234 protein-coding genes, 1 tRNA gene, 2 pseudogenes and 1 riboswitch (1 of these 238 cut by a window edge) are annotated in these 230,686 nt (G+C 44.1%); of the genes and pseudogenes, 119 read left to right on the top strand and 118 right to left on the bottom strand.

The features are described from left to right. The first annotated feature begins 31 nt into the window (after positions 1 to 31). From SULKU_RS08595 to SULKU_RS08560, 8 genes are all read left to right on the top strand, one after another. Positions 32 to 466: a hypothetical protein gene (locus SULKU_RS08595; RefSeq protein WP_013460571.1), complete on the top strand. Its 435-nt coding sequence runs from the start codon at positions 32 to 34 to the stop codon at positions 464 to 466. A 75-nt stretch (positions 467 to 541) separates the two neighbouring features. Further along, on the top strand, positions 542 to 976 hold the full coding sequence (locus tag SULKU_RS08590; protein WP_041666789.1) for an ankyrin repeat domain-containing protein: 435 nt from the start codon (positions 542 to 544) through the stop codon (positions 974 to 976). 55 nt (positions 977 to 1,031) lie between these two features. Continuing rightward, positions 1,032 to 1,913, top strand: a complete 882-nt coding sequence (locus tag SULKU_RS08585) for a 3'-5' exonuclease (RefSeq protein WP_013460569.1) — start codon at positions 1,032 to 1,034, stop codon at positions 1,911 to 1,913. Positions 1,914 to 1,922: 9 nt separating this feature from the next. Beyond that, entirely contained in the window at positions 1,923 to 2,846 is a 924-nt protein-coding gene (locus SULKU_RS08580) for a 5'-nucleotidase (RefSeq protein WP_013460568.1), read from the top strand. Positions 2,847 to 2,903: 57 nt separating this feature from the next. Beyond that, positions 2,904 to 4,778 carry an McrB family protein gene (locus SULKU_RS14500; RefSeq protein ID WP_013460567.1) on the top strand — a complete coding sequence of 625 codons (1,875 nt, stop codon included), beginning with the start codon at positions 2,904 to 2,906 and terminating at the stop codon, positions 4,776 to 4,778. A 3-nt stretch (positions 4,779 to 4,781) separates the two neighbouring features. Then, complete coding sequence (locus SULKU_RS08570) at positions 4,782 to 6,050, top strand: 5-methylcytosine restriction system specificity protein McrC (RefSeq protein WP_013460566.1); 1,269 nt, start codon at positions 4,782 to 4,784, stop codon at positions 6,048 to 6,050. Between the two features lie 11 nt (positions 6,051 to 6,061). Beyond that, on the top strand, positions 6,062 to 8,515 hold the full coding sequence (locus SULKU_RS08565) for a PD-(D/E)XK nuclease family protein (protein ID WP_013460565.1): 2,454 nt from the start codon (positions 6,062 to 6,064) through the stop codon (positions 8,513 to 8,515). Further along, on the top strand, positions 8,508 to 11,816 hold the full coding sequence (locus SULKU_RS08560) for a UvrD-helicase domain-containing protein (RefSeq protein ID WP_013460564.1): 3,309 nt from the start codon (positions 8,508 to 8,510) through the stop codon (positions 11,814 to 11,816). Before SULKU_RS08565 ends, SULKU_RS08560 begins: the two co-directional genes overlap by 8 nt. 1,175 nt (positions 11,817 to 12,991) lie before the next feature. Here SULKU_RS08560 and SULKU_RS08550 read toward each other — a convergent pair. Beyond that, entirely contained in the window at positions 12,992 to 13,216 is a 225-nt protein-coding gene (locus SULKU_RS08550; protein WP_013460562.1) for a helix-turn-helix domain-containing protein, read from the bottom strand. Positions 13,217 to 13,523: 307 nt separating this feature from the next. On the opposite strand from SULKU_RS08550, the gene SULKU_RS08545 reads away from it, so the two are divergent. Beyond that, complete coding sequence (locus tag SULKU_RS08545; protein ID WP_013460561.1) at positions 13,524 to 13,928, top strand: hypothetical protein; 405 nt, start codon at positions 13,524 to 13,526, stop codon at positions 13,926 to 13,928. A 1-nt stretch (position 13,929) separates the two neighbouring features. Beyond that, positions 13,930 to 14,439, top strand: a complete 510-nt coding sequence (locus SULKU_RS08540; RefSeq protein ID WP_013460560.1) for a hypothetical protein — start codon at positions 13,930 to 13,932, stop codon at positions 14,437 to 14,439. A 455-nt stretch (positions 14,440 to 14,894) separates the two neighbouring features. Here SULKU_RS08540 and SULKU_RS15310 read toward each other — a convergent pair whose 3' ends face one another. The 4 genes from SULKU_RS15310 to SULKU_RS08530 form a co-directional block, all read right to left on the bottom strand. Then, positions 14,895 to 15,026: a hypothetical protein gene (locus SULKU_RS15310; RefSeq protein ID WP_013460559.1), complete on the bottom strand. Its 132-nt coding sequence runs from the start codon at positions 15,024 to 15,026 to the stop codon at positions 14,895 to 14,897. A gap of 156 nt (positions 15,027 to 15,182) precedes the next feature. Next, the gene (locus SULKU_RS15305; protein ID WP_281047842.1) at positions 15,183 to 15,317 is read right to left on the bottom strand and encodes a hypothetical protein; all 135 of its coding nucleotides are present in this window, start codon (positions 15,315 to 15,317) and stop codon (positions 15,183 to 15,185) included. A 221-nt stretch (positions 15,318 to 15,538) separates the two neighbouring features. Further along, entirely contained in the window at positions 15,539 to 16,111 is a 573-nt protein-coding gene (locus SULKU_RS08535) for a hypothetical protein (RefSeq protein ID WP_013460558.1), read from the bottom strand. Continuing rightward, positions 16,108 to 16,608 (bottom strand): hypothetical protein, encoded by a 501-nt coding sequence (locus tag SULKU_RS08530; RefSeq protein WP_013460557.1) that lies wholly within the window; start codon positions 16,606 to 16,608, stop codon positions 16,108 to 16,110. The genes SULKU_RS08535 and SULKU_RS08530 overlap by 4 nt, the downstream gene beginning before the upstream one ends. A 594-nt stretch (positions 16,609 to 17,202) precedes the next feature. Here SULKU_RS08530 and SULKU_RS08525 point away from each other — a divergent pair. Further along, the gene (locus SULKU_RS08525; RefSeq protein WP_013460556.1) at positions 17,203 to 18,120 is read left to right on the top strand and encodes a hypothetical protein; all 918 of its coding nucleotides are present in this window, start codon (positions 17,203 to 17,205) and stop codon (positions 18,118 to 18,120) included. Here the strand turns inward: SULKU_RS08525 and brxL are convergent, their stop codons facing one another. From brxL to SULKU_RS15085, 9 genes are all read right to left on the bottom strand, one after another. After that, positions 18,121 to 20,145, bottom strand: a complete 2,025-nt coding sequence (brxL, locus tag SULKU_RS08520; protein WP_013460555.1) for a protease Lon-related BREX system protein BrxL — start codon at positions 20,143 to 20,145, stop codon at positions 18,121 to 18,123. Positions 20,146 to 20,156: 11 nt separating this feature from the next. Next, positions 20,157 to 22,649, bottom strand: coding sequence for a BREX-1 system phosphatase PglZ type A (gene pglZ / locus SULKU_RS08515; protein WP_013460554.1), 2,493 nt, complete (start codon positions 22,647 to 22,649; stop codon positions 20,157 to 20,159). Further along, positions 22,646 to 23,929 carry an ATP-binding protein gene (locus SULKU_RS08510; RefSeq protein ID WP_013460553.1) on the bottom strand — a complete coding sequence of 428 codons (1,284 nt, stop codon included), beginning with the start codon at positions 23,927 to 23,929 and terminating at the stop codon, positions 22,646 to 22,648. Before SULKU_RS08510 ends, pglZ begins: the two co-directional genes overlap by 4 nt. Positions 23,930 to 24,006: 77 nt before the next feature. Continuing rightward, positions 24,007 to 25,743, bottom strand: a complete 1,737-nt coding sequence (gene pglX, locus SULKU_RS08505; protein WP_013460552.1) for a BREX-1 system adenine-specific DNA-methyltransferase PglX — start codon at positions 25,741 to 25,743, stop codon at positions 24,007 to 24,009. Next, the gene (locus tag SULKU_RS08500; protein ID WP_013460551.1) at positions 25,744 to 26,970 is read right to left on the bottom strand and encodes a P-loop NTPase fold protein; all 1,227 of its coding nucleotides are present in this window, start codon (positions 26,968 to 26,970) and stop codon (positions 25,744 to 25,746) included. It lies immediately after the preceding gene. Between the two features lie 76 nt (positions 26,971 to 27,046). Continuing rightward, positions 27,047 to 27,517, bottom strand: a complete 471-nt coding sequence (locus SULKU_RS08495) for a HEPN family nuclease (protein WP_013460550.1) — start codon at positions 27,515 to 27,517, stop codon at positions 27,047 to 27,049. Positions 27,518 to 27,519: 2 nt separating this feature from the next. Continuing rightward, on the bottom strand, positions 27,520 to 28,674 hold the full coding sequence (locus tag SULKU_RS08490) for a DUF6161 domain-containing protein (protein WP_041666787.1): 1,155 nt from the start codon (positions 28,672 to 28,674) through the stop codon (positions 27,520 to 27,522). Beyond that, entirely contained in the window at positions 28,675 to 28,998 is a 324-nt protein-coding gene (locus tag SULKU_RS08485; RefSeq protein ID WP_013460548.1) for a hypothetical protein, read from the bottom strand. Then, entirely contained in the window at positions 28,995 to 29,990 is a 996-nt protein-coding gene (locus SULKU_RS15085; RefSeq protein ID WP_223175445.1) for an Eco57I restriction-modification methylase domain-containing protein, read from the bottom strand. The genes SULKU_RS08485 and SULKU_RS15085 overlap by 4 nt, the downstream gene beginning before the upstream one ends. Positions 29,991 to 30,125: 135 nt before the next feature. On the opposite strand from SULKU_RS15085, the gene SULKU_RS15080 reads away from it, so the two are divergent. After that, entirely contained in the window at positions 30,126 to 30,308 is a 183-nt protein-coding gene (locus SULKU_RS15080) for a hypothetical protein (RefSeq protein ID WP_223175444.1), read from the top strand. Positions 30,309 to 30,577: 269 nt separating this feature from the next. On the opposite strand, the gene brxC is transcribed toward SULKU_RS15080, so the two are convergent. Genes brxC through SULKU_RS14495 form a run of 3 tightly spaced genes read right to left on the bottom strand, consistent with a single transcriptional unit; the run spans position 30,578 to position 35,282 of the window. Further along, positions 30,578 to 34,069: a BREX system P-loop protein BrxC gene (gene brxC, locus SULKU_RS08475; RefSeq protein ID WP_013460546.1), complete on the bottom strand. Its 3,492-nt coding sequence runs from the start codon at positions 34,067 to 34,069 to the stop codon at positions 30,578 to 30,580. After that, positions 34,066 to 34,665: a DUF1788 domain-containing protein gene (locus SULKU_RS08470; protein ID WP_013460545.1), complete on the bottom strand. Its 600-nt coding sequence runs from the start codon at positions 34,663 to 34,665 to the stop codon at positions 34,066 to 34,068. The genes brxC and SULKU_RS08470 overlap by 4 nt, the downstream gene beginning before the upstream one ends. After that, entirely contained in the window at positions 34,665 to 35,282 is a 618-nt protein-coding gene (locus SULKU_RS14495; protein WP_013460544.1) for a DUF1819 family protein, read from the bottom strand. The genes SULKU_RS08470 and SULKU_RS14495 overlap by 1 nt, the downstream gene beginning before the upstream one ends. Before the next feature lie 150 nt (positions 35,283 to 35,432). Here SULKU_RS14495 and SULKU_RS14785 point away from each other — a divergent pair, with 150 nt between their 5' ends. Next, positions 35,433 to 35,645 carry a helix-turn-helix transcriptional regulator gene (locus SULKU_RS14785; protein WP_013460543.1) on the top strand — a complete coding sequence of 71 codons (213 nt, stop codon included), beginning with the start codon at positions 35,433 to 35,435 and terminating at the stop codon, positions 35,643 to 35,645. Here SULKU_RS14785 and SULKU_RS08460 read toward each other — a convergent pair. Beyond that, the gene (locus SULKU_RS08460; RefSeq protein WP_013460542.1) at positions 35,626 to 36,207 is read right to left on the bottom strand and encodes a helix-turn-helix domain-containing protein; all 582 of its coding nucleotides are present in this window, start codon (positions 36,205 to 36,207) and stop codon (positions 35,626 to 35,628) included. The two genes, SULKU_RS14785 and SULKU_RS08460, sit on opposite strands and share 20 nt — an antisense overlap. 441 nt (positions 36,208 to 36,648) lie before the next feature. Between SULKU_RS08460 and SULKU_RS14885 the strand changes: the two genes are divergently transcribed. Genes SULKU_RS14885 through SULKU_RS08445 form a run of 3 tightly spaced genes read left to right on the top strand, consistent with a single transcriptional unit; the run spans position 36,649 to position 38,166 of the window. After that, positions 36,649 to 36,984 (top strand): hypothetical protein, encoded by a 336-nt coding sequence (locus tag SULKU_RS14885; protein ID WP_151174290.1) that lies wholly within the window; start codon positions 36,649 to 36,651, stop codon positions 36,982 to 36,984. Continuing rightward, entirely contained in the window at positions 36,974 to 37,969 is a 996-nt protein-coding gene (locus SULKU_RS08450) for a helix-turn-helix domain-containing protein (RefSeq protein WP_013460540.1), read from the top strand. The genes SULKU_RS14885 and SULKU_RS08450 overlap by 11 nt, the downstream gene beginning before the upstream one ends. Next, positions 37,966 to 38,166, top strand: a complete 201-nt coding sequence (locus SULKU_RS08445) for a MerR family transcriptional regulator (RefSeq protein ID WP_013460539.1) — start codon at positions 37,966 to 37,968, stop codon at positions 38,164 to 38,166. Before SULKU_RS08450 ends, SULKU_RS08445 begins: the two co-directional genes overlap by 4 nt. Before the next feature lie 42 nt (positions 38,167 to 38,208). Here SULKU_RS08445 and SULKU_RS08440 read toward each other — a convergent pair whose 3' ends face one another. After that, positions 38,209 to 39,303 (bottom strand): tyrosine-type recombinase/integrase, encoded by a 1,095-nt coding sequence (locus tag SULKU_RS08440; protein WP_013460538.1) that lies wholly within the window; start codon positions 39,301 to 39,303, stop codon positions 38,209 to 38,211. A 283-nt stretch (positions 39,304 to 39,586) separates the two neighbouring features. Between SULKU_RS08440 and SULKU_RS08435 the strand changes: the two genes are divergently transcribed. Genes SULKU_RS08435 through SULKU_RS08425 form a run of 3 tightly spaced genes read left to right on the top strand, consistent with a single transcriptional unit; the run spans position 39,587 to position 40,393 of the window. After that, on the top strand, positions 39,587 to 39,808 hold the full coding sequence (locus tag SULKU_RS08435; RefSeq protein WP_013460537.1) for an addiction module protein: 222 nt from the start codon (positions 39,587 to 39,589) through the stop codon (positions 39,806 to 39,808). Continuing rightward, positions 39,798 to 40,109 (top strand): type II toxin-antitoxin system RelE/ParE family toxin, encoded by a 312-nt coding sequence (locus SULKU_RS15450; RefSeq protein WP_013460536.1) that lies wholly within the window; start codon positions 39,798 to 39,800, stop codon positions 40,107 to 40,109. The genes SULKU_RS08435 and SULKU_RS15450 overlap by 11 nt, the downstream gene beginning before the upstream one ends. Beyond that, positions 40,073 to 40,393: a hypothetical protein gene (locus SULKU_RS08425; protein WP_013460535.1), complete on the top strand. Its 321-nt coding sequence runs from the start codon at positions 40,073 to 40,075 to the stop codon at positions 40,391 to 40,393. The genes SULKU_RS15450 and SULKU_RS08425 overlap by 37 nt, the downstream gene beginning before the upstream one ends. Positions 40,394 to 40,440: 47 nt before the next feature. Here the strand turns inward: SULKU_RS08425 and SULKU_RS08420 are convergent, their stop codons facing one another. From SULKU_RS08420 to SULKU_RS08385, 9 genes are all read right to left on the bottom strand, one after another. Beyond that, complete coding sequence (locus tag SULKU_RS08420; protein ID WP_013460534.1) at positions 40,441 to 40,722, bottom strand: type II toxin-antitoxin system RelE/ParE family toxin; 282 nt, start codon at positions 40,720 to 40,722, stop codon at positions 40,441 to 40,443. Further along, positions 40,706 to 41,065, bottom strand: a complete 360-nt coding sequence (locus SULKU_RS08415; RefSeq protein ID WP_013460533.1) for a hypothetical protein — start codon at positions 41,063 to 41,065, stop codon at positions 40,706 to 40,708. Before SULKU_RS08415 ends, SULKU_RS08420 begins: the two co-directional genes overlap by 17 nt. Positions 41,066 to 41,135: 70 nt before the next feature. After that, positions 41,136 to 41,630, bottom strand: coding sequence for a SixA phosphatase family protein (locus tag SULKU_RS08410; protein ID WP_013460532.1), 495 nt, complete (start codon positions 41,628 to 41,630; stop codon positions 41,136 to 41,138). 10 nt (positions 41,631 to 41,640) lie between these two features. Beyond that, positions 41,641 to 42,006 (bottom strand): hypothetical protein, encoded by a 366-nt coding sequence (locus SULKU_RS08405; RefSeq protein WP_013460531.1) that lies wholly within the window; start codon positions 42,004 to 42,006, stop codon positions 41,641 to 41,643. After that, complete coding sequence (locus tag SULKU_RS08400; protein ID WP_013460530.1) at positions 42,003 to 43,433, bottom strand: diguanylate cyclase; 1,431 nt, start codon at positions 43,431 to 43,433, stop codon at positions 42,003 to 42,005. Before SULKU_RS08400 ends, SULKU_RS08405 begins: the two co-directional genes overlap by 4 nt. After that, the gene (locus tag SULKU_RS14880; RefSeq protein ID WP_013460529.1) at positions 43,417 to 43,524 is read right to left on the bottom strand and encodes an LPXTG cell wall anchor domain-containing protein; all 108 of its coding nucleotides are present in this window, start codon (positions 43,522 to 43,524) and stop codon (positions 43,417 to 43,419) included. Before SULKU_RS14880 ends, SULKU_RS08400 begins: the two co-directional genes overlap by 17 nt. 174 nt (positions 43,525 to 43,698) lie before the next feature. Further along, positions 43,699 to 44,346, bottom strand: coding sequence for a response regulator transcription factor (locus SULKU_RS08395; RefSeq protein WP_083801898.1), 648 nt, complete (start codon positions 44,344 to 44,346; stop codon positions 43,699 to 43,701). Beyond that, positions 44,324 to 45,376, bottom strand: a complete 1,053-nt coding sequence (locus SULKU_RS14490; protein WP_013460527.1) for an ATP-binding response regulator — start codon at positions 45,374 to 45,376, stop codon at positions 44,324 to 44,326. Before SULKU_RS14490 ends, SULKU_RS08395 begins: the two co-directional genes overlap by 23 nt. Positions 45,377 to 45,412: 36 nt before the next feature. After that, positions 45,413 to 45,688, bottom strand: coding sequence for a hypothetical protein (locus SULKU_RS08385; RefSeq protein ID WP_013460526.1), 276 nt, complete (start codon positions 45,686 to 45,688; stop codon positions 45,413 to 45,415). A gap of 140 nt (positions 45,689 to 45,828) precedes the next feature. Between SULKU_RS08385 and SULKU_RS14485 the strand changes: the two genes are divergently transcribed. The 8 genes from SULKU_RS14485 to SULKU_RS14475 all read left to right on the top strand — a co-directional run bounded on the left by SULKU_RS14485 (position 45,829) and on the right by SULKU_RS14475 (position 54,582). After that, positions 45,829 to 47,064 carry a sensor histidine kinase gene (locus SULKU_RS14485; protein WP_013460525.1) on the top strand — a complete coding sequence of 412 codons (1,236 nt, stop codon included), beginning with the start codon at positions 45,829 to 45,831 and terminating at the stop codon, positions 47,062 to 47,064. A 44-nt stretch (positions 47,065 to 47,108) separates the two neighbouring features. Next, positions 47,109 to 48,056: a sensor histidine kinase gene (locus SULKU_RS08375; RefSeq protein WP_083801897.1), complete on the top strand. Its 948-nt coding sequence runs from the start codon at positions 47,109 to 47,111 to the stop codon at positions 48,054 to 48,056. Next, the gene (locus SULKU_RS08370) at positions 48,056 to 48,520 is read left to right on the top strand and encodes a chemotaxis protein CheD (RefSeq protein WP_013460523.1); all 465 of its coding nucleotides are present in this window, start codon (positions 48,056 to 48,058) and stop codon (positions 48,518 to 48,520) included. Before SULKU_RS08375 ends, SULKU_RS08370 begins: the two co-directional genes overlap by 1 nt. Continuing rightward, positions 48,521 to 50,050 carry a response regulator transcription factor gene (locus SULKU_RS14480; RefSeq protein WP_013460522.1) on the top strand — a complete coding sequence of 510 codons (1,530 nt, stop codon included), beginning with the start codon at positions 48,521 to 48,523 and terminating at the stop codon, positions 50,048 to 50,050. A 33-nt stretch (positions 50,051 to 50,083) separates the two neighbouring features. Then, positions 50,084 to 51,766, top strand: coding sequence for a two-component system response regulator (locus tag SULKU_RS08360; RefSeq protein WP_013460521.1), 1,683 nt, complete (start codon positions 50,084 to 50,086; stop codon positions 51,764 to 51,766). A gap of 35 nt (positions 51,767 to 51,801) precedes the next feature. Continuing rightward, positions 51,802 to 52,341 (top strand): glutathione peroxidase, encoded by a 540-nt coding sequence (locus tag SULKU_RS08355; protein ID WP_013460520.1) that lies wholly within the window; start codon positions 51,802 to 51,804, stop codon positions 52,339 to 52,341. A 94-nt stretch (positions 52,342 to 52,435) separates the two neighbouring features. Continuing rightward, entirely contained in the window at positions 52,436 to 52,933 is a 498-nt protein-coding gene (locus SULKU_RS08350) for a chemotaxis protein CheW (protein WP_013460519.1), read from the top strand. A 2-nt stretch (positions 52,934 to 52,935) separates the two neighbouring features. Next, positions 52,936 to 54,582 (top strand): methyl-accepting chemotaxis protein, encoded by a 1,647-nt coding sequence (locus SULKU_RS14475; RefSeq protein ID WP_013460518.1) that lies wholly within the window; start codon positions 52,936 to 52,938, stop codon positions 54,580 to 54,582. Here the strand turns inward: SULKU_RS14475 and SULKU_RS14470 are convergent. Next, positions 54,579 to 56,228, bottom strand: coding sequence for a diguanylate cyclase (locus SULKU_RS14470; RefSeq protein WP_172633607.1), 1,650 nt, complete (start codon positions 56,226 to 56,228; stop codon positions 54,579 to 54,581). The two genes, SULKU_RS14475 and SULKU_RS14470, sit on opposite strands and share 4 nt — an antisense overlap. Positions 56,229 to 56,393: 165 nt before the next feature. Here SULKU_RS14470 and SULKU_RS14465 point away from each other — a divergent pair, with 165 nt between their 5' ends. The 3 genes from SULKU_RS14465 to SULKU_RS08325 are packed head-to-tail and all read left to right on the top strand — an operon-like array spanning position 56,394 to position 61,329. Beyond that, positions 56,394 to 58,712, top strand: a complete 2,319-nt coding sequence (locus SULKU_RS14465) for a diguanylate cyclase domain-containing protein (protein WP_013460516.1) — start codon at positions 56,394 to 56,396, stop codon at positions 58,710 to 58,712. A 49-nt stretch (positions 58,713 to 58,761) separates the two neighbouring features. Then, complete coding sequence (locus tag SULKU_RS08330; RefSeq protein ID WP_013460515.1) at positions 58,762 to 60,027, top strand: diguanylate cyclase; 1,266 nt, start codon at positions 58,762 to 58,764, stop codon at positions 60,025 to 60,027. A gap of 39 nt (positions 60,028 to 60,066) precedes the next feature. Continuing rightward, positions 60,067 to 61,329, top strand: coding sequence for a diguanylate cyclase (locus SULKU_RS08325; RefSeq protein WP_013460514.1), 1,263 nt, complete (start codon positions 60,067 to 60,069; stop codon positions 61,327 to 61,329). Positions 61,330 to 61,341: 12 nt separating this feature from the next. On the opposite strand, the gene SULKU_RS08320 is transcribed toward SULKU_RS08325, so the two are convergent. The 3 genes from SULKU_RS08320 to SULKU_RS08310 form a co-directional block, all read right to left on the bottom strand. After that, positions 61,342 to 61,752 (bottom strand): rhodanese-like domain-containing protein, encoded by a 411-nt coding sequence (locus SULKU_RS08320; RefSeq protein ID WP_013460513.1) that lies wholly within the window; start codon positions 61,750 to 61,752, stop codon positions 61,342 to 61,344. Between the two features lie 12 nt (positions 61,753 to 61,764). Further along, positions 61,765 to 62,523 carry a TerB family tellurite resistance protein gene (locus SULKU_RS08315; RefSeq protein ID WP_013460512.1) on the bottom strand — a complete coding sequence of 253 codons (759 nt, stop codon included), beginning with the start codon at positions 62,521 to 62,523 and terminating at the stop codon, positions 61,765 to 61,767. 88 nt (positions 62,524 to 62,611) lie between these two features. Further along, a complete protein-coding gene (locus SULKU_RS08310) occupies positions 62,612 to 62,848 on the bottom strand; it encodes a hypothetical protein (RefSeq protein ID WP_013460511.1) in 237 nt (78 codons plus the stop codon). Between the two features lie 194 nt (positions 62,849 to 63,042). Here SULKU_RS08310 and SULKU_RS08305 point away from each other — a divergent pair, with 194 nt between their 5' ends. Genes SULKU_RS08305 through SULKU_RS08295 form a run of 3 tightly spaced genes read left to right on the top strand, consistent with a single transcriptional unit; the run spans position 63,043 to position 65,042 of the window. After that, the gene (locus SULKU_RS08305) at positions 63,043 to 63,858 is read left to right on the top strand and encodes an aldo/keto reductase family protein (protein WP_013460510.1); all 816 of its coding nucleotides are present in this window, start codon (positions 63,043 to 63,045) and stop codon (positions 63,856 to 63,858) included. A 27-nt stretch (positions 63,859 to 63,885) separates the two neighbouring features. Further along, positions 63,886 to 64,290, top strand: coding sequence for a hypothetical protein (locus SULKU_RS08300; RefSeq protein ID WP_013460509.1), 405 nt, complete (start codon positions 63,886 to 63,888; stop codon positions 64,288 to 64,290). 38 nt (positions 64,291 to 64,328) lie between these two features. Continuing rightward, positions 64,329 to 65,042, top strand: a complete 714-nt coding sequence (locus SULKU_RS08295) for a DUF3108 domain-containing protein (protein ID WP_013460508.1) — start codon at positions 64,329 to 64,331, stop codon at positions 65,040 to 65,042. Here SULKU_RS08295 and SULKU_RS08290 read toward each other — a convergent pair. Next, a complete protein-coding gene (locus SULKU_RS08290; protein WP_013460507.1) occupies positions 65,039 to 65,611 on the bottom strand; it encodes an NUDIX domain-containing protein in 573 nt (190 codons plus the stop codon). The genes SULKU_RS08295 and SULKU_RS08290 overlap by 4 nt on opposite strands. Before the next feature lie 130 nt (positions 65,612 to 65,741). Between SULKU_RS08290 and SULKU_RS08285 the strand changes: the two genes are divergently transcribed. Both SULKU_RS08285 and SULKU_RS08280 read left to right on the top strand, forming a co-directional pair. Continuing rightward, positions 65,742 to 66,200 (top strand): DsrE family protein, encoded by a 459-nt coding sequence (locus tag SULKU_RS08285; RefSeq protein WP_013460506.1) that lies wholly within the window; start codon positions 65,742 to 65,744, stop codon positions 66,198 to 66,200. A 45-nt stretch (positions 66,201 to 66,245) separates the two neighbouring features. Continuing rightward, positions 66,246 to 66,322 (top strand) — tRNA-Gly (locus SULKU_RS08280). 27 nt (positions 66,323 to 66,349) lie between these two features. On the opposite strand, the gene SULKU_RS08275 is transcribed toward SULKU_RS08280, so the two are convergent. The 3 genes from SULKU_RS08275 to SULKU_RS08265 are packed head-to-tail and all read right to left on the bottom strand — an operon-like array spanning position 66,350 to position 69,436. Continuing rightward, complete coding sequence (locus SULKU_RS08275; protein WP_013460505.1) at positions 66,350 to 66,808, bottom strand: hypothetical protein; 459 nt, start codon at positions 66,806 to 66,808, stop codon at positions 66,350 to 66,352. Between the two features lie 40 nt (positions 66,809 to 66,848). Beyond that, on the bottom strand, positions 66,849 to 68,879 hold the full coding sequence (locus SULKU_RS08270; RefSeq protein ID WP_041666785.1) for an RND transporter family protein: 2,031 nt from the start codon (positions 68,877 to 68,879) through the stop codon (positions 66,849 to 66,851). Positions 68,880 to 68,938: 59 nt separating this feature from the next. After that, a complete protein-coding gene (locus SULKU_RS08265) occupies positions 68,939 to 69,436 on the bottom strand; it encodes a thioredoxin domain-containing protein (RefSeq protein ID WP_013460503.1) in 498 nt (165 codons plus the stop codon). A gap of 108 nt (positions 69,437 to 69,544) precedes the next feature. On the opposite strand from SULKU_RS08265, the gene SULKU_RS08260 reads away from it, so the two are divergent. Together SULKU_RS08260 and SULKU_RS08255 are read left to right on the top strand one after the other, a co-directional pair. Further along, positions 69,545 to 69,988, top strand: coding sequence for a YcgN family cysteine cluster protein (locus SULKU_RS08260; RefSeq protein WP_013460502.1), 444 nt, complete (start codon positions 69,545 to 69,547; stop codon positions 69,986 to 69,988). A gap of 138 nt (positions 69,989 to 70,126) precedes the next feature. After that, complete coding sequence (locus SULKU_RS08255; protein WP_013460501.1) at positions 70,127 to 71,752, top strand: methyl-accepting chemotaxis protein; 1,626 nt, start codon at positions 70,127 to 70,129, stop codon at positions 71,750 to 71,752. Between the two features lie 13 nt (positions 71,753 to 71,765). On the opposite strand, the gene SULKU_RS08250 is transcribed toward SULKU_RS08255, so the two are convergent. Together SULKU_RS08250 and fliK are read right to left on the bottom strand one after the other, a co-directional pair. Next, the gene (locus SULKU_RS08250; RefSeq protein WP_013460500.1) at positions 71,766 to 72,017 is read right to left on the bottom strand and encodes an EscU/YscU/HrcU family type III secretion system export apparatus switch protein; all 252 of its coding nucleotides are present in this window, start codon (positions 72,015 to 72,017) and stop codon (positions 71,766 to 71,768) included. Continuing rightward, positions 72,014 to 73,477, bottom strand: a complete 1,464-nt coding sequence (gene fliK / locus SULKU_RS08245; protein WP_013460499.1) for a flagellar hook-length control protein FliK — start codon at positions 73,475 to 73,477, stop codon at positions 72,014 to 72,016. Before fliK ends, SULKU_RS08250 begins: the two co-directional genes overlap by 4 nt. Positions 73,478 to 73,591: 114 nt before the next feature. On the opposite strand from fliK, the pseudogene SULKU_RS08240 reads away from it, so the two are divergent. The 3 genes and pseudogenes from SULKU_RS08240 to SULKU_RS08230 all read left to right on the top strand — a co-directional run bounded on the left by SULKU_RS08240 (position 73,592) and on the right by SULKU_RS08230 (position 78,620). Beyond that, positions 73,592 to 74,400, top strand: a pseudogene (locus SULKU_RS08240) (phosphate/phosphite/phosphonate ABC transporter substrate-binding protein). Between the two features lie 3 nt (positions 74,401 to 74,403). Beyond that, entirely contained in the window at positions 74,404 to 77,337 is a 2,934-nt protein-coding gene (locus SULKU_RS14460) for a hybrid sensor histidine kinase/response regulator (protein WP_013460497.1), read from the top strand. A gap of 29 nt (positions 77,338 to 77,366) precedes the next feature. Then, positions 77,367 to 78,620 (top strand): diguanylate cyclase, encoded by a 1,254-nt coding sequence (locus SULKU_RS08230; RefSeq protein WP_172633604.1) that lies wholly within the window; start codon positions 77,367 to 77,369, stop codon positions 78,618 to 78,620. On the opposite strand, the gene SULKU_RS08225 is transcribed toward SULKU_RS08230, so the two are convergent. The 5 genes from SULKU_RS08225 to SULKU_RS08210 all read right to left on the bottom strand — a co-directional run bounded on the left by SULKU_RS08225 (position 78,617) and on the right by SULKU_RS08210 (position 82,927). Beyond that, a complete protein-coding gene (locus tag SULKU_RS08225; protein WP_013460495.1) occupies positions 78,617 to 79,369 on the bottom strand; it encodes a class I SAM-dependent methyltransferase in 753 nt (250 codons plus the stop codon). The genes SULKU_RS08230 and SULKU_RS08225 overlap by 4 nt on opposite strands. Before the next feature lie 32 nt (positions 79,370 to 79,401). Further along, the gene (locus tag SULKU_RS14455) at positions 79,402 to 80,736 is read right to left on the bottom strand and encodes a diguanylate cyclase domain-containing protein (RefSeq protein ID WP_013460494.1); all 1,335 of its coding nucleotides are present in this window, start codon (positions 80,734 to 80,736) and stop codon (positions 79,402 to 79,404) included. Positions 80,737 to 80,750: 14 nt separating this feature from the next. Then, positions 80,751 to 81,470 carry a helix-turn-helix domain-containing protein gene (locus SULKU_RS14775; protein ID WP_013460493.1) on the bottom strand — a complete coding sequence of 240 codons (720 nt, stop codon included), beginning with the start codon at positions 81,468 to 81,470 and terminating at the stop codon, positions 80,751 to 80,753. A 64-nt stretch (positions 81,471 to 81,534) separates the two neighbouring features. Next, on the bottom strand, positions 81,535 to 81,702 hold the full coding sequence (locus SULKU_RS15020; protein ID WP_013460492.1) for a hypothetical protein: 168 nt from the start codon (positions 81,700 to 81,702) through the stop codon (positions 81,535 to 81,537). Then, entirely contained in the window at positions 81,695 to 82,927 is a 1,233-nt protein-coding gene (locus tag SULKU_RS08210; RefSeq protein ID WP_013460491.1) for an HD domain-containing phosphohydrolase, read from the bottom strand. The genes SULKU_RS15020 and SULKU_RS08210 overlap by 8 nt, the downstream gene beginning before the upstream one ends. A 148-nt stretch (positions 82,928 to 83,075) precedes the next feature. Here SULKU_RS08210 and SULKU_RS14450 point away from each other — a divergent pair, with 148 nt between their 5' ends. Then, positions 83,076 to 85,847, top strand: coding sequence for a bifunctional diguanylate cyclase/phosphodiesterase (locus SULKU_RS14450; protein WP_013460490.1), 2,772 nt, complete (start codon positions 83,076 to 83,078; stop codon positions 85,845 to 85,847). A gap of 104 nt (positions 85,848 to 85,951) precedes the next feature. Beyond that, positions 85,952 to 87,469: a response regulator gene (locus tag SULKU_RS14445; protein ID WP_013460489.1), complete on the top strand. Its 1,518-nt coding sequence runs from the start codon at positions 85,952 to 85,954 to the stop codon at positions 87,467 to 87,469. Between the two features lie 25 nt (positions 87,470 to 87,494). On the opposite strand, the gene SULKU_RS08195 is transcribed toward SULKU_RS14445, so the two are convergent. From SULKU_RS08195 to SULKU_RS08155, 9 genes are all read right to left on the bottom strand, one after another. Further along, entirely contained in the window at positions 87,495 to 88,619 is a 1,125-nt protein-coding gene (locus SULKU_RS08195) for a sensor histidine kinase (RefSeq protein ID WP_013460488.1), read from the bottom strand. Beyond that, a complete protein-coding gene (locus SULKU_RS08190; protein ID WP_013460487.1) occupies positions 88,609 to 90,267 on the bottom strand; it encodes an EAL domain-containing protein in 1,659 nt (552 codons plus the stop codon). Before SULKU_RS08190 ends, SULKU_RS08195 begins: the two co-directional genes overlap by 11 nt. Beyond that, positions 90,260 to 90,940, bottom strand: coding sequence for a response regulator transcription factor (locus SULKU_RS08185; RefSeq protein WP_013460486.1), 681 nt, complete (start codon positions 90,938 to 90,940; stop codon positions 90,260 to 90,262). The genes SULKU_RS08190 and SULKU_RS08185 overlap by 8 nt, the downstream gene beginning before the upstream one ends. Beyond that, entirely contained in the window at positions 90,937 to 92,124 is a 1,188-nt protein-coding gene (locus SULKU_RS08180) for an ATP-binding response regulator (RefSeq protein WP_013460485.1), read from the bottom strand. The genes SULKU_RS08185 and SULKU_RS08180 overlap by 4 nt, the downstream gene beginning before the upstream one ends. 35 nt (positions 92,125 to 92,159) lie before the next feature. Beyond that, positions 92,160 to 93,884 (bottom strand): EAL domain-containing protein, encoded by a 1,725-nt coding sequence (locus tag SULKU_RS08175; protein WP_013460484.1) that lies wholly within the window; start codon positions 93,882 to 93,884, stop codon positions 92,160 to 92,162. Further along, positions 93,874 to 95,067 (bottom strand): sensor histidine kinase, encoded by a 1,194-nt coding sequence (locus SULKU_RS08170; RefSeq protein WP_013460483.1) that lies wholly within the window; start codon positions 95,065 to 95,067, stop codon positions 93,874 to 93,876. Before SULKU_RS08170 ends, SULKU_RS08175 begins: the two co-directional genes overlap by 11 nt. A gap of 239 nt (positions 95,068 to 95,306) precedes the next feature. After that, on the bottom strand, positions 95,307 to 96,740 hold the full coding sequence (locus SULKU_RS08165; protein ID WP_013460481.1) for a methyl-accepting chemotaxis protein: 1,434 nt from the start codon (positions 96,738 to 96,740) through the stop codon (positions 95,307 to 95,309). After that, complete coding sequence (locus SULKU_RS08160; RefSeq protein ID WP_013460480.1) at positions 96,715 to 97,200, bottom strand: PAS domain-containing protein; 486 nt, start codon at positions 97,198 to 97,200, stop codon at positions 96,715 to 96,717. The genes SULKU_RS08165 and SULKU_RS08160 overlap by 26 nt, the downstream gene beginning before the upstream one ends. Further along, positions 97,200 to 97,805: a POTRA domain-containing protein gene (locus tag SULKU_RS08155; RefSeq protein WP_013460479.1), complete on the bottom strand. Its 606-nt coding sequence runs from the start codon at positions 97,803 to 97,805 to the stop codon at positions 97,200 to 97,202. Before SULKU_RS08155 ends, SULKU_RS08160 begins: the two co-directional genes overlap by 1 nt. 267 nt (positions 97,806 to 98,072) lie before the next feature. On the opposite strand from SULKU_RS08155, the gene SULKU_RS08150 reads away from it, so the two are divergent. From SULKU_RS08150 to SULKU_RS08140, 3 genes are all read left to right on the top strand, one after another. Next, the gene (locus SULKU_RS08150) at positions 98,073 to 99,368 is read left to right on the top strand and encodes a DEAD/DEAH box helicase (protein ID WP_013460478.1); all 1,296 of its coding nucleotides are present in this window, start codon (positions 98,073 to 98,075) and stop codon (positions 99,366 to 99,368) included. A gap of 89 nt (positions 99,369 to 99,457) precedes the next feature. Continuing rightward, a complete protein-coding gene (locus tag SULKU_RS08145; protein WP_013460477.1) occupies positions 99,458 to 101,722 on the top strand; it encodes a diguanylate cyclase in 2,265 nt (754 codons plus the stop codon). An 85-nt stretch (positions 101,723 to 101,807) separates the two neighbouring features. After that, positions 101,808 to 103,442: a methyl-accepting chemotaxis protein gene (locus SULKU_RS08140; RefSeq protein ID WP_013460476.1), complete on the top strand. Its 1,635-nt coding sequence runs from the start codon at positions 101,808 to 101,810 to the stop codon at positions 103,440 to 103,442. A 76-nt stretch (positions 103,443 to 103,518) separates the two neighbouring features. Here SULKU_RS08140 and SULKU_RS08135 read toward each other — a convergent pair whose 3' ends face one another. From SULKU_RS08135 to SULKU_RS08115, 5 genes are all read right to left on the bottom strand, one after another. Beyond that, a complete protein-coding gene (locus SULKU_RS08135; protein ID WP_013460475.1) occupies positions 103,519 to 105,123 on the bottom strand; it encodes a methyl-accepting chemotaxis protein in 1,605 nt (534 codons plus the stop codon). Positions 105,124 to 105,223: 100 nt separating this feature from the next. Next, positions 105,224 to 106,591: a cryptochrome/photolyase family protein gene (locus SULKU_RS08130; RefSeq protein WP_013460474.1), complete on the bottom strand. Its 1,368-nt coding sequence runs from the start codon at positions 106,589 to 106,591 to the stop codon at positions 105,224 to 105,226. Positions 106,592 to 106,593: 2 nt separating this feature from the next. Continuing rightward, positions 106,594 to 107,541 carry a YbgA family protein gene (locus SULKU_RS08125; protein WP_013460473.1) on the bottom strand — a complete coding sequence of 316 codons (948 nt, stop codon included), beginning with the start codon at positions 107,539 to 107,541 and terminating at the stop codon, positions 106,594 to 106,596. A 40-nt stretch (positions 107,542 to 107,581) separates the two neighbouring features. Next, positions 107,582 to 107,782 (bottom strand): hypothetical protein, encoded by a 201-nt coding sequence (locus SULKU_RS08120; protein WP_013460472.1) that lies wholly within the window; start codon positions 107,780 to 107,782, stop codon positions 107,582 to 107,584. 42 nt (positions 107,783 to 107,824) lie between these two features. Then, complete coding sequence (locus tag SULKU_RS08115) at positions 107,825 to 108,298, bottom strand: transglycosylase SLT domain-containing protein (RefSeq protein ID WP_041666782.1); 474 nt, start codon at positions 108,296 to 108,298, stop codon at positions 107,825 to 107,827. A 316-nt stretch (positions 108,299 to 108,614) separates the two neighbouring features. On the opposite strand from SULKU_RS08115, the gene SULKU_RS08110 reads away from it, so the two are divergent. Next, positions 108,615 to 109,130, top strand: coding sequence for a hypothetical protein (locus SULKU_RS08110; RefSeq protein ID WP_013460470.1), 516 nt, complete (start codon positions 108,615 to 108,617; stop codon positions 109,128 to 109,130). Between the two features lie 2 nt (positions 109,131 to 109,132). On the opposite strand, the gene SULKU_RS08105 is transcribed toward SULKU_RS08110, so the two are convergent. Then, a complete protein-coding gene (locus tag SULKU_RS08105; protein ID WP_013460469.1) occupies positions 109,133 to 109,432 on the bottom strand; it encodes a hypothetical protein in 300 nt (99 codons plus the stop codon). 6 nt (positions 109,433 to 109,438) lie between these two features. Next, entirely contained in the window at positions 109,439 to 109,960 is a 522-nt protein-coding gene (gene ppa / locus SULKU_RS08100; RefSeq protein WP_013460468.1) for an inorganic diphosphatase, read from the bottom strand. Positions 109,961 to 110,117: 157 nt separating this feature from the next. Here ppa and SULKU_RS08095 point away from each other — a divergent pair, with 157 nt between their 5' ends. Continuing rightward, a complete protein-coding gene (locus SULKU_RS08095; RefSeq protein ID WP_013460467.1) occupies positions 110,118 to 110,426 on the top strand; it encodes a hypothetical protein in 309 nt (102 codons plus the stop codon). 11 nt (positions 110,427 to 110,437) lie between these two features. Beyond that, on the top strand, positions 110,438 to 112,270 hold the full coding sequence (locus SULKU_RS08090) for a biotin/lipoyl-containing protein (RefSeq protein ID WP_013460466.1): 1,833 nt from the start codon (positions 110,438 to 110,440) through the stop codon (positions 112,268 to 112,270). A 19-nt stretch (positions 112,271 to 112,289) separates the two neighbouring features. On the opposite strand, the gene SULKU_RS08085 is transcribed toward SULKU_RS08090, so the two are convergent. Further along, positions 112,290 to 113,252, bottom strand: coding sequence for a chemotaxis protein (locus SULKU_RS08085; RefSeq protein ID WP_013460465.1), 963 nt, complete (start codon positions 113,250 to 113,252; stop codon positions 112,290 to 112,292). Positions 113,253 to 113,387: 135 nt separating this feature from the next. On the opposite strand from SULKU_RS08085, the gene SULKU_RS08080 reads away from it, so the two are divergent. The 6 genes from SULKU_RS08080 to SULKU_RS08055 all read left to right on the top strand — a co-directional run bounded on the left by SULKU_RS08080 (position 113,388) and on the right by SULKU_RS08055 (position 120,112). Beyond that, positions 113,388 to 115,121, top strand: a complete 1,734-nt coding sequence (locus SULKU_RS08080; protein WP_013460464.1) for a molybdopterin-dependent oxidoreductase — start codon at positions 113,388 to 113,390, stop codon at positions 115,119 to 115,121. Next, complete coding sequence (locus SULKU_RS08075; protein WP_013460463.1) at positions 115,118 to 116,293, top strand: aspartate aminotransferase family protein; 1,176 nt, start codon at positions 115,118 to 115,120, stop codon at positions 116,291 to 116,293. The genes SULKU_RS08080 and SULKU_RS08075 overlap by 4 nt, the downstream gene beginning before the upstream one ends. An 8-nt stretch (positions 116,294 to 116,301) precedes the next feature. Then, a complete protein-coding gene (locus tag SULKU_RS08070) occupies positions 116,302 to 117,291 on the top strand; it encodes an SAM-dependent methyltransferase (RefSeq protein WP_013460462.1) in 990 nt (329 codons plus the stop codon). A 3-nt stretch (positions 117,292 to 117,294) separates the two neighbouring features. After that, complete coding sequence (locus SULKU_RS08065; RefSeq protein ID WP_013460461.1) at positions 117,295 to 117,807, top strand: ankyrin repeat domain-containing protein; 513 nt, start codon at positions 117,295 to 117,297, stop codon at positions 117,805 to 117,807. An 8-nt stretch (positions 117,808 to 117,815) separates the two neighbouring features. Next, complete coding sequence (gene thiS / locus SULKU_RS08060) at positions 117,816 to 118,016, top strand: sulfur carrier protein ThiS (protein WP_013460460.1); 201 nt, start codon at positions 117,816 to 117,818, stop codon at positions 118,014 to 118,016. A gap of 68 nt (positions 118,017 to 118,084) precedes the next feature. After that, positions 118,085 to 118,161, top strand: a riboswitch (cyclic di-GMP riboswitch). A gap of 40 nt (positions 118,162 to 118,201) precedes the next feature. Continuing rightward, a complete protein-coding gene (locus SULKU_RS08055; RefSeq protein ID WP_013460458.1) occupies positions 118,202 to 120,112 on the top strand; it encodes an HD domain-containing phosphohydrolase in 1,911 nt (636 codons plus the stop codon). 21 nt (positions 120,113 to 120,133) lie between these two features. Here the strand turns inward: SULKU_RS08055 and SULKU_RS08050 are convergent, their stop codons facing one another. Genes SULKU_RS08050 through fliL form a run of 3 tightly spaced genes read right to left on the bottom strand, consistent with a single transcriptional unit; the run spans position 120,134 to position 121,365 of the window. Continuing rightward, on the bottom strand, positions 120,134 to 120,430 hold the full coding sequence (locus SULKU_RS08050; RefSeq protein ID WP_013460457.1) for a hypothetical protein: 297 nt from the start codon (positions 120,428 to 120,430) through the stop codon (positions 120,134 to 120,136). 6 nt (positions 120,431 to 120,436) lie between these two features. After that, a complete protein-coding gene (acpS, locus tag SULKU_RS08045; protein WP_013460456.1) occupies positions 120,437 to 120,799 on the bottom strand; it encodes a holo-ACP synthase in 363 nt (120 codons plus the stop codon). Continuing rightward, positions 120,796 to 121,365 (bottom strand): flagellar basal body-associated protein FliL, encoded by a 570-nt coding sequence (gene fliL, locus SULKU_RS08040; protein WP_013460455.1) that lies wholly within the window; start codon positions 121,363 to 121,365, stop codon positions 120,796 to 120,798. The genes acpS and fliL overlap by 4 nt, the downstream gene beginning before the upstream one ends. 113 nt (positions 121,366 to 121,478) lie before the next feature. Between fliL and SULKU_RS08035 the strand changes: the two genes are divergently transcribed. Then, positions 121,479 to 122,273 carry an MlaE family ABC transporter permease gene (locus SULKU_RS08035; RefSeq protein ID WP_013460454.1) on the top strand — a complete coding sequence of 265 codons (795 nt, stop codon included), beginning with the start codon at positions 121,479 to 121,481 and terminating at the stop codon, positions 122,271 to 122,273. Between the two features lie 9 nt (positions 122,274 to 122,282). Here SULKU_RS08035 and SULKU_RS08030 read toward each other — a convergent pair whose 3' ends face one another. From SULKU_RS08030 to SULKU_RS08010, 5 genes are read right to left on the bottom strand one after another with little or no spacing between them, the layout of a single operon-like run. Continuing rightward, the gene (locus tag SULKU_RS08030) at positions 122,283 to 122,963 is read right to left on the bottom strand and encodes a carbonic anhydrase (protein ID WP_013460453.1); all 681 of its coding nucleotides are present in this window, start codon (positions 122,961 to 122,963) and stop codon (positions 122,283 to 122,285) included. Then, complete coding sequence (locus SULKU_RS08025; RefSeq protein ID WP_013460452.1) at positions 122,954 to 123,226, bottom strand: hypothetical protein; 273 nt, start codon at positions 123,224 to 123,226, stop codon at positions 122,954 to 122,956. Before SULKU_RS08025 ends, SULKU_RS08030 begins: the two co-directional genes overlap by 10 nt. A 43-nt stretch (positions 123,227 to 123,269) precedes the next feature. Then, positions 123,270 to 124,622, bottom strand: coding sequence for a DNA repair protein RadA (gene radA / locus SULKU_RS08020; RefSeq protein ID WP_013460451.1), 1,353 nt, complete (start codon positions 124,620 to 124,622; stop codon positions 123,270 to 123,272). Continuing rightward, positions 124,622 to 125,509, bottom strand: coding sequence for a signal recognition particle-docking protein FtsY (gene ftsY, locus SULKU_RS08015; RefSeq protein WP_013460450.1), 888 nt, complete (start codon positions 125,507 to 125,509; stop codon positions 124,622 to 124,624). Before ftsY ends, radA begins: the two co-directional genes overlap by 1 nt. Positions 125,510 to 125,511: 2 nt before the next feature. After that, on the bottom strand, positions 125,512 to 126,066 hold the full coding sequence (locus tag SULKU_RS08010) for a TlpA family protein disulfide reductase (protein WP_013460449.1): 555 nt from the start codon (positions 126,064 to 126,066) through the stop codon (positions 125,512 to 125,514). A gap of 55 nt (positions 126,067 to 126,121) precedes the next feature. Here SULKU_RS08010 and SULKU_RS14770 point away from each other — a divergent pair, with 55 nt between their 5' ends. Both SULKU_RS14770 and rny read left to right on the top strand, forming a co-directional pair. Continuing rightward, positions 126,122 to 126,766: a 5-formyltetrahydrofolate cyclo-ligase gene (locus SULKU_RS14770; RefSeq protein ID WP_013460448.1), complete on the top strand. Its 645-nt coding sequence runs from the start codon at positions 126,122 to 126,124 to the stop codon at positions 126,764 to 126,766. After that, entirely contained in the window at positions 126,672 to 128,240 is a 1,569-nt protein-coding gene (gene rny / locus SULKU_RS08005) for a ribonuclease Y (RefSeq protein WP_013460447.1), read from the top strand. Before SULKU_RS14770 ends, rny begins: the two co-directional genes overlap by 95 nt. Here the strand turns inward: rny and SULKU_RS08000 are convergent. Together SULKU_RS08000 and SULKU_RS07995 are read right to left on the bottom strand one after the other, a co-directional pair. Beyond that, positions 128,237 to 128,788: a Tll0287-like domain-containing protein gene (locus SULKU_RS08000; protein ID WP_013460446.1), complete on the bottom strand. Its 552-nt coding sequence runs from the start codon at positions 128,786 to 128,788 to the stop codon at positions 128,237 to 128,239. The two genes, rny and SULKU_RS08000, sit on opposite strands and share 4 nt — an antisense overlap. Positions 128,789 to 128,853: 65 nt before the next feature. Further along, positions 128,854 to 129,738 carry a cation diffusion facilitator family transporter gene (locus tag SULKU_RS07995; RefSeq protein WP_013460445.1) on the bottom strand — a complete coding sequence of 295 codons (885 nt, stop codon included), beginning with the start codon at positions 129,736 to 129,738 and terminating at the stop codon, positions 128,854 to 128,856. 56 nt (positions 129,739 to 129,794) lie between these two features. Between SULKU_RS07995 and cmoB the strand changes: the two genes are divergently transcribed. Beyond that, entirely contained in the window at positions 129,795 to 130,688 is an 894-nt protein-coding gene (gene cmoB / locus SULKU_RS07990) for a tRNA 5-methoxyuridine(34)/uridine 5-oxyacetic acid(34) synthase CmoB (protein WP_013460444.1), read from the top strand. Between the two features lie 2 nt (positions 130,689 to 130,690). Then, positions 130,691 to 131,161 carry a hotdog domain-containing protein gene (locus SULKU_RS07985; RefSeq protein WP_013460443.1) on the top strand — a complete coding sequence of 157 codons (471 nt, stop codon included), beginning with the start codon at positions 130,691 to 130,693 and terminating at the stop codon, positions 131,159 to 131,161. Here the strand turns inward: SULKU_RS07985 and SULKU_RS07980 are convergent. The 3 genes from SULKU_RS07980 to SULKU_RS07970 are packed head-to-tail and all read right to left on the bottom strand — an operon-like array spanning position 131,158 to position 132,820. Beyond that, positions 131,158 to 131,751, bottom strand: a complete 594-nt coding sequence (locus SULKU_RS07980; protein ID WP_013460442.1) for an MBL fold metallo-hydrolase — start codon at positions 131,749 to 131,751, stop codon at positions 131,158 to 131,160. The genes SULKU_RS07985 and SULKU_RS07980 overlap by 4 nt on opposite strands. A 56-nt stretch (positions 131,752 to 131,807) precedes the next feature. Continuing rightward, positions 131,808 to 132,572, bottom strand: coding sequence for a transglutaminase domain-containing protein (locus SULKU_RS07975; protein WP_013460441.1), 765 nt, complete (start codon positions 132,570 to 132,572; stop codon positions 131,808 to 131,810). Continuing rightward, positions 132,557 to 132,820, bottom strand: coding sequence for a GIY-YIG nuclease family protein (locus SULKU_RS07970; RefSeq protein ID WP_013460440.1), 264 nt, complete (start codon positions 132,818 to 132,820; stop codon positions 132,557 to 132,559). Before SULKU_RS07970 ends, SULKU_RS07975 begins: the two co-directional genes overlap by 16 nt. Positions 132,821 to 132,847: 27 nt before the next feature. Here SULKU_RS07970 and SULKU_RS07965 point away from each other — a divergent pair, with 27 nt between their 5' ends. The 5 genes from SULKU_RS07965 to argB all read left to right on the top strand — a co-directional run bounded on the left by SULKU_RS07965 (position 132,848) and on the right by argB (position 137,495). Beyond that, complete coding sequence (locus tag SULKU_RS07965; RefSeq protein WP_245535143.1) at positions 132,848 to 133,693, top strand: ferritin-like domain-containing protein; 846 nt, start codon at positions 132,848 to 132,850, stop codon at positions 133,691 to 133,693. A gap of 60 nt (positions 133,694 to 133,753) precedes the next feature. Continuing rightward, positions 133,754 to 134,554, top strand: a complete 801-nt coding sequence (locus SULKU_RS07960; RefSeq protein WP_013460438.1) for an NAD+ synthase — start codon at positions 133,754 to 133,756, stop codon at positions 134,552 to 134,554. A 73-nt stretch (positions 134,555 to 134,627) separates the two neighbouring features. Further along, complete coding sequence (locus SULKU_RS07955) at positions 134,628 to 135,746, top strand: DegT/DnrJ/EryC1/StrS family aminotransferase (protein ID WP_013460437.1); 1,119 nt, start codon at positions 134,628 to 134,630, stop codon at positions 135,744 to 135,746. Next, on the top strand, positions 135,743 to 136,660 hold the full coding sequence (locus SULKU_RS07950; RefSeq protein WP_013460436.1) for a tetraacyldisaccharide 4'-kinase: 918 nt from the start codon (positions 135,743 to 135,745) through the stop codon (positions 136,658 to 136,660). The genes SULKU_RS07955 and SULKU_RS07950 overlap by 4 nt, the downstream gene beginning before the upstream one ends. After that, a complete protein-coding gene (gene argB, locus SULKU_RS07945) occupies positions 136,644 to 137,495 on the top strand; it encodes an acetylglutamate kinase (protein WP_013460435.1) in 852 nt (283 codons plus the stop codon). Before SULKU_RS07950 ends, argB begins: the two co-directional genes overlap by 17 nt. A 55-nt stretch (positions 137,496 to 137,550) precedes the next feature. Here the strand turns inward: argB and SULKU_RS07940 are convergent, their stop codons facing one another. The 3 genes from SULKU_RS07940 to sdhA are packed head-to-tail and all read right to left on the bottom strand — an operon-like array spanning position 137,551 to position 141,143. Next, positions 137,551 to 138,432 (bottom strand): CoB--CoM heterodisulfide reductase iron-sulfur subunit B family protein, encoded by an 882-nt coding sequence (locus tag SULKU_RS07940; protein ID WP_013460434.1) that lies wholly within the window; start codon positions 138,430 to 138,432, stop codon positions 137,551 to 137,553. Between the two features lie 10 nt (positions 138,433 to 138,442). Beyond that, positions 138,443 to 139,420 (bottom strand): succinate dehydrogenase/fumarate reductase iron-sulfur subunit, encoded by a 978-nt coding sequence (locus tag SULKU_RS07935; RefSeq protein WP_013460433.1) that lies wholly within the window; start codon positions 139,418 to 139,420, stop codon positions 138,443 to 138,445. 10 nt (positions 139,421 to 139,430) lie between these two features. After that, positions 139,431 to 141,143 carry a succinate dehydrogenase flavoprotein subunit gene (gene sdhA, locus SULKU_RS07930; protein ID WP_013460432.1) on the bottom strand — a complete coding sequence of 571 codons (1,713 nt, stop codon included), beginning with the start codon at positions 141,141 to 141,143 and terminating at the stop codon, positions 139,431 to 139,433. Between the two features lie 291 nt (positions 141,144 to 141,434). On the opposite strand from sdhA, the gene SULKU_RS07925 reads away from it, so the two are divergent. Genes SULKU_RS07925 through SULKU_RS07915 form a run of 3 tightly spaced genes read left to right on the top strand, consistent with a single transcriptional unit; the run spans position 141,435 to position 144,180 of the window. After that, positions 141,435 to 142,259, top strand: coding sequence for a thiamine-phosphate kinase (locus SULKU_RS07925; RefSeq protein ID WP_013460431.1), 825 nt, complete (start codon positions 141,435 to 141,437; stop codon positions 142,257 to 142,259). Between the two features lie 7 nt (positions 142,260 to 142,266). Then, positions 142,267 to 143,358, top strand: a complete 1,092-nt coding sequence (gene truD / locus SULKU_RS07920; protein ID WP_013460430.1) for a tRNA pseudouridine(13) synthase TruD — start codon at positions 142,267 to 142,269, stop codon at positions 143,356 to 143,358. A 3-nt stretch (positions 143,359 to 143,361) separates the two neighbouring features. Then, the gene (locus tag SULKU_RS07915) at positions 143,362 to 144,180 is read left to right on the top strand and encodes a phosphatidylserine decarboxylase (RefSeq protein ID WP_013460429.1); all 819 of its coding nucleotides are present in this window, start codon (positions 143,362 to 143,364) and stop codon (positions 144,178 to 144,180) included. On the opposite strand, the gene SULKU_RS07910 is transcribed toward SULKU_RS07915, so the two are convergent. The 11 genes from SULKU_RS07910 to folD all read right to left on the bottom strand — a co-directional run bounded on the left by SULKU_RS07910 (position 144,170) and on the right by folD (position 152,927). Beyond that, positions 144,170 to 144,772, bottom strand: a complete 603-nt coding sequence (locus tag SULKU_RS07910; RefSeq protein WP_013460428.1) for a hypothetical protein — start codon at positions 144,770 to 144,772, stop codon at positions 144,170 to 144,172. The two genes, SULKU_RS07915 and SULKU_RS07910, sit on opposite strands and share 11 nt — an antisense overlap. 30 nt (positions 144,773 to 144,802) lie before the next feature. Further along, positions 144,803 to 145,903 (bottom strand): redox-regulated ATPase YchF, encoded by a 1,101-nt coding sequence (gene ychF, locus SULKU_RS07905; protein WP_013460427.1) that lies wholly within the window; start codon positions 145,901 to 145,903, stop codon positions 144,803 to 144,805. 118 nt (positions 145,904 to 146,021) lie between these two features. Further along, positions 146,022 to 147,458 (bottom strand): leucyl aminopeptidase, encoded by a 1,437-nt coding sequence (locus SULKU_RS07900; RefSeq protein ID WP_013460426.1) that lies wholly within the window; start codon positions 147,456 to 147,458, stop codon positions 146,022 to 146,024. Then, positions 147,439 to 148,032 (bottom strand): DedA family protein, encoded by a 594-nt coding sequence (locus tag SULKU_RS07895; RefSeq protein ID WP_013460425.1) that lies wholly within the window; start codon positions 148,030 to 148,032, stop codon positions 147,439 to 147,441. Before SULKU_RS07895 ends, SULKU_RS07900 begins: the two co-directional genes overlap by 20 nt. A gap of 8 nt (positions 148,033 to 148,040) precedes the next feature. Beyond that, a complete protein-coding gene (trpB, locus tag SULKU_RS07890; protein ID WP_013460424.1) occupies positions 148,041 to 149,240 on the bottom strand; it encodes a tryptophan synthase subunit beta in 1,200 nt (399 codons plus the stop codon). Then, positions 149,240 to 149,788 carry an adenine phosphoribosyltransferase gene (locus SULKU_RS07885; protein ID WP_013460423.1) on the bottom strand — a complete coding sequence of 183 codons (549 nt, stop codon included), beginning with the start codon at positions 149,786 to 149,788 and terminating at the stop codon, positions 149,240 to 149,242. The genes trpB and SULKU_RS07885 overlap by 1 nt, the downstream gene beginning before the upstream one ends. A gap of 14 nt (positions 149,789 to 149,802) precedes the next feature. Then, positions 149,803 to 150,135: a membrane protein gene (locus tag SULKU_RS07880; RefSeq protein ID WP_013460422.1), complete on the bottom strand. Its 333-nt coding sequence runs from the start codon at positions 150,133 to 150,135 to the stop codon at positions 149,803 to 149,805. 3 nt (positions 150,136 to 150,138) lie between these two features. Next, the gene (rpiB, locus tag SULKU_RS07875) at positions 150,139 to 150,576 is read right to left on the bottom strand and encodes a ribose 5-phosphate isomerase B (RefSeq protein WP_013460421.1); all 438 of its coding nucleotides are present in this window, start codon (positions 150,574 to 150,576) and stop codon (positions 150,139 to 150,141) included. An 8-nt stretch (positions 150,577 to 150,584) separates the two neighbouring features. After that, positions 150,585 to 151,262 (bottom strand): site-2 protease family protein, encoded by a 678-nt coding sequence (locus SULKU_RS07870; RefSeq protein WP_041667044.1) that lies wholly within the window; start codon positions 151,260 to 151,262, stop codon positions 150,585 to 150,587. After that, a complete protein-coding gene (gene lepB / locus SULKU_RS07865; protein ID WP_013460419.1) occupies positions 151,249 to 152,073 on the bottom strand; it encodes a signal peptidase I in 825 nt (274 codons plus the stop codon). The genes SULKU_RS07870 and lepB overlap by 14 nt, the downstream gene beginning before the upstream one ends. Continuing rightward, entirely contained in the window at positions 152,070 to 152,927 is an 858-nt protein-coding gene (folD, locus tag SULKU_RS07860) for a bifunctional methylenetetrahydrofolate dehydrogenase/methenyltetrahydrofolate cyclohydrolase FolD (RefSeq protein ID WP_013460418.1), read from the bottom strand. Before folD ends, lepB begins: the two co-directional genes overlap by 4 nt. A 68-nt stretch (positions 152,928 to 152,995) precedes the next feature. Here folD and SULKU_RS07855 point away from each other — a divergent pair, with 68 nt between their 5' ends. Further along, positions 152,996 to 153,358 (top strand): hypothetical protein, encoded by a 363-nt coding sequence (locus SULKU_RS07855; RefSeq protein WP_013460417.1) that lies wholly within the window; start codon positions 152,996 to 152,998, stop codon positions 153,356 to 153,358. Beyond that, entirely contained in the window at positions 153,327 to 154,280 is a 954-nt protein-coding gene (locus SULKU_RS07850) for an HpcH/HpaI aldolase/citrate lyase family protein (protein WP_013460416.1), read from the top strand. The genes SULKU_RS07855 and SULKU_RS07850 overlap by 32 nt, the downstream gene beginning before the upstream one ends. Here SULKU_RS07850 and SULKU_RS14440 read toward each other — a convergent pair. The 4 genes and pseudogenes from SULKU_RS14440 to SULKU_RS07830 all read right to left on the bottom strand — a co-directional run bounded on the left by SULKU_RS14440 (position 154,259) and on the right by SULKU_RS07830 (position 157,745). Then, positions 154,259 to 155,206, bottom strand: coding sequence for a sensor domain-containing diguanylate cyclase (locus SULKU_RS14440; RefSeq protein WP_425358597.1), 948 nt, complete (start codon positions 155,204 to 155,206; stop codon positions 154,259 to 154,261). The two genes, SULKU_RS07850 and SULKU_RS14440, sit on opposite strands and share 22 nt — an antisense overlap. Before the next feature lie 201 nt (positions 155,207 to 155,407). Beyond that, positions 155,408 to 155,932: pseudogene (locus SULKU_RS15445) on the bottom strand (cache domain-containing protein); the annotation flags it as partial. A 269-nt stretch (positions 155,933 to 156,201) separates the two neighbouring features. Then, entirely contained in the window at positions 156,202 to 156,882 is a 681-nt protein-coding gene (locus SULKU_RS14435) for an energy transducer TonB family protein (RefSeq protein WP_049766970.1), read from the bottom strand. Positions 156,883 to 156,890: 8 nt separating this feature from the next. Then, complete coding sequence (locus SULKU_RS07830) at positions 156,891 to 157,745, bottom strand: energy transducer TonB (RefSeq protein ID WP_013460414.1); 855 nt, start codon at positions 157,743 to 157,745, stop codon at positions 156,891 to 156,893. Between the two features lie 122 nt (positions 157,746 to 157,867). Between SULKU_RS07830 and SULKU_RS07825 the strand changes: the two genes are divergently transcribed. The 4 genes from SULKU_RS07825 to SULKU_RS07810 all read left to right on the top strand — a co-directional run bounded on the left by SULKU_RS07825 (position 157,868) and on the right by SULKU_RS07810 (position 159,900). Beyond that, positions 157,868 to 158,197, top strand: a complete 330-nt coding sequence (locus SULKU_RS07825; RefSeq protein WP_013460413.1) for a nitrogen fixation protein NifQ — start codon at positions 157,868 to 157,870, stop codon at positions 158,195 to 158,197. Further along, positions 158,194 to 159,207 (top strand): ATP-binding protein, encoded by a 1,014-nt coding sequence (locus tag SULKU_RS07820; RefSeq protein WP_013460412.1) that lies wholly within the window; start codon positions 158,194 to 158,196, stop codon positions 159,205 to 159,207. Before SULKU_RS07825 ends, SULKU_RS07820 begins: the two co-directional genes overlap by 4 nt. Positions 159,208 to 159,274: 67 nt before the next feature. After that, positions 159,275 to 159,505 carry a type II toxin-antitoxin system Phd/YefM family antitoxin gene (locus tag SULKU_RS07815; RefSeq protein ID WP_013460411.1) on the top strand — a complete coding sequence of 77 codons (231 nt, stop codon included), beginning with the start codon at positions 159,275 to 159,277 and terminating at the stop codon, positions 159,503 to 159,505. A 5-nt stretch (positions 159,506 to 159,510) separates the two neighbouring features. Beyond that, the gene (locus SULKU_RS07810; protein WP_013460410.1) at positions 159,511 to 159,900 is read left to right on the top strand and encodes a type II toxin-antitoxin system VapC family toxin; all 390 of its coding nucleotides are present in this window, start codon (positions 159,511 to 159,513) and stop codon (positions 159,898 to 159,900) included. Between the two features lie 44 nt (positions 159,901 to 159,944). Here SULKU_RS07810 and SULKU_RS07805 read toward each other — a convergent pair whose 3' ends face one another. The 3 genes from SULKU_RS07805 to SULKU_RS07795 are packed head-to-tail and all read right to left on the bottom strand — an operon-like array spanning position 159,945 to position 163,127. After that, entirely contained in the window at positions 159,945 to 161,090 is a 1,146-nt protein-coding gene (locus tag SULKU_RS07805) for a hypothetical protein (RefSeq protein ID WP_013460409.1), read from the bottom strand. Beyond that, a complete protein-coding gene (locus SULKU_RS07800) occupies positions 161,077 to 162,498 on the bottom strand; it encodes a DUF5677 domain-containing protein (RefSeq protein WP_013460408.1) in 1,422 nt (473 codons plus the stop codon). Before SULKU_RS07800 ends, SULKU_RS07805 begins: the two co-directional genes overlap by 14 nt. 59 nt (positions 162,499 to 162,557) lie before the next feature. Then, positions 162,558 to 163,127, bottom strand: a complete 570-nt coding sequence (locus tag SULKU_RS07795) for a hypothetical protein (protein ID WP_013460407.1) — start codon at positions 163,125 to 163,127, stop codon at positions 162,558 to 162,560. A gap of 176 nt (positions 163,128 to 163,303) precedes the next feature. Here SULKU_RS07795 and SULKU_RS07790 point away from each other — a divergent pair, with 176 nt between their 5' ends. The 5 genes from SULKU_RS07790 to SULKU_RS07770 all read left to right on the top strand — a co-directional run bounded on the left by SULKU_RS07790 (position 163,304) and on the right by SULKU_RS07770 (position 167,742). After that, positions 163,304 to 164,467, top strand: coding sequence for a vWA domain-containing protein (locus SULKU_RS07790; RefSeq protein ID WP_013460406.1), 1,164 nt, complete (start codon positions 163,304 to 163,306; stop codon positions 164,465 to 164,467). After that, the gene (locus SULKU_RS07785) at positions 164,436 to 165,242 is read left to right on the top strand and encodes a hypothetical protein (protein ID WP_013460405.1); all 807 of its coding nucleotides are present in this window, start codon (positions 164,436 to 164,438) and stop codon (positions 165,240 to 165,242) included. The genes SULKU_RS07790 and SULKU_RS07785 overlap by 32 nt, the downstream gene beginning before the upstream one ends. Beyond that, on the top strand, positions 165,235 to 165,477 hold the full coding sequence (locus SULKU_RS07780; RefSeq protein ID WP_013460404.1) for a hypothetical protein: 243 nt from the start codon (positions 165,235 to 165,237) through the stop codon (positions 165,475 to 165,477). Before SULKU_RS07785 ends, SULKU_RS07780 begins: the two co-directional genes overlap by 8 nt. Further along, positions 165,477 to 165,893: an ArsC/Spx/MgsR family protein gene (locus SULKU_RS07775; protein ID WP_013460403.1), complete on the top strand. Its 417-nt coding sequence runs from the start codon at positions 165,477 to 165,479 to the stop codon at positions 165,891 to 165,893. The genes SULKU_RS07780 and SULKU_RS07775 overlap by 1 nt, the downstream gene beginning before the upstream one ends. A gap of 100 nt (positions 165,894 to 165,993) precedes the next feature. Then, positions 165,994 to 167,742, top strand: coding sequence for a sensor domain-containing diguanylate cyclase (locus SULKU_RS07770; RefSeq protein ID WP_013460402.1), 1,749 nt, complete (start codon positions 165,994 to 165,996; stop codon positions 167,740 to 167,742). Between the two features lie 38 nt (positions 167,743 to 167,780). Here SULKU_RS07770 and SULKU_RS07765 read toward each other — a convergent pair whose 3' ends face one another. After that, on the bottom strand, positions 167,781 to 168,338 hold the full coding sequence (locus SULKU_RS07765; RefSeq protein WP_013460401.1) for a hypothetical protein: 558 nt from the start codon (positions 168,336 to 168,338) through the stop codon (positions 167,781 to 167,783). 112 nt (positions 168,339 to 168,450) lie between these two features. Here SULKU_RS07765 and SULKU_RS07760 point away from each other — a divergent pair, with 112 nt between their 5' ends. The 3 genes from SULKU_RS07760 to SULKU_RS07750 are packed head-to-tail and all read left to right on the top strand — an operon-like array spanning position 168,451 to position 170,929. Then, positions 168,451 to 169,446, top strand: a complete 996-nt coding sequence (locus SULKU_RS07760; protein ID WP_013460400.1) for an ATP-binding protein — start codon at positions 168,451 to 168,453, stop codon at positions 169,444 to 169,446. Next, complete coding sequence (locus SULKU_RS07755) at positions 169,446 to 170,597, top strand: vWA domain-containing protein (protein WP_013460399.1); 1,152 nt, start codon at positions 169,446 to 169,448, stop codon at positions 170,595 to 170,597. The genes SULKU_RS07760 and SULKU_RS07755 overlap by 1 nt, the downstream gene beginning before the upstream one ends. Positions 170,598 to 170,617: 20 nt before the next feature. After that, on the top strand, positions 170,618 to 170,929 hold the full coding sequence (locus tag SULKU_RS07750; protein WP_013460398.1) for a hypothetical protein: 312 nt from the start codon (positions 170,618 to 170,620) through the stop codon (positions 170,927 to 170,929). A gap of 29 nt (positions 170,930 to 170,958) precedes the next feature. Here the strand turns inward: SULKU_RS07750 and SULKU_RS07745 are convergent, their stop codons facing one another. Genes SULKU_RS07745 through SULKU_RS07730 form a run of 4 tightly spaced genes read right to left on the bottom strand, consistent with a single transcriptional unit; the run spans position 170,959 to position 172,683 of the window. Next, positions 170,959 to 171,438 (bottom strand): hypothetical protein, encoded by a 480-nt coding sequence (locus SULKU_RS07745; RefSeq protein ID WP_013460397.1) that lies wholly within the window; start codon positions 171,436 to 171,438, stop codon positions 170,959 to 170,961. Between the two features lie 33 nt (positions 171,439 to 171,471). Continuing rightward, positions 171,472 to 172,071 (bottom strand): hypothetical protein, encoded by a 600-nt coding sequence (locus tag SULKU_RS07740; RefSeq protein ID WP_013460396.1) that lies wholly within the window; start codon positions 172,069 to 172,071, stop codon positions 171,472 to 171,474. Then, positions 172,068 to 172,295: a hypothetical protein gene (locus tag SULKU_RS07735; RefSeq protein ID WP_013460395.1), complete on the bottom strand. Its 228-nt coding sequence runs from the start codon at positions 172,293 to 172,295 to the stop codon at positions 172,068 to 172,070. Before SULKU_RS07735 ends, SULKU_RS07740 begins: the two co-directional genes overlap by 4 nt. Further along, positions 172,288 to 172,683, bottom strand: coding sequence for a NifB/NifX family molybdenum-iron cluster-binding protein (locus SULKU_RS07730; protein WP_013460394.1), 396 nt, complete (start codon positions 172,681 to 172,683; stop codon positions 172,288 to 172,290). Before SULKU_RS07730 ends, SULKU_RS07735 begins: the two co-directional genes overlap by 8 nt. A 103-nt stretch (positions 172,684 to 172,786) precedes the next feature. Here SULKU_RS07730 and SULKU_RS07725 point away from each other — a divergent pair, with 103 nt between their 5' ends. Together SULKU_RS07725 and SULKU_RS07720 are read left to right on the top strand one after the other, a co-directional pair. Next, positions 172,787 to 173,677: a NifU family protein gene (locus SULKU_RS07725; RefSeq protein WP_013460393.1), complete on the top strand. Its 891-nt coding sequence runs from the start codon at positions 172,787 to 172,789 to the stop codon at positions 173,675 to 173,677. Between the two features lie 10 nt (positions 173,678 to 173,687). Continuing rightward, a complete protein-coding gene (locus SULKU_RS07720) occupies positions 173,688 to 174,131 on the top strand; it encodes a TOBE domain-containing protein (protein WP_013460392.1) in 444 nt (147 codons plus the stop codon). Positions 174,132 to 174,144: 13 nt separating this feature from the next. On the opposite strand, the gene SULKU_RS07715 is transcribed toward SULKU_RS07720, so the two are convergent. Next, positions 174,145 to 175,239, bottom strand: coding sequence for a hypothetical protein (locus SULKU_RS07715; RefSeq protein WP_013460391.1), 1,095 nt, complete (start codon positions 175,237 to 175,239; stop codon positions 174,145 to 174,147). Positions 175,240 to 175,406: 167 nt separating this feature from the next. Here SULKU_RS07715 and SULKU_RS07710 point away from each other — a divergent pair, with 167 nt between their 5' ends. The 6 genes from SULKU_RS07710 to SULKU_RS07685 all read left to right on the top strand — a co-directional run bounded on the left by SULKU_RS07710 (position 175,407) and on the right by SULKU_RS07685 (position 178,924). Then, positions 175,407 to 175,781, top strand: coding sequence for a DUF362 domain-containing protein (locus tag SULKU_RS07710; RefSeq protein WP_013460390.1), 375 nt, complete (start codon positions 175,407 to 175,409; stop codon positions 175,779 to 175,781). A gap of 11 nt (positions 175,782 to 175,792) precedes the next feature. Then, entirely contained in the window at positions 175,793 to 176,173 is a 381-nt protein-coding gene (nifX, locus tag SULKU_RS07705) for a nitrogen fixation protein NifX (RefSeq protein ID WP_013460389.1), read from the top strand. Between the two features lie 107 nt (positions 176,174 to 176,280). Next, on the top strand, positions 176,281 to 176,679 hold the full coding sequence (locus tag SULKU_RS15395) for a 4Fe-4S dicluster domain-containing protein (RefSeq protein WP_013460388.1): 399 nt from the start codon (positions 176,281 to 176,283) through the stop codon (positions 176,677 to 176,679). Beyond that, the gene (locus tag SULKU_RS07695; protein ID WP_013460387.1) at positions 176,679 to 177,023 is read left to right on the top strand and encodes a hypothetical protein; all 345 of its coding nucleotides are present in this window, start codon (positions 176,679 to 176,681) and stop codon (positions 177,021 to 177,023) included. The genes SULKU_RS15395 and SULKU_RS07695 overlap by 1 nt, the downstream gene beginning before the upstream one ends. Positions 177,024 to 177,289: 266 nt before the next feature. Continuing rightward, positions 177,290 to 178,567 (top strand): hypothetical protein, encoded by a 1,278-nt coding sequence (locus SULKU_RS07690; protein ID WP_013460386.1) that lies wholly within the window; start codon positions 177,290 to 177,292, stop codon positions 178,565 to 178,567. A gap of 72 nt (positions 178,568 to 178,639) precedes the next feature. Further along, the gene (locus tag SULKU_RS07685; RefSeq protein WP_013460385.1) at positions 178,640 to 178,924 is read left to right on the top strand and encodes a hypothetical protein; all 285 of its coding nucleotides are present in this window, start codon (positions 178,640 to 178,642) and stop codon (positions 178,922 to 178,924) included. 4 nt (positions 178,925 to 178,928) lie between these two features. Here SULKU_RS07685 and SULKU_RS07680 read toward each other — a convergent pair whose 3' ends face one another. Beyond that, complete coding sequence (locus tag SULKU_RS07680; protein WP_013460384.1) at positions 178,929 to 179,810, bottom strand: DMT family transporter; 882 nt, start codon at positions 179,808 to 179,810, stop codon at positions 178,929 to 178,931. 113 nt (positions 179,811 to 179,923) lie between these two features. On the opposite strand from SULKU_RS07680, the gene SULKU_RS07675 reads away from it, so the two are divergent. Together SULKU_RS07675 and SULKU_RS07670 are read left to right on the top strand one after the other, a co-directional pair. Then, entirely contained in the window at positions 179,924 to 182,119 is a 2,196-nt protein-coding gene (locus SULKU_RS07675; protein WP_013460383.1) for a SulP family inorganic anion transporter, read from the top strand. A 108-nt stretch (positions 182,120 to 182,227) separates the two neighbouring features. Next, positions 182,228 to 182,965 carry a pirin family protein gene (locus SULKU_RS07670; protein ID WP_013460382.1) on the top strand — a complete coding sequence of 246 codons (738 nt, stop codon included), beginning with the start codon at positions 182,228 to 182,230 and terminating at the stop codon, positions 182,963 to 182,965. On the opposite strand, the gene SULKU_RS07665 is transcribed toward SULKU_RS07670, so the two are convergent. The 3 genes from SULKU_RS07665 to SULKU_RS07655 form a co-directional block, all read right to left on the bottom strand. After that, a complete protein-coding gene (locus SULKU_RS07665) occupies positions 182,962 to 183,843 on the bottom strand; it encodes a diguanylate cyclase domain-containing protein (RefSeq protein WP_013460381.1) in 882 nt (293 codons plus the stop codon). The two genes, SULKU_RS07670 and SULKU_RS07665, sit on opposite strands and share 4 nt — an antisense overlap. Before the next feature lie 89 nt (positions 183,844 to 183,932). Further along, complete coding sequence (locus SULKU_RS07660) at positions 183,933 to 184,262, bottom strand: hypothetical protein (protein WP_013460380.1); 330 nt, start codon at positions 184,260 to 184,262, stop codon at positions 183,933 to 183,935. After that, positions 184,262 to 185,446 carry a NifS family cysteine desulfurase gene (locus SULKU_RS07655; RefSeq protein WP_013460379.1) on the bottom strand — a complete coding sequence of 395 codons (1,185 nt, stop codon included), beginning with the start codon at positions 185,444 to 185,446 and terminating at the stop codon, positions 184,262 to 184,264. Before SULKU_RS07655 ends, SULKU_RS07660 begins: the two co-directional genes overlap by 1 nt. 148 nt (positions 185,447 to 185,594) lie before the next feature. Between SULKU_RS07655 and SULKU_RS07650 the strand changes: the two genes are divergently transcribed. Beyond that, a complete protein-coding gene (locus SULKU_RS07650; RefSeq protein WP_013460378.1) occupies positions 185,595 to 186,353 on the top strand; it encodes a methylamine utilization protein MauJ in 759 nt (252 codons plus the stop codon). Positions 186,354 to 186,383: 30 nt separating this feature from the next. Here SULKU_RS07650 and SULKU_RS07645 read toward each other — a convergent pair whose 3' ends face one another. After that, positions 186,384 to 186,674: a nucleotidyltransferase family protein gene (locus SULKU_RS07645; protein WP_013460377.1), complete on the bottom strand. Its 291-nt coding sequence runs from the start codon at positions 186,672 to 186,674 to the stop codon at positions 186,384 to 186,386. A 282-nt stretch (positions 186,675 to 186,956) separates the two neighbouring features. Here SULKU_RS07645 and SULKU_RS07640 point away from each other — a divergent pair, with 282 nt between their 5' ends. After that, on the top strand, positions 186,957 to 189,218 hold the full coding sequence (locus tag SULKU_RS07640) for a glutamine--tRNA ligase/YqeY domain fusion protein (RefSeq protein ID WP_013460376.1): 2,262 nt from the start codon (positions 186,957 to 186,959) through the stop codon (positions 189,216 to 189,218). Between the two features lie 126 nt (positions 189,219 to 189,344). On the opposite strand, the gene clpX is transcribed toward SULKU_RS07640, so the two are convergent. The 5 genes from clpX to SULKU_RS07615 all read right to left on the bottom strand — a co-directional run bounded on the left by clpX (position 189,345) and on the right by SULKU_RS07615 (position 193,118). Continuing rightward, positions 189,345 to 190,556, bottom strand: a complete 1,212-nt coding sequence (gene clpX, locus SULKU_RS07635) for an ATP-dependent Clp protease ATP-binding subunit ClpX (RefSeq protein ID WP_013460375.1) — start codon at positions 190,554 to 190,556, stop codon at positions 189,345 to 189,347. Then, complete coding sequence (locus SULKU_RS07630) at positions 190,556 to 191,152, bottom strand: ATP-dependent Clp protease proteolytic subunit (protein ID WP_013460374.1); 597 nt, start codon at positions 191,150 to 191,152, stop codon at positions 190,556 to 190,558. The genes clpX and SULKU_RS07630 overlap by 1 nt, the downstream gene beginning before the upstream one ends. An 11-nt stretch (positions 191,153 to 191,163) precedes the next feature. After that, positions 191,164 to 191,994 (bottom strand): SIR2 family protein, encoded by an 831-nt coding sequence (locus SULKU_RS07625; RefSeq protein WP_013460373.1) that lies wholly within the window; start codon positions 191,992 to 191,994, stop codon positions 191,164 to 191,166. Positions 191,995 to 192,113: 119 nt separating this feature from the next. After that, entirely contained in the window at positions 192,114 to 192,620 is a 507-nt protein-coding gene (locus SULKU_RS07620) for a thioredoxin domain-containing protein (protein ID WP_013460372.1), read from the bottom strand. Positions 192,621 to 192,677: 57 nt separating this feature from the next. Continuing rightward, entirely contained in the window at positions 192,678 to 193,118 is a 441-nt protein-coding gene (locus SULKU_RS07615; protein WP_013460371.1) for a hypothetical protein, read from the bottom strand. Positions 193,119 to 193,261: 143 nt separating this feature from the next. Here SULKU_RS07615 and SULKU_RS07610 point away from each other — a divergent pair, with 143 nt between their 5' ends. The 10 genes from SULKU_RS07610 to SULKU_RS07565 all read left to right on the top strand — a co-directional run bounded on the left by SULKU_RS07610 (position 193,262) and on the right by SULKU_RS07565 (position 205,508). Beyond that, on the top strand, positions 193,262 to 196,048 hold the full coding sequence (locus SULKU_RS07610; RefSeq protein WP_013460370.1) for an EAL domain-containing protein: 2,787 nt from the start codon (positions 193,262 to 193,264) through the stop codon (positions 196,046 to 196,048). 170 nt (positions 196,049 to 196,218) lie between these two features. Next, the gene (nifB, locus tag SULKU_RS07605; protein WP_013460369.1) at positions 196,219 to 197,634 is read left to right on the top strand and encodes a nitrogenase cofactor biosynthesis protein NifB; all 1,416 of its coding nucleotides are present in this window, start codon (positions 196,219 to 196,221) and stop codon (positions 197,632 to 197,634) included. 89 nt (positions 197,635 to 197,723) lie between these two features. Further along, a complete protein-coding gene (locus SULKU_RS07600) occupies positions 197,724 to 198,839 on the top strand; it encodes a homocitrate synthase/isopropylmalate synthase family protein (RefSeq protein ID WP_013460368.1) in 1,116 nt (371 codons plus the stop codon). After that, positions 198,830 to 199,657 carry a GNAT family N-acetyltransferase gene (locus SULKU_RS07595; RefSeq protein ID WP_013460367.1) on the top strand — a complete coding sequence of 276 codons (828 nt, stop codon included), beginning with the start codon at positions 198,830 to 198,832 and terminating at the stop codon, positions 199,655 to 199,657. The genes SULKU_RS07600 and SULKU_RS07595 overlap by 10 nt, the downstream gene beginning before the upstream one ends. Positions 199,658 to 199,929: 272 nt before the next feature. Beyond that, entirely contained in the window at positions 199,930 to 201,132 is a 1,203-nt protein-coding gene (locus tag SULKU_RS07590; protein ID WP_041666778.1) for a hypothetical protein, read from the top strand. Between the two features lie 32 nt (positions 201,133 to 201,164). Further along, complete coding sequence (locus tag SULKU_RS07585) at positions 201,165 to 202,550, top strand: diguanylate cyclase (protein ID WP_013460365.1); 1,386 nt, start codon at positions 201,165 to 201,167, stop codon at positions 202,548 to 202,550. A 182-nt stretch (positions 202,551 to 202,732) separates the two neighbouring features. Then, the gene (locus SULKU_RS07580) at positions 202,733 to 204,535 is read left to right on the top strand and encodes a sensor domain-containing diguanylate cyclase (RefSeq protein WP_245535141.1); all 1,803 of its coding nucleotides are present in this window, start codon (positions 202,733 to 202,735) and stop codon (positions 204,533 to 204,535) included. A gap of 52 nt (positions 204,536 to 204,587) precedes the next feature. Continuing rightward, positions 204,588 to 204,779 carry a CCE_0567 family metalloprotein gene (locus SULKU_RS07575; RefSeq protein WP_013460363.1) on the top strand — a complete coding sequence of 64 codons (192 nt, stop codon included), beginning with the start codon at positions 204,588 to 204,590 and terminating at the stop codon, positions 204,777 to 204,779. Between the two features lie 10 nt (positions 204,780 to 204,789). Continuing rightward, positions 204,790 to 205,068: a hypothetical protein gene (locus SULKU_RS07570; RefSeq protein WP_013460362.1), complete on the top strand. Its 279-nt coding sequence runs from the start codon at positions 204,790 to 204,792 to the stop codon at positions 205,066 to 205,068. After that, the gene (locus tag SULKU_RS07565; RefSeq protein WP_013460361.1) at positions 205,065 to 205,508 is read left to right on the top strand and encodes a GNAT family N-acetyltransferase; all 444 of its coding nucleotides are present in this window, start codon (positions 205,065 to 205,067) and stop codon (positions 205,506 to 205,508) included. Before SULKU_RS07570 ends, SULKU_RS07565 begins: the two co-directional genes overlap by 4 nt. On the opposite strand, the gene SULKU_RS14425 is transcribed toward SULKU_RS07565, so the two are convergent. Next, on the bottom strand, positions 205,509 to 207,071 hold the full coding sequence (locus SULKU_RS14425) for a sensor domain-containing diguanylate cyclase (RefSeq protein WP_013460360.1): 1,563 nt from the start codon (positions 207,069 to 207,071) through the stop codon (positions 205,509 to 205,511). It lies immediately after the preceding gene. A 264-nt stretch (positions 207,072 to 207,335) separates the two neighbouring features. Between SULKU_RS14425 and nifH the strand changes: the two genes are divergently transcribed. From nifH to SULKU_RS07535, 5 genes are all read left to right on the top strand, one after another. Next, positions 207,336 to 208,253: a nitrogenase iron protein gene (gene nifH / locus SULKU_RS07555; protein ID WP_013460359.1), complete on the top strand. Its 918-nt coding sequence runs from the start codon at positions 207,336 to 207,338 to the stop codon at positions 208,251 to 208,253. 115 nt (positions 208,254 to 208,368) lie between these two features. Beyond that, positions 208,369 to 208,728 (top strand): hypothetical protein, encoded by a 360-nt coding sequence (locus SULKU_RS07550; protein WP_013460358.1) that lies wholly within the window; start codon positions 208,369 to 208,371, stop codon positions 208,726 to 208,728. A 14-nt stretch (positions 208,729 to 208,742) separates the two neighbouring features. After that, complete coding sequence (gene nifD / locus SULKU_RS07545) at positions 208,743 to 210,212, top strand: nitrogenase molybdenum-iron protein alpha chain (protein WP_013460357.1); 1,470 nt, start codon at positions 208,743 to 208,745, stop codon at positions 210,210 to 210,212. Positions 210,213 to 210,242: 30 nt separating this feature from the next. Beyond that, a complete protein-coding gene (gene nifK / locus SULKU_RS07540; protein ID WP_013460356.1) occupies positions 210,243 to 211,787 on the top strand; it encodes a nitrogenase molybdenum-iron protein subunit beta in 1,545 nt (514 codons plus the stop codon). A 119-nt stretch (positions 211,788 to 211,906) separates the two neighbouring features. Next, positions 211,907 to 212,095, top strand: a complete 189-nt coding sequence (locus SULKU_RS07535) for a hypothetical protein (protein WP_013460355.1) — start codon at positions 211,907 to 211,909, stop codon at positions 212,093 to 212,095. Here SULKU_RS07535 and SULKU_RS07530 read toward each other — a convergent pair whose 3' ends face one another. After that, positions 212,096 to 212,869, bottom strand: a complete 774-nt coding sequence (locus SULKU_RS07530) for a GGDEF domain-containing protein (protein ID WP_013460354.1) — start codon at positions 212,867 to 212,869, stop codon at positions 212,096 to 212,098. A gap of 59 nt (positions 212,870 to 212,928) precedes the next feature. Continuing rightward, a complete protein-coding gene (locus SULKU_RS07525) occupies positions 212,929 to 215,265 on the bottom strand; it encodes a sensor domain-containing protein (RefSeq protein WP_013460353.1) in 2,337 nt (778 codons plus the stop codon). Positions 215,266 to 215,428: 163 nt separating this feature from the next. Here SULKU_RS07525 and SULKU_RS07520 point away from each other — a divergent pair, with 163 nt between their 5' ends. The 10 genes from SULKU_RS07520 to SULKU_RS07475 all read left to right on the top strand — a co-directional run bounded on the left by SULKU_RS07520 (position 215,429) and on the right by SULKU_RS07475 (position 223,132). Further along, a complete protein-coding gene (locus SULKU_RS07520; protein ID WP_013460352.1) occupies positions 215,429 to 215,650 on the top strand; it encodes a hypothetical protein in 222 nt (73 codons plus the stop codon). 3 nt (positions 215,651 to 215,653) lie between these two features. Next, positions 215,654 to 215,866 (top strand): hypothetical protein, encoded by a 213-nt coding sequence (locus SULKU_RS07515; RefSeq protein ID WP_013460351.1) that lies wholly within the window; start codon positions 215,654 to 215,656, stop codon positions 215,864 to 215,866. A 66-nt stretch (positions 215,867 to 215,932) separates the two neighbouring features. Then, positions 215,933 to 218,086: an ATP-binding protein gene (locus tag SULKU_RS07510; protein ID WP_013460350.1), complete on the top strand. Its 2,154-nt coding sequence runs from the start codon at positions 215,933 to 215,935 to the stop codon at positions 218,084 to 218,086. Further along, positions 218,076 to 218,564: a chemotaxis protein CheX gene (locus SULKU_RS07505; RefSeq protein ID WP_013460349.1), complete on the top strand. Its 489-nt coding sequence runs from the start codon at positions 218,076 to 218,078 to the stop codon at positions 218,562 to 218,564. Before SULKU_RS07510 ends, SULKU_RS07505 begins: the two co-directional genes overlap by 11 nt. A 1-nt stretch (position 218,565) precedes the next feature. Continuing rightward, complete coding sequence (locus SULKU_RS07500) at positions 218,566 to 219,015, top strand: response regulator (protein WP_013460348.1); 450 nt, start codon at positions 218,566 to 218,568, stop codon at positions 219,013 to 219,015. 134 nt (positions 219,016 to 219,149) lie between these two features. Next, positions 219,150 to 220,844, top strand: a complete 1,695-nt coding sequence (locus SULKU_RS07495; protein WP_013460347.1) for an acetolactate synthase large subunit — start codon at positions 219,150 to 219,152, stop codon at positions 220,842 to 220,844. After that, positions 220,841 to 221,317: an acetolactate synthase small subunit gene (gene ilvN / locus SULKU_RS07490; protein ID WP_041666777.1), complete on the top strand. Its 477-nt coding sequence runs from the start codon at positions 220,841 to 220,843 to the stop codon at positions 221,315 to 221,317. The genes SULKU_RS07495 and ilvN overlap by 4 nt, the downstream gene beginning before the upstream one ends. Positions 221,318 to 221,322: 5 nt before the next feature. Further along, positions 221,323 to 222,270 (top strand): UDP-3-O-(3-hydroxymyristoyl)glucosamine N-acyltransferase, encoded by a 948-nt coding sequence (gene lpxD / locus SULKU_RS07485; RefSeq protein WP_013460345.1) that lies wholly within the window; start codon positions 221,323 to 221,325, stop codon positions 222,268 to 222,270. Between the two features lie 17 nt (positions 222,271 to 222,287). Then, complete coding sequence (locus SULKU_RS07480; RefSeq protein WP_013460344.1) at positions 222,288 to 222,836, top strand: lysozyme family protein; 549 nt, start codon at positions 222,288 to 222,290, stop codon at positions 222,834 to 222,836. 74 nt (positions 222,837 to 222,910) lie between these two features. After that, positions 222,911 to 223,132: a hypothetical protein gene (locus tag SULKU_RS07475; protein ID WP_013460343.1), complete on the top strand. Its 222-nt coding sequence runs from the start codon at positions 222,911 to 222,913 to the stop codon at positions 223,130 to 223,132. Between the two features lie 40 nt (positions 223,133 to 223,172). Here SULKU_RS07475 and SULKU_RS07470 read toward each other — a convergent pair whose 3' ends face one another. The 5 genes from SULKU_RS07470 to lolA form a co-directional block, all read right to left on the bottom strand. Continuing rightward, on the bottom strand, positions 223,173 to 224,339 hold the full coding sequence (locus SULKU_RS07470; protein WP_013460342.1) for a pyridoxal phosphate-dependent aminotransferase: 1,167 nt from the start codon (positions 224,337 to 224,339) through the stop codon (positions 223,173 to 223,175). Positions 224,340 to 224,400: 61 nt separating this feature from the next. Next, a complete protein-coding gene (locus SULKU_RS14420) occupies positions 224,401 to 226,320 on the bottom strand; it encodes a GGDEF domain-containing phosphodiesterase (protein WP_013460341.1) in 1,920 nt (639 codons plus the stop codon). Beyond that, complete coding sequence (locus tag SULKU_RS07460; protein ID WP_041666776.1) at positions 226,317 to 226,847, bottom strand: hypothetical protein; 531 nt, start codon at positions 226,845 to 226,847, stop codon at positions 226,317 to 226,319. Before SULKU_RS07460 ends, SULKU_RS14420 begins: the two co-directional genes overlap by 4 nt. After that, complete coding sequence (locus SULKU_RS07455) at positions 226,847 to 228,856, bottom strand: TonB-dependent receptor plug domain-containing protein (RefSeq protein ID WP_013460339.1); 2,010 nt, start codon at positions 228,854 to 228,856, stop codon at positions 226,847 to 226,849. Before SULKU_RS07455 ends, SULKU_RS07460 begins: the two co-directional genes overlap by 1 nt. A 162-nt stretch (positions 228,857 to 229,018) precedes the next feature. Continuing rightward, the gene (lolA, locus tag SULKU_RS07450) at positions 229,019 to 229,537 is read right to left on the bottom strand and encodes a LolA-like outer membrane lipoprotein chaperone (protein ID WP_013460338.1); all 519 of its coding nucleotides are present in this window, start codon (positions 229,535 to 229,537) and stop codon (positions 229,019 to 229,021) included. Positions 229,538 to 229,655: 118 nt separating this feature from the next. On the opposite strand from lolA, the gene secA reads away from it, so the two are divergent. After that, positions 229,656 to 230,686: the beginning of a preprotein translocase subunit SecA gene (secA, locus tag SULKU_RS07445; protein WP_013460337.1), read on the top strand. It continues 1,537 nt past the right edge of the window; 1,031 of the gene's 2,568 nt are visible here — the first part of the coding sequence; the start codon lies at positions 229,656 to 229,658; the stop codon falls past the right edge of the window.

The raw sequence follows: 230,686 nt of genomic DNA, 5'->3' as shown, positions 1-230,686 counted from the left end.
TTCTTGAGAAATATAAATAAAGGCAATGATAATGGCAACTAAATATCCTACCCCGAATTTCATTATAGATAAAGATTACCAAACTTGGCTCGATAGAAAAGCCATGGCACATCGAAAACGCGATGGAAATCAATTTACAAAGGAACAATACAAACAAGCAATACATAAAGCTGTCGTTCTCAGCGAAGGATGTGATTTTTATACCGGTGAGATGCTTGAATGGGGCCTCCTTGGTACCTTTGGGAATGAAGAGAATGGTATAAAAAACTATAAGAAAGAACCTAAATTGCCTACTGTCGATCATCTTAACGGCAGATCAAACATTGATTTGTTATTTGTCGTAACCGGATGGGCAGTAAATGATGCAAAAAACGATCTTTCGTATGAAGAGTTTTTAATATTGTGTGAAAAAGTTTTGAACCAGAAGGGAAAATGTATTTCGGATCTGAAAAAATTACAGAAGTAATATTTGAAAATTCAGACAAATCATGTCCAGCTAAATGTGTATAGTTTCAATATGAGACTATACAAGGAGATCGGCATGATAACCATCCAGATATTTTATAAATTCACCCTAATCAAATTCAAACTTATTCGGCGTTATATCCGCAATGGCTATTTCAATGCCATCAAATCTCACAACAACTTAAAACTCAAACGGATACTCAAATTGTATCCTCAGGTTATAAAAAGTAAAAATGCTCTAGGTTTGACAGGGTTGATGCAAGCGGTAGCTTCACGAAATTATGATGCGATTACGTTACTGCTGCAAAGTGGTATCGATCCTAATGTGATGGATCAGGATGGATGGACGGCTAAAGCGTGGGCGATACTGATGAATGATCATAAATCACTCAAACGTCTTAGCCAAATCAGTGTATTGACTTATTCATTAGACAATAAAGTGTGTGGCATGGCAATTGTAGGTATTGGAACTATTCTTTCGGATAAAACGTTGCCAAATAAACTGCCATGATCACATTTAAGTGATTAAACACTAAAATATATTACTTTTTAATAGAAAGGTCTCCATGCGTCATACCATTATCCTCGATACCGAAACCACTGGGGCAGGGGAGGTCGATCGTATCTGTCAGCTCAGCTATCTAGTATGCGATGAGAAGGGTGAGATATTAGAGCTTCACAATGATCTTTGTACCCCTCCGCTTCCGATTAGTTTTGAAGCTATGGCAATCCATCACATTACTCCCGAGATGCTGACCGGTGCGCCTAAATGTATTGAAACATCCGCTTTCAACCGTCTCGCAGAGCTTAATACGCCTGATAATCTGATGGTGATACAAAACGCCGAATTTGACCTTGGAATGCTTGCCAAAGAGGGGATGGGACTCGAGATGAAACTTGTCGATACCTTCCGGGTATTGCGTGCATGGCATCCGCTCGACACACCGCACGGGCTACAGTTCAAACGGTATCAATGGGGGCTTTATCACAAAGAGCAACCCCTCATCGATAAACTGGGAATCGAGATCAAAGCTCATGATGCACTAGGGGATGTAATCGTTCTTAAGCACCTATATGAGAAACTTCTCGAATCTCACAACGCTGAGGGCATGATCGAATTGTGTTCCAAACCGATCATTCTCGACTACGTTCCGTTTGGCAAACACAAAGGGAAGCGATTTGAAGAGGTTGCACTCGAAGCACGAAATGACCTCAAATACATGCTAGAGAACTTCGATTTAGACAGTGATTTACGTGCAACGCTGCTTCACCATATGAAAGCTACTAAAGGGTCGGCCGTCATTACGATCGGATTTGGAAAATACCGTGGTAAAACCCCTGCAGAAGTAGTGCAAAGCGATCCAGGCTATTTGACATGGCTGCTCAACAACGCTGAACGTCTCGACGATGAGACCCGCGAAGCTATTAACAACGTATTGAATGCGTAAGTAAAATCGATGGGCTATAATCTACAAAACAAACTCGTTGTTGCGGTTTCTTCCCGTGCTCTCTTTGACCTCGAAGCTGAAAACAAAGTCTTTGAAGAAAAAGGGTTGGATCACTATTACGAGTATCAGCTTGAAAACGAGCATAAACCGTTATCCAAGGGGACGGGATACCGTCTGGTCGAAAATCTCTTGAAAATCAACTCTTTTTTCCCAAGTGATGAAAAACAGGTCGAAGTGATTGTCCTCTCCAAAAACAATGCCGCTACGAGCCTGCGAATCACGAATGCGATCAAAGAGTGCAATCTCGATATCAGCCGATCAGGCTGGACGAGCGGCAATGATATCTCCAACTATCTCAAAGCGTTCAAAGTCGATCTTTTTCTCTCGGCAAACGATGCTGATGTGATCAATGCCATCAAAAGCGGTGTCGCAGCAGCGAAGATCCTCCCTTCACATGAGAGTGTTCATAATTCTCTCGGAGATCAAGTACGCATCGCGTTTGATGGGGATGCAGTGCTGTTTTCCGAAGAGTCGGAACTAGTCTATAAAGAACACGGGCTTGAAGCTTTTATCGAGCATGAGAAAAATAATATGCACAACCCAATGGAACAAGGTCCATTTGCCAAATTTCTCTTCACTATCTCAAACATCCAGTCCAAATTCAAAGACCAAGAATCCCCCATCCGAACTGCTCTCGTCACCGCCAGAGGGGCACCGACACACGAACGTGTCATTAAAACGCTCAATGCGTGGGGAGTCCGGATCGATGAAGCGTTCTTTTTGGGCGGAACAGACAAATACGAAGTGCTCGAAGCGTTTGGTGCCGATATCTTTTTCGATGATCAGGATGTCCATTTGGATCTCTCATCATCTGTGGTGCCGAGTGCGAAGGTGATACATGAAAGTATTGAAGCGTATGGGAGGAATCATTGAATATTAGATATCCGAAGAGTGTATCAAATCGCATAATAAATATATTTAGGAATGTATATGAAAATTTTAATTGCTAATATCGCATGGATTAATAATGGATGGACAGGATTAGATAATCAGACAACATCTGGTCATAAACATGTAAAAGATGGTGGCATAGCACATGAAAGTTTGAATTTTCTTTTTGATGGCGCTTGGAACGACCATGAGCATGTATATGGATTTTTTCAAAGTACAAATCCTCCGCAAATTGAAGGTGATAAGAATATTATCATATTTTATTCGAACAAAAAAATCGTTGGTGTATATAATAGAGTTGAATATGGAAATTTTAGACCAGTCAACAAACCTCATGAAATTGATCAATTTAATTTAAGAGCAGATCGAAGTACTAGTTTTAAGTTAGATAACTTTATTGAATTCAACGAAGAAAAACACTTACCTGATGATAAAAAAAGAATTGGGCAAATTGGTTTCACTTATATAGGTAATGAACAGCTTGTACAAATTCTTGATGAAATGTTGGAAAAAAATTTTACATCTTTTTATGAAATTGAGCAGATTAAAAAGGATATTGGCATACAAAGAAAATTTAGTGAATCATGGGACGATTTTATAAAAACTATTGATTTTGAAAAAATTAACTTAATAAAAAAACAAGTAAAAGATGAAAATTTGGAAGAGGGGTTGAGAGTTTTTTCATTTTTATCTGATTTTCGGGATAAATTACCAACTTATATCAAATCACTCTCAACATTTTCTAGAGGAAAAAATAGCCATCCAACTCAACCACAATGGTCAAACGAGAATGGTTTCAGAGTTGGATTTTATTATGGTGATAAAAATTATATGCCAGCTACTCAGTTAAATATTACTATAGGAGCTAGATGGGGAGGCGGTATTTTTATTAAAGATAACAAAAACTTAATTTTTGGCAATATTAAAATTCACGAATATTTAAAAAATACTTTTCCGGAATTGAACTTTAATGAACAAGAAAAACATATTGGTGCTATTTGGTTCAAAAATAATATTCATGAATTACCATCAGAAAAAGATGTTTTAATAGCGGTCAAAAAATTAAGTGTAATTTTTGAAATAATGAAAAAAGGCGAATACATGGACAAATTAACTAGACTTTTATTAAATCAGTATCAAATAATTTTACAAGGCCCTCCTGGAACAGGTAAAACAAGACTTGCTAAAATGTTGGCTAATTTCATGATTGATGGCTCAATGAATAGTGAAATTGATGGCTCAATAAAAGATAGAGTAAAACTAATCCAGTTTCACCCTTCGTACAGTTACGAAGATTTTGTGCGTGGTATTGTTGCTAAATCTAATGGCACCCAAATTGAGTACAAAGTTGAAAATAAAGTACTTGCATTGATGGCAAAGGCTGCCTATGAATCTTATAAAGATTCTAAAGAAAATGCCAAACCATTTGTTCTTATCATTGATGAAATCAATCGCGCCAATTTGTCAACTGTCCTAGGGGAATTGATTTATGCACTTGAATACAGAGGAGAGCCTGTTGAAAGTATGTATAGCGAGGAAAATGATGGCAATACGATTATATTACCTCCAAATTTATATATTATTGGAACGATGAATACAGCTGATAGAAGTATTGGACATATAGACTATGCAATACGGCGACGATTCTCATTTATAAATGTATTACCAGATGAATCAGTTGTACATGAGCAGTCTAAATTTAGAGATGTACTAAAAATATTTGATGACCATTTATCTCCTGAATTTAAAAAAGAAAATGTCATGCTGGGACATTCTTATTTTATAGCTGACAATGAAAGCACTTTGGAAACTAAACTACAATATCAAGTTTTACCGCTACTAAAAGAGTATTTGTCTGATGGAATTTTATTGGAATCAGCGAGAGAGATTATTCAAGGTTTGGAAAAAGATTGATAAATGCAGGTTAAAGCCAAAGAACATGAAATCATTAATCAAAGTATCAACCCTTCAAAAATAGCTGTATATAATCAGGAATTTTTGAAAAATAGTGCAAAGTATTTAGGAATTCATCAAGAGTTAAATGAAATGTTAGAACCTGTCATGAAGTCTCACTATTTCATAGGGTGTAGATGGCTTGAGGAGGAATTGTATATTCATGTGAGTCCGAAAGAATATAATGGAGAATTTGCATCTTATCTCTCTATGTTCATTGAATGTCTTGATGACCCGATTGTGTCACAAAAACTGAATGATACCTATGAAATATTTTTTAATGAAAAATGGATAGATATTAAATCTTCAGAAGATTATTTAACTCCTTTTTTAATATTGCATTTTTTACAAATTGTTAAAAAGATTACTCTAAAAGGATTAAAAAAAGGGTATGTAACAATCACAGAAAATATGACTTCGAAAGTCAAAGGAAAGATATTAATTAACCAAACTATCAAAACTAATCATTTCAAAAACAGATTGGATAAAACTGTTTGTAAACATCAGGTTTTTACAGTTAACTGTATCGAAAACCAAATTATAAAAACAGCACTAATTAGATGCATGAAATATCTTTCTAGTATCTCTAATAATGAAGAAATTTTACGAACTTACAAACAAAATACAAATGCTTTTGAGCTGGTTGAAGTCTGTGATGTCCTGGAATCTGATTTTTCTTCGATTAAACATTCTCCCTTTTATAAAGACTATAAACAAGCATTGGAACTTGCCAAAATGATCTTCAAAAGATTTGGTTTTGTACATACACATAATGATATTGGCAAGAGTGTAAAAATTCCTCCATTTTTCATCAATATGCCTGAGTTATTTGAGCGTTTTGTTGAAGTTAAACTAAGAAAAGTGTATGGTAACTTATTGATACCTGGGTATGATCAATCAAATGGAAAAGCTTATTCTTCATGGAATCTTCGTCCTGATTTTATTGTTGAAGGGAAAGGATTAATAATTGATGCAAAATATAAATACTGGTTTGAAAATAATGACAAAACTGATAGATTTAAAGATGATTATCAACAATTGTCACTTTATGGACGTTTACCAGAAATTAAAAAATTAATTGGTGTAAAGCGTGATGAGGAAGCCAAGCTGATATTTATTTACCCAGAAATAACAAATGAAACTGAGTTAACTGAAAAGGCATTTACGTGTGAATATAGCAATTCGGTATTTAGCAACATCATAAAAATCCCCATTGGTATAAAAGTCAGATAGGTTACAAAATAATGAAATTCAATCAAACTCTCTTTATCGCCCGTTCAACCGAATCAGTGGATATATATCTATCCAATCACACCGGAGCCATCAAAGCCATTACCCTCGGTGCGCTCCTCTCCTCTGAATTCTTTTCATCATCGGTTGCGATGGATGCTATGATCGGAAAAATGCTACTACAACGTGTGGTTGAGAGCTTGAAACTGGACCATTTCGATTATCTATCCACGGCTGAATCAGCAATCGGCGAACTCTATGCGCATATACTAGCGTGTAAGCGTAATAAAATCAGTCTTGAGAGCTTCGACTATCCGCCTCAAAAGCTTTTTGAACTCTCCATTATTTTGGATGCCTACAAAACTTTGAAACAATCGATGGGGTTAAAAGATAACGCCGATGTTCTGATAGAAGCGATCGAAGCACTCAAAGATACCGATTATTTTAACACCTACTCGAAAGTCGTTATCGACACTTTTGAGGAAAATGGTGTTCGCTTTTACGGTAATACTTTAGAAAAAGAGGCACTGGATATCATTCGCGCCCTACCTCATGCTCAGAGCGTTGAAACTGATCATCATAGTGTAAACCCTATAGCTACCTACACACCACAGCAATCTCGTTTTGATGAGGCGATTTTTGCGATCAAAGCAGTAAGAGCGTCGATGATGAAGGATGTCAAAGATACCGATATTGCTATCGTAACCGGAAACCTTGGCAGCTATCGCCGTGTATTGGAAAGCTATGCCCCACAATACGGGATGAAACTGCGATTTAGCTCTGGGACACCGATGTTGCAATGTCCGTTATTCCAAACCTATCTTTTGTATAAAAATTTTGAAGAGTTTAATGAGTTTTATGCCCAAAAAGTCCAAGAGGATCTAACATCAGGGATACTCACCTATGAGGGGATCGAAGAGGTAAAACAACAGTTTTTACAAATCAAGAAACTCCATCTTCGGGCCACAAAACTGCGAGAAAATACGCAAAAGCTTTTTGATACAAAAATTGACTTCAAAGAGATGATCCTCTCTTTGGCTGAAGAGACCTATATACCCCCTCTTAAAGAAGATTACGGGATATGGGTAGCCGAACCCAACCAGATGACACAGCATGTTTTCAAACACATCATTTTTATCGGAACCGATCTCTCCGTATTTCCTCCTAAATCAAAAGGGAACTTTCTCTCCACACCCGATCAGCGTGAACACTATTTAGGAGTCGATAATTCGTATCTATTGAGCCAGTACTATTTTGATCAGCTTCGACGTAATTGTGAGTCGTTGCACATCTCGACTGCATTGCAAGAGGGGAAAAAGAAGCTCTTTATTTCACCGATCATCACCGATCTCCCTGTCATTCGACTTGAGGGGTATGAGATGGAATCAGAGAATGAATATCTACTCCATCACCGCCGATTCCACCAAGATGAGCGTTTTGAAGAATATGTTTCTTCAATGCATGCAAATGAAACTGGACATTATGACGGCTTATTGAGCGAACATCGTTTTGAGAGCGGAGTCCTATCCGCATCTAGCCTCAATGAATATGCCAAATGTCCGCTGCGTTATCTTTTGACCTATCAATACGGTGCTGAACCTCTCATGATCGAACGCGATGATGACGCACTTGAAGCGAGCGATATCGGGACGATTTTCCACTCCATCGCCGAAGTGTTTTCTAAAGAGGTAAAAGCTGGAAGTATTGATTTGGGTGATGAGGCAACGATACCGATCAAAGAGCGTCTCCAAGCCATTGCCACAGATGTCCATCAATCCTATATCCAAAAACATATTGTGGATGAGGGGAAAACACCGAACATTTTTCATGAGATCGTTTTGGATGATTTGCTCAAAGGGCTATTTGAAGAGCATCACGAACGCGGTCTACTTATTCGGTTTTTAGACTACGTCTATACCAACGGAAAACTGGAACATTTTGAAAAGAGCGAACAGCGCTTCTTGCTCGATGATGATTTTATGATTACCGCTGATAAAGACAAAGCGATAGTCAAAGGGTTTATCGACCGCATCGATTTGGATAAAGAGAACAAAATACTCACCGTTATCGATTATAAAACGGGGAAATACTCCAAGGACAAGGAAAACCGTCTGATTGAAGAGATGGGGTCGTTCAAACAGTTCCAACTGCCTCTCTATCTTCTCTATGCGTCACAGGCATATGCAGATCATACGATTGACTCATATCTTCTTGCAATGCGCGATGGCAAGGGGACAAAGGGATACGCGCACATGAGCACGGATGAAGCCAATGGATTGTTGTTCAATGAAGCGTATGCGCAAGGGCTCAAACTTCGGATTCGAGAGATCAAAGCAGGGATAGAAGAGGGGGATTTTAGGATGAGTCCATCAGATACCAACTGCGAGTATTGTCCGCATGAGCGAATTTGCCACAAAGACATATTGCCTCACAAGGGGATAATCGATGATGGAGGCGATAATGAATAAATTTGATATTTTTAACCATGTCGCCATCAGTGCCGGAGCGGGTTCAGGTAAAACCTATACCCTTTCACGCCGTTACATCAATATTCTGGTGGGATTCAACCTGTTTTATGAAGGGGAATCGTCTCGGCCTATGCTTGAAGCGTTAAGTCCCGCCCGTCCAAATGAGATCGTCACCATCACCTATACCGAAGCGGGTGCGCTGGAGATGAAGAGCCGTATTTTCTCTCTGATCCAAAACACCCTCCGGTATATTGAGGGCAAACTCGATCTCAAACATGATGATTACGATTCGATTCATAAAGCGCTCAACCCTTTGGATCAACCATGGATAGAACATGTCCAATCGATGCTGGAGCATTCACTGCGATATCTATCATCAGCCACCATTAGTACGATTCATTCTTATTGTCTTGATTTGATCGAACAATTCGGTGACTATCTCAAACTCGATTCCAAGCCCCAGATCATCGGTGATGATGAAAAGATTTTAGCGTACACCGATGCGTATCGAGCTGTTCTAAGCGATGAACCCGAAATTATCAAAGAGATCAATCAGACGATTTCACTCTACAAACTCTCCCAAATCGCCCAAAAATACAGTTTTAACGCACAGTTTCGCGAAGCATTCAACAATTACGCCCTCCTTTGTGATGATAAAGAGTTTTCACTCCGTGAGATTTGGATGGCATCTCACCTGAGTACGTATCGGGAACATTTTGAAAAAGGTTTTTCTGCACTCGGTGCTCTTGCAACCCAAGACCCATCCAAGAGCGATTATTGCGACGCAATTTTGGCGAATGCTAAAACACTCTTGCAAGGTCATGGAGAGTGGTTTGAGTATCCGGGACAATTTCGAAAAAATAAAAATATCGAAGAAGATACCTTTGAATCGGTAAAAGGGTTGCGAGATGCACTCAAAGAACTCAAATGGACTATGATCGATCCCGATGCGGAGCGCTATTACGTGAGCACACTAAAATACGTTCACGCTCTGTTTGTGAAAGTGTACGAGCGATTCCGCTTGGCTTTGAGAGAAAAGGGGTATACCGATTTTGAAACTATATTGGAGCAAGCCAATATGCTTTTGGAAAAAGATATTGCCCTTTCTACCCGCTACTTTATGGTCGATGAATTTCAAGATACCAATAGCTACCAATGGGGGATTGTTACCAAAGCCGCTGCTAAAAACAATGCGAATATCTTTATTGTCGGTGATGAAAAACAATCTATCTTTGCGTTCCAAGGTGCCGATGTTTCGGTTTTTGCAAAGGCTAGCCGATCGATAGGAATTGAAAAACCGCTCTCGATGGAGGTCAACCGACGAAGTGATCGCTCTATTATTGATTTAGTCAATGATGTATTCGCTCCGGCGATGGCGAAAAAAGAGTCTATTGCGTTGGAGCCGATAAATTGTATCGGCGAATTTCGCGCCGATGATTGTATCGCTTTGTTTAACACCTATACCGCTCAACCACGGATCTTTAATGACTTTGAAGCACGGTACGAACCGCTCTTAACACCTGATACGAAAGGGGAGGGGACAATCGCGATTCTCGCCACACCGGTCGATCATACAATAGCAGAGTGTGAAGACGAGTGCAATGAATCTCTACAAGAACTCCGTCATATCGCCTCATTTATTCACGAAGTCACCCAAGGCAAACATCCTCAGTATAGTGATGTGGCCCAAGCGTACAGCGAAGGCAAAAAGGCGATTGCAGTGTTGTTCGATTCGCGCAAACACATGCTCCCTCTCAAACAATGTCTCTTGGAACTGGGGCTGCGCGCCAAAGTAAGCGACAGCGGCAACTTTTTTGAGACCAAAGAGGTCAACGATATTTTTATTGTTCTAAAACTTCTCTCTATCATGGATAATCTAGATTGGGAGAATCTTCGCGGAAAAGAGAAATATGTTATTAGCGGAGCATTACGATCGAACATTTTACGATGCAGTGCCGATGAGATCGAATACTGCTTGAGAGTGAAACGCTTACCTGAAATTCTATTCCGCTGGAAAGCTTTGTCGTTTTATACGCCGTTGCATAAACTGGTGCAAAACATTGTCGAAGAGAGAGCATTATTGCACCTCTATCGTCATATTGATGGATATGAGCAACGTGCAGCTAATATTGAACAATTGATTGACATGGCACACGAATACTCGACTCGTATGGGATCGAATCTCAAAGGATTCAGCGATGAGCTCGAAGCATTTATCCACAACGAGAACGTCATCGAAGAAGAGGCATTCGTGATCGAAGAGGGGGTTGGGTCTATCGAGATAGTGACTATGCACGGCTCAAAGGGACTGGAATGGCCTATGGTCATCATCGGTGCGATGAATCGATCCTTTTTAGGGATGTCGAAGCAAGAGACACTCGTCTATGATCGGTTTGAAAACAAAGAGTTGATTGGTTTTAAAATCGGCGAATATGAACCTCTTGTCTATAAGTTCATCAAAGAGCGGATAAACCAAAAGCATCTTGCCGAACGCAAACGTCTCTTTTACGTTGCGATGACACGACCAGAGCATCACCTCGTCCTCTCAACAGCTATCAATAATTACGAAAAGGGACCACGCCTTTGCTACAACTGCGGCAGTAACAATTATTTCACTCTCGTCAATAATGTGTTGGGTATCGATTATGAAGAGCTGTATGAGCGCCATATCGATCAAATAAAAAATATCTCGATCTATTATCCCGGAGAGTGGAGCGGTAATGACGCGACCAATGCAGAGATTGAAGTCATCCCGCCAAAAATAGTTGAACCGCAACAGTTTTCACGGTTCTCATTTATCTGTCCAAGCGGAACAGTCAATCCGTTGAGTTTCTTAGAAGAGAGAGAGTTTGATGCCGGAACCGCTGGCAGTGTTGTCCATAAAATACTTGAAAATCACTGGCATGAACTCGAAAACGATAACATATATGAGCGGTATTTTAATGAATACAATGTTCCTGAAGAATTTAAAAACAATATCATCCGTATGTCTAAAGTATTTATGAAAAGTCGTCATTTTACTAAACTCAAAAACGGTGCTGAGGCGTATTTTGAGCACGACTTTGTTATGCATCAAGATGGAAACCAAATTCGTGGTAGTATCGATTTGTTTTATTACGATGATGAAGCCAACGGATGGGTGATCGTAGATTTTAAAACCACGGCATTGAATGAAAAATCTCCTGAAGATGTCATAATTGAAAATGGCTATGACAAGCAGCTTGAGTTTTATGGAACCTATTTAGAGAGTGTCATAGGAGATGAAATTATTATCTCTAAAGAGATTTGTTGGTTATCATGACAAGCTTTATAAAATCTCTATCAAGTGTATTTTATACAAGATATAGTGGATGGTGATTCAGAGGTGTTGCAATTCTCTCCCTTTTTTTGTTGAGTCATAGTGACCAGTATCTTAGCGCGGAATAAAAGTGATGATTGTCGGAGAATCGACGTATAAAATGCATGGAAAATGCTAAAAATATTTTGATCTGGCTACACTTATTAGGACATAGAAACGATAGAATTTCTAGATAATAAGCAGAGGATAATCAGATGTAATAAGACCAATAGATGATTCTAAAAAAATGTGATTTTTGCAGTAAAAACTTAATTTATTATTTTCAACAATTGAAGCAATCTCTTATTAATAAGCATATTTTAAAATTTATTTAAAACAGATTAACAAGAGATTTATGACATAGCCTGTCCAGCATTTATTCGATGGTGTTTTGACGTGAACAGAGCAATAATTTAACCAAATTACCCCTTAATATTTAACTGATTGATTGAAACTATGATAAGTATCTTTATAAGCGACATATTTCTCTTAGAAAGCTCACTGCACTGCATCTTAGTCATCGGCGCTTAAGCCGCGTGCGGTAAAAGTTGTATGCACGTTACTTGTGAAATGCCACCGTGAGGAGGTGTTTTTACCTGACAAAGTATAAAAAGAAAAGAAGACATATTGTGTCTGAATTTATACGTATTATACGTATATGTTAGTACAAAGGATAAACATGTCTACTAGAAAAATGAAGTATACTTATTCAAAATCGCAAAAAAGTGAACTTAGTTATACAAAAATAAGGAGAAAACTCCATAAACGAATTGGTCGAAAATTTAATCGTAGTATTGACAATATTATTAAAATAATGAAGAAAAGGAAATATGAAAACCTCTTGGAAGGGGATTTATAAGTGATTCTTAGATAGTAAAACAGATTTTTGAAGGCGACTTTTGGATCGAATTCTTTGATGGGTTCATAGGTTAATATCTTCTTAATAGCTCAGATATGAGATTGATAACAATCAATGAGCTTGATCACAGAGTTTATTTGATAAATTGACCTTTTATAAAAATAACTGTCATAACATGTATAAATTATTCAATATAATTTATCTTAGGTTAACCAAGAAGCAAATACACGAACAATATCTATTTCTCGGCGTTGATGAAAGGCCTGAAAGGGAGAGAACTCTACAGTTCTTTACACACACCACTATTTTTGATGGCTTCTTTGAGCTTTTTACACTGCATGTTCTCAATATAGAGACTCAACCACGACTCAACCCAATAAGGGATCTCTCTTCCCTCATTCCCCCAGTTTGAAATCGTACCGCCGGTAGTCCCTAAAATTTCGGCAAACTCTTTTTTACTGAGCCCGGCAGATTTGAGCATAGCATTAAATGCGTGTTTGTCCATGAGTCCCCAAATACTTATTCGTTTATAAAATTCTATCCTAACCACTTCAAATGTTTACTAAATTATTTAAAAAGTCTTATTTGTGAACTAAAGTATACTTTAATTAATTAAATGTTTACTTCTTATAAATATTACCACTATTTACTACACACTTTGCAAAATATCATAAATATACATATAGGTACTAAATTGTGATTTAATATAATCAAATATGTATACAAAGTGTTGACATTGTTTATATATGAGTATATAATAGCAGAAATATATAGATATATGTTTATTTTAGTCTAAATTAAAAGGAGATTTAATGTCCCAAGTTATTCACAGCGATATTGATCTGTGTATCGATGAAGAGAGAAAAGAGATTATTATCAATCCTAAGGGGGAGCGGTTTTATTTCGTAGGTTGTGAAGAGCAACACAAAATTTTTCGTGATGCGATACTCCGGTACAACTCTACTGAAGAGAGTTACAAGATCGAGGGAGAGCAGACCCTCTATACCGAGCATAAAGGAAGGGGATTTGATTATGAGAAACTTTTGTGCCTACATCCGATAGAGCTGATCAAACGGAAAAGCTTTTTCGGGATAGTTTGGTACAACGTCAGTGGAATTCTCAATCGTGAAGTACGGAGTGTTTATCTATGCCTTCATAAAGAGTATCGAATCCATGTACGTTCAGGAATCATCTCTAAAACCATTAAGGAACGTTGAGATGAAACTGGAGATGATAGCTTCAAACTCGATTGAAGTATGGATAATGACTTTTTTTGTTGTGCTAGGGGTGGGATTTTTGCTGTTTGCCAGAAAAGGAGAACTGATATTTGCGGGAGTGATTGCGCTCGCTGGGATGACATCGATTGCCTACAGCAATCACAGTAAATATATTGGAAAGCATTTTTTGATGGAGCAGTTTAACGCAGACAGCGCACTTTCATGCGGATTATGGCGAGGGGAGAGTGTACGGGTTGATCCTTTAAAGGGGTGGAGATTTGAGCAGGGTGTCGGATTTGTGAAAGGGGATGTGATCATCAATGATCCAAGCGTGTGTAGTGTCATCGGTAAACCTTTTCCTGAACCTTCCACTGTTCCCTATTGGATGGCGTTTGTGAGTGTGATCGGAGTACTGCTAATGCTCCACTATACCATCATAGCTAATCCACAGAAAGTAGCGAAAGAAGAAGATCATGATGCAGACGATGATACGAACCGTGAACCATCGTGAACGATGGTACCGTCTCGAAGTCTCAGAAAACCTGTTAGGTGAATGGGTGTTAATCCGTAGTTTTGGATCGGTGTATAAAGCAGTGCCGCTTGGAATAATATGCCAAACTTTTCCAGATAGAGAAACTGCCGATAAAGCATATGTTCAATTCAAGCTATGATAGAGTGAAAATTAAAAAGAAGGAACGATGCTATCCTTCACACCCTTTATTTGTTTGACGGAGGAATATTATAATGTGAAGTGATGTTCGAAAATCGTATAGCATGAAACTGACAACAGATGAAAAATTTATTATTCTCACATGGATGCCCACGGCAGTAATGTACCTGATCAGAGATGCACAGAGTGCACTGACAATGCTTGGGGGAAATGTCAGCGAGGTTGGTTTTATAGTGATGTGATCCGCTTCAACGAGAAGCTGATGAAAATTTGAGGGAAAATCTTTTAGATGCGGGTTAGTATTTTTTAGAAGGGAAAAGATCACGTACGTCGAGATTCCACTCTTTGGCCAGTAAAATGAGGTGAGAAAGATTGTAATTAGCGTTATTTTGTGAAAATGATGCAGGAGATACTTTTACAAATACCATTTTAGCTTCTGGCAATTTTGGAAAATCAAATACACACTACTACCTTTAGCAAAAGAAGGAGAGCAGGGGATGATCCCCTTTATTTTTAATGGCAGCTCACTTTAATTTTTTCATCGCGTCATCTAAAAGATCATCGAGTTTTTGGGTTGGTGAATTTCATGCTCCCTTTAGTTTATCAAATCCTCCGATTGATTCCGAGAGGTGTTTAGCTGAACCAGTTAGATCGAAGTGCTGATATTTAAAATCCCCTTCTTGTTTGGCGGTGGCAAAGCTATTATTTTGTGCATCCATCCAAGCGCTGTTTGTTGGATTGGAAGCACCAACGGTAGTCACCCCACCTCCACCATTAAGAGCATTGCTGGCGGCACCGAGGGAGGCTCCAGTTGGGCTTTTTTTTCCAATATTTTAAATCAATTCTAACAAAACAATAGAAGCAAGTCAACACGAAAATAAATGGTGCATAAATATGAAGGATTTATTGTTAAAATTAATTTGAATTGAGAGTAGCCCGATTAATCAGGCTGTCTTGCTTCTTTGATACAAAATGCTTGCATGGCATCTTGTACAAATTCCTTGCTTTTAACTTTTGGTTTTTGAACACTATTATGCTGAACGGAATCGACATATGCCAAAGCCTCAAGTGAATTTGTACTCTCATCAAAATATTTCTTGGAGTACCCATCCAAAGCAGTATTTAATCCTTCCAATATTGTATCTGCCTCCGCTCGATAAATAAAACGCTTCGGATCAAATTTGCAACACAATCGCTGCGGTTGACCTTTTTCAATATTGAGTTCGAAAAAATCATTTGGTTCGTCTGAAATCAAATGTTTACTGGCGAAAAGTTTGAGATATTTTCGGATATAGATCATTTCTACATATTTTTCTGTCAAAAGCATACCCTTATAGTCGATCAGAACTTTTTTTAGAAAAGGTGTTAACTCTTGAGTTCTTGGATGTTTTTCCAATCCATAAATACGAATCACTCTAAAATCACCTCTTGGACACAAATTGTTCACATTTACCGGTTCATCCAAATTAAACAACCGAATCCCAGTATTCTTTGCTTTTTCTATACTTTTCATTTCGTTTCCTCCAATTGTTTCCAGGTAGTTTGAATAAGGGTATGCCCCACCTCAAAACGGTGTTTCTTTTGCAAAAATTTTGCGATGTAGCGAAAACCTTTTCCCATTGTTTTAAGAGTTTTTACTTCTGCCCAATATCCGATCAAGGTGTCACGTTTTGGTGAGGATGTATGCCGTTTTTGATCGAATGTTTTGATTTGGCGAATCGTCAGTTCGCCGATCTCTTCGAGACTCATATCCTCAAACCGTTTTTTACTGAGTTGCTTGTCCTCGTTGTAGAAGGTTTTAATGGCCAGGAGCATAGCTCCGTATGATAGTGTTGCTACTTCAAGATCGGCGTGTTGCTCTTTGAGCTTGTGAATCAGGCGGCGATGGCGCTGTATGATATCAAGGCGATATTCCAGAGGTAATCGCGACAGGTACCGCAGTAAAAAACTCTGGTCTTTCTCATTCATCTTAAGTAGACGTTCCAGGTTAAGTGTTTTGGATTGCTCCATGTTGATCCTTTCAATGTTGGTTTCATCTATATTCATAATTTTGAAAAAAATGATTTTTTTCTAGGTTGATTTTTCTAAAAGCGTATTGTGAAACGTAATCTCATTGAACTGTTGAGTGTCCTTTGAGCACAATGACCTTACGCTCTAATAACCCTGTTTTGGCGATTCTTCAAATGTCATTGCAAAAAAAGGAAACTGGTGATTTTTTCGAAACAGGTTCAATTTTTTTCGCAGTAAAAGCGTACGCCATACCCTGATACAATTACCGTGTTCTTTTTTTTAAAGACATTGACCATTACGGTTGAAGGTGGAGCTCAGAATCCTGCGGGGATTTCATACCATCTCTAACAAAAGAGCGCATTTCATACTATTGTTCTACAAAATGGGTGATGTGGACTAAAAATCATGTAGAAAGTGTGGCGAGCTTTGAATCGACAGGGTGATAATGATTTAGTAGTTTTGACCATTTGCAGGTCAACCTGATAATGTGAACGATGCGGATGCTATCATCGATAAAAACGAGCAGATCGACTTAACGAACCATTGCCCTGGATGAGGGTTTAATTCATCACAAAAATACCTGAAGAGAAAACCATGCGGGGGAGTCCCTATTTTCAAAGTGCTGAATTGATTCGCTCTATCTTTTTGCCAGGATTGAAGAAAGAAGATCGAAGCGATCCGAATAGTCCTCATTATCAGATGCTCAGTTCCTATCAGAGTGCCGCCAGTTACCGTCGGGTGTTTGAAAATCTGATGCATTATCTGCGAGAGCATTGGAACGTCAAAGATATCGAGAAGATCGAAGAACATCATGTGCTTGCATATCTTGAGTACAAGGTGGAGTATTATCCATCACGCAGTTATCTGGAAAAAATTGTATCGGCCATCGGAAAGCTGGAAGCGGCACTGAATCGTTTTAGCCAATCCAAGGGAGCAGTACAAAAAAACTACGATTTCTCAAAACGGCTTGAGATGCTCAAACTCTATCGAAATCTTGATCTGCTGGCGGACAACTATCATAACCGCGCTTATCCCGATCCGGACTTATTGATTCAAACGCTTTCTCATCCACTTCACAGGCTTTCATCCAGGATTCAGTATGAGGGAGGTACAAGATTTGAGGGGGTAGGGCTTATCAAAGCGGAGCAATTAAGAGGTGCCGTTTTCGATTCTATCACCCAAAAAGAAAAATATTCGATCCTTACCCGTGAAAAGGGAGGCAAAGAGGGGCCGGTACTCGTTGAAAAAGAGACCTATGTGCAGCTTGAAGGATACATTCGTGAACACGACAAATTTAAAATCGACCGGCAAATGTATTACACTGATCTTCGAAAGACGGCTGACATTTTGAATTTTCCAAGGGAATCATCTCATGGTCTTCGTTGGAATTTTGCAAAGCGCCGCATGATGGAGTATGCCAAGGTGGGATACACGTATGAACAGTCTTTGCAGGGTGTTAGTTGGGAGATGAAGCACAATCGGGCGAGCATCACTAGCTGGTATATAGGATGATCAATTCACCCCCATCGCCTTCATCGCCGCATCAACTGGATCCGTATAGATAATCGGCTGCAACTTTGACATCAAATCGGTTGGAACCGTTCCGTAATGGACCATATCGGCCGCAGGGATGAGAACCCGTTTCGCACCGCTGTCCGCTGCGATCTGCAACGCATCTGCGAGGTTGTCGGTTCCGATGATTCCACCGCCGATCCCCATTGACCCCAGTACAGCTAATTGAGGCAATAATGGCTTGGAAAGCGTTCCTGAAACCAGGGATAGCCATATCGCCAATGTGAGCCCCTGAGCTCCTCCTATGCCGTTTAAATCGTTGGCTTTGATATGGTAATCGTGCTCGCTGAATTTGGCAGAGAGCGACACACGGGAGAGGTTTGCCTGAAGATAGTTGCGGGCCTCTTTAAGCTCATCTTTGATCGTACCCGTTCCAAATCCCGTATCGGTCATTTTACCGTTTCCGCCCATTACCTGCAAATCGAGTCGGATCAGACCTTTATGGCCATTGGCACTGTTGGTCGCAACCGCATAGAGTGCACCCGGAGAGAGTTCACCCTCCGGAATCAATCCGCCGCCACCGCTTTCAGGAACGGTGACGTACTTCTCTTCACCGTTTTCGAGATCGATGTAGCTGAAATGGACGTCATAGAACTCCATCCCTCCAATCTTTTTGAGCTGTTCTTTAATCCGGCGGCGTCCGACGAGTGCATAGATCAATGCTTGTTCGACATCCTCTTTGGTAAAGCTGCCATCCGGGAACATCAGCTTCAGCAATCCGCTCGTCGTTTTTCGGACCGCCTTGACGTCGCGCTGGTTGAGATCTTTTCCGAAACGGAAATAGCGGTCAATCGCATCGGAAAAATTGCTCTTTTGAAGCTCACGCATCCATTCGGCCATATAGTCGGTAATAAATCCGTACTGGTCTGTGAAGAATTCCGGACGCATCTTCGGCACTTCCCAGCCGGGGAGATAGTGATGGAAACGGTCGAAAAACGCCGTATCGATCATCTCGCTGGGGAACGGACTGAGAAGATGGGAGGTCTTGACGATATTGGCGATGCTGCCGTCGATGTTTCCGACGAAGATCATCGAAGCACGGGCTTCTTTCATCTCCTTGCCCCGAGCAAAGCTGCCTGATTCCATATAGTCCTTCATAATCTGAACGCCGTCTTTGTCTTTGAACCGGATTCCGGCCACTTCATCAAACGCCACGATATCCCACATCCCAACCAGTCCGACGGTCCGGCTCGACATATTGTAAAAGAGGTTGGCAACCGTCGTCTGGCCGCCACTGACGAGGATCGAGTTGGGGGAGATCTCTTTGTAGACATACGATTTACCCGTTCCGCGTGGTCCCAGTTCGCACATATTGAAGTTGTTTTCGACAAAGGGGATCAGACGTGCCATCAGGTGCCATTTGGCACTCATATCGAGGTTTGCCGGTTCCATCCCCGTCGAACGGATCAGCAGATCCATCCACTCCTCTTTCTCGAACGCTTTGCGGGCACTCAGGAACTCAGAGAGATCCATCCCCGGCATCTGGATCGGTTTGAGCGATTCGAGGACGTATGGGGATTCTCCCTTGTTGTTCTCGTCGTAAAAATAGCTGATGGTAACGATACACCAGATCCCCCCGGCAAGGAGTTTTTGGTATTCTTTGATCACCTCGGCGGGGATGATGACCCGTTTGATCCCGAGATTAGAGAAATCGGCTTCGTAGCGGTCCTCTTTTTCATTGAGTTTGGCCGAAATCTTGTCGATGACTTTGTAGCGCCCCCGCTCTTTGATCCGGGATTTGACCATCTCCGCTTCATCGGGGCGGACATAGTTTTGGGTCAGGATCTCTTTGACCTTCTCGATCCCCTCGGCAATCGTCTCTTCGTTGTCCGTGGCGCAGTACATCCCCAGCAGGTATTCGAGGACATAGACCGGGACGCTCACGCCCCCTTTGAGCTTTTTGGTCAGATCTTTTCGGACCGCTTTTCCCGGAAAATTGTCGATGATTTTTTGGTTCAAATCCATAGTGTTTCCTCTTAGAAATCGTCAAATTCGCTGACGAAGGAGATGTTGATCGAAAACTGCTCTTGTTTGTAGACCCGCCGACGCGAAGTACCCGGTTCGAGTTCGCTGAGCCGCAGGGAAATCGTCTGATTATTGTACTGGCTGATCGTCTGGACGAAGTGGAATTTGACTTTCACTTCGCGGTTGCGGGAATCCTCGTCCGTACTGCCGAAAACGAGCTGCTCTTCGTTGGATACGAGCTCATCCCCGGCGTAGAATCCCGCATACAGGGTGCGGGGGAGCATCTTATCCCCTGCAGGGGTTTTCTGCCACAGGGTCAGGGTTATCTGGTTGGAGGAGATGCGGCTGAACGATTTGACGATATCGACGTCGACGTTTTCGACATCGTCTTTGCGTTTTTTGCTGAACAGCACCACCGGCACGACGATCTCCTGCAGGCTCGCCCCTCCGTGGACGAATCGGTTTCCCGCCCCCTGAAGGCGGAGTTTGTTGACCGATTTTGGGATCAGGGCTTCACCTGTGCCGCTCAGGCCGAGCTGTTCGAAGGAGAACTTTTTGACGCACGCGTGGGTATTGAGGTTTTGCCCCAAAACAAAGCGGCGGTTGTATTTGGTAATCGTACTGCCGTTTCGGTCGATCTGACACAGATCGGTCTCTTCGACGACGTTGTTCTGATACAAAAAGCCGTGATCGGCGGTGATGATGATGTTGGTGCCGTTGAGATTGGTCACCTGGGTGATGATCTTTTCGATCTCGTCGTACGCTTTTTCGACCGCTTCGAAAACGTGTGATTCGGTTTTGGCATCGTCGCCGATCGCATCGATCCGGTCGTGGTAGATGTAGAATACCTGGAACCCTTTGACGAATTCCCGCCCCTCGTCTCGGCCCATACCGATGAACTCATCCCATTTGAGATAGGTGGCACTTGCAGGTGAAGCTTCGAGGATTTTGTTGCGGTTGGCGACACCTGCGGAGGATTTGCCATCGACGCTGATGGTGTCATCACTCCCCAATAATCCCAATTCGTTGTGCGGCAGCAGTGACGCGATCCCCAACTGCGTGTAGCTCGGAAGGACCCCCACCATCGCCTCGGTCGAGCATTGGTAGCGGTTTTTCTCCAGTAGCCGTTTTTCGAGCTCTTTGGCGCACTCATAACGCAGCGCATCTGAGATGATGACGTAAACTTTACGATCGTTTGTCGTCTGCGGGGCGACGTAGTGCTCATAAAATTGCCGCTGACTGATGAGTCCGGGGATTTTCCACTCCTCCATCGTATTGACGTGCTCTTGCCACGCGTCTCCCAGTGGGATCAGGTAGCTGCCCAGATAGGCGTTTTCCACCTGGCTCATCAGCGATTTGAGGACATCGATGTGTTCGGCCATCGCGCTGTGATAGAGCGCTTTTCGATAGAGGGTATCCGTCTCGTACCAGAGCGAGGCATACCGTTCAAATCCCTCTTTTAGGCCACCGATTTTAAGGCTGGAGCTTTTGATCCGCTGCAGCAGCAGCGCGGAGTATTCGAGCGCTTTGTAGAGATGGCGGTACTCCTCAAACCAGACACTTTTTTCCCGCTTTCGGATCGTCTCGATGAGGGTGTCGGCGTCGAGCAGGGATGAGAGGATGCCGTTGCGTAGTTCGATGATGATCCGTTTGTCGATCGATTCGAACGTATCACATTCCCCCAGCTGAGAGAGCGAATAGCTCTCAAGCGTCTCTTTTATCCCCAGCATCTCTTCGACCTGGCGGGAGAGGAGGATGAAACTCTCCCGGTGGCGCTGCGAATCGATCCACTGGTGTTTGACGAAATAGACCGCATCGACGTTCAGCCCCGCTTTGGCAGGGGAGAGGGTGTTGTAGAAGTGGGCCAGAATCAGGGCATAGGCGAAATCTTTGAAAGAAGGCTCCGCGCTCTCATATCGGTAAATCCGGCGCATTTCGTCAAAGAAGAACGAATCCAGACCATACCCGGAGATTTCCGCGATCTTTTTGTCGTTCTCCTCTGACACCCAGCTCAACACTTTCAGGATGATCGACTCAAGTCGCGGTTCACAGCCGCACACCACGGCGAGCATCGCGGTTTTTAGGGCAGAGGCGTCGCTCTCTTTGCCGATGAGGGGGATGAGCTTACTCCGACGTGATTCGGCGTTGAAAAACTTCTCATAGGTTTGGATCAGCTCTTTATGGATCGGATCGATCCCCAGTTCGTCGATGAGCATCGAGGCGCGGTCGGCACTGTAGAGGTAGCCGGAGAGATTCAGATCGAGCAGCCAGTTGTGCGCGTCATCCGGTTGAGGATTTGGAGCATAGATGAGAAACCGCTGATCGGACGGGGCGCGGTGGATCTGTACTTTGAGCGAAAACTCGTTGTTGGCAATGAGCCGTTTTTCGACATTGTCCAGAGTCAGAAATTCGAACTCTTCACGCAGTGCGCCCCCATCGTCGTACCAGAAGATAATGCGGTGTTTGTCGAAGAGTTTGGTGAGGCTCTCGGTAATTTTGCTCATTGGATTTCTCCCACGAGCAAAAACTCTTCGATGGGTTGGATGTGCATTGTCTTGCCTTCTTTGCTGATCGTCTCACTGGCGTCATAGGTGATGAGATGCCCCTCGGTGAGGTTCAGTTCGTTCATAAAAAACTCCAGTCCATCCAGTTCACGCTTGCGGGTTTTTTCGTCATTGATCGTATAAGAGACCTGATAGACGTTTCCGCCGACATAAAAATCGCACTCTTTGTTTTCCAGAAGATAGGTGATCTCCCGATTCTGCCAGTGATTGCAAACGGCGTTTTCGAGCATTGCTCCCTGATTGCGATCGGGTGAAATCCCCAGGTTCAAAAATCCGTTGTCGCTCAGATAGACCTTTTTGGGGGAATTGATCTGGGCGGTGAGTTTGGTATGGTGTCGGCTGATACGGCGGATGAGAAAATTATCCTCGAAATAATCGACGTACTCTTTGACCGTTTTGGGATCCATAGAGAGCTTTTTAGCCAATGATGCGTAATTGATCGTCGTCGTCGCGTTGGATGCGATGTAATAAAACAGATCACGGATCGCGGCGCTGTTTTTGATGCTGTAGCGAGGGACGATGTCTTTGAGGATGATGTCCTCGGCGATGTTTTTAAGGTACTCTTTTTTAACGTGGATCTCGTCATTGGAAAAGACCGAATAGTACCCGCCCCATTTGAGGTACTCGTCCAGTGCACGCTTAATATTGATCCGGTGGCGGGCTCGCTCCAGCCGAGATGTATGAGGAATTTCTTTGTAGGTGAGAAATTCGCGGAAACTGAATGAGTTTAGGGTGAGTTTGAGGACCCGTCCGGTCAGCATCGTCGCGTATGATGAAGAGAGGAGCGAGGAGTTCGATCCAGTGACGATGAACTTGATATTGCTGTTTTCATAACGGGATTTGACGAACACTTCCCAATCGGCAAAAATCTGTATTTCATCCAAAAAGACATAGATACGCTGACTCATATCGGGTTCGGCAATTTTGAGGTAATTCTCATAGATGGTGTCGAGATAGGTTGGATCGTTTTTATACGGGATAAACGCCGTTTTTTCCAGATTGATGAAAAAGATGTTGCGGGGATTGGTCGTGGGTAGGAGCGAGCGAATCATCAGACGCGCGAGCGAACTTTTGCCGACACGACGCGCTCCGAGGATGGCGATGACCTCTTTGGCTTTTAGAAAGCTCAGTGCGTGGGTGAGTTTTTCCCTGGGAGAAAACTGCCCATACGCTTCCGGTGTATCCCAGTGTGGGTTATCATCTATGAGAATGGAATCCATTTATATTTATCCTTTTATGGAATACATTCCATTATAATATCATAAATACGGAAGTATGCAGAAAAACGAACCGTATTTTAATCTTCACCCTTGGACAGGCCGATATCCGGCAATACCCCTTTGAACTTCTGATAGTTGACCTTGACCCCATCATCGAGATCGATGGTGATTTGTTCTGCGGCGATGCGGCTCATATCCCCCCGGTCGAAGTCGAGGGCGTCGCGGTGTTTCCCCTCCAGCTTACTGGCGAGCTTGGCAGCGTCTTTGGCATCTTTGGCGGAGGAGGATGGGTTGGACGCAATCGCGTTGTAGTGCTCGATCAGCGATTCGAGTTTAGTCAGGTATTCGCGCAGGTACATCGTCTGCACCCGTGCCATCGTGTCGCTTTGGTATCGGTGCATATAGATGAGGGCGCTAAACCCTTTTTTCGGGCTTTGGATCAGCCAGTAGATCGGGCGTTTTTTGTAGCGTCGGACGTGGTCTTTGTAGAACTCGCCGTAGAAGTATTTGCGGATACTCATCCCCAGAGCCTCTTCGACCCAGCGGAGATTTTCTCCTACGCGCTCCTCGCCGAACGCTACACCCACAAACCGCTCGAACCGTGCGGCGATATCGTCGGCGAAGACCTCCTCTTCGAGGACGGGGATGATGTTGTCATCGTCAATGGCGAACGGCGTATCGGTCGGGTATGGCTGATCCATATTCGCCACGACGAGCCCCTCGCGATCGAGCGCATAGCGGCCGAACATACATCCCACCGTATAGCTGATGAACTGACGGGCGATTTCATCTGCGTTGAAAATCAGCTCGCCGTTTTCGATACGGGATTCGGATTTGAGGATCGTGATGTCTTCCAGTGCGACATCGGGGGTCAGTTCATTCTGCAGGCCGTAGATGTCGATAAAGAGGCGGTTGAGCTCCTCTTCGTTGGCGTGGAGCTGATGGAACTTCTCACGCCAGTGATCGCAGTAGGCTGTAAAAGCGGAAGCGATTTTGCCATCGTCGGTTTTATGGCGGATCAGTTCGTTTTGTTTGAAATCCCACGATGTTTCTCGACTGTCCCATTCTTCGCGGGAAATTTCAATACATTGATCTGTCAAAGTGTTTATTTTAGATTTAATTGTTGAAGAATTTGGAAATATTACAGGAACTTTTGATATGTCTCCAACATTAAAATTTATCGTGGGTGATAAAAATTCCACCATTTTTTTCACAATAACAGTATTCAAAAAAGCAAAAATATAATTGAATTCATTTTCTGGGAATGCAACCATTGCTGCGTTGGAAACAATTGAGCCTTTTTGATGTAATCTAACACCAAAATTTGAACTTGATACGGCATTCCAAGTGATTCCCTCTTTAAAATATAATTCTTTAGAAGCTAACTTATTACAAGAATTAGAAAGTAAATCAATGTTTTCTTTGTTGAATTTAATAAAGATATCATTGTTGCCGAACCATCTATTGTATTCACCACCTTTATTGAATTGAAACCATTTTTTATTTGATGATATTACTTCATCAAAAGAAGATTTGTAAAACCCTATTTTAATAAATTCAATTTCAAACCAATATCTTAAAAAGAAGTCGTTATTACCCGTACACATTCCAGCTCTTGTTGTCATCAAGTCATCAATTGATGGATATAAAATAAATTTACTTCTTACTGTATCACTCATCCAATAAGCAATAGGACTTCCCGGTATCTTCGAAAAATCGTTTTGGTTGGCGGTGTGGCGGTTGGCGGGGTTAGCGAACTGCTGTTCTTTGGTATCGCTATCTTTGTAGTCGGTTAATCTTATGTATGTTGCCATTTAGTTGTCCTTTAACAATATTCCATTTTTTACGAAATTATTCACTCTCAAATAAGTATCCAACTCGATTCCTACATCTACTTTTAGGATGTACACGTATTTAACAAAATCAACTATCAACGATCTATGCTTTTCTATTTCTTCATTTTCTCTTTGGAGATAATCTTCAGAGTGTTCTGTTTTATCATCTTTTTTATGCTTGTTAATGTGACTCATTAATATCTGTGTGGTTTCGGAAAGCTCTAATGGATTTTCTCGTAAAAATAATTGTGGAGCGGTTCTCGTTAAAAAAGATGCAATTTCATAAAAACCTTTATGTAGAAAATAATCTACAACTGTGTAGATATTAGTATTTGTCTCTGCTCTATACTCCAATGTAAAATGATGTTTTGAGAAAAATATAGATATGTATGTCAACGCTTTTAATGCATCTACAGAGAAGTCTTTGCTAACCCATTCCAAACAATTATCAAGAACCTGTATGTAAAGTCGTGCATTTAATTCCTCAGTATGTTTTATCCATTCATTAATATTGTCTTGGAAGGGGAGAAGTGTTTTATATTTGTCTTCATCAAATACAGATTGATACAGCTCGTCAATCGAGGGGGAAAAATGCAGAAATTTATTTACCGTTTTTTCTTTGACATTTCTAAATATGACGGCTTCTTTGCCTTCGAAAACATCACTATTTAAGATTAACACCATCTTACATTTCATATCTTGCGATAATTGAGTAAATAAACCAAACAAATCATTTAACGAAATATTTTCGGATTTACGTTCAAAGTCATCAACACATATCAATCCGCCATCCAACAAATATTCTTTGGCTTCGTTTACCTTTTTGCTGGTAAAAAAATGATTGATAGAATTCAGATCGATCTTGGCTCCGAATAAGGATATTGATGGTACATATTTGATTGTTGTATTAAAAACAGATGCAGTTCGTGTGAGAGTTCCATTTTCTTTTTTAACACTCTCATAGGCTTTTAGCAATATCTCATTTTTGATTGATTCTGTATTTTCTTTTCCGTACAAACTAACGTAAACATATGCTTTATTGTCATCAGATAGTTTTTCAAGTTCAGGTTCAATCCTATTTTTCCAAAAATGTGTTTTTCCAGATCCCCATACTCCAGATAGCATAATGACATTACCATTGTTTTTTGGATCAAACAAATATTCATCATCAATTAGATATTTTTTTAAATTTTTTGAATTACTCATAATGAAACAACCTTGAGTATAACTTCGAGTTTGCCTTTATCGTCGCTGTCGTCAGTTAGGCGGATAAATGTGAGCATTATTGGGCTCCTAATATATTGCGCGAGAGTAATGTGATGAGAAGATTGACGGATTCAACAGACAATTTAGCGCAGAAGCATCCACCATTTTTGCCATCTCTAAATTCAAGGGCCATAATTTCATTATTCTGATCAGGAATCGATTTGATTTTACGATGTGAAACGGCGTTTCTAAGTCGTTTGAGATAGTTTCGGAAATTGTGCTCTTCCAAACCGTTATTACCATCAAAACAAGTCCATTGAATTGGGAGATGTGCTTCAACGAAATCTTCTAGTTCTTGGGTGAAAACTATATCTGAATCTTGTAAAAAGACGATCAAGCCTAAAAAAGAATTGATGGTTTGTGTGACGTCGTATGGATAACGAAATTTACTGTTTTGTTGATCTTCCAAATAGATGTGCAGGTTATGCAGCGTGCGTTTGAAAAATTCTCGAATAAACTCAGATTTTTCTTCTGGATAATGCCCCATTGTTAACTTCTCGCTTTGACGATATTTTCGATCACATTCATCGGCAACCCATCGTCTTGGATAATCCCATTTTTGGATGGCGCAAAAATAGACTGCAAAATCAAGTGACGATCACTTTCATCTTTTATGCCATTCGATTCTCTTAGCATAGAGAGATACGTTTTGATAAACATCTCTTTTTCTTTGGCTTCTTCTGCCAGATGGAGCTTGCTATAGAAGATTTTGACGATAATACGAAGCATCCATATCGCTACAACAGTTATTGATGCAAATTGAATGAGTGGATAATAGTCTTTATTGGTCAGTCCAGCTGCAACATCTTTTGCGATAGGTTCAAAATTTGCAAGTATGATCCATATGGCAATAAAAAATAAAACTCCTAATCCCCCAGCTATTCTATAACTCCACATACTTCTATTTTTCCAATATTCTACAGGTGCTTGAAGTGCTAATTTTTGGTCATAGGTTTCGATAACACTCTTAAACTCATTTTCTTTTGTAGTTTTGAATTCATCGAATTGTGTTTGGAGATTGGTGTAGTACGTAGTGAGTGTGTCTTGAGTTTGAACGACTTGACCATGGGCTGCTTCAAATGCATTTTTTAATGCTGTCAGATTATCATCCCATTCAGATTTGAGCGAACCGAGGGCTTCTTTTTCGGCATCAATATTCGACGTAATACCACTATCGAATTTCATCCCTTCAAAGATTGCACGGAAAGCTGTTGGATCGTTCGTATAGCTGTAAAGTTGCTTAGTAAAGTATCCTACAAGGTAACGTGCAAAGTTTTGATCTTTTTGTGCGACTTGTTGAACAAATTTAGCAGACTTGCTTTCACTGTAAATGATAGTTGCTTCAGCGAATAGATTTGATATGTAATTTAAGCTGTTTTGACTTTGTGAATCATTGGTTTCATTGATGGCGTTCGCATTTTGAACCATTCTATCGATTTGACTGCCAATATGGCTATTAAAGGTGTTTGTAGGATGTTGTGAACCGCTAAAAAAGGTTTGCCAAAAGCTTTTTTGATCGCTTAGAAAGTTTAACAATTCATCTTTGGTCTTGAAAGTTTTTTTACCATCCGTTGCACCAAAAGTTATGATTAATTTGACCATTGGATTCCCTTCAAATTTCCATTTTTTTGATTCATCGATCATTCACATATAGTAGGTGGCTTTTGAAGCTCTTGAAACAAGTTCTTCCATTATATAGGCTTCATATCGTTTCAAATAGTCTTCGTCATTATCAAATTGTATTCTTTCCCTTCTGCTTTTCCATTCATTAATCAATAATTGCGCTTCATCTGGTGACAACTTTCGAATCAGCATTTTTATTGGGTATTCGAATTGTTTCTGACAGGTATAGTATGATTGATAGCCCTGAGCATATATTTGCTCTTTCAACTCTTGCCAATCTTCTTTAGATTGCTTGATGATGTTGGATATTCGTTTACCTAAGAGTTCTCTTTCCACTTTTGTCATTTATTTCCTCTCTGCAACACAAACGCCACCGTCTGCACCACTTCTCCACCGATCTCCTCAAACGCTCTGGCTCCCAGATGGACCAGCGTATCGATCTGATGGTTTTCGAGGAGCTTGACACGGAGCGCTTCGTAGCTGCTCAGGAACATCCACGAGTGCATCGTCACCGCCGCCGCGTAGCCTCCGCTCTTGGTCAGATCCAATGACCTCTCGATAAAACACGCGAACAGGTCGGCTTTGGAATCAGGGTACTGCTTTTTGACGAAATCGGCCAGAACCGTATTCATCCCCTTTCCCCCCATATACGGCGGGTTGGTCACGACGCAGTGGAAATCACCGCCGAGGATCCGTTCCTGGAGGGTGAATTCGCGGTTAGAGTAGGCGAAAACCCCCTCATCGAGTTTGGCCGTCGAGGGTTTGAGACGAATGAGAGAACCGAGGTCTTTGATGTTGGCGAACCGATCGTCATCGTAGGGGAGAAGCTCGACGATATTGGGGCGTACCGATTTGCGAAAAAACCGGCGGTGGGAGAGACGCGCTTTCATCGTGAGGGCAAACGCCGCCAATGATGCCGCCCGCTCGTCCAGGTCGCAGCCGTAGAGGTTGTGGGTGAGGATGAGTCCGGGGATGTCGCTTTTGGGATAGCCTTCCTCCTCGTAGATCTTTTCGAGCAGATCGTAGGCATAAGTGAGCATATGGCCGCTGCCGCAGCAGGGGTCGAGGAGGGTGAGCTCTTCTACGGAGCTGACGGTGATCGGGGTCGTGGCATCGTCGTGTTCGACGTAATAGCGCATCGATTCACGAAGCTTCGAATTCGGGCGACTCGCCATCCAGATACGTCCCAGTGAGTTCTCGACCAGATAGCGGACGATCCAGTCTGGGGTGAAGAGCTGGGTGACGGCGGGGATTTCGCTCGTGTTGTATTTCCCTTTTTTGGCCATCGCGGCGTCTTTTTTCTCGCCGATGTAGAACTGATAGAGCCATCCGATCACCTCGACGTCCTGACAATCCTCCGCTTCCAGCGCATCGACGACCCGGGCGCGCAGAGATGCGGCTCCCAGCAGGTCATCGGGGATTAAAAGCTCGGTATAGTCGGCGATTTTCTCGAACATAAAGGGGAGGTGCTCGTGCCACGCGTTACACGCGGCGATGAAGAGCATCGCGTAGGCTTCGTTCTCGGGATCGGAGCTTTGGATCTTGCCATCGATGAGATCGAAGAATTTGGTCCGATCAAACGTGTACCCCTCCGGGACGTGACCGGCGCGGACTTCGTTGTAGAGCTGAGGGAGGCTTTGTCTCTCGATGGGTGAGACGACGGCGATTTCGTTGATTAGAGCGGCGTCCATAAAACGCAGAGCGATGAGGCGGTTGAACCAGATGTAGGCGATCCGCTCGACGACCTCTTCTTTGCCGGTGGTCTGGACCAGTTTCGCCAGGGTGGCGATCTTGTCACGGTGGTCATAGAACTTCGGCGGGAGCTCATCGATGTCGTGTGAGAGGATGTAGTCGGCTTTGGCACGTACCGCATCCATCAGATCGCGCCGCATCGAGGCGGCGAAGGATTTGAGCTTGGATTTGTTCACAGGATTACCTCTTTTTCCGCTTCGATCGCTTCGAGGAGCTTGGCACGCAGGGCGGAAACGTACTCTTCGACGTCCCCGGCCGTGGTGAGGGTGGAGCGGGTTTTTGGATTGATCGACGAGAGACGAACCACCTGTTTTCTCGGAGCACTCGGGATTCCGCCCGGAGGCGGCGGGAGGAGTTCGGGGATCAGTTCCAGTGCGTCGCTGATGAGTTTGCCCAGAGACTCTTCGGAACCCTGGTAGCGGATCGAATCGATCTGGCGGAGGTTTTGGAGGCTCTTTTGGCGTGCAAGGAGCGGCGAGAGGACCTGATGTTTCTCATCGGGCGAGAGGGTGGCGAAATCCTCGCGTGAGCTGATAAAGGAAATTTTCTCCTCTATCGCTGCATTGGTTTGGGTACGGGCAGCATCGATCTGGGCATTGATGGCGGCGTGAAGCGACTGGAGCGATTCGTTGGCGAGCTGGATTTTGGATCCGGCGTAGGGTTTTTCGTCTTTCATCAGCGCGTAGAGGTCATTGAGCTTCGGATCGGTGATCGATTTGAGGTTGTCCGTGTTGTCGCGGAGGAATTCGCCGATCCGTTTGTAAATCTCGAATTTCGATCCGTTGAAGAACTCCAGGATCGGTTCGATGGTGTCCTCTTTGGCATCGAGAAGATCGTCCTGGCGGTTCTCCATAAAGTCAAAAAAGTCGTCCATATCGACTTTTGAGAGTTGGGTGAAGAGGACGATTCCATCGGAAAGCGAGGCTAAAAAGGGATAGGAGTAGGAACTCACGAACGATTCGAGTCGTGCGACCAGGCTCTGGGCGGCCTGGCGTGTCTGGGCATAGAGATCTTTGGCCGAAGCACCCGCAGCGATATCTGGGAAAATCTCGGTGGCGATCGATCGGATTTTGCGCAGGCGCGCATCGTCGATCTGTTTGGTGACCGATACAGTCGTGCTGGTATGGTCGCGGCTGTTGGTGAGGGCTTTGAACGCTTCGTTGCGCTCCAGCGGAGCATTCTGGCGCAGTTCGATCTTTCCGCGTGTAAAGAGTGAAGCGAGCAGGGTCAGGATCGCGTTTTGGTACCAGCCGTAGGGGCGGTCTTCGAAGAGGGAGATGATGGCGGTGATGGTGAGGGTTTTATGCTCCGCTTTGGCGCGGGAGAGCTTCATAAAGATCTCGTTTTCGGCTTCGTTCATCGTCTCATCGCCAAATCCCAGATCCCCCTGATTGAACAGGGCGGCTTTGATGTCGTCTTCGGAGTAGTTTTTGCGCAGCATCGTGATCTGAGGGAAGATGGAGGTGATAGCCTGATTGAACGCCGCTTCGACGCGGTTTTTTGCTTCTTTGGCGGTGATTTGGATCGGTGCGCCGTTGAAATAGACCCGGCTCTCTTCCATCATCGCTTTGAGAGACTCGATCAGTTTGGTGCGCCGCTGGGTGTTCTGGGTCTGTTTGGAAGCCAGCAGGAGCTTGTCGGTTTCGCTCAGCGATGCCGACATCTTCTGCGGGAGGAATTTTTTGGTCTGCACATAGAGGCGGAGGTCTTTTTCAAACTGCCGGTTGGGTTCGAGGAGGAATACGATCTCTTTGTTCGCCATCGTGTAGTGGATGAGGCGGTCTTCGGGATAGTCGGCAGAGCCCAGCGGCGTCATAATGTGGATGACGATGTTCTCTTCTTTCCCCTTGACCCGGTTTCCGTCCATCTTTTTCTCGAACGGGTAGTCGTTTCGGTTGGCTTCGAAACGGAGCTTGCTGACGCGGATAATGTCATCGAACACCCAGTCGGCGAGCTCTTTGGTGATCTCCGATTCGGGGCACTGAGTCTCTTTGATCTCGTTCTCGATGTCTTTTTCTTTGTCGGTGAGAAACTCGTAGCTGTCGCCGATTTTCTGGATGTAGACCTGATCGGTCAGTTTGGTCAGGGCGCGGAGGATCTCCTCTTTGAGACTGGCGATGTTGACGTCGAACGAATCGACCATCAGCGTCGAGATCGAATCGACCGTCGGGGTGAAGCCCTTGACATATTTGACCATAAAGAGGACTTTGAGTACCCGCAGGGCAAACGGATCGTTCAGATGGTTTTCCGCCAGAAGGATGCTGGTCTGGATCTCCCCTTTGATCGTTTGTTTGAGGCCGTCGAAGAATTTGTCGTAGCTCACCAGCGAGTCGGTCGAATCCGAGGCGACGCTTTTGACGACATCCTGGAAGACGCCGAGCATACTACGCTCACCGACGGACTGGTGCGCTCCCTGAAACGCGCCGTGCGACGAGAGGCCTCGGATCGACTGTCCGAAGAGGGAGAACTGGTAGGGGATGAACGGATAGGTGGCGATGAAGTGGCTGGCATCTTTGTAATCGCCGTACTGGCGGTTCTCGAAATGGATGATCGAACGCAGGGTGTTCTGCACACGCGTGTACGTTTCGCCCAGCAGGGTGCAGGCTTCGTCATTTTTGTCCAAAAGACGCTTCTGGATCACTTCGTCGGCGTCTTTGGAGGTGAGGTTGATTTTGACCTTGAACCTTCCCATAATCTTGGAGAAGTCGTTGGAGAGTTTGTCGTCTCGGTTTTCGAGGAGTGAGTCGATGTCGGCTTGGCTGGTGACGATGACCCACGATTGGCCGTTGGTCTTGGTCGCGAGCGATTCGACGATAGTCTGGAGGTTGAGCATCAGCTTGGTGTTATCCCCGATGTACTGCCCGATCTCATCCACACAGAAAATGAGGTGGAAGCCGTCCCCTTTGCGCTCGATGTAACGGGCCACCTCGATCGCGAAATCCTCGATCGAGATTTTGTAATCCTCTTTGAGGCCGTCGATGTAGCGTTTGGCATCCTCGATGGGGATATTTTTCACCGCGCTGAGCGCTTCGGCTGCGGGAGCTTTGTAGAGGGCGAGGGTTTCGCGCGCTTTGTCCCACGTCACATTTTTGGCCTGAAAAAAGAGCTCTTTAAAACGCCCATACTCTCCCGCGTCATCGAGCATTGCTTCGAATGCGGCGATAAAGGGGAATTTACCGTAGTAGCCCCGGTGATCGTTGAAGACTTTCAAAAACACACTGAGGAGTTTGTCGTCCTGGTGGGCGACGGTGAGGCTTTCGGCTTTCTGGTCGATGTTAAAGAGGATCGTCTCGGCGGCGATGGAGAGCGATTTGTTGATGTTGCCGCGTAGTTCAAAGTCCTCTTTGGCGATCTTTTCTTCGAAGATTTTGGCGATCTGTTCGTTTTCCAGCGATTTGTTGCTGAGGATGTAGGAGAGAATTTTGAGCAAATGCGATTTACCCGATCCGAAAAAGCCCGAGATCCAGACGCCGTTATCGGCGGTGGGTTTGGTGATGGAAGAAGCGTAGACGCGAAAAAAATCGTCCAAGCGGGCATTGAGCTCGTTGGTGACGACGTATTCTTCGACCTCCTGGCGTATCGCTTCGAGATCGTCGTTATCGGCTTTTACCACCCCTTCGATGTTTCGGGTGATAGGCTTTTTAAACAGCGTTTCGATGATCATTTACGTTCCTTGAGGTTGAGTGTATCGAGATTGAATGCACGGTAGTAGTTGTCGTCTTTGAGCCGTCCGAAGAGGCTGAGCGAGACGGTGTTGTAAACGCCCGGGAAAAACATCAGCGTCGGGATGTGTTTGATGGCGTTTTGGAGATTGTTCAGGATGATGTGAGAGCGGATATAGGGGTATACTGCTCCGATCCCGGTGAGAAAGACGATCTGGGCATCCCCTTTTTCCCGGATCAGTTCCTCGATTTTCGGGACAAGGTACGTGTGTACATCGAGCGCTCCAGAGAAAAGGTCGAAGAGTTCGTCTTTGGCTAGATCCGCTTCGGTTTCGAGGATGGGACCAAGGAGCTCTTTTTCTTCGAGGATAGCGATCACAACGTCAAAGAGATCGATCAGTGCCACCGATATTCCCTCCATCCGCATTCGGCTGGCCAGTCGGCCGATCTCCTGATCGATCACATCGGCGTTGCGCTGATCGTATGAGGTGATGAAAAATGGTACTTCCCCGCCAAGCGCTTCCATCCGTAAGAACTGAGGAGTGGAAACCTGGGCGTAAATATGGTCGAATTTCTTTTTGATGACGTCAGGACTCATCAAACCTCCTCACAGGCTTTTGTGATATCGGTGTCGGAGAGCAAGAAAGCGGCGAGCAACTGTGGGCTCTCGCGACAGACGATACTTTGGAATTCACGGCTAAGGAGCGGCGGCTGGATGATGCGATGTTTGATATCGTCAATGATCCCCGCATCGGAGAGCATTTTGAAGATCACTTGACGGATTTTTTTGAGGGTTGTTTCGGAAGATTGGCCGATTTTCGGGACGTGCGCTTTTTTCGATTCGATGAAGTTGACCCAGTCGCTTTCGAGGATCTGGTAATCAAACGTTTGGATCTTGTTACGAACCACTTCGATCATAAAGTCGTTGAGGAGGCGGTAATACTTGACGCAGGACAAAAAGGCCAGATATTTGAGCTCGTTCAAATCGTCCGTACCAAAAGCACGAAGGGTTGCATCCGAAAGGGTCGAGAGGCGGTGTTTCAACTCGCCAAACTCTCTTTTGGCCGTTGCAGAGGTCGATTTTTGGAGGAGATTGTCACCGAGCACCCGGTTTTCAACAACACTCCAATTACGTGTTTCGATAAACAGTTCCGCGACGATTTTCGCTTCGTGATATCTGAGCGTCGCCGCTGTCATCGAAAGTTGGTAATCCATAATGCTCCGAAAATATTTGCTTGTTTTAGAAGTTAAGAGATTATACGAGCTGTTGTATTTAAAAGGGATTAAAAGACGAAAAAATATTATTGAATAACGGATATTGTTTGATTTTTGAATATTTTCAAACTGTTAATTGAGGCTAAAAATATGGAAAAAAAATATTATTCAGAAACTGAGTTATCTCAAATATTAGGGATTTCACGTAATACACTACGTACATGGAGAAAACGTAGGAGAGGGCCTATTTATTTGAAAATTGGTTCAGATAAAGGCAAAGTACTTTATCCAATTGAAGAGTTCAAAGTATGGGAAAGAAAATGCAAAATAAATACAAATCAACTCACGCTGGAGATTTCTTGAACATTTTGTTGAACCAGTCCATATTTTCCCAAATCATCCGGCGAAAATGATGTATGTTATTTAAAACGTAATTTTTTTCAGCCATTTCAAGATCTTCCAAAAATTGAATTGCCGATTTTTTATCAGATTCAGTAATTCCATGAAGTAGAGTAGATTTAATCAACATTATTTTGTAAGTCGACAAAACGTTTAACAGTTCATCAAATGATATAGCAGGAGTGTTTTCTAAAGCATAATGCAAAAAGATAATTTCATGTTGAAAATGATTTAATTGAGATTCAATTTTTTTACGTATTTTATTTTCAATAGAATTTTGCAGGATCAAGTCAATATTTGCAGTTCCTTCATTTTTAGCGCCCATAATAAGCCAATTCATGTCAATACCAGATAGTGTTCCTATTTTCTGAAGACTTTCAACATCTGGATATCCTTGGCCTGCTTCATAACGAGCATAGGTACGATAACCAACTCCAAGTTCTTGTGCAAACTCCTGCTGTGTCTTGCTAGTCAAGTTTCGAGCATGTTTTAACCTATCAAAAAAATTTGACAAAATTGATTCCATTAAAATAAAATCCTGCTTTATGTATAAAATTGACTTGTTTATATATGCCAATTATGGCATAATGTTTCTTATGTTTCAAATTTAATCCCCCTCCGGTCGGCAAACTAGTAGGGAGAAAAGAGGAATCAAATGACTTTAAACCCTCACAAAGTTAATTTTATCCAAAAAACACTTGAAGTTGCGATGGACGATTTGATCGTTGCTCGTTATCTAAACGCTGCTACGCTCCGCGACAACGCTGATGTTGTTGCCGAGCTCCTCCGAGACTCGATCGAATCGTTTGCGATTCGCACGGGGCTCCGAACGGACCGCTTTGCGGATGCATATGCTATTGCTCATAAGATGACTCTAGCAACCCTCGATAAGCCGCACCTGCGTGGCATCTGCCGCTTCGAGCGGCTGCCTGTCGAAGCCGCTTTACGCTGGATCAAGTCTCGTCTATTGAACAACCTTAAGACAGTCTTAACTAATTCGAAATCATCCTACTGGCTCGGTCACACCGATTGGGAGATGATGGCGGCCGATGCCATCACATTCGGCTCTGCCGAGATCGAAGCGGAGTTGGCTCGACTATCGCCTGAGCAGATCGTAGATGGACTTCGAGTGATGTTTTTCGGCGGCGCTGACATTGGTGAGCTCCAATACCTCTCAGAGCGATTCGAGATCGATCTTGATACTGTGATCGGTCGGTATGATATGCCCGTAGTTATCGAACGAACCCTGGCGGGGAACCCGCAACTCTGTATGGATCTAGGAGTGGTATGCGATGAGCAATAAAATGATTACCGCTGCTTGGGATGTCCCTCTCCCGGCTTATGCGCGACTCGTATTAATAGCACTGGCAGACTCTGCGTCCGAAGACGAAGGGGTATGCTGGATCTCGAATCGTACGATCATGGATAAGGCCTGTGCGTCTAAGAGTACCGTTGGATATATCCTATCTGCATTCGAGCGGCTTGGAATCGCAACCCGCGAGACGCGTTTCGAAGCTCGGAAGAACGGTGCACAGACTTCGTCGATCAAGCGGATTTCTATACCCGTTTTCTCTGGCACCGTTAAAGAGATTAAAGAGGCCAAGGCGCGATTCGCCGCTGAGTATGACGCGGCTTATGCATGGGCACGTTCGCGTAAGGATACCCCATCCCAAGAGGAGGTAGGGGAGGGGTGCCACGTAGTGGATGCTCCCCCTACCACTCAGGGTGGTATCTCCCGTCCCACAGTATGTGGTACCCCCCATACCACTCAGGGTGGTACCCTTGAACCCTCATGTGAACCCTCATGTGAACCCCCATCTTCCTCTTCCTTACCTCCTCAAACTGAATGTGAAGATGAACTATGTGAAGGTATAGCTTTAGATTCTTCTTTTGTTTTACCCAATGCATTATCACATCTCTCGATTGCTTCAATTGAAGATATCGTCAAGAAGATGTCTGAGAATCCAAGGATCAACAATCCCTCGCGATATAAAGTCACTATTTTAGAAAAAATCAGAAAAGGCGACGCGGAGACGATTGAAAATATTCTTACTGCGGCAAATAGAACGCAGTCTATGAATCATATTGATAAACGTAAGCTTGGTGAGCTGCGGTCTGAAATTTCAGCTCGAATCAAAATTATGAATCAGCACGGTGAACCTATTAAATTGATATTAGAAGAAATAACACTTTTGATAGCTCCGTATGTGAAGACTTATTCACGCGAAGAATTAGAGAAAATTATCCGAGAAGAGCTATACATGGCTGGGATTGAGGGGTTTGTATGAAGCGTTTCCTTACGCCCGATGAACTCAAAGAACGTTTTGGTTTTGGAAAAGATTGGCAAGCAAAACGCCGCGCGAAATCATGCCCTCCGCATGAAAGAATTCCATTCATAAAATTGGGTGGATTCATCCGGTATGACGAAGAAGTTATTGAAAAATGGCTAGAAATGCATACTGTCATCGGCCTTGAGTCAGCATGATTTCTATTTATTCAGCACTTTTTTTGGATGAAAGAGATGTTACTATTTTTCATCTAAAACGTCATCTTTTGGCTCCATAGCTTCATGCTGAATCATATTGCTCGCGATCTTAGATCCTGTCAGATAATTCATGGTTAGGTATTTAGTGATCGTATTTGGATCACTGTGCCCTAGAGCTCCACTCATATAGATCGCATCTACTCCTTGTTCTGCCATTGCGGAGACCATGACGTTGCGCGTATAGTGCAAACTGAACCAATCTCCTACTTCTTTTTTTAATCGGGCAGTTTGTTTGGTTCCATCAAATAAGCGATTTCCTGGATTGATAGGAGATTCAAATACCCATCCTTTCTCTTCTTGAAATTCGAGTAATGCAGCTTTTACGTTTGGTGGCAGATATATCTTTTGCTCTTCCCCATTTTTTGGATCCGGTAAAACATAATAGTCATAATCAAATGCGATGTGCTCCCACTTCAGATTAATCACTTCACCTTTCCTGCGTCCCTGAAGAGCAAGTAGGAAAAATGCTCTGTAGTAAGGATCGAGAGCATATAATTTCATAATCCCTTGATAAATTGCTTTTAACCTTTCAGTAGCATTTACCACCATTTTTTTCGATTTCGGGAGTTGGAGTTTAACGGCTTTGCAAGGGTTATGAATAATAAGTCTATTCGCAATAGCAATTTCAAACGATGGGCTTAAAACTTCGATTGCTTGCTTAACAGTGCGTGGGCTCCCGCCTTTAGCTACAAGATCATTAACAAGCTTTTGAATATCTTTTGGAAGGACATCGGCTGCTTTCTTTTTGCCGAGGACATCTTTAACTTTGCTATCGTAATAGCTTTTTCGATCCCTTTTATAATTTTTTTCAGGCAAAGTATCCAAATACAGTTTAACGATATCATCAATAGTTGCCGAATCATCTAACCCTTTTGTAAGTTTTTCTTTAATTTGTAAAAGTTCAAATTCTGCTTTTGAAATGCGGGTTCTTTTATCCCAGCTTTTATTGGAAAAATCGAAAATACCTTTTTTGTTTTTACCATCATGCATGAATCGATAGTAAAATTTTTTGTGATCTTGATCAGCCCAAAGATTACTTTTTATCCTAACTGGATAATCTGCTGGATTAATTGCCATATTGTTTCCTTTTGGGGGACGAAATAGGGGACGAGTATTTGTCTATCATGATACATCAAAAATAATTAACATACAATTCATACTCCGTATAATAGGCATTTATATCTTTAAATATATTGCGGTACATTTTGGGATGATTGTCTCATAACGGGGTTGTCGCAGGTTCAAATCCTGCTTGACCCACCACACACATTATAAATCACTTCTCTGCAACATTTTTCCCTAAATCCAAATACACTAAAGCGTGTTATAATTTTCACAATACATTAAAAAAGGGGACGTTATGACGATACAAGTAAACGACCTTTATGCCGAAGAAGCGTTAAAGCTCCTGAGTACACTGCCCGAAGAAGCGATCACCATAGACCCGAAGCCGTGGTATACCGATGAGGTGAAACGCCGTATCGAGGAGTATAAAAGCGGTAAGATGGAAACAATACCGTGGAATGAAGGGTGGGAAGAGATAGAAGAGTTTCTAAACGGATTAGACGAGCGTGCGAGTTAATCGAAGCAAACGTTTCAACCAAGAGCTTTTAGTAATCACGAAGTTTATAGCTATCAACAATCCTAAAAATGCACGGAGTTTTTACGAGGGTGTTAAAACTTTCATTGAAACTTTGATCGATAATCCCCGCAAAGGTCGACCGACTGAGAACGGCAACCGCGAATTAATCCACAAAGGTTATACTATTCCCTATCTAGTTGATGGAGAAGATATTGTGATTTTTGGGATTTTTAATCAGAATGAGTGGAATTTAGAGAGGAATAAATGGATACTAATAGTACAGAAGTTATTAATTTTTTAAATTCATTATCTTGGCAGGGAATAGGCTCTTTATTTGTTTGGACGATCGGGACAATTGGGATAACTTACAAAGTTATTAAGCATTTTCAACCCGTAATACACACAGATAAAGCTGAGTGTGATTTATTCAAAGATCATGTAAATTTAAAAGGTATGACAGCATTGTATCGTCATCTTGAACTGACAAGACATAATAAGAAAGCTATTCATATCAACTGTCCACTATTTGAAGGTAAAAATAAGTGTATTAAACGAGAAGACGGTAAGTGTAAGTTTTTCTATTAAGTGAACAAACGATCAGTAATTCAATAGAAAAAAGAACAGGTTGTTTTTTAACAATCTCTCGTCAAACGGTCATAGATGTCATGATCGATAAGGCGCTGAAAGTATAGGATGTTATCGCGTACGGTATAGATGATTCGGTATCCGCTGCCGCCTACACGCACGGAGTGTTTGAATTTGTCTTTTGAACAGATGATAGGTTTGTTATGGAGTGAGGGGTGCGAGGGATCGGACTCGAAAAGTTTTTCCGTTTTTTCAATGATGGCTTCACCTATCGATTTGATGGCTCTTTGACGATCTTTTAAATACTGCTTTTCAAGCTCGATTGGCATGCTTATAATCAACCAATTTATCGCTAATCTCGATTTGGAGCTTTACCATCTGCGTCATCAACTGATCGACAATCGATTTGAGTTCAGGATCACGGACGGTTGCGTATTCGGTTTTAACGACTTCATAGTTGTCATCGAGATCAAAGAGAAGCTTTTCAAATATCTCATAATCGAATGTTAAATCGTCGAGAATATCGCGCATCCCCTGCGTAAAAACAAGAGCGGTCCGTGCATGGCTTTTGATAATATTACTCTCGGCAGGTTCTAAATCTGCCTCGATGTTTAAAAGAGGCATCATAAGCTGATGATAGAGTTCAAACTGCTGAACCGGCAATCGTGACATAGACCCTCCTTTTTAATTATGAAAATTGTAGCACATCTTTATGAAATCAACTCTTGCTATAAAATGTGTTTCACCGATACTTCTTCGGATAATCAAAGCTTCTTAGTTCAGCCGAATTTTCTCCGATACTCTCCCAGCTATCATTTTTCAACCGCATCTCTACCACCCCGCAGGTGGGGATATTGTCGATATCACCGCCCGTGATAAGGTTCGCACACTTGGTAAACTCGGGGTTATGTCCGAACACAAAGAGGGTGTCGATATCCGCAGAGACACCGCGGATGAGTGAGAGGATGGTAAGGGCGTCACACGCATAGAGAGCGTGATCGTAGCGGATCGACTCAGGCGGATAGGAGAGGGCTTTTGCGAACGCTTTTGCGGTGGTTTTGGCGCGCAGAGCGGGGCTGGAGAGGATGAGGTCGGGACGGATGCCCTTGTCGGCGAGATGTGAACCCATCAGAGGGGCGTCTTTGAGCCCCCGTTTATTCAAAGGGCGGTCATAATCGCTCAGAGCCTCATCGCTCCAGTCCGATTTGGCGTGACGGATGAGGTAGAGGGTTTTCATGATGATGCCTTTAGAGGGTTAATCCTAATCTTTTTAAGAGGATGTTTTTCTCTTTTTCCGGGCTGGAGAAGAGGCGGTTATGGAGATCGTCGTCCAAAATGGCGAGATCGTCGAACAGCTCTTCGTCGTCTTTTTCGGGGAAGTATTTGCTCACTTCGTGTGCGAGCGCTTCAAGAAACTCGTCGCTGTTGCTCTCATCAAAGAGTCCGATACGCTTGCCGTGCTCGATGGTCGCAATGGTACGCAACAGATAGAGGTCGTCGAGTTTATCGTCGCTATCCGGCGAATTTATCCACTCGTTGATGCGGTTGACTTCGTTTCGGTAAATTTCGGTTGATGCTTTGATATTCTGTAACTGTTCGGGTGAAAAACTCATGTTGACTCCAATGGGGGGATGATGATTTGTACGTTGTTGCGTCCGTGCTCTTTTGCCGAATACAAGGCGATATCCGCACGGGAAAATACGCAGTCGGCACTCAAGTCTAGGGGTGATAGGGCGGTTAAGCCGATACTTACCGTAAAGTGTATGAATTTGCCCTCGTATACGACCGTCGTGTTGGAAACTTCTTCCCGGATACGCTCTGCCGTTATTGCGGCACTCTTTATATCGGTATCGGGGAGAATCAATGCGAACTCTTCTCCGCCGATCCTTCCGGCTATGTCGGATACGCGTAAATTGTTTTTTATAATATCGGCAAATTTTTTGATGACGGCGTCGCCCGCTAAATGCCCCATCGTATCGTTTACCCGTTTGAATTTGTCCAGATCGAACATCATAATGCTCGTCTTAGCATGTTTATTCCGTTTAGTTTTGGCGATTTCCTCTTCCATTCTGCCTGTGAAATAGCGCCGATTGTAAAGGTCGGTCAGATAATCGGTAATAGCCTGCTTTTCGATTTTACACTGAAGATCTTTTTGGGTGGTTATATCCAGAATGCTCCAAATGATACCGATGTTTTTTTCGGAAAGCTCGATAGGCGAGCCGAAAAATTCGCAATGGATTTGCTCATGGTCTTTGCGTGTAAGGACAAATTCGAGTTTTTGGTGCAACACATTTTGATCGGTGAGGAACGTTTGTCTGAGCGCTTCATAAGAGGTTTCATCATTATGCAAAAATTTTGTGACCTGACCGATCATTTCGTCTTTGGAATATCCGATGATCTCGCAAAACCGTTTGTTCGCCATGACGATCTGGCAGTTTTGATCGACTACCAATATCCCAGAAGCGTTATTTTCGAAAATCATTTCAAAGCGTTTTTTTGCAAATGACAGCTCGTCCAGCGCGGACTGCCGTTCTAAAAACGATCCCGCCCAACGTCCCAGAAGACGCATAAACTCATTATCGATTTCGTCGTATTCGAGCTGTCTGGGATTGGGGGAAGAAAAGTTGATCGTGCCGTAGACGTGCGAGTTTATTCTGACGGGGGCACCGATATAGGAGACGAGGGCAAAATCCCGATGACAGGGGTGACCGACGTATTGCGATTTGGTGACGTCGGTAATCGCAAGGACGTCGTCAAGCTCAAGCGTCGTTTTGCAGTACGTTGAACCCAGCGCAAAGAGCTGTCCGTCATAGAGGGTATCGGGCGGTGAGGATTGGACATCTACGGTGTAGTCTTCGCCGATGATATGACTGACGATTGCATACTCCAAACCAAAATAGTTTTTTCCGACGATCAACGCTTCTCTCAAAGTCTCTTTCGGACTTAAATCGGATAGAGCGGCGATTTCGTTGAGTTTTTGGAGAGCATTGTTCTGACGTTCAACAATCTCTAGTTTGGCGGGTTTAGTCGCATTCTTCATCTTCACGCTCTTCTTTCGATTTTCGGTTAATAAAAAGGGCGATCAAAATTAAAAGGGAAACTCCGCCGAATAAAAGTGAAAATGTATCCATTTGATCCCCTTTTTAGGCCTTATCGCCATTATAATACGCTTAAGGGGTATTCTATCGCTTTTTTCATTAGTCTAAACCTCATTGCCTTTCGGCACAAAACGCAAAAGTTCAAAGGGGTGATTAGGGCTGTTTCTGCTTACTCATACTGCCGTTTTCGGGATGATTGCTCTGAAACTATACCTTTAGCATGTATCCTTCTCCCCGTATATTACGGACCTGAAGCCCCTTAATCGCATTACGAATCTCCCGGATGTGCGAAGCGATCGTGTTGAATTTTATAAACTTGTCTTCCCAAATATATTCGATAAACATATCGTAGGTGATAACGCTGTTTCTGTTTTTGGTTAGGAGGTAGAGGATATTGCGCTGATTTTTAGTGAGATTGACTATTTCTCCTTCGAATGTAAGCTGTTTTGATATGAGATTGAAGGTATGAAACAGGGTAATAGGAACCTCTTCATCAGTAGAGGTGATAAGGAGCTTTTGAACCCGCAAAAGAAGTTCCATCAAATCAAACGGTTTTTTCAGATAGTCGCTGCATCCCAGATGGTAGGCATGGGTAATACTCTCTATGTCTGTGAAGGCAGTCATAAAGATGACAGGTTTACCCGGGTCGTTGTGTGAAATCCACTCGATCACCTCAAATCCGTCGGCTCCTGGGACATTAATGTCGAGGATGTAGATATCGGAGTTGAACCGGCATCGGTTGAGCATATCGTTTCCGTGACCGAACATCTCTATTTCATAAGAGTGGAGAGAGAGAAAGTCGGCGAGATTGTTCCGAAGCGAAAATTCGTCCTCAAGCAGAGTGACTTTCATCATCTCCCCCTTTGAAAGTATAAGTGAACGTTGTCGTGCCGTCCTTTGACTCAACTTTTGAGCGGATATTATGACGTTGGCATATCGAGGCGACAATCTCTAGCCCGACCCCCATTCCGACCGTATCGTAGGCTTCTCGGTAGCCGTCGGAGAAGATATAGTGAGGGTTGATAATTGTGCTTCCGTGATTTGTGACGCGAAGCGTTATATGGGAGTTTTTTTTGAGATAGATACGGATGATTGTATTTTCAAAAGAGTATTTTATTGCGTTGGAAATGGTATTGTCGACGATCCGCTGTAGATCGGAAGGGGGGATTTCGATGAAGCACTGATCTTCGGTTTCGAGTTCGATTCGGATGTTTTTAACTTCCGCTAAGAGTATGAAATACTCGGTCCGTTTTCGCACAAACACCGCCAAATCAATAAAATCGTTTCGAAGGGGCCCTTTTTTTTTCGTCTCCAGAGCATAATAGAGGTCTTCATAGATGAGATGAAGCGATTTTGCCGCCGCGTGCATCGTATCGACGTACGAATTTTTCGGGTAATGGTATCCGTACATCTCCGCAGAGGTTTTGATGACGCTCAGGGGATTGTAGAGCTCGTGATAAGAGCGTTTGAGAAGACTTTTTAGGTATTTGATGACGGTACGTTTTTTTAAGTGGAGCTGCACACGCGCAAACATCTCTTTTTCGTAAAAAGGTTTCACCAGATAGTCATCCGCTCCGCTTTCAAACCCTTTTGCTTTGTCTTCATGGGTTTGCAGTTCGCTCATAAAGAGGATCGAGAGGTCATGTTCATGCGTTAAACTTTTAATTTGGCGACAAACTTCATATCCGTCCATATCGCTCATCATGGTTTCAAGGAGGATCATGTCAAAATCGGTTTGTGCAACGCGTTCAAGGGCTTCCTGACCGGTTTTGGCTATATAAAGATCCAGATCCAAAGGGATAAGGATATCTTTGATAAGTATGAGGTTTTGTATTTTTTCATCTACTAAGAGTACTTTGGGTCTGTCGGGTTTGTAGTCAAACATCGCAACTTCTTTTTTAGTAAAAATAGTAACGCAGCATTATGCAGAAACGATGGAGTTTAAGATAGTTTCAAAATCCATCTCTGAAAGCCTTTTGGTGAGCCATGTTTTACATTCTCCCTCATTTATCCCCTCCAGAAGAGTTTCGCAACGGCTCAGTGCTCCTTTGTGAAGAGCATTAATGAATTCACGGCGAAATGTGTCATCAAGTGTTGCAAAGTAGACATTGAGATTTTCACATTTATCTTGCAAATCAATCAAATCATGCTGTCTGTCGTTGTGTGATTCGCAATGAAAGTGAGTATAGATTTCCATCCATTCTCCTTTTCGATTTAGATCGGTTGACGCAATAGTATATCACATAAAATAATTATAGAATAATATTTTTACATAGAAGCTGCATACTTTTAAATTAAAATAGTGACTGAATGGCAAACATGGAATGAGGAGAAAAGATGTCGTTGTTAAATCCAAAAGTATTGATGGGGGATCATAATGATCTCGGCAGCAAGACGACACAGCTGCATATGCTCAATAAACGGCTCGAATACACTCAAAAATACCAAAAAGCTATTTTTGACGGGCAGCCGAATATTATTGTCGCCAATTTCAATATTCAGACATTATGCGACGGAAACAGGGCATTTCTCGATTTTTTCGGCTATTCGGACGTCCCCTCTTTTTTAGCGGAACACGAGTGTATCTGCGATTTTTTTATCGAACGGGAGGGGTACCTCTCAACGATGATGGAGGGGAAAAACTGGATCGAGTATGTTAAAGACAATCCCGGATATTCCCATTATGTATTGATGAAAAAAGGGGATAAAGAGCATGTTTTCAGTGTCAGCGTCAATGAAGTGCATATTGAAAATGATAAGATTAATATTGCCTCATTTTCCGATATAACCGAACTTGAAGGGTATAAAAAAACGCTTGAAGAACGGATAAAATCCGAGGTCGCCGAAAATCTTAACAAAGACCGCATACTGCATAATCAGTCTAAAAGCGTTCAGATGGGAGAGATGCTCAATATGATTGCCCATCAGTGGAGACAGCCCCTTAATGCGATCAGTGCATCCGCCATCTCCGTCTCTATGAAGCTCGAACTCGGGGAGCTGGAGCCTGACGATATTCGCGAGCATCTCACCTATATTCAGTGGCGGGTCCAAAAAATGTCCCAGACGATCAATGATTTCATGAATTTTTTCAAACCCGATCAGGAGGTTCAGCAGTTTAGGCTGAACGATGTGATGAAAGAGATTGAGTCACTGATGAGGGCACAACTGCAGGCGAGGGGAATACGGCTCCATTACGATTCGCGCAGTCCGATAGTCATGAGCAGTTATAAAAAAGAGCTGGCACATGTCCTGATCAATCTTATCGCCAATGCCAGAGATGCGTATGAAGGGAAGCATCTCGATGCCAAGCCGATCGAAATTTTGCTTGCGCAAGGCGAAGACGAGAATATTCATATCTCGGTCCGTGACCGTGCCGGGGGAATTTCGCCGGAAAATATGGACAAAATTTTCAATCCCTATTTCACGACAAAAGATCAGGGGAAAGGGACGGGAATCGGTTTGTATATGAGCAAACGGATCGTCTGCGAAATACTCAAAGGGATGATAGAAGCAGTGAATACCGAATCCGGGGCAGAGTTTATAATAACATTTAAAAACAAATATATTTCATAGGTGTTCTGCATTTTTTCTGCATACAAAATTCCTATACTGACATAATGAATTTAGATTCACCTGGATTCGGTGCGATAACTGAACCCGGTAAGGAAGAGAAAATGGAGATCACACAGCTTGATGACCAAGAATTGCTCAATGAGATAAGCCGACGTTTTCAGGAAAAGAGAGCTTCAATCCATGAAATGGAGTTTATGACTAAAAAGCTTCTGGAATTTAACGAAAAAGCCAAAGAAGCGGAAGAGGTTAAAACATATTTTCTTTCTCTGATCAAAAATGAGTTTAATAACCCGATGACGGTATTGCTCAATCTGGTCAAAAAAATCGGAGGTGAAAACGACCCTACGAAAGCTTCCCGAATCGCCACCATGATGCATAAAGAACTGATGTATCTCGACTTCAGCCTGAAAAATATTTTTGCAGCCTCGGAAATCGAATACGGACAAAATGCAAACAGCTACGTCCGCGTCCGTCCCGAAGAGATAGCGTATGAAGCGATCAGCTATCTGGAACCGATGATAGAGGAAAAACTGCTTCGTACCGAAGTGATGAGTTCGGTGAAGACGATGGTGATCGACGCACAGAAATTTTATCTGATCCTTTTGAATCTCCTCTCCAACGGATGTGAATTTTCTCATCCCTCTACGACGCTGTCGATCTCGTTTTCAAAAGATGACGAGGGGTATGAGATGCGGGTAGCGAATACCGGAGAGGGGATAAAAGAGGAGAATACAAAACAAATCTTTAACCGTTTTTACAAATACAGTACCGGTAAAACCCGTCCTTCGCAAGGGCTTGGCCTCGGTCTCAGCGTTGTCAAGGAATTGTGCGAATTGATGGAGGGGACAATCGACTATTTTGAAGAGGAAGGCAGGACGGTTTTTATCGCACGATTCCCTGAAAAATGTGAAAAAGATTTGTCTATCTCTCATGGGTTAGGTTCAGACGAATTTTTTGACAGTGAATTTGTACACTCGTTAATGGAGTTTTGATGAATACTAAAAAATATATCCATGTCGGAGAATTTTACATCGGGATTAAACCGACCGAAGTGTGTACTATTTTAGGTTCATGTGTTTCGGTATGCCTTTATGATCGGTTGGAAAGAATCGGGGGGATGAACCATTATCTGATTCCGTTATGGAACGGAAAAGGGCTTCAAAGCCCGAAATACGGGAATATCGCCATCCACAGGCTGATAGAGGGGATGATAAATATCGGATGCAGGATTGAGAACCTCGAAGCCAAAATTTTCGGCGGAGGCAATGTTATCGATACGGTGTCTCAGGAGGCGATGATGGTAGGAAGAAAAAATATCGTTATCGCACAAGAGGTATTGGGCGAGTACCGTATCCCCGTTACGGCCAGAGATGTCGGCGGAGCACGGGGAAGACGGATCATGCTAGAAAGCCAGACGGGTAGGGTTCTGCTCAATTATATAAACGAGGAGAGATAGATGAAAAGCAATGATATTGCGTCAATCAAAGCGCTGACAAAAGAGCTCGTCGTTTTATATGTAGAAGATGAAGAGGATATCCGCCATCATATGCTGGCTCTGCTGCGGATACTGTTTAAAAAGGTGGATGTCGCGTGTGACGGATTTAGCGGATTGGAGATGTTTCAAGAACGTCCTTATGATCTGGTGATTACCGATATCCAAATGCCGAATATGAACGGGCTGGATATGATAGAGCATATTCGGATGAAGAATGGGGAAATCCCGATCATCATTACGACGGCGTTTAGCGATCAGGATTATTTTATCCGATCGATCGATCTTAAAATTGACAAATATCTTCTCAAACCGATCGAAGAAGTCCGAGCCAAAGCGGTATTTGCAGACATCGCCTGGATGATTGATGATCGGAAAAAAGCGAAAGAGTATGAAATCCGGCAGCTGCAGGAAAAAATCAACCGTCTTTCCGAGCGGATAATAGCCCAAATCACCGAAAGCTATCTTTCGCCGTGCATTATCTATACCGACGACACCGTTCGCTATTTTAACGATCCTTTCTGTGCCATATTCGACACGGTGGAATTACAGCGCTTTTTAAAAGGGGAAGAAGAAGGATTGCCGTTTGACAAACGTCCGGGATTTATGCACTCCTTAGCTGAGTATGATGCAGCCGATCTTCAAAAAAACCGTATCTCCGTTTCAAAAAGACAGGGTCGTAAAATTTACCGGATCATACGGCGCGATATCCATATCGATAACGAAGAGGAACAAAGCCGTATCTATTTTTTTAACGATATCACCCTCGAAGAGTATCAAAAAATTAAAATCAAGTCGTATACCGAAATCCTCGAAGAGCTCGTCATTCAGAACCGTTACCGAGGGAAAAAAGAGTTTAAAACCGCTTCTGCCGATCAGGAAGTCTCAGTGATTGCGGAGGTGGCCCCGCCTAAAGATGAAACGCCCAATATACCGGCAGTTCCGCAAGAAGAGTTACAGAACGTTAAACTTAAAATCGGGGACGAAGAGAACCGTCTTCTGCGGCGGACCCATACCCATAAAACAAAGGCGGCCGAGTATATTTCCGAACTTGATAACGAAATACTTCAAGAGCTTCAGGAACTTGACGAACTGGATAGCGATTTCAAAGAATCGATCTATCTTCTGAGCGAAGAAGCCGATATCGACGGTCTGCGCCAAATGTCGGTGCAGCTGGAAGTATATGCCCATGTAATCAGTATGCTTTTTGAGTTTGAGGACCTTGCGTACGCGATCCGCTCATTGGCAAAAGTTCTTTCCGAAACAGAGGATGCTGCACTGGATCAGAAAAAGATGAAAAAAATCATCTTATTGCTCAGCGGTATCCAGTCGGATTTAAGTGATTGGCGCCGGCGGCTGTTTGTAGATCAAAGTGCTTTGGATATCCATTACCTCGACAGCTCGCTCTTCAGCACCTGTTTGCAAATTGAGCTGATTCTCTCCGATGAGGTTGATGAGATCGAATCCGGCGAAGAAGATTTAATCCTATTTTAGAAGATGAAAATTTGAACTAAGCGGAGTTTTTTTATGAAAATGATTAAAACGCACGAAGCAATAGGGCATACAAAAATGTTGAGCGTTTTGTATGTCGAAGATGAATATGAGATCCGTGAAAACATGGCCAAAATTTTAGAGATGCTTTATGCCCGTGTTTTTGTCGCTGTGGATGGAGTCGAAGGGTTGGAAATCTACCGTCAGAACCGGACGGTTATCGATTTGGTGATTGCCGATATCACGATGCCGAAGATGGACGGATTGGAGATGATCGAAGAGATACGGCGGGATAATCCGGATATTCATGCGATCATCATTACGGCCCATAACGAACCCGAATATTTCATCAAAGCGATCAATACGGGGATCGATAATTTTATCGTAAAGCCGATCGAGATGCAGCAGATGATGAGTGTTCTCTCCAAAAGTGCCAAAACCGTAAAGGTTAGCAAAGAACATAAAAATTACGCCAACTATCTGGAGATGATGCTTGCCCAAAAGAAAGAGCTTTTGGAAGAGTCTTATATGTACGATTCTCTGACCGGATGCTATAAAAAAGAGAAACTCGATCAGATGAGCCAAACTCATCCCGAACATACAATGATATTGTGTAATATCGATAATTTTGATTCGATCAATTCGACGTACGGCTATGAAATCGGCGATCGGATACTCTTTATGTTCGCCGAATACCTCCGGAATCATCTTAATAGTACCAATACTATTTACCGTGTAGCATCTGACGAATTCGTCATATTTTATCCTACCTCTACCGATGAGCCGATTTGCCCCGTAGAAAGTCTTTATCAGGGGATACAGAGCTATATCTTTAAAGTTGACGATATCCTTATCAGTTTGACGTGTACTATCGGTATCGCTTCATCGCCGAATGCTTTGGTCAAAGCGCATGCAGCGATGAAAGAGGCGCGACAGATCGGTAAAAACCGTTATCACGTTTTTCGGGATGATTCTGATTTTATAGCTCGGCAGAAAAATAATATCGAGTGGATGCGCAAAATCCGTCTTGCTCTCAACGAAGATAGGATTGTCCCCTATTTTCAACCTATCGTCGATAACGCTACTGGGCAAATTGTCAAATACGAAGCATTGGCACGGATTATCGAGAACGGGACCGCGATAAGTCCGAGACATTTTATCGAACCGGCAAAACTGGTCGGTCTCCTTCCTCAAATTACGCAAGTCATTATGGAAAAGAGTTATGCCATGTTCGCCGATAAATCGATGTCATTTAGCGTCAATATAACGGAAGAGGATATTCAAAACCGCAATTTTGCCGCCATGATGGCGCAATTGGGAGAAAAATACGGCATTGAACCATCCAGAGTGACACTGGAGATTTTGGAGAATATTTCGGCAAACGGGACGGATGAATCGGTTAAACAGCTGCATGAACTCTCACAGATGGGATATACGATCGCAATCGATGATTTCGGCAGCGACAAATCAAATTTTTACCGCATCCATTCCATGCACGTCGACATCATAAAAATCGATGCTGCGTACATTCAGGATATCGACTGTAACAAGACAAGCGAGCTGATCGTTAAAACGATTGTTTCGCTGGCGCAGTCGATGGGAATACCTACGGTAGCCGAATTTGTCAGTTCGGAATCGGTATTTCACAAAGTCAAATCGATGGGGATCAACTATTCGCAAGGATATTATTTCGGCGAACCGATGCCTGATATAGGCTAAAAACCGATTAAATCAATTTAAAGGAGGGCTGAATCATGAAAAAGAAATGGTGGCTTGGAGCATGGGTAATTACAGTACTTGCATTGTTGCTGAATGCCGCATCCATTTATAAATATGAAGTCAAAACACTTCGCAATGAGACAACAACACTGGAACCGTATAGGGGAAAGGTCTTGTTGATCGTCAATATTGCCAGCCGATGCGCTTATACCCCTCAACTCGGAGGGCTTGAAAAGCTGTACAGTACATATAGTTCCCGCGGGTTTGCGGTACTCGGATTTCCTACCAATCAGTTTTCATCTCAAGAGCCGTTGGCGGGGCCGGAACTTGAGAAATTCTGCAAGCTCAAGTACGGGGTAACGTTTCCGATATTCGGAAAAATCGATGTCAGCGGGGTTAATATTAATCCGCTTTACCATTATCTAAAAAACGGGATATCAGGGGTAAGTCAAAGTGAACCGATAGAGTGGAATTTTACCAAATACCTGATAGATCGTAACGGATTTGTGCTTCGCAAATATTCTCCGAGAGTAAAACCCGAAGAGATTGCAGCGGATATCGAGAAGTTTTTGTAACGGTAGAATCACCCATGAAAAATCACTACAATTAAAGGGGTATGAAGATGAAAAAATGGACAAAATTTCTAATCATGATATTGGGGGTCTAAATATGGAACAAAACACACTACAGTCCCGGAGAGAACGGTATTTGACGTTCTATCTTGGAGAGGAACAGTACGGGATTGCGATCGATCGGATCAAAGAGATCATTGCGATGATGAAAGTTACCCATGTCCCGAAAACACCCGAGTACATAAAAGGGGTGATCAATCTGCGCGGCTCGATCATCCCTGTTGTGGATACGCGTCTTCGTTTCGGGATGGAGACACGCGAATCCGATATGAATACGACGATTGTCATTGTCGAAGTCGACAAGGTCAATATCGGTTTTATCGTCGACCGTGTCGAAGAGGTGGCAAGCATTGACAGCGCGAATTTGAGCGAACCGCCGAAATTCGGCAACAATATCGATACCGATTTTATCTGCTCGATGGCGCAGATGGAAGAGAACGTCGTGATGATTTTGGATGTTTTAAAGCTTTTTGAAGCGGATGAACTGATCAGTTTAGAACAAATACAAAAAACGCAAACCCAAACAGGAGAATAAAGATGAATTGGTTGGAAAATATGGTATTACAAACAAAGTTAATGTTGCTTGCTATTGTCTTGATGATAGGGATTGTGATCTTGGGTGTGATTGGCTATTCCGGGATCAGTCAATGGTCTAAAGACATGACGACATTCGGTGAGAAGCGGATGCCGGTTATGCTTGCATTGGGAAGTTTAAATAGAGAAAGGATGGCAATCCGTGCTCAAACATATGAAGCATGGAAATATCAAAACGATGCAGGAGCGATAGCCGGATTTCAAAAAATTATAGACCAGCGTAAAAAATCGTGGGAAATTATCGATCAAGAGTGGAAAGTTATAGAGGCTTTTAACCCTTCAAGCGAAGAAGGGAAAAAAATAAAAGATGATCTTCTTCCGGCATATAAAGCATGGCGGGATGAGTATGTTGAGTTGGATAATTTACTCAGTCGCTTAGTAATACCTCATGATGCGATTACCCATACTCTGATTTTCGCAACTTATTTGGCTAAAGTATCACAAATGGTTCCTATTTCTGACAAGATGGGTAAATCCATGAACGATATGGCTGAAAATAACAAAGTAAATACCGTTAATATGATTGATGGAGCGATCAGTCAATCTTCAAGCAGTAACACAATGATGATTGTGATTATTGTAGTTGTGTTAAGTGTAGGTATTCTTTTGACTACAGTTATTATCCGCTCCATTACCCGTTCCATTACCTCAAGCGTCACGGCGATCCGTGACGGAGCGATGCAGATCACCTCGGCATCCGATCAGGTCGCATCGTCATCATCGTCATTGGCACAAGGGGCATCAGAGCAGGCAAGCAGTGTCGAAGAAGTCAGCGCGACACTCGAAGAGTCCACCGCGATCAATACCCAAAATACCGATAACGCACGCCAAGCCGATATTCTGGCAAGAAACGCGAACGATTCGGCAAAAGCGGGATACGAGAAGGGTGAGCAGCTTTCCCATTCGATGCACGCGATCACCGAATCGGCGGCTAAGATTTCAGGTATTATCAAAACGATCGATCAGATCGCTTTCCAAACCAACCTTTTGGCACTCAATGCGGCTGTCGAAGCGGCACGCGCCGGTGAGCACGGTTTAGGATTCGCGGTAGTTGCGGACGAAGTCCGTAATTTGGCTCAACGCGCGGCATCGGCTGCCAAAGAGACCTCCGATATCATCGAAGAGGTAGTCGGTCAGATCAAAGAGGGGAACCAAATCGCCCTTGCGACCCATACCTCATTCCAAGAGATCGTCGAACAAAGTAAAAAAGTATCCGACCTGATCGGAGAAATCGCTATCGCCGGAAAAGAGCAGGCAGAGGGGATGACGCAGATCAATCAGGCAATGGGTCAAGTCGACCAAGTAACCCAACAAGTAGCGGCGAATTCCGAAGAGGCAGCGGCAGCGGCGGAAGAGCTAAACGCACAGGCGACCTCCATGATGGAGACCGTACGAATCTTAGCGAAAATGGTAGGGATGGAGAGCGACGCCCCCGCGGCACACAGTATCAAAAAGATGAACCTTCACCATATCGAGATGAAAGCGCAAGCTCCGGCACCGCGTAAAGCGCCGCCTGCACTGAAAAGCAAAGCCGCGCCGAAAGCCGATGAAGTGTTTCCGCTCTCTGAGAACGATCTGAAAGAGTTTTAAAGGGTGATTTCGATTCGGTTTCGCCCGTTTGCCTTGGCATCATAGAGCGCTTTGTCTGCGCGCTCAATGGCTGTTTTAAACGGCTCTCCTTCTAAGAGGAGAGTGGCTCCTATACTCGCCGTAACTGGGGGGATTGTTTCGATAACAATCTCTGAAACCGTGCGGCGGATATGCTCGGAAACTGAGATCAGCTGCGAATTTTTGGCGGTATTGACCAGTACGATAAACTCCTCTCCCCCCCATCTAATCAACGTATCGTCATTACGAATAGAGTTTTGTATAGCTTCGGCACTCCGTTTAAGCACTTCGTCACCCATACTGTGCCCGTATACATCATTTATCTTTTTGAAATAATCCAAATCGATCATGATGATTCCCATTGTCACAATATTACGGCGGTTTTCATCGTAATAATCGTAAAAATATTGGCGATTCAGTACCCCGGTAAGGGGATCATGATACGCTTTGTTTTTGAGAAACAGTTCCCGAAGAAGCGACTGGCTGATATCATTTAAGGTAATAATGTATCGTTCGCTGACCAGTGCTTTGATCGAGATGCTGAAGAAACGTTTTTCCTGCGTAGAGGATTTCATCGCGACGATCCGTTTGGATTTCTCCAGTGCCAGAATTTCATGTATCCATACTTTTCCGTCTAACGATGAGGGAGTGAAACTGAGATCGTTTTGTAAAAATCGACCGCAGATACATGATTCGTGCTTTAAAAATTCTTCCAGCGAGGGTACGGCAAAGAAATCGAAAAAAGGCTGATTGGCATAGATGATAGAGCCGTGTTCGGAGACATACACGATGTTTTCCTGGGCATCAAGGATAGACTGGATATACAGTGCTTGTTCGGCGAGTTTCTCTTCGTGTTGTTTTTGTCGGCTGATATCGTGCTGAACCCCGATAAAATATTTGAGTTTTCCGTGATTGTCGAACATGGGGGTAATATTAAGAAGGTTATGAAATAATTTACCTTCTTTAGTATAGTTGCGCAGTTCCACTTCACAGGATTGGACGTTATTCAATGCTTCGTATACGGACGGAAGTCCCGACTGTTTCGGTTCTAAATCCCGTAAAAACCGGCAATTGCGCCCTACGGCTTCTTCAAAACTGTAGCCTGTTATTTCGGTGAATGCCCGGTTGACATAGATCAGGGGATTATCGGGAAGGGACGGATCGGTTATGGTAATTCCCGTATCGACAATATCGACAAGATGCTTGAACAGGGCCGCCTCATTATAGGCCGTTTTTTGATCGGTTATATCGCTTAAAAACAGCAACACAATTTTTTCATCGTCTTCTTCGATAACAAGCGATCCGTTTACATCACACCATTTGAGCGTTCCGTCATCTTGCCGGATACCGATAAGTTGATGGACAATGTTTTGGTTTGAAGTGATAAGCCGCTTGACAGGATGGTCTTCGTTTTTCAGTGGTTCAGCGTTTTCATCCACCATTCTCCACATTCGGTCGTCTGCATTTTTGCCGATAAGTTGATTTATTTCAACTCCTAAAAGATTGGAAGCGGCTTTATTGGCGTATAAAACAGTTGTGTCACACCGATGAATAATGACACCCTCATTTAGGTGGTCAAGGAGCGCTAAAAAGGAAGCGCCATAAAGGTTAATTAGTTTTTGAATCATAAACATATTATAAACGGTTATTGTTAAAGAAATGCCTAATGATAATTGTGTTTTCAAGATTCCTCATTCAACTTTATAGTACATTAAAATGGCAAAGCAATAGGGAGGAAAGTATGAGTAGGATATAATAATAAATTCTAAAGATCCACAAAAAGTTTTCAAATAATGAACCGGTTGACATCCCTTTTATTTCTCCTTTTAGTTTTTACTTCCGCTTCTGCCAAAGAGGCAATTCACTTTGGTGTCTTCGCCTATATGGGGGTTGAAAAAACCCGAGAGAAATATCAGCCTCTTGTCGATTATCTGAATACCAAATTGGATAATCGGGTAGTATTGGATATTTTGACCCAAGAAGCGATGGATCAGAAAATTGCCAAAGGGGAGTTGGATATTGCTACCACCAACCCCACCCATTTTCTTGTCGTACGGAACGAATATCCCCTTAGCGGAGTTCTTGCGACACTTATCAGCGTCAGTGAAGATGGGAAACCAACCAGCAAACTCGGCGGCGTTATTTTCGTCCGCCCCGAAAGCTCCATCTATACACTCGAGGATATCAAAGGCAAAACGGTAGAAACCCCGAGTTTAAAGCATATGGGGGGATTTCGTTCGCAAGCGTATGAACTGTATAAAAACGGTATCGATATTTTAAATGAGAGCAAAAAGATTATTGAAAACCACGGTTCTCATCAAGAGGTAGTGCATGATGTGCTAATGCGAAAAGCCGACGTCGGATTTATCCGTGATGGCATCTTGGAAGAGATGATTGCGCACGGTGAGATACGGACGGGCGATGTTCGAGTGATTCAGGAGAAGGATAGATCAGAGTACCCCTACCGAGTCTCGACCCAGCTTTATCCCGAATGGCCTGTTTTTGCTCTTCCTCATACCAAAGAATCGGATACAAAAGCCTTTGTAGCGGCTCTGTTTTCGCTCCAACCGACTGAGAAAGGGATGCGGGAATCGGGGATTTATGGCTATACTCTCCCTGCCGATTACCTGAGCGTAGAAGAGCTTGCCCGCCATTTGCGTCTCCCTCCGTTTGATCATGCACCCGATATTACCTTGTTAGATATCTGGAAACGTTACAAAATAGAGCTGATTGTTTCGGTGGCGGCATTATTGCTTGTTTTGATCTACTATACGCGTGAGCAGAGGAGAAAAAAACTGTTCGAATCACTCCTCTCTAACATCGGAGATGGCGTATACGGTGTGAATCATGAGGGAAAATGCACATGGATCAATGCTCAGGCACTCAAAATGATAGGATACAGTGAAAAAGAGGTTTTGGACAAAGATCAACACGCCCTTTTCCATCATCATAAAATGACACATGAAGTGTATGATGAATCCGAATGCCCTATTTATCGTACGTTGAATGATCGAATAACTCGTACTTCTGAAGAGTATTTAATACGCCGTGACGGTTCTTTTTTTCCCGTTAGCCTGACCGTAGCTTCGGCGGAGGATGGGGCGATCGTTGTTTTCCGGGATATTACGGAAGAAAAAACGATTCAAGAGACTCTTCAAAACAGTGAATTAAGTCTTAAAAAAGCTCAGGCAATAGCCCATATGGGGAGTTGGGAGTTTGATATCATCACCAATAAACTGATTTGGTCGGATGAAATCTATCATATTTTTGAGATTGATCCGCTGCAATTTCGTGCTTCGTATGAGGCTTTTGTCCATGCTATCCACCCCGAGGATCGGGAAAATGTTAACCGTGTCTATCTGTACTCGCTCCAAAATCGGCAAAAATATACGATTACCCACCGCCTTTTAATGGAGGACGGACGGATTAAATGGGTTCGGGAAGTTGGGGACACTGAATATGACAAAGAGGGAAATGCGATACTTTCTCGGGGAACGGTGCAGGATATCACCGAACAGGTACTCATCAATCAAGAACTCCTTGAGACAAAATCAAAACTTGAAACCGCAAATGCCGCTTTAAAACTCAAAAACAATCAGCTTAAAGAGCTGGCGATGATAGACGGGCTGACCCAGATTGCCAATCGCCGTTTTTTCGACCAAATGTATGAGAAGAGCTACAAAGAGGTTTTACGTGATCACAAAACGTTGGCGATCCTCATGATAGACGTCGATCATTTTAAACGCTATAACGATAATTACGGGCATGCAAAAGGGGATGCATGTCTGATTGCAATCGCTAAAGTGCTCAAAAAATCTCTTAAACGTCCGAGTGACGTTATTGCCCGCTACGGAGGCGAAGAATTTGTCGTGTTACTCAAAAGTATCGATTTTGAAGGGGCAAAACAGGTCTCATTGAGTTTAGTCAAAGCGGTCGAAGGATTGAAGATAAGTCACGAGTATTCTTCAGCAGCCGATCATATCACCATCAGTATCGGAATGGCATTTAAAGAAGCGGAAGAGGAAATAACGAAAGAATCGCTTCTAAAAAAGGCGGATGATGCCCTCTATGAAGCAAAAGCAGGCGGAAGAAACAGGGTCAGTGTGATTTAAGAATATCGACGTTATTATTAATTCAATTTTTTTTATAGATCAGGGGATTATGCAGGCGCAAGAACTTAAAGCGAGTTTCACCAAACGTTATGTTATTGCGATCTCTCTCATCGCACTTCTATCAACGGGTGCGTTTTATTTTCTCCATTTAGGGCTGAAAACCAGTGCTTCGACGGCATTGATCGTCAATATGTCGGGGAAGCAAAGGATGTTGTCTCAGCGGGTCGCCTCTCTCTCCCAGCAATATTATTTTTACAGCAATAGCAATAACGCTCATTTAGAAGCTGTTCGGGCCGATTTACTTCTGGCTATTGAAGAGATGGCTCGTGCCAATGCCGCCCTCTCTTCGGGCAGACTCAAAGAGGGAGTGGAAGTTAAGCTTAGTCCGGAAATACTTGAAATTTATTACGGTGAAATCGCTCTTAAAAAGCGGGTAGAGCAGTATTTGGAACGTGCGAAAAGTTTGAGCCAGACACCGTCACAGAATGAGTCTGCGGAACTGTTGCGCGAGATCGTTCATATCTCCAATACCTTGCTTCAAGATTTGAACACTGCTGTTTTTCAGTATCAAATAGAGGGTGAGAAGAATATCGCCGAGGTCAAACAGCTTGAAACGCTTGTCTGGATAGTCACTCTCATCACCCTTCTTTTGGAAGTGATTTTTATATTTCAGCCGATGGCGCACAAAATTCAGGAATTATTTCAAGAGGTATTGTGGAATCAGGAAAATCTCGAACAGCAAATTTCGATCAGAACCATGAGCTTGGAACATGCCAATACCAAACTGCTTCAAATGGCATCTCACGATCCTCTTACCGGACTCAAAAACCGTCTGAATATGGAACGGGATCTTGAAGAGTTGATTACGCAATTTGACAAGCATCATCTCCCATATGCCGTATTGATGCTCGACATCGACTGGTTCAAAAAGATCAATGACAGTTACGGTCATGATGCGGGAGATTTTGTACTGTGCGAAATCTCAAAGATTATGCTGGAGAACGTACGGGTTCAAGACAGTGTCTATCGTGCGGGGGGCGAAGAGTTTGTGATCATTTTTAACCGTATTACCCGGGAACAGGCGATCGAAAAAGCGGAAGAGATTCGGATAAATATTCAAAAACATCAGTTTGTATTTGACAATCAAGTATTGCAATGCACCGTAAGCGGAGGGATTTATCATCCTGATATCCGGAAATCATCAACCGTGCAAGGAGTCCTCAAGCTTGCGGACAACGCCCTTTATGAGGCTAAACATTCAGGACGTAATAATATTGTCGAAGCGAAGCATGAAAAATTTAATCATATAGATTGATTAGGTATGATATCGTTGAATTTAAAAGGAAGATAGTGTATGACAGAAAAAAAAATAATCGAACGAATTTTATTGGTTGATGATAGTAAAACATTAGCAAAATTGATCAGTTTAAAAGTCAAAAGTGAGTTAAATGTAGAGATTGACGTTGCCTATTCGCTCTCAGAAGCGGAGCTTTTTACCAAAAAATACAGCTATACACTGGCTATTTTGGACCTTAATCTCCCGGATGCCCCCGGCGGCGAGATAGTCGATGCTATGCTCAAAAAAAATATCCCCTCAATTGTTTTGACGGGAAGCGTCGATAAAGAGTTTCGCAAAGTGATGCTGAAAAAAGACATCATCGATTATGTTCACAAGGGGGGGCTGCATGATATCGATTATGTAATCGATATGATTAAAAGGCTTCTTAAAAACCGCCATCATAAAGTGATGGTTGTGGATGATTCATCGGTGTTCCGCAATCAGATGAAAAAGATGGTGGAAAATCTTTTTTTCCAAGTATTCGCACTGGCGCACGGTGAAGAAGCACTGCTGATTTTAGAACAGAACCCGGATATAAAAATTATTATCACCGATTACAATATGCCGGTGATGGACGGACTGGAACTGACCAAAGCGGTTCGCCAGAAATACACTAAAAACCAGCTCTCGATTTTTGTCCTCTCTTCGACGGATGATTCGGATGTTTCGGCGATGTTTCTTAAGCGGGGAGCGAATGATTTTATCAACAAGCCGTTTAGCAAGGAAGAGTTTTCATGCCGCTTGAACAATGCGATTGAGGCACTCGAAAATATCGATACGATCACCCACTATTCCAGCCGTGATTTCTTGACAGGTTTGTATAACCGCCGTCATTTTTTCAGTGTTATGGAAACGTATTTCGTTGATGCGGTCAATCGGGACGAAGAGTTCGTCCTGGCATTGATCGACATCGATAATTTCAAAGTGATTAATGATACGTACGGGCACGATATAGGGGATGAAGTGATTATCCATGTTGCGGAGATTATCCGTTCAAACGTCCAGTATCAGGATGTTCTCTCCCGTTTTGTAGGAGCGGAATTTTGTCTGGTTCTCAAAAATACGACTCGCGAAAAAGCACTCGAGATTTTGGAGCGGATACGCCAGAGGGTATCGCTGACTCCATATACGATTGAACCGGATCAGGAGATTTTTACTACCGTTTCAATCGGCGCGGCATTGGAACATGACAATTCGATCAACGAGACGATCAATGAAGCGGATTCCCAGCTTCTGCATGCCAAGCACAACGGAAAAAACAGCATCTGTGCGAAATAAGCCTTTAAAGGCTTATTGCACTACACGAAGTCCTGCGCTTTTCCAGGCCGTAATTCCCCCTTGCATATTCAGCGGTTTGAAGCCGTTTTTGGCCAATATACGCGAAGCGGCAACGCTTCGGTTGCCGCTGTGGCAATAGACGATGAGTTTTTGATTTTTGGCATTAGAAATTAAATCGAGATTATTTTCCAACGTCTGCAGCGGAATGAGCGTTGCACCTTCGATATGCTCTTGCGCAAACTCCTCGGGTGTACGGACATCCAATAGGGTGATTTTTTTATCGCTTTTGATGAGCGAGTCGGCCTCTTGAGAGGAGATCGATTTGAAATCGGTAAGAATCCACCCTTTCGAATAGGCGAAATAAAGACCCATTGCCGCAATTAAAATCCAATAGGCAACGTTTAGAAATTGTTTTTTATTCATAGGTTTCCTTTATTACATTCCGCGCGATTTTTTTATCATCTCATAGGCGGCATTGATCTCCTGCACTTTTTCGGTAGCGGCTTTGAGATATTCATCCGATGCCCCCTGGGCTTTGATGATATCGGGATGATGTTCGCGAACGAGGGCACGGTACGCTTTTTTGACTTCGTCATTGGTTGCATCACTGCCGAGTCCGAGTAAGGTATAGGCATGAGAGATTGAGCTCTCTTTGACGCTGTGGCGATGGTAGGCCGCGAATTGCTCCAGCATCGAATTAAGCATCTGCGTGCTGAAATGCAAATGGGCGGCGATTTGATGAAGCATCGTCTCTTCGGAATGGCTGAGCGTTCCGTCGATGTAGGAGAGGTTGACGAGAAACTCCATCATCCGTTGGCGTTTATGTTCGTCGTTTTCCAGCGCTTTGTAGAGAGCTTGTGCCACTAGATCGAGATTATGCGGTGCATTTTTTTCTTCGTCAAAAATCTCTTTAAGAAGTTTTTTGGTCGCTTCTGGATCGGGGAAGAGGGCGCTGATGTCGTTGAACATATTGCTAATGAGTTCCGCTTCGAGCTCATCGACCCGCCCGTCGGCTTTGGCTACTTTGGCGACAAGGGCGACAAAGAGCCCCAGCTCACTGTGTGCAAGTGCATCTTTGTTCAGTTTAAATCCCGCAAACTGTTTGCGTGAATAGGTGTGCTGATGGGAGGAATAGCTTTTAGAAAGCCAGAAAAAGAGGACGATGACAAAGGCTAAGAGAAAAATTTGCGTCATTGTGAATCCTGTGACTGAAAATAAAGCGACAGTGTAGCTGGAAAAGGATAATCAAAACAACTTTTTTCTCTTCTTAGAAAAAGATAATTTATACAAAGTTGGCGAAATCTTTATTATATAAACGATAATCGCTGGTTTCTTTGAAATGTGCCATTTTGCTTAAGACGTACTCCAGTTGAAGCTGTTTGTCTTCACTGATTTCGTGACACAGTTTCATCTCATAGTTCGTCATTTTGGCTTTATACGCGATTTTCAGGTTAGTGGGTGTGAGTCTGTCACTAAACTCTTTGATGCTTTGTTGGATTTCCTGTAATTTGTTTATCATTGTAAACCCCCTCTTAGCCGATGAAGTAAGTATCAAATACTGTAATATCATAGATCAAAAAGATGAAAAAAAAACGATTTGAGTGGTTAAAAATTAGGCATATCGATTAGAACGGTTTCTGAACCGATATGTGCCGAAAACATGCTACCATCTTAGAAATAAAATCCAAATCCTCTTTTAAATAAAGGATAATTATGATGAAAATCCCGCCACTTATCTACGGAACGGCATGGAAAAAAGAACTTACGGCCGATTTGGTCGAAACGGCGGTACTCAGCGGATTCCGGGGTATCGATACGGCATGCCAGCCCAAACACTATCATGAGGCCGGGGTAGGCGAAGCGCTGATGCGGTTGTCAAAAGCGGGGATCGAACGCGATGAACTGTTTGTGCAGACCAAGTTCACCCCTCTCTCCGGTCAAGATCCGCAGCGAATACCCTATGATCCCAATGTTGCTTTGGAGATACAGGTGGAACAGTCTTTTGCCCTCTCACAGCATAATCTGAAAAGCGATTACGTCGATTCTCTGGTGCTGCATTCGCCACTTTTTCCCTATTCCAATCTTCTCAAAGTATGGAGGGCGATGGAATCGCTTTATCACGGCGGCAAAGCACTCCGCATCGGTATCAGCAACTGCTATGATCTTGAACTGCTGGTGCGCCTTTACAGCGATGCCGAAGTGAAGCCCGCAATCGTGCAAAACCGCTTTTACGCCGACAGCGGATACGATGTCGATTTGCGGCGGTGGTGCAGTGAAAAAGGGATCGTCTATCAGAGCTTTTGGACGCTTACCGCCAATCCGCATATACTGGGGAGCAGAGAGTTTTTTGCCCTGACGCAGGAATACAATAAGAGCGAAGCGCAGATCCTTTACCGCTACCTCACGCAGGTGGGGGTCGTTCCTTTGATCGGGTCGACTTCGAAACACCATATGGATGAAGATTTAGAAATATTCAGTTTCGAATTACGCCCCGATGAGATCGCGAGTATCAGTGCCCTTTTGGTATAATTCTGTCCTTATTTAGAGAGGGAGAATATGATGTTTCGACGGTTGGTTTTGGCGGCCTTTTTGCTTTTTTGTTCAGTGCATGCCGCGGAGCTTTCGACGATGGATGCGTTTCGATCCAAAGTACTGACCTCTGCAGTATCGTTTTATTTCACTGCCCGAGGGTACGGTAAGGTAGATAACATCACCGTCGATACGACTAAAAAGACGCTCGCCTTCACCCTCATGCCTGAAGGTGAGAAACAGCCGCTTAGCGTTGCCATCGGCTCGTATATGACCCTTACGGTCGATAAAGAGGAGTATCTCATCCTCCAAAAAGTTCAGACAAACCGTACCTGGCTGAACCGTATTTTTGCCGATCATATGGAAGAGGGGATCAAAGTGCCGCTGGGGAGTGTTTCCAAAGGTGCGGGATCGCTTTTGCTCAAATTATAATCTGCAATTTCTCCACAAAGAAAGGTTAGGATGGCAGTATGAAAAAAATCGTGTTGCTTCTGTTGCTCGTTTCTCAGATCGCCGGTGCGCAGGTACTCAGTGCCGCCTATGAAGTCTCATACGGAATATTTAAAAAACTCGGCACGGCTACAGCACGATTCGAGACCAAAGAGGATCAAACCTACAGTATAAAAATCGAAGCCAGAACCGAAGGGTTGGCAAACCTCCTCACTAATAACCGTATCGAGACGTATGAAAGCTACGGCGTGATTGTTAACGGGCATCTGCTCCCCCAAAAATACATTAAAATCCGACAAACCAATGCGAGTAAAAAAATAAAAATATATACGTTTGACCATCCGAATAAAACGGTTTGGAGAGAGAGTATCGACAGCGATGAATGGGACAAGGTCAAAAATGACTTTTATGCTTCCGACGATATTCTCAGCCTCTTTTTTAATGTCAGAAACCATATGAAAAATCAGGAAGATCGCCCTTTTTATGTCGTGGGTGCCAATAAAAAAGACGGCCGCATCGATGTCAATTTTCCGAAAAACGACTCATTGTCCGAGATGAAAAAGAAACTGAAGACGGAGAGAGGAAGTTTTTTGAAAGTGATTTTGAATGACCGTATTTTTAGCAGCGCCAACGGCGAGCTTTTGATTAACCTCGGAAGCGACGGCCTCTGCGACAAGGCTATTTTGGAAGATGTACTGTTTTTCGGCGATGTTGTAGGATTGCGTGTTCGCTAAATTTCAATACCGAAGATCTCTTTGAGTAAGACCAACAAATCTTCGCGGGTAGCTCCCGCAAATGCGTTTTCGATAAAACGGTTGATCCCTTTATTCTCATGCTGCAGAAGGGGGACGATTTTTATCCCCGTGATCTCCGACATAAAGTGGGAATTATCCCCCTCTTCATACGCGTGCAGGAGGATGGAACGGGAGAAATTGTTGAGGATGTGATAGTAGATGTGCAAAAACTCCGCTTCGAGGACTTTTAGACCGTAGAAGTGGGTGACGATACGATTCTCATGGCTGGCGATCGGGTGGACTTTTTCCGGTTTAATCGTGATCCCGATCTCCTCTTTGATCTCCCGCACCAGTGCCTCTAAGAGAGTCTCCCCCTCATTGACGGTTCCTCCCGGAAACCCCATCCGTCCGTCCCATCGATCGATCATAATGAGTGCCGGACATTTGAAATGCTGCATGTCGTCTTTAAAGTATTTCCACGGAGAGATCGCATCGACATAGATGGCGAGAAAGACAGCATTTTTTTTATGGGGGGAAGTTTGTCCGAAAGGAACGCGTTGCGTTTTCATGTGGGGTGTCCGATACACTGTAAAAATAAAGTTGTAAAAAGTATGAACCATTATACTGATTAATTTTACATTGTTTTTACATACTTTAGCCATGATACACTTACCATACAGTGAGAAAGAGGGGTAGATCATGCGATTCGTTTTATTTGTCTTAGTATTGACGGCTACGTTTGCTTTCGCCGATACGAAAAAATTTATGATCGATTTGAAAACGGGTGATATTGAGTCGTTTAACAATCAATTACTTGTAGGCGTCCCCGGAACGATCGATTATTTTACGGCTCAGGGAGACAAGGTCGAAGTCGCTGTAGTAATACACGGCGAATCTTATAAGTTTTTTGTGGAAAACCTCGACAATACCCAGTACGGGATGGATAAAGCGCTTGCCGAACGCCAAGACGCTATCCGAAAACGGCTCGTAGAGATCGAAAAGAAATATCATATTCGTATGGAAATTTGTATGAACGGGATGCATAGAAAAGGGATATTAAGTGAAGACTTGTACCCTTTTGTCACACCGATCAAGTCGGCGATGGTCGGACTCGTCAAATGGCAGAACGCCGGATACGCGTATGTTCCGGTTCATTAATAAATGAATATTTAAGGGTAACGGTGATAAAATTCCGCCAGTGATGCGGGAATAGCTCAGTTGGCTAGAGCGTCAGCCTTCCAAGCTGAATGTCGCGAGTTCGAGTCTCGTTTCCCGCTCCACTCTCTTCTTTTTAAACAATCCTTTTTTTATCCCATCGTCTTTTTCAATACATCCATCGGCATCGCAAACAATGCTTTAAACAGCGGCGATACACGCGTCGTTTTATCGTCGATCACTTCCAGCGCATTAAAGCTGAATCCCTCGCCGTCCGAAGGATCTTTCGGTGTAACCGTAAAGGTTAGCGGTTTGAGGGTACGGATCATGTTGAGGATGTTTTTGTGCCGTTTATCTTCGATCGGCAGAAGAATGTTGCCGTCTTTCGTCCGCACTTTTGCCGATTCGACCAAAAGCCGCCAGTTATCGGCATGGAGCGTTTTGTTCCATGTCATGATGCCGTTTGTATAGTTGATCTGTTTTTTTTCTCCTACGATAATCCCCTCGCGGGTGGTTCGGATCGTCTCGGCGAGGGTGAGAAAAAAGTTCTTTCCGCCGACCGCTTCGGCACATTCGCGCAGCAGTTGATCCAATGGTTGCTCAGATGTCATAAAATATCCTTTGGTTTTGCAAATGATATCCAAATTTGCCCTAATGGGCGTTTGTCGTCATCTTCGCCTTATCTACGGACAATAATAATACCGGCAATATAAACAGATCGCTGAGAAGCGAAATAAACATCAAAACTGCTCCATACGCACCGATCAGTTGCAGGGACTGAAGCTGAGTGAAGATCAAGAGCGCAAATACGATCATTAAAACGGTAGCGCTTATGATTGCCGGAACAGCGGCATAAAAAAACATGATTTCCAGAGCATGTTTTCGGGTACGCCCGAAATAACGGCTTCTGAAATATTTGTATCCGAAATGGATGATTGTATCGGAGGTTAATCCCACGGAGATGGTCATGGCGATCAGCGCTTCTATGGTTAGCTCAAATTTAAACAAAATCATAAACAAGATAAACCAGATGATGGGGAGAGCATTGGCTGCAAACCCGACCCATCCGATTGCGACAGAGCGAAATATTATCCCCATAACCAAAGCGATGATGAGGAGGGCAGAAACCAAAGAAGAGAACAATAGGAGCATCTTCTCCATTTTAGAACTTTGCGAGAGGCTATTGATATCGGTCAGATAGATCGGCAGCCCTTTGTACGATTCCAAATAGCGTATGATGGCGGATTGGTCCGCATTTTTCAATGTGATGGTAATGTTAAGGGAATCTTGATCCATATATGATTTTTCAAGGTCATACAGCTCCAGAAAAAACAGAGCCTGTAAAAGACGCTGCTCATCCAAAGGATTTTTCGGTGCATTGGCCAGATTCAGCTGTTTGAGTATAGTGTTGATCGAATTAACTTTGACGATGCCGCTATTATGACTTTTGAGATCATTTTCAAAGGTTTCGATTTTTTGAAGCATCTCCAAATCGATCTCTTTAAACGGAACTTTCAGGGTCATTGTCTCATACGACACATCCCGCGCAAACAGGTTCGGGGATATGTAAAGCCGAACTCCGATAAAAAGGAGTATCAGCAATGAGAAAAACATAAATTTTCGGAGCAGTTTCGGATTATAGTGAACCTCTTGGTTGGCAAACCAATAGCATGTCCGAGCAAGATAAATTTTGGGAGATGAAACCGAAAAGTAACTGAGCAATGCAGGTAAAAAGACAATACTGACTGCATAGGCTATGATGGATGAAAGCATCAGACTCAGGCTCATCATGGTGACAATCGGCGAGTCGGCAAACAATAGGGAGCCCAAACTGATCAGAAGTACGGGCAAGGTCCAAAACGCCGGAAGCAGATTTCGATTGATACTTTTTTCAAGGGCTCGATTCGGATCATTTTTAAACTGCGAGACATGCCAGCGATAGTAAAAATAGAGATAATGACCGATGGCGATACTGACGACCATAAGACTCATGGCGATGTGAATCTGTTTGGTGCCGATTAAGAGATAGATTAACGTAAAAGTCCAAATGAGGGTAATGAGGGTGACACTGATAGCCGCAAACCCGGCGATAAAATTTTTAAAGACGATGTATGACATCCCCATGACTACCAAAATAATAATCCCGATGTACCACAGATAATGGGAGAGTTTGGCTTCAACCTGCGGTTCAGAATACGTATACTCATACGGGATTTTCAAATGATCGACCTGTATAGGCGTTTTAGCATGGATGATAAAATGGAATCGGTGGAAATTGTTATTGACAAACGGGCGGTAGGGATCGGGGAGTGTTTTAACAAAAGAAATTATCTTCTCAGGGGGCATTTGTGCTATCGGCAATGCTTTGACCAAAGCCGATTCATCAGACGTACGATCGTTAAAAATCATGTAAGCCGAAAAAAGAGATTCAACCCTCTCAACCCCTTCAAGATGTTCAAGTTCTGTCTGGAGTGATTGCAAAGAGTGTTTGGACTGAGTATTAAATTCAGGAATATCGACACGGAGATGTCCTAAATAGGTTGCCGAATACGATTGTTTATGATTTTTTTCAAGCTGTTTGGATTCACTTAGCCAAAATACCGTATCCGAAGAGATTAATTCGGGTTTTAGAAAATTAAAGGCAAATGCCGAGAGGGCAATAAACACCGTAATGATAAGCATTCTGAAGCGTCGAATAAATCTAATGTATCGTGATGTGTCTGGAGTATGGTAATACATGGTTAATTGTTCTCTTTCATAATGATCAGGTATGGACGTTTTGAAATCTCTAAGGCATCGGCTACATGCGCTATTTCATCTATTTTTGATTCGATTTTCGGATCGATTTTGGTATCAGCCGGTATCTTTTTGTCACCTACCATTACCTCTAAAGTTCGTTGTAAAGGGGAAGATGAAGCATATATGGCCGCAATCAGATCATGTGAATGGAAACGTTTTAGCTCGTAAAAAAAGATATAGTATTTATAGATACTTCGCATTTTTGCATTTTCATATATCATGCTCATGAAATCACGAGAGTGCGGACATTTCGGATCCACAAAGACATATACTTTTTTCTCTCCCTCCCCATAAATGATTGCATCGTGTTCTATAGGTTGAAGCAATGCGATCTTTTGAGTGTTCGTGTATTCAGCCGCATCGCTTTGGGTGATAAGTATACAAAGTAACAGAGCCGTTAAACTCAGTTTAGATGATAAAAAATTTATTATATACGTCATGTTAAAATTGTATATGACCTACATTACGTTTTAACTACAAATGTGATGAAAAAGTGATCAATTTCAATCAAAGTGGTATTTTAACCCTTATTATGTTATTTTTCCGTTATGAAAAATACTGAAACCGCCCCATTCTGGGAAACAAAAACACTCGAAGAATTAACCGATCAGGAGTGGGAAGCATTATGCGACGGATGCGGATTGTGCTGTCTTAACCGGCTTCAGGATGCGGACGATGACGAAGCCCCTATCTATCTGACCCGTGTCGCATGCCATTGTTATGACCTGCAAGCACAGCGGTGCAGCGATTATGCAAACCGTCATGAGAGAGTGGAGGGATGCATGAGGCTTACAGTTGAGCGGGTCGCCGAATACGAATGGCTTCCGGAAACCTGTGCGTACCGTCTGCGTTTTGCACAAAAACCTCTCCCCTCATGGCATCCTCTGATAACAAAAGACCCAAACTCTGTTCGTGAACACGGGATGTATGCGCTGAGCCCCGTACTGGATAATGAAGATATTGAATTAGAAGATTATATTATCGAAGAATAGGATTGGTCATCCACTAAAAAAATAATTTTTTTTTATTAATTGTTAGATATACAATTTTTTAGAAATGCTATACTGGTGCTACACAGCAGATTTATAATTCGCGTAAAAATTATACAAATCTTCGTTAAGGATGTAGCAATGGATAAGATAACGATTAAAACCAAATTGATGCTGGTTTCGCTGATGGTTTCATTGGCGGTCATTGTAATCACGGTTGATTCGTTTGTATCAACGAAACACGAACTGATGGAAGCCAAAAAAATGATGCTCACTACTCAGATCGATACGGTCAGTTCCCTTCTTTCCTACTATGAAGGTGAGGTAAATGCCGGGCGAATGAATCTGAAGCAGGCACAGGATGCGGCAAAAGAACATATTAAAGCACTTCGTTATAACGAAAAAGAGTATTTTTTTATTTTGAATAATCAGGTGCAGGGGGTCATGCATCCGATCAAGCCGGCATTGGACAATACCGATCTCTCCGATATAAAAGACCCGGAGGGGAAACAGCTTTTTGTCGAATTTGCTCAGGTAGCCAAAGAAAGCAAAGAGGGATATGTCTCGTATATGTGGCCGAAACCCGATTCGGAGACTCCGCTGCCGAAACTGACGTTTGTCCGTGCATTTCCTGCATGGGGATGGATCGTCGGAACGGGTGTATATGTAGATGACGTTAACGATGAGTTTTTAGATGTGGTGATTAAAAAAGGGATCGGAATCGCTTTGTTAATCGTGATTATGACGGGATTGCTGATTGCGATACAGCGTTCCATCGGGAATAAACTTTCATTGATGCAGGCTATGGCCGAAGAGCTTGCCGGCGGGAACGGGGATTTGACAAAGCGTTTAGCGATCAATGGATCGGATGAACCGGCACAAGCCGCCGGATCGATTAACGCTTTTATCGCGGCAATTCAAACCATGGTTCAAAATGCGAAAGGGGCATCGGATGAAAATGCGTCGGTGGCGACCGAACTTTCAAACACCTCTATGGCTATCGGGCGCCGTATGGAGGATGAATCGAGCCAACTGGATGCGATTTATCGTACAACGGAGCAAATTATTTCCCATTTGGTTCGAGCAAAACGTGATAACGAAACGACATGCAATGAGGTAGTTGAGGCCAGTGAAATGCTTCGTGTCTCCAGAGATGAGCTGATAGCGATGATAGAAATGATCAATCACAGCGTGGAAGTAGAAGGGCAATTTGCAAGCAAAATTCACGAGCTGGCGAATAATGCACGCCAAATACGAGAAGTCTTATCCGTTATCGGCGATATCGCCGATCAGACCAATTTATTGGCACTGAATGCGGCGATCGAAGCGGCACGGGCAGGAGAACACGGTCGAGGTTTTGCCGTTGTTGCCGATGAGGTACGAAAATTGGCTGAACGGACGCAGGGTAGTTTGACCCAAACCGACGTAACGATTTCCCTAATCGTCTCTTCTATCGAAGAAGCGGCGGTACAGATGGAGAAAAATGCCAAAAGTATTGAAAAACTCGGAGAAAAATCGCATACAGTCGGCGAGCGGATCGGACTGACGTCCGGTGTCGTGAATCAAACGAGCGAAGCGATTAAAAAACTGGTCGTAGATGCAGACGTGAATACAAAAGAGATTGAAGGGATTTCGCAAAGACTCGCGGCAATCAACGAACTGGCCAGAGCTAATGCACGGAGTGTCGAAGAGATTGCGACGACGGCAGAGCATCTGTATAAAGTGGCGGAGGGGCTCAATCAGAATTTAGGCCGTTTTCGTGCGTAAACGCTGAAGCGATTTAGCGCGGATTGGTGATTTTATAAATAAAACCGAATACTTCGACAACGGCGACATAGAGCTTTTCAGGGATCTCTTTATCGAGTTCTACCTTACTTAAGAGTTCGACCAGATCTTCATCTTTGTGGATGGGGAGATTGTGGAGCTCGGCTATTTTGATAATATTTTCCGCACTTGCACCTTTTCCTTTTGCGACGACGCGGGGAGCATCTTCTTTCGTTCGGTCGTAGCGCAGGGCCACCGCTTTTTTCATACTTTTACCTCAAATCCCATATCCGATCCCTCAGAAGAATGATACGTATCATTGAGGGGTGTTTTGGTTTCCGTCGCTTCATATATCCGGATAGAACGGGGGGTAAGACCCGATTTGATGAGAAGGGAACGCAGTTCGGCGATATTTTCGTATATCAGATCTTTAAGCTCCGCTTTTTCGGTATGTGCCTGAATGTCGAGCTGATTATCGTCATATAGGGCCATCATAAGATCGAGTTCGCCGAACTCTTTGAGTTTCAGATGGATATCACAGTAGAATTTTTTTTCTTTCGTTTTTTTAAACGCCAATGTCCCTTCTTGGAGCTGATCCCATGCGAAAGGGAAATAGATCGAATTGGACGAGCCTAGATGGGAGAGAAGCTGATGGTAATCGATCTGGGTGAGGAGCTTGTCGGTATGTTCCAAAAGTTTTTGAGCGGACGGATCGTCCGATTTGCTCAACTCTTCGTGCAACGAGAGAAGATTGGATTTTAAATCATCCGCCATGGATTCTTTGAGAAAGGTTTCAATAACAAGTTCTTTGGGATTCGTGAACTCTCCGAGTTTGGTGATAAGAGGCGGGAGCTCTTTGGCCGTATCGCCTTCTTGCGCATTGCGAAGCTGCTGTGCAAACGTTTTAACCTCTTCGGCAGGGGAATTGTTAATATTTTTGAGAAGTTTTTCAATGGAATCCAGAAGAGCATCTGTATCGGGGGTTTTGCTCGATAACAGTGCTCCGTACAGCTGTGAGAGGGTAGTTCTGATCTCCGAGAGGGCAGCTGTCTGCTCAAGCTTTTGAGTAAGGGCCGTGACTTCCGCGGAGTAGAGGGGATCTTTTTTGGCAATCAGGCTCTGCAGGATATCGGACACTTTCTTCAGCCCCTCAGAGAGCTGGAATGCACTTTGGGGATGGGAGGCGGCTTTGGACAAAACGGGATTATCCAAAAGGGCCGTAATGTTACTCAGAAGGGTTTGTGCGTCATTTTTGGGAATTTTTGCGAGAACTGTTTTGATCTGTTCGAGTGTCTGGATGAGATCGGGCATTTTTTGCAGGGCCGAAGCAAATTTGGACTCCATGAACACGCCGCTGGATGTGATTTGGTTTTTGAGATTTTTAGGATCGATCGTTGTTATATTTTTGAGAAAATGTTCAAAAACGGCACTTTTCTGTGCCGTATCGGGAGACGTTTTAAGTTCTTTGACGAGCGTCTGCAGGCTGTCGCTGAAATTCCCCATATTTTTAAACGCCGAAGAGTTTTTCAGCAGATCAAGGAGGCTCTGGTCCGATTTCGAAGCGGTTGTTTTGTCCTGAAATACCGAGGTGAGGAGGGATTTGATGTCTTTTCCCTCTTTGAGCGTTTCGAGCTGTTCGGGAGTGGCATTTTTTATCGCCTCGGAGAGGGCTTTGTTGGTGTTGGGGAGGATGATGCTGAGACGTGCTTCGGGAGACAAATGTATCATAGGGAAAATAATAACACAGCCGTGCAAAAAAAACTTATTTCTTAGACGATATGCGTTTAGATCGGGCTTTAGCGTGATATAATCATTTATAGCTAGAGAGACAGAGAGGCATAGATGCACTATATCGCACTTTTTTTTATGCACGCTTTTTTCATGAGTATCAGCCATGCGGACGTACTGAAGTTCGGTGTCGTTCCTCAGCAAAGTTCGATGGAAGTGATCAAAAAATGGCAGCCTGTAATCAATTATCTTGAAAAGAGTACGGGAGAGAAAATAGCGCTGAAAGTCGAGCACTCGATCCCCGAGTTTGAGAAAGTAGTGTACAACGGCGGGTACGATATAGCCTATATGAGTCCATACCATTATGTAATCGCCCATAAACGGGAAGGGTATGATGCGCTAATCCGCGATGAGAAAAATGTGGTGGGAATCGTAGTCGTCCGAAAAGAGGACGGTATACGCGATATTTCGATGTTAAAAGGGAAAGAGTTTCTGTTCCCTGCTCCCGATGCTTTTGCCGCAACGCTTCTTGTAAAATATGAGCTACTCAAAAAATACAACATAGACATTAATAAAGAGAAACAATACCGCTATGTAAACTCCCATGAGTCGGTTTATAAAGGGGTAGCACGGAAAATCGGAGATGCGGGGGGGGAATCGAGCGGACATTTAACGATTTGCAGGACAAAAAGTCAAAAGATTCTCTCCTCATAATCTATAGAACCAGATCCTATCCCAGCCATCCGTTCGCGTTTCACCGTTCTCTCTCTAAGAACCTGAAGAAAAAAATGGAAAACGCGCTTTTGCAAATGCCTCAGGAACTGGTTATCTCATTGAGTATGAAGCGTTTGAAAAAAACGGATGACGGCGAGTATGACAGTGTGCGCGGTCTCGCCCATTCCATGTCTTCGATTGAAGAGTAATGAATGCGTCTGTCCTTCCGGTACCGTTTTATCCTCGCTTTTTTAAGCATAGAACTCCTTTTTATCTCTTTGATCGTCTTTTTCAATTTTATGTCGCTTTCAAAGCTCTCACACTCGTTGATAGAAGAGAAAATCGAAACGGCAACGGCCCTTTTTACCGAAATGGCCAAAACGCCGTTAATCGTTTATGATTTGGGGGCATTGGACAATCAAGCAGATAGCTTTGTAAAGTTGAAAAATATTGTCGCAGTCAAAATACTTGATAAAAAACAGCGTCTGCTCTGTAATGTCAGCACTGATATGCAAATCAATCTTGACCGATTTGATACCCTATCGGGAAATATAGAGAAAAACGGACGGGTCTTTAGGCTGGTATCCGCACCGATTAAGATCGATAACGAGCAAATCGGCGAGGCGAAGATCCTCTTTGAAATAACCGATAGTTTGAAGATTATCGACGATAACAGGGATTTGACATTATTGCTGATCATGATAGAGATGACGATCAGCACTCTTGTCTCTTACATTATCGGACACAAGCTGACAAACGCGTTGAATGAATTGACCTTTTATGCTCAAAGAATTGCGAAAGATGAAGATGCCCAGAGTGTAAATAGCGAAACGACAGGGGAGGAAATTGCGGTTCTATCCAAGACACTGCATCATATGCATAAACGAATTATAGAACGGAACAAGACATTAAACGGTGTGGTGGCAAAACTCAAAGAGGACATTATCCAGCGAAATGAGCTTGAAAACAAATTGCTTTTTGAAAAAAGCATCAATAAGACATTGGTTGAAAGCGCCAACGCCATTATTGCGATGTTAAACCGGGACGGGGTAATGATCAATATTAATCCTTACGGAGAACGTTTTACCGGGTTTACGCAGCAAGAAATCGCTTCAGAACCGTATTTCTGGGCAAGATTTCTTCCGCCGGAGATGCACGACAAAGTCGTCAATATTATTAGTAATGCACGGAAGGGGACGATTACCCGAAGTTTTCAAAATGCATGGGTCTCCAAAGACGGCATAGAACGGATGTTCGAGTGGTCAAACGCTCTGGTCCTCGATGAAAAAGGGCAAATGCAGTACGTTACGACGATCGGCATTGATATTACGGAACAAAAAGAACGCCAATTAGAGCTGGAAAAAGCCAAAGAGGCGGCTGAAACGGCCGCAAAAGCGAAAGCCGACTTTTTGGCCAATATGTCTCATGAGATCCGAACGCCGCTCAACGGTATTATCGGATTGACCGAATTGGTCCTGAAAACCGATCTGGAACCGAAACAACGCGATTTTCTCGAAAAATCGAACCTCTCTTCCCATGCTTTGCTGGATATTATTAACGATATTCTCGACTATTCAAAAATTGAAGCGGGAAAATTTGATTTGGAAAATAAACCCTTTGAACTCAACAACGTTATCCAAAATATCATGAGTCTTTTTGAATTTCAGGCGGTTCAAAAAGGGATTATACTTACCTATGATATTCAGCTAAATGAGAATGTCATGATCGGTGATGCGCTCCGTTTGACACAAATTTTGACCAATTTGGTCGGCAATGCCGTCAAATTTACCGAATCGGGACATATCGGTATCCGAGTGATATCAACGGATGAAAATGAAGAGGATATTCGTCTGCAATTTAGCGTGGAAGATACGGGAATAGGGATGAACGCCGAAGCGCAAAATAAACTTTTTCAAGAGTTTTCCCAGGCGGATACGTCGATTACCCGTAAATACGGCGGTTCAGGGCTTGGGCTGGCCATCTCTAAACAGCTTGTGCAGATGATGGGCGGTGATATATGGGTAGAAAGCGAAGAGGGGATAGGGAGCCGATTTATTTTTACGACGGTTTTCGGAAAAATAAGATCATCGGTCTACCGATCTTTTGAGAAAAAAACGGCCCGATCCCAATCGGATGTAGATGATATCAGGGGTGCGCGAATTTTGCTTGCCGAAGACAATGGAATTAATCAGATCGTTGTCGTGGAAATGCTCGAAAACGCAGATTTGATCGTAGATGTAGCGGCCAATGGAAAAGAGGCGGTCGAACAGGCGCAATCGCACCTTTACGATTTGATATTGATGGATTTGCAAATGCCGGTAATGGACGGATTTGAAGCCGCAAAAGCGATTAGAGCGATCCCTGAGTATAAAGATGTCCCCATCATAGCGTTAAGTGCCGCTGTAATGCAGCAAGACAAAGAATTTACTTCTGCGGCGGGGATGAATGAACATTTGAGCAAACCTGTCGATTACGACGCTTTGATAGAGGTGCTTATCCGTTGGATCAAACCTCGGCAGAGGGGCTATGATTTTTCCGAAAATAAGAAAAATGTGATTGCTCATGAGGAAATCTTCGGGACGATAGAGGGGATTGATCTGAAAGAGTTAAGCAATCGTATCGGGAACAACGGCGAAAAGATAAAACGGTATCTGCTCTATTTTTGCAATGAATACGAGAACTTTGAATCGCGTATTGATTTTTCAAATCTGAAAATGGCCCCTTTTAAACATTTGATCCATACTATGAAAGGGGCAAGCGGGAACCTTTCGATGTTCAAAGTCTATGCGCTCGTCAACGATATTGAAAACTCCGATGATGCGAAAGAGATCGAAGGATTGACTTTCCGACTTATTGCCGCCATACATGACGTGATTGAGGCGATACGTTCTTTCTATCAGGAGAGAGTTCCCGATGAGATGAATGAATCGTACACGCCTGATGAGATTAAAACGACTATCAATGCCGTAATGGAGGACCTGGCCCAATCGGCAGTCATTGACTCAGAACGGATTGTGTTGCTTGAACGGATGTTATCGGAAATATCCGATGCGGATTCACGTAAAAAAGTGATAGAATATTTGAATTCATATCAGTATGACAATGCATTGCGTATGCTTCAAAACATAGTAGGTTCAATCGGATGAAATACAGTAACAGGCAAAAAATTTTAATCGTGGACGATGAACCTCTAAATATTTCTATCGTTGCCGAAATCTTAAATCACGAGTATGATCTTTTGGTCGCTACCAACGGCGAAAAAGCACTCCAAATCGTCTCTCTGGACCCGAAACCGGATTTGATATTACTCGATATCATGATGCCCGGAATGAACGGTTTTGAAGTCGCGAAACGGCTGAAAGAGATCCCTGAAACCTTCCAAATTCCTATTATTTTTTTAACGGCGAAACATGACAGCGAGAGTATCATAAAGGGGTTTGAAGCGGGTGCGGTAGATTTTGTCTCCAAGCCGTTTCAAAAAGAGGAGCTTCTCGCCCGGATAAAAAATACGCTGCAGATGTTCAATTTGAAAAATGCGCTCAATCGTGCACTGGAAAAAAGCCAGAAATACGCTAAAACGGTTGAGAGCCAAATGGTTCTTATCGATAAAAACATTATTATTTCCCATACGGATTTAGCGGGAAAAATCACCGAAGTTTCCGATGCGTTTTGCAAGATATCAGGGTACAAAAAAGAGCAGATTATCGGGAAAATGCACCGTGTTTTAAGACATCCGGATATGCCGGCATCTTTGTTCGTAAAACTGTGGGAAACGATAAGCCGGGGGGATACGTGGCAGGGAGAGATCAAAAATCGGAGCAAAAACGGATCGTTTTACTGGGTTGACACGTTGATCTATCCGATTGTCGATGACTTGGGAAATCACATCGGATATACATCGATCAGTCAAAATATCACCGATAAAAAGCGGGTAGAAGAGATATCGGTAACCGATCAGCTGACGCAATTGCATAACCGGATGTATCTTGAAAGCAGTTTTGCCAAAGAGATTAAGCGGGCAAAACGCTATCATCATCTTTTTGCGGTCATCATGATTGATATTGACCATTTTAAAGAGGTAAACGATACCTACGGGCACGATGTGGGAGATAATGTTTTGGTCTCCATCTCTCAAATATTATCCGAAAATATCAGAGAGACTGACATTTTGGGGCGTTGGGGGGGAGAAGAGTTTTTAATTATTTGTCCCCATACCTCCAGTTTGGAAGCTTATAATCTGGCGGAGAAGCTGAGAGTTTCGATTGAAACACATCCGATTGACGTCATAGGATACAAAAGCTGCAGCTTCGGAGTATCGGTATTCGATTTAAACGACGAAACGTTCAAAGAGGTTTTGAAACATTCGGATGAAGCATTGTATGTAGCTAAAAAGAGCGGGCGAAACCGTGTTGTTGAATACAAAGGTTAAACCGGTTTACCATTCTGCTTTGTTGCGGTAATAAAGATGAGATTGTCGATAATATCGATTGTCTCTTCACTATAGATTCCGTCGATTTCGTTTATCCCCTCTTCAATCTCTTCATCGCTGAAGATCCCCAAATCAGACATAAAACGGTGGCGAAGCATCTCATGCCAGTGTTCTTTCGGGAGGGTGAACGTATGACTCCGTTTTGCGCTTATAACATCGAAACCGCACGCTTTGAGCTGGGACTCAAAGAGTTCATACGGCGGTTGGTTGCGTGCAAATGCGGCTTTTGCCGAAGTAAAAAGGGGGAATGCAGTATGTTGGGGACGGGTAATGATGAGGAGTTTTCCTCTATCCGGAAGCTGATAGTACACCCTCTGCCAGAAACGTTCTCTGTTATCGATATGGTGAATGACCTCTTTGAGGAGCAGTTTGGAAAAAGGGATTTCGGTCGACATAAAGGTGTGCGCATCCATGCAAAGGGCGGTAATATTTTCCAGCTTTTCCGCTTCATCGCACATAGGGCGGGAGGGTTCGACACAATACGCCTTTATAGCCCCTGACTCATCCTTCAGGCGGCGGGTAAAGGTTCCCGTCCCACCGCCGATATCGACGAGGGTATCGTCCGAAGTCAGTGCGAGGTCATGATGGATATGGCGGATAACAAAGTTTTTATACTCCTCTGAAAAATACCAGATCCGATTAAAAACCTCGGCAATGGTATCGAAGTGATTCAGAATATCGGATTTCATCAAGGTCATACCTACTAACTATTTGTTTGAGTTTAATCTTGAATCATAGGATAAATTTGTTTAGATTCATACGAGTGATAAAAACTAAATTGCTGACGTCCCGCTTTTTTGGAAGCATACATGGCAATATCGGCATGATGGAGAAGCGTTTCTACGCTTTGTCCATCTTTAGGGAACATACTGATGCCGATACTGCATGCACTGTTGATCTCATATCCGTCGATGCGAAAAGGTTCTTGAAAGAGGTTTAGTATTTTTTCGGCTACCGTCGCGTAATGGGCATCGGAGGCTCCGCTGTCGATAATGAGGACAAACTCATCGCCTCCGTTGCGGGCTATAGTATCTGCCTTACGGATCACTTTTTGTATCCGTTTAGCGATTTGTATTAAAAGCTCATCGCCGATTAAATGCCCTAACGAGTCGTTAATCTCTTTGAAATGGTCTAAATCGATAAAAAAGATCCCAAACCCTCCGCCGGAACGGTTTTTCTGTTCGATAGCATGGTTAATTCTATTTTCCAAAAGGCGACGATTGGGCAGTTGGGTGAGTGAATCGTGCATAGAGAGATGGGTGAGTTTTTTGGTCTCGAGGATTAACTGCTTTTGGACATCCAAATAGGCACTGATATCCTGTCTGATTTCAAGATAGGCGACAATTGCCCCGTCATGATCGAAAATCGGTTTTGCGTGGACGTCGATATGGTGTTTTTTCCCCTCTTTATCGGTATGTACGTGACGTACGGTAGTAGGAGATTTCGTTTTTATAATATCGTTTATCGGGCAAGGGTGAGAACCGTTCGAACATCCGCCGCTGGTCTCATCTGAAATCTTGTTGCATTTGGGATAAAGCTCCGTTAACCCTTCTCCCCCAAGTGCTTTGGCGGCTTTGTTCATCATTTTCACCCGCATATCAAGCTCAATATACATGATCGGATCGGGAATCTCATCAATAATTGTCTGCATCATCTTGTGGGAGCGTGCCAGCGATTTTTCATAACTTAAAATACGGGCCGCTTTTCTCAATGCTTGAAGCATCAGGTTTGTATTGGTCGGCTTTAAAATATAATCGTTTACGCTCAGTGCGATACTTTTGAGGAGCAAATGGGGGTCGTTGAAAGCGGAGTTAACGATGATGGGAACTTTTGATTCGATTGCACGTAACCGTTTGATGAATTCCAAGCCATCCAGACTCGATAGCTGAAGATCGGTGACAACCATATCGGGATGGGAAATTTCAAAAATACTGATCCCCTCTTCAGCGCTACGGGCGATAAAGACACTGTTGAAAAACTTCTCGAATTCACTTAAAAAAGCATGGGCGGTTGTTTCGTCTTCTTCGATGTAGAGGAGTGAAAATTGTTTAAGCATAGATCCCCATCGCGTTAAATCATCCCTTTGATTTGCTGGATCAATTTTTGGACAGAGGTGACATCTTTTTGGACCCCTATATAATATTTCAACTTGTGTGTTTTTTTATCGAAGACGGGACTGATAGTCACTTCGTTGTAGATTAGCTCACCCGATTTGTGGTAGTTACGTAATATTACCGTGACATCGGTTTGCTCTTTCATTGCTTTGCGTAGCTCTTCGAGAGCGGGTTGATCCCGATCATCCCCTTGTAAAAATCGGCAGTTTTTACCGATAATCTCATCAGGGGAATAGCCAAATGCATTAGCAAACGCGTGGTTGATGTAGATAACCGGATTGTCAGGCTGGGAAGGATCGGAGATGGTGATACCGTTTTTAGATTGATCGAGGATTTCGATCAGATGATCGGCAAAGACGGGATGGCTTTCGCGATTTTTCTTCAACATATAGCTTCCGCCGTAATAGTTGACGATATTGAGGCACGGGAGGCGTTTACGTAGATTGCTGATTAAATTGCGAACATTTCTCGGGGTATATTCTTGTTCATAGCTATCCCATACATGCAAAAAAATGTCGACACTGCTGATCGGCTTATTGTAATTGGCAATCAGCAATTTAAGAAGTTTTTTCATATTAGAGGTTAATGGCACGATTTCATGGTGCAATGCAACGGTTTCTGAAATGGTGTCCCAATAGCATCGGTCACAAAGTTTGATTGTATGGTGAGTATTCATATCCCTATTGTAATCCAAAAGTGTCTTTAAAGTGTCTTGTGCTGTAAAATATTTTAGTATCAGATTAATTCAATATTAGTAGGGTATCGTCCGACGCAAGTGCAAGATCATGATGGATATGGCGGATAACAAAATTTTTATACTCCTCTGAAAAATACCAGATCCGATTAAAAACGTCTGCGATTGAATCAAGATGGTTAGGCGCTTCGTGAGCGTTTTTTACTTTATTCATCGAGATGAGAAACGGGATGCAATGCCAGATCATAGCATTTGTCCAAATGCCGGGAGAGGACAGCGATGATATCCCGGTCGAGCTTGTTTTCATCCCCCATTTTTAGAATGATGCCGTACGCTTCTGTTGTATTCAGCCCGCTGCGGTAAGGACGATCCTGCACCAGTGCCTGAAAAATGTCGGCAACGGTCAGAATACGTGCCTCAATCGGGATTTGTTCGCTTTTGAGATGATAGGGATACCCTTTGGCATCAAGTGTTTCATGATGCATTGAAGCGATTTTGGCAATATCCTGAAACCCTTTGATTTTTCGAAGAATCATCTGCGAATCAAATCCGTGCCGGTTCATATGCGAACGCTCTTCATCATTCAACGGTCCGGCTTTGTGGAGTATTTCATCGGCTACGCGCAATTTCCCCAAATCATGAAAAAATGCGGATAGCTCAATCTTTTCTTGTGTTTCGATCGGCAGATTGCAGTTTTTTGCGAGATATCGCGCCAACGAAGCGACTCCGTAAGTGTGCTCTGAGGTAAATGTACTTTTGGCGTCGACGACGCTCGCGAACATCATCGCTATATTTTTAAGTGTCTCAAAGGGGACGGCATCATTTTTTCCCGCTTCGATCCATTCGCTAAAATATTCATTCAGCGCTTCTGCTTCCATATAAAACCAAAATGAATCGGATGAGGAAGCCTCCAGATAAACATCCACCAACTCAGGCGAAAACATCGTTCCGCTGTATTTTTGGATTACCGAAGCGATGTTATGTCGTTCAACGTTGCTCGCATCGCCTAGCTGTACACGCAGCGCATCGACTCGGTCGGTCAGATAGATCAGATTGGCATGTTCTCTAATCTCATCCTCAATATCGACCGCAAACTGATCCCAATGGGTATGATGGTATAAAATGACGGGAGCATACCGGTGATATATCCCTACCTTTTCGAGTAATGAAGAGCCGCGAAGACAGTGAACCTGGGAATTATTCCAATCGAGTTCATTGACCAGATGGCTGTGAACGTCGGTCGATGAGACTCCGCAGTCATGCAGCATTCCCAACATGATGATATCGTCGATACGAGACTGGCTCCATCCCAGTTTTTTGGCAACTTCGGCAGACATAAATGCGACCCGTTTACCGTGCATCGTGTCATCAATTCCGACATAATCAAGCGCCTCGGAAAGTGCGTAGGAAACTTCCCGCAGATTGACGTTATATATCATTGTTTCTTCTTCGTTTTTTGTTCTTAATCAGTCTATCGTAAAAAGGTAAAAAGCCGAATCTTTATACTATTTTATAAGGAAAATGGCTAGAATAAATATATATAAAATGGAATATATGCAAAATCGATAGAAAATTTAAGGTTATTTAATGATTTTGAAGAAATCAAATCGTCTGCAGATTGATGAAAAAGAATCGCTAGAGGATATTTCGACCGGACCTATTCTTAACCGATTAATGATGGGCCTTTCCGTCATGATTCTAATCGGGGCGATCAGTGTCATTAGCCTTTTGATTCAGCAGCAGCGCAATTTTTTAAATGACTCCTTTCGCACACGAATCGACGAAGTATCCAGCGATTTACAAAAAATAATCGAGCAGCAGACGGTGGGATTAACGTTGGCAATTCAGCCTATTGCTGAAGATGAGCGGATGAAAGCAGCGTTGCGTGAAGGAGACCGTAACCGTCTTTTGAATGAATGGCAGGGTGTATTTGAGGCGATGAAGAAAGAAAATCATCTTACCCATTTTTATTTTCTGGACAAAAACAGGGTGTGTCTGCTGCGGGTACACAACCCGAAAAAATATGGGGATTTAATAGATCGTTTTACGGCGCAAAAAGCGGAATGGTCCCATAAACGTTCATCCGGAATTGAGATCGGACCGCTCGGGACATTGACACTGCGTGTTGTTCAACCGATTTATGATCATGAAATATTGATCGGCTACATTGAACTGGGCAAAGAGATCGAAGATGTATTGGAAGGGCTGCATGCACGTACAACGGATAATATCGCAGTATTGATTCATAAAAAGTATTTAAAACGGCATTCGTGGGATGAAGGGATGCGTATGCTGGGACGTGAATCAAACTGGAGTCAACTTCCCGACGATGCTATTATTTATACCTCTCAAAAAAAGATACCGGAGCCATTCTTGGAGTTAGTCCGATCTTATAAGAATGACAGACTCCTCCATAGAGTAACCGATAGGGAAATTTCGTATGATGAAAAAGATTGGCGGGTAACGATGATCCCGATAAAGGACGCATCGGACAAAGAGATCGGCGATATGATGCTGATGAACGATATTACTTTAGAGAACGGAAAGTTCATCCGTTTTATTGCCATGAGCGCTACGTTCGGCATGATCCTGATAGGAGCTTTTTTAGGATCGGTCTTTTTTCTATTACGTCGGACAGATCTTGCTATCCGCACTCAACAAAGCAATCTCAAAGAGAGTGAAGAGCGTTTTGAACAATTAGCTGAGCAGAGCCGGACATTTATATGGGAAGTGGACAGCAAGGGGAAACTTACCTATGTCAGCGATACGGTGGAAAAAGTTTTAGGGTATCGAAGCGATGAGCTCGTCGGAAAAAAATATTTTTATGACTTTCATCCGCCGGAAGGGAAAGAATCGTTCAAAAAAACAGTATGCGAGGTTTTTGAAGGGAAAGAGTCGTTTGAAAACTTCACAAATTTGGCTGTTGACCGTGAGGGTGAAACCGTTTGGCTCACGACTAACGGTATCGCCATGGTAAGCAATGACGGAACCTTTTTAGGCTATCGCGGCAGTAATACGGACATCAGCGAACGGAAATATTCGGAAGAAAAAATCAACGGATTATCCTTTTTTGATCAGTTAACGGCGCTTCCGAACAGGACCCTGTTAATGGACCGTTTGAAGCAGGCGATGGCGGCCGGTTCACGAAACGGAAAGTACGGAGCACTGCTATTTATTGATCTGGATAATTTTAAAACACTGAACGATACCCTCGGGCATGAGATCGGTGACAGCCTTTTAAAGCTTGTCGCACAACGTTTGAGCGGATGTGTACGAGAGGGGGATACCGTTTCCAGATTCGGGGGGGATGAGTTTGTTGTGGTACTCGGAGAACTCAGTGTCAGCGAAACGGATGCCGCCACGGCAGGTGAACTGGTGGCGGAAAAAATTCTCGGTTCTCTAAATCAGCCCTATTTTTTAGGGGGGATTAATCACCGCAGCTCTGCGAGCATAGGGATTACGTTATTCAAAGGCGACGATACGTCAACCGATGATTTGATGAAGCAGGCGGATTTGGCAATGTATAAATCCAAAGATGCCGGGCGCAACGGTCTCAGTTTCTTTGACCCGAATATGGAACATACCCTAAAAGAGCGTGCGCTCTTGGAACATGATCTTCGTATCGGTATCGAAGAAAAACAGTTTATTCTCTATTATCAGGCTCAAGTCGTGAATCATGGACATATTGCCGGCGCCGAAGCATTGGTACGATGGGAACATCCGAAGCGGGGGATAATATCGCCGATGGAGTTTATTCCGGTTGCCGAAGAGATCGGACTTATCATCCCATTGGGAGAATGGATCATGAAAACGGCATGTGCTCAGTTAGCGGCATGGTCACATATTCCGGAGATGGCAGATATTACTATAGCGGTCAATGTCAGTGCACGCCAGTTCAGTCAAAATGATTTTGTTGAGCAAGTCTTATCTATTCTGCATGAAAACGGCGCCAATCCGAAAAAACTTAAATTGGAACTCACGGAGAGCCTTTTTCTCCAAGATGTAGAAGAGGTGATTGAAAAAATGGTTGCTCTGAAAAATGAGGGGGTGAGCTTTTCATTGGATGATTTCGGAACAGGCTATTCGTCTTTGTCCTATTTAAAGCGCCTTCCTCTCGATCAGCTGAAAATCGATAAAAGCTTTGTCCGTGATCTTTTGATTGATCCGAATGATGCCATTATCTGTAAATCGACGATTGCTCTGGCAGAGAGCATGGGACTCTCGGTAATAGCAGAGGGGGTAGAGACGCAAGAACAGCATCATGCTCTTTCAGAGATCGGATGTTTTTCGTATCAGGGGTATTGGTTTAGCCGGCCCGTCCCTTTGAGTGAATTTGAAGCGCTTCATAAAACGACCTAGGATCATCTATTTAACATATAGTTTTTATTTATAAAGCCTATCGTTTTTAGTTCGACTTTAAGATAGTTTTGCTATTCTTCAGCCGGAAACTAAAAGGAACCGAAATGGTTGAACCCAATACATTAAAGCAGCTGCGCCTCTCATTAAAACCCTACTCGCTGTTGTATGTGGAAGATAATGTAGGATTGAACCGTCAAGCAGCTACACTATTTCAAAAAATATTTGAAACTGTTTATATAGCGTATGATGGAGAAGAGGGATTAAGCTTATTTAACCGACATCACCCCTCTATCGTCATTACCGACATTACCATGCCTAAAATGGACGGCTTGGCAATGGCGGAAGCCATTGTAAAAATCGATCCCGACATAAAAGTAATTATCACGACGGCGCATGATGATCCGGAACTTCTGCACAAAGGGATCCGTGTCGGGGTCTTCGATTATTTGGTTAAACCGATCCGTATCGAAAATCTGACCGAAACCCTCACCCGATGCTCCGATTTTTTGAAAGAGGCACTCCATCATAAAATTTTCAATACCAATCTGCATACGGTTTTTAACTACCAAAACGACTTGGTTATTTTGCTTCAGGGGCAAAAAATTGTCATGGCAAACCAATCGTGTCTTGATTTTTTTGCGGTACAGAGTGTTGAACCGTTACAGCAGAGATTTGAAGAATTCGGGGCTCTGCTGCTCAAACACAACGGCTTTTTATACAATCATGACGGAATCGATTGGTTTGCTGAAATATCGAAAAATCCCGGAAAATTGTTTAATGTTAAAATTGCCGGCGCGGATGAAGAACATCATCATTTTATTCTCCGCTACCAGAGTATTCCCGACCAAGAAGGGTATGGAGTCCTTTCACTGAATGATGTAAGCGAGCTGGGACTTCTTAAATTATATGATGCGCCTGCCGTAGAGAAGGAACGTCTCTCGAAAGATCAGAAAACGGTTCGGAGCCTGCTTGAAATGGCAATGAGAAACGGAGCAAAAATCCGGGCTCATAATCTCTATAAAGGTATCGGAATAACAAACGATGCGATCATTACGGAAGCCGATGAGAATGGAATTGTTCTTAAAACGCCGTATGTCCAACTCAAAGCAATGCAGTTTGAAAAAGAGTTTTTTCTAACGTCTGAGCTGTTTCCGATTGTCATTTTATGCAATGAGATAAAAAATTTTAATTTTGATGACCAAAGTGTCCAATTTACACACTATCAGATGGTCAATACCTCGCCGGTACGACGGCAGTCGATTCGGGTAATTCCCGATCAAAAATTAACGCTTACCCTTTTGTATGAAGGGCATAAATTCGAAACGGATATTGTCATAATGGACATTTCGATTAACTCTGTACGGCTGCAGCTTCCGAGCTTGCCCGCCGGATTTTCACCTAAACAGAAAGTATTATTGGATATTGTCCTGACAACCGGCTTACGCCCGTTGATTATCAACACACTGTCTGAAGTCTATCGCATTCATGAAGAGCCGCATCATTTTGAGGTAGTATTTACGTATGTTCTGCATGGAGAGGATCATAAAAGTCTGATTGACTATATTGCTAAAAGGCAAATGGTATTAATCCGGGAATTCAAAGGGATGCAGTGTGAAAAATAAGACACTGCTGTAGGACTCTCATCTACTAAGAATCGATGAATTTTAGTTGGCTGGCATCGCTTCGAGGGAGAGTAATGGTAAATACGGTTTCATTCTCAGATACCGTGAGCCGGAGGCTTCCTTTAAACTCCTGTGTGATAATGAGACGTGCGATGTGCAGACCGATTCCAAATCCTTCTCCTTGCCCTTTGGTAGAAAAATGGGGTTCGAATATTTTGTCCCGTATCGCTTCTGGGACTCCTCCCGCATTATCTTTAATCGCAAATATGACTTCGGTATCGGTGCTGTACGCTTCAACGGAGATCGTTTTGGGATAATCAAGGGCAATAGTTTTAAAAGCATCTTTCGCATTGGCTATCAGGTTCACCAAAACCTCTTCGAGATCAGTCGCATATCCGTGCAGGAATTTATCCTCTTCCAAAGCGATTGTTCGATATTCGATTCGATCACGCTGAAGCTGATCGGCAAAAAAGAGTTTAATGCGTTCCATCATCGCATTAATTGAAAACGGCTCTTTGCCTCGATGTATTTTCCCCATATTCAGGACGCTTTTTAAGATTTCGGCCATTCGTTGAGACTGGTCGGATATTATTTTTGCGCTTTTTTGGATCGATGCGGAAGGGACCGACTCTTCGAGAGTCGATTGGATAGATAGATTGATCGCCTCCATACTGATAAGATTGATCGGCTGGCGCCACTGATGAGCGACGACATTAAGCGATTCAACCATCCCTGATCGGCGGGAACGTAATTTTAATGCATCCGAATAACGAATCGTATCGAGATGTTCACGAAGCATGGGGAGGATCATCGTACACAGAGCATCCGATTCGGACTCTTTTGTCAGATGGGGGAAGGAGACAGAGTGAAAGTTTAATGCAAGTGAACGTAAATACTCCTCTTTTTCTCCGCTGCATAAAATGATCATAACCGGTTTTTTCCCTATTGAACGGAGCATGTTGCAAGCCTCAAAATGGTGCTTGTCAAACGTATCTGTCTCTAAAACAAGAGCAATAAAATCTTCGGAATTCAGCATATCCGGATCGTATGGGGCAGATTTAATGGAAAAAAAACTTTTGAGCGTATCATTGGGGATAAACAAGGGTGTGGTATCGTAAAGATGCAGTAAATGAAAAATGTTATTTTGCATGATTGACCTCAAATATGTCTCCGCTCAGGGAACCGTTATAGGCATCGATACCCGTATCTTTAAGCCATTCTAACTCGGCTGTTTCGTTGATCCCCGTAGCGATTATTTGAGAACCTATTTTATGAGAGATTTCTACAATTTTAGAGAGGATGAAATGCATATCGGAGCTTCTCCCTTTTGCGATGAGGTCAGGATGCAGTTTGATAAAATCAGGACGAAGCGAGAGTAGAAGCAAAAGATCGAATTCACCGATTCCGAAATGGCTGATCATGATTTTAAATCCGTTTTTTTGAAGTATTTTTACATGATCGAAAAGGGTAGCGTTTTTGAGTATTTTCAGTCCGTCGATGATATGAAAACACAGATGAGAGGAATTGATTTGATTGCGTTTGGCCCAAAATTCGATATACGACAAGAGAGATTCATCACTCAACTCAATAGCGCTCAAGGCTACGACAATCGGTTTCTGAGGCACTAAAATATGGCTTAATTCGAAAGTATGCCGTATCATCCATCGGGTAATCATCCCTATTTGGCCCATATCGATTGCGATGGAACGAAACGTTTCAGAGCCGTACAGCTGATTTTTATATCTGATTTTGACAACGCTTTCATAGGCAAAAATATTATTGCTTCGGGTATCACGGATCGGTACGAAAAAAGGGACGATGTTCTTTTCGTACAGTGCATCGAAGATCATTTTGAGGATTTCATGACTTTTGATGAACGCAGAGTTTTCATCCTGATCGTCGAGGGTGTAAACATTGTATCCTCCCCCGATGTGGTCTTCCACGTTTTCGAGTGCCAGTTTCGAATTGAGCAGAATGTGCTCTTTCCCGTAGGCTATGCCGATCGAAATACTGGAATTTAGGATGATCCCTTTTTCCGATGTGTGAAAATAGCGGGCAACGGAAATCATATTGGAAGCGATAGTAGTGGCGAATTCAATCGCTTTATCTTCAATGACGAAACAAAACTCGTCGTTACCGATACGGTAAAACTCTCCTTGTGCATCGAGCGTCATATTTTGCAACAGAGCCGACAGCTCGGTGATGTATTCATTGGCGAATAGTTCTCCAACAAATTTGAAAATATTATTCAAATGGTTTACCCGGATTCGCAACAGAGTGAAGGGGGGCGACTCTACCGTATGAATCCGATCGGCAAGTTCTTGGAAGCTTTTCCATCCGGTCACCGGATCGTTTTCGAACAAAAGAGGGGAATCATTTTTGGGGTGATAGGTAAAAATCTTGTCCAAACTCTCAAAGAGTTTCGGCATGTCGAGGGGTTTGATGAGATAGGCTTCGACATCCAGCCGGATAGCTTCTGCCATATATTCGGCTTCATCATGGGCGGATAAAATCAGGATCGGCTGTTTGTCGCTTCGAGCACGAATCTGTTTGATCAAACGGAGCCCCCCCATTTTAGGAAGCTCTAAATCGGTGATGATGAGGGTGAACGGCTCATTTTTTTCTTCTCTTTCGATGAAAAGAGAATACGCTTTATCCCCGTCTGAGGCGATGACACACTCTTTGAAAAAGACGTTAAGTATCCGTACAAGCGAATGGGCAAGTTCGTTGTCGTCTTCTACGACCAGTACACTGCGGGATTCGGAGCCGATTTTGAGTTTTTGGATATCGTTAGGCATATTCTGCCTTTTTCATCGTATAGCCGAATCCGCGAATATTTTCGATGAGCTCTTCTTTGAGTTTGCTTCTCACCCGATTCACCAAAGAACGTATCGTAGAAGCTTCCGCCTCTTCACCGTCCCACACAAACGACCTGATACTCTCATCGGTCATAATCTGTCCCAGATTGCTCACAAACATAGTGATTAACGAGAGTTCCTTTTTCGTGAATTTTTGAACCTCTCCGTCGTAATAAAGAAAATTACTCTCTTTATTAAACGTATAATGGTCGCTCAGATGTATTATCGGATCGTAACGGGCGTTTGAAGGCTGTTGGACTTTGCTGGTAAGGTGAAGAATCCGTATATCGAGTTCTTTGAGATTGAACGGTTTTTTCAGGTAGTCGCTGCATCCGGATGAAAAAGCATCGGAAATGTATTCAACGTCGTGGTAGGCACTGATGATGATTTTTGGAGTATTAGGATATTTAATGGCAATGGCTTTTAGGCACTCCAGCCCTCCGACGAGAGGGGTATTGATATCCAGGATATAAAAATCGTGAGCCTGAGTATGAATTGCTTCCAGTACTTCTTGACCGTTATCGTAATAATCGACAAGGTGGCCGCGTGCGAGAAGGTAGGTCCTGATGGAACGGGCCAGCATGAATTCATCTTCCAGCAATAGAATTCTCATTCACTCTCTCCGTCACTCTGATGTAACACTATTGTAGATGAGTTGTGTTGCAAGAGTGTCGCATTTTTAAAAATATAGCGAAACGATGTTCCCCGCGCTGCTGTCGATGAAATCTCTATGTCAATATTCTCTTCCTCGCAAATTTGTGCGACGATGCTTAAGCCCAATCCGTATCCCCCTTTATGATCCGATTCGCGATAAAAACGGTGAAAAATCTTTTTTTTATCCTGAATAAGGGGCCCGTGATTGTGAACTTCAAAAAAGAGGTCTCCTTTACGGATTCCGACCGTCACATTGATTTCACCCGGACGGTAGGAATATTTTATCGCGTTGGAGAGCGTATTATCGATAAGGCGGGAGAGTTTAAGCTCATTAAAGTGAATGGAAGGGAGATGGGGCTGGCCTACTCGAAGGGAGAGTTTGAGTTCGTTTACTTCGGCGATACAGGTGAAATATCGCACCCTCTCATGAATAAACTCAGCCATATTGATTAAGCTGTTTTGTTCACTGAAACGGTCCCGTTTCATCAGATACGTCATGTCTTCATAACTGTTTTGGATGATCCGTGAACCCGCTTCGATCGCATTGAGATATTCGTTGTCGATTCCGTCCATTCTGAGTAGATCAATGTTGGCGATGATGACGGCAAGCGGTGTATGGATTTCATGAATGGCATTTTTTAAAAATTGGTCTTGATCGTCTAAAAGCTTGAGAGCATACTCTTTTGAATCTTCGAGCAGTTTACGGGAAGCTTCGAGTTCACGGTCATAATCAATCCTTTGAAGCAATGTGATAAGGGCATTGAACAAATCGCTTTGATCGATCGGTTTGAGGATAAAGCGGTCTACTCCGTAGCGGATAGACTCGATAAAAATTTCGCGTTCTTCAGTCCCGGAAATGGCGATGACTTTTTGATGCGGATCGATTTGTTTTACCTGGCGGATCAGATCGATCCCGCTCTCCTTGCCCAAATGGATATCGCTGATGATAATAAAAGGGATCATCGACGCTTGGAGCGAACGGTATGAAGCAAGTGCTTCGTCGAGGGTAGAAGAGGTATAAATGGTTTCGAAAAAATGGGACAAAAGCCGTTCAAGACTCTCAATAATATTTGCGTCATCTTCGACGATCAGCAAGTTTTTGTTTTTCCCGAGCTTTTTTAACGTAATAACCGGATTTTCCATTTTCTCTCTCTTATTAGATGATTATAACTTAACTCTTAGAGAGATTGGATAAATCGCATGGATAAGTCGTAGGGAATGGGCTGTCCGAAGAGGTATCCTTGTGACTCATTGACTTCCATCGAATCAACCATCGATTCTATGGAACGGCTTGAAACAAATTCCGCTATCGTTTTTATCTCCATTTTTTTTGCAAACGATGTGATCAATTCAACAATGGTTTGTGAAAGGACTCCTGATTCAATATCCATAATCAAAGAGCCGTCGATTTTAATGTAATCGATGTTCAGTCTGGCCAAGTGCTCGAAATTGGAGTACCCCGATCCAAAATCATCAATAGCTATTTGGCATCCGTAGTGTTTGAGCCGGTTTAAAAAAATACCCAGCTCTTCATATGAATCGATCCCTTCTGATTCGAGAAGTTCAAATACCAACCGATTCGGTTCAGGGAATGCTTCGATCTGGGCAAATAAAAACTTTTGGGTAAACGAATTTTTGATATCGTCGATTGAGAGATTAATACTCACAGTGCATTCCGAGTCTTTAAAGTCATCCATCGCTTTTTTAATCACCATATGGCTGATTTGGCCGTAGGTTTTTGTCTCTTTGGCAATATTTAAAAAATGTTCCGGTGTGATAATTTTCCCGTCCGGCAGAATCAAACGGGCCAATGCTTCGTATTTAATGATTTTTTTTGAGATATTATCGATGATCGGCTGATAAAAAGGGACAAAGCGGTTTTCCCGTAATGCCCGCTTGATCTCTTCTTTGTATTTGAGCTTCTCGGAACGTAACTGGTCTTTGATCGGATCTTGATGGTAAACAACAACTTTTCCGGTACGCTGAGCCTCTCTGAGTGCGATATCCCCTTTTGAAAGAGATACGGCTTCGTTGTGAGGAACGATTGCAATTGCCATCTGCAGATGGATGAATTCGCTCTCAATCTTGATTTGATTATTTTCGAAGATTTGATTGGTCAATATGGCGAATTTTTCCAAATCATCGCTCGGCATAGGGATCAGAAGGGCAAAGTGGCTTCCGCTGATTCGGTAGAGATTGGCATTATCAAGTATTGAAAATCTTTCGCGTAAAAAATCGGCACTATGGCGAATAATCGAATCACCTATTTCGTAGCCGTAAAAATCGTTAAGGCTTTTGAAGTCATTGATTTTAAACAAGGCGAGTGAAACATTTGAAAGACTTAAAAGATCTTCTTCAAATTTTCCCCGTGTATAAAGTCCGCTGATACGGTCGATAGTATAAAGCTGAAGAAGTTTTTGGCTTTTAGCCTCTACGAGTTTTTCGAGATGAATTCTATAGCGGATATTCTCTTTTTCCTGCTCAATATGCGATACGACTTTATGCAGCAAAGCGAAAGTTTGGTTCGGGAGGATAGGTTTGAATAAATAGCCGTCTATTCCGATTTCGATACTGCGCTGCATCATTGTTATTTCATGATGGGCGGATACGAGCAAAGTGGCTTGATGCGGCTTTTGTTCCTTGATTTTTTCGATCATATCCAGCCCGTTCATATACGGCATTTCGATATCGCTTATAATGAGATCGTACTCGTAGCCTAAGGCGGTATTTAATCCCTCTTTTCCGTTTACGGCAGTATCGACTTTGAAAAAGAAACGGTTTAAAAAATGGGTAAACTGTTGTCGTATTACCGGATCGTCTTCGACGTACAGTACGGTGATATTGTGTCCGATTCTAATCAGTGCTTCTAATGATGCTCCGAAATTCTCAGGATTAGTAGACATTGTATTGCTTTGCATTTGAATTTTTAGGAATATGAACGGCAAAGGTCGTCTCATTGGCGTCACTGCAGGCGCGGAGGGAACCGTTTAAATGTTTTTCGACGATAATCGATGACATGTATAATCCCAGCCCGGTTCCGTTCTTTTCGCTTTTGGTACTGAAGTACGGTTCAAAAATACGTTCTAAAATGTGCGAAGGGATACTTCCGGCATTATTTGAAATCAGAAATAAAAGGGAGTTTTTTTCATTTTCGCTAAGATGAAACCGAATGGCCGGATGTTCGATTATATTTTCGGCGAATGCGTCTTTCGCATTGTTCAGAATATTTAAAAAAACCTGCAACAGCTCATTTTTGTAGGTGGTAAATGCTATTTCGCTATCTCCTTCAAAAGATAGAAAAATCTGCTGGCTGTCAAAGCTTTTACCCATAATCGTCATCAAATCTTTTGCAATTTCCCCGAAGGTGACCGGTTGGGGAAGTTTATTCGGACGAAAAAAATTCCTGAAATCATCGATTGTCCGTGAAAGGAAATGGATGTGTTTATCGATCAATTTTAAATCATTGATCAGCTGTTTTGAATTTGTATTTTCAAGCTGTATGTCCAACAACGTATTATTGGCGATGATGCCGATGACGGTAATAGGCTGGCGCCATTGATGCGCGATCATACCGATCATTTCACCCATGACGGCCATGCGTGATTGTGAAATCATAAGTTTTTCGGTCATTTTATTCTTGTTTTTCTCGGCATCTAATTGCTGCTCGAGATTAACATTTAACGTACGAAGATTTTCGACATTTTTGCAGGCATTGATTGCGTTGAAAAGTTTGATTCTAAATGTTGAAAGCATTATTCCGAACGATTCGATGGCGGTATCTTCTCGGAATACAAAAAGAAAATGGCCCGAATCGACAGGGACATCGAGAATAACGGTTCCTTCGGATGTTTGATGGAGACCGAATGGTTCATCAGAGGCGATTAGAATTTCGGGAGTTGAAAAATCTATCCCGATGTGTTTGGGAACACTGCTTAGGGATTCTGGTTCTATATATTTTCCGGCGATTGCTCCGGTCCAACGGATAAACGTGGAGATGACTTCGCTCAGCATCTCTTCGAGTTCTAACGAGTTTCCGATGGAGTTGAGACACTCAAAAGCAATAAAATGATCATTAGCAGTTTTCATACCGCAACTATAAACATTTAGTGTTGCAAATATGTCGCAATAGGGGTAAAATGAAGCGTTATTTTAACGATTGAGGACGTGTGCTGTACAGCAAAACAGCCATGAGCCCTAACAGTGAAATGGCAATAAAAAACTGTAAATTATCAAACATAAAAAACTTCCTACTAATGCTAAGTTAAATAGAGCAGAGCAAATCGCATGCCAAAGCGGTCATTTAAAATGACCGCCTGAATCTGTGTCTAAATGCGCTTTTGCAATGTTTCGCGAAGCATGGAATCTAAAAGGGTGAAGACTTCTCCTGAAGATTTCTCCATCTCCTGAAAAAGGTCAACAATATCATCTTTATGAGTGAGCATCATATTTTCAGATTCGATCATTTTGGCTATCGTTATGGCAGAATCATGGACATTTTTATGCGGAGTATTAAGCTTGCCGTACCCTTCGGTCTTGGCAAAATATTTTTTGCTCTCTTCACTGTCGTACCATTTGCCGAGTCGGCAATTATGATGATCGACAAACGTTCCGATAAGCGATCTTCCGTATACGGAGTTATAGGTTCTCCCTTTAAAGAGCATGTGATCGATTTTAGCCAGCGTTATAAAGGTTGTCAGTTCGATGTTCCCGACAACTTTAGCCGTTTGGAGCGCGTTACTGTTAAAACGGTGAAGCGTTTCGGAGAATTCCACAATCATCGCATTCGATTTGGTCGAGATATCGTTAATGGTTTCGGACCCTTGTTGTATTTCATGGGTGTCTTGCTGCAGTGTCTGAATGGCAATCGAGATTTCACCCGTTGCGCTTCGTGTTTTTTCGGCTAGTTTACGCACTTCGTCCGCGACAACCGCAAAGCCTCGTCCGTGCTCACCCGCACGCGCCGCTTCGATGGCGGCATTGAGCGCAAGCAGATTTGTTTGATCGGCGATATCTTCGATAAGATTGACTACGGAACTGATATCTACAGCCCGACCTGTCAGTGTTTCTATCGCGGTGTTGGACGAATGGATCGTTTCGGTCAGCAAAGAAAAATTGACCAAAACCTTATCAAGCTCTCCGACTGTTTTCGACGATTGTTCGGCGGTTGATTGAGAGAGAGAAACAATTTCCGAGAGTTTGTCGAGTGAGCCGACCAGGTCTTGCTGAATGACATCAAGCCCCCCCGTCGAACGGCTGGCTACTGAAAGTTTTGCCTCTAAATCAGAGAACTTAAGCGCATCATGGGCATGTTTCATTTTATCGACATTTTGGTTGATGTATTCGGCTGAGCGTAAAAATCTCCCCTTTAAACCGGAGACTTGAACTTTCCTGTGGAACTTGTCTTTACTGAGGGCCTCGATAACGGCATAGGTATCGCGCATAAACACTTCAAGCTGGTCAACCATATCATTGGTATTCCAGCAAAGCTTTCGAAGTTCTCCATGCTCATTGATAGAAACAATACGCGATTCCAGTTTCCCTTCTTCGATCTCGTTCATCACTTCTGCGACGTTGTGAATGGTGTTTTGAACTTTGCGGATATTGACAAAAATAGCCCATGCGATAGCAAAGTTGATAAGATTCAATAATCTGATCCAGTCAAATCCGATGGTGATGATTTCATAAACAAGGGCGATTAAAAAAACAATCGAAATAATATTCAGATATTGCAGTTTAGATAGAGAGGATAAATTCTTCATAGCTTTTCCCGGTTGATTGTAATATTTCCATCAGTTTTTTTTCTCCGGTGTGGATTCCGCCCTTTCGCTCGGCTTCCAAAACGGTTTTATAAATGGGTTTGATGATATCGAGCATCTTCGTTGAGGGCTTGCGTCGTACGGAGTGGTAGCCTATAATCTCTCCATGGTCATCAAAACTCGGAGTGACATGTGCCATAACCCAGTAAAAATCGTCATTTTTAGCTTTGTTGACAACCAGGGCAAAAATCTCTTCTTTACGTCTAATAGTCTCCCACAGCAGTTTGAATACGGTAGAGGGCATATCGCTGTGTCTCAAAATATTATGCGGTGCGCCTATGATTTCAGATGGCGCATATCCCGACATTTGTAAAAACAGTTCGTTTCCGTAGGTTATTTTCCCTTTCGTGCATGTCTTGGAGATAATAAAAGCTTTTTCATCGAAAAAAATCTCACGCGACATCAGTGTTTTCCTTCGCGTGCGTAGAGTGCTTTAAAATCAGGATATTTTTTGATCTCGACGGTCACGATCCCTTGTTCGTTAACACTCTTTATGACAGCATATGCCAGTTCATATCGATGATTACGATAATAATTCTGGACGTTTTGAGCGATTTCGTTTAGATTGGCCTCATTCTTTGTTTTTCCCAGAGAGGGAGCTATAAGATTCATCAAACGGTTGGTTGATATTTTTTCGTTACCGACAAAATAAATCTGATTGATGAGACCCGATTTGATCTCTCGGCGTTGCATTTCACGTAGGGAACGTTCGTTGAAATCGTTGTATTTGCCTATGAGGACGGAAACGGTTCCATTACCCTCATCCGAAGGGTTTATTTTGGCATAGGTGAGTGCATAATTGTTGTGACGGTAATAGGCTTCTACGTCGTGTTCAATAGCCCGGGTTCGGTTCAGATCGGCAATTCGTCCTATATGATGGTGTGTAATTTTTTTCAATGTGTTGGACGTAATTTTGACATTCCCCTTAAAATCGATGGATTGTATAGGTGTAGATGCTAAAATCGAAGATGTCAACGCTAAAGAGACCAACGTCAGTTTGGGGACCATATTATTCCTTGTGTTCTAAAATATTGAAAAAATCTTAGTTGTTTAGTGTCGCATTTTTGTTGCATTTTGAAGAAAGGCTCTTATATGGCCGCTTGAAGATTCAATAGAGCAGAGGTATGATAAAATACTTCTTTATATTTGCACCTACGGTTGGTGCAACGGCGAACTTGCCCTCAACTGCACTTTCTACCCTTATTTTTTCCCCTTGCCTAAAACCGTCCTGAGTTACGACTTTGGTTGGGCCGAACCACCAAAGGAATCTCTTTTATGACATTTACCGATTTACAATTAAACGACTCGTTGCTTAAAGCAATTAATGATCAAGGCTACACAACGCCGACCCCTGTACAGGCACAGGCAATCCCTTTTATTTTAGAAGGGCGTGATATGCTCGCAGGTGCACAAACGGGAACCGGCAAAACTGCCGGATTTACACTTCCGCTTCTTCAAATACTCAGTGATCGAAAACAGCCTAAAACCCATCGAAAGATTCGTGCTCTTATCCTCACGCCGACACGCGAACTGGCGGCACAGGTAGGGGAGAGCGTGAAGCTTTACGGAAAGTATCTTCCCCTTAAAAGTGCCGTTATTTTCGGCGGTGTCGGGATCAATCCCCAAATTACGATGTTACGCAACGGAGTCGATATCCTTATCGCGACTCCCGGACGTTTGCTGGATCATGTGGGGCAGGGGACGGTTGATCTGAGCGGAGTCGAAATTTTTGTTCTGGACGAAGCCGACCGGATGCTCGATATGGGGTTCATCCGCGATATTCGCCGTGTCATCACCATTTTGCCGAAAGTACGACAAAATCTTTTATTTTCCGCAACCTATTCGGACGATATCAAAACATTGGCAAATACGCTGCTTCGCAACCCTGCCGAGGTTGAAGTGGCACGCCGCAACACTTCCAGCGAATTGGTGAAACAAAGCGTTATCCTTGTCGATTGCAAACGTAAAAGCTCTCTTTTGGGCGAATTGATCGGCAAGCATAAATGGGAACAGGTTCTTGTCTTTACCCGCACCAAGCACGGGGCGAACAAACTGACCGAATATCTCCAAAAAATCGGTATTACCGCCGCTGCCATCCACGGCAATAAAAGTCAGTCTGCCCGTACCAAAGCGCTGGATGATTTTAAACGAAGCAGTGTCAGAGTGTTGGTTGCGACCGATATCGCCGCACGGGGTATTGATATTGACGCTTTGCCGCACGTTGTGAACTTTGAGCTTCCCAATATTGCGGAGGATTATGTCCACCGCATCGGGAGAACAGGCCGTGCCGGATGTGAGGGGGAAGCCCTATCTTTGGTATGTGTCGATGAAGCCGATTATCTACGAGGGATTGAAAAGCTGATCAATAAAAAGCTTGACGCGCGCATTATCGAAGGGTACGAACCCGATCCCTCTATCAAAGCCGAACCGATTCAACGCGGTCGCGGCGGTTCCGGAGGCGGAGGCGGTGGAAACCGCGGAGGAAACAGCGGCGGTGGAGCCAAACCGGCACAAAAACGTGATGGCGGACGGCATGAACCGAAACACCGCACTAATGAGCGTCGACGATAAAAGAAAAACACTTCATAAGGAAAACTTTTATCATTAGCACAGTACAATAAATAAAAGTCACTCTTGATAGATAGAAAGTTGGGTAATGTATGGTGTTTCGGAGTTTTCTTTTTCTGATAGTTTGGATCACTGTTCTTAACGGTGCGAATCTGGAAAAAGTATCGATACAGTTTGATTGGAAATATCAGTTTGAATATGCAGGATACATTGCCGCGAAAGAAAAAGGGTTCTATAAAGAGGCCGGCTTAGACGTAGAGTTGCGCGAATACGGGGAAGGTACGGATGTCGTGCAGGATGTTTTGAACTCTAAGGCGACTTACGGAATATACAACAGCAGTGTTGTGGTCGAAAACGGCCGTATTCAGCCGATTGTATTGATGGCCACTTACCTTCAGCACTCCCCATTGGTTTTTGTAACCCAAAAAGGGATCAAAAATCCCGCCGATTTGATCGGTAAAACGATCATGGCAACGAATAATGAGCTCAATCACAGCTCTTTATCACTCCTAATGACCCACTTTGATGTTACAACTTCTAAAAGCCGTTTTGTAGATCAAACGTTTAATATTGCTCCTTTTGTACGGCATGAGGTTGATGCAATGAGCGCATACCGTTCTAACCAGCTGTTTGAACTAGACAGGCTCAAAATCCCTTATGATATTATCGATCCGATGGAGTACGGATTTGTTGTGAACGCCGGCAATCTTTTCACTTCCCGTCAAGAAGCGGTTGAACATTCATTGCGGGGGCAGAAGTTTATCTATGCGACCAACCGGGGTTGGCAATATGCGATAGATCATCCTGATGAAATCATCACCATTCTAAAACGCAAATATAAAGTAAAAAAATCCAATGAAGCATTGGCGTATGAAGCGAAAGTCATCAAAAAACTGATGATGACCGATTTATATAAAATCGGTGAAACAAACAGTGAGTTTACACAACGTTTGTATAAACAGGTTCTTCACGCCGGTATGATTCGCGAAGATCAGAAGTTAGGACAGTTTTTATTTCAAGATGTGGTTGCCAGTGCGAAAAATAGGTTTCAGCTGACACAGAACGAAAAAAACCATCTTCAGGAAAAGAAAAAAATAACGATGTGTGTCGACCCCGAATGGTATCCGCTTGAAGCCGTTCAAAACGGTCAACATATCGGTATCGCTTCGGATATAATGAAAAGCTTTGAATCTAAAATCGGTATTCCCATAGAGCTGGTTAAAACAGGGACATGGACCGAATCGCTTATCAAAGCGCAAAACCGCCAGTGCGATATCTTATCTTTGGCTTCAAAAACGCCGGATCGTGAACATTATTTGGATTTTACCGCAACCTATTTGACGCTTCCGTATGTTTTGGTGACAACGATGGAAAAACCGTTTGTTGAAAATATAGATCAATTGCACGGGGAGAAAATCGGAGTCGTTAAAGGGTACGAAATCGAAAACCGTTTAAAAAAACTGTATCCGGAACTGAATATTGTTGAGGTGGAATCGATCCGTGACGGATTGAAAAAAGTTGAAAACGGGCAGCTCTACGGTTACATCGATAACCTTGTCGTTGCTACTTCCTATATTCAAAAAGAGTATGCGGGAAGTTTGAAAGTTTCATCCCGACTTAATGAAAAAGATGAATTGAGAGTTGCTGTTCGCAATGATGATGTGGTCCTTTATGAGGTTTTCGAAAAATTAGTGGCTCAAATAGATGAGGCCACAATGCAGAAAAGTTATAACCGGTGGGTATCGACGATTGAGCAGGTAAGATGGTTCGATCGTGCTTTGGTTGTTAAAATACTACTTGCCCTCTTTTTGCTTGCAGCCGCATTTATCTGGCGGTATACCATTTTGAAGCGGTACAACACCCGTTTGCTTGAACTCTCAACGACTGATAAACTGACTGGAATATACAACCGTCAAAAAACCGATGAAAAACTGGGTCATGAGCAGCAAAAAGTAAATCGGTATCGCGGTTACCATTGCACCATAATGATGATTGACGTCGATCATTTTAAAAACATCAATGATACGTTCGGCCATCAAGAAGGGGACAGAATATTGCAAAAATTGGCGGAGGTGATGAAAAAATCGCTGCGCCAGAGTGATATGATCGGACGATGGGGCGGAGAAGAGTTTATGGTTATCTTATCCCATACTTCATTGGACGAAGCGGCAACAGTGGCTGAACATCTCCGTCATACGGTCAATGAGTTCCCTTTTACTGAGTTATACCCTGTTACTATCAGCATCGGTGTCGGAGAATTTATGTATGGCGAAGAGGTACATGAATGCGTCGCACGAGTGGATGCCGCACTGTATCGGGCAAAAGAGAGCGGACGAAACAGTGTTGTATTAACTTAGATTTGTATAAAAGAAAGTAAATAAAAATATTTTTAAACTTAATAGTGTATTATCCGTATCACATTTTAGAAAATGGGGATAATCTATGTTTAACAGCAGTTTGCGTCTAAAGATAATCGCGGCTACCCTTTTTATAGCAACGATAGCCAGTTTATTATTTATGTTTTTTATCTATACCGTCCAAAAAAATATTTACATAGAAAATGTAGATGATAAGCTCAAAGTGGCTTCACAAGCGGGCGGACTTTATTTAGGAAATGATTTAGTGGACAAGTTTGATCAGTCTCACCCGATGAGTGCTGATGAACATCTTAATTTGGTCACAAAATTGAGTGCGTATGCACAGGAAAACGGTTTAGAATATATCTACCTGATGGTCAAAGAGGGAGATAAAATTTATACGGTAGTAAGCAGTGCTACGGCTGAAGAGCTTAAAACCAATGATTATGATCCCTTCTTTACCGAATACGATGCGAGTGAAGGGATTCAGAAGGGATTTCAGGAAGGGCACCGTTTTTACGAAGACACTTCTGATAAATACGGCAATTTTCGCTCCTATCTGCAGATCAATCGATCTGAGGGAGGGAAATTGTATATGATCGGCGCTGATATGAAGGTCGATAATATTAAAACAGCACTCAACGCGTTATTAATACAAAGCCTATTGATTTTTTTGGTTGCTTTGATGATCGCCGGGGCAATTGCATGGTGGATATCCGCCCTTATTACTCGTCGGTTGAGTCAATTGACTCAGCAGATGGAAATTCTCTCTGAGAGCCTTGATTTGACTACATCGTTTGATCAAAACGGAAATGATGAGATAGCACGGCTATCACACTCGTTGAAAAAATTTCTGCTAACCATTCGTACCGTTATTTTTGAAGCGGTAAATGTTTCCAAAGAAAATGTGGCTCTTTCATCAGAAACGGTGCAGGATTCCGGTAGCGTGATGGTGAAAGTGACGAATACCAGAAGTTTGGTTCATAAAAATCTGGATGTTATCGGCTCCATCGGTGATCAGCTTCATGCAATGTCGGGTCTCACGGCAAGTGTTGTCGATTCGTTGAATAAAGCTGACAATCAACTTGAAATGACGAAAGAAAGTATTCATGCGGTAGCCGGAAATGCAAAAGAGAGTGCAGCTGCGGGAACGATTATTTCTCAAAAGCTTCGTTCGTTGGAAACTGAAGCGGCGCAAATCCGCTCTATTCTCACGATAATCGGCGATATTGCCGATCAAACGAACCTTTTAGCCCTCAATGCCGCTATCGAAGCGGCACGAGCGGGGGAACACGGACGCGGTTTTGCCGTCGTAGCCGATGAAGTACGCAAGCTTGCAGAAAAAACGCAATCAAGTTTGACCGAGATTCGTGCTACAACTGAAATTATTATTCAATCGGTCGGTGATATTGCCGACAGTACGATTGACTCTTCAGAGGGGATTATTGCCCTCTCACAAACCTCTGAAACATCCGAAGCACTTATCGGCGATGCTGTTGAGGCGATGCGTGATGCGATAAAAGCAATGAATGAAGCACAGATAGGTTATGCAACGCTCCAAAAACACGGTGAATCAGCATCACAGCAGATGACGAATATTGATCAAGATTCGATGAGTAATATTGGAATAATGGAACGGATGGAGCAAAAAATCAGTCGGCTAAATTCATTATCGTATGAACTCGGTGAAAAGCTCAGCTTTTGCAGAACACACTCTTAGTAGGTAATTCTTTTGTTTGTTAAAAAATAAGGAGTGTATTTCTTCCCAAAAGTGCAGGGAAGAAACGTGAAGTGTTTTATGTTCTGAAAACAGAAATTTGAGCTGTAAGCTGCTCGGTCATTTGGTGCAGATGCTCAGCTGCTGCGGCAATCTCTTCGACACTGCGGGCATTAGAGGTTGACAGTTCATTGATATTGCCGATTTTTTGAATAATCGATTCGGTAGTCGATGCGTTATTTTGCGTGTCGGTTGAGAGTTTTTCAATAGCACTGACCGTATCGGCTAGGGCTATAACAGCCGTCTCAGTGTGATGGTTTACCTCTGCTGAAGCTTCAGAGAGCGATTCGATCCGCTTCGTATTGTGGTTCATTTGATCGGTAATATCGTTGATTGATTGAACGATTACATTGACGGTTGCATTGGTCTCTACGAGGCTTTTTTGTGTCCGCTCGGCAAGCTTGCGCACTTCATCGGCTACGACGGCAAAACCGCGTCCGTGTTCCCCCGCTCGTGCCGCTTCGATAGCGGCATTCAGTGCCAAGAGATTTGTCTGATCGGCAATATCGGCGATAACGGTGAGGACTTGTTTAACCTGAGATGCTTCTTGGGAAAGAGAGTTAAGGCGATCGTTGATTTCCCCTTCCATTTGTACGGTTAGAGAGAGCTGCTCGATGGTATTATGAAGTGCCGACTGCGCTTCTTGAAGCGTTTCGCGCGCACCGAGTGCTTTGTGACGTACACTTTGCGCCTCAGAGGCGGAAGCTTTCATCGCCTCTTTCATCTTATCCGATTCTACGGTTGTTTGTGTAACGATTTTAGCCTCTTCTTCGGCAGCTCTTCCGATTGCGAGCGTCGTTGCGGACAGTTCGGCGGATACGGAGAGGTTTTCGCTCGATGCCGAACGGATCCCTTGGAACGCTTGGCGAAGCGTGCTGACTAGCCCGTCGAGTTTACGGCTAATTTGGGCGAGCTCATCGTTCCCTTCGACTTTCGCACTGCCGGTAAAGTCACGGTTTTGTGCCACTTTTTCCATCGTCTCCTCAAGTTTGGCGATAGAAGCAGCGATCGATTTGATCATAATAAAGAAAATTCCCATCACCATCAATGTACTGATAACAACGATGATTTCTGAGATCAACGCATTTTTATCGAGGGTTGCCAAATTCTTCTTTTTCATTTCTTCGACGAGATCAAGCTGCTCGCTTCGAAGCTGCTCGTACATTAGTGCCGATTCTTTGGTAATACGTTGAAGTTCTTTTCCTTCTTTGCTGTTTACAAACTCCGGATCATGAATCAGGTTTTCATTGTCATGGATCATTTGGATACGGGGTTCATTGAGTTTAACCCATGCTGCATGACGTTCTTCGATCAGCTTTAAGCGCTCCTTATTGTCTTGTGAACGGGTCATTTTCGCTAATTTTTCGATTGCATCTGTGAGTTTCTGATTACGGGATTCGTACTCTTTTTTGAATTTGTCATCGTACATGAGCTGAAATCCGCGCAGTTCCATCATTGCACCGTTGGTGTGTGCCCGAATATCGCCCAGCAGGATCATCCGTTCGGTTGTTTTGTTGGCATCTTCATTATTAGAATAGGACAAATATCCCAATGTAATAAAAGTGACCAATGTGAGCGCTGAGAGCGCAGTAAGTTTCCCTTTGATTGTGTCGAGATTGATCATCTGTGTCCTTCTTGTAATGTATGGCGTTTCCATAGTCTGCAATATTATATCATATCCTGGTATAGAAGGAGATAAATAAGCGGCAATTGATGGAATACTGTTATATGGATTTAAAATGATCCAATGCTCTTTTTGCACTTGTTTTTTGATAGACGATTGGGTGGGGGTAATCACATAATGTTAATGAGAAGAGAGCCGTCTCATTATGAAGTGTTGTAGAAGATACCGATGCTAACTGCGGCATCCACCGGCGGATATAAACTCCGTCGGAATCAAATTTTTTTCCTTGAGCATAAGGGTTAAAAATCCGAAAGTAGGGTTGCGGGTCGACTCCGGTTCCGGCACTCCATTGCCATGAGAGAATATTGGAGGCTGCATCATAATCGTTAAGATGCTGTGCAAAAAAAGCCTCTCCCCACTGCCACGGCAACAGAAGGTTTTTTGTAAAAAACGAGGCACATAGCATCCGCGCCCGGTTATGCATTTCTCCGGTCTCCAACAACTCCCGTATCCCCGCATCAACGATCGGCACCCCCGTTTTCGCTGTGCAAAATGCATTAAAATACTCTTCATTGGCGATGCCTCTAAACGGATAACGGAAATTTTGTTCGGAGAGATGCGGGAAATGGTAGAGAAGCATTGCGTAAAACTCACGAAAGATTAATTGTCTGAAAAAGGGTTCGGTATCGCTTCCTCGTTTTTTTTGAATGAGCATCCATCGCAGAACCGCACGTACTGAGAGGGTACCGAAGCGCAGCTGCGTACTTAACCCGGATGTTCCGTTTAACGCCATATAATCACGGTCTTGTGAATAGTGTGCGATTTTGGAGGCAAATTGATCCAATTGTATTGCAGGAGATGATTGCTGCCGGGACGAAAGTTTTTGAGAAATAAATCCGATCGATTCGAGTTGCATGGGCTTGCTTGTATGATCAGATTGTCGGATTGTATGCAAAGAATCATACTCAAAGTCTGTTAGAGACTGCTCGACAGGGATAAATTCTCTCATATGTTCGGGGCTAAAAAGCGATTTCGCACGGTTATAAAACGGGGTAAAGACCAAATAGGGGGTTCCGTCGTTTTTTACAATTTCATCAGGACGGAAAATATAGGTGTCATCGAGACTGTTGAACGGGAGAAGATGGGATATTTCCCGGTCCCGTTCCAGAGCATAGTGATCGTAATCCCCCGAAGCGCAAACTTCGTCAAAATGATGGCGGGAGAGGAGCCATTTAAAAACGTCGACCGGTTTTCCGTAGAAGAGGGCTAAATCAAGCCCTCGCATTTGAAGAGAGGATTTTAGATTGAGCAGTGCATTGTAAATGATGCTAACACGCCGATCGTCGTTTTGTAAAGATGAGAGTATATTGGGATCAAAAATAAAAATCGGGAGGACCTCTCCTTCCAATGATAAAAGAGGATTGTCTTCAATGCGCAGATCACGCCGAAACCATAAAATCCTCTTCATAACTATTTTCCCGCATCGATATGGGAACGCAATGCCAGTGTTTTGGGATAGGGATTTAAAAATGTTTGATCGAGAAGATAGGCAGTATGGTATTTTTCAGCGTACAGTGAAATCGTGGAAACCGGAACGATCAGGGGGACTATTTTATCGGCAAAGTCGCTGATATGGGTATGGAGTATTTTTTTTTCCTCTTTCGTGAGCTCATTTTTAAAAAATCCGGCTAAATGTTCTAAAACATTGCGTGTTTTTTTAATGGAGCTTTTGCGGGAGATAGCCGTTTTGTACCCTAATTCATACATGGAGAATACAATATCCGAAACGAGATTGTCCCGATTGGCGACGATATTTCCGAGCTCCCGGTACAAGAGTTCATCTTTGGATTGGAGCATAAATTTATTAACGGTATGAAAGCGGACGAGATCCCCGATCGTCGGATTTGTGGCTTTAAACTGCTCATACGCATCAAAGGCGAAGAGCTGCATGATGAAATTTTCTCTCAGCCATGCATCCTGAAGCCGTCCTTCCTCTTCCATCGGAAGCAGAGGGTAGCGTTCGCGGCACATTGCAGCGAATACTCCGTCATCTTTTCCTTCGCACAAACCGTTTTCCAAATATATCTTGGCGCTTCCCATTCCGCAGCTGGGAGATTTGGATTTGAAAATAATCCCACAAAGCGGTTCTTTGGATATCTTGGAGAGCTCTTGCTCGGATGTTTGATGCAGCCGGGCCGTAAGATCACTCTGATCTTTATTGGATCGAACATACACCGTGCTCTCATCTTTCAGAAGACGGATGCTCGGTCTTGGTGTACCAAAGGCTATATGCTCCGGGCAAAAAGGGATGAATCGGGCAAACTTCCCCAGTTCGTCGGTAACAAAGCGTTCATGTTTATGACCTCCGTCAAAGCGGATTTTTTCCCCTAATAAACATGCGGAAACGGCAATATTCATTCGTTTTCCTTTACGATGTGGTTATGGCAGAGTATAGATTTCAGTGTTTTTGTTCTTCAGGAGGACGATTAAGTTGGCTCTCTTTATACGCTTTGGATAGTTTTTGCAGGCCCGTATTCATTGTTTTTTGGGGAGTTTTGGAAGGCGAAATCGGGAGGATGAATGCCAGTAGAATAAATACTAGGCTAAAAATGATGCCGCTTAGAACGGCTAAAACGATTTTAAGCTTTTCATCATTCATAAAAACCTCCGAACCTCTGTTCGAAGTATTATAGCTTAAAAATTATGACAGCTTACCTGAGGAGACGAGGCGATTGACGATATTCATATTTTTCATAACGCGGTTGTAGTAGGTATGGTTGACGGTTCCGCCGTTATAGCCGCTGATAGCGTAAAAATGATCTAGTCGCTGATTTTGGAGCAAAACAAGATAGTGGGTAGCAACTTTGGCAGAAAGTCTAATGTCGCCTAACAACCGAGCCGCAAGCTGAACATCGCTAAGATTATTTAGCCAGCGCAGTTTTTTGACGTTTTGGGATACATGTCGAGCGGTAGCCACCTGAATCTGCATCGGACCGAGAGACGCTTTTGTAAATGATTTTTTGCGTTTAAAGTCACCTATGGTATTTTTTCCGGCACTGCTTTCGGTTATGCAGATAGCACTGACGGTATCTTCATACGTACGGCCGTTTTTATCGGGAATTGTTTTGGCTACATCGCGTACCGTTTGTAAAACATGGAGTTGTTTTGGTGTCATAGCGTCAGCTAAAAGTGACAGAGAAAGTAGTAGCATTAGAGAAAGAAATTTCAAAAGATATACCTCGTAAAATGGAATGTGAAATTTTAGGGTACTCCGGAGCGTATAACAATGGTGTGTGCTTTCTAAATGAATCAGTTAAGAAAAAGTAATAGAAATAGGGTGTATCCTACCGACCTGACGGAAAGCTGTGATTAAGATTGGGTAAAAATACGGGTATAAAATGTTAAATACAGTGAAAAATATTGATGTTACTTTAAGTTTCGAGGTAAAAAGTTTTCTAAAACCATCAAAAAAAAGGTTGAAAAAGTAGTCTATGAGTAAAAATGAAACATTTTTTGTCCGATTACTCACTATACTGATGTGCATGACACCGTTATACGGAGAAATTACCGTCGGATTGCTGATATCGATCGAAAATAATTCAAAGTTTCAGATGATACATAATAATGCATATTTTTTGTGTGAACCGTTCGGCATTATGACATTGGAAAAAATAGCAGAAAAAGGTGTCAATCCGACAGAGTGCAAAAATGCCGTTGAGAACTATTATATATCGCATCCTCACGACAAACAGTATGCAAAAGAACATTTGCATATACAACAATCTTACCATTACGAGATGATCAAAGAAGGATGTATTCTGTACGGCAACGGACCAGAGAGTTACAGTGAGATGCTATTGCGTCAGGGATTGGCGGTGATTGATTCCGCATTTGACAATACAGAGTGGAATATGAAGTTAAAACGTGCAATGCAAGGTGCACTGAACCAAAAAAAGGGAATGCACGATACACAGATACAAAAATTATGTATTAAAGAAGAGAAATAGTCTCAGCGCTGATCATCGTTTGTCGTGAGATAGATCCAGAACTCTTTATGGCTTTTCCCCTGATCAAGAAAGTAGAGTTGCAAAATAGCAACCCGATACAAAGTAATAATCATTTTGGCATACGGAACGGCCAATGAGAGAGCGAGCCACCACGGCTGCTCGCGATTGCCTTTGGAGAGCATCATCTCTTCGACTCCGATATTTTTGCTGAGATAAAGACCAAACGCGATCGAAAAGATAAAATTGAGTATCAATCCGAATATAGCGTAAGAAAAAACATCATTAGAACCGAAGTCGATCATCGTCTATTACTCTTTATAGTTTTTAATAGCGTCTTCTAGGATTTTAGTAGCGGCAGCTTTATCTTCGAATCCTTTTACTTTTACCCATTTGCCCGGTTCGAGCATTTTATAGGTTTCGAAGAAGTTTTTGATTTTTGCCAACGTATGTTTCGGGATGTCGCCAAGATCTTGGATCTCTTCGAATGTAGGATCGATTTTTGAAGTTGGAACGGCAAGCAATTTTTCATCGATACCGCTTTCGTCTTCCATAATTAAAACACCGACTAAACGGCAGTTGGTCACACATCCCTCAACCATAGGGTATTCGGTCAAGATCAAGATATCCGCCGGATCGCCGTCTTGTGAAAGTGTTTTGTTGACAAATCCGTAGTTAGCCGGATAGTACATTGCTGAGTGCATAACACGATCAAGTACGAGCGCACCGCTCTCTTTTTCAACTTCATATTTGATATTTGATCCGCAGGCTATTTCAATAATAGCTTTGACTTTATCGGGATTTTCGCCGTAACCGATTTTGCTTAGATCCATAGGGCACCTCTGTGTATAAAATAATGAGGCGGATTGTAACGAAAGAACCTAAAAGGTTCATTGAAAGAGGGATCAGTAAATCTTTTTTAATGAACTTTATACTAGAATCACGCATCGTGTAAAGATTACGCGTGCAAACTAACAAAGGGGATAGCAAATGGAATTACTCAATAAAGTAATGAAATATTTGACAATGTTTCAATCCAAGAATGCCCCGGAATCTCAAAACTTTGCAGGTGAGATTGCTGTCGCATCATCAAGTGATCGTGTACAAGGCGCCAAAGTAGCGGCGATTGCAGCAGCATTACACCACCATGAACAAGAGTCCAATGATGTACGGGCAAAAGTAGCCGCGATCGCAGCTGCACTCCATCATCATGAACTGGAAAATTCTCAAAATGGCGGTTTATTAGGAATTGCGGCTCTGGCGGCAGTAATTCACCACCATAATAATCTAAAGAAGTAGGGATTACGTAAATGGCAAAAAAATACATCGATGTGATGGACACTACGTTCCGTGACGGATTTCAGTCCGTATTTGGCGGACGGGTGTTGATGGAAGATTTCTTCCCTGCCCTCGAGGCGGCCAAAGAGGCGGGAATCCGACATTTTGAATTTGGAGGCGGAGCACGCTTTCAAAGCCTTTTTTTCTATCTAAATGAAAATGCGTTTGACATGATGGATCGCTTTCGCGCCATTGTCGGACCGGATGCAAATCTTCAAACCCTTGCACGCGGGGTAAATACGGTAATGCTCGATACGGGAAGCCGTGAAATGGTTGATCTTCATGCCAAAATGTTTAAGAAACACGGAACGACAACGATCCGTAATTTCGATGCTTTGAATGATGTCGAAAACCTTAAATATTCCGGTGAACGGATCGTTCATCACGGGTTAAAACACGAAGTTGTCGTTACGATGATGGACCTTCCTCCGGGGTGCGTAGGCGCTCATGATGTCGCGTTCTATGAAAAAACGCTTCGTGAGATTTTGGATTCGGGTATTCCGTATCACTCAATCTGTTTTAAAGATGCCAGCGGAACGTCAAGTCCGCAAAAAGTCTATGACACATTGAAAATGGCACGTAAATTGGTTCCTGAGGGGACCCATTTGCGTCTTCATACCCACGAGACGGCAGGGGTCAGCGTAGCGTGTTATCTCGCTGCACTCGAAGCCGGAGTAGACGGTATCGATATGGCTGCGGCTCCGGTCAGCGGCGGTACGTCTCAACCCGATATTTTAACGATGCTTCATGCGGTAAAAGGTAAAAATTTCGATCTCGGCGGCCTTGAACTTGAAAAAATCCTCAAATATGAAGATGTTTTGGGCGATTGCTTGAAAGACTATTTCATGCCGCCGGAAGCGACGCAGGTTTCTCCGCTCATTCCGTTTTCTCCGATGCCGGGGGGCGCATTGACGGCAAATACCCAAATGATGCGTGACAACAACATGTTGGATCGCTATCCTGAAGTAATCCGTGCAATGCGTGAAGTCGTTGAGAAAGGGGGATACGGTACATCCGTTACTCCGGTATCTCAGTTTTACTTTCAGCAGGCACTCAACAACGCCCTTATGGGACCGTGGAAAAAAATCGCTCCGGGCTATGGGAAAATGGTATTGGGTTACTTCGGTAAAACCCCTACCGCTCCCGATCCGGAAGTAGTTCGTATCGCACATGAGCAGCTTAAACTGGAGCCTACAACCGATCATGCAATCGATATTGCCGATCGTGACGAAACCAAATCAATCGCCTATTGGACTAAAAAGCTGAGCGACGAAGGTATTGAAGCGACCGATGAGAATATTTTCATTGCCGCTTCATGTGACGTTAAAGGGATTGCATTCCTCAAAGGGGAAGCAACTGTAAACGTTCGAAAAAATGGCCCTAAAACGGCAGAAACAACTCAATCAAACCAATCACAACAGGAGAATCTTCTTATGGCAAACGGAACATACACAGTAATCGTAGACGGACAACAATATAACGTACAAATCGTAGGCGGCAATGCGACCGTTCAAAGTGTCGTACCTGTAGCGGCTCCAGTAGCAGCTCCTGCGGCTGTTGCAGCGCCGGCAGCGGCAGCTCCTACGGCAAACGCAAATGCAATTTGTGCGGAACTTCCGGGTTCTGTATTTAAATTGGTTGCTTCTGTAGGCGATACTGTAAATGCAGGTGACAAGATCATGATTCTTGAAGCGATGAAAATGGAGATCGATGTTGTCGCTCCGCGTAACGGAAAAGTAACATCAATCAATGTAAACGTAAACGATAAAATCGAAGCAGGCCAAGTTTTGGCGGTTGTCGAATAAATCGCTTCTTCTTTCTCCCTTAACGAGGGAGAAGTTTTGCCCCAGATTCTCCCATTTTTTCAACAATCAACGCGAGTATATTTTCACTTTTTGTTTTATCGATAAATCCGTCAGCACCCAAACTGGCCGCTTCGCGTTTATTGTTTTCCCCTGTCATAGAACTGTTGACTATGATCGGAATCGCTTTGGTTTCAGCTTTGGCTTTCAGCTGTTGAATAACGGTAAAGCCTGACATCTCAGGCATTTCTATATCGGTAATGATTGCCGGAATAGATGAAGGGTTCGGGTGTTTGGAAATGAATTCAATTAAATCTTTTCCGTTGTTGAATATTTGGTATCCGATATGGGCATGTTCAAAAATTTGCCGTAAATGGCGCTGTGCCGTTTTTGAGTCTTCGGCAATGAGCACTACGCCGTTTTTAAGTTTTTCGGGAATTGAGATATTTTGGAGTGCTTTTGTAGCATTTTCAACATTAACCATTGCTTGCGGAATGACGTCCGCCAACAGTTTTTCATAGTCGAGGATTAGACACAGACTTCCGTCATCCAATCTCGTATCGTTAATAACAAGGCCGTCGTCTCCCAAACGGTAACTATCGGGTGAGTGCATCTCATTCCAGTTCTTTTTGATGACACGGTATGCAAACATAATCCGAATGCCGATAATGATTCCGTTAAAATCACATATCAATAGATTAGACGCTTTTTTCCTGTCATCTTCCATAGCAATTCCGAGCCATTGCGGAAGATTCAAAATCGGTATTTGCAGCTCACGCAGTACAATTGTCCCCTCCAAAAGCGGATGGGCTCCGGGAATTTGTGTCAGGTGGTGGCGTTTAGCTTCAACAACTTCGCGGGTTTTAAAGACATTAATGGCGTAATAGGGCGATTCTTCAGCGGTATCGATTTTAAAGACCAAAAGCTGTACTTCGTTATTTCTCGCTAAGTTTGTTGCCGCATCGACGTGTTCTAAAAGAGACATAGTGACCTCAAATTATTTATATTCTTTAATGATATCCTATTCGTCAGCTTTTTTTACTAAAAACTAAAGGGTGTCAAGGGTAAAATGCGCTTAATATGTTTAAAAATTCAGTGTATGAATGAAAAGTTGAGTTAAATGAATCAGACAACCGCCTGTCCGCTTGATTGTTATGACGCTTGCCGAATTGTCGTCGATGAGAACGGAAAGCTAAAAGGAGATAAATCGCATCCGGTAACACGGGGCTATTTATGTCCGAATCTTAACCATTTCACACAACAAAACAGATTGCTTTCCCCGCAGTTTCGCGGTGATGAAATTTCGATGGAGAGAGCATTCGAACTCTTGATAGAGGTATTGAAAAACTCAAAAAATGACCAGATCCTCTATTATCGCGGAAGCGGAAATGTCTCTTTGATGCAGCGCAGCTGCGAGCATTTTTTTGCCTCTATCAAAGCGGTCGGAACGTCAGGAAGTCTGTGTGACGGTGCAGGAGAAGCGGGTGTTTTGGCCGGAAGAGGAAGTAATGAGGTGTTATCGCCGCAGATGATCGATGAGAGCGAGGTTGTCATATTCTGGGGACGTAATCCCCATACGACCCATTCTCATCTGTTGCCGTTTTTAGAGGGAAAAACGGTTATCGTCATCGATCCCGTTAAAACATCGATAGCTCAGAGTGCCGATCTGCATATCCAGATCAAACCTCATTGCGATTTGCAATTAGCGTTATTATTAAGCCGTTTCGCGATCATAGAGGGGATTCACGATGAAGCGTTTTTACAGGAGCACGCAAGCGAATACAACGATTTTTACGAATTGACTCAGAGTGTAAGGATCAAAGCGACCCTTGATTTTATCGATGTTTCTCTCGGACAGATCGGGGCGATACTGGAGTTGATGAAAGGGAAAAAGTGTGCGATCTTGGTCGGTGTCGGTGTTCAAAAATACCGAAACGGCGCCGATGTGCTTCGCTCTATTGACGGATTCGGCGCGATTATGGGACTTTTCGGTAAAAGAGGATGTGGCGTGAGTTATCTGGGCAACTCTTTATCGGGAATCGATTTGCCGTTTGAATCGCTATCCCGTCGTATCAGTAAGCCGACTGCCGATTTTTCGAAGTATAATTGTGTTTTCGTTCAGGGTGCCAATCCTTTGGCTCAGATGCCCAACTCTACCGGAGTGAGACATGCCTTTGCATCGGCAGGCTTTACGGTCTATTTCGGGCTGTATGAGAATGAAACGTCCCGTTCGGCGGATTTGGTGATTCCGGCAAAAACGTTTTTGGAAAAAAATGATTTCCGCAGTTCATACGGTGATTATACTCTTCAGGAAATGCCGCAAATATTCCAGAGCGAAAGCGGTATCAGCGAATATGAGCTTACGAGCCGTTTGTGTAATGCCTTTGGGGTACAATGGGAAGACGAGTCGTATTATCTCGATTTTTTCCGAAAGCAAATGGACGTTCGCGACGGCGTCGGATATCGTCGGAATGTCCCTGAAATCCCTTATGAAAACGGATTTGAAAACGGTGAATTTGAGTTTTTGGACACCATTGATGCGGACATCGATGATAATGAGGGTTTTTATCTCATTACTTCAAAATACGGACAAGGGCTTAATTCACAGTTTAAAAGGGCTGGCGGGGTGTATTTTCATCCCGATGCGGGATTTGATGAGGATGCGGTTGTCCAGCTTGTGTCACACTCATGCTCTGTGGAGATGAGGGTAAGGCATGATAATCGGTTGAGGAAAGATTGTCTCCTGATCTATTCGGGTACACCCGATGTGAATGTATTAACGCCGCCGCACCTTAGCTATGAGGGTGAGAGTGCGGTGTATCAAGAAATTAAAATAAAGGTAATAAAAAAATGACTAAAAATTTTGAAAACTATGTATTGCCGACGTACGCTCGTCAAAATATCAATTTCGTAGCGGGTAAAAACGCTGTTTTGATCGACAGCGAGGGGAAAGAGTATATCGATTTCGCCGCCGGAATCGCGGTGTGCAGTGTCGGACATGCCAATGAGCGGTTGACCAAAGCGATTTGCGATCAAGTGAGCAAAGTGATCCATGTTTCCAACCTCTATTACATCGAGCCTCAAGCCGAATGTGCACGCCGCATAGTAGAAATGAGCGGGTATGATATGAAATGCTTTTTCGGCAACAGCGGTGCCGAAGCCAATGAGGGGGCGATCAAAATCGCCCGAAAATACGGTGAAGTAGACGGACAGCCGAAGCGCTATAAAATCATTACATTGGACCACTCGTTTCACGGACGTACGATTACGGCGCTAAAAGCGACGGGACAAGAGTCGATGCACAACTATTTCGGCCCGTTCCCGGACGGATTCGTTTATGCTAAAAATATCGATGAAATCGAATCGCTGATTGATGAGCATACGGTAGCGGTAATGATCGAATTGGTACAGGGAGAAGGTGGAGTTCAACCTCAGGATCGGGCTAAAGTACAAGCCCTAAGCGCAATGCTGAAATCGCGTGATGTTTTGCTGATGGTGGATGAAGTTCAGACGGGGATATACCGAACGGGCGAATTTTTAGCCTCTAATCTTTACGGAATCGAACCGGATGTCATTACTCTGGCCAAAGGACTCGGGGGAGGAGTTCCGATCGGTGTGGTGATGACCGGCAAAAAAGATATTTTTTCTCCCGGAGATCACGGCTCAACGTTCGGAGGAAACTATCTCTCAACCGCTGCGGCGAATGAAGTATTGGACATTCTCGAAGAGATGAAAGAGAGCGGTGCACTGGATGAACATCTCCTCTATTTTGAAACATCATTGGCCAAGTTCGCGAAAGCTCATCCGGCTATTTTCTTAGAGCATGTGGGTCTTGGGATGATGCGCGGTCTTCGTGTGGTTGATGGGGACACTCTGGGCAAAATTATCAATGCTGCGCGTGAAGCGGGGGTCATCGTCCTTAAAGCGGGTCGTAATACTCTGCGCTTCCTCCCTCCGCTTACGATTACCAAATCCGATATTGATGAAGGGTTTGCACGCCTTGAAAAAGCAATGGCAGCTCTGTAAGGCAACACGTGCGCTTTAGTGACTACATGCATGACTGGCTCTACGGAGCGGACGGGTATTACGCGTCGTATCGTCCTATCGGCAAAAAAGGGGACTTTTATACGGCGGTCAGTACGTCGAAATTTTTCGGCGGAACAATCGCAAAACATATTATTTCTCGCATTGATGAGGGATTTTTGCGCTCCGATTCGCTGATTTGCGAGATCGGTGCCCATCACGGCTATCTTTTAGCCGACATAATCGAGTTTATCCATACCCTTCGCCCGCAGCTGCTGCAGACGCTCAGGTTCGGGATTGTGGAACGATTTGAAAACCTCCGTACCGCACAACAATCGTATTTTGATGAATCGTTCGGGAATGCGGTTTCTTTGGAACATTACAGCGATCTCTCAGAGCTGAACGAACAGTCGGTATTCTTTATCGCCAATGAGATTTTTGATGCCTTTGGCTGCGAGCTTTTTTACAAAGGGAAGACCGCTCGGGTAGAGAATCATCAAATACATTTCGATATAGACGATCCTAAAATATCTTTGTTGGCAGAAAAATATAAGCAAGATCGCGGTGAGATCGCAGTAGGATACGAATCGTTTGCGTCGGCTATGCAGAAGTGCTCAAAGAGATTCGAGTTTATGAGTTTCGATTACGGCGAATTGGAAGCCCGAAGCGATTTTTCGATACGCGTGTATCAGGCACATCAGACGTTTCCTTTGTTTGACGAAGCGCTGGAACGTGCCGAAGCTTACGGAAAAACCGATATCACGTATGATGTTAATTTTACCCATGTCAAAGAGGCGTTTGAAGAAGCAGGGATTGTATGCGCTCAGTATGCGACGCAATTGGTCGCATTGGTCGAGATGGGGATTCTGGATCTGCTCGCGATTCTCAAAGAGCATGCCGGCGAAGAGATTTATGCGCAGGAACTTGAAAAAGTGAAGATTTTGATTACCCCCTCTCTTATGGGAGAACGGTTTAAGATGATTCGATTCGTTAAGGAATAGACGATGCGATTATGGGTGTTTTTATCTCTGGCTGTGAGTGTCGCGTTTGCCGGTGTCCTGCATGACGCCGCCTACGAGGGTGATATCGGGAAAATGCGCACTTATCTGAGCCAAAATAAAAATGTCGATGAACAAAATGCGGCGGGTCTTACGGCATTGCATGTCGCGATCAAGATGGGTGATCTGAAAATATCGCAGTTTCTGCTTGATAACGGCGCCGATATCAACGCTCAGGATTTTCAGGGTAATACACCCCTTATATTGGCGGTGAAGAAAAAAGATTTGGAGCTGGTCACCTTTGTCATCATACACCGTGCCGATGTCAATCTGGCAAACAATGACGGGATCACGCCGCTTCATCAGGCGGCATTCAGCGGCAATGAACCTGTAGCTGATTTTTTACTCAAAGCGCATGCCGATCCCCATCTTAAAAACAATGACGGTGCAACAGCGTACGAATTTGCGATTGCCAAAAAGAATTTTGCTATCGCGCAACTGATCAGAATGTCAATGTAGGAGAATCTATGCAAATCAAAGTAAACGGTGAACTAAGAGAAGTGAGCCCCGGATCGACCATGCTTGATCTTATCCGATCTCTCGGACTGGAAGAGAGGGTTATGGCTTCGGCACTAAACATGGAGATCGTCAAACAAGACAGATGGGGCGATGCCGTTTTAAAAGAGGGTGATACGATCGAGCTGCTGGATTTTGTCGGCGGGGGATGATGTAAATAATCGATTTTTGTAACCGTTCCAATACTATTAAGAATTATAATAGTAGAATAAAAAAAATGAAAATTCAAAGCCAAACCTGCTGTGAAGCAGGGACGGAAAGCCGCGGGTCTCAAAGCGAGATAGCCGGGTTGTCATTTATTGTCTTTGCTATTTAATGTTTATGAAATCGGGAAACAATGCAAAGAATCGTCTTTAATAAAATTGCTCTTCTCATTATCCTTTTCTCTATCGGATTTTTATTTCTCGAGTTCGAATACAAAAAATCCACCTATTTTCAAGAAAAAATATACGATTTGCAGCTTCAATATAACGATAAAGTTAAGAGTTTTTCGACCGGCGGGGCGGTTGAGAACGATGAAATCATCCAGAAGATGAACGAAAATTTTGATGCAGAGTACAGTTGGTATGCCGTAAAAGATTTTCATGCGGACAAATTCGCGCCATTTCAAGATGAGATAAAATCGCATGTATCCCAAAAAAAATCGTTTGTACTCTATCGCATGGATTCTATACCGGCGAGCACAGTGCTTGTTTTTGCCGCCGTCAAAAATTCACAAAATAGACTTACCGGATATGTCGTTTCAAAACGCCACGAGAACGATATCAATAGAATCTACATCGAGCAGTATCTAAAATTCTTCTCCGTCCTCGTCGCTCTTTATATTATCGGGATTTTCTATCGTAAACACCTCCACTCCATTGCGCTTCTTGACCAATATAAAGCAGTTGTCGATAAAACCACACTGTTGTCCAAAACCGATACCAAAGGGCGTATTACCTACGCTAACGAAGCTTTTATAACGCTAAGCGGATACAGTCTAAATGAGCTGATGGGGAAACATCATAATATCGTACGCCATCCGGATATGCCCTCATCGGTCTTTAAAGAGATGTGGAGAACCATTAAAGAGGGCAATATTTGGCATGGGAAGATAAAAAACAGGAAAAAAGACGGTTCTGCCTACATCGTCGATGCGACGATTATTCCGCAAAAGAACGAAAAGAACGAAATTATCGAATACATAGCGATCCGCCACGATATCACCGAGTTTGAAGAGCTTAAAGAGCTTTTGGAAAAAGATTTACAAGACAGCTCTCAGACGCTGAATGAGAAGATATCGCTGCTGGCGCAGTACGAAAGGGCGATCGAGCAGTCATCGTCGTATATCCGTACAAATCCCAAAGGGGTGATTACCTATCTTAACGATACGCATGAGCAGCTAACGGGGTATGCAAAAGAAGAGCTTATCGGTTCGACCCATAAACGGCTGCGTGATGCGGCTACTCCGAGTTCCACCTACAAAGAGCTGTGGGATACGATTCAGCAGAAGAAAATATGGAAAGGGATTATTAAAAACCGCACCAAAAACGGAGAGTTTATTTTTCTCGATACGATTATTGTTCCGATACTTGATAAAAATGAAGAGATTCGCGAATACATGGGTATCCAGTATGATGTGACGGAACTTCTTTTACTGCAAGAGGATATTGTTGATACGCAGCGTGAAGTGATCTATAAGATGGGTGAAATCGGAGAGACTCGGAGTAAAGAGACGGGCAATCATGTCAAACGGGTTGCCGAGTATTCACGCCTTCTTGCCATCAAAGCTGGAATGAGTGAGGAAGAAGCGGATTTGTTGTATGCGGCATCACCGATGCACGATATCGGTAAAGTCGGCATTCCTGATAGTATTCTGACAAAACCGGGGCAACTCGATGAGGGTGAATGGGAAGTGATGCGCAGCCACTGCGATATCGGGTTTAATATATTGAAAAAATCGGAGAGACCGATTCTAAAAGCGGCGGCTATTATCTCCTATCAGCATCATGAAAAATGGGACGGTTCCGGGTATCCCAGACGGCTTCAAGAGGAAGAGATCCATATGTTCGGGCGTATTACCGCTATCGCAGACGTATTCGATGCCTTAGGGACAAAACGGGTTTATAAAGAGGCTTGGGAACTTGATGAGGTTTTAGAATATTTCCGTAATGAAAGCGGGAAACATTTCGATCCGACGCTAACCAAACTCTTTTTGGACAATATGTCGGAATTTCTTATCATCCGCGATAAGTTTAAGGATGAATAGAAAGAACGAACGGCATTAGGATTATTGCCGTTCAAGCAATTTTTCGTATTTTGTTTTTAAGATAAGATACTCTTTGTGAAGTGCATCATACTCTTTTTTATAATCTATCTCGATTGTCTCTTCCGGATTTTGATTCGAAGCTTCGGCCGGATTGTTTTGTACCTGCGGTGTGATAACAATATAGGTCACCTCTTTACCGTTTTCTTCTTTTGTAACGATCGGAAGCTCTCCGTTCATCGTTTTTTTCACGACAGTATGGATGCTGAGACGTTTTTTGGCGGCGTATTTTTGAATCGTCATAAGTTCAGGGGATTGCATTGTTTCTTACTCTTGTATTTTTGATTGTTCTAATGCCACGACAGCAATGGTGTAATCGCCGTCATGGGTTATTGAGACGGAGGTGTCTGTAATGTTAAAATGCTCACGCACGCGAGTCGAGAAAGAGAGCTGCGGAGCGCCTTTAGGGGTTTTAGAGAGAATGATATCGTGAAAGCCGCATTCGCTTCCGATACCGCAGCCTAAAGCTTTGGCACATGCTTCTTTGGCTGCCCAAAGACCGGCGAAGTTGCGTTTGCTTTTGTATAAATGGATATCATGCTGAGAGAGGACTCTGTTAATGGCACGATCGCCGAAACGTTCTATCGTACGTTCCAAGCGTTCAGTTTTGATAAGGTCGATGCCGATCATTGCACCACAAAGTCGGTGAAATAAATATTTTTAACTTTGCCGTCTTTTAGACGTAGATTCAATTCGTTAACGATTTGCTCTTTAAGTTTCTCTTTACCCTTGACGGTTGAGATCTCTTCGAGAGATTTTGAACTTAAAATTCTGATAATGATATCACGGAAAATAGGTTTTTTCTCTTCAAGCTCGGGAGAGAGTTCTTCTCCACCCATTTCAAGGTTGATTTCGCATTTGAGATAACGGCGGCCGCTTTCACTTAAAAGGTTTACCGTAAACCCGTCGAGAGGGAACATTAATCCCACTTCGGTCATCACTTCGCCGCCCATCGGCGTTCCTCCGCTTCCTTCTCCCGAATGTTCGGCTTCAGCACTGTGGGAATCGGCGGCAACCTCTGTTTTAGCATGCCCGGCTTCTGCCTCCGCATCATGGTTGCCCATCATTAAAAAGGCGACAATCCCTCCGATGATTAAAATCAGAGCTAAAACACCGATAATAATGATCAGGAGCATATTTCCCGATTTTTTCTTTCCTTCTTCCGTTTCGTGTTCGTCTTTCTCTTTTTCCGCCATCCGTAGCTCCTAAGTAAAGTTAATTCTTTATTGTAGCGAGAAACTTATGAAATTTGCCACGTCTCATAATCGAAATTTTGGTAAACTTAGCAGATGAAAAGAAGGACATGTTGATGGTTGAGACACTTTTAGGCTATATCGGACGCCCTTTTGTCCAAGGTTTTGAGGCAATAGAGCGTTTTGGCCTGTTTATTTTATTTCAATTACAGCTTTTTAAACTCTATCCGCTGACATTTAAACGGTATAAAATCGTTTTGACTCAAATCGAAGTCATAGGATTGGGATGTATGGGTGTTATTACCCTTACGGCACTCTTTACAGGAATGGTAGAAGCGATTCAGCTCTATAATGGATTTCATCAGTTCGGTGCCGAAAATTTTACGGGATATACGATTTTTTATTCGATCAGCAGAGAACTCGGTCCCGTATTCGCTTCTTTGATGCTGATTTCCCGCTCCATCAGTGCTATGGCGGCGGAGCTTGGGACCATGCGTGTTTCAGAACAGATCGATGCTATCGATATTTTGGGGGTCAATTCCAAAGAATATCTTATCACTCCCCGTATCATCGCAACGGTTATCTCGCTGCCGCTGTTGGTCATATGGTTTGATTTTATTGCTGTCGGTTCGGCCTATTTTATTTCAATCGGGGTGTTGGGGATCAATCCGGTCGCCTATCAAGACACATTAATGCGGCTGGGCGAGTTTGAAGATATTATGACGGGTGTGATAAAAGCGGCAGTTTTCGGGTTCATCGTCAGTTCAATCGGAAGCTATATCGGTTATCATACAAGCGGCGGAGCACGGGGGGTAGGGCAGTCGACGATCTATGCCGTTGTCTATTCGGCGGTAGCGATTTTTGTCACCAATTATTTCTTGTCCGCTTTATTTTTGTATTTGGACTGGTAGGAGAGCGACTTACTCTCCTACTTCGCTGAGGGGGCGGAACTGATAGCTGTCGGGATCGTAATAGTCGATGGCTCCCGTCTCGATATCGTAGTACCATCCGTGGATAAAGAGTTTTTCTTCCTGTACCATTTTTTTGACATAAGGGTAGGTCAAAAGATTTTCGATCTGGGTCACGATGGAAAGCCGTTCGGTGGCACGCAGGAGCTCCTCTTGTGTAGCATTTTCACCCAATGCAAGCATCGCCATCGATTTGGCTTTTTCACCCAATGTAAGCCATTTTGCGGTATGGATCATAGAGGTGTTGCACGATGATTTATAGAGCGATTCGATCGCACCGCAGTGGGAGTGGCCGCAGATAATGATTTCGGAGACGCCCAAAACCAAAACGGCATATTCGATCCCTGCAGCGGTGGAGTGAAAGTCTTCATCCGGTTTATACGGGGCGACAAAGTTACCGACGTTGCGGACGACGAAAAGATCACCCGGGTTCGATTGAATGATAAGGTCGGGAATAACGCGTGAATCTGAACAGCCGATAAAAAGGGCTCGGGGATTTTGGCCCTCTTTAACCAGAGTAAGGAGCTGCGCTTCATTTTTTTTGAAGTAGGTTTGTTGGAACGTTTCGTTACCGTCCGCAAACTCTTTGAGACGCTGAATACTCAAATCAGCGGCATTTTTGCTTAACGGCACTCTTCAATCCCCAAATATTTAATAATGGCATCGTACACTTTTCCCCCTTCGCGGTCACAATCGTCATGGTATTCGATCGTAATCATTCGTTTACCTTCGGTGACGGCTCCACCGTAGATATTGGGTTTTAATGAACACAGCTGAGTACATTCGGAAATCGCTTTTTCTATGAGCTGATGTTCTTCTTCGGTGCTGTAAGCAAGAGAAAGCTTTGTGTATCGCTCTTCGGATTTATGATCGGCAACAATAGAACATACTGGCATAAAAGATCCTTCGTTTTGATTTCGTTATTATACGAAATTTAGGTTAAAACCACTCTAATAACTTGTTTACTTCGTCAATTTCGTAACATTTGACGGCAGTTTTTTCCAACGGTTTTTTAGGAACCAGCGCTTTGGTGATCTGTTGGGATGCCGCCTCTTTGAGCCGCTGATCGAGTTGATACACCTCACGGATATCTCCGACGAGGGAGACTTCGCCGATGAATACCGTCTCTTTGGAGATGGCGCGGTTGCGAAAACTGCTGATGATGGCGGCGAGGATCGCTAAATCGGCGGAAGTTTCGGTGATTTTGATCCCTCCCGTGATATTGATGAAGACATCGTAGCTGTTGAGAGGTATTTCGAGTTTACGCTCCAGCAATGCCAGAAGCATATTTAGTCGGTTGTTCTCAAACCCGGTCGCCTGGCGTTTCGGATTGGGAGCATGGGTATCGCTCACCAGAGCCTGTACTTCGAGAACTATCGGGCGGGTCCCCTCCATGATAACGGTGAGTGCGGAACCGCTTTGGGATTTGGTGCGGTTGAAAAAGCGCGATGAGAGGTCTTTTGCCGATACGAGCCCGTCATGACGCATCTCAAATACCCCGATTTCGCTGGTAGGGCCGAAACGGTTTTTAAATCCGCGCAAGATTCGTAGTTCATGGCCGCTGTCCCCTTCGAAATACAAGACGACATCGACCATGTGCTCCAACACGCGAGGTCCTGCGATGGAGCCTTCTTTGGTGATATGTCCGATGATGAAGATGGCGATGCGGCGCTCTTTGGCGATTCGCATCAGATCAAAGGTGATCTGGCGCACCTGCGTTACCGAACCGGGTGCGGAGGCGATGGTTTCGGAATAGAGGGTTTGGATCGAGTCGATGATGATACACTCATACGCTCTCTCATGCAGCTCTGCAAGTACCTGTTCGAGCCGTATCTCGGCGAGGAGGTAGAGATTATCGACATTCGCTCCCAGACGGTTTGCCCGCAGTTTGATCTGTCCTTCGCTCTCTTCGCCGCTGACGTAGAGGACGTTACGGCGCTGTTTCGCGAGGTTGGAGCCGATTTTAAGAAGCAGGGTCGATTTTCCGACTCCGGGACTTCCGCCTATGAGGACGAGTGAACCCGGTACGACGCCTCCGCCGAGCACCATGTCGAGTTCGGCGTCGTCACTGCTGAAGCGTTCGGTATGCTCTTCGACGATTTGGGTGATCTCTTTGGCTTTTACTCCCCCCGATGGCGAAGAGGTAGAGGTGAGTTTGATCACCTCCTGCTGCGCTTCGCTGAGCTCTACAAAACTGTCCCATCCGCCGCAGTTGGTACATTTCCCCATCCATTTCGGGGTGGTAAATCCGCAGTGCTGGCATTCGAAGAGGACGTTTTTTTTCTTTGCCATTATTTTGCCGTTTCTTCCCCGAATATCGCATCCAAAATGCCGTCCACAAATTCGTATTTGTCAAATGGTATCAGATGCTCCGGCTGTTCTCCGACACCGATGTAGAGGATCGGAAGGGATAGGGCATAGGCAATAGAGAATACCGATCCCCCTTTGGCGGTTCCGTCGAGTTTGGTAATGATGATGCCGTCCACCCCGATCATTTCGTTGAACGCTTTGGCCTGAGCGATGGCGGAGCTCCCCTGTGTACCGTCGAGGATAAGAATTTTTCGGTGAGGGGCTCCCGTGTGGGCCTTGTCACAGATACGGACGATTTTTTTGAGCTCATTTCCCAAATTGGTCTGGGTATGAAGCCGTCCCGCCGTGTCAATAATGACCTGCTCGAATCCCCGTGCTTTGGCCGATTCGATCGTATCGTACGCAACGGCGCTCGGATCATGCCCCTGACGGGAGGATACGATAGGGACGTCCAGTTTGTCCGCCCAGCGGGTGAGCTGCTCGATAGCGGCGGCACGGAACGTATCTCCCGCTCCGAGGATTACCCGCTCCCCTTTGTTCAGATGGTGTTGCGCCAGTTTAGCGATAGTCGTCGTTTTTCCCGCACCGTTAACGCCGATGATGAGGGTTACGGTCGGTTTGTTCGGATTGTCCGGCAATGAATTTTGAGCATAGGCTAGCGTTGCGAGGAGTTTGGATCGCAGTTGATCGCGGGTAATATCGTTTTGATAGAGCTCTCGAAGAATAATTTCGACCAGATCGTACTCGACGTCGGCTTCGAGAAGGATATTCTCGAGCTCATCTTTAGATATTTTTGCTTTTTTTTCCGGTGCGATCGCGGCAATGGCTTCGATCGTCTTTTGCAGCCCTTTTTTGATAAAACTGAACATAGTTATTTCCCTAATGCCGCGGCGATATCGTGATCAATAATCTCTTCCTGGGTCGCTCCGGCGTAATGGGTGACGTATTCGCCGTTATGATAGAGAACCATCAACGGAATCGGGAACTGCTGTCCTACGCCGATAGTGGATGCGATGGCTCGGGCGAGATTCTGATTGTCGGCCTTGTTGCTGATCAGGTATTGTCCCCCTTTGTATTTTTCACGAAAGGCTTCAAGTTCCGCATTGCTTTTGTCCTCTTCGATGGTGATACCCATAATGATAAGATCGTCACCGTATTTTTTCTGCAAATTGCCCAAATGCATTACTTCGGCTTGGCACGGAGGGCACCAAGTCGCGAAAATATCGAAAAGCACTACTTTGTCTTCACCCGCATCAAGCGTGAAATTGGTACCTCTTTTTTCAACGTTGTAGCTTTTTCCTTGGGTATCCATCAGGGTGAATTGGGCGGTTGAGACCATTGCTTCGTCCGCAGATTCTTTTTTATTACATCCTTGAAACGCCAAAGCTAAAACAAACAGCGAGATTAAAAAATGAGATATTCGCATACAAAACCTTTTTTAGAGTAAAATAATGAAGATTATAACGAAGCAAAGGTAAAAAGTGTCCAAAAGCGATTTTAGAAATGACTGCCTTAAGCGGTTAAAGGCTCTTAGCCCGTATACTAAAAAATATCGTGACGCTAAAATACGATCGTTACTCGAAGATGTCCTTAACGGTCTACGGATACAGCGCATCCTGTTTTATTGGCCGATGGGATTTGAAGCGGATCTTCGAAAAACAGTTTATTCTCTTCGCCCTAAAAAAGATGTATATCTGCCGTTTATGGATGGCGTCAGTTTCAAAATGGTACCATTTAGATACCCGTTGGAACATAAGGCTTTTGGGATTTATGAGCCTCGGGATTCGTATAGAAAATATAATTTAATAGATGTAGCAATTGTCCCTGTAGTAGGGGTAGACGGGTCACTGCGCCGAATAGGTTTCGGTAAAGGGATGTATGATCGATTTTTTCCGACCCTGAAAACGAAACCGTTTACAATATTTATTCAGTCTTGCGCGTGTCGAACGATGCAAAATGTATGTGATGATTATGATGTGCAAGGAGACCTGCTCATTACCCCTCATGGGGTACAAAGCATGAGGAAAACCAATGTTAAACGAACTACTCGTAGGGGGCGGAGTCGCCCTCACCAGCGGGTTGGTCGGATTTTTAATTTCAAAAAAGATTACCGCAACACAATTTGATCTTTATCTGGAACAGGCGAAAGCCAAAGCCAAAGCAATTGAAAATGAAGCACAGATGATTTTAGAGCGTGCTTCACTGCGTTCCCGAGAGATTGAAAAAGAGGCGCAAAAACAATACGATGAAACGTATGAAAAAGTTAAAAAAGATCTCTCTTCGCGTGAAGATAAAATAGCACATACAGAGCGCGAGTTTGAGATTCTTCGACAAAGCGAAGAGGAAAGAATTGCTCAGGAACGATCGCATATTGAAAATAAACGGCTCAATTTAGAACGTAATGAGCGTACTTTAGAGAAATTAAAAGAAGACTACCGCCAAAAAAGTGAACAGTTAAGGGGAATTGTCGAGCAGCGCGCCGGACTATCGGTGAACGAAGCGAAAACAATTTTGTTAGATCAGGTGCGTGAAAGTGCACGTTTGGAGTTAGCACGCGAAGCACGTCTTTTGGAAGAACAGACCAAAGAGCAGCTGAAGCGCAAAGCCAATTATATTTTAGCGCAGGCAACGTCCCGCTTTGCGGGTGAATATGCGGCTGAACGGCTGATCAGTGTGATCCATCTCGATGATGACGAGCTAAAAGGGCGAATCATCGGCAAAGAGGGACGCAATATCAAGACCCTTGAAATGGTCAGCGGAGTCGACATCATCATCGATGAGACCCCGAATGCCATTATTGTGAGTTCATTCAACCTGTATCGGCGGGCAATCGCGGTGAAGACCATTGAATTGCTGATACAAGACGGACGTATCCAGCCCGCGCGCATCGAAGAGGTGTACCAAAAAGTATGCGATGAATTCGAAGATGCGATGCAGCGCGAAGGGGAAGATATTATCTCCGAACTGGGGATTCAAGGGGTCCATCCTGAGCTTACAAAGCTTATCGGACGGCTCAGATTCCGATCCAGCTACGGTCAAAATGCCCTGGCCCACACTCTCGAAGTTGCCCATTTGGCGGGTATTATGGCTGCTGAAATGGGAGGCGATATCAAACTTGCCCGCCGTGCGGGATTACTGCACGATATCGGAAAAGCCCTGACCCAAGAAAGCGGCGGGAACCATGTCGATATCGGGGTTGAATTGTGCCGACGCTACAATGAAGACCCTGTCGTTATCAACGCTATTTATGCCCATCACGGGTATGAAGAGATCAAAAGTATCGAGTGCGCGGCGGTATGTACCGCCGATACCCTCTCTGCCGCCCGCCCGGGGGCACGCCGAGAAGTGCTGGAAAGTTTCTTGAGACGTGTCAGCGAGATCGAAGAGATCGCGACCCAAAAAGCGGGGGTCAAGCAGGCGTATGCGATTAATGCGGGGCGTGAAGTGCGCGTTATCGTCAGTGCGCAAAGTGTCAACGATGATGAGACGGCGTTGATCGCCCGTGAGATTGCTGATGAGATTTCTCAAAAAGTGCAGTTTCCGGGTGAAATCAAAGTGAGTGTCATCCGAGAAAGTAGAGTCGTCGAATACGCCCGTTAGCGGGCCATTTCGACGGCAATCATCCCTCTCAAATCTCCCATTTTATATCCCGTTGCTTTATCGTCAGGGTAAGCGGCGCGAATCGCTTTGGCGAGTTCACCCTCCACATTTCCGTGACATTTCAGACACGCTTCATTATTGATCAGTATCGGTTTGTAATAGACCGCTGCAGTGTCGGACACGTTTACCAGTTCATGCGGCGGGAGCGGCTCGCCGTTTTTTGCCAATGTTTCCCATCGGTTGAGAAGGGCGGCTTCTTGTGGAGTCGGTGCATTGAGCGGATTGCGGTTTTTAAGGCTGAGGCGCTTCATGGATGTTTTGGTCTCTTTGGCGACTTGCTCCGTCAGGGTGAGGGCGTTTTGGGAGCAAAAATTGAGCGCTCCGAGTGCACTGTTGCTTTGCATCTGAATTTTTAGTTCGCCGCCGAGCTTTTGAACCAGTAGGGCAGAGGCCTGATTTCCTTTTGCGATGGCCTGCTCGTCAGCCGAAGAGGAAGCGAGCAGCAACGATGATGCGAGGGTGAGGGGAATAACGATAAAACGTTTCATAAACTATCCTTTTTATAATCAATCGGATAATTCTAACGAATATATGTTAAGGGAGTTTCACCCGCTCAATTTAACTGGTTATCTTCAGAATCATCATACGGATCGAGATGGATGAGAGAGTGGACGGTATCGTCGGGAAAAAGATTTTTAAATGCCAACTCTATCCGGTCTCCTACCATGTGGGCATCATAGAGGGATGTGCTGATACTGAAAACAATGTGGACGCTCAGATAGATATCGCTTCCGGAGCGGCGTGTCCGCAAATCGTGATGGGAACTGATTTCGATTTGGGAGTTTAACAGAGAGTTGATTTTAGCGACACTCTCGGCATCGAGCGCCGCATCGAGGAGCATCAAAATCCCCTCTTTGATCAAAGGAAATGCCGAATAGAGCATATAAGCACTGATCCCGATCCCCAAAAGCGGATCGATCAGCGGGATATCGGTCAGGGCGATCAGTCCGAGTGCAGCCAAGACGGCACCGTTGCTGAGCAAATCGGTTTGGTAATGAAGCGCGTCGGCACGGATGACCATATTTCCGGTTTTGTTGGCGACATGTCGGAGAAACAGCACCAAAGCGGCGGTAATGACGATAGAAGCAATCATAACGATGATGGACGATTCCAAATGCTCGATACTGCTTCCCTGCACGATCTTTGAGATCGATTCGTACAGGATAAAGAGTGCGGAGAGGCTGATAATCGTCCCCTCGATGACGGCGGCTAAGGGCTCGAGTTTGCGACGTCCGTAGTTAAAATGTTCATCCGGCTCTTTGTCGGAGTGGTGGAGGGCAAAATAGTTGAATGCCGAGACGACGAGGTCGAGCAGCGAGTCGATTGCAGAGGCCAAAACGGCGACGGAGCCGCTGATAATTCCGAACGTGAGTTTCAACGCTACCAATACGAAGGCAACGGAACTGGAGATGAGGGTGGCTTTTTGTTCTATACGCATGGCGCCATTTTAGCCTATTATGGATAAAATTATACGACCAAATCGAAGGAAAAACTATGGATCTTACTGCGGTACGCCAAGAACGCTCAAAATGGATGACATGGAAAAATATCGCTCCGTTACGTGAAGCGTTGAATACACTTCCGCAGGTTGAGACAAAGGTTGAGTTAGGCAATACCGTTGCAGTATCAAGCGAAGAAGCGGTTGATAGCGCAGAACTCGAACGTATTGCACGCCTTATGATGCCGTGGCGAAAGGGGCCGTTTGATCTGTTCGGCCTTTTTATCGATACCGAATGGCGTAGTGATCTTAAATACAATTTTCTCCGTCCCCATTTCAATCTCAGCGGCAAAAAAGTGGCCGATATCGGGTGTAACAACGGCTATTATATGTTCCGTTTTCTCGAAGACGCTCCGGCAAAAGTGGTCGGATTTGACCCATCGGCTCTTTTTAAATGCCAGTTCGATTTGATCAACCATTTCGTCAAGAGCGACATTGTCTATGAGCTTTTGGGGGTGGAACACCTGCCGTTTTACGAAGAGAAATTTGACGTTATTTTTTGTCTGGGGGTACTTTACCACCGCAGCGACCCCGTCGCGATGCTCAAATCTCTCGCTCAGGGGTTAGCCGAGGGGGGCGAGATTTATCTCGATACCTTTATCATTGACGGGGACGAGCCTGTCGCCCTGTGCCCGAGCGGAAGCTATTCGAAAATAACCAACGTTTATTTCGTTCCGACACTTAAAGCGCTGGAAAACTGGTGCATCCGTGCCGGATTTACGTCGTTTGAAGTGTTGGGAACCGTGGTGACAACATCGGACGAACAGCGCAAAACCGATTGGATCGAATCGCAAAGCCTTGAAGATTTTCTCGATCCTGCCGATAGTACCAAAACAGTAGAGGGATACCCTGCACCGAAGCGGGGATATGTACGGATTAAAAAGGGATAATTTTGGCAAAAGAGCACTCTGATAATATCGATGAACTGATTCAAGTCGCAATAACACCGCAGACGGCGTTAAATACCCATGAGAGAATCAATACGGTTTACAGCGGCGAAATCGTTAAGATGGAAGCCGGATACGCAAAAGTGATGTTGGAAACGATAGAAGGTATGCGTGCCGATGATTTGGGGCTGGTTCACGGCGGATTTATTTTTAGTGCAGCCGATTTTGCCGCAATGGCGGCGGTTAATGAACCTAATGTCGTGTTGGCGTCATGCAACTGCCTCTTTTTGGCGCCGGTGAGAGTAGGGGATACGGTTACGTTTGAAGCGACTGAACACCAAAAAGAGGGGCGAAAGCGTAACGTAACGGTTCGCGGCTTCGTCCACGAGATCAAAGTGTTCGAAGGGGAGTTTAAAACCGTCGTTACCGAACGTCACGTTCTTCGCTTAGATCTGATGAAAAATATCGATGCTTAAATAGCGCGAAGCCAATAGTCGACGTTGCGCTGTTCCGCAGCGACGGAGGTCGGATTTCCGTGACCCGGGTAGAGCGGTTTATCGATCGTCCATGTGGCAAATCGTTTCAAGCTTTGTCGCATTGCCTCACCGTCGGAATAGGGGAAATCCCACCGTCCGATAGAACCTTCAAACAAAAAATCTCCGCTAAAAATTGCATCGCCGATTTCGATCATGGAACACCCAGGGCAGTGTCCCGGAAAATGGTGAAATTTCACTTCGATCCCGCCGATATCAAATGCTTGATCACCCTCTACGGCGACATCGGGAGTCGACGGCGGCAATCCCGGCATCCAGGTGCTGTTTTGGAGCAGCATCATGTCCCCTTTGGGAGTATAGAGGGGAATGTTTAACTTTTCTTGCAACTCGCTGTTGCTCCAGACATGGTCGAAATGGCCGTGGGTATTTAAAATGGCGACGGGATTTTTGACGTTTGCTATCACCCATTCACTCGCCCCCATCCCCGGATCGATGATAATCTCTTTGCCGTCGATTCTGACAATATAGCAGTTGGTTTGATAGTCGCCCATCGGGCGTTTTAAGATTTCCATAATAGCTCTTTTTTTAGTCGGATTGTAGCATAAATTAAAAAGCAGATTTGTTCAGCTTATCCGATTGAAAACTTGACGTTGGAGAGTTCTTCGGGACGATTTCTGTTCATATCGTATATCCCCTCGAAACTGTAGGGAAACTGCCCGTTGAACTCCCCGATCCTCGCTCCGCTCGCCGTCGTCTCGGCGTAATAGAAATCCTTGCCGTCCATCGTGAGTTTCGCATTTAAAAACGGCACATTGCGGGTGTCGCTCAGATGTACGGCGACGAAAACATGGTGGGGGACATAGATGAAACGGTAATCGATCCCCCGCTCATTCAGCAATGAGGCAAAGAGGTTTGATTTATCATCGCAGTCTCCCCAGTTGCTTTTGACGACGGTGAGGGCATTTCGGCTCGTATAATCGGTGCGGTAGGGGATGGCGGTGACGTAGTCGAAGAGTTTTTGGGCTTCGCACCCGTCGTCACCGTTGCACCCCTGTGTAAGCCTCTCAGCGAGAGGGGCGAGTTCCCCCTCACGTGCCAGATTGGTTTTGATCACCATACCGTTTAGCTCGATGACTCCCCGATCATAGAGGCTTACAAATTGTGAAGAGTTCTTAGGATGATAGGCTCGCAGGTCGCGCGTCTCGACCCATGTCATCGACATCCCCGCATAGGTGAACATTCCGACGACGCTCCCTATGCCGATAAAAGTGATAAACCCGGCTTTTGAGGTTTGTACCGAGCGTGTGGAGGCGATTTTAGCCGATTTTAGAATTTCGCGGTACACCGTAAACGCGATAAGAGCGATTATCGCGATTTTTAGCCACAGATCCATAATGCCTCTTTTGCACTTCGTTTCATACGTTTGACGGCACGCTCGCGCTTGAGCGCCGTGCTTTTGTCATGGCAGCTCTCCTGATACATCAGGGTAACGGGGCGGCGATAGCGGGTGTATTTTGCCCCTTTATCCGACGTATTGTGCTCATGCACCCTTTTATCGATGTCCAGAGCGATCCCCGTATAGTAGGTATCGTCGCTGCATTTGAGGATGTAGAGGGTATAGGCTTTGTCGGACGGTTTCATAAAAGAGAGTATAGCAAAGAAAATTTCATGAGTGGAATACGACACGATATAATGGCACCTATGGAACTCTACAGCACTTTAGAAACACTTTTAACCAATTCCGATCCCAGAGAGAAGATAGCCCTTTTCGGCGATTTTTACGCCGCGTACAATCGCGGTGAGATCACACGGGACATGTCGGCTTCTCCTGTCGTCTTTGAGCACCCGTCTTACCGTGATTTTTGCACCGTAATCGATCCCAAAGAGGTTCCCAGACGGACGAAACTCAACACTTCCCACGGTCAGACGCTCCTGCTCCATGCGATCGCCCATATCGAATACAGTGCGATCGATCTGGCGCTAGACGCTGTGTACCGTTTCCGTGAATGCGGTGAAGTGTTTGAACGTGACTGGCTTGTCGTGGCGGAGGATGAGGTGCGCCATTTCGAGATGATCGAGGGGTTGCTCAAAGAGCTCGGGAGCTATTACGGCGAATATCCGGTGCATGACGCGCTGTTCGAAGCCTCCATGCGCACACTCGATCTGCTGGAGCGGATGGCGGTTGTGCCGCGCTATCTCGAAGCCAACGGACTGGATGCGACGCCGCAGATTTTGACTAAACTGCACCCCTACCGCCATGAGGCGATGATCGCGAAAATCATTGCCGCACTCTATGTTATTTTGGACGAAGAGATCGATCATGTCCGCAAAGGGGATCGATGGTTCGAGTACGCCTGTGCTCACTCGGGAAAAGAGACGTCGAGCTATTTTGAGATCATCGAAAAACACTATCCCAACAGTTTTCCCCGCAAAATCAATATCAACTGCGCAGCACGAAAGATGGCGGGATTCGGTAAGGATGAGCTGAACCGTATTTCGTTTACGAAGTGTTGACTTCTTTGAGAAAAATATTAGTTATAATACAAATTGTTAATACAAAAGTAAGGTTAAGCGGTGGGTAAATACGAGCTAATAAGCCGATATTTGTGCGAATTTCTGGGTCAGGAAGTCCGTAAAACAGGTCTGCAAAAAGTTGTTGTGGGACTGAGCGGAGGGATCGATTCGGCTGTGGTCGCGGTATTGGCGCATCGTGCGTTCGGTGATGATTTGCTTTGTATCAAAATGCCTTCTCACTATTCATCGATGAGTTCACTGGACGATGCGGATGAATTATGCGGCACTTTCGGCCTTAGATCAGAGACTTACAGCATCGAGCCGATGTTAAAAGCGTATGAATCTTCCGATATGTCACCGCTTCGGATCGGGAATCTCTCGGCAAGGTTACGGATGGTAACATTGTTTGATATATCGGCACGCGAAGGGGCTTTGGTTCTGGGAACCAGCAATAAAAGCGAACTGATGCTCGGATACGGGACGCTGCATGGCGATTTGGCCAGCGCGATCAATCCCATCGGAGATTTGTATAAAACCGAAGTATTTGAGCTGGCCCGTTATTTAGGAGTACCGAGTTCGATTATCGACAAACCCCCCTCAGCCGATTTGTGGGCAGGGCAGAGCGATGAAGCGGAGATCGGATACCCCTACGCCGATTTGGACCGTGTGTTGAAACGTTACGTCGAAGAGCGTCATACAGTGGAAGAAATTGTTTCAGATGGTGAAAACTCTCAATTAGTCGATATGATAGTGACAAGAATCTATAAGAATCAGTTTAAACGCAAAATGCCTTTAATCGCCAAGTTGACTTCACGAACGCCTAACCATGATTTCAACTATCCTAGAGATATTACACTTTAGTGCCATAGCGGCTAGCGTAGCCAAAAGGATTTTATTCTTTTGGTATTCAGAATAGAATAACAAGGAAGAGAATATGAGTATCCCATTTTACCGTGTCGATGTCGGCGGAGATGAACGCGAAAAGATTGACGAAGTATTCGACGGAGAAGCGCCGAATATTGTTGAAGACTTGGAAGCGGCATTCGAATCGTATGTCGGTGCTTCGTATGCACTGGCAACGTCGCACGGTACGGCCGCCCTTCATCTGGCGATGCTGGCCATCGATCTCAAGCGGGGCGATAAAGTGATTTGTTCGATCAACGCTTATCCCTCGATTCCCGAAGTCGTACGCCATTTCGATGCCGAACCGATTTTTATCGATATCAACCCGGACACGTTTACGATCGATTTGGACAAACTCGAAGCGTATTTGGCCGAAAACAAATCCAAAAAACTCAAAGCGGTGATCGTCTCGCATGTGGCGGGACAATGTGTCGATTTGGACCGATTGTATGAAATTGCTAAACAATATGATGTCAAAATCGTCGAAGACGCCTCAGATGCGCTTGGAGCAACCTATAACGGCCAAAAAATCGGCTCGACGGGTGCCGATATCACCTGTTTCGATTTCAGCCCCCATTTGCGGCACAACGTCTGCAACGGCGGAATGCTCGTCTGTGATGACGAAGAGATCATGGAACGGGCAAAATCGCTTCGCAACCATGCAATGGTGATCGAAGATGAAGGGCTGGGATATATTTACGATGTCGTCGATATCGGAAGCCAATACATGATGAGTCCGTTGGATGCGGCGACGATTCTCGTTCAGCTTGAAAAGCAGGATGACAATATAGAGCGTCAGCGCCAAATCGCCGAAATCTATAATGAACGTTTGGCGGATGCTCCACATATCAGACTTCCGATTGCCAATGAGGAACACCCTTATTCGCTCTACATTATCAAAGTCGATAAAAACCGTGACTCGTTTGCGCGTGAACTGGCCGCACGGGGGATCGAGTGCGGGTTGCACTATATACCGCTTCATTTGCTCAGTTATTACAAATCGAAGTATTCGCTGCGGGTTAACGATTTCCCGATTGCGCTGCGCAACTACCAGCAGGTACTCTCTATCCCGAACTATGCGGCGCTCAGCGACGATGAAGTCGAGGAGATTTGTGACGCAATTTTGGATGTAGCTTCTACACGCGTTTGAAACGGTTCTGGATACTTTGGGGAGAACGTTATCTATACAACCCATCGCTATTCCAAAAAATTCTCTCCGTACTCCTGTTACCTCTCAGCTGGATTTACTGTTTCGGTGCCTATATCCGCTACCGGCGCAGTAAACCCAAATCACTCGGAATACCGGTCATTAGCATCGGCAATCTAACCGTCGGCGGGAGCGGCAAAACGCCGGTCGTCATCGAGATGGCGAAACTGTTTGAAAAGCCCGCCATCGTATTGCGCGGATACGGACGGCAAAGCAAAGGGATGGTTGTCGTCAAAGACAAATCGACCATACTGTGCGATGTCATCCGAAGCGGCGACGAAGCGATGCTCTACGCTGAGCTGCTCGGAAGTGCCGTAGTAATCGTCAGTGAGATCCGAGAGCGGGCAATCGCTGAGGCTAAAGCCATGGGATGCGAAGTGGTATTGCTCGACGACGGGTACGGCAAGCATACGATCGAAAAACTTGATCTCGTTATCGCGGTACCGACTCCGAATCCGTATTGTCTCCCTTCCGGTCCGTACAGAGAGCGGCTGTGGAGCGGTAAAAATTCTATGATACTGATGGAAAAAGTCGCTTTCCAGCGTTTTGTGACCGTGAATAATCCGACCGAGAAAATGGTTTTGGTAACGGCGATTGCCCGCCCGGAACGTCTTGACCCGTTCTTGCCGGAAGTGTTGGAAAAAATCTATTTCGAAGATCACCATTTCTTTACGCAAGGTGAACTTGAGATGATAATAGAGCGCACCGGAGCAACCAGTCTATTGGTAACTTCAAAAGACTTGGTTAAAATGTCGCCTTATAAAAAATTCAACTTTTCCGTTTTGGAACTCTCCATAGTCTTGGACGAGACATTGATAACTACTGTTAAGGAATATGTACATGCAGCGCAAAATTGATACCGTAAAAACTTTGATGGACGCGATGCCGTTCATCAAAGAGTTTCGCGATGAGATCGTTGTTATTAAATACGGCGGTTCGGCTCAAAGTTCGGATGAGCTGAAAGCTAAATTTGCTCAGGATATCGTACTGCTTCACCTCGTTGGGGTAAAAGTCGTCATCGTTCACGGCGGCGGAAGCCGTATCAGCCAGCTTTTGGGTGATCTGAAAATCCCGACCGAATTTATCGACGGGGAGCGTGTCAGCACCCCTGAGGTTATGCGGATCGTAGAGATGGTTCTCAGCGGTGAAATCAATAAAGAGATCACCTCCCTGCTCAATTCGCACGGTGCCAAAGCGATCGGAATCAGCGGCAAAGACGCCCACTTTCTGATGGCAAAACCCAAAGATGAAGCCAAATTCGGCTTGACGGGGCGTGTTGAGAGTGTCAAATCCGACGTTATCCATAATCTTCTTCGCGAAGGATTCATTCCCGTCATCGCTCCGATCGGTGCCGATGAAGCGCTCGGGCATCCGGGATACAACATCAATGCCGATCTTGCCGCATCGGCGGTTGCGGCGGCTATCGGCGCCTGCAAAGTGATTTTTATGACCGATACTCCGGGCGTTTTGAACAATCAAAAAGAGCTGCTTTCGACGCTTACCGAAGCACAGGTCGAATCTTTAAAAGCAAACGGGACGATTCACGGCGGGATGGTTCCGAAAGTGGATGCGTGTCTCGAAGCGGTGGATGGCGGGGTGAAAAAAGCCCATATCATCGACGGACGGATTGAACACGCGATTTTGCTCGAACTCTTTACTTCGGACGGGGTAGGGACGCAGATTACGCTGTAAAATTTGAGTGAAAGAGTTATAAAAAAATATTCCCCGCAGTGGGGAATAAAGAGGATTAAACGAAATCGACTTTCGTTACGTGGTGGTTTAGTCCGAGTTCCGCAGGGGTACATCCGAGCGCCAAACCGACCATTTGCTGCATATGAAGGACAGGAAGAGAAACTTCACGTCCAAGAGCAACAGAGGCATGATGCGTTTGCGTATCAAGTTTAAGGTGACAAAGAGGACACGGAGTTACCATCCAGTCCGCATTCGCATCCATCGCACCGGCTACGGCATTACCAGTAAGCAAGGCTGCTGTACGAGGTGCTTGCAGCTCTGCATGGAATCCGCAACATTTGGTTTTTTCCACATAATCCACGCTTGCCCCGCCGCACGCAACGATGAGATCATCGAGCGATGTCGGTTTATAGGCGCTTTCAGGACTTTTATGCGTCTCATTTTGAAGTTCTGAAGGACGGATATTGTGACATCCGTAGAACGGTGCAATGTTGAATTGGCTAAGAGGTTTAACCACCATCTCTTTGATCTTATCCAAACCGAAATCATCGATAATGGCATATAAGAAATGGGTGATTTGAGACGTCCCTTTGTACTCCAAACCGACTTCTGCGAGCTTTGCGTTTACTTTTGCTTTCAGCTCTGCATTATGATCAAGGCGATGTTTGGTCATTGCCGTGTTGAGCTGACACGTATTACAGATGGTAACCATTGTAAGACCGTGTTTTTCGGCATACGCGATGTTGCGCGCATTTAAAACCAAAGATAAAAAGTCATCATAATCTTGTAAGTGTGAAGCACCGCAGCAAGAAGCCTCGGTGAGTTCTACAAGTTCGATCCCCAATTTATTTGCAACGGCCAAAGTCGACATCATTTGCTCGGGCGTACTCTCTTTTGCGGTACAGCCGGTAAAAAGTGCATATTTTAATTTTTCCATTGGGTACTCCCTAAAACTTTACTGTTGATGAAGATTTGATTAGTTTTTTGATCTCATCTAATTTATCGGCTTTTGGCATATTCCATGGCAATACGATTTTACCTTTGGCAAACATTTTAAGAGCGACAGGGACGTGTTTGAGAACACCGATATTCCCCTCTGAATAACGTACCAGTTCACCCTCATCGAGTAGACCGTGTTTTTCAATCGAATGGGCGAATCCGACGGCATGGCGTGTAGCGACATTGTTTTTCGCAATGCCCGCTTCAAATACCATGTTGTGCAGTTTGGTGATTTTCTCGATAGGGTTAACCTCTTTCGGACAAACCTCCGCACACTCCATACATTTGACACAATCCCAAACCCCTTGGGCTTCCTCATTGACGATGTGGAGACGATCAACTGAAGCCTCGTCACGTACATCGGCACTGAAACGGTACGCTGCGGCAAATGCCGCCGGACCGAAGAAGCTGTCATTAACCTCTAATGCCGGGCAAGAGTAGTGACACGCACCGCATTGGATGCAGTAGTCGGCTTCAAGAAGTTTTTCGGCATCGTGAGGGCTGACCAGGTGCTCTTGCGCAGGATGCTCTTCGATTTCGCTGACAAGATACGGTTTGATCGCCGCATGATTGTCCCAGAAATCTTTTTTATCGATGATCAAGTCTTTGATAGCGCGTTTTGTGCTAAGAGGCTCAATCGTGATTTCGTTTCCGAATACTTCGACAAGGTCAAATAGACGGGATTTACAGGCCAAGATTCCTTTGCCGTTTACTTTGATCGAACAGACACCGCAGATACCGTGGCGGCAGCTTCGGCGGTATGATAGGCTTCCGTCGTGATCCCATTTGATGCGGTTGAGGATGTCCAGGACAACCTCTTCGTGCGTTACGTCGAGAGTATAAGTATTATAGTAAGGAAGGTAATCGGTCTCTTCGTTGAAACGGAAAACTTTAAACGTTACTTGTTGCGATTTTATCGTATCCATAGTCTCTTCCTTAGTATGATCGTGCTTTGAGTTCATGGCGGCCTAGTGTGACGTCCATGTAGTCAAGTTTGATATTTCCGTTTTCATCCATGTATGCCATGGTGTGTTTCAAGAAATTTTCGTCATCACGTGTCGGGAAATCTTCACGGAAGTGAGCACCGCGACTCTCTTTGCGATCCAATGCGCTGGCAACGATAAAGAGGGAGTAATCAAGCATGTGACCGAATTCGATTGCTTCTTGAAGTTCCGTATTGAAAATTTTTGATTTGTCAGAAATACGGATATTTTTGTAGCGTGCACGCAAATCTTTCAGGATTTCCATTTGTTTGGAAAGTGTTTCAGCGGTACGGAAAACCCCCGCATTATCAGTCATCGATTGTTGCAATTCTTCGCGAAGGGCGCTGACTGATTCTTGGCCGTTATTGGTAAGAACCCATTGCATCTCATCGATCATACGCTGTGCATCCGCTTCGCTAGCCGGATGCAATTCGATAGAATCGACTTCATTAACCATGGTCTTACCGACGAAACGTCCGAATAACAATGCTTCGAGAACCGAGTTGGCTCCGAGACGGTTTGCACCATGGACGGATGAACATGAACACTCTCCCGCCGCATAGAATCCTTCAACAAACTCGGTATTGTTTTTGCGGACGTGACCGTGTTTGTCCATCGGGATACCGCCCATAGAGTAGTGAGCCGTTGCCGAGATCAAGATCGGCTCTTTAATCATATCAAGGCCGAGGAACGTGATCGCAAGGTCGCGAAGTTCCGGCAGGCGCTCCATGATTTTCTCTTTGCCCAAATGAACAAGGTCGATATAAACGGCATCTTTACGAGGGCCTACACCGCGTCCTTCACGGATCTCTTGGATGATCGCACGGGCAACAACGTCGCGTGATGCGAGCTCCATTGCGTTCGGAGCGTATTTTTCCATAAAGCGCTCACCGAGTGAGTTAAGGAGTTTTCCACCCTCACCGCGAGCTGCTTCAGAGATCAAAACACCGTTTCCTGAAAGACCTGACGGATGGAATTGTACGAATTCCATATCTTCAAGCGGAAGACCGTGACGCGCTACGAGTGAAAGACCGTCACCGGTATTGGCATGGGCGTTTGAATTGATTTTGAATGCACGAGCGTATCCGCCGGTTGCGAACATAACCGCTTTGGCATTGAAAATCGCTTTTTCGGAGTTGCGGATGTTGTAGGCACTGACACCGTACACTTTCCCTTCGTTATACAACAAGTCGGCGACATACCACTCATCCCAGAATTCAACGCCTTCGCGGAACGCTTGTTCATAAATGGTTTGAAGAAGCGTCAACCCCGTACGGTCTTTTGCAAAACAGGCGCGCGGTGAAGATTGGCCTCCGAACGGACGCTGTGCGATCGTACCGTCTTCGTTACGGCTGAATGCCGCACCCATACGCTCTGCCCAACGGATTGTCTCCGGTGCTTTTTCACACATAAACTGTACAACATCCTGGTCTGCAAGATAGTCAGACCCTTTTACGGTATCGAACTCATGAAGTTCAACGCTGTCGGCTTCGCTGAATGCCGCGTTGATTCCCCCCTGAGCTGCGCCTGAATGGCTCCGTAACGGGTGTAGTTTTGTGACGACGGCAACTTTTTTGCCGGCTTTTTGCAACTCGCGAGCTGCAGCACATCCGGCTAGTCCTGCTCCGACAATCACCGCATCATAAGTATAAATGGGAATACTCATACGCCTTCCTTGTTGATAAAATCTGTGGACGATTATAGCGCGCCGCTCCTTGGGTAAGATTAAAAAGGATTATAGTGTTTGCTTAGGATTGAAACTCTTTATTCTTGTCCGAAATAGTAACAAAATTGATATCTTTGCTGCTGTATGTGAGTGGAAAAGTTACAGTGTATGATATTCTGAAAATGAATTTACACAATGAATCGGGATTTAAAACGGGATAGATTGGTGTTTTAACGCAACCATAATCTCATTTTGTCTATAATGATAATATTTTTAAGATGGGTAGAGAGCGTGAACGCAGAAAATTATTTTATTTCCACTTTTTGCTCTTCCAAAACACATATCGGTGACGACGGAGCGGCAATCGGCAAGTGGATATACAGTAAAGATCTTTTTTTCGAAAATATCCATTTTAAAAGAAAGTGGCTTACCCCTTATCAAATCGGCTACAAAGCGATGATTATCAATATCTCGGATGCCGTTGCGATGAATGCCGTCCCTAAGTATGCACTGCTCGGTGCCGCGATGCCAAAATCGATGAGCCTTCATCAGATGGATGAACTCTCACGGGGAATTCGGACCGCCGCATCAGAGTACGGTATCGAAATCATCGGGGGAGACACGATCGGCAATTCCAAGCTCGATCTTTCCGTCACGATTATCTCTCATGCAGCGAATCCGCTGTTACGCCGCGGACTAAAGCGCGGGGATATAATCGCTTATACCGGTGAGATCGGAAAATCGGCAAAACAGCTCCGCTATCTGATGTCGGGGGGGAGCGTTCATACGCAAAGCCGTTTCGTCGCGCCGAAACTGCGCCAATCGTTTATTGCGGAAGCACGTCCTTATCTGCGCTGCGGGATGGATATCTCTGACGGATTGTTCAGCGATATCGAAAAACTGTGCCGTGCCAACCGGATGGGGGTACGATTTACAAAAAAAGTTCCCAAAAAGATAGGGTGCAGCGGAGAAGAGTATGAGATGCTGATCGCTTTTTCTCCGCGTCGTCTGCAAACCCTGCGCCGTATCGCGGCGCAAAATCGAACGACCATCACACCTGTCGCCCGCGCTGTGCGCGGAAGCTATACCAATCGCTGCAAAGCGCACCATTTTTAGGAGTTTCATGGAACGTCAATATTATCTCCCTCACAGTGGAATCGACTTTCACTTTCGCCAATCGCCGCGCGATTTCGTCGTAGACGAGATTCCCCTCTATCCTTTTAGCGGAGACGGGGAACATCTGGTACTTCACGTCCGCAAAAAAAATCTCTCTACCTGGCAGATGATCGATATCTTCAGCAACCATTTGGGGATCAAAGGGCGGGATATCGGGTATGCGGGGCTCAAAGACAAGAATGCCCAGACCAAGCAATACATTTCCCTGCCGCGCAAATACGAAGGGGTTTTGGAGAACTTTGAGCACGAAGGGATCAAAATCCTGGAAAAAACCTACCATAACAATAAAATCCGTGTCGGCCATCTCAAAGGGAACCGGTTTTTTATCCGCCTCAAAAAGGTCAACCCGACCGCCGCATTTAAAATTCAAGAAGCGCTGAAGCTGATCAAAAAACAGGGGATGCCGAACTATTTCGGATTTCAGCGTTTCGGGCTTGACGGAGAAAACTATAAAAAAGGCTCAGCGATTTTGGCGGGGACGCTCAAAGAGCGAAATAAAAAATTGGCGCAGTTTTACGTCAATGCCTATCAGAGTTTTCTTTTTAACGATTGGCTGAGCCGACGCGTTCAGATCTCAACACTCGTAGAAAGTTTCGGTGTGGATGAGCTGTGCAGTGTATTGGTGTTTCCGAAAGAAGAGATCGAAGCGATGAAAAAGCAAAAACACCCTTTTAAACTGATCCACGGGGATGTGATGATGCACTACCCGTACGGAAAAATCTTCCATTATGAGAGCGAAGAGGAAGTTGAGCGATTTTTCAAACGGGATATTTCGGTCACGGGATTGCTGAGCGGCAAGCGTGCGACACGTGCCGTCGGATTGGCTGAGAGTGTCGAAAAAGTCTATGATGCGATCACCTCCGGGATTGACGGTGCACGCCGCTACGGATGGATTTTCCCCGAAGATATCGAGGGGGAGTATAAAGAGAACGATGCGTGGTTCGAACTCCATTTCACCCTCCCCAAAGGGTGCTACGCCACCGTACTGATCGAAGAGATCGCCAAACGCCCAATTCAAACCGATGAAACACAGGAGTAACCATTGAAACAACACCTCACCTCTGCAATTTCGCAAACATTCGGACGTTTTGCGTCCAAAACACATGGAAAAAGATTCCAGAGCGCTATCAATCATGCCTATGTTAGAATGATGGGACTAGATATGAGCGATTTTGATTCACCCGAGAGCTATCCGAGCCTTAATGCCCTTTTTACCCGAAGATTTCGCCATAAACGCTCTTTTTCAACCGACCCGCGCGATATGATCAGCCCGTGTGATTCGCTTATCACCGAATGCGGAGCTATCGAAGAAGATCTGGCGCTACAGATCAAGGGGATGAGCTACAGTATCGACGGTGTTTTGGGGGATGGAATCAGCAGCGATTCGAAAAAAAGCGTCCATAACGGAACCTTTGTCAATTTTTATCTCTCGCCGCGCGATTATCACCGCTATCATGCGCCGATCGACATGCAGGTTCTTCATGCCGTCCATATACCGGGCAAACTCTATCCGGTCAATATCCCCTCCCTGAAAAAACAGGTCAATCTTTTCATCGAAAACGAACGGGTCGTTTTGGAGTGTCTCAGCTCGGAGGGGAAACGGTTTTTCCTGATCTTGGTGGGTGCCTTGAATGTCGGTGAGATGGAAGTGAGCTTTGAGCCGCGCATCCGTACCAATACAGTCCTGACTCCGAGCCAATACAGCTATCGCGATTTGCATCTGAGCAAAGGGGACGATTTCGGATGTTTCAGAATGGGATCGACCATTGTCATGCTGTGTGAAAAAGATATGGTCGAATTCGGAATTTCAAGCGGGCATAACGTCAAGTTTGCCCAGACGATCGGGCGGCTTACGTTCTAAAGAGGATATCGAGACGGATGCTGAGATGGCCGTCTTCCTCGTAAATATCGATATTGCTGTCAATTGCGGGATGAAGTTTAAACAACGCCCCCTGTATCGAGTGGAATACATGCTGGAATTTCGGAAACATGGGGGCGAAGATCGTATCGATATGCCCTTTTTGGATGATATGCGCCAATGACGTGATACCGCTGTAGTAAACGGTTTTATTGATAGAACGGCTGATCAGGTAATTTCGCATCAGCTCAATATTTTTAACCAAGACCTCTTTCTCTTCTTCACACAATACTTTGTTCGCATGTGCATGTTTGAGCTCTTCTTCAATTTCCTTTTCAACGATCTTTTGTCTATCCTGGATCTCTTGGTCCAGCTGCGGATCGTTTTGTCGGATAAGATCAATAATACGGTCGGTATCCATCGGTTTATTGGAGGCGAGATAGGTATAGCGTTTGCCCCCCTCATATTCATGGTTTAGTGCCTGAATAAGTTCTGCAACGATACTCAGATAAACGAATTTATCTTCTTTATTCAGATCAAAAGATATCCCGTGAGCCGAGATAAGAGGTTTGGGGCCGGCATACTTCAAAGACATTAACGCCTCCTGTAAAGGTGTAAATACTAATTATACATTAAATCTGAAGTGCATGATATCACCGTCTTGCACAATGTACTCTTTACCTTCCAAACGCATTTTCCCCGCCTCTTTCGATTTGGCTTCGCCGCCGCAGGCAATAAAATCTTCATATCCGATCACTTCGGCGCGGATAAACCCTTTTTCAAAATCGTTGTGGATAACGGCTGCGGCTTTCGGTGCGGTGGTGTTTTTATGGATCGTCCATGCACGTACTTCTTTGACGCCGGCGGTGAAATAGCTCATGAGCCCGAGTTTATCGAACCCTTTTCGGATGATCTGCTCCAACCCCGATTCTTCTACACCCATATCGCGTAGGAACTCGTCACGCTCATCGTCTTCCATACCGACGAGTTCTTCTTCGATTTTTGCGCAGAGTTTGATCACTTCGCACCCGTGTTTCGCGGCGTGTTCGCGGAGACGCTGAACATACTCGTTGTCAGAGCTCAAGCCGTCTTCATCGACGTTGGCACCGTACATGATCTCTTTAGCACTCAAAAGTCGAGTTTCACTCATCAGTTTTTCATACATTTCCGAATCGGCTTTCGGGAAGTTGCGGGCAAGATTCCCCTCTGCCAAAAACTCCGCCAACTCTTCGGCAAACGCCATCATCGCTGCCGCGTCTTTTTCGTTTTTCGCCTGTTTTTTGAGACGCTCGATACGGTTTGTAAGCACTTCGATATCGGCGAAGATCAGCTCGTTTTCTATGATTTCGACGTCTGAAAGAGGATCGATACGTCCTTCGGTATGGACGATGTTTTCATCGTCGAAACAGCGGACGATCTGCAAGATGACTTCGGTTTCGCGGATGTTGGAGAGGAATTTGTTCCCCAAACCTTCACCTTTGCTGGCTCCTTTGACAAGTCCTGCGATGTCGACGAAATCGAGGGTTGAGTGTTGGATACGTTCAGGGTTTACGATTTTTGCAAGCTCAGTCAAACGGATATCAGGTACCGGAACGGTTGCTTTGTTCGGCTCGATTGTACAGAACGGATAGTTCGCCGCTTCGGCGTTTTGTGCTTTGGTAAGCGCGTTAAAAGTGGTCGATTTTCCGACGTTTGGTAGTCCTACGAGTCCGATTGATAAGCCCATTGAATGTTTCCTTAATAGTGATTCGATGCGTAAAGTATTGGCGTAATTATAAACTATAGTTGTTGAGTGGGGACTGAGGGAGATGGCTATTCTCGACAGAACTCGAGAATAGGATGAATTATTTACAATGTTTCAAAAGCCATTCAAGGGTCATACGGACACCTGCACCCGTACCGCCGTATGTGTGGACATCCCATGCACTTTCGGTATACGCTGAACCCGCGATATCGAAGTGTACCCATTTATCTTTCATCTCCTCATCGATGAAATTATCGAGGAACAATGCTGCCGTGATCGCTCCTCCGTAGGGTTTAGACGAGACGTTGCACACATCGGCAAGGTCGCTTTTGATCAGTTTTTTGAGGTGGCGGTTGAACGGCAGCATACCGCAGTATTCACCTGCGGCGGCTCCCGCTTCGACGTACATTTGTTTTAGCGCTTCATTATGCCCCATGACTCCGGTCGTATACGGCCCGAGGGCTACCATACAAGCACCCGTAAGGGTAGCGTAGTCGAAGAGGTAGTCGGCTTTAACGTTCTCCTGTGCATAGCCTAGAACGTCAGCGAGGACGAGGCGACCTTCCGCATCGGTATTGCGCACTTCTATCGTTTTGCCGTTTTTAGCACGGAGAACGTCATCGGGTTTGTAGGCATTGCCGCTGATCATGTTCTCAACCGCTCCGACAAACGCGTGCACTTCGATATCGAGTTTCAGTTCACTGATCGCTTTGATGATCCCCATAACGGCACATCCGCCCGCTTTGTCCATTTTCATAGTCACCATCGAGGTTGCCGCTTTGAGGCTGAGACCGCCGCTGTCGTAGGTTAGCCCTTTACCCACTAAGGTGATCACTTTTTTCGGATTTTCGGGTTTGTAGGCGAGATGAATCAGGCGGGGAGGGTGGGCAGAACCGCGTCCGACGGAGAGCATGGCAAACATTTTCTCATCTTCGAGGCCGTTGACATCGAGAATGGTGCATTCGAGATCATTGCTTTCGGCCAGAGCATCTGCGGTGATCGCCATTTGCTGAGGCGTCATATCATCGGGGGTCTGGTTGACCAGATTGCGGACAAAATTGGTCGCTTTTGAAATGATAAGGGTTTGATTTAAGATACTTTCCAAAGTATCGAACGCATTGGATGATCCGTCATTGTTTTCGCTTGAAAAGATCACTTTGCTCAGTGCAGAGGGTTTGGGATCCGATTTATAGCTCTCGAATTTATAGCTTCCCAAAACAACCCCTTCGATCAAGGCGCGGAAACGCTCTGGGGAGTATTGGGAACATTTGAGAGATGTGTACCCATAATTCATCGCCGCTCTAATGGCTGTTGCCATAGCGGATCGAAAATACTCGTCGCTTTGTGCCGTATCGATACCGCATACGAGAAGACGGTGTTCGTGCAGAGCACAGATTTGTTCATGGTCGGCTTTAAATCCCGCCTGTGTTAAAAGGGGACGATGCGGGTGCGTTTCAAATGACGCGGCACTTACAAATTCTACAGTAAGTTCGGCTCCGATTTTTGCAAGGGGTTGATTAAACAGTTTGACGTTCACGGCGTTTCTCCAAAAGATTTTTTTCGAGGCGGTTTAGATTAATCACGATTAGATTGATAATAATCAGTATGATCGGTATGGCGATGTACCAATGTTCTTTGCCCCATTTTAGCATTTCAAGGATTTGAGCACCGTAGTAATAGGCGGGAATAATAGTGATGGCGGCCCAAAAAATAGCGCTGATAAAGTTGATGATGGCAAACTGCCGGCTCGAATACTGTGTCAAACCGATCGCCATAGGGATAACGGTACGCATACCGTACATATAGCGTTGAATAAAGATGATCGGCCAGCCGTACCGCTTGAGCAGGAGGTGGGCGATAGCAAATTTGCGGCGCTGAGAACGGAGCTTGTTATGGATGTAGCGTTTATTGAAACGTCCGATGTAAAAATAGATCTGATCCCCGATAAATCCTCCGAACCCGCCGACGGCAATCGCTATAGGTAGAGACATATCCCCCATATGGGAAAAGATACCGGCCATAATCAGCCCCATCTCCCCCTCCAAAATACTCCAGAAAAAGAGGACGATGTAGCCGTATTCTTTGAGCCACCCAATTAATAAGTCTTCCACGGACAGCCTTAGTTATCGAAATTTAAAATTTGTTTTGCCTGAATCATATCTTTATCTCCTCGGCCGGAGAGATTGACGATGACGAGTTTACCTTTGATGTCGGGCATCTTTTTTAGATAGGCAACGGCATGAGAACTTTCAAATGCCGGGATAATCCCCTCACGGCGGCTGAGCCATACGAAAGCATCAAGCGCTTCATCATCAGTAATATTGTCGTAGCTGACGGTGTCGTTGTCTTTGTGAAAAGCGTGTTCCGGACCGATACCCGGGTAATCCAGCCCTGCCGAGATAGAGTGGGCTTGGAGGATTTGTCCGTCTTCGTCTTGGAGAAGGTAGCTCATTTGCCCGTGCAGTACCCCGGGTCGCCCTTTGAGGAGCGAACATCCGTGTTTGTCTGTCTCAACACCCAATCCTCCCGCTTCGATCCCGATACAGCGTACCTCTTTGTCTTCCAAAAAGTGCTGAAAAGTTCCGATCGCGTTTGAACCCCCGCCGATGCAGGCGATGACGTAATCGGGCAGACGCTTTTCTTTCTCTAAAATCTGCGCACGGGCTTCACATCCGATAATCGCCTGAAAATCGCGTACCATCATCGGATAAGGGTGCGGTCCCGCAACGGTTCCGATAATATAGAAGGTATCGCGTGCATGGGTGACCCAGTGGCGGATCGCATCGTTCATCGCGTCTTTGAGGGTTTTGGAACCGCTCTCGACCGCATGGACTTTGGCGCCGAGGAGTTTCATCCGAAAAACGTTCAGCTCTTGGCGTGCAACGTCTTTGGCTCCCATGAAGATTTCGCATTCCAATCCCAAAAGTGCGGCGATCGTTGCGGTAGCGACACCGTGCTGACCCGCGCCTGTTTCGGCGATCACTTTTTTCTTGCCCAAACGTTTCGCCATCAATCCCTGCGCAATGACATTATTGACTTTATGGGCACCCGTGTGGTTCAAATCTTCCCGCTTGAGATAGATTTTGGCTCCCAACTCTTCGGAGAGATTGGCGGCATAATACAGAGGACTCGGACGACCGACATAATCACGCAGATAGCCGTCGACTTCGCTCCAGAATGTTTCGTCGAAGCGGATCTCTTTGTAGGCTTCTTCAAGCTCCAGCAAAGCAGGCATTAATGTTTCGGGGACATAACGTCCTCCGAAGATGCCGAAGTGTCCGTCAACCGGATCAAATTTAGAAGGGCTAGGGATGTACATCAATCGACTCCGATCACGGTATAAACTTCAACAATATCGCGCAATTTCGATTGACCGCTTAAAAAATCAAGCCCCATGACAAAACAGGCTTCGATGCATTCCGCACCCACTTTGTTGATCAGATTGGCTGCCGCATAAGCGGTTCCTCCCGTTGCGATGAGATCGTCGATCAAAAGAACGCGCGGTTTTTCAACCGCACTGAACGCATCAATATGGATTTCCACTTCATCGACTCCGTATTCGAGAGAGTATTTCTCCGATACCGTAGTGTAGGGAAGTTTCCCTTTTTTGCGGATAGGGACGAATCCGACACCGAGCATTTGCGCCAAAGCGGAACCGAAAATAAATCCTCGCGCATCAATACCCGCAACATGTGTCAGATCATACGATACATAACGATCGTGCAGATGCGTCATCAAAACGCCGAACGCTTCTTTGTCCGAAAGGAGAGTCGTAATGTCTTTAAAAATAATTCCCGGCTTTGGAAAGTCGGGGATATCGCGGATAGCGTTGATTAAAATTGCTCTGTCATTGACGCTGAGATTCATAAAGGTTTCCTTTCTTAAATAAGGGCGTCGATACGCCCTTCAAGCTCTTTGATTTTATTTTGTAGGCGGTCGGTTTCGGAGCGGTGCTTAGAGTTACGCTGTTTAAGTGATTTTACTTCGTTACGCAAATTGTTCAACTCTTCGCTGAGAATGTCGACATTTCCCAATGCACGCTGAAGTTGTATCTGATACTTTCGAATCAATACTTCAGCCTCTTTCAGGGTGAGTTTCATCATTTCACTGCTGCGTTGTTCTTTTACGGTAATGCTTCTAAAATAGAACATTTTGACTAAGAAGAAAAGGGCACCTAAGGTGACGATTGTGAGCAATGACCACTCTAAAAACATACCTTATCCTTTGATAGCCTCTATTTTATCTACTCGGCCGCAATGGCGTCCCCCTTCGAATTTTCCGGCAATCCAGGCATCTAGGATCGATTCGGCAACCCCTTGACCGACGATACGCTCACCGAAGCAGAGGACGTTGGCATCGTTATGTCCGCGTGCGACGCTTGCGGTATAAGCATCGTGGCACAGTGCTGCGCGGATACCGTGAAAACGGTTTGCCGCCATGGACATGCCGATTCCCGAACCGCAAATCAAAATCCCCTGTGCCGAAGAGTCGGCAAGGACGTTTTCACATACTTTGACCGCATAATCGGGGTAATCGACCCGTTCTTTATCGAATGGTCCGAGATCAACGACTTCATGCCCTTTTGAGCGGAGAAGCTCAACGGTAAAATTTTTTAGATCGATTCCGGCGTGATCGGTGGCAATGTAAAACTTCATAACTCTCCTTACTTCAATAATAAATGTAAAACGGCTTCAATAGGCCACATAACCAGCGGTATTTTAAGCGGAGTAACCAATATGATGATGATAACAATCATTCCATAAGGTTCGGCTTTAGTGAAAAATTCGGCGACGGCGTGCAGTTTATATTTCAGTGACAAATAGGTGACAAAATGGGCGCCGTCGAATCCGGGAATAGGCAATAGATTGAATACCGCCAAAACGACGTTGATCAATAACAGCTTTATGATCAGCAGGTAGGCGAAAATATAGGTAATGCCGTCGGCTTCACTCGGCTGTGCCATCGATAGAAGGACAACGGAGGATAAGGTAGCTAAAAAGATGTTGTATACGATCCCTGCCAGACTGACCTGCATCGCCGCATTGTATCCGCCGCTGCGAAGGACGGTGAGTATATTGACGGGAACCGGTTTCGCCCATCCGAATAAAAATCCGCTGGAAGCGCCGAGGAGCATAGGGATAAAATAGGTCATAAGGGGGACGAGAATCGAACCGAACGGATCGATATGGATGAGGGGATTGATACTGAGCCGTCCTTGGCTTTTGGCAGTATGATCGCCGTATTTATAGGCTACCCATCCGTGCATAATTTCATGGCCGATGATGGCAATGAGCAGCGCTATTATCGCCGCAGCGATTTCGAGCAGATCAATAGAGCTCATGGTCATTGGCGTCTTCGCGGATCCGCTCTGCTACGGCACGGCTTAGCGGCTCTTTCTGCTCTAAATCGGCAGGAGTTTTTCCGATTCGATCCCATCGCACTTCGTAATTGGAATCCAGACTGAAATAGACAAACCACGGTGTCCCCTCGATCAATCCGTACGGAACGGCTCCCCAAAATCGGCTGTCGTTGGAGTGGTCGCGGTTGTCCCCCATCATAAAGTATTGTTTCTCAGGGACTTGAATCGGGCCGAAATCAAAGATTTCCGTCGGCATCATGCCGTCATTTATGATACGCTCATCGTGATGGATTCCCGGATGCTCTTTGGTATAAGGATCTTTGACCCACATTTTTCCGTCGATGTCGACCAGGTCATATCCCGGAAATGCTTTTGCAGCATATTCATTCCCCTCCCGCGGGTGGAGGTAGAGGATTTTGTCTTTTAAAAACAGTTCATCACCGGGGAGGGCGACGCATCGTTTGACGTAATGGAGCTGTTGGTTATTCGGATAGCGGAAGATGACGATATCGCCGCGTTTAGGTTCGTCACCGTCGATAATGTGCCCGTCGGTTCCCGGAATCAGAGGGATTTCGAGAAACGGAATATGGGGAGTAGAAATACCGTAAGCAAATTTTTTAGCGAAAAGATGGTCTCCGATCAGCAGGGAGTCTTTCATAGATCCGCTGGGGATACGGAATGCTTGGGCAACGAAAAAAATGACGAACAAAACGATGATGATCGTCCCGGTCCATGAATTGGAAAAACGGTACGCGCTGTGTGCCGCGCTAAATATTTTTTTTTCAAAGGTTATTTCTCTTCTTCTGCGTGTATTTTGGCGGCTTTGAGGGTATTGGAAAGAAGCATGGCGATAGTCATCGGCCCGACTCCGCCCGGAACAGGGGTAATATAGGAAGTTTTCGGAGCAACGGCATCGTAATCGACATCTCCGACCAGGCGGCCGTCAGGGGCGCGGTTGATTCCGATATCGATAACGGCGGCACCTTCTTTAACCATATCTTCTTTGATCAGATTGATCACTCCGGCACCGACGAGGATAATGTCGGCTGCGAGCGTGTGTTTTTTCAAATCATCGGTAAAAATATGGCAGATTTCAACAGTGGCATTGGCATTAAGCAAGAGGGATGCCATCGGTTTTCCGACAATGTTGGATGCTCCGACGACACAGCAGTTTTTCCCTTTCACATCGATGTTGTATTCGGCAAGAAGCTCCATAACACCCAGCGGCGTACACGGTACAAACCCGTCAAGACCCGTCGTCAGACGTCCGACATTGTAAGGATGAAACCCGTCAACGTCTTTTGTGGGGGCGACTACTTCAAGAATTTTCGTAGTATCGATGTGTGAGGGAAGAGGAAGCTGGATTAAAATACCGTCGATATTGGGATTTTGATTCATCATTTCGATCGTTTTGATAATCGCGTCTTGAGAAATATCGTCCGGCATTTCATGGGTGACGGAGTAAAATCCGGCACGGTCGCATGCTTTCTTTTTCATTCCGACGTAGGCTTGGCTCGCAGGATCATGCCCGACCAAAATTACCGCCAAACCGGGAACCCGCCCGGTAAGAGATTTGAATTCTTTGGCTCCGGAGGAGACCTTTTCTTCTATTTTTTGTGCGAGCGCTTTACCGTCAAGAATCTGCATTTAACCACCGTCAAATTGTTTTTGGGTATCATACCGCTAAAAGACTAATATTTGGTTAAAGGGATCAGGTGCGCGGGGTTTTTCTACTATTTTTGACCTTTACACTCTCATTTGCGGAGTCGTTTATTACCAAAGAAGAGTATGCCGCCGGGCTCTATCACAATCCCCGGGGAGTTGGCTGTCATTTGTGCCACGGAGAGGCAGGTGAAGGAAAATTGATCGCCCGATATCGGGACAAAGGGGAAGGGAAAATTTTCGCGGGCAAAGCGATCAATAAACTTCCGTTTCGAGATTTTTATTTGAAGTTGAACAGCCGAATTCTTGGAATGCCGCGCTATTATCTTACCGACACCGAGATTCAAACACTTTATTATTATCTCCATCGAGAGGAGTTTAAACATGCCGCTTCGCAACCCGCAAAAACTCAGTGAGCTTATCGCCTCAGGCGATATCATATCCCTTAAAGCGCTTGCCGTTCCTACAAAACGGCACCTTAATAACTCTATCTCATTTCGCTCCGCTATGATGATCTCAGCCCATAATATCAAACACCTCTCTAAAATTCCCTCCTTGAGCGCCGAGTGTCTGATGCTTAATCTCGAAGACGGTGTCAGTACGGAACAAAAACCGTATGCTCTTGCCTTATGTGCGATAGCATTGGCCTCCAATCCCAAAATCGACAAAAAGCTCATTGTCCGGGTTAATCCGCTCGGTGAGGGGGGAGAGGAAGAGATTTCGTTTCTCAATCCTTTTATGCCCGATGGGATAAGAGTTCCGAAGATACGAAGTGCGGAGGATGTCCAAAGAGTGCTTGAATTGGTGGATGAGGGGATCGAAATACACCTCTCCATCGAGACGAAAGAGGCATGGCTGGCGCTTTCGCACTTAGCGCTTCATCCGCGGATCAAAGCATTTTATCTTGGTGTTTTAGACCTTTTCGCCGATTTGGGGCTTTCTCAGAGCCTTTTGCTGCCGGATAATCCAGCCGTACAGTATATGCTTTCCCATTTTTTGATGACATGCCGTGCCTGCGGTGTCAAACCGGTCTCGTTTGTCTATCAGGATTATAAAAACAGTGACGGTCTGCGAAACTGGCTGGAGCTAGAGAAGATGATTGGATTTGATTCTAAAGGGTGTATTGCCCCAGCACAGGTCGAGATGATCCATGAGATTTTTGGCCACAGCGAAGCGGAGATCGAGAAGTGCCGTGAAATAGTCCGTCTATTCGAAGAACAGTATGCACGGGGAATCAGCGGCTTTACGGATGAGCGCTTCGGTTTTATCGATGAGCCGATTTACAAGGGGGCGCTGGCGGTGCTGGCGCACTGCAATTATCCCTCGGCGACTACCTGATTCCTTCCCCCGTTTTTCGCCTTATAAAGGGCAATATCGGCTTTATAAAGAAGTTCGTCATTGCTCATTTCGGCTTTGAGCTCAGAGACGCCGATACTGATCGTGAGACTTCCTATCGCATCAAAAGAGAACGATTCCACCTCATGCCGGAGGTTTTCTGCTAATGCGGCGGCTTCGTTCTTATCTGATTCCGGACAGAGGACTACAAACTCTTCCCCTCCGAATCTCCCGAGCACATCGCTTGAACGTATATGCTCGGAAAGTATTTTAGATACGGCTACCAAAGCATAATCTCCGATTTGATGTCCGTAAGTATCGTTTACTTTTTTGAAATGGTCGATATCGATCATCAGCAAAGAGAGGGGACGATGATAGCGCGATGCTTTTTCGATTTCATGGTGGATGCATTGATCAAGCTGGCGCCGGTTGAAAACACCGGTCAGTTTGTCAATGGTAGATATCCTTTCCAACTCTTTTTTAGCGGTTATATCGATTCCGACCGATATATAGGAGATGATAGACTCATTTTCATCTTTGATCGGAATGATAGACTCTTCAAGCCAATACTCTTGTCCCTCTTTATCTTTGTTTTTGAGTTCACCGTGCCACTCATTGCCGTTTTCGATCGTATTCCAAAGATCTTCATGCGTCTCTTTAAGGGTGTCGGGATGTCGGATAATATTTATTTTTTTCCCGTAAAGTTCCTCTTTTGTATACCCTGAAACCCGCTCAAAAGCGGAACTTACCGTCGTGATGATAGAGTTTGTTTTTGTGGTAACGGAGATGACGTATTTGTCGAGAATATCAGTAAAACGTTTGAGCTCTTTATTGGATATCCAGAGCGCTTTTTGCAATTTTGAGGGGGTTATTGATGCATAAAGCGCAAGCGGGATACTCAGGAGAATACTTAAAATGATAACAACCACGGCCGATTGAATATTGGAGAGAATGAGCGAATGTTTATAGTCGGCTTTCGGCTTCAAAATTAAGATCGCATCATCGTCATTATGCAATACATCATCCAGTGTATACGCATAAAAATTCTCCCCTTTGCGGACGCCGGACAAAATTTGTGATGCTTCGGTCGGGAAATCGCTGATAAGTTTGGCAGAGGTTTTGGCATATTTTGACCATGAGAGTTTGTCATCGGGATGTAGGATGAAATTCCCCTCTTTATCGATAATATAGTGTTCAAATACGGGTGATGTACGCAAACTGTCTAAAAGTTTATTGGTGAGCATATTGATGATGACGATACCGACAAATTTATCTTTGTTGTAAATCGGTGTCGCGATACGGATGGTCGGTCTGAAAGGGACCTCAATCTTACCGTTTTCGATATTGAGGTCGAGTTTGGAGTGCCAGATTTTTCCATGAGGCATCTTGCTGACATGTTGAAAATAGTCCCGGGTACTTTTGTCTTAAAGTTTTGCATCCTCTACGACAAACGGTATGCTCGATTCGTTAAGGCGATCAACCCGAATTTTCTCTTTACCCTCCGCGTCGATATAGCGCGCCTGCATGATCAGATTGTCCGACATGGCAATCGCATAAAACAGATTGATCATGTCGTTTTTATGCTGATAGTTTGGCTCTTCAATATATTCTTGGAGTGTTTTATTGGTAGCGAGTGCTATGACCATACTGTCCATGCCGTCTATGCTGGGTTCCAAAGTATTTATTTTTTTATTGAACGCTACCTCTTCGGCGTTTTGATCAATCCGTTCTTGGACATTGATCATCTGGATTTTATATCCGATCATTGAGCCGAAGAGTGCAATGACAATGCCGAATATAACGAAGTAAAGGGTAAACATAAATCTAAAATTTTTTTTGAACATAATTCTTCCTGATTGTGCTGATAATATTATACTATGATATTGTGTGATTGTTATTTTTTGTGTTGAAGAAAAATCTATATTTATTTGACGATGATATAAACTCGTATCCGTATGTGCGTCGGTTGTTCGGGCTTGGGATATTTGGGATAGGCGAGATTGATGGTTTGCAAGGTCAGCTCATCCAGCGGTGTTCCGATCCGGTTTTTTTCCAAGCTCAGGTCACTGATGGTTCCGTCGGGATTGAGGATGAATTCGACGACATTATTGTCATTCGGATCGACATCGGATCTCTCTCGCAGCAATCGGGTACCGACAACTTCGTTTATCTTTCGGATTTTTTGAAGATTATCGATAATGAAGTGCTGCTCACCTGCCGAGAGGCTGAAAAACTCCTCGCCGTAGTGGTGGAGAACGGAAAAAGGGAGTTCGTCTCGGTCGGCTTCGCTGAAAGGCTTTAGCCCGCTTTCGAGGGAAGTGGTTTCAACGCTTTTAGTCGGTATCGGGGCATTTTTTGGCTTTTGGAACTTTAAACGCTCAATGGGTGCCGTGACGGGCGGTGTCGCTTCGGAAGTATCGGTCACTTCGGTCACTTCGGTCTCTTCGTTTAGTGTGAGACCGAAACGTTTCTCTTTGTAAAACGGTTTTCTATCCTGTCTATCGAATGCGGTCGATCCCAAAAACAAACCTATTAACAAAGCATGAATCAAGAGGGCGATGAGCAGTGCGAAGAGTGGTCGGTTCGGTTTCATCTTCTGATACAAGATAGCGCTTAATACCCGGTAAGGTTATACCACACCCGATAGCGGATCAGCGTCTTTTGCTGCGGTCTGGGGTATTTGGCATAGGCAAGTTCGATCACCTCTCTGGTCGTATCGTCCAAAATCGAGAGCTGGCTGTTTTTCAGTAGACGCATATCGGAGATGCTTCCGTCGGGATGGAGATAAAACTCCACCATATTGGTATCGTTGATACGGATATTGTCGGGGATGCGGGAGTGTCCGTAGCGGTCCAGAACGCTCTGAGTAATACGGCGCATTACCTCTTGGTTGTCGAGGATGTATTTTTGTTCCCCTTCTGAGAGCTGGTTAAACTTGTCACCGTAAAGACGCTGGATCGAATCGGTCAGCTTCGTAGAACTTTTTACCGGTTGGTCTTGTGCGGAGGGATCGGCTTTGGAAAGGATATCGTACAATCCCTGCTCTTTTTTTGGGATCGGTTTGCGCTCTATATCGGCAACTGTTTTGGCGACATGGCGCTCGAACGCTTTTTTTGGTTCAGGGAGCGGTTCGGGTGCCGGGGCAACGGGCTTGACTTCGGATGCCACCGATTTTTGTCGCTGAGGTTTCGGCAGAGGCTGAGCCTCTTTGATCAGCTGCTCTCCTCGCGGTATGGAGCGTTTCGGCGTAACTTTCGGAATATCGTTTTTAACGAGAGACTCTTTGGCGGGAGTGGGGCGCTCTTTGATCGAGAGTTTGAACCGCTCTTCCTGAGGTTCGTCCGGTTTCGGCTGCGGCGGAATAGCGGGTTTGAACTGATCGAGCAAAATAAGCACGAGCAAAATGATGATGTGAACCAAAAGGGCGATGATGAATGCGTAAAGAGAAAAAGATTTGGTTCGTTTCATAACCGCGCATTCTACCTTGATTTTCCTAATGGAAAGTTGCAATGGAGTGAAAAAAGATTTGCCTGAATATCGCGCATGAAAATTGCATTGTCTAAACAATAAAACCGTTCAAGGATACTGCAATGAGCGAATTGGATATTTTAGCCCGCGAAATCGAAGGGTATCTGAAAAAATATGCCGCGGATGATGAAGCGCGTTATGTCATCGCACCGCTAATCGCCAAAAAATCGCTGGAGATGAACCATCTTTATCAGGATTTAGGGTTTAAAAGCCGTGTGCAGATGGGTGCATATATGGCACAGCACTTCCCTCGTCTTGCCGAACTCAAACCCAAAGACAAATTGTGGAAAAAATTCCTCTACGATGCGATCGGGAAAGTGGCTCCCGCCTGCGCGACCTGCAATGATCAGGAACACTGCTTTACCTGTATCATCGCGGAGGCGAGTGCGTGAAGACCCCATCGATCACGACCACGGAACTCTACACCCATCTCGATACTCTTATCGGTGCCGATCTCCCCGTCTTTATCCACGGCAGTCCCGGAATCGGAAAATCATACATCGTTGCCGAAGTGGCGAAAAAACATAATCTTGAACTCGTGGATGTCCGTCTTTCTCAGATGGACCCCGTCGATTTGCGTGGCGTCCCCGCTATAAGAGATGAGCAGACGGTATGGATGAGCCCCGTTTTTTTCCCTCGGGATAAAGATTCGAACGGCATCCTTTTTCTCGATGAGCTCAACTCCGCTCCCCCCTCGGTTCAAGCGGCGATCTATCAGCTGGTACTGAACCGCAAAATGGGGGAGTATGAACTGCCCAAAGGGTGGCGGATTATCTGTGCGGGGAACCGCATCTCCGATCGGGGCGTCGTGTTTCGTCTTCCGACGCCGCTGGCGAACCGGATGGTTCATCTGAGTGTCGAAGCGCGGTTTGAAGATTTTAAACTCTTCGCGATCCGTGAGGGACTTCACCCGTTTGTCATCGGATTTTTGGGTTTTCGCCCCGATCTGCTCACCTCCGAACCTGTCAGCGAAGACGACAGCAATCCCGCATTTGCAACGCCGCGCAGTTACCATATGCTCTCGAATGTTCTAAAAACCTCTGAGGATACCTCACGCATCGCTCCGATCATCTACGGATTGATCGGTTACGGTGCGGGGATAGAGTTTCTCTCCTACGTCAAAGTATATGAAAAACTCCCCGATGTCGGGGCAATTTATCGTGGGGAATATCCGAGCATCGATAAAAGCGAACCGGCATTGCTGTATGCGCTTGTTTCGGCGCTGGTGGAACTGTACCGAGGCGATGCGGAGGCATCCAAACATCTGTTCGGCTTTGCTCAGGTTTTACCGACCGAGTTTGGGGTGATGCTGATCAAAGATGCGATCGTCAAAGATGCTTCGATCGCTGAGTGTAATGAGTTTGATGAGTGGATAGAGAAGTATGGGGATTATATTCTCTAAATCTTCCGTTTAATGTGAAATCAAGATTAATAGTTTATACTTTAAGTATAAATTTAAAGGATTTGCAATGACGGTAACCGCCAAAGATTTACGTTTTAACGTTTCGTTTTTGTTTGATGTCCTCAGCAAGGGTGAGGATGTGACGATCACCCATCGCGGAAAAGCCAAAGCCAAACTCATCTCCTATGATGACTCCACTCAATCACCCAAAGATGATGCAATATTCGGGATGTGGAGTGATAGGGATGATAATGTCGATACGATGGTACGAAATATGCGTAAACGTAGAGCGTTTTAACCCTTATGGCATTTGAAATATTAGTGGACAGTGATGTTCTGATATGGTATCTACGAGGCAATGAAAATGCCAAAAAGCTAATCCACTCACTGGGAGATTTTTGTATCTCAGGGGTGACCCATATCGAATTGGTGCAGGGGATGCGCAACAAAGAGGAACTGAGACGTTTTCAGCAGACACTGCGACAATGGAATACCAAAACGATCTACATGAGTGAAGAGATTTCGGCGAAAGCGCTTTTTTACGTTGAAGAATATTTTTTGAGCCATAGCATGGAACTCGCCGATGCCCTCATCGCCTCGACGGCTACGACGTATGGGATGAAACTCATCACCGCCAATGACAAACATTACCGAATTGTTAAAGAGCTGGAGATAGAAGTTTTTAGAGCATAACATGGATTTTAAGGAATACTGCTTGCCCTCGATTGTCTGACGCCTCAATCAGCCGACGCTTCAGCATTTGGTACTAGGTGTTGTTGTATCTTCATACAGAACTGTTCGTTGATAATATTAGCAACTTCTGGTACACCTTTTTTAAAAATATCAATATTGTTTTTTTTCATTTCTTGCAATATATTATTTAAGAAGTTCGTTTCTTGAACGATTTTGGCAAATTCATTGAAATCTATTTTAATTAATTCCTTTTTTTCTACTGTGTAGTAAAAAATATAAAATACAATTGTTTTTTCTATCATATTTTTAAAAAACTCATCTTCAATAAATGTATACATTACGAGTGTTAAATAATGAAAAGTAGGTTTAAATCGAATAAAAGGAATTGTATTTGTAATAGATGCAATTAATAGAATTTCCATTATCTGTGTGACGTAATTTTGAAGTGCAACGATGAATTTTTCAGCTTCTGAATAGTTTTTTGTGACTGATACCATCAAATCAAATGAGTTTATATATGCCTCAATTGCTTCTTTTAAATTTGATACTTCATTGCAATGTTTTTCAAGTATTAAATTATTTTTGAAAAATGGAACTATGTTTTGTTCAATTTCATCGTAGGTTGTATATTTTTCAAAAAAATCATCAAAATTTTCAAACTCTTCATCTAAAACAGAATTGACAAATCTTAAGTAGAATTTATGCAATAGCTCAAAATGTTCTTCTGCATTAGTTATAGCAATTATATGGATAGGTAAAATATAAAAATAGGTTTGATAGGTTGATAATATTTCTTTCAAATCACTATAGGCTCTCCTAAATAGTTCAATAGATTTAGTATCAAATAATTTTGCAGGAATTCTAAAGAAATGCTCTAATCTTAATAATGGGTCAGAGACAAAATGTTCATTTCCTAATGCTTTGTAAATATAATGATCATTATCTTTAATATCTAAATATATTGCACCTGCCAGTAAAAAACACTCTTTTTCTGAAGACAAATTTTTTAATTCTAAAGATGCGATTTCTTTTCTATCGAGCCAAAAGCATACAATCTCATCAAGTATCATAGAGATTGTTTTTTGGTCTGCTCCATCTGAAAAAATATGCTTTTCAAAACCATTTATCAAATCAAGATATTGAGTTTGAAATTTTTGAATATTGGCAAATGACATGCTAAATTGTTTCATCAATTAATTTTTGGATTTTCATCATGATTTTATAAATATCATGATTAACGGAAGGCATTTTTTGCTCAAAATTGATATCAGGCAAAAAGTGATATTTATGTGTAGCATTCTCACAATGAAGCATTGAACTTTCTCTTACAGCTCCCCAAAAAGCATGTATAAAGTTATTGTCGTATTCATAAAGAACTTCATATAAATACTTTTCGTCCACCATATCAAATTTTTCCTTGACTTTTTTATTGTCGAAATATCGTAGATCTATATCTACATATTCTTCCCATAAAATTTCATTTATGATTGTGTCTATTATTGGCTCTACAAAATGGATATGCTCTTCTTTGTTACTATTCTCTCTTTCTTTTAGTAATGGGAACTTATATTTTCCAACTCCATAAAGTTTATATTCCATCCATACATTTGAATTTTCTGGTTCTATCTTCAGTAAATATTTTATATTTATATATGCTTCTAAAATTGTTCTAAATGCATGACGACCTAAAATTGAGTCACCTAATTCTTTTGTAATAACATCATTAAATATTTTTAATGCATAGATAGCTGTACCCATAATAACATGGAATTTATCATCATGTAATGACTGCTCTTTCTTTACAGATAACAAATGATTCATTTTGTCTTGAAGTTCTAAAATATACTTTTTGTAATCCAAGTCCTCTTCCTTATTGAAACTGATTATTAATGGCTGACATTCTGTTTTCAACCCTATTTCTTTCCAAAAATTATTAATAAAACTTTGGTTTTGTTGATTTCCAATATCCATTTCTGTTGCTCTAAGCATTGGGCGATACATTCTCATTTTTTCATCATTATGATCAGTATATGGATAGTTCGCAAAAATTTCTGGCAATTCACTTCCTCTATGAACACGAAGTTTGTCTTGAAAAACCATCATTGACAATACAACAAATCTCAAATCAGTAGCTTCATATGACTGATGACCATAATATATTTTTACAGCACTAGCAATAGATTTAATTCTTTCACTTATCAATATATCTGGAAAATTAAAATATTTGTTAAAAACTGGATACTCAAAATTTCTGTAGATAGCTGTTAACGGTGCTAAGTATTTTGGATTTACGTTATTACAAATAATTTTGTAAATGTCTTCTTGTTCTATTTCAGGTAAAGATAAAACAATAGATAATTTAGGTTTTATGATCGTTTTGTTAATATGAGCAATTTCTTGTAAAATTTTTCCAGCTTGCTCAATCCCTTCCGTACGATCAAAGTTCATAAGTATTAAACCAAGCCAAAGGTATTCAGGCAATCTATCATTTGTCCATGAAATTGGTTGCATATTTTCAAGGGTATTCATAGGAGGCTGAATCAAGCCTTTATTATATTTATGACTTTTTAAATCACTTGTCATATTGTTTTTTTTCAAAAATTCTCCTATCCATGACAACTAGATGCAACGTTTGAGTTGATAAATATAATACTTTATTATAGAGTTTTAACAATATCATCTTCTGTTGTGAACATATAATATTCTACCCATCTGTTGAAATGTTCACTCTCTAGCGGTAGTCCAAACCTAAGAGCAGAGTTATTGTTTTCTATGTTGGCTTCTTTTGTACCATTTAAAGGTATGGCTTTTAATATTTTTAATTCTTTTTCCATATTGTCTTTTGAAAGTTTAAAAGAATAAGTAGTAATACTTTCATATTTTATTGCATCAATAATGAATACATAATAGCCATCTACGTTTTGCTTAGACCTAATGCCTGCAATATTTGCAATTTTATTTGTAATGGTTAGTAGCGAGGTTTTTATTTCAAAGTATTTATTGTCTTTTTTAAAATCACCTAAATTCTCATTTGCTTTTACCGATAACAAATTATTCTTTTCCATAATTCTATTTTGAATTTTTGTTCCATATGATTTTGGAGATAATGGCAAAATTTTTTTTATAAATATGTCCCACTCATCATCAAATCCATATCTAGCATTTATGGAATCTTCTTTGAGTTTATAAAATAATTTTAAAAAATTATCTAACTCACTATTTGTCATAAAATTCCTTTATGCTATAACTCTTTTTTTTTATACCAAAATATACTATTTTTCCAGCAATTCACTACACAATGGAGATTTGAAATATCCTATTATATGTTGTTTTTCTTAAAATAGTTTCTGTGAACTTGCCGTGTTGATTTTGATAGAGAACATAGTATAAAAATTGCATTTTTTTGGATAAATATCCAAAGGATACCCCCATCAAAAATCGTCTGGAAAAAATACGGGTTCAGTTTCTCTTTGACCATCCGTTTCTCAGCGTCCTAGCCCTCTCAATTCCCCATAAATACCAGAGTAACCCCCATATGCTCTTCGAGACCGACGGTGTCAGTATCCGTGTCGATGAAAGCAAAGCATCGGGATACGATGACGCGCGGCTTAAATATCTCTATGCCCATGTACTGCTCCATATCCTCCTCAAACATCCGTTTCGCCTAAAGGGGCGTGATAAGCCGACATGGAACCGCTCATGCGACATCGTTATTGGACTATTGCTGAGTGATTTTCAACGTGTGGGACAGGCGGATGAAGAGGCGATGGTAATCGAGTCGTTTCGCGACAAAAGTGTCGAGGAAGTCTACCATGCCCTTTACCGTGAAAGCGATGAGGGGGAGGGGCAACAATCTGAAGATAACCCGACACAGCAAAAGATGGATATTATCGAACACGAGGGGGATACCCAGGTCGCCGAGGAAGAACTCGATGCGTTAATTATACAAGCGATGGGGGCGGCGCGGAAGCAGGGGAATATCCCCGCATCGCTTTTGGAGATGTTCGATGAGATCACCAAGCCTTCCATTGACCTTCATACGCTGCTGCACGCTTATATGTCGGAGAGCTTTTTCGACAAAGAGTCCGATTTCTCCCGTCCGAATCGCCGATTTATCCATCAGGGGCTTTATCTCCCCGGATACCGCTATGACCGCAGCCGACTCAGTTTTTTTATCTTTTTGGATCGTTCTATGAGTATTACAGGTGACGTTTTTTCCCGATTTTTAGGGATAATTGACTCAATAGTACGCATGAGCCATGATTTCGAGGTGAGTGTCATACCGTTTGATGAGCGGGTCTACGTCGAGGAGAAAAAAAGCTACGATGCCCAAGGGATACTGCCGCAGATAGAGTTTGCCAAAGGAAACGGCGGGACACAGTTCACCCCCGTATTGGAGTATCTAAACACCCATGCCGGGGAGAAAAATTTGGCGGTAATTTTGAGTGACGGCTATTTTACGGTTGAGAAAGCTCCTGCTATGCAGACACTGTTTTTACTGAGTGAAAAACAAAATTTGAAAAGGTTTGAACGTTATGGAGACGTCGTCTACTTTGATCTTATCTGATTCAGAACGATCCGAGGGCAAAGCCCCCGAATCTGCGCTTGCCGCTATGGCACTGAAGCTTGCCCCAGATGGGGCAGAATTAAGCTATCGAGATCACATCGAATTATTGAAAGACGATTTGGACTTCGAAGAGCAGGGGGATGCGATTTATCTAGATCATCCGGATGATGAAGCAAGGCTGTTATGGGCATTTCACCGTCCCAGCGGTTCTCATCCCACTCAGGTAGGGGATAGAAATACGGATGTGGCGATTATGGCGTTTAACCACTCCCGTCTGGGGGCGTTGGAGCGCTTTATTCGTCTGAATCCCGCGGTGATTGAAAACCCCGATTTGCGCCGTCATATCCGCAACCGCAGTCGAATGCTCTTTCGCGCTCTCGTCGATAACGATTTTTCCGAATTGCTGGAAGTATTGAGCCTCTTTCCCGTTTTTGTCGATCAGGCCTGTGATCAGATGATCAACGGCCGTATTTGGAACGAACATTATGCGACGGCGCTGAGGGGATCACAGTTTCTGGAACTCTCAGGCGCATTATGCAACGACAGATTGGTCGAGGGAGTAATCCGCCGTTTGCGTCCGTTGAAGCATCAAACGTTCGATGAAGCCAAAGCGCTTTTGGTAGAGTTGTGCGATCAAGCACGAAAGTTGCATCCGAAGATCAAAGAGCACTATGTCGAAGAGTTTGACACATGGATGAAGAGAGAGAAACTTCATCCGTTGCAGATGATCGTCCTAACGAAGCAAATCGCTCTATTGAAGGATTCCCATGTCTGAAAACAAACTAAATGTCATGAAAGCGATTTACGCCCTGAGTGATGAGATCGATTACAATATCTACGAGGCCATCGATATCGCTGAATATGCCCGTATGGATGAAAGTGTGGTAGAAGAAAGTATTCGGGAACTGTATGATGAGGGATATCTGGGGGAGTGTATGACGGTGGGAGATGACGGGTATGACACCTTTTATCTCAATAAAAAAGGGCGTATGCTCATCGGAGTGGAATAGTGATTAAACTGGTCGTATTTTATGAAAAACCTTTTTGTGCCGCCAATGCCAAGCAAAAACAGATTCTAAGAGCGAGCGGATGTACGATCATCGAACGCAATCTTCTCGAACACGATCTGGATAAAGAGACGCTTCGAACGTTCATGGGAGAAAAAAAAGTTACGGATTGGTTTAATCCGGCAGCCCCCGCCATCAAGAACGGAGAAATTTCTCCCGATACCCTCAATGAAGAAGCGGCGATGGAGCTGTTGATGTCCAATCCGATCCTCATTCGCCGTCCGTTAATGGTGATCGGAAGCGAAAAACTGTGCGGGTTTGATGCGGATAAAGTATCGGAAGTATTGGAACGCTATGTCGAACCGATGCCGAAGATTAATTGCATGGAAAAAGGGTGTTTGGAAAAGAGGTCGGAATAAATATTAAGAGTGAACGCAATAGTTAGAATATAATGTATTATAATAGTTTGAAAGGAAGGATATATTTAATAATCAAATATTTGTGTGATAAAGGCCTATTGTGAAGTTCTTGGTCGAAAAGAATCTTATTAGAGTTATCGCGTACGGTCCTCTGGTCTTTATACCGTTTGTTGTTATCCTCATCTCCTCCGTCGTTATCTATCAAAATCAGCAGCGTTATATACATTCGATTCAAGAGATTGAACGTACCTATATCGAGACGCAAAAAAATATTATTATTTCCAAAATCGACAGCTCTATAAAATTGATAGGATATCAACGCTCAATGACAGAGCGAATGTTGAAAGAAAAGGTTAAATCCCGCGTTGATACGGCCTACTCGGTTGCTAAAAATATTTATGTTCAAAATAAAGATACGCACACTCCGCAAAGCATCCAAAAAATGATAACCGATTCATTGAGACCTCTTGTCTGGAACGGCGGTGAGAGTTTTATATTTATTCTGGATTATGACGGTGTTTTTCATTTGGCACCGAAGTATTTACGACATTTGGAAGGGCACAGCATCATCAATTTTAAAGATTCTACGAAGCGAAATGTCATACGTGAGGAGATAGCGCTGGTTAAAAAATCGGGCGGCGGGTATTTATGGGATACGTTTACCCGGCCGAATTACGATCCGAAACTTCAGTTTAAACAATTGGTATACGTTAAAAAATTAGGTATGTACAATTGGTATATCGGCTCTGCGGAGTATCTTGATACATCCATCAAAGAGATTGAAAAAAATACTCTGGATATTATTAATAACAGTACCGTCGGGACAAGTGAATATTTTTTCGTCATTGATCATGAAGGCAACTTCGTATTGGCCGGTAAAAATCGCGATTTGATCGGTAAAAATGTTTTGCAGTTGAGAGACAGTGACGGCAAATATTTAATAAAAGAGATTATTAAGAGCTCTGGTTTAAAAGATGCCGCTTGGGTCTCATACAAATGGAAAAATCCTGAAAACGGCAGGATTGAACAAAAACATACCTATGCCAAACGGGTACCGAACAGTAACTGGATTATCGGAAGCGGATTTTACTCGGAAGAGGTTAATCGAAAGATAGCGGATAAAAAAATGGAGCTGACACGAATCAATCAAAAACAGTTGAAAAATATCCTTCTACTGTCCGGTATTATTCTTTTCGTATCACTTATCGGCTCGTACAGCATATCGAACAGTATTCGCAGACGATTTCTGAACTATTCGAGAATGATTGAAACAAAAAACAAAGAATTGACGGCATTAAACTATGGACTTGAGAATATCGTCAAAGAACGGACAGCCGAATTAAACGAAGCGTATGAGAAGATGGAAAAAATTGCCCTGACCGATACTCTGACCGAGATCTATAATCGGTACTACTTCAACAGTGCACTCCAAAATGAGATATCAAGAGCCAAACGGTATGAACGCTTTTCACTTTTGATGTTTGATATCGATCACTTTAAGGTAGTCAATGACACATACGGTCATAATGTCGGCGATATCGTATTGCGGATGATTGCCGAAAGAGTCAAATCGTGTTTAAGAGAGAGTGACATATTTGCACGGGTCGGCGGTGAAGAGTTTATGATCATATTGCCGAGAACGACACTCGAAATGGCCAAGGAAGTAGGTGAAAGAATACGCACAACTATCGAAATGCATACTTTTGACGGCATAGGAAAAATCACCATCAGCCTCGGATTGGTAACGTACAGAGATGATGAGAGTTTTGCTGAGATTGTAAAACGGGTGGATACGGCACTGTATAAAGCTAAAAACAACGGGCGGAATAATTTAAATATGCAAGAATGATCGGTCTCTGTCCGAAGAACAGAGGCGATGAGAGAGAGTTATACTGCTCCGAAAGAGAGTTTTCCGCCGCGTTGCAACGCTTTGATCTCTTCATACGTTTTTTCGCTAAGGCGGAGGTTGCTGCGAAGAATATCTTTACATACCGTATCGATTTTCTCTTTATCAGACATCTTTTTCAAATCCCCTTTTGAAAGATCGGCAAGATCGAGCAAGTCGTTCCAGACAGAACTCTCATCCAATGCAAATGTATTGAACGTAATCCCTTCATAAACAAATGTCCCTTTTCCGATGATATCAGAGACGAAAAGGAGATATTTTCCCTCAGGAGTCAAGAACTCTTTATATTTCGCTACGAAACCTTCAAAAACATCCAAAGATGTGAGCTCACATGCCAAGAAATCGATTTTGTCCGAGTTTGTCGCAAGGATAACTTGTTTAACGATCTCTTTTGGAGGGAGACTTTTATCCGGAGTGATTACTTTACCTTCAGTGACTACGAGACATCCGCGGTATGCGTATTTGTATGCGTCGGTCGGTGCGTTGTAAACGATCATCCATTCGAGTTTGTTGTCAGCGATGTAGCTTTGGATAGACATAGTGTGTTCCTTCAAATATTGGTTAACTCTCTCAATACAATTCCTGTTCTACCTTTTTCGCACAATAAATGCATAAGTATTTTAAACATTGTTATTTTCAAGGATACTCATTATGAACCCTCAAAGTGCCAAACGCTCGCTCGCCCATTTGTGTGAGCGTAAAGTCCCCGTATTCTTATGGGGGCCTCCGGGGATCGGGAAATCTTCGATAGTGGCACAGATCGCCAAGGAAGCCGGCATTGGGTTTATCGATCTGCGTCTTTCGCTTCTTGATCCGACCGACTTGCGCGGTATTCCGTTTTTTGATTCCAAAAACGACAGCGCGATCTGGGCGCCTCCGGCATTTTTGCCCGATGGCTCGCAAGAGCGGGGGATTCTGTTTCTCGATGAGCTTAATACCGCCGCACCGATGGTACAGGCCTCTGCCTATCAGTTAATCTTAGACCGTAAAATCGGCGAATACCGTCTCCCTGATGGATGGGCGATCGTGGCGGCAGGGAACCGCGAGAGCGACCGCGGAGTCGTGTTTCGGATGGCGGCACCTCTGGCAAACCGGTTTGTCCATCTGGAGATGGAAGCGAATGTCGACGATTGGCGTAACTGGGCGATAGGCTCGGGGATAGAGCCCTCGATCATCGCCTATATCTCCCACCGTCCCGATGCACTGTTCGTCTTTAATGCTGAGAGCAGATCGTTTGCGACGCCGCGAACCTGGCAATACGTTCATGACATCATTGCTTCCAATCCGGAAGACGATCTCATTATGGCGATGGTAAGCGGGGCGATCGGTGAAGAGCTTGCCGCATCGTATCTCGGATTTCGTCTGGTAGCGTCGCAGCTGCCCGATTTGGATGCGATCATGGAGGGAACCTGTACGGATGTTCCGAGTGACCCTTCCGCTTTGCATATTCTCTGCACGGCACTGACGATGCGTGTCAACGATTATACGGGGAGCAAAAAACTGGGCAATCTGATCACCTATTCGCTTAAACTCCCGGGAGAATTTGCCGTAATGATCGTTCAGGATCTCCGCACCCGCAAAATCGAACTCGATCATCTCGAGAGTTGGCCTTTATGGATGCGTCAGTTCAACACATTGTTACGATAATGTCGTCCGAACAACTTCTCCTCAGAGCCAAAAGTCTTTTGACGGTTAAATACCCCTATTTCGGGATGCTCGCTTCACGGCTCAAACATGAACCGAGTGATGCTTTGAACTCATATGCGAGTAACGGAGTACGGTTTCTTTACAATAACGATTTTTTGGAGCGCAGAAGCGTCGAAGAGGTGATGTTTATCCTCACCAATTGTGTAATGCATCACGTCCTTTCCCATCAGCAACGGCGGTTGAACCGTCGGGGAAAACTGTGGCAGCTCTCAACCGATTACGCCATCAACAATCTCCTAAGCAAAAGCGGACTGCATATCCCCGTAGGCGCGAACTACAACAAAGAGTATGAGGGAATGTACGCCGAAGAGATTTATGAAGCGCTCAAAAGCGAAATGAATCTGGGCGAAGGGGATGCGTTCGATGAGCGCGGCGATAGTATTCCTAATGCCGTTGCGGGAGATCAAGAGATCAGCGATCAGGAGAGTTTCGGCAATATTGAAGGAATCGCGGATGAGCTTGATACTGCCGATGAAGTGCAATGGCAATACGCCGCTTCGATTGCACAGGAGGTAGCGCAGCGCAAGGGGGCGATGCCGCTGGGGCTGGAGAGGCTGGGGAAAAAAGTGAAGCCCGCCGATGTGGATTGGCGCTTTGAGCTTTACAATGCGATCAACCGCCATATGCGCAATAATTACGCTTTTATGCCGCCGAATAAAAAGCATATCCATCGCGGTATCGCACTCCCTTCGCTCACCAGCGATACCCTGAGCCTTTGTGTCGCTATCGATACCAGCGGCTCGATCGACGATCAGCTGTTGGGGGCGTTTATGGAGGAATTTAAAACGATCATGCAAAACTTCCCTTCGGTAAAAATCGAACTCATCATCGCCGATGCAAAAGTCCATGCCCATCATACGTTTATCAGCGGAGATCCGATGGATTTTCCTCTCAAAGGGGGAGGGGGGACCGATTATCGTCCGACGTTTGATTACGTCGAAGCTGCTCTTCCGATGACGACGATGCTGCTCTATTTTACCGACGGAGAAGGCTCATTCCCCCGCATTCCCCCTAATTATGAAGTGTTATGGGCGTTGTCGCGAAAAGCGAAAGTGCCGTTCGGAAGAGCTTTGGTGATTTTTCATTTGTAAAGAGATTGTATAATTTCAGTATGAGAAACAATTTACATATTAGAGCTCGTCAAATCGCTCAAAGCCCCGTAACTCAAAAAGCCGTTGTTTCCATGAAGCCGGATAAATCAGTATGGGGCTTTTTGGGAATCGTCGTTTTTATTATACTTCCCGAGATCATTGCATTTATCTGGGGGGTTGAAATCACCGCCTATGCCAAAGAGGGGTTGCTTCATGCGACTTCTCTCATCGATAAGTATTATTTTGATCTTCTGGTTATGCTCTTTGAAGAGGGGGGAAGCTGGTTCAACCTCGGACTCGGTGCGGCTTTGCTGATTTGGCTTTTTGTATAACCGGTATTCTCCCGAGAGGGAGATTTCTTTTAGAGCCCTTTGAGTGCTTCGTTGATCTGATCCAGAGCCAATGATTTGGCGTTTTCTACCTCTTTGTTATCCCACCAGTATTCGATGATGGCATGTTCGATCTGCTCAAGCTGATCCATTCTTAGATTGGCGAATACTTCGTAGGAACTGACCTCTTCAGTAGTGATCCCTTTTGATTTCGCCACTTTATCCAATGTCTCGAGAATACTCTCTTCGAGAGGTTTCGGATTGATTTCAAGACGTGCCTGATCGATCCATGCGCGGATCTCCTCTTCGAGATAATCGTGCCCCCACACTTGGTAGCACAAAATACGGTTGGGGCTGTAGACGATTTTTTCTTCTTCGCCCAGAACATCGCTTGTTTTGACGGTACCATCAAAGAGATACACTTCGATACGTTCGTTTTCGCGTAAAGTACATGCTCTCTCAAACGCATTTCGGGCATGTTTTAATATTTCGCTTCGCAGATTTTCATTCATCGTTTTATATCTCCATTGTTAAATTTGAACCGTTTAGGTCATGTACGGTATATCGAGATGGGAATCCCGATCGGATGCTTCGTAATCGTACGTAGTCACCTCTTGGATAGCGGAGAGCTTTTTTTGCAATACGATCCGTTGCAGCGGATGCAACAGTGTAGCATTAATGTGTTGCGAAACCGCATTACGATAATGCATGACGATGATAGGATGCCATATCTCCTGATGAGCGCTTAGGCGTTCGATGAATTCTTGCAGTTCATCGCGCTCTATCGTATCGATCCGAGGCAGTTTTCGGATGACGTTTCGGACAAACTGTTTCGTAAAATAGGGTTCCCCCATCTTTAGCAGCGTCGATGTCGCATCGATATTCGCTTCGTTTTCGCTGTAACTGTAGGCATAGCGGAAATGCTCACAAACGGCTTCGATGTATTTCGGATAATGTTCGAGTACCATCACCAGATGGGTCAGATCCTGATCGATCAATACCTGAAAAAGGGTGATCGTATTTTTCCCCATACTCGCCCAGTGGGGTTCTCCGCTTTTAACCTGGTCTTTATCGAATATCCGACGGTATTGGTCGATCTCGCTGATATCGGTTACCAGACGCGCCGAAGAGGAAAAACTGCTCATGAAGCTCTTGTTGATCCGTTATGATAGTCCCATAGACGTTTGTAGTGACTGTCGAGTTCACTAAGGGTCGAATCGACGGTAATCAATTCATTGGTTCGGCTGAAACGCCCGGTATTGGACTCGTACCATTTTTCCATTTCAATTTTCAGGGTATTGCGTTTGGCGACCGTTTCGACGATTAGACGGCGGATTTCGCCCATTTCAGATGTAATGATCTCAGTCATGGGAACACCCGCATTCGCACGCACCCGCCGCGGTACCCGGATCAAGATATTGCTTGGCATTGTCGAGCGTGACATGCGTCAGTGTGTCGGATAAGGCGATATCGATTGCTTGGGTGAGAGGCATCGCCTCTTTTCCCAACCAATAAACGTTCATGCCTCCGCGAACCATGACATGAAACGGTCCGTCACCCAAAAATCCGTATACGGCGGAAGTAGCCCCTTTTTCCAACAGATAATTGGCGGTCATAATACCGTTGCCGCATCCCTCATTAGGAACGAGGGTATAGGACTTGTCCGATGGATTGACCAATGCAAAAAACGGTGCGTTACCGAAAAGCTTCGTGCTCATAACGTCACGGCTATCGGATTCGACAGGGATGGCTATCATAGATGCTCCTTTGTGTCAGATACGGAGTGTTATGCATTTATTATTCTTCGTGTTAGAACGGCAATTGCAGTATCTTTGCCAAATCAGTTAAAAAGAGATTCCGATGGATGAGCTTCGTACCCATTATCACTATTTCAGCAACGAAGAGGGAGACGGCTATGAGATTTACAGCTGTGATCTTCCCGACGTAAAAGGGTTCGGTGAAACGTACGATGAAGCTATGGATGATCTGCGAAGAAATATCAAACGGTATGAGGAGAAGAGTATGGAAGCCCAATCATTAATGGAAACGGCCATTACGGCGTATGACGCAAAAGATTATACGAAGGCAAAAGCGATTTGGGAGTCATTGGGCGAGTCCAATACGGATGCAATGGTAAATCTGGGGACAATGTACGTCAAAGGATACGGTGTCGCCAAAGATATACACAAAGCATTTTCTCTGTTTGAACGTGCGGCAGAGAAAAATCATGAAGTAGCGTCATTTTATCTGGGCGGTATGTATGAAAACGGAATCGGTACGGAAGCGGATAAAGAACAATCGATCCGCTATTATACGGTAGCTGCAGAAGCCAATATGCCGACAGCCCAGCTGAAACTCGGGATTTTACTTCGCAATGATGACGTCCTTAACTCGATGAAATGGATGATCCGTGCGGCCCATGCGGGTGAATCGCAGGCACACTCGCTTCTCACGTATGTCAGCAATCAAAACGATGCCTCCGACATAAATGTCACATTTCGTATGATGGATGAGAGCTCACAGCGTGCTAAGATCGAATCGGTTATCACGGAAAATCTCGCGCCGATTCTCGCCAGTGACGGTGGAGGGGTGGAACTCGTCAACTATGTCGGTGGGGACACTCCGGAAATCTGGCTGCGCTATCTGGGCGCCTGTTCGGGATGCCATTTGGGGCCTACGTCGACGGCGGGGATGATTTTGGAGCAGTTTGAAAACATTATCGATAAAAAGATTGTGATTTATCTCTGGTAGGAGGATCGTCATGAACACGATAAAAGCAAAAGTAGAAGATATCAAAACTGATGAGTTTTTTAGCTGCATCACGGTTCGTGTCAACGGGACAGATTTGAAATTGCTGAAAACACAATTACCTAAATGGCTTCGTGTAGGTGATGAGGTGGAGTGTCAGGTTCAGGAAGCGGCGATCGCCCTTTACAAAGGGGACAAAGACGAGAGTGTCTCGATCGAAAACCACCTAAAAGGCGAACTGCAACATTTTCGTAAGGGGACAGTTCTTAGCGAAGTGAGTGTCGATACCCCCTGCGGGAAACTCAATTCGCTGATTACGACCGATGCGTTTGAGAGGATGGAACTTTGCGAGGGGTGCAATGTAACGCTGCTGCTCAAAGCGGTCGATATCAAGCTTACTCCGCTTTTGGATCCGGCCTCGTATGAACAATGTGCAGCAAAGCTGACACATTCGTAAAGGATAGTATTATTTAGGCTCCGATATTTATTAAAGTACCTGCTGTAGGTAATTTGATATTTTTAGCGATTTGATAGCCTTGAGAGAGTGGACTGGACATATCAATATCGTTCGATTTCGATATTGATGTGTCTAGTGACGAATATTTGTTTGCCTGATACAGGGCATATTGGGATTTCATCTCTTTATTCATCTCTGTTATAAACTTATCCGCTAATTCTTGAGAAAATTTTCTCTCAGCGAGCGGAGCACCATGGTCGATTCCCATGTAGTTTATTATTTCATCGAGTGTATTTTGTCCAAATGCATTTATAATATATTGAGCATATCCCTGACCGTTTTTCAATGTCTGCCAATAGATTTGCGTATCTTTGACCGGTGCAGCATACTCGTGATTCGGGTCTAAATATTGTTGTGTTTCATTCCCCACAGAATTGCTAAAGAAATTTCCGAATAATTCACCGATGGACAATTTGTCTTTAGGTAATGAATTATCGTTTTTATTGCCTGTATAGGAATTGTATAAATCACGACCGCGTTTAACAATCTCTTCATCGGTACCTGTGCCGTACTGAGCCATGCTTCTGAACCCTGGATTACTCATTGATTCGGCATGGGGTGATGCTTTTACAGATTCAGCAACGGTATATTGAACTGCAACGATACCCTCAAGCACATTTCCTTTCGATGTGTAAGATTGAGGCATAGCATCTACTTGTTTAGGACTCATATAGCCTGTCCCATCGGGATCTAGGGTACTACCTGTAACGGTTTTATATAAACTCCACACTTTGGAAACAATCGTTAATGGGTCTGCTCCGGTTCCACTGGCTTGTTCGAATGCTTCGGCTTGTTGCATCGTGATTTGGTGGATTTTGACATTTACGGGAATCCCCGCCGCTTTGTTGAAATCGCTTCCGAAGAAACCGTTCTCATCGACTTTGAACCCCCACTTGGTAGAAACGGTTGCATTTGTGTTATTCGCGGCAGATACAATAATCGCATCTGTCGATGTTACGGCGGTATCGGAAGCCGTATCCGTTCGTTTGATAACGGAGGCAGCAGTATTTTGAAAAATCGACTGTGATGCGACACTGTTGACAGACATTGCCCGTTCCTAAATTGTATTTGTAAAAACAAGCAAAAAATATTCCAAAAATAGTTTTTTTTAATTAAAAATAACACCTTATGAGTTGCTTCGAACGTTATTGTCATAAATATGCTCGTACAAAAAATGCATAGATGGTTTATATTAAAATAACTAAGGAGCTAATTATGGCTGTAATGATTACCGATTTATGTATTAACTGTGACGCCTGTATCGAGGTATGTCCGGTAAGCGCGATTGTAAGTGAAGGCGATTCACCGCGTGATGACTGGGAATATACCTACGTAAAACCTGAAAAATGTATCGAATGTGTCGGTCATGCGGAAGTTCCTGCGTGTGCGGCTGAGTGTCCTACGGAAGGATGTATCGTTTGGGATATGCCATACACTGCTGAGTATAACGATTATTATGTCAACAGCTCAGACTATGTTATCGGCGAATCGAAAAAACGCGGTGTATTGACACCGGAAGTATCTCCTCAAACTTACAAAGAAGATATTTCAATCGCAGCTCGTGAAGCGCACGAAGCGGTAGCGGTTTAAAAGGTCATCCTATGCTAATCGCGTTCGCTTCCACCGACGGTGTAACGGTTAATCAGCATTTCGGCTGGTCGAAGAGTTTCGAACTCTATCGAGTGAGTGCCGAGAGTGCCGAATATGTAAAAACACTGGACAGTTCGGAAGATGAAATAGCCGATGAGCATGAAAAACTGGCCTACAAAATAAGCTCGATTAAAGAGGCGGATATCCTCTATTGCTCTGCGATAGGGCCGACCGCTTCTAAAATGGTATTGGCTTCGAAAATCTATCCGGTTCGATCCGGTGAAAACGATCGTATCGATGAGACGATTACAAAGCTTCAAGAGCTGTTGCTGGGCAATCCGCCGCCGTGGTTACTCAGAATCGTCCACACGTCAAAAGAGAACGCCATCTGAATTCAGATAGCTGTGCTTGCCGCTAAGGCACAAAACAAGGGGACCGTTCGCGTAGCGATCTCTCTTTGAAACGATTGCCCTCTTAGGGCAGATTTTTAGGAGATAAAATGTCTGTCATTATCAACGATACCTGCATCACGTGTGATGCGTGTTTACAACAATGTCCCGTTAATGCGATTGTGGACGATTCCTCCAATCCGACAGGTAAAAAACAATATTACGTTCAGCCCGATAAGTGCGTCGAGTGTGTCGGAATATACGACGATCCTCAATGTGCGGCGATCTGCCCGAGCATCGGATGTATCACATGGGATATGCCGTTTACCGCAGAGTTTGACGAACATTTCCGAAACGAAGAGATGTACAAACTTGGCGTAAGCAAAGATGGGACGCTTAAATCTCCTCTTTATAAAGAAAAATCATATCGCAAAGATATTTCGGTCTCTGAACGCGGTATCGGCAAACTTGTCCAGGAAGAGCCTGAAGAATTGGAAGAAGTGGGTTGATGATGGATCCGTTTGCAAAAGTTGCCGCAGATCTCGATCAGTTCGGCTGTGATTGTGCGGTAACGGTTGCCCTAAAAATTACGGACGACTCGTGCAAGATGGATGATGAGCAGCGTGCATTGTTTATGGCATTGTACGATGCGCTTCCTCCGTATGAGAGCGCGATGTTTGACGAATCTATCCATGACCTGATACGTGAGGGGCGAAATACACCTTCCACACTGCTATTCGGACAGATCAAAAAAGAGCGTGAAAGAGCTATGGCGATTATCACGAAAGAAAAAATGAAAACCTTCAAAGCTTCGGTTCGAGGCTCGCTTCTTATCGCACGGCATACGGCGTAATCCATCTTTATTAGTAACAACAATTAGAACGCATTTAAAAAAAAATTACAATATACGATAGTATATGATACGAATAGAGAAAGAAGCAAAATGCGGACTGTCGTTTATCATATTTCATCCGCAATTGCTTTTTAAATTTCAATCTCTTTTTTCTGAAGACGCATCGTGCCGGACACTATTGCGAATCGGCAAAAATACAAGAGAAATAAGTAGAACGAGAAGACAAAAAAATGTCTTTGGACCGATTAGGGATAAGCTGAGTGAACATGTCAAATTCAAATACCGAAGAGTTTTCCGATACTAAAAAAAAGGCTGACAATTCGGATGAGACACTGCCGGAAGTCATCACGACGGAAGAAGCCATACAAGGCTATTTCCAAGACCTTCGGACAAGAGTCAGCCAGTTTTCGGATTATCAGAACGAAAGGCATGAAATAGATTTTTTGCTGCTTCGACGTTTTTTAATGACGGCGTATAACAATTTAGTAGAAATTGATATGAGTCTTACGGATACGCCTGTTTTCCCTATTCGTAACGACGTATTGAAATTAAGTCAGATATACGATCAGTTTAAATTTCGTGCCCTTCACGTAAAGAGAGCATTTTTCGAACTTTTTTTAGATAACCACGATGTGTTTTTGAAATATCAGAAACGCCGTGATGAGAATAAAGAGAGTATCGCCACGTACGACATAATGATTCGTACGACGGATGCATCGTTAGAACAAGTAGAATCTGAGATGAAAAATGTTTCCATTGAATCCGAAGAATACGCTCCGTTGATGAAGCAATTGAAAGTTTTACGGGCGAAGTCGGTAGACTCAGTCCATAATAAACGGAGACTTGAGGACGAGAACATCCAATTAACGCTTTATCTTGACATGATTATCAACGAAAATGAAGAGAGTTTTACAAAGAAGTTTTCCTCCATGGCGGCGGTTTTCGAGCAGGAAATCACTACTCTTTTGAATAAAGCCGCCTATTTGCTCGATTTTTCTTTATGGAAAAACGCGCGCAAATCCAATATGATCAGCAAATATTTTTCCGAATTGCCTATTCAGGGGGAGATATCGAGTCAAACCTATTTACGCTACTATCTCCAAACATTGAATGAAGAAAAATTGACCGATGAGCATCGGACTCTCATAAAACTGCTTCCCTATCTTGAAAGCCTCAAAAAAATTTCTGTCTTGTATTTATCCTCCGATGCCGAGTCTTCAAAACGACTAACCGGTATATTCGCGTCATTGAGTGTAAAAATAGAACTCCAGTGTACCTCAGACGTCTTAAATGCGATCAATTTGATCAAGAAAAACCTTCCGAAATACATTTTTGTCGATTATCAGTCCGATTTTAAAACGTTGATCAAAGTATTGAAAAATTTTCCCAATTATGACGAGGTAACAGTGATTCTCCTGGTTGACGGTCCGAACGATATTAATGATGAACGACTGCAGCAAGGATCGATCAACCATATCATCGGCACTCGGATTTCAAAGCAGTCTTTAGTGGATAAATTCGAAGATATTTTCAATATGGAGTGAATTTTCCCTGTTTATTCAACGATTAACAATATAGGGTAAAATGCGGCATCGATCATCCGAAGAGGGGAAAAAATGCGAAAAATTATGTATCTGTTTCTTTTTGCCATCGTATTTCTGATCGCAAAAGCTTTTGTGTTTGATAACTATATTGAGCGCTATACAACCAAAGAGACGAATACTACGGCAGAAACTAACGAATCAATCCAAGCGGCAGACAGCGAAACCGAACCTAAAAATACTATAGAGCCTGAGAGCAATAAAAGTACAACGGCAGGAGAGAAAAACAACTCTTCAAAAGATCTGGACTCGCCGTTGGAAAAGTTGGGAGAGCGAATCTCAAAACACATCAACCTCTAAAAAATCATTTTTGCCGAGAGAGGAGTATTCCGCTGGCAATAATCAACATTCCCCCCGCGATTACCGTCGGGGTCGGAAAAATATCCCCTAACATTATTCCGAACATTGTGGCAAAGAGGACGACCGAATAGCTTGCCGTACTGACGATCCCGGCTTTAGCGTAAAAATAGGCACGGGTCATAAAAATCTGTCCGTATGCGGCGGCGACACCCATCAGGGCGATCCAAAGCCAGTCGCTTCCATGCGGGAGGACAAAAGGGCTGAGGGCAAAGGCGAAAATTTCAGACGTTACGTATTGAGACACTATCATCAAAATAATCGGAATAAACACCCCCGAAAACATAAATGAGAGGACGACGGTACGTTCGTCATAATAGGTTTTAAGACTGCGGACACTCGTATAGGCCAATGAGGAGAGAAAGCCGGTTAAAAGCCCCATAATGTGCAGATACCCCATCTCCAGCCCACTGAGCAGCGCTACCCCCGCAAATCCGATGATAACCGCAACGATCGAGTAGGGTTTGAGTTTTTCACCCAACAGAAAAAAAGCAAGCAAAGCGGTAAAAATCGGCTCGGTTTTGGAATAAACGATCGCATTGGAGAGGGTGGTCGCGCTGATCGTGTAGAAAAAGGTGAGAAGAGCTACCGTTCCGATGACTCCGCGAAATACCAGCGTAAACGGCTTGCCGCCGACGTTGCGTATCGGTTTGCGCAGCGTAATCGCGCCGATAACGGCTAAACCGACGACATTGCGCCAAAACGTCACTTCAACCGATCCCATGGATGCAGAGAGGAGTTTCGCGAATAACATTATCAGCGAAAAAAGAAACGATGCGATGAGCATAAAAAAAATGCCGCGGCGGGTATCGGACGAGGTTAAATTCATAACGCCATTGTACCATGTGAACCTCATGAAAAGGGGGATTTGAAATGAAACCCGATAGTTTTAGGATACAATAAATTAACGCAACGATTTATTTGATTATAGGGTTTTAGAGGATGTTGAAAACAGCTAATTTTTCGGGTGATTTTTGGGGCGGTACGGCAGCGATGCTGGTTGCATTGCCCTCGGCTATCGCATTTGGGGTAACGATCTATGCAGTGATAGGAGGTCAATACAGCGCATACGGTGCATTGGCCGGTATTTTAGGGGTGGCGGCAGTCGGAATCGTTGCAGCTATGATGGGGGGAGCGGATCGGCTTATCTCCGCACCGAGCGCTCCGGCAGCTGCCGTATTGTCAGCATTCGCGTTGCAATACGTTTCACAGGACTTCGGACCCGATTTGCTGTTTGTCATGCTCATGGTGGTCGCTTTATTGTCGGGCGGATTTCAGGTACTTTTCGGTCTCATCGGGCTGGGACGTTTGATCAAATACATGCCGTTCCCGGTCGTCAGCGGATATCTCACCGGTGTCGGGCTTTACATTATCGCGGCACAGTCGCCGATTTTTTTAGGACTCCCGCAGGGGACGCACTTTTGGCATTCGTTTCAGATTATAAACGGCTGGCAATGGCAGAGTATCGCAGTGGGGACGGTCACGATTATAGTCATGCTGTATGCCGATAAAATGTTCCGGATTATTCCGGCGGTTATTACCGCATTGTTCGTCGGGATGGCGGCGTATTTTCTTCTGGGGCTTGTTGATCCGAGCCTTTATCAGCCCAATAACCCGTTTGTCGTCGGTGAACTCGGAGGAAGCGGAGGGATAGATTATCTTCAGATGTTTACGGGGCGTTTTGAAGAATTGTTCCTTCTTCAGTGGGATGATATAAGCCTTTTGCTTTTTCCCGCATTGACGCTGGCGGCTCTGCTCTCTATCGATACGCTGAAAACCTGTATTGTTCTGGATTCTATGACCCATTCGTATCATAACTCCAATAAAGAGCTGATCGCCCAGGGCTCAGGCAATATCGTCTCCGCATTGATCGGCGGAATGCCCGGTTCGGGGACGATGGGGGCAACCATGGTTAACCTCTCAGCCGGGGGAAATTCCCGACTTTCTGGGGTGATCGAGGGGGTAATGGCGGTCGGGGCATTTGTCGCTTTGGGATCGTTTATCGCGTGGATTCCCGTTTCGGCATTGGCGGGTATTTTGATCGTTATCGGCTTTCGGATGATCGACAGACACAGTTTCAAATTATTGAAAACGCGCCAGACGGCACTCGATTTTTTTATTATCGCTTCCGTTGCCGTAACCGCCCTTACGGTAAGCTTGATCGCCGCATCGGGGGTGGGGCTTGTTTTGGCAATTGTCCTCTATATTTTTCAGCAAATCGGTGCTTCGGTCGTGTACCGCCATATTGACGGCAGCGAAGCGAGAAGCAGAATCATCCGCAGTCGGGAAGAGGAAACTATTCTGGTTGAGAAAGGGGGGAATTTTTCTGTGTATGAATTGCACGGAAGTCTCTTTTTCGGAACGGCCAATCAGCTTTACACGATGCTGCAAGATGACCTTCAGCACAAAAAATACATCATCATGGATATGAAACGGGTACAGACGGTCGATCTGACGGCGGCGCATATCCTGTTGCAGATCAAAGATATCCTCCATGAACGGGACGGATATTTGATTTTGTGCCGACTGCCGCATAAGCTTCCGACGGGAGATGATTTAGAGAGCTATTTCAATCAGGTCGGATTGCTCAAACACTTGAGTCCGATCAAAGTGTTTAACGATTTGGATGATGCGATTGAGTGGGCGGAGAATAAAATAATAAAAGAATTTTCGTTGGGAGAAAAAGGGGAGAACCTTTTAGAACTGCACGATTTCGACCTTTTTAAAGGGCGGCGGGATGAGACATTGGAAGAGATAAACGGTCTTGTCGAAAGCCGGTTTGTTAAAAAGGGTGACGTGATTTATTCCGAAGGGGAAGGGAACGGCGAAATATTTTTGATCCGACGCGGTCTGGTGAGGGTAATGCTCCCTACTCCGGGAGGCAAAAGTATCCATCTCAGTACGCTGGGACAAAATAATTTTTTCGGCGAATTTTCCTTTTTGGAGGGAGTCCCGCACTATACCGATACGATTGCGGGAAGCGATACTGAGTTATACTGTATTACAAGAGAAGCATTTGACGTGTTCAAAAAGCTCCATAAAAAAGCGGCTTACGGATTTATGCACGCACTTGCCGCCGTCTTGGCTGAGCGGCTCCGGCTGACACGTTCCGAATTGGTTGCGGAGTATGATGCCTAAGCTATGAGTTTCCTTAACGGATAAACGAATTTTAATTTTATTAGTTTGAATACGGTAAAATCTACTTACTATTTGAATGTGACTTATGAGATAAGCGAAAGGAGAATTATGCAGTTTTTTCTCCATGCAGCCGAAGAGCGCGGGAACGCCGAACACGGATGGCTGCACAGCCGTTTTAGCTTCAGTTTTGCCGATTACCAAAATAAAGAACGGATGGGATTCGGTGCATTGCGTGTACTGAATGATGATTGCATCGAGCCATTAGGCGGATTTGACATGCATCCCCATCATGATATGGAAATCATTACGATTGTGACAATGGGATCGCTAGAACATAAAGACTCCCAAGGCAATCACGAGAGAATCGAATCGGGAGAAATACAATATATATCAGCGGGACGGGGGATAGAACACGCTGAATTTAATCCCTCGTCCAAAGAGCGGACAGAGTTGTTTCAAATATGGATAATACCGCGTAAAAAAGGGACGATTCCCCGCTATCAAAAATGCCGTTACGATTTGGACAAAGTCAATCGATGGGTACTGATCGCCAGCCCCCACGGCAGAAAAGGGTCTTTGAAAATCGATCAAAATGTCACGATACGTTTATCGCATCTTTTTTTCGGGCATACCCTTGTTTCCGATTCGCTCAAAGCGGGATACGGAAGGCTGTTGTTTGTTATAGACGGAGAGGTGAATGTCTGCGGCCATACTCTCAAGCGAAGAGACGAGCTGCAGATTATCGGGGAGGAAGCGTTTGAGATCACGGTCAACAGAGATGCCCGACTTTTATTATTCGACGTACCGCTGGCCAATTTTGAGCAAAAAAGAGGTTCTCTTCTCTAAAGGTGGATAAGCGGTGAACTTGCCGAGGATCGGTTCAATGCTGTTTCGGCACGGGAGATAATATCGTCTATCTCTTCATCACCAGTTTGAACAGTCGTCCCCAGACGCATAGTGAACGAGTCTAAATGTTCAAACGGCTCTTCTTTCATTACTCCGAGCAGTTTTTGGCTGAATTTCATCGCATTATCCGCATTCTCGATGAGATACGCGAGCATAAAAATCTTTTTGTCCCAACGAACCAGCATATCGCTTTGACGGATATGGTTTTTGATACAGGAACTGAAATCATGCAGGTATTTCTCGCAGTCGCTATCGCTTGCATCCATAGCAAGCATGGTTATACCGATCGATTTTTCATTAAACAGGGCCGCATTTTGAAAACTTTTTGAGGTATGGACGAAATAATCTTTGTAGTACGCACCGCTCTCTTTTTCAATACTGACATCATTTTCGATCATAATCCGCTTTATCAGGTCTTGCGAGATATCGCAGAATGAAATGGTCGTGTACTCCGGAACCGGTGTGTCGATGGTGACCGAAAAAGCATAGGGTTCGGCACGGCTGTTGATCATACTGACAATTCTGTCGGATTCGGGAATATTTTGAAGCGATTCGATCCAATGATCGGGATCGGTTTTTCCGGCATGAAAATAAGCGTCATGGGGTACAAAGCGGTTTAAAATAGAGCCGAATTCACGGAGAAATGCTTTAACCGTGGGCATATTGGTAAAGTTTTGAAACGCTTTGTTGAAAAGAACAGGGGTATTTCGATGCATCAGGACGACGAGATTGTTTTGGGTATCTATCGCCGATTGAAGAAGTTTGCTAAATACATCATCATTATTTATTAAACAATTATGATTATTCGGATGACACATCGAAATCCCTTACTTTATGAATAATTTTTATAATAGTATCATATTAAAAAAAATTACAATCTAAAACAAAGTTTTATGTATAGATATAATCAATGTCTAATAGAATTTCTTAATAGATAAAGTTGACCGTGGCAGTTGCAGGATCTCTTATTGCCGTAGGGAGAAAAGAGATTTTTCCCAGTATGAAGCGAGTAGCTGCCGAAATCGGTTTTGATAATCTCTCCCTCTATTTTATAAACAGTGATGAGACGTATTAAACAGGAATTATGCGCTTCAAGGCGGTGAAATCGTTCACGGCTTGCATGAACCCAGAGGATTTTTGAGGGGAGGGTGAGGGAGAGGAGATACTCTTTGCTCCACTCACGCACCGCACCCAGTGCTTCGAGCTCCGAATCACTGATGTTACGATAGGGTCGCATCAGCCAACTTCGTTCGTATAGGCATAGGTTGAGGAGATGGAGCGCAGACGCTCTGCCGCTTTGACAAAGACATCGATGACGTAATCGATCTCATCAGCGGTCGTAAAGCGGCTGAGGCTGAGACGGATCGCCGTATGGGCGAGCTCAGGATCTTGCCCGATGGCGCTCATGACAGGGTTAGCTTCGAGGCTCTCTGAAGCACATGCGCTTCCCGTAGAGGCCGCGATCCCCGCACGGTTGAGATCCCATAGCATCGATTCACCCTCGATACCGCGCAGAGAGATAAGGATAGTGTTCGGGGTACGGCGCTCACGGTCACCGACGACGAAGGTGTCGGGGATTTGGGAGATGGCGTCTTCGAGACGGTCGCGGAGTGAGCGAACATCGCTGTTCATTTTCTCCAGATGTCCGACCGACTGTTTCATCGCCAGACCCATGCCGATGATGTAGGCGACGTTGAGGGTTCCCGCACGTTTACCTCCCATCTGTTCTCCGCCGTGGAGGAGGTTCGGAAGCTCTGAGCCTTTTTTGACATACAATCCGCCGATCCCTTTCGGACCGTGGAATTTATGCGCCGAAAATGTCAGATAATCGATCGGCGTTGCGGTGAGATCGACTTTGACTTTTCCGATGGCTTGAACCGCGTCGGTGTGGAACAAGATACCGCGCTCTTTGGCGATCTGTGCGACCTCTGCGACGGGAAAGATCATCCCCGTCTCGTTGTTCGCCCACATCATACTAATCAATATGGTTTTGTCGGTGATCGCCGCGGCGATGCGCTCTGCGCTGACATATCCGTAAGCATCAACGTCGACGAAGGTGATCTCGGCCCCGTTCTCTTCGAGGAAGTGGAGGGTTTCGAGAACCGACGGATGCTCTACCGCAGAGGCGATGATGTGGTTTTTGGTCGGGTTTTTGAGGATGTGTTTGAAAAAGACACCTTTTAGTACGGTATTGTTGCTCTCTGTCGCACATGATGTGATGAGGATGTCATCGGCATCAGGGGCGTTGAGGGCATCGTACATGTTACCCATTGCTTCGTTGAGATAGGGGCGTACTTCGATACCGTACTGGTGAAGGGAATTCGGATTTCCATAAAGCTCTTCAAAAAATGGCTGCATTTTAACTTTGACGATAGGGTCTAGTTTGGTAGTGGCATTGTTATCGAGATAAACACGTTTCATTTTTTGTCCTCAGTGTGTCGTTATTATGAGGAGAGAATGCAAGATTTGTTCGAGAGGAATGGAATAATAAAATTGATAAATTTTAATATATTAAATTATTTTATACTATTATTGTATTAATAGAATAATGTTGAATGAAGGTGAATAGATGGAGTGGCAAGTTACTTTAGCAATCTCAGGACCAATTACTGTAAATCAAAAAATTAGATTCAATACTGAAAAAGGTTTTGATGATCCTTTTTGGTCAAATATTCAAATTACAGCCGTCCAACACGGTGTTAAGATGGATATAGTTGCAAGAGCAGATAATCAAGAAGAAGCGAATGAAGCAGCTTTATACTTTGCAGGTCAGGCTTTAGATTATTTATGTTTAACAATTAACTTGCCTTTGTATGTAAGTCAATCTGGAACACAATTTAAGCCATTAAATGAAAATGTCAAAAGAATTTTAACTCGAGAAGATTGGATTAATAGTTTTAGACAAGCACGAGAAATTGCCATAGATAGAAGAACTTTATCTCGTTCTCTAAGTTGGTATCGAAAGGGAATGGTTAGTGAAGATCCAATTGATTCATTTTTGTCATATTGGTCTTCGTTAGAAAGTATAGGTTCCAGATTTGCAGAAGATAATCAAAGAACAAGAAGTGGAATTATTAATAAAATTTGTAATTGCTTTGATCAGATGTGGGGGAGTTGCAACGAGTGGAAAATAATCCCAAGTAGCTCTGATAAGTTAAATTATTTTCATCACCTAAGGAATGGTATTGCTCATGGATTTATTAGTGTTGATATTGATACAATTAAAGTGATTTCAACTGAATTGGCTATTATTAAAAATTTATCATATGAATTTCTTCAAGATTGGAAAAGTAGGGGGGTAAATCCTGAACCTTATGCTGAAAGATGACTTGGATAATTGTTTGTCAGAAGAGCCTTTTCAGGCATAGATCGCTTCTTTTTGGATTCGTTCTTTTAAAAATGTGTTCATGCTTTCTCGGTAGCTGATGAGGTCGACATGGGTGTGCATCAGCTCTTCGAGATCGAGACGGATGCGGGAGAGTTTAAAAAGGTTGGGTTGTTTGGTCTCGATCACGACATCAACGTCGCTTTGTTCCGTCGCTTCATCCCGTGCAACAGAGCCGAATACGCCGATACGGATGATTCCGAATTCATCGGCATGATGTTGCTTGTACGATTCTAATACTTTGAGTACGTCTTGTCGTTTCATGCAATGATTATAACCTATCTCTAGGATGTATTTCAATGATGCTTTCATTTTCCATGATTTTGCCGACTTTTTCACCACCGTTTTACGGGAATCTGCCTCACAATATCGTTATAATTGAACTTATTCGATAAAATACGAATTTTAATACTATTAGCGACTTCAAATCTCCTGCATCCGGAAGATGCAGGTAGCTTTAGGGGGTTGTAGGGACATAAATGTCCCTGCCGCAAATATGGGCTTGCTCATATTTGTGCATAATATCAGTCAGAAGGTTTTAGAGCAATGAACGAGAGCAAAGATTTTTTACGCACCATCGTCGAAGAAGATATAAAAGCACACAAATATAACGAAGTCGTAACACGCTTCCCCCCTGAGCCAAACGGCTTTCCCCACATCGGTCACGCCAAATCGATCGCGATCAACTTCGGTATCGCGCGGGACTACAACGGTCACTGTAATCTGCGGATGGACGATACCAACCCCACAACCGAAGATACACGCTACGTCGAAGCACTCAAAGACGCCGTCGAATGGCTGGGATTCAAATGGGAGGGGAACGTCCGCTACACCTCCGATTATTTCCCTGAACTCTATGAATACGCAAAACAGCTCATCAAAATGGGCAAAGCCTATGTCGACAGCCTGAGCGAAGAGGAGATCCGCGAGTATCGCGGAACGGTAACCGAACCCGGACGCCGAAGCGTCTATGCCGAGCGCAGTGTTGAAGAGAACCTCGACCTCTTAGAGCGGATGAAAAACGGTGAGTTCAAAGACGGCGAGCATGTTTTGCGTGCCAAAATCGACATGAGTGCGGCGAACATGAAAATGCGCGATCCGCTCCTCTACCGTATTCGTCATGCCCACCATTACCGTACGGGGGATGCGTGGAATATCTACCCGATGTACGATTTCGGTCACTGTCTCTCCGACTACATCGAGGGGGTTTCCCACTCGATCTGTACGCTCGAATTTGAAAACAACCGCGACATCTACGACTGGGTGCTCGATACGCTGGGGCTCACATCACCGCGCCCGTATCAGCACGAGTTCGCACGGTTGGGGATCAACTACACCGTCATGAGCAAACGAAAGCTCCTCGAACTGGTCAACGAAAACTACGTCAGCGGGTGGGATGATCCCCGTATGCCGACCATCGCGGGATTGCGTAGACGCGGGTATACCCCTGAGTCGATCCTCAATTTCTGTCATCAGATCGGTATCGCCAAAGCCAACTCGATGGTCGATGTCGCACAGCTGGAGTTCTGCATCCGCGATGATCTGAACACCAAAGTGCCGCGCGTCATGTGTGTCCTTGATCCGCTGAAAGTGACGATTGAGAATTACGAAGGGAGCGAAGAACTCGACGCTTCGTACTACCCTGAAGACGTACCGAAAGAGGGATCACGCAAACTGCCGTTCTCTCGAGAGATTTTCATCGAGCGTGACGATTTCAGCGAAAACCCGCCAGCGGGCTTTTACCGCCTCACACCTGAACAGAGCGTGCGTCTCAAACACGCCTACATCATCAGCTGCAAAGAGGTTATCAAAGACGCGGAGGGCAACATCACCGAGATCATCGCGACGTACCATCCCGACTCGAAAAGCGGCTCCGACACGAGCGGCATCAAGGTCAAAAGTGCGATCCAGTGGGTCGATGCCCATAGAGCCAAAACCGCCGAAGTACGCCTCTACGACCGCCTCTACACGTGCGAAGCGCCGGAGGGCTTGGAAGACCTCAATCCCGACTCGCTTAAAGTGATCAAAAACGCCCTCGTAGAACCGGCTCTCATCACCGAAAAACCGGATGTGCGGTTCCAGTTCGAGCGTCAGGGGTATTTTTATGCCGATCCAGTCGATTACACCGATGAAGCGCCGGTATTTAACAAAATCGTCGGACTCAAAGACTCGTGGAACAAAAAAGTCAAAGCCGATGATTCCCAAGCCAAACCTGAGCGTAAAGCGGCAGAGAAAAAGGTGCAGATCGACGGCGAAGTCGCGCCGATGAATGAAGCGGAACAAGGACGCTTTGATACCTATACGGGGACGATGAAACTGGGGAATGAAGTGGCGAACACCCTCGCACGGGATGAGAAACTCTCCGCATTTTTCGAAGCGGCGCTCTCCGTGCATAACAGTCCCGTGACCCTTGCCAACATCGTCTCCAATGAAGTGGCACGTGAACTCAAAGAAAAAGATGCGGATGAGCTGAAATTCACCCCTGCACAGGTCGCAGAATTGGTCAAAATGATCGATGATGAGATCATCTCCAATAAAATCGCCAAACAGGTGTTCGAAGAGATGGCGCTAAACGGCGAAAATCCTGCCGCAATCGTCGAAGCGCAGGGATTGGTACAGATCAGCGATCCGTCGCTTATCCTGCCGATCATCGATGACGTGATGGCGAAAAATCCCGACAATGTCGAAAAATACAAAGCGGGTAATACGAAACTGTTCGGATTTTTTGTAGGGCAGGTGCTCAAAGCAACGGGAGGAAAAGCAAATCCTCAAGTCGTCAATGATCTGGTGATGCAGAAGTTAAAATAAAATAGATAGTTTAATTCTGCCTCGACAGAGGCAAGCTTCAGTGCCATAGCGGCCAGCGTAGCCGTCGGGGTTCACGTGCCCTTTTAGGGTATTGCTCCGATGGCGTTCAACATAAATAATAAAAGATCACGCTTCCGCGTGTTCTTCTTTGTAGACGTAGATAGGCTCATTGTCCGGATTCTCGATCACCGCTTCGGTGACGGTGACACTCTGGAGATTCTTCTTCGACGGACAGCTAAATTGCAACGGCAGCATCGCTTCCTCGATAATTCCCCGTAATCCCCGCGCTCCGACACCTCTGTCGATCGCTTTTTGCGCTACCGCTTCGAGGGCTTTATCCTCGAAATTCAGCTCGATACCGTCCATGTCGAACAGCGCCTGAAACTGTTTGATCAGAGCGTTGTCCGGCTCTTGGAGGATTTGGATCATCTGATCTTTGGTCAGTTCGCCCAGCTGTGCGACGACAGGGATACGTCCGATAAACTCGGGGATCATCCCGTAATGCACCAGGGCTTTGGCATCGATTTTTTTCGGTTTCGCATCGGCAGAGGCGCTTTTGCTGAATCCCACTTTGTTCGTTTTCTTCGTATGGGTGTCAGGGACGAGACCTACAAATGCCCCGCCGCAGACGAAGAGGACATGAGAGGTGTTAAAGAGTACCGTCTCAGTGGTAGAGTTTTTACGGCTCCCTTTGATGGGGACGTACACTTCGGCACCCTCCAGGATTTTGAGAAGCCCTTGCTGAACTCCCTCTCCCGATACGTCGCGCCCCATCGTCGAACTCTCGCCTTTGCGGGCGATTTTGTCCACTTCGTCGATATAGATGATTCCGCGCTGTGCGAGGTCGATATCATAATTTGCCGCGGCGAGGAGGCGGCTGAGGATGCTCTCGACGTCCTCACCGACATATCCCGCTTCAGTGAGGGCAGTTGCGTCGGCGACGGCGAACGGAACCTGCATGATCTTGGAGAGCGATTTGGCGAGGAGTGTTTTACCGCTACCCGTCGGTCCGACGAGCATGATGTTACTTTTCTCCAGCTCTACATTATTGTAAACCGGATTTTCGATCCGTTTGTAGTGGTTGTACAACGCGACGGCGAGGACTTTTTTCGCATCTTCCTGCCCGATGATGTATTTGTTCAAAAACTCGACGATCTTCTCCGGAGTCGGAAGCTGCTGCTGCATCGCGGAGCGCTGTTCGTAGCGCACCTCTTTTTGTAAAATGGATGAACAGGTCGTGACGCATTCGTTACAGATATGGGTCGTCTCCGAAGAGAACATTTTTTTGACTTCGCTTTGTTTGCGGCCGCAAAATGAACAGGTTTTTTCTGGTTGCATCAGACATCCTTAGCGGTGAATTTTGTGAGAATCTCATCGGCGAGGCCGAACGCTATCGCTTCTTTGGCCTCCATGTAGTTGTCGCGATCAGACTCTTTTTCGATCACTTTCGCGCTTTTCCCCGTCGCTTCGGCGAGGATCACATACAATCGGCGTTTGAGGTTGAGGATATGTTTGGTGTGGATCTCGATATCGCTCGCCTGACCCGAATATCCTCCCAGTGGCTGATGGATCATCACTTCGGCATTCGGGAGCATATAGCGGTGCCCTTTTTCGCCGCAGGTAAAGAGTACCGCAGCCATCGACGCGACCAGCCCCATCGCGTAGGTGTGGACAGGGGCGTTGATGAGATTCATAGTATCTAATATGGCAAGTCCCGCCATAACCGAACCGCCCGGAGAACTGATGTACATGTGGATCGGCTCGTCAGGGTCCATCGCTTCGAGGTACAGCAGCTGAGAGACGATAACTCCCATCATATGATCGTCGATCGCTTCGGTGATAACGATAACGCGATCCCCCAAGAGTTTGGAAAAGAGATCGAAATAACGCTCTCCACGCGGTGAAACATCTTTTACGGTTGGAATAAACGGCATAAGCGGCTCCTTTAGATAAATGCTTTGATGAATTCAGGAAGTGACATCGGGATCACTTCGAGGTTATGCTTCTCGATGAACTTCTTCTCTTTTTTGCCCAGTTCTTTGTCGGTGATAACGTACCCGCCCTCCAGATCGAGGCTCAGTTCGTTAGCCACCATACGGTCGGTATCGCGGTCGAACGATGTCCCTAAAAAGAGGTACTTTTTGGTCTTGCGGTAGGTTTTGAGGATTTTCGGTACGGCAAATCCTCCCATCGCTTCGGTGAGCCAGTCGACATAGTCGGCGTCAGAGATGACGAAGCTCGGATTCGGCAGAGGTGAACCCATCGGTTTAAAGAGGATCTTTTCGGCGGTTCCAAGCACCTCTTCGTCTACCAAAAAGTATTTTTGGTTTTCGACATCGTATTCGTACACTTCGTATCGGTTCAGATCACCCATGATGCGTGATTTTCCGATGATGAGACAGTGCGGCGTGTAGGCCAGCAGCTCTTGGAACTTGGTGTCACGGTTCGTATCGATAATATAGCGCGGCGACATATCGGTGATTGCTTTATGCAGCGGCGTCGGATCGAACGGCTTGGTATAGATATGATTCATCAGCTGAGTCATGTACTCTACCCCTCGGCGCTGTTCGAGATGCATGGCGGCGCGGGAGTATTCGAACATCAGTCGAGGCGACATCGCACGTCCGCCGTTCATTGCCAAAATCAGAGAATCGCTGTCATGAGGAACCGCTTCTGCTTCTTTGGTCGTAATCCCTTCAAACACACCCAAACCGAAGTAGGGGATCGTGGTCTGGTTGCGTAACTCTTTCTTTATCGTTTCAATTAGTGTGTCCATTGTGATCCCTTTTGGAGCTTTCTTAAACTATTGCATTTTGCGTTCTTGTCGTAAATAGGAGTAAATTAGTCTTATTTTGTTGCATTGTATACTGTGAATCGGGAAACGGGACAAAAATGTTACCCGTGACACCCTTTTCCGGTGTAGCAGCTGTTTGCCGCGACGATTTTGGAGAGCGCTTTGTCGATACTGAAGGGAGCATCAAGATCGTCTAAAATCTCATGGTAGAACACCGCGCCGTCTTTTGAGATGATAAACAGCGATTTAGCCAGTTCTTTGTTGGAGAGACGGACGCCGTAATAATCTCCGTACGCTTCGTCATAATCATACCCGCATAACCACTCATCCAATGCGGGCAATTCCTGTTTGTCGTTAGCAACGACGAGTGCTTTGGTGATTCCCCCCAGAGCGTTGAGGGAGAAGAGGGTGTTGAGCTCATTGAGCTGAGCGATAAGAGAATTATCGATAAAAGGTACACTGATGAGGAGCTGAGTAGAGCCGTTTTGTCCGCCGATAACGAAGGTTTCGCCGGAACGGTTTTTGAGGCTTACTTTTTCGGATGCGTATCCGACATCCAGCGGCAAATCTTCGAGTAAAAGGGTAGAATTTTGATAGGTGATCTGCACGGTAGGCTCCTTAGATGAACTATTCTTCAATCACTGCATTTAGCGTTCTTACGTGCCTTATGCGGGGTGAACGTAGCGAAGATGTTCGGCGATTTCGGTACCGATAACAAAATGTTCGATCGCATGTACGGCCGTTTTGATAAAAGGGGGAACTTTATGAAGTTTGATGCCCACATTTTTCATGGCATACAGAGTGTTGAGGCAGTATTGATCGACAATGAGGACATTGGACTTTCCGATCACTTCCAGAAGGGCATAATGTTCACTGATATGATGCGGGCTTTGAGCTAAAGCACTTTCGCATTCGCAGGCGATCATTTTCGGGTCTTTTACCATATCTCCGGAATATTTTTCCCACGGATTGAGTTTGGTTTCGAGATAACGGTATCGTATGTCCTTGCGGGTTCCGACCACTTCATACATAGAAAACATCGCACATGCACAAGGATTGTGATGGTAAACATTTTTTTTGGCATCCAGCGGAATAGCAACGATCATCGACATGCTCCTCTATATTTGGCATAGAGATGCATTTTTTGTTCTGCACTATTAGTATGTTTCGAAAATGCATATAAAAAACATAATAGTTAGCTTTTATAATGATAGAATAACATACAGGCAAGTAAAAAAAGGGAGTGTTGATGCGTCTAATTAATCATAAATATGAGAACTTAGAGCAGCTCGAAGCATTCATTCAAGAACATATTCCCAAAACGGGATCGCTTTTTATCCAACTCTTTAGCGGCGTGATGTACAAGTCGCTCATTCAGCCGATACTGGATACTCTCGTATCACGCCTTCCCCATGCTTCATTGATCGGTTCTACGACTGCGGGTGAAATCATGGACGGTAAAATGAGTTCCTTTCAGATCGTCATCTCTTTTTCGATTTTCGATTCGACGGACGTATCGACCTATTATTTTCAAAAATCCGATTTCGAGAACGGGCAACGTGCGGCGCGGGATATTCTGACTTCGCGTACAAAGGTATGTATAGCCTTTAGCGAGGGGTTGATCAATGACTCCGAGTCTTTTTTAAACGGATTTACCTCGGTTCGAAATGATGTAATGATCGCCGGAGGAAATGCCGGGGACGATTTAACCTTTACCCGTACGTACATATTCCATAAAAATACAATCTATGAAGACGGAATCGTTATCGCGGTACTGGATAGTGACGTATTGCAGGTACATAATGCCTACTCGCTGAACTGGACTTCCGTCGGTAAAGAGATGACGATAACCAAAGCGGACAAAAATGTCATTTACGAAATTGACAATCTCCCTGTCAAAGAGCTCTATACCCACTATCTGAGTGCCGAGACGGTTGAGAGGGTGCCGGCCAGCGCTATCGAGTTTCCCCTTATTAAGATCGAAGACGGCGTTCGTATCGCCAGGTCGATCATCGGGCAGAGCAACGATGGGGGATTCATATATGCCGGACATTTTCAAAACGGTGAGAAAGTCCGTTTTGCCATCGGAAATGTCGAAGAAATACTCAATCATGCCGTCGATGTTCAGGAAGATGTCGCGTCATCACCTGCGGAAGCAACCTATATCTATTCATGTTCGGTGCGTAAACTTTTTTTGCAGGAACAGCTCAATTATGAATTCGGGCTGATCAATGAAATCGCTCCGACGGCAGGCTTTTTTACCTACGGCGAATTTTTTCATTCTTCCTCGGATAATCAGCTTCTCAACATCACGACGACGACTCTTTCATTAAGTGAATCCGAAACGGGCGTACGTTTCCAAAAACATGAAAACGAACACGAATATCGCCATTCGATGCTCAAAGCGCTTACCCATTTGATTAATGTGACACAGCATGAACTGGATGAAAACATTACCTTTCTCGACCAGTATAAAATGGTTTTGGATGAGAGCTCTATTGTTTCTAAAACGGACGACAAAGGGATAATAACCTACGTCAATGAAGCTTTTTGCGAAATCTCGGGATATTCCCGTGATGAGTTGATGGGAAAAAACCACAATATCGTCCGTCATCCCGACAACTCTCCCGAAATCTTCAAAGACCTTTGGGACACTATCCGTGCGGGGAAAGTTTGGAAAAATACGTTTAAAAACTTTTCAAAAACGGGCAAAGAGTATTACGTCAAATCGGTCATCGCCCCGATTTTTGACGAGAGAGGGCAGATCGTCGAATACATTGCCGCAAGGATGGATGTTACCGATTTGATTATGAAAGAGCGGATCATTCAACGCCAGCTCACCGATGAACTCACCGGATTTAAAAACCGTACCGCGCTCTTCGCCGATTTGGAAAACAGTTCGAAAGAGCCGACGCTGGTCGTATTAAACATCGACCGTTTTTCCAATATCAACGATTATTTCGGATATGCGGCCGGGGATGATTTGCTCAAAGCATTTGCAAAAAATATCGATGAGTTGATCGAGCATCATCACCTCTACCGTATCAGCGGAGATGAGTTTGTCTTTATTTGCTTTGATGAGTTTAGTAATGAACTCAAAGAACATATTGTCGGATATGTCAATAATCTCGAAAGCCGAAAATTTAAAATCGGTACGTACGATATCTCTGTCAAAGTTTCCGGCGGTGTAGCGCACGCATCCAAATCGGAAGTCTATAATTTAGCTCATATTGCTCTCAAAGAGGCGAAAGAGAAGCGGGCTAAAGTAATCTTTTTCAATGATAACCGGGCGTTGAGCGAAAAAACGCACAATAATATCATGATGGTTAATACGATTCAATCCGCTATCGAAGGGGATCGTATCATTCCTTATTTTCAAGGAATCGTTGACAATAAAACCCGCCGTATTACAAAATATGAAGCCCTGATTCGTATGATCGACGATGAGGGACGGGTCGTAAGCCCGTTTTTGTTTCTTGAGCATGCCAAAAAATCGAAGCTCTATGATAAACTGACGCAAATCATGATCGCAAAAACATTTGCCGTATTCGAAACGTTGGAGTATGATTTTTCTTTGAATCTGACATTGCATGACATTATCTCGAAAGAGACACGGACATTCCTGTATAACGCTTTGGAAAAATCATCCGCTGCAAACCGTCTCGTATTTGAGATCGTTGAAACCGAAGAGATCGAAAATTTCGGCGAAGTTATCGAGTTCATTAAAACGGTTAAATATTACGGCTGTAAAATTGCGATCGACGATTTCGGAACAGGGTATTCGAATTTCAGCTACCTGAGCAAGCTGGATGTCGATTACATTAAAATAGACGGATCGCTGATCAAGAATATTAATGATGATAGGGACCATCTGCTAACAGTTGAGAGTATCCTTCACTTCGCACAGAAAAAAGGGATTGCAACCATTGCCGAATTTGTAGAAGATGAAGCGATCTACGCAAAGCTTGTTGAACTCGGTATCGACTACTCCCAAGGATACTTCTTCTCGGTCCCATCTGCGACTATTCACCCGTAATCCTACGGGTTTTTCTTCACAATTTTCCCTCTTTACGACAAAAACGTCGTTATTTGTCTAACTCCTCTTTTTAAATCGAAGAACATCATTTGCATTACACTAAGTTAAGAAAATGGTTACGTGCTGGATGAGGCAATTGAATCATTGGATTTTTTACTAAGGAGTTTAACATGAGTTGTTCCTCAAGCGGTAACGAAGCTTTTATGCCAGATGACATCAAAGAGAAGATTCACAATCATCCATGCTATTCAGAGGGGGCGCATCACCATTACGCCCGTATCCATGTAGCGGTTGCACCGGCGTGCAATATTCAATGTAATTATTGTAACCGTAAGTATGACTGTTCTAACGAATCCCGTCCCGGCGTAACATCCGAGCGCTTATCACCGGAAGAAGCGGCTAAAAAAGTGCTTCTTGTCGGCGGTGAAGTCCAACGGATGAGTGTTCTTGGGATAGCGGGTCCGGGAGATGCGTTGGCAAATCCGGGCAAAACGTTTGAAACATTCGGTCTGGTTCGTCAGTTCGCTCCGGATTTGAAACTGTGCCTTTCCACCAACGGTTTGGAACTGGCAACCTATATCGATGAGATGGTTGAACACAATATCGATCACATCACCGTGACGATCAACAGTGTCGATGAGAGCGGAGAGATCGGAAGTCAAATCTATCCGTGGATTTTTTACAACAACAAACGTATTTATGGAAAAGAAGCGGCACAAATTCTCTTAGAACGTCAGCTAGAGGGGATGAAAAAATGTGTCGAAAAAGGGATTTTGATCAAAGCTAACTCGGTTTTGATCCCCGGCATCAATGACAAACATCTCCCGGAAGTTTCCAAAAAACTAAAAGAGATCGGTGTTTTCTTGCATAATATCATGCCGATCCTATCCGAGCCGGAGTTCGGAACCAGATTTGCCCTAGACGGTGTACCGAGTGCAACCGATCAGCAGCAAATGGAAGTCCAGGAAGCGTGCGGCATGGATATGAAACTGATGCAGCACTGCCGACAATGCCGCGCCGATGCGGTCGGTCTCATCGGAGAAGACCGCGGAGCGGAGTTCACGAAAGATACATTCGCCGGGCTCAGTTTCGACGAACTTCAGATCAAATACGATCTTGAAGCGCGTCAGGCGGCTCAGGCGAAAATCGAAGAGTTCCGATTCTTCCTCGATCAAGCCAATGAGCGTGTTCGCAAAGAGAAAGAAGAACTCAGTTCTGACGGTCATACGATCCTCGTTGCGGTAACGACGGCGGGCGAGGGGATGATCAACCAACACTTCGGAAGCGTACGTGAGTTCTTGATCTACGAAGCGGGGGACAAAGGGATCCGATTCATCCACCACCGTAAAGTGGAAGCAGAATACTGTGCTGGGCCGGACGGTACGAATCCGCTTCAACCGATTTTAGACCGCCTAAAAGATATCAAACTGATCCTTACGGCAAAAATCGGAGGATGTCCGCAAGGTGATTTGGCAGCTGCCGGGATCGTCGCTGATCAAAGCTATGCCTATCAGCCGATCGAAGCATCGGTTCTAAAGGCGACACGCAAATATTTCAACCTCCCAGAGGAAATGGAAGTAAATTAGTTTAGTCGCTATTTGAGCAAAGCCCAAATAGCTTTCGCTCGACGCTAAGGCACTAAAACTTGCCCTTATAGGGCAGATTGGAAAAGGATATGGCACTCATCAACGATACTACTTTACGCGACGGGGAGCAGGCTCCCTACGTTGCGTTCAATACTGAAGAGAAACTCCGTATTGCGACACTGCTGGATGCATGCGGTGCGGACGAACTCGAAATCGGTATTGCGGCGATGGGTGCCAAAGAGCGCGAAGATATCAAAGAGCTTTTGAATTTGGGGCTGAAAGCCCGGATGATGACCTGGAATCGGATGAAATTGGAAGATCTGGACGCATCGCTTTCATGCGGCGTTCAGGCAGTCGATCTCTCCATTCCGATCTCCGATTTACTCATCGGGGTCAAATTCGGCGGAAGCAAAATCAAAGTATTGAACGAACTCGAACGCGTCGTTACCGCAGCGACACGCGAAGGGCTTTTCGTCTGCATCGGCGGTGAAGATAGCTCACGCGGTGAATTGTCTTTTATGCGCGATGTGATGGAACTTGGGCGTGAATGCGGAGCAGGCCGTTTTCGTTATTGCGATACGATCGGCGTTATGACGCCGACGCAAACATATCAAGCCGTAAAAGAGTTATGTGACCTTAATCTTTTACCGATTGAAATGCATACCCATAACGATTTCGGACTTGCAAATGCCAATGCCCTCAGCGGTATCGATGCAGGGGCGATCAGTATGAATACGACAGTCATCGGATTGGGCGAACGGGCAGGGAATGCATCGTTCGAACAGATTCTTATGTCTCTCAAACATCTCTACGGAGAATCCAGAGCTGTCGATCCGCTTTTACTCCGCAGTCTCGTACAAAGTGTCGCTGATGCGGCAAATATCAATCTATCTGCTAATGCCCCTATCATCGGGGAACGTATTTTTGCACATGAGAGCGGTATACATGCCGACGGAATGATGAAAGATTCGCATGCGTATGAGCCGTATGAAGCTAAAGAGGTCGGGCTTACCAGTTCGTTCCCGATCGGAAAACACTCGGGAAGTGCAACGATACGGTACCATTTGGCTCGTATGGGGATCAGTGCCGACAACTCGATTTTAGGAGATTTATTGCCTAAAATTCGTGAAATCGTTACGTCTCGCAAGCGGGTATTGGAAATAGGCGAGTTAAAATCTCTTTATCAGGATGCGGTATGTTTATAGGATGGCTTAAATACGCTGATGTTGCCGAACTGACGAAAATCGCCGAAGAGACAGGCTGGCTGTTGGACGGCTATCATGTCAAATTGATGATGATGCACGCTCCTCATCTATGCTATGGTGCCTATGAGGAGGGCGTTTTAGTCGGTGCGGTCATGGCAATCGAGTTTGAGACATCGGCAATGATCAAATATTTCATGGTTAAACCGAGCCACCAAAAACAAGGTATCGGACGTCGGTTGTTTAAAACGCTTTTGGAAGTATTAAAAGAGGAACACCCCTCACTGTACCTCCATGCCAATCCGCAGCTAAAATCTTTTTTCGAAGGGTATGGCTTTAAGAGCGTTATGGAAGTAGGGCGATATTTAAACGTCGGGAAAGTCCCGCCGTTCAGTTTTACCAATGCCCAGGCAAAAGAGCTCGACAGCGGCAATTTCGATGCCACAATCCGCCGTATTGATGCAGAAACGTTCGGAGAAGACCGAATGGAATTTATGCTCGATGAGATGGAGCGGAACAGTTCGCTTAAATTCGCCCTTCCGAACTCTTTTCAGCACTCAAGCGTTATCAACTCCCGGGGAGTTTATCTCGGTCCGTGGCAATGCCGTGAGGGATTTGAGGAAGAAGCGGAGAAAATGATGCAGGGCGTTCTTTATTTTCGCGGACTGAAAAAAGTGATAGCCGATATTCCGTTGGGAAATCAAAAAGCGGTTGAGCTTTTTGAAAAATACCATTTTCAGCAAAAAGGGGTATTTTTGCATATGTGCTACGGAGAACCCCGCAGCATTAAATTTGAGAATATCTACGCGTTTTCGCTCTAAAAGCATCCAATAAAATTTCTTAAGAATGCTGGTTAAGAAGCTCTTAAAGCAGTATGAATTAGGATGTTCCATTAATGAATTAGTAATCGTTTTAATTCCGTATAACAAATGTATACAGAGCTGAGAAATGGTGGCGCAAGGGATGCAGTCTGGTTTTTAAATCGAAAGCTTTATATACTTGTTTTCTGGCTTTTTTTTCGTGTACGTCCGTCGGTGGCGATGATAAACTTTTTGATGCTCTGCGGGAAAGTACAATCTCCGGATATGCAAAAATGATGTATGTCTATGATGATCGGCACTTGCCGAAACTGGATCAATCTACCTTCGGTATAGGGGGAAAATTAGCGCTTGATACGGGTTATTGGAACGGACTGAAAGCTAAAGTCGCTTATTATCAGACGAGTGATCTTGGGCTGAGACATTCAAATCCGAAAAGAACCGATGCCTATATGTTCGATGTTGATAAAAGGCCCTATTCGGTTATCGGTGAAGCGTCGATCGAATACAAAAACGAAGATTCCACCCTTTTGCTTGGGCGTCAAGAGATTGACACACCGATCGTCTCTACCTACGACTATAGAATTATTCCCAATCTTTTCGAAGCGTATACGTATACCAATAAAAAATTCTCTCATACAGCAATCACACTCTCTTATATTACCAAAATGTCCGGTTTGGACGGACTGGTGAGTTTCAAACGGTTTGAAAGTATGTCGCAGCAGACGTATACCTCTTTGGCGATGAGCGATCTGCAAACGATTGATTCGAATGGCGGTGATACACTGGATATCTCCGGAATCTCAGGGGATCAGGGTGTTATTATGAGCGGAATCGTTTATGATGAGGGAGTCAGGATACAAGGGTGGAATTATTACTGCCGGGATGTAATTGATGAATTCTATATCGATATAGCCTATCCGTACGAGCTGAATTCCGATCTTACGTCAACGTTTGAAGTTCAAGGCTACGGCGTCCGTGAGATGGGTGTATTTAAAGATTTTCTCCATAACCTGGGGCTGAACGGTTCTTATGAGCTGTTCGGTGCAAAAATGTCATTAACGGATAAAGAGGCCGGATTGACGACATCATTGGCCTATAATTTTTTTACGGGCGATGCACATACTGTTACAGCATTCGGAAACTGGGGTGGATATCCTGAATATGTCGCGATTCCCTATATGTTCGCACAGGATAGCTCCGTGTCCGCTCTTGCCAAAAGCCGGATGGGCAAATTGAGTGTGAAGTACGATTTGGCAAAAGCGGGATTGGAAAATCAAACCTTTATTGCGGGATACTCTATAATTGATCTGAATGATCGGGTTATGCCTCACAGTGACATCCGAGTCATGAATATTGTTTACAAAGCCAAGTTCAGCAATCCTCTCGGATTAAAAATGCAATACGAAATGCGGCAATCGGACAATTACCGATATGCGGACGATATGCTCACTCTCTCGGCGACGTACAAATTTTAGGAACACATTTATACTCTTAGGGTGATTAGCAGATGAACTATAGATTTTATACACTTTTTTTGTTTCTGTTCGCAGTGATTGAAGTCAATGCCGTTGAGAATTATGTCCGTTTAACTCCAGAAGAACAAGCTTACCTAACGCAAAAAAAAGTGATTACGATGTGCGTTGATCCCGATTGGGAGCCGTTTGAGATTATTAATGCCGAAGGGGAACATGTGGGAATTTCCGCCGATTTGATTTCCTTGATGGCGAAACGTGTCGGGTTAAATATCAAACTTGTTCAGACAAAAACGTGGGACGAGACTCTGGAAAAATCCAAAAGCGGACAATGTGATATCCTCAGTTTTGTCAACCAAACCCCCGAACGTGAAAAATGGCTTATTTTTACCCAGCCGCTTCTTTCCGATCCGAATATTTTGATTACCCGTGAAGAACACTCTTTTGTCGCCGATTTGAATGGCTTGGACGGTGAACGTGTTGCTTTGCCAGAGGGGACGGCGGTGCTGGAACGCATGAGCAAAGATTTTCCGAATCTCAAAATGATTCCTGTCGTCTCTGAAGCGGATGCCATGGAGATGGTCTCGGAGAAAAAAGCCGATATGACGGTCAGGTCATTGATCGTCGCTGCTTATGTCATTAAAAAAGAGGGGTGGTTTAACCTGAAAATCTCAGGGCAACCGCAAGGGTATGAAAACCATCTTCGCATCGGCGTGTTGAAAGATGAGAAAATATTACGGGATATTTTGGATAAGGGAATCCAAATGATCACCCCGATTGAGCGTGAAGAAATCATCAATAAACATACGGGGCTTGTTGTTAAAGACGGTATCGATCGTAAAACGGTTCTGCAGTATATCGCTTTAACATTGTTAATTGCGGCTATTTTCTTATGGCGCTATTATGATCTTAAACGCTACAACGCTAAATTACTGGAACTCTCCATTACCGATAAACTGACGGGTATTTACAACCGGCTGAAAATCGATGAGAGATTGACAGACGAACAAAAGAAGGTCAACCGCTACATGAACTATCGTTGCAGTGTCATGATGATCGATATTGACTTTTTTAAAACGGTTAACGATACTTACGGACATCAATACGGCGACGATGTGTTAAAACAATTGGCGGAACTGATGCGTCAAAACTTTCGTGAAACGGATGTATTCGGACGTTGGGGTGGCGAAGAGTTTATGGTCATATTTCCCAATACTTCGGTGGAAGATGCGTATGCCGCTGCTGAAAAATTTCGTCGTAATGTTGAAGAAAACGTGCGCAGTATGGATAAGCCCGTTACGGTCAGTATCGGTTTAGGAACATTTTTGACGGCTGAGAGTGTCGATAATATGCTTTCGCGTATCGACGCTGCATTGTATGATGCCAAAGAGCAGGGGCGTAACCGTATCTGTACACGCTGATTAGGATTTTTTTATACATAAGTTTTACTTTAGAAGTAATAGAGAGGAAATAAAAGAAAAATTGATATAATCAAAATTGTTTTTAACAGCTTTTTGAGCATATGAGTCTAATGTTTCGACTGCATCTAAACTTTCCGCTATTAATAGCTCTTTTCCTCGCCTCTTTAGTGACTGTCATTAGTGTGATTTATGTCCAAGAAAATACCATTCATACCAGTAAAGAGAATATTTCATACCAATACGCCAGATTTTTGAACCAAAAAGTTAAATACGATGCAGACGTACTGGGTGAATATATCAATTTTATCCAAACCGACAACGATCTGGCGGCACAATTCCAAGAAGGAAATAAAAAAGAAATTTTTGCTTCGATGGAAGGGCTTTATAAAAGGCTGAATCGAGACATCGATGTAACCCATATGTATTTTATCAGAACCGACGGTACCGTTTTGCTCAGAGTACACGATTACAACAGAGACAATGACGTTATTGAGAGGGAAACATTTAAAAAAGCCAAAGAGACGCAAAAACTTGTGCACGGTTTGGAATTCGGATTAAAGATGAATTACACTCTCCGAGTGGTAAAACCGTGGTACGTTAACGGAAAACTGATCGGCTATATCGAAGTGGGAAAAGAAATTGACAAAATTATAGATGAATATGCCCATTTACTGGGGAATAATGTTTATATCGCTATTAAAAAAGATATCTATCGTGATGCCCCTGATTTTGTGCAATCAAATCTCAAACGAAATTGTTTAGTTGATGATTATTACATAGCCTATAATACTTTTGCCATTCCCCCGCAAATGGGATCGATTTTAAACGGTTCGATAGAGCATCAAGATATTTCATTCCAAAATCATGAATATTATGTTTCAAAAATAGATTTTTCGGATTTTTCAAAAAAGAAGTTGGGCTATATCGTATTTTTTCAAGATGTTTCGATAGAACACAACGCGATGTACAGTTCGGTAAAAGCACTGATCATAATGCTGATACTTATTTCGTCGATTTTTTTTATTCTGGGATATAAACTCATTCGAAGAAAAGAAAAAAACATCAATGCGTTGACGTCGGTATTAAATGAACAAAAAGAAGAGCTGTTTCATGCCAGCCAAAAACTTCAAAAACTTTTTGATCTTCAGAAAAATATTATTATTCTTACAGACGGAAAAAAATTGAATATGGCCAATCAGAGTATGTTGGATTTCTTCGGTTTTGAAGATTTGGGCCATTTTCTCCAGCATTACAACTGTATATGTGAGAGGTTCATAGAAGACGACACTTTTTTTCATTTAGGCAAAGTGCCAAATGGGGAAAACTGGGTTGAAACCCTAAACCATCTTTCCCCGGAAAATCGGATTGTCGCCATTTACGATAAAGACAATAAAACGCATGTATTTAGTATTTCTCTCAATGAGTTCGAAGATGAAAGATTTGTTGTCGCTTTTGCAGACATCAGCAATACAATGAGGGATCAGATCAAACTAATTCAAAAAGTAACGCATGATAAATTGACGGGGGCATTTAACCGGGAATTTTTGGATAACAGTATTCATGATATTATCAGAGAGATAGAACCGAATCACCTCGGCGTCATTATGTGCGATATCGATTATTTTAAACGGGTCAATGATACTTTCGGTCACAACCGGGGTGACGAAGTATTAAAAGAATTTGCGGCTACCGTACAAAAATCTATTCGAAATGAAGATTATTTAATCCGATGGGGTGGTGAAGAGTTTATCGTTCTGGTTAAGGTAGACACGATCGAATCTCTTCAAATCATTGCGGAACATATACGTACCGCCGTTCAAAACACCTATTTTGAAGAAGTTGAAAAAATCACCGCAAGTCTGGGCGTGACGTTGTTTCAAGAGAATGAGACAATCTTGGCATGTATTGCAAAAGCCGACAAAGCGCTCTATACAGCGAAAGCCAACGGTAGGAATCAGATACAAGTTTATGAATTCCTTGAATGAATAAAGTGCATATCGAATAAAAAATGCATTTTGATTCAAAAAGGAGTCTGTTATGTCTGAAGAACTGGATCACAAAAAAGAGTTGGCAAAGCTCAAACGTTTAGCGGTGGAAATCGCCTCTGAAATTCATGATATCGTTGAAGATACGGTTTGGACGAATCATGTTAAAATGCCTGAACTGGCCAAGAAATTGTATGATGCGGTTGAAAAAGCAAATCAGTATAAGGCTGAACATTCCCTCTAAGGGTTGAATTATGGCTACCAAAGAAGAAGTCTTAGCGCTTGAAATTTGCGAATGCGGCAACAAGAACGTTGCCGATGCTATCAAAATTTTTCAAGAGACATCCCTTCCCTATAAAAAAGCAAAAAAACTCGTCACAGAGTGTGACAAGAGTTGCTGTCGTGCAGCCCTTCTCAGACTTTTTGATATGGCATACTTCGGTACATTCGATTATGATGAGATCGAGCGGCTGATACAGCTGCGTCATGACAAACTGGGTGAAATATTAGAACGGATGAAAACCGGACGATGATAGTTCGTCGCGCTAACTATAAAGATATCCCGGAGATGTCAAGTCTGCTCAGCGAGCTTTTTGCTATCGAAGACGACTTTACCGTCGATGCCGAAAAACAGTCTCGCGGATTAAAACTTTTGCTCGATACGCCGAATGCGGTCGTTTTGGTTGCCGAAGAAGATGAGTGTGTCATAGGGATGGTATCGATGCAGTCTCTGGTCTCTACGGCGATAGGAGAGAATGTCGGACTGATCGAAGATATGATCGTTACACAGGCACACCGTGGAAAAAGGATCGGATCGTCTTTGCTTGAAGCGTTGATTGCGGAGTCTGCGAAAAAAAACTACGGGCGGCTTTCACTCGGAGCCGATAACCGCAACAGCGGTGCAATCGCCTTCTATCAAAAGTACGGATTTACAACCAGTCATATGGGGCTGATGTACCGGGTCAACGGATAATCAACCTGCAACAGATACTCTGTTTTTCCCCTCTTTTTTTGCTTGATACATTGCATCGTCCGCTTTTTTTACAAAGGTTTCAATACTCTCTTCTTTATCAAACTGTGCAACACCCAGACTGATGGTAATATGACCGATATTTTGAAACTGTGTCTGTTCGATTTTTGTTCTAAGCCGCTCCGCCAGTGCAATCGTCCCTTCATAGGGGGTATTGATCTGCAAAATAACAAATTCTTCACCGCCCCATCGTGCGAACATATCATGACTCCGTATGACAGAGTGGACGATTTCGGCGGTATTGATTAATACGGCGTCTCCCGCATTATGTCCGAACGTGTCGTTAACGTGTTTAAAATCATCAATATCAAACATAATGAGAGCCACAGAACTATTTGATTGGCGGGCATGATCCGTTGCGGATTTGAGCCATCGATTACATTGCAGACGGTTTGCCGCTCCGGTCATCGGATCGGTAGCCGCCGCTTTGGCCAGTTCGTTTTCAAAGAGGATACGGGAAGTGATGTCTTTTCCGGTAGAGACGAAATTGGTAATTTGCCCATGTCTGTTTTTCATGGGAACGATAGTTTTGAATTCATGATAAAACGTAGCGTCTTTTCGTTTATTGGTGAGTATGCCCTGATAGGTTTCGCCCTGGAGGATTGTTTTCCACATCTGCTCATAAAAAGCGTTCTCATGTTCGCCGGAGCGGAGAATATTCGGTTTTTGATCAACGGCTTCTTCCGCCAAATATCCGGATTGCCGTTCGAATGCACGGTTGACATATTCGATTCGGCCTTCTGAATTGGTAATTACAACGGTATCTCCGCTTGCTTCAAGTGCTTTTGAAAGTTTGAGAAGGTGAAAATCACTTTGGTGCTTAAAGACGCGAAGAATTTGAGTAATCGCATATCCGGCAACTATGGCGCACAGAGCGCGAAAGAACTGAACAGGAAGATTGAAGAGTGATTTAAATGTTTCTTCATTAATAATAGAAGCAGGGAAAAAACTCCCCTTGGGGACAATTACCCCTGCAAGAATGCCGTATACGAAAAAAACGCCGGCAATGGTATACATACATCGCTTGACGGCTGCATAGACCGGCCCGTGTATTACATAAGCGGGATGGGCGAAGATATAGGAAGTCAAAAAAATTCCCGGTATGCCGAGAATATAGCGGACCAGAATATTCGCATCTAGGTAAGAATGGGTTGTAACACTCAGTTGGATGAAGGGGACCCCTAAGATAACAATAAATAGAATCAGTCTTGCCCGTGCGTGTCCCCATAGAACACGTGAAGCAAAATAGAGCAGAAAAATATACGAGATTCCCATAGTAATGAATACAGCTGTCACCGGTATCTCGTTGCTAACACTCATATCCAGTCTCTGAAAAAGTACCAGCCATTCGGAGATTCCATGCAAAATGCCGAAGGTACCGAGATATTTTAGATCATGGGCAAATTTGAAAATGGAATTTTCACTCGGGTAATAAAGAATACTGTAGCCGAAGAGAAAAAAAGCAAGACCGTAGAAGAAATAGATATAGTCAATGAAGTACAGCATACAACCTCTTTATGAGAGAATAGAGACAAGCCTAAACCAGATGATACTATTATTCTTATTATTATATAGTAGAAGCATACTCAGCAGATGTGCTGAAAGAAGATCGAATGTGATACATTTTGTCCGTTTTTCATCCCTGCAAGACCTATTCCTACAAATTTGTCTGCAAAGTGTCATTTTGTCGCTTTGTTGGATGAAATGTCGCGAAAAACCTTAGAACACCCCTTGCATCAACCTAAGTGAAGTTCACAAAAAGGGGTTAACATGGCTGGATCAGCTAGCTTGCGTCAAATCGCGTTCTACGGAAAAGGTGGGATCGGTAAATCTACCACATCTCAAAATACATTGGCAGCGATGTCACATTACTTCGGTAAAAATATTATGATCGTTGGTTGTGATCCGAAAGCGGATTCAACTCGTTTGATTCTTCACGAGAAAGCACAAGATACTATTCTTTCTCTTGCAGCGGAAATGGGAACAATTGAAGATGTTGAGATGGAACAAGCTCGTCTTTGGGGTAAAGGTCTTTTCGATCGTGAAACTCCGGGCGGTTGGATCAACTGTACAGAATCAGGCGGACCAGAACCAGGAGTAGGTTGTGCAGGTCGCGGTGTTATTACTGCGATTAACTTCCTCGAAGAAGAGGGTGCTTACGATGAAGAAGGTTTGGATTTCGTTTCTTATGACGTTCTTGGTGACGTTGTTTGCGGTGGATTCGCAATGCCGATTCGTGAAGGTAAAGCACAAGAAATTTACATCGTAATGTCAGGTGAAATGATGGCGATGTATGCGGCTAACAACATCTCTAAAGGGATTTTGAAATACGCAAACACTGGTGGAGTACGTCTTGCAGGTCTTATCTGTAACGCTCGTATGACTGACCGCGAATACGATCTTGCGTTAGAGCTTGCTACTCGTATCGGTACTCAGTTGATCCACTTCGTACCACGTAACAACATCGTTCAACATGCTGAATTGCGTCGTATGACGGTTGTTGAATACAGCCCATACTCTGACCAAGCTCGCGAATACAAAGAGCTTGCTCGTAAAATCGTTTACAACGATATGAAAATCATCCCTACTCCGGTAAGTATGGATGAGCTTGAAGACTTGCTCCTTGAGTTCGGTCTTGAAGACGAAGTTGACGAATCACAAGTCGGTAAAGCGGCTCACGAAGCGTAATTAAATAACCCCGGAGATTCCTCTTTCCAGAGGGATCTTCAATGGCTGTCATAGTCTACTATGACTTTTAACATCTTCAAATAATGAAAAGAAAAGAACAGAAAAAGGAGAAGAGATGTTTGTATTAGGTTTTCACTTCCCAGCAGATATGGGGAATAAAGTTCCGGATGAAATGGTTGCAGAAAAAATTGCTGGTGTTGACATTAGCGATGTAAAAGAGATCAAATTGTTGATGGGTACAAAAGACAAAGATAAAGTTTGGTTGAGCTACACCAACAAAAATACATTCTTGTTCAAAGCATTGGTTCACTACTTCAAAGAAGAGAACCCAAATAATGAACAAAAATACATGATCTACATGAATCGTTACCAAATGTCTGAAATCTCTAAACGCGTTGATGCTGGAGATGACGAAACTATGAAATTGTGTCACAACTTAGATTCGATGGAACAATTCCGTATCGAAGTCGCGTAAGGAAGGGGTGTATTATGGGTCCAGAAACACTAGAAGCTAAACAAAAAGCGGCCATTGAAGAGATCTTAAAAGCGTATCCTGAGAAAGCGGCAAAAAACCGTGAAAAACATCTCGGTGTCGGATCTCCTAATGATGAAAATCAAAAAACGTGCGGAGATGTCCGCTCTAACAAAAAAACCGTTCCGGGTGTAATGAGCCAACGCGGTTGTGCTTATGCAGGTTCTAAAGGGGTTGTATGGGGTCCTGTCAAAGACATGATCCATATCTCTCACGGTCCTATCGGATGCGGTCAATATAGCCGTGCAGGTCGTCGTAACTATTACATCGGTGTAACCGGTGTTGATACATTCGTTACAATGAACTTCTGTTCGGATTTCCAAGAAAACAACATCGTTTTCGGTGGAGATAAAAAATTGGGTCAATGTATCGATGAAATCGAAACTCTTTTCCCATTGAATAACGGTATCACTGTTCAATCAGAGTGTCCGATCGGTTTGATCGGGGATGATATCGCTGCGGTTGCTAAAACCAAAGCAAAAGAAATCGGTAAAACGATCGTTCCGGTCAACTGCGAAGGTTTCCGCGGGGTGTCTCAATCACTCGGTCACCATATCGCCAACGATGCGGTTCGTGACTACATTTTTGAAGGTGACCTTAGCCACATTCAAACAAATGACGTTACACCGACTGAGTATGACGTTGCGATCATCGGTGACTATAACATCGGTGGAGATACATGGTCAAGCCGTATCCTTCTTGAGGAAATGGGTCTTCGTGTCGTTGCACAATGGTCAGGAGATGCTACTCTTAAAGAGATGGCATTGACTCCAAAAGTTAAATTGAACTTGCTTCACTGCTACCGTTCAATGAACTATATCAGCCGTCACATGGAAAAAGAATTCGGGATTCCGTGGGTAGAGTATAACTTCTTCGGACCGAGCCAAACGATCAAATCACTTCGCAAAATCGCGTCGTTCTTTGATGAGAGCATCCAAAAGAAATGTGAAGAAGTTATCGCTAAATATCAACCGATGATCGATGCGGTTATCGCGAAATACAAACCACGTCTTGAAGGGAAACAAGTAATGTTGTTCGTCGGCGGTCTTCGCCCTCGTCACGTTATCGGTGCCTATGAAGATTTGGGTATGGAAGTAATCGGAACAGGTTATGAGTTTGCTCATGATGACGACTACAAACGTACTAAAGAAGAGATTTTCCGCTCAACCGTTATCTACGATGACGTCAATGAGTATGAACTTGAAGCGTTCGTTAAAAAACTTCAACCTGACCTTGTAGCTTCAGGGATCAAAGAGAAGTATGTATTCCAAAAAATGGGTCTTCCGTATCGTCAGATGCACTCATGGGATTACAGCGGACCTTACCACGGGTACGACGGATTCGCCATTTTCGCCCAGGATATGGATCTTGCGATCAACTCTCCTGTATGGGCACATTCCAAAGCACCATGGGAGAAAGAGGGCTGAAGCCCTCTTTTTCTGAACTAGGAGAATAAGATGCAAGAAGTAGAAAAAATCGTAAACGGGAAAGACCTGTTTAAACGACCTGAGTACAAAGATGTACTCGCAAACAAAAAACAATTCGAGTCGTCTATGCTCGCGATCAACCCTGCAAAAGTGGATGAAATCGCAGAATGGACAAAATCATGGGATTACCGTGAGAAAAACCTTGCTCGTGAAGCAATCACCGTCAACCCTGCAAAAGCTTGCCAACCTCTTGGTGCGGTAATGGTTGCTCTCGGGTTCGAAGGTACTATGCCTTACGTTCACGGTTCACACGGTTGTGTAGCGTATTTCCGTTCATACTTTACTAAACACTTCAAAGAGCCGACTCCATGTGTTTCTGACTCTATGACTGAAGATGCTGCGGTATTCGGTGGTTTGGTAAATATGAAAGAGGGTCTTAAAAACTGTGCTGCAGTTTATAAACCTAAAATGATCGCTGTTTCAACTACCTGTATGGCTGAAGTTATCGGGGATGACTTGATGGCGTTCATCACTTCTGCTAAAGAAGAAGACGGCGGAGAATTTCTACCGGCTGAATACCCGATTCCGTATGCGCACACTCCTTCATTCGTAGGAAGCCATATCACGGGTTACGACAACATGATGCACGGTATCATGTCTCAGCTTACTGAAGGTCAAAAAGGCGAAACGAAACAACGTATCAACATCATCCCTGGTTTTGAAACGTATATCGGAAGCCTCCGTTCAGTAAAAAGCATCGTAGAAGCGTTCGGTACAGACTATATCATGTTGGGCGACCACTCTGATCAATGGGATATGCCGGCTGGTAACTACGAAATGTTCTCTGGCGGAACAAAACTTGAAGACGCAAAAGATTGTATCAACTCTTCTGCAACAATCAGTCTTCAAAAATATGCAACGTCTAAAACTATGAAAATGGTTGAAAAACGTTGGAAACACAAAGGCGGTTTCTCTAACCCTGTCGGTCTTAAAGGGACAGACGAGTTCGTTATGAAATTGGCTGAATTGACTGGAACTGAAGTTCCACAAAAACTTAAAACTGAGCGCGGTCGCCTTGTCGACGCTATGCAAGACAGCTATCCGTACATGCACGGTAAAAAATTCGCTATCTGGGGTGATCCTGACTTCCTACTTGGTGTCGTTTCATTCTTGCTAGAGATGGGTGCTGAGCCGACTCACGTTCTTTGCCACAATGCACCGAACGGTTGGGAAGCTGAGATGAGAGAATTGCTTGACACATCTCCGGCAAAAGACAGCCTAAATGTATGGGCTGGTAAAGACTTGTGGCATATGCGTTCACTCTTGTTCACTGAGCCGGTTGATTTCATGATCGGTAACAGTTACGGAAAAGAGTTGATGCGTGATACAGGAACTCCGTTGATCTACATCGGATTCCCGATTTTCGACCGTCACCACTTGCACCGTTACTCTATCAGCGGTTACGATGGAGCATTGAACCTTCTTACTTGGATCACGAACAAAGTTCTTGACCAATTGGATGAAGAGACTAAAGACATCGCTACTACTGACTATTTCTTCGACCTCGTCCGCTAATCGGACTGTCCCCTTCCGGGGACAAAACTTCATTGATTCTCGTCATTTTCCCTCTTGTGTGAGGGATTTTTTTGATTCAGTTTTTTACGGAAAATTAAGTCAAAAAAATAGGATGATGTATGGCTAGTGTGCAGGACAAATTAAAAGCGGAATTGATGGTTGAAATTTACGCCAGTATCGACCGTATCTATGATTCGATCGAGCAGCATTTTGAGCTTGATGAAACACGACGGAGTAACGTTATCAAAAGTCTTAATACTCTCAAAGACGAGCTTTATTTTGTTGTGCAGACGACACCGCTTTCCTAATCAGCCTGCATAGGTTTTATTATGATACATTGCCTTATCGGCGGTTTCTATAACGGTATTGATACTGTCGCCATGGGTAAATGAAGCGATACCGTAGGCAAAATTGATTTTAAATTCGTTTTTATCCACTTTAAAATGAATGGTATTGCAATAGTTTAAGAGTGTTTCCATCTTCAGTTTAACTTCGTTTTGCGCTATTTTAGAATCGAAAATTATAATAAATTCATCTCCGCCGTAGCGAACGACACGTCCTCCGCTTTCTCTAAGCTTGAAGGCAAGATGTACCAGTACTTTATCGCCGATAATATGACCGTAGGTATCATTGATTTGTTTGAATTTATTAAGATCCACCATGACAAGAATACCGTTTTCATGGGTTGAAATGGTGTCTCCATCACAAATAGTATCTTCAAACCATTTACGGTTATAGCATTTGGTCAAACCATCCTCATACACTATTTTTTGGAGGGCAAAAATCTCTTCCTGAAGGGCCTTTGTCTGTGAAAGTATTCTTTTTAGCGACAGTTTGTCTTCCGTTTCAATAGCGTTGATCGCTTCATCGGTGCATTTGGAGAGAGTGATAAGATGACGTACCATTTTTTCATCGAGCATTTCCGAATTGAACACTTCGGTGGGCTGAAGCTCAATATGGTGTGATTTTGCTTTTTCGGTATAGAGTTTACTGTAATCTGCAGGGAAAACTATTTTGAGTTTTTGGATGCTCTCTTTGACTTCATCGGTTATAAGTATATGTTCTTTGTATAAATCACTCATTTTTGTCCATATCTGCAAAATCTCATTAAATATTATTGTATCTATTTTTTTAATAATATCTAGTTAACTATCGGTCGATTCTCTTTAAATAACGATTCGACGGATTGGCTATCCATCGGTTTGTAGAAATAATACCCTTGGATTGAATCAATCTGATTTAGGCGTAAAAACTCAAGCTCTTCACTTGTCTCAACACCTTCGGCAAGCACTTTGATGTCCAACCCTTTTGCCAGTGCTATAATCGTTTTAACGATGGTTTGATTTTTTCTATTGTCAGTGATATTTCGAATGAAAGATTGATCAATTTTGAGTTTGTCTATAGGAAGGTTTTTGAGATAGGAGAGGGAAGAGTACCCTGTGCCGAAGTCATCTATGGAGATAAAAAAGCCCCGTTTTTTGAGTGTATGGAGTAATGCGATGACGTATTCGGGATCGTTTAAAATAGAGCTTTCGGTAATCTCAAGCTCGATCAGCTTCGGATCACACTGCGTTTCGGATACGATACTATCAAGTGTATCGATAAAATCAACATGAGAAAGCTGGCGTGCAGAAATATTGATAGCGACACGCCCGTTTAACAGTCCGGCTTTATCCCATTTAGATGTCTTCAGGCACCCTTCTCTTAGGACAAATTCTCCGATTTCTAATATAAGTCCGCTCTCTTCGGCAATCGGGATGAAAACTCCGGGAGAGACGGCTCCCTCAGGCGTAAACCACCGGCATAACGCTTCTAGTCCGATAATCTCTTCGGTAAACTGGTCGACTTGCGGTTGATAGTGCAAAGAGAGTTCACCGCTTTGAATCGCTTTTTTCAGATTCGTCGATATGGTTGTTCTTTGTATTGAGGTTTCGGTAAATTTTGATTCATAAAAACTGTAGGTATTTCTGCCGCTCTTTTTTGCATTATACATGGCGGCATCGGCTTTTTGGAATAAATCCTCACTGTTGTCCGCATCGGAAGGGTACATAGCGATTCCTACGCTTGCCGTGATGTAAACATCGACATTGTCGATATTAAAAGGATGACGGAGTGCAAGGACAAGATTTTGCATCATCAGATCAATCCGGTTTTCTTCTTCATTGCATTCGAGGATAACAACAAATTCATCTCCTCCCGTACGTATGATTTTAGAGTTACTGGGTGTAATAGTCTCTAAGACTTCGGCAATGCGTATAAGAAGCTTATCTCCAAACCGATGTCCATAAGAATCGTTAACCTCTTTGAATCCGTCTAAATCGAGGAATAAAAAGGCAAACGGTGAATTTTGAGAACATTTGATTTTTAAATATTCCATTAGACTTAGGCGATTAGGCAGTCCGGTAAGTGAATCGTGGTGTGCCATAAAGTCGAATCGGTCTTTTTCATTGGTCATAATCTGTTCATGATGCTTTTCATTTGTGATATCTCTGTAGATTCCGAAAATCCCGAAAATATCTCCGTTTTCCGTTTTGAGCAACCCTTTTGTTACCCAATAGATATACATTTTTCCATTAGGCATTATCAACGTTTCTTCATGTTCGATAAACGATTGGTTCTTTAGTAAATCGTCATCGATAGCGTTGATAATTCCGGCCGTTTTAGGGGGGAAAATTTCATCAGCCGTTTTCCCTACGGCATCGCTTGATTTAATACCGGAAAATTTGGATGCACCCTCGTTGAATACAATGTAGCGGCGGTCCAGCCCTTTGATGACAATGGCGTCGGGCGTGCTGTTAATCAAAGAGGTTAGAAGAGCGTTTTGTTTTTCGAGACGAATTTGAGAGACTGTTTCTTCGGTAATGTCACGAGAGATACCAAATAAGCCGAATATTTTCCCTTCTTCATTAAAGAGAGGACCTTTTGTTACCCAAAAGGATTTTTCTTTTCCTTCGGATGTCGTCAAATACTCTTTATTCGTTATAGTTTTAGCACCTGAAATAATTGAGCGGTCAAGCTCCCGTATTTTACTCGCTGTTTCCGGAGAAAAAATCAAGCTATCGGTATTGCCGATCACTTTTTCGGGTGACATACCGACAATTTCACCTGCTCCGTTGTTAAAGAGAAGATATTTTCCCTCTAAATCTTTAACAAATATCGCATCCGGTGAACTGTTGACGATGGTGCGTAAAAGGGCATCCTGTCTGGCAAGCTGTATTTGTGCCGTTTTTTGTTCATTGAGCCGTCGAGTGTATTCGAGAGAGCGTTCACGTAATATACGGTAACTGAGAAGATAGAGTAGAACAGATGTTACGACAATAAAAAAGAACCCTTTATAGGTTTGAAGAAGAGATATCTGATGGGGGTCATTTGAGAATAACTCGATAAGGGTATCGGACGAATAAATCCATATCATCCCGAAAATAAGATAAAAGGCTGAGATTTGCAAAGCATTTTTAAAACTTTGTGAATCTTTCATACTGTCCATACCTTTTACTGTATATCATGGAAAGAGTATAACATGATTCTTTAAAAGAGGGTTTAATTGATTTTTGATCGAAAATGATGTGATTTTTGCTGATTTACAGGGATACTAGAACGCCATATGCAGATATTTTTCAAATCACTGTTGGAGAAATAGTATGGAACACCATGTTGTTATTGAAAAACTTTGCAGTTGTGCAAAAAAAGAGGAGATGTCTCAGATTACTTCCTACGAGACGAAGGATTCTGCCCTGGAAGCGGCCCAAACACAATTAGCCTACATGCAGGGACACTTTTGCGGAAAGCACGAATTTCAGCTTGTTGAAGTCAATGACAATTATGTCATCGGAATGGTAAGCGGCTGCGGCTGCCAAGGCTGAATTATGGAATACCACGTAGTTGTTGAAAAACTGTGCAAATGTGCAATAAGAAAAAATATGCCGCAGATCAAAACGTTTGATGACAAAGAAAATGCCTATCGCGTAGCGCGTGCATGGGCTCAGGAACTCAATGAGAGTTTTTGCGGACAACATTCATTCGGAGTCGTCGAAGTGGATGACAACTATGTCATTACGGTCGGAGAGGGGACCTACTAAAGTTTTGCTCAAGACAATATTCAGTAAAATCAAACGATATCTATTTTTACTGGGGCATCGGAAGAGATGAGAAAATATTATTACGGTGCCGTCGCATTTTATCTTATAGCATTACTTTCGTATATTACCTACCAATACACTTCCCAGCGTTCGGAATTGATTGCCAAAATCGATCAAAAATTGATTCGGTGTGCCAGTGTAACCGACCAGTTTCTTCCCTCATCACTGCATACACCCGATATGAATGCTGAGTCGATCTCTCCGGAACAAGATACCCGCAACCGTATAGCATTGTCCCGATTTTCTCAAAGCATGAACGTCAAATACGTCTATTCATTTATTTTAGAAGACGGGAAAGTTTATTTCACCTCCAGCAGCGCAACCCCCCAAGAGCTTAAAAGCGGTGAAGATATCAGCTACTATTTTGATGAGTACACCGAGATAACACCGCTGTTGTTAGAAGCTTTCAAAACCCGTCAGATGCAGTTTGAAGAGTCTTCGGATCAGTGGGGACATTTCAGGTCGGTTTATTTGCCTCATGTCTCCCCAAGCGGGCGTGTCTATATTACAGGTTCCGACATGGAAATCAGTGATATTGATGCACAGCTTCATGACCTTTTGATTAATGCGTTTATTGATACTCTTTTTTATACCTTTATTTTAATACCGTTTTTTATTGCGTATCGGATGCATAATATGACGATCCAAAACGAGCTTTCCCGACTGGTTGATGAACGCACAGCTGATCTGAAAGAACGTTCCGTCGCCGTTAAGCGGCTGCTTGATAATGCAAATCAGGGTTTTTTGACTTTTTCAACTTCTTTGAGTGTGGAGAACGAATACTCTCACAAATGTTTGGAAATTTTTGGAGAGAGTATTGACGGCAAACCTATCAGTGAGTTGCTTTATCCGGAGGAAACGCAGAAAAGAGACTTTTTGGAGCAAACGATCCAGGCAGTTTTCAATGAGGAAGATGAGGTAAAAGTCGAAGCGATTCTTTCCCTTCTTCAACAAGAATTTATCATCAGACACAAATTGATTCAAGTATCCTACAATCGGATAGAACCTAATCGATTAATGCTGATTCTCACCGATATTACCGACAAAAAGAATTTGGAAATAAATGTTGAAAGAGAACGTAACCGGCTTAAAATGATTGTTGCAGTGATCAGTAACAGCGATGAGTTTTTTGAGCTATTAGATGAATATCAAAGTTTTTTGTCCCGTCGGTCCGGTTTTGTCAATATCGATCATACGCCGTTTCAGAATCTGACAGAATTGTACCGTTTGATTCATACCTATAAAGGTCTTTTCGCCCAAAAAGATTTTATAACCACACCGCAGGGACTTCATAAAGTGGAATCCCGTTTCTCCGTATGGCTGCAGGATGAGACGATATCGAATGAAACGATTCAGGCGATGCTGACGAAAATCGATTTCGAATCGTGGCTTAAAAAAGATATCGATGTGTTAAGGGAGACGCTGGGTGATGATTTTATGGATAAAAAATCGACGATAACGATTGATGATGAAACATTTGAGATACTGCACGGCAAAATTAAGGAGTTGATAGAGACGCAGCCGGATGAATGTCATGAATTGTCGGAACTTCTTGAGGATATACGAAAGTTAAAGTACAAGCCGATTGGAGAGTACTTTGCTTCCTTGCCGAAATACGTCGAAATGATCAGTGAACGACTTGAAAAATCACTGAAACCGATGGATGTATCTGACACGACCAATATTTCAGTGGGTGAAGAGTTTAAACCGTTTGCAAAATCTTTGATACATGTTATTCGCAACAGTGTTGATCATGGGATTGAAACCCCTGAAGAGAGAGTGGAAAACGGTAAAGATGAATACGGTACGATCCTACTCTCCATTACCGATACGGAAGAATCCGTTGTGATAGAAATCAGTGATGACGGTCGAGGAATCAACAAAGAGAAACTCAAACAAAAAGCGCTTGAGAGGGGATGCAAAACTCTCTTGGAACTTGAAAATGATTCAGCCGTATTTGAACTGATGTTTGAAGATTTTCTATCGACAAAAGATGAAATCAGTGATCTCTCCGGCAGGGGGGTCGGATTGGCCTCGGTACGTTCGGAAGTTTTGAAACTCGGAGGGAGCTACAGTGTAGTATCCGAGCAGGGAAAAGGGTGCCGGTTTATATTTAGTATTCCCAAAAAATCACTCGTTAGGGATGAGGATGAAAAATAGTGAAATTCTAAAAGAGGTTCTTACCGCCATTGTATACCGTGCCGAGCTCTTCATGACTGATGAGATGAAGATAGAGGCAAAATTTGACGGAGAATTCCGTTCGATGGAAAAAATAGAATTGAAAAAATACACGACGACGATCGGAATCGGCGGCAGTATCAATCTTTTATTTTATGTCTCCTACAACGAATTGCTGCTTGAAAAATTGACCCGGGCATTTTCATACGGAAAGATTCATGAATCTGAATTAGCGGAATTACGCGAGAGTGCAGCCGGTGAGATCGCCAATATGATTTTAGGACATGCCGTGAATGACTTTCCCAATCGGGGCAAGGGGGTGACGATTACCCCTCCGGTAACGGTTGAAGATGCAAAATCAATCTTAAAAACGAACGGAAACGGCATTATGACCGCAGTATTTTCGACACCCTACGGAAATATGGAATTTAATGTCATCGGATTAATTAAAGGAGAATGAAATGCTTAATATTCTGGTGGTAGATGATTCATTAATCATGAGACGTAACATTATCAAAATGATTGAATCATTGGGACATAAAGTAGTCGGAGAAGCAAAAGACGGTCAGGAAGCGGTCGAAGTTTATCGAAAGCTTAAACCCGATTTGGTAACGATGGACATTACAATGCCAAGGATGGACGGCTTAGGTGCCGTAAAAGAGTTAAAAAAAATCGATAAGAATGCCAAAATTATTATGGTCACGTCCCACGGTCAGGAAGAGATGGTCATTGATGCTATTCGATCCGGTGCAAGCGGTTATCTTTTAAAGCCGGTAAAGATTAATAAATTGTCTGATTCGATTCAGAAAATTTTTCCCTCAATGATTGATCAAACGGTATCGGAGCAAAAGGAGACGACCTTGTTGGAGAGCGAAGAAATTTTGTTGCCTGAAATTGAGGATCTCGCTTAAAAAGGGGCGACCTCTTCGCGAATTTAACGTAATTTATAGCTACAGTCTTTTATAATCCCCTAATTTTTTAATTTTGTTGCTATTTTTTTCGAATAGGGCGATAAAAATTATATTTTTTAAAATAAGGAGACGACATGCAAATCAGCGGTGCACAGATGGTTATCGAAGCACTCATCGCCGAGGAAGTCGAAGTCGTATTCGGTTACCCGGGCGGGGCGATCATGAACGTCTATGATGAGATATACAAACAGCGCTCATTTCAACATATTTTGACCCGTCACGAACAAGCGGCGGTCCATGCGGCAGAGGGGTATGCCAAAGCTACCGGAAAAGTCGGTGTCGCAATGATTACTTCAGGTCCGGGATTTACCAATGGTGTGACCGGAATGGCCGATGCCTATATGGACTCGATCCCTCTCGTTGTTATCAGCGGCCAGGTACCGATGTCGCTCATCGGTACCGATGCGTTTCAGGAGATCGATGCCGTCGGTATCAGCCGCCCGTGTACGAAACACAATTATCTCGTGACCGATGCGGCTGATTTGCCTCGTGTCCTTAAAGAGGCATTTTATATTGCCCGTACAGGGCGTCCGGGACCGGTTCACGTCGATATTCCGAAAGATGTAACGGCACAGATTGCGACATTCGATTATTCCAAAGAGGTTGAGCTCGAGACCTACAAGCCGACGACCAAAGGGAATGCCCGACAAATCAAAAAAGCGATCGAAGCGATCGCGAGTGCGAAACGTCCTCTTTTGTATCTTGGAGGGGGAATTATCAACGCCAATGCGGCAGAACTGGTGCGTGAATTTTCAAAAATGACCCAGATTCCTGCCGTTGAGACGTTTATGGCACGCGGAACCCTTCGATATGATGACCCGTTGCTTATTTCAATGCTCGGGATGCATGGTTCATACGCCGCCAATATGGCGATGAGCGAGACCGATTTGGTTATCGGTTTAGGTGCACGGTTTGATGATCGTGTTACCGGAAAACTTTCCGAATTTGCGAAAAATGCCCAGATCATCCATGTTGATATCGACCCCGCAAGTGTTTCGAAATTGGTTCATGCCCATTTCCCGATTGTCGGTGATGTCAAAAACGTATTGGAACAGATGATTCCGTTGGCAAAAGAGCAGATCGATCCGGCCCGTTATGCGTCGTGGCACAATACGATTGCCAATTTCAATAAGCTTCATCCGCTCTCTTATACGGAAGAGGGTGATCGACTTAAGCCGCAGTGGGTCGTTGAACGTATCGGGCAGCTTTTGGGCGATGATGCCAATATCTCGACCGATGTCGGACAGCATCAAATGTGGACGGCTCAGTTTTATCCGTTTACCCGTCCCCGTCAATGGGTAAGTTCCGGAGGTCTTGGGACAATGGGATTCGGATTCCCGGCGGCAATGGGTGTTAAGCGTGCCGATATGGAACGTGTCAGTATCAATATTACGGGTGACGGCTCCATATTAATGAATATCCAAGAGCTGATGACGGCGGTAGAGTATGAACTTCCCGTCATAAATGTTATTTTGAATAATAACTTTTTGGGGATGGTACGGCAGTGGCAGACCCTGTTTTACGATAAACGCCACTCGTCAACCGATCTTTCGATACAGCCCGATTTTGTAAAATTGGTTGAAGCCTTCGGCGGAGTCGGATACCGTGTTACAACCAAAGAAGAGTTTGATGCCGCACTTAAAGATGCGGTCGAAAAAAATGTAGTTGCGATCATCGATGTTGTCGTCAATCGGTTTGAAAACGTTCTGCCGATGGTTCCGGCGGGCGGGTCGCTCTTTAATATGATGTTAGAGTACAAGGAGAAATGATGGAACAAACAGAACGTCGTGTTATTTCCGTTATTGTAATGAATGAAGCCAGTGTACTCTCACGCATTGCAGGGTTGTTTTCGGGACGAGGGTACAATATTGAATCGTTGACGGTGGCTCCGATTCCCGAGTCTAAATATTCGCGTATTACAATTGTTACGGCAGGTTCGGTACGTGTGGTCGAACAGATCACTAAACAGCTGCACAAACTGATTCCGGTATTGAAAGTCTATGAACATGCCGATTTGGTTGAAACCGAGATGGCGTTGGTCAAAATCCCTATGAGTGAATCATTAGGTGATATTGAAGCACTTACCCATGCCTATAACGGACGGATTGTGAATGTCGGAAGCGATACGATGATTGTCATGGTTGCGGATGAGCCTATGAGAGTCAACCATTTTCTCGAAGCGATCAAGCGTTTTCATCCCAAAGAGATCGTCCGAAGCGGTTCTGTCGCTTTAGAGAGATAAAGCAGATGAAACTTTTTGAAATAGCGGCATTGCTGGGGTGTTCAGGAGTCGAAGATTCCATAGAAATCACCGGAATGAATACTCTTCGAGAAGCGTCAGCGGGAGAAATCTCTTTTCTCTCCGACAGTAAATATGAAAAAGAACTTGAGAACACTCAAGCTTCTGCCGTAATTCTCCCCTCATCTAAAGCGCATCTTCTTCCCAAGGGAGTTATTGCTCTGCCGTCGGATGAGCCGTATATGTCGGTTGCCCTTTTATCCAAACATTTTTCAAAACCGATACGCAGCAGTGAAGTCCCTCCCGTAATAGGCGAGGGGAGTGTAGTTTATCCGAGCGCCCATATCGAAAACGGGGCATCTATCGGGTCGAATTGCACCATTATGAGCGGTGTTTATGTCGGTGCCGACGCCGTGATCGGAGATGACGTTATCCTCTACCCCAATGTGTGCATTTACCGCGATTGCCGCATCGGGAACCGTGTGATGATTCATGCGGGATCGGTGATCGGAAGCGACGGATTCGGGTATGCCCATACAAAAATGGGTGAGCATGTCAAACTCTATCAGAACGGGAATGTAGTCATAGAGGATGATGTCGAGATCGGTGCCAACACAACAGTCGACTGCGCCGTATTCGGCTCAACGATTATTAAGCAGGGTTCGAAGATAGACAATCTTGTCCAAATCGGCCATAACTGCATTATCGGCGAACACTCCATTTTAGTCTCTCAAACCGGTCTGGCCGGTTCAACGACTTTGGGGCGCAATGTGGTGATGGGGGGGCAAAGCGCTACGGCAGGGCACCTGAGCATCGCACCGTTCACCACCATGGCGGCACGCTCAGGTGTTACTAAAAGTATCACAAATAAGGGTGTGTATAGCGGCTTTCCGTTGATGGAACATAAAATGTGGCTGAAAATGCAGGCAAAATTGGCTAAAATGTTGGAATCTTAAGGTAAAGGGGACAAAGGATGCGTTTATCAATCGTAGGTTTGGTCATAGCAACGTCATTATTGCGTGCGGACAGTGTACCTACGAGTGATATTCGGATGCCGGATATTGTCCTCGATGCGATCAAGCATTGCGAGTGTCTTCAAGAGGGAGGTAGATGCAATCCTCACGTCATACGCATCAATGCGGATGATGAAGCGCAGCGTGCGCTCAATGCCGGTTTTGCGGTGACAGGACATATCATTAAATGCGGTTCAACGGAACAATGCACGCTTCAAGCCCAGGCGTTGATTGACGGCGGCATTACCAACCTTGATCTAGGGCCTTACCAAATCAACTATAAATACCATCCCAATCCGATGCTGCAGGAATATTTTGAAGATACGACCGCCCGCGAACAGGCTAACGGTATTTTGACGAAACTCGTCAAAAGCTTCGGATATTCATGGGAAACGCTGGGACGCTATCACCATTTCAGCGCAACGGACCGGACCCGTAACGAGCGTTACTATCGAAAAATGTACGCTTTTATTTATGGCAATAATGCCAATGCTCAAGGTTCAAATTAATTCTTTTTCTTTTAAGATTGCTTTAGCCAAAATCGGCTACACTCTTTCCTATACACATTTAGTTAGGAGAGATTATGAGTTCTGCTGTAACCATCATTAAAGAAATTCCATTAGACGGTACGAAAAAAGGTGTCATTTCTATCAGTAAAGTAGATGAGCCATACGGTGCCGGAAGTGACAGCGTAGCCAGTATCGGTATTTCATTGGCGGGGGACTCAAAAAATCCTGAGTGGAAAGTTCACCTTCCGATGGGGAATATCGATGCGGTTGTAGAGGCGTTGAAAAGTATCAAATAAGCAGGCCATTCCCGAGCTTTTCGGGAATGAAAAAGTAGATTTATTTTTTTGTGGCTACAAAAGCGGCGATACGTTTGATCCCTTCGCGGATACTGTCGATATCGGTCGCGAAACTGAATCGGAAATACCCCTCAGAACCGAATCCCACACCCGGTACTACCGCAATCCCTTGATCTTCAAGCAACTCTTTACAAAACTGCATGGAATCGTTACTGACCTCTTTGATGTTGACAAACAGATAGAAAGCACCGGCAGGTGATAGAACCGACAATCCGTCAATTTCATTAAACAATTTGACCGCTTCGTCGCGGCGGGCTTTGAACTGAACGCGCATCGCTTCGATATCCGCATCGGCTTCACCGTTAAGGCCTACGATTGCCGCCTTTTGAGTGATAGAGTTGATATTCGAGGTACTTTGGCTTTGGAGCTTTTTAGTAGCCTGGATGATTTCGGTATTGGCTGCTGCCATATACCCGAAACGCCATCCCGTCATCGCTACCGATTTAGAAAGACCGTTGATGGTGATAGTACGTTGGTACATATCGTCACTCACCGCTGCAGCTGATGTAAATTCACCGTCATAGATGAGTTTTTCGTACATTTCATCGCTGGCTACGATAACATTAGTCCCCTCTAATACTTTTCCTAAGGCAGTCAGCTCCTCGCGTGAATAGACCGCACCGGTCGGATTTGAGGGAGAAGTAAGGATAAGCATTTTCGTCTTTGGAGTCAATGCCGCCTTGAGCTGCTCAGGGGTGATTTTGAATCCGCTTTCATCGTCGGTCATAATCTCGACAACGCTTCCTCCGCAATACATTACAAGCTCCGGGTAGGTAACCCAATACGGAGCCGGGATGATTACTTCATCACCCGCTTGAATCGTACAGGCAAAGAGGTTGTAAAGCGAATGTTTCGCCCCGTTGTTGGCGATGATTTGGTTTGGTTTGTAGTCCAATCCGTTATCACGTTTGAGTTTAAGTGCGATAGCTGCTTTGAGTTCAGGGATACCGTCAACGGCGGTGTATTTGGTAAAACCGTCATTGATTGCTTTGATGGCAGCATCTTTTATCACTTGAGGAGTGTCAAAATCAGGCTCACCTGCGGAAAAGCTGAGGATATTTTTCCCTTGTGCTTTGAGTTCTTGCGCTAACGTAGAGATAGCAATGGTAATCGATTCGGAGAGTATATTGACGCGATCGGTTAACATGGATCAGCCCTTGTAAAAAATTTGCGAATTGTACCATGGTTAGGATTAAAAATCACATTAGTTACTTATCAAAAAAGAGCGGTTTCCCTGTATGAAATCCCTGCGCGTAATTGATACCCAATTCAGTCACCTTCTGAAGAATCTCTTCCGAAGCTACGAACTCGGCAACGGTGTCAATCCCGATTCGGTGGGCAAAGTCGATAATAGCTTCAACAACGATGCGGGTACGAGGATTTTCATTAATCGATTTGATCAACGTACCGTCAATTTTCAGGATATCGACATTGAGTTTAAGAATATTTTCGAAATTGGAATAACCTGTTCCGAAATCATCAACCGCAAATTTTGCCCCCAGATTTTTCATTTTAGCAATAAACGAGGCGACTTCCTCAAAGTTCTCAATCCCCTCAGATTCCAGAATTTCAAATATAACCCGATTCGCTGTACCGGTTTGGCGGAGAATATTTTCAATGGTTGTCAGCGTTTTAGCATCTAACATATCGCTACTGGAGAGATTGATTGAAAATTGTTCGTCACGATCGGCAAAAAGATGGCATGCTTGGTATACAACTTCTTGGGTAATGTGGTGATACAGCTTTGTTTTCTGCGCAATCGGTAAAAAATCATACGGCGGGATTAGGGAACCGTCTTCGTTTTGAATACGTACCAATGTTTCATATTTTTCAATTTTCCCGGTAATACACGAGACAATCGGTTGATATTGACAGACAATACGATGTTCGACCAATGCCTGACGAATTTGAGCCGACATTGCAATATTGGTTTGATACTGCTGCTCGATTCCCTCTGAGGGGTCATAGATACAAGAAGGGCGTTTAATACTTCGCGCTTTATTTAGTGCGACATCGGCATGAATGAGGGGCTTATCGCTGTCAATGGCAATACCGACTGTTGCACGAACATGGACGGTTTCGTCCGCAATCATAAATAGCTTTTCACTGAGCAAGGAGAGGAGTATTTCAATGTCATGTTGAAACTCGACATTCGAACTCCCTTCTTTTAGACGAAACGCAAATTCGTCTCCGCCGATTCGGTAGGGGTTCAGTTTCATTTCGCTGAGCCAATGGGCGATTTGGGTTAAAAGCCAATCACCCGCGTCAATTCCGAAAAAGTCATTGATCTCTTTAAAATCATCAATATTCAATATTGCTACCGTATTGATTGGATTTTTAAGGAGATCTTCTTGCAGTTTGATTCGATTCGGGAGGGAAGTGAGAGTGTCGTAATACAAATGATGGGTTGCTTTATGCGTTTGTTCCGTAATCTTCATCTCAAGATTTTTATTTATCGTTTCAATCTCATCCGAGTATTGGAGCACGCTCTCTTGCATCGCCTCGAATGCATGGGTAATTTGGGTAAACTCACGCTGAGTATAGGGGAAGTCAAAGGTTATTTTTTCTCCGGGTTTAAAATTCCGTACTTTATGAGCGATCAATGTAATGGGATGCAAAAGACGGTTGACCCAAATCATCATCAGCCATAGGACGCTAAATACGCTGATGGTTATCCAGCCGTATAAAATGTAAAAACGCTTCATCGTTTTGGTGAACTCTTCGCCTGAATAGGTAAGGGTGATCGAGCCGATCGGTTTAAGGGTAGAGGGTTCCATCAAATTTTCGGTGATATCAATCGTCTGATACGATCGTGAAAGATCATGCTGATGATAGTTCAGAAAAACGGTCCCTTTTAAATCGGTAATTTTTAACGCGATGACTTCATTGCGTTGGGTAATGGCAGATAGTTTATTTCCGAAATCATTGATTCCCAAAAAAAGAGAAAGGGATACGGCGGGATTAACCGCATCAATAAGCAAATAGGCTTTTTCTTTTTGGGAGTTCAGTGTTAGATCCCGAACAATCCAAAATGTGATTAACGTAACCGTGAGGAAAAGGATGAATGTCCCCATGACAAGTGTTACAAAAAGTTTAGTGGATAAGCGGGCATTTTTAAAAAAGTTCATTCAATGAGTCTCGCAATCTGATATAAAGTGCCGTCGAAATGAAATTTACCCTCTTTGAGGGTTTTTTTGTTGATGTAGATGACCGTAGAGCGTTCAAATGCGATAGAACCCAATATGCCTGATTCCAAATCTGCCACATCATAGGAAAAAGTCGGAATAGAGTTCTCTATTCCCCATTCAGCTACTTGTTTTAGGGACTTGGAACTGCATTTTTGAATCATGTACACGAAGGCTATGTCTTTTCGTTCCGTTACTTCGTTGACGGAAAGTGCGATGGCGCTAAAAGGGATATTGGAAACTCTTTCGTGATGAACCCGATTGATTCCCTCCGCAATAAACTGGGCGTCAGATTTTCGATTTAAATCGTATACTACGGCAAATATCACTTTGGATGAATCTGTTTTGGATTTCAGCCGGGTGTCGAGTGCCATGATTTTAGGAAGCATACGGATATGGCCGTTTACTATAAAAGATTCATGTGCCGATGCAATGAAAAATCCGAAGAGAAAAAACAAAATTATCCGCATTAGAACTTCCATCCTGTTCTAATCCAAAAAGTTCTTCCTTCAATCGGGTAATCATCAGGATAGGTTCCGGGAGGAGATATGTAGCGGTAGATGGCATTGTTGGCATTTTTCAATGCAGCTTGCAGGTAAAATCCGTCAAAACTCTCCCAACCTAAAATCAAATCATAGGAAGCGAATGATTCCATCGAATTTTTGCGTACATCGTTCGGGCGACGTTCTTTTGCACTGCTGTAGCGTCCTACGATTCCTCCTGTCATTTGAGGGGTAAACGTATAGGAAAGCCCCCCCTTAAGCAAATGGGATGAAGCATATGGAAGATAGTCGGTTGTTTCGCTCCCTTTAAACGTTTCCCCTCTGATGTAGCTGTAGGAGAGAAATGTTGTGTCATTTTCTCCGATACTTCCTCGAAATTCGGTCTCAAATCCCATGATATTGCGTTTGCCGATATTTTGGTACATCTTATTGGTTGTATTCGGAGTGATTTGCCCTTTATTTTTCAGATAAAACAGATTAAGACCCAATGTCGTATCTATCGACGGTTTGTAGAGGTATTGTGTTTCATAGGAGACGACATGTTCAGACTCCAAATCGGGATTACCGACCTGAGTCGGATGATTTTGGGTATAGAGCTCGCGAAAGGAGGGCAGTCTGAAACTGTTGCCCACCATGAATTTCAGGATGTGTTGGCGGTACGGCTGAAAAACCAAGGCCGCTCGGACATACGGTTCGAAATTCAAATTTGACGCTTTGGTTCCTCCAGCATTAAGTGAAAGGGCAAGTATGTCACTAATGTCAATGGTATCGCTAAGGTAAAACTCATCGGTATGGCGGCATGCCGATCCCATATCAATAAACGGCGCGGTGTCGGTATAATCGACGAGAGTCGTTCCTCCGGTTTTATTCGTCGTGACGGTGTGCATATCAATAATGTCTTCATACTTTTGGCCATAGCCGAGAGTGATTTTATGATTTTCGACGCCGGTATAGGTTGCGGAAATATTGGCATACAACATTCGTGCATTAAAATTCCAATCTTCCCAAAAACCGTTTGGAAAACTAAGGACTCCGTACGTTCCGGGAGGAAGCAGTCGGGAATCTTCTTCCCATCCGTCTTCCATCATTCCAGCCTTTGCGTTTAAAGTCAAATCATCGGAAATCTTGTGTGAAAATCCCCCCTCAACATACCATGATGGGAATGATTGGGTACCGTTCATATTCGGCAATGCGCTCAAATTACCAAAGGCGCTTCCGGTCGTAAAATGGTTAATACGTCCTTTAAGATAGAAATCATTATAAAAATAAGAGAGGCCGAAACCGATTTGATGGCTGTTGAGAGGCGCATAGCCCGTATTGTGATATTTATCCGTCACGGTGATAGGAGAACGGGCATCGTTGCTTTGATAAAACAAGTCGCTGGAGACTCTCCAATCCGATGCGCGGTGCGTATACCAAAATCCTGCCTGTTTAGCCAAATCGCTGCCGAAACTTCCGAATACAACACCGTTTTGCAGCTTATCTTCGTCTTTTGCATAGGTGATAACATTGATAGTCCCTGAGTATCCGTTGACTCCCTCGATAAAACTTCCGGCCCCACGGACGACTTCAATGCGCTCTATCAGCTCGATTGGAAAATCGAGGTAAGCGGTATAGGTATCAGCCGAACGGTCATTGACCACAACCCCGTCGATAGCCAGTTTTGTCTGTCCGTAGGAGAGGGGATTGGAACCGCGGATGACAGGGGTACGGTTGTTGTTCGTATTACCCATCATATCGATACCGGGAAGCAGCATCAAGGCATCTTTCAAGGTGTGAACACCGAAAAGGGTAAGATCTTTTTGCTCCCATACCGATAAAATAAAAGGCTGATAATCGATATTCTGATTGGTTTGTGTCGCCAACTGTTCCGTATAGCTTATGTCTTCAGTAAGGGTAGTCTCAGGAGGTAATTCAGACCCGTATACAGCCAGGGGGATAAAGGAATACAAAACGACTAATGACGAAAATCTCAAAACTACCCCTGCTTGGACGGTTATTTCTTAAATACTCTTGGACGGTTATTTCTTAAATACTATCATAAAAACACTATATTACATTCAAAATTATATATAAATGGGACTAAATAGACTGCAATCTGTATACATACGAAAAAACCCTGATCTTTATTGTTAAAATTAGCGGTCTTTTATTATGTCGAATCCCTCGGGAATGATTGGTTTATATCGGTTTGCCTCTATCGCTTTGTTTTGTACCGGATTGGTGAACTGGATTGTTACACGGTTGTCATAGCTGTCTTTGTAGGCGATAGAGAGCAGCTGGGTATTTTTAAACTGAACCGTATAGGTTTGACCTTTTACCGTTGCACTGTATTGATCGTCATTAACTTTCTTCGCTTTTTGGATGATTTGCAAAAAATCGATCTCATCATCCAGCGTACGCATCGTTACCTGCTCTATTTGCGGTTCGATCACAGTAATTTTGGAACCGTTTACGTAGACGCTCTTTTGAATCGGTTTTTGGTATACCCAGAGGGCATTTTGGGGTTTGCTTGCCCAAAGTTCACCGGAGTAAACGATTTTTTTGTTGCTGTCATCGATAATGGTCTGAATAAATTTGGAGTTAAACGAACTCATCTCTTTCGGTGAAGCAAAGAGGGTAAGGGAAAGGAGAACCAAGAGGGGTAAAAAACGCACACAAAATCCTTGAATAAAGTAATTGTGCTATTGTACCCAATGCTCATTTACCAAAACCATAGATTTCGTATGCTAAAATCACCAACTTTTTCAATACTGTTCATAATGAAGGCTTTTAATGCTCCAATCGCTAGTCGGAAAAATCTTCGGTACCAAAAACGATCGAGAAGTCAAAAAATATCGTCAAAACGTCGCGGCAATCAATGCCCGAGAACCCCATTTCAGCGCCATGAGCGACGAAGCGTTGCAGCAGGCTTTCCATGCTCTTAAAGAGTCGGTACAAAACAATGTTAAAACACTTGATGAGGTTTTAGTCGATTCATTCGCTATTACCCGTGAAGCGAGTAAACGTGTTCTCGGTATGCGTCACTTTGACGTTCAGCTTATCGGCGGTATGGTTTTACATGAGGGGAGAATCGCCGAGATGAAAACGGGTGAGGGGAAAACCCTTGTCGCAACCTTGGCGGTTGTTCTCAATGCAATGAACGGCAAAGGGGTTCATGTCGTGACGGTCAACGATTATCTGGCATCCCGTGACGGTACGCAGATGTCGGCACTGTATGCCTTTTTGGGATATTCTACGGGGATATTGGTCGAAGAGGGGTATAACCCTGCTAATAAACGTGATCAGTACGCATGCGATATTACTTACGGCACGAACAACGAATTCGGATTTGATTATTTGCGTGACAATATGACCTATTCGCGTGATCACATGGTTCAGCGCGGACATGCGTACGTTATCGTCGATGAGGTCGACTCGATTTTGATCGATGAAGCACGGACACCGCTTATCATCTCCGGACCGACCAACCGTACCTTAGAGAACTATACCCGCGCCGATGCGGTTGCCAAAGCGATGGTAAGAGATGAACATTTCACGGTGGATGAAAAAGATCGTCTTATCCTCATCACCGAAGAGGGGATAGGACGTGCGGAAGAACTTTTCGGTGTCGACAATCTCTACAGTATCGAAAACTCTGCTCTTTCACATCACCTTGACCAGGCGTTGAAAGCAAACTACATTTTCGAAATCGACGTAGACTATGTTATCCAAGACGGCCAAATCGTTATCGTCGACGAGTTTACGGGACGCCTCTCTGAAGGGCGACGTTATTCCGAAGGGCTCCATCAGGCATTGGAAGCTAA

This window comes from Sulfuricurvum kujiense DSM 16994 (assembly GCF_000183725.1).
Taxonomy (GTDB): Bacteria; Campylobacterota; Campylobacteria; order Campylobacterales; family Sulfurimonadaceae; genus Sulfuricurvum; species Sulfuricurvum kujiense.
The sequence above is the reverse complement of the archived record's forward strand: the minus strand, read 5'-3'. Positions and strand labels throughout refer to the sequence as shown.

Bases quoted from the DNA above. Each gene is read 5' to 3' on its own strand.
- SULKU_RS08595 (WP_013460571.1), top strand. From the start codon at position 32: ATGGCAACTAAATATCCTACCCCGAATTTCATTATAGATAAAGATTAC.
- SULKU_RS08590 (WP_041666789.1), top strand. From the start codon at position 542: ATGATAACCATCCAGATATTTTATAAATTCACCCTAATCAAATTCAAA.
- SULKU_RS08585 (WP_013460569.1), top strand. From the start codon at position 1,032: ATGCGTCATACCATTATCCTCGATACCGAAACCACTGGGGCAGGGGAG.
- SULKU_RS08580 (WP_013460568.1), top strand. From the start codon at position 1,923: ATGGGCTATAATCTACAAAACAAACTCGTTGTTGCGGTTTCTTCCCGT.
- SULKU_RS14500 (WP_013460567.1), top strand. From the start codon at position 2,904: ATGAAAATTTTAATTGCTAATATCGCATGGATTAATAATGGATGGACA.
- SULKU_RS08570 (WP_013460566.1), top strand. From the start codon at position 4,782: ATGCAGGTTAAAGCCAAAGAACATGAAATCATTAATCAAAGTATCAAC.
- SULKU_RS08565 (WP_013460565.1), top strand. From the start codon at position 6,062: ATGAAATTCAATCAAACTCTCTTTATCGCCCGTTCAACCGAATCAGTG.
- SULKU_RS08560 (WP_013460564.1), top strand. From the start codon at position 8,508: ATGAATAAATTTGATATTTTTAACCATGTCGCCATCAGTGCCGGAGCG.
- SULKU_RS08550 (WP_013460562.1), bottom strand. From the start codon at position 13,216: ATGGACAAACACGCATTTAATGCTATGCTCAAATCTGCCGGGCTCAGT.
- SULKU_RS08545 (WP_013460561.1), top strand. From the start codon at position 13,524: ATGTCCCAAGTTATTCACAGCGATATTGATCTGTGTATCGATGAAGAG.
- SULKU_RS08540 (WP_013460560.1), top strand. From the start codon at position 13,930: ATGAAACTGGAGATGATAGCTTCAAACTCGATTGAAGTATGGATAATG.
- SULKU_RS15310 (WP_013460559.1), bottom strand. From the start codon at position 15,026: ATGGTATTTGTAAAAGTATCTCCTGCATCATTTTCACAAAATAACGCT.
- SULKU_RS15305 (WP_281047842.1), bottom strand. From the start codon at position 15,317: ATGGATGCACAAAATAATAGCTTTGCCACCGCCAAACAAGAAGGGGAT.
- SULKU_RS08535 (WP_013460558.1), bottom strand. From the start codon at position 16,111: ATGAAAAGTATAGAAAAAGCAAAGAATACTGGGATTCGGTTGTTTAAT.
- SULKU_RS08530 (WP_013460557.1), bottom strand. From the start codon at position 16,608: ATGGAGCAATCCAAAACACTTAACCTGGAACGTCTACTTAAGATGAAT.
- SULKU_RS08525 (WP_013460556.1), top strand. From the start codon at position 17,203: ATGCGGGGGAGTCCCTATTTTCAAAGTGCTGAATTGATTCGCTCTATC.
- brxL (WP_013460555.1), bottom strand. From the start codon at position 20,145: ATGGATTTGAACCAAAAAATCATCGACAATTTTCCGGGAAAAGCGGTC.
- pglZ (WP_013460554.1), bottom strand. From the start codon at position 22,649: ATGAGCAAAATTACCGAGAGCCTCACCAAACTCTTCGACAAACACCGC.
- SULKU_RS08510 (WP_013460553.1), bottom strand. From the start codon at position 23,929: ATGGATTCCATTCTCATAGATGATAACCCACACTGGGATACACCGGAA.
- pglX (WP_013460552.1), bottom strand. From the start codon at position 25,743: ATGGCAACATACATAAGATTAACCGACTACAAAGATAGCGATACCAAA.
- SULKU_RS08500 (WP_013460551.1), bottom strand. From the start codon at position 26,970: ATGAGTAATTCAAAAAATTTAAAAAAATATCTAATTGATGATGAATAT.
- SULKU_RS08495 (WP_013460550.1), bottom strand. From the start codon at position 27,517: ATGGGGCATTATCCAGAAGAAAAATCTGAGTTTATTCGAGAATTTTTC.
- SULKU_RS08490 (WP_041666787.1), bottom strand. From the start codon at position 28,674: ATGATCGATGAATCAAAAAAATGGAAATTTGAAGGGAATCCAATGGTC.
- SULKU_RS08485 (WP_013460548.1), bottom strand. From the start codon at position 28,998: ATGACAAAAGTGGAAAGAGAACTCTTAGGTAAACGAATATCCAACATC.
- brxC (WP_013460546.1), bottom strand. From the start codon at position 34,069: ATGATCATCGAAACGCTGTTTAAAAAGCCTATCACCCGAAACATCGAA.
- SULKU_RS08470 (WP_013460545.1), bottom strand. From the start codon at position 34,665: ATGAGTCCTGACGTCATCAAAAAGAAATTCGACCATATTTACGCCCAG.
- SULKU_RS14495 (WP_013460544.1), bottom strand. From the start codon at position 35,282: ATGGATTACCAACTTTCGATGACAGCGGCGACGCTCAGATATCACGAA.
- SULKU_RS14785 (WP_013460543.1), top strand. From the start codon at position 35,433: ATGGAAAAAAAATATTATTCAGAAACTGAGTTATCTCAAATATTAGGG.
- SULKU_RS08460 (WP_013460542.1), bottom strand. From the start codon at position 36,207: ATGGAATCAATTTTGTCAAATTTTTTTGATAGGTTAAAACATGCTCGA.
- SULKU_RS08450 (WP_013460540.1), top strand. From the start codon at position 36,974: ATGAGCAATAAAATGATTACCGCTGCTTGGGATGTCCCTCTCCCGGCT.
- SULKU_RS08445 (WP_013460539.1), top strand. From the start codon at position 37,966: ATGAAGCGTTTCCTTACGCCCGATGAACTCAAAGAACGTTTTGGTTTT.
- SULKU_RS08440 (WP_013460538.1), bottom strand. From the start codon at position 39,303: ATGGCAATTAATCCAGCAGATTATCCAGTTAGGATAAAAAGTAATCTT.
- SULKU_RS08435 (WP_013460537.1), top strand. From the start codon at position 39,587: ATGACGATACAAGTAAACGACCTTTATGCCGAAGAAGCGTTAAAGCTC.
- SULKU_RS08425 (WP_013460535.1), top strand. From the start codon at position 40,073: ATGGATACTAATAGTACAGAAGTTATTAATTTTTTAAATTCATTATCT.
- SULKU_RS08420 (WP_013460534.1), bottom strand. From the start codon at position 40,722: ATGCCAATCGAGCTTGAAAAGCAGTATTTAAAAGATCGTCAAAGAGCC.
- SULKU_RS08415 (WP_013460533.1), bottom strand. From the start codon at position 41,065: ATGTCACGATTGCCGGTTCAGCAGTTTGAACTCTATCATCAGCTTATG.
- SULKU_RS08410 (WP_013460532.1), bottom strand. From the start codon at position 41,630: ATGAAAACCCTCTACCTCATCCGTCACGCCAAATCGGACTGGAGCGAT.
- SULKU_RS08405 (WP_013460531.1), bottom strand. From the start codon at position 42,006: ATGAGTTTTTCACCCGAACAGTTACAGAATATCAAAGCATCAACCGAA.
- SULKU_RS08400 (WP_013460530.1), bottom strand. From the start codon at position 43,433: ATGAAGAATGCGACTAAACCCGCCAAACTAGAGATTGTTGAACGTCAG.
- SULKU_RS14880 (WP_013460529.1), bottom strand. From the start codon at position 43,524: ATGGATACATTTTCACTTTTATTCGGCGGAGTTTCCCTTTTAATTTTG.
- SULKU_RS08395 (WP_083801898.1), bottom strand. From the start codon at position 44,346: ATGATGAAAGTCACTCTGCTTGAGGACGAATTTTCGCTTCGGAACAAT.
- SULKU_RS14490 (WP_013460527.1), bottom strand. From the start codon at position 45,376: ATGTTTGACTACAAACCCGACAGACCCAAAGTACTCTTAGTAGATGAA.
- SULKU_RS08385 (WP_013460526.1), bottom strand. From the start codon at position 45,688: ATGGAAATCTATACTCACTTTCATTGCGAATCACACAACGACAGACAG.
- SULKU_RS14485 (WP_013460525.1), top strand. From the start codon at position 45,829: ATGTCGTTGTTAAATCCAAAAGTATTGATGGGGGATCATAATGATCTC.
- SULKU_RS08375 (WP_083801897.1), top strand. From the start codon at position 47,109: ATGAATTTAGATTCACCTGGATTCGGTGCGATAACTGAACCCGGTAAG.
- SULKU_RS08370 (WP_013460523.1), top strand. From the start codon at position 48,056: ATGAATACTAAAAAATATATCCATGTCGGAGAATTTTACATCGGGATT.
- SULKU_RS14480 (WP_013460522.1), top strand. From the start codon at position 48,521: ATGAAAAGCAATGATATTGCGTCAATCAAAGCGCTGACAAAAGAGCTC.
- SULKU_RS08360 (WP_013460521.1), top strand. From the start codon at position 50,084: ATGAAAATGATTAAAACGCACGAAGCAATAGGGCATACAAAAATGTTG.
- SULKU_RS08355 (WP_013460520.1), top strand. From the start codon at position 51,802: ATGAAAAAGAAATGGTGGCTTGGAGCATGGGTAATTACAGTACTTGCA.
- SULKU_RS08350 (WP_013460519.1), top strand. From the start codon at position 52,436: ATGGAACAAAACACACTACAGTCCCGGAGAGAACGGTATTTGACGTTC.
- SULKU_RS14475 (WP_013460518.1), top strand. From the start codon at position 52,936: ATGAATTGGTTGGAAAATATGGTATTACAAACAAAGTTAATGTTGCTT.
- SULKU_RS14470 (WP_172633607.1), bottom strand. From the start codon at position 56,228: ATGATTCAAAAACTAATTAACCTTTATGGCGCTTCCTTTTTAGCGCTC.
- SULKU_RS14465 (WP_013460516.1), top strand. From the start codon at position 56,394: ATGAACCGGTTGACATCCCTTTTATTTCTCCTTTTAGTTTTTACTTCC.
- SULKU_RS08330 (WP_013460515.1), top strand. From the start codon at position 58,762: ATGCAGGCGCAAGAACTTAAAGCGAGTTTCACCAAACGTTATGTTATT.
- SULKU_RS08325 (WP_013460514.1), top strand. From the start codon at position 60,067: ATGACAGAAAAAAAAATAATCGAACGAATTTTATTGGTTGATGATAGT.
- SULKU_RS08320 (WP_013460513.1), bottom strand. From the start codon at position 61,752: ATGAATAAAAAACAATTTCTAAACGTTGCCTATTGGATTTTAATTGCG.
- SULKU_RS08315 (WP_013460512.1), bottom strand. From the start codon at position 62,523: ATGACGCAAATTTTTCTCTTAGCCTTTGTCATCGTCCTCTTTTTCTGG.
- SULKU_RS08310 (WP_013460511.1), bottom strand. From the start codon at position 62,848: ATGATAAACAAATTACAGGAAATCCAACAAAGCATCAAAGAGTTTAGT.
- SULKU_RS08305 (WP_013460510.1), top strand. From the start codon at position 63,043: ATGATGAAAATCCCGCCACTTATCTACGGAACGGCATGGAAAAAAGAA.
- SULKU_RS08300 (WP_013460509.1), top strand. From the start codon at position 63,886: ATGATGTTTCGACGGTTGGTTTTGGCGGCCTTTTTGCTTTTTTGTTCA.
- SULKU_RS08295 (WP_013460508.1), top strand. From the start codon at position 64,329: ATGAAAAAAATCGTGTTGCTTCTGTTGCTCGTTTCTCAGATCGCCGGT.
- SULKU_RS08290 (WP_013460507.1), bottom strand. From the start codon at position 65,611: ATGAAAACGCAACGCGTTCCTTTCGGACAAACTTCCCCCCATAAAAAA.
- SULKU_RS08285 (WP_013460506.1), top strand. From the start codon at position 65,742: ATGCGATTCGTTTTATTTGTCTTAGTATTGACGGCTACGTTTGCTTTC.
- SULKU_RS08275 (WP_013460505.1), bottom strand. From the start codon at position 66,808: ATGACATCTGAGCAACCATTGGATCAACTGCTGCGCGAATGTGCCGAA.
- SULKU_RS08270 (WP_041666785.1), bottom strand. From the start codon at position 68,879: ATGCTTATCATTACGGTGTTTATTGCCCTCTCGGCATTTGCCTTTAAT.
- SULKU_RS08265 (WP_013460503.1), bottom strand. From the start codon at position 69,436: ATGACGTATATAATAAATTTTTTATCATCTAAACTGAGTTTAACGGCT.
- SULKU_RS08260 (WP_013460502.1), top strand. From the start codon at position 69,545: ATGAAAAATACTGAAACCGCCCCATTCTGGGAAACAAAAACACTCGAA.
- SULKU_RS08255 (WP_013460501.1), top strand. From the start codon at position 70,127: ATGGATAAGATAACGATTAAAACCAAATTGATGCTGGTTTCGCTGATG.
- SULKU_RS08250 (WP_013460500.1), bottom strand. From the start codon at position 72,017: ATGAAAAAAGCGGTGGCCCTGCGCTACGACCGAACGAAAGAAGATGCT.
- fliK (WP_013460499.1), bottom strand. From the start codon at position 73,477: ATGATACATTTGTCTCCCGAAGCACGTCTCAGCATCATCCTCCCCAAC.
- SULKU_RS14460 (WP_013460497.1), top strand. From the start codon at position 74,404: ATGCGTCTGTCCTTCCGGTACCGTTTTATCCTCGCTTTTTTAAGCATA.
- SULKU_RS08225 (WP_013460495.1), bottom strand. From the start codon at position 79,369: ATGAAATCCGATATTCTGAATCACTTCGATACCATTGCCGAGGTTTTT.
- SULKU_RS14455 (WP_013460494.1), bottom strand. From the start codon at position 80,736: ATGCTTAAACAATTTTCACTCCTCTACATCGAAGAAGACGAAACAACC.
- SULKU_RS14775 (WP_013460493.1), bottom strand. From the start codon at position 81,470: ATGAATACTCACCATACAATCAAACTTTGTGACCGATGCTATTGGGAC.
- SULKU_RS15020 (WP_013460492.1), bottom strand. From the start codon at position 81,702: ATGAATAAAGTAAAAAACGCTCACGAAGCGCCTAACCATCTTGATTCA.
- SULKU_RS08210 (WP_013460491.1), bottom strand. From the start codon at position 82,927: ATGATATATAACGTCAATCTGCGGGAAGTTTCCTACGCACTTTCCGAG.
- SULKU_RS14450 (WP_013460490.1), top strand. From the start codon at position 83,076: ATGATTTTGAAGAAATCAAATCGTCTGCAGATTGATGAAAAAGAATCG.
- SULKU_RS14445 (WP_013460489.1), top strand. From the start codon at position 85,952: ATGGTTGAACCCAATACATTAAAGCAGCTGCGCCTCTCATTAAAACCC.
- SULKU_RS08195 (WP_013460488.1), bottom strand. From the start codon at position 88,619: ATGCAAAATAACATTTTTCATTTACTGCATCTTTACGATACCACACCC.
- SULKU_RS08190 (WP_013460487.1), bottom strand. From the start codon at position 90,267: ATGCCTAACGATATCCAAAAACTCAAAATCGGCTCCGAATCCCGCAGT.
- SULKU_RS08185 (WP_013460486.1), bottom strand. From the start codon at position 90,940: ATGAGAATTCTATTGCTGGAAGATGAATTCATGCTGGCCCGTTCCATC.
- SULKU_RS08180 (WP_013460485.1), bottom strand. From the start codon at position 92,124: ATGGAAAATCCGGTTATTACGTTAAAAAAGCTCGGGAAAAACAAAAAC.
- SULKU_RS08175 (WP_013460484.1), bottom strand. From the start codon at position 93,884: ATGTCTACTAATCCTGAGAATTTCGGAGCATCATTAGAAGCACTGATT.
- SULKU_RS08170 (WP_013460483.1), bottom strand. From the start codon at position 95,067: ATGAAAACTGCTAATGATCATTTTATTGCTTTTGAGTGTCTCAACTCC.
- SULKU_RS08165 (WP_013460481.1), bottom strand. From the start codon at position 96,740: ATGAAGAATTTATCCTCTCTATCTAAACTGCAATATCTGAATATTATT.
- SULKU_RS08160 (WP_013460480.1), bottom strand. From the start codon at position 97,200: ATGTCGCGTGAGATTTTTTTCGATGAAAAAGCTTTTATTATCTCCAAG.
- SULKU_RS08155 (WP_013460479.1), bottom strand. From the start codon at position 97,805: ATGGTCCCCAAACTGACGTTGGTCTCTTTAGCGTTGACATCTTCGATT.
- SULKU_RS08150 (WP_013460478.1), top strand. From the start codon at position 98,073: ATGACATTTACCGATTTACAATTAAACGACTCGTTGCTTAAAGCAATT.
- SULKU_RS08145 (WP_013460477.1), top strand. From the start codon at position 99,458: ATGGTGTTTCGGAGTTTTCTTTTTCTGATAGTTTGGATCACTGTTCTT.
- SULKU_RS08140 (WP_013460476.1), top strand. From the start codon at position 101,808: ATGTTTAACAGCAGTTTGCGTCTAAAGATAATCGCGGCTACCCTTTTT.
- SULKU_RS08135 (WP_013460475.1), bottom strand. From the start codon at position 105,123: ATGATCAATCTCGACACAATCAAAGGGAAACTTACTGCGCTCTCAGCG.
- SULKU_RS08130 (WP_013460474.1), bottom strand. From the start codon at position 106,591: ATGAAGAGGATTTTATGGTTTCGGCGTGATCTGCGCATTGAAGACAAT.
- SULKU_RS08125 (WP_013460473.1), bottom strand. From the start codon at position 107,541: ATGAATATTGCCGTTTCCGCATGTTTATTAGGGGAAAAAATCCGCTTT.
- SULKU_RS08120 (WP_013460472.1), bottom strand. From the start codon at position 107,782: ATGAATGATGAAAAGCTTAAAATCGTTTTAGCCGTTCTAAGCGGCATC.
- SULKU_RS08115 (WP_041666782.1), bottom strand. From the start codon at position 108,298: ATGACACCAAAACAACTCCATGTTTTACAAACGGTACGCGATGTAGCC.
- SULKU_RS08110 (WP_013460470.1), top strand. From the start codon at position 108,615: ATGAGTAAAAATGAAACATTTTTTGTCCGATTACTCACTATACTGATG.
- SULKU_RS08105 (WP_013460469.1), bottom strand. From the start codon at position 109,432: ATGATCGACTTCGGTTCTAATGATGTTTTTTCTTACGCTATATTCGGA.
- ppa (WP_013460468.1), bottom strand. From the start codon at position 109,960: ATGGATCTAAGCAAAATCGGTTACGGCGAAAATCCCGATAAAGTCAAA.
- SULKU_RS08095 (WP_013460467.1), top strand. From the start codon at position 110,118: ATGGAATTACTCAATAAAGTAATGAAATATTTGACAATGTTTCAATCC.
- SULKU_RS08090 (WP_013460466.1), top strand. From the start codon at position 110,438: ATGGCAAAAAAATACATCGATGTGATGGACACTACGTTCCGTGACGGA.
- SULKU_RS08085 (WP_013460465.1), bottom strand. From the start codon at position 113,252: ATGTCTCTTTTAGAACACGTCGATGCGGCAACAAACTTAGCGAGAAAT.
- SULKU_RS08080 (WP_013460464.1), top strand. From the start codon at position 113,388: ATGAATCAGACAACCGCCTGTCCGCTTGATTGTTATGACGCTTGCCGA.
- SULKU_RS08075 (WP_013460463.1), top strand. From the start codon at position 115,118: ATGACTAAAAATTTTGAAAACTATGTATTGCCGACGTACGCTCGTCAA.
- SULKU_RS08065 (WP_013460461.1), top strand. From the start codon at position 117,295: ATGCGATTATGGGTGTTTTTATCTCTGGCTGTGAGTGTCGCGTTTGCC.
- thiS (WP_013460460.1), top strand. From the start codon at position 117,816: ATGCAAATCAAAGTAAACGGTGAACTAAGAGAAGTGAGCCCCGGATCG.
- SULKU_RS08055 (WP_013460458.1), top strand. From the start codon at position 118,202: ATGCAAAGAATCGTCTTTAATAAAATTGCTCTTCTCATTATCCTTTTC.
- SULKU_RS08050 (WP_013460457.1), bottom strand. From the start codon at position 120,430: ATGCAATCCCCTGAACTTATGACGATTCAAAAATACGCCGCCAAAAAA.
- acpS (WP_013460456.1), bottom strand. From the start codon at position 120,799: ATGATCGGCATCGACCTTATCAAAACTGAACGCTTGGAACGTACGATA.
- fliL (WP_013460455.1), bottom strand. From the start codon at position 121,365: ATGGCGGAAAAAGAGAAAGACGAACACGAAACGGAAGAAGGAAAGAAA.
- SULKU_RS08035 (WP_013460454.1), top strand. From the start codon at position 121,479: ATGGTTGAGACACTTTTAGGCTATATCGGACGCCCTTTTGTCCAAGGT.
- SULKU_RS08025 (WP_013460452.1), bottom strand. From the start codon at position 123,226: ATGCCAGTATGTTCTATTGTTGCCGATCATAAATCCGAAGAGCGATAC.
- radA (WP_013460451.1), bottom strand. From the start codon at position 124,622: ATGGCAAAGAAAAAAAACGTCCTCTTCGAATGCCAGCACTGCGGATTT.
- ftsY (WP_013460450.1), bottom strand. From the start codon at position 125,509: ATGTTCAGTTTTATCAAAAAAGGGCTGCAAAAGACGATCGAAGCCATT.
- SULKU_RS08010 (WP_013460449.1), bottom strand. From the start codon at position 126,066: ATGCGAATATCTCATTTTTTAATCTCGCTGTTTGTTTTAGCTTTGGCG.
- rny (WP_013460447.1), top strand. From the start codon at position 126,672: ATGTTAAACGAACTACTCGTAGGGGGCGGAGTCGCCCTCACCAGCGGG.
- SULKU_RS08000 (WP_013460446.1), bottom strand. From the start codon at position 128,788: ATGAAACGTTTTATCGTTATTCCCCTCACCCTCGCATCATCGTTGCTG.
- SULKU_RS07995 (WP_013460445.1), bottom strand. From the start codon at position 129,738: ATGCGTATAGAACAAAAAGCCACCCTCATCTCCAGTTCCGTTGCCTTC.
- cmoB (WP_013460444.1), top strand. From the start codon at position 129,795: ATGGATCTTACTGCGGTACGCCAAGAACGCTCAAAATGGATGACATGG.
- SULKU_RS07980 (WP_013460442.1), bottom strand. From the start codon at position 131,751: ATGGAAATCTTAAAACGCCCGATGGGCGACTATCAAACCAACTGCTAT.
- SULKU_RS07975 (WP_013460441.1), bottom strand. From the start codon at position 132,572: ATGGATCTGTGGCTAAAAATCGCGATAATCGCTCTTATCGCGTTTACG.
- SULKU_RS07970 (WP_013460440.1), bottom strand. From the start codon at position 132,820: ATGAAACCGTCCGACAAAGCCTATACCCTCTACATCCTCAAATGCAGC.
- SULKU_RS07965 (WP_245535143.1), top strand. From the start codon at position 132,848: ATGAGTGGAATACGACACGATATAATGGCACCTATGGAACTCTACAGC.
- SULKU_RS07955 (WP_013460437.1), top strand. From the start codon at position 134,628: ATGAGTATCCCATTTTACCGTGTCGATGTCGGCGGAGATGAACGCGAA.
- argB (WP_013460435.1), top strand. From the start codon at position 136,644: ATGCAGCGCAAAATTGATACCGTAAAAACTTTGATGGACGCGATGCCG.
- SULKU_RS07940 (WP_013460434.1), bottom strand. From the start codon at position 138,432: ATGGAAAAATTAAAATATGCACTTTTTACCGGCTGTACCGCAAAAGAG.
- SULKU_RS07935 (WP_013460433.1), bottom strand. From the start codon at position 139,420: ATGGATACGATAAAATCGCAACAAGTAACGTTTAAAGTTTTCCGTTTC.
- sdhA (WP_013460432.1), bottom strand. From the start codon at position 141,143: ATGAGTATTCCCATTTATACTTATGATGCGGTGATTGTCGGAGCAGGA.
- truD (WP_013460430.1), top strand. From the start codon at position 142,267: ATGGAACGTCAATATTATCTCCCTCACAGTGGAATCGACTTTCACTTT.
- SULKU_RS07910 (WP_013460428.1), bottom strand. From the start codon at position 144,772: ATGTCTTTGAAGTATGCCGGCCCCAAACCTCTTATCTCGGCTCACGGG.
- ychF (WP_013460427.1), bottom strand. From the start codon at position 145,903: ATGGGCTTATCAATCGGACTCGTAGGACTACCAAACGTCGGAAAATCG.
- trpB (WP_013460424.1), bottom strand. From the start codon at position 149,240: ATGTACATCCCTAGCCCTTCTAAATTTGATCCGGTTGACGGACACTTC.
- SULKU_RS07885 (WP_013460423.1), bottom strand. From the start codon at position 149,788: ATGAATCTCAGCGTCAATGACAGAGCAATTTTAATCAACGCTATCCGC.
- SULKU_RS07880 (WP_013460422.1), bottom strand. From the start codon at position 150,135: ATGTTTTTAGAGTGGTCATTGCTCACAATCGTCACCTTAGGTGCCCTT.
- rpiB (WP_013460421.1), bottom strand. From the start codon at position 150,576: ATGAAGTTTTACATTGCCACCGATCACGCCGGAATCGATCTAAAAAAT.
- SULKU_RS07870 (WP_041667044.1), bottom strand. From the start codon at position 151,262: ATGAGCTCTATTGATCTGCTCGAAATCGCTGCGGCGATAATAGCGCTG.
- folD (WP_013460418.1), bottom strand. From the start codon at position 152,927: ATGCAGATTCTTGACGGTAAAGCGCTCGCACAAAAAATAGAAGAAAAG.
- SULKU_RS07850 (WP_013460416.1), top strand. From the start codon at position 153,327: ATGCCGCTTCGCAACCCGCAAAAACTCAGTGAGCTTATCGCCTCAGGC.
- SULKU_RS07830 (WP_013460414.1), bottom strand. From the start codon at position 157,745: ATGAAACGAACCAAATCTTTTTCTCTTTACGCATTCATCATCGCCCTT.
- SULKU_RS07825 (WP_013460413.1), top strand. From the start codon at position 157,868: ATGAGCGAATTGGATATTTTAGCCCGCGAAATCGAAGGGTATCTGAAA.
- SULKU_RS07815 (WP_013460411.1), top strand. From the start codon at position 159,275: ATGACGGTAACCGCCAAAGATTTACGTTTTAACGTTTCGTTTTTGTTT.
- SULKU_RS07810 (WP_013460410.1), top strand. From the start codon at position 159,511: ATGGCATTTGAAATATTAGTGGACAGTGATGTTCTGATATGGTATCTA.
- SULKU_RS07805 (WP_013460409.1), bottom strand. From the start codon at position 161,090: ATGAAACAATTTAGCATGTCATTTGCCAATATTCAAAAATTTCAAACT.
- SULKU_RS07795 (WP_013460407.1), bottom strand. From the start codon at position 163,127: ATGACAAATAGTGAGTTAGATAATTTTTTAAAATTATTTTATAAACTC.
- SULKU_RS07785 (WP_013460405.1), top strand. From the start codon at position 164,436: ATGGAGACGTCGTCTACTTTGATCTTATCTGATTCAGAACGATCCGAG.
- SULKU_RS07780 (WP_013460404.1), top strand. From the start codon at position 165,235: ATGTCTGAAAACAAACTAAATGTCATGAAAGCGATTTACGCCCTGAGT.
- SULKU_RS07765 (WP_013460401.1), bottom strand. From the start codon at position 168,338: ATGTCTATCCAAAGCTACATCGCTGACAACAAACTCGAATGGATGATC.
- SULKU_RS07760 (WP_013460400.1), top strand. From the start codon at position 168,451: ATGAACCCTCAAAGTGCCAAACGCTCGCTCGCCCATTTGTGTGAGCGT.
- SULKU_RS07755 (WP_013460399.1), top strand. From the start codon at position 169,446: ATGTCGTCCGAACAACTTCTCCTCAGAGCCAAAAGTCTTTTGACGGTT.
- SULKU_RS07750 (WP_013460398.1), top strand. From the start codon at position 170,618: ATGAGAAACAATTTACATATTAGAGCTCGTCAAATCGCTCAAAGCCCC.
- SULKU_RS07745 (WP_013460397.1), bottom strand. From the start codon at position 171,438: ATGAATGAAAATCTGCGAAGCGAAATATTAAAACATGCCCGAAATGCG.
- SULKU_RS07740 (WP_013460396.1), bottom strand. From the start codon at position 172,071: ATGAGCAGTTTTTCCTCTTCGGCGCGTCTGGTAACCGATATCAGCGAG.
- SULKU_RS07735 (WP_013460395.1), bottom strand. From the start codon at position 172,295: ATGACTGAGATCATTACATCTGAAATGGGCGAAATCCGCCGTCTAATC.
- SULKU_RS07730 (WP_013460394.1), bottom strand. From the start codon at position 172,683: ATGATAGCCATCCCTGTCGAATCCGATAGCCGTGACGTTATGAGCACG.
- SULKU_RS07725 (WP_013460393.1), top strand. From the start codon at position 172,787: ATGGATGAGCTTCGTACCCATTATCACTATTTCAGCAACGAAGAGGGA.
- SULKU_RS07720 (WP_013460392.1), top strand. From the start codon at position 173,688: ATGAACACGATAAAAGCAAAAGTAGAAGATATCAAAACTGATGAGTTT.
- SULKU_RS07715 (WP_013460391.1), bottom strand. From the start codon at position 175,239: ATGTCTGTCAACAGTGTCGCATCACAGTCGATTTTTCAAAATACTGCT.
- SULKU_RS07710 (WP_013460390.1), top strand. From the start codon at position 175,407: ATGGCTGTAATGATTACCGATTTATGTATTAACTGTGACGCCTGTATC.
- nifX (WP_013460389.1), top strand. From the start codon at position 175,793: ATGCTAATCGCGTTCGCTTCCACCGACGGTGTAACGGTTAATCAGCAT.
- SULKU_RS15395 (WP_013460388.1), top strand. From the start codon at position 176,281: ATGTCTGTCATTATCAACGATACCTGCATCACGTGTGATGCGTGTTTA.
- SULKU_RS07695 (WP_013460387.1), top strand. From the start codon at position 176,679: ATGATGGATCCGTTTGCAAAAGTTGCCGCAGATCTCGATCAGTTCGGC.
- SULKU_RS07690 (WP_013460386.1), top strand. From the start codon at position 177,290: ATGTCAAATTCAAATACCGAAGAGTTTTCCGATACTAAAAAAAAGGCT.
- SULKU_RS07685 (WP_013460385.1), top strand. From the start codon at position 178,640: ATGCGAAAAATTATGTATCTGTTTCTTTTTGCCATCGTATTTCTGATC.
- SULKU_RS07680 (WP_013460384.1), bottom strand. From the start codon at position 179,810: ATGAATTTAACCTCGTCCGATACCCGCCGCGGCATTTTTTTTATGCTC.
- SULKU_RS07675 (WP_013460383.1), top strand. From the start codon at position 179,924: ATGTTGAAAACAGCTAATTTTTCGGGTGATTTTTGGGGCGGTACGGCA.
- SULKU_RS07670 (WP_013460382.1), top strand. From the start codon at position 182,228: ATGCAGTTTTTTCTCCATGCAGCCGAAGAGCGCGGGAACGCCGAACAC.
- SULKU_RS07665 (WP_013460381.1), bottom strand. From the start codon at position 183,843: ATGTGTCATCCGAATAATCATAATTGTTTAATAAATAATGATGATGTA.
- SULKU_RS07660 (WP_013460380.1), bottom strand. From the start codon at position 184,262: ATGCGACCCTATCGTAACATCAGTGATTCGGAGCTCGAAGCACTGGGT.
- SULKU_RS07655 (WP_013460379.1), bottom strand. From the start codon at position 185,446: ATGAAACGTGTTTATCTCGATAACAATGCCACTACCAAACTAGACCCT.
- SULKU_RS07650 (WP_013460378.1), top strand. From the start codon at position 185,595: ATGGAGTGGCAAGTTACTTTAGCAATCTCAGGACCAATTACTGTAAAT.
- SULKU_RS07645 (WP_013460377.1), bottom strand. From the start codon at position 186,674: ATGAAACGACAAGACGTACTCAAAGTATTAGAATCGTACAAGCAACAT.
- SULKU_RS07640 (WP_013460376.1), top strand. From the start codon at position 186,957: ATGAACGAGAGCAAAGATTTTTTACGCACCATCGTCGAAGAAGATATA.
- clpX (WP_013460375.1), bottom strand. From the start codon at position 190,556: ATGCAACCAGAAAAAACCTGTTCATTTTGCGGCCGCAAACAAAGCGAA.
- SULKU_RS07630 (WP_013460374.1), bottom strand. From the start codon at position 191,152: ATGCCGTTTATTCCAACCGTAAAAGATGTTTCACCGCGTGGAGAGCGT.
- SULKU_RS07625 (WP_013460373.1), bottom strand. From the start codon at position 191,994: ATGGACACACTAATTGAAACGATAAAGAAAGAGTTACGCAACCAGACC.
- SULKU_RS07615 (WP_013460371.1), bottom strand. From the start codon at position 193,118: ATGATCGTTGCTATTCCGCTGGATGCCAAAAAAAATGTTTACCATCAC.
- SULKU_RS07610 (WP_013460370.1), top strand. From the start codon at position 193,262: ATGCGTCTAATTAATCATAAATATGAGAACTTAGAGCAGCTCGAAGCA.
- nifB (WP_013460369.1), top strand. From the start codon at position 196,219: ATGAGTTGTTCCTCAAGCGGTAACGAAGCTTTTATGCCAGATGACATC.
- SULKU_RS07600 (WP_013460368.1), top strand. From the start codon at position 197,724: ATGGCACTCATCAACGATACTACTTTACGCGACGGGGAGCAGGCTCCC.
- SULKU_RS07595 (WP_013460367.1), top strand. From the start codon at position 198,830: ATGTTTATAGGATGGCTTAAATACGCTGATGTTGCCGAACTGACGAAA.
- SULKU_RS07590 (WP_041666778.1), top strand. From the start codon at position 199,930: ATGATGTATGTCTATGATGATCGGCACTTGCCGAAACTGGATCAATCT.
- SULKU_RS07585 (WP_013460365.1), top strand. From the start codon at position 201,165: ATGAACTATAGATTTTATACACTTTTTTTGTTTCTGTTCGCAGTGATT.
- SULKU_RS07575 (WP_013460363.1), top strand. From the start codon at position 204,588: ATGTCTGAAGAACTGGATCACAAAAAAGAGTTGGCAAAGCTCAAACGT.
- SULKU_RS07570 (WP_013460362.1), top strand. From the start codon at position 204,790: ATGGCTACCAAAGAAGAAGTCTTAGCGCTTGAAATTTGCGAATGCGGC.
- SULKU_RS07565 (WP_013460361.1), top strand. From the start codon at position 205,065: ATGATAGTTCGTCGCGCTAACTATAAAGATATCCCGGAGATGTCAAGT.
- SULKU_RS14425 (WP_013460360.1), bottom strand. From the start codon at position 207,071: ATGCTGTACTTCATTGACTATATCTATTTCTTCTACGGTCTTGCTTTT.
- nifH (WP_013460359.1), top strand. From the start codon at position 207,336: ATGGCTGGATCAGCTAGCTTGCGTCAAATCGCGTTCTACGGAAAAGGT.
- SULKU_RS07550 (WP_013460358.1), top strand. From the start codon at position 208,369: ATGTTTGTATTAGGTTTTCACTTCCCAGCAGATATGGGGAATAAAGTT.
- nifD (WP_013460357.1), top strand. From the start codon at position 208,743: ATGGGTCCAGAAACACTAGAAGCTAAACAAAAAGCGGCCATTGAAGAG.
- nifK (WP_013460356.1), top strand. From the start codon at position 210,243: ATGCAAGAAGTAGAAAAAATCGTAAACGGGAAAGACCTGTTTAAACGA.
- SULKU_RS07535 (WP_013460355.1), top strand. From the start codon at position 211,907: ATGGCTAGTGTGCAGGACAAATTAAAAGCGGAATTGATGGTTGAAATT.
- SULKU_RS07530 (WP_013460354.1), bottom strand. From the start codon at position 212,869: ATGAGTGATTTATACAAAGAACATATACTTATAACCGATGAAGTCAAA.
- SULKU_RS07525 (WP_013460353.1), bottom strand. From the start codon at position 215,265: ATGAAAGATTCACAAAGTTTTAAAAATGCTTTGCAAATCTCAGCCTTT.
- SULKU_RS07520 (WP_013460352.1), top strand. From the start codon at position 215,429: ATGGAACACCATGTTGTTATTGAAAAACTTTGCAGTTGTGCAAAAAAA.
- SULKU_RS07515 (WP_013460351.1), top strand. From the start codon at position 215,654: ATGGAATACCACGTAGTTGTTGAAAAACTGTGCAAATGTGCAATAAGA.
- SULKU_RS07510 (WP_013460350.1), top strand. From the start codon at position 215,933: ATGAGAAAATATTATTACGGTGCCGTCGCATTTTATCTTATAGCATTA.
- SULKU_RS07505 (WP_013460349.1), top strand. From the start codon at position 218,076: ATGAAAAATAGTGAAATTCTAAAAGAGGTTCTTACCGCCATTGTATAC.
- SULKU_RS07500 (WP_013460348.1), top strand. From the start codon at position 218,566: ATGCTTAATATTCTGGTGGTAGATGATTCATTAATCATGAGACGTAAC.
- SULKU_RS07495 (WP_013460347.1), top strand. From the start codon at position 219,150: ATGCAAATCAGCGGTGCACAGATGGTTATCGAAGCACTCATCGCCGAG.
- ilvN (WP_041666777.1), top strand. From the start codon at position 220,841: ATGATGGAACAAACAGAACGTCGTGTTATTTCCGTTATTGTAATGAAT.
- lpxD (WP_013460345.1), top strand. From the start codon at position 221,323: ATGAAACTTTTTGAAATAGCGGCATTGCTGGGGTGTTCAGGAGTCGAA.
- SULKU_RS07480 (WP_013460344.1), top strand. From the start codon at position 222,288: ATGCGTTTATCAATCGTAGGTTTGGTCATAGCAACGTCATTATTGCGT.
- SULKU_RS07475 (WP_013460343.1), top strand. From the start codon at position 222,911: ATGAGTTCTGCTGTAACCATCATTAAAGAAATTCCATTAGACGGTACG.
- SULKU_RS07470 (WP_013460342.1), bottom strand. From the start codon at position 224,339: ATGTTAACCGATCGCGTCAATATACTCTCCGAATCGATTACCATTGCT.
- SULKU_RS14420 (WP_013460341.1), bottom strand. From the start codon at position 226,320: ATGAACTTTTTTAAAAATGCCCGCTTATCCACTAAACTTTTTGTAACA.
- SULKU_RS07460 (WP_041666776.1), bottom strand. From the start codon at position 226,847: ATGCGGATAATTTTGTTTTTTCTCTTCGGATTTTTCATTGCATCGGCA.